The sequence below is a fragment of the Nonomuraea sp. NPDC050451 genome (assembly GCF_044458585.1).
The window spans coordinates 1-223723 of the sequence record NZ_JBITHZ010000007.1; the positions used below are offsets into that span (position 1 = coordinate 1).

At 71.2% G+C, this 223723-nt stretch carries 219 protein-coding genes and 1 pseudogene (1 of these 220 cut by a window edge); 126 read left to right on the top strand and 94 right to left on the bottom strand.

What is annotated here, in order from left to right:
• Together ACIBI9_RS22975 and ACIBI9_RS22980 are read left to right on the top strand one after the other, a co-directional pair.
• A partial coding sequence (locus tag ACIBI9_RS22975) for an N-acetylmuramoyl-L-alanine amidase (protein ID WP_397224196.1) occupies positions 1–1086 on the top strand: 1086 nt, incomplete at its 5' end.
• Between the two features lie 246 nt (positions 1087–1332).
• Positions 1333–1815, top strand: a complete 483-nt coding sequence (locus ACIBI9_RS22980) for a nuclear transport factor 2 family protein (RefSeq protein WP_397224197.1) — start codon at positions 1333–1335, stop codon at positions 1813–1815.
• 53 nt (positions 1816–1868) lie between these two features.
• Here ACIBI9_RS22980 and lgt read toward each other — a convergent pair whose 3' ends face one another.
• Complete coding sequence (gene lgt / locus ACIBI9_RS22985) at positions 1869–2678, bottom strand: prolipoprotein diacylglyceryl transferase (protein WP_397224198.1); 810 nt, start codon at positions 2676–2678, stop codon at positions 1869–1871.
• 112 nt (positions 2679–2790) lie between these two features.
• Here lgt and ACIBI9_RS22990 point away from each other — a divergent pair, with 112 nt between their 5' ends.
• The 5 genes from ACIBI9_RS22990 to ACIBI9_RS23010 all read left to right on the top strand — a co-directional run bounded on the left by ACIBI9_RS22990 (position 2791) and on the right by ACIBI9_RS23010 (position 7668).
• Positions 2791–3918 carry a sensor histidine kinase gene (locus tag ACIBI9_RS22990; RefSeq protein ID WP_397224199.1) on the top strand — a complete coding sequence of 376 codons (1128 nt, stop codon included), beginning with the start codon at positions 2791–2793 and terminating at the stop codon, positions 3916–3918.
• Positions 3915–4559 (top strand): response regulator, encoded by a 645-nt coding sequence (locus tag ACIBI9_RS22995; protein ID WP_397224200.1) that lies wholly within the window; start codon positions 3915–3917, stop codon positions 4557–4559. Before ACIBI9_RS22990 ends, ACIBI9_RS22995 begins: the two co-directional genes overlap by 4 nt.
• A 365-nt stretch (positions 4560–4924) precedes the next feature.
• Entirely contained in the window at positions 4925–5740 is an 816-nt protein-coding gene (locus ACIBI9_RS23000) for a peptidoglycan-binding protein (protein ID WP_397224201.1), read from the top strand.
• A gap of 47 nt (positions 5741–5787) precedes the next feature.
• Positions 5788–6678, top strand: a complete 891-nt coding sequence (locus ACIBI9_RS23005; protein ID WP_397224202.1) for a peptidase inhibitor family I36 protein — start codon at positions 5788–5790, stop codon at positions 6676–6678.
• A gap of 36 nt (positions 6679–6714) precedes the next feature.
• A complete protein-coding gene (locus ACIBI9_RS23010) occupies positions 6715–7668 on the top strand; it encodes a SpoIID/LytB domain-containing protein (RefSeq protein WP_397224203.1) in 954 nt (317 codons plus the stop codon).
• 54 nt (positions 7669–7722) lie between these two features.
• Here the strand turns inward: ACIBI9_RS23010 and ACIBI9_RS23015 are convergent, their stop codons facing one another.
• Both ACIBI9_RS23015 and ACIBI9_RS23020 read right to left on the bottom strand, forming a co-directional pair.
• A complete protein-coding gene (locus ACIBI9_RS23015; protein WP_397224204.1) occupies positions 7723–8772 on the bottom strand; it encodes an NBR1-Ig-like domain-containing protein in 1050 nt (349 codons plus the stop codon).
• A 59-nt stretch (positions 8773–8831) separates the two neighbouring features.
• Positions 8832–8960: a hypothetical protein gene (locus ACIBI9_RS23020; RefSeq protein WP_397224205.1), complete on the bottom strand. Its 129-nt coding sequence runs from the start codon at positions 8958–8960 to the stop codon at positions 8832–8834.
• 562 nt (positions 8961–9522) lie between these two features.
• Between ACIBI9_RS23020 and ACIBI9_RS23025 the strand changes: the two genes are divergently transcribed.
• Positions 9523–10392, top strand: a complete 870-nt coding sequence (locus tag ACIBI9_RS23025; RefSeq protein ID WP_397224206.1) for a hypothetical protein — start codon at positions 9523–9525, stop codon at positions 10390–10392.
• Between the two features lie 2 nt (positions 10393–10394).
• On the top strand, positions 10395–13067 hold the full coding sequence (locus ACIBI9_RS23030; protein ID WP_397224207.1) for a PQQ-binding-like beta-propeller repeat protein: 2673 nt from the start codon (positions 10395–10397) through the stop codon (positions 13065–13067).
• A gap of 56 nt (positions 13068–13123) precedes the next feature.
• Here ACIBI9_RS23030 and ACIBI9_RS23035 read toward each other — a convergent pair whose 3' ends face one another.
• Complete coding sequence (locus tag ACIBI9_RS23035; protein ID WP_397224208.1) at positions 13124–13618, bottom strand: hypothetical protein; 495 nt, start codon at positions 13616–13618, stop codon at positions 13124–13126.
• A gap of 425 nt (positions 13619–14043) precedes the next feature.
• Here ACIBI9_RS23035 and ACIBI9_RS23040 point away from each other — a divergent pair, with 425 nt between their 5' ends.
• A complete protein-coding gene (locus ACIBI9_RS23040) occupies positions 14044–15594 on the top strand; it encodes a hypothetical protein (protein ID WP_397224209.1) in 1551 nt (516 codons plus the stop codon).
• A gap of 151 nt (positions 15595–15745) precedes the next feature.
• A complete protein-coding gene (locus ACIBI9_RS23045) occupies positions 15746–16540 on the top strand; it encodes an inositol monophosphatase family protein (RefSeq protein ID WP_397224210.1) in 795 nt (264 codons plus the stop codon).
• 38 nt (positions 16541–16578) lie between these two features.
• Here the strand turns inward: ACIBI9_RS23045 and ACIBI9_RS23050 are convergent, their stop codons facing one another.
• Positions 16579–17469 carry a MerR family transcriptional regulator gene (locus ACIBI9_RS23050; protein ID WP_397224211.1) on the bottom strand — a complete coding sequence of 297 codons (891 nt, stop codon included), beginning with the start codon at positions 17467–17469 and terminating at the stop codon, positions 16579–16581.
• Between the two features lie 45 nt (positions 17470–17514).
• On the opposite strand from ACIBI9_RS23050, the gene rplK reads away from it, so the two are divergent.
• From rplK to ACIBI9_RS23090, 8 genes are all read left to right on the top strand, one after another.
• The gene (rplK, locus tag ACIBI9_RS23055; protein WP_192788588.1) at positions 17515–17940 is read left to right on the top strand and encodes a 50S ribosomal protein L11; all 426 of its coding nucleotides are present in this window, start codon (positions 17515–17517) and stop codon (positions 17938–17940) included.
• A gap of 42 nt (positions 17941–17982) precedes the next feature.
• On the top strand, positions 17983–18399 hold the full coding sequence (locus ACIBI9_RS23060) for an HIT family protein (protein WP_397224212.1): 417 nt from the start codon (positions 17983–17985) through the stop codon (positions 18397–18399).
• Positions 18400–18899: 500 nt separating this feature from the next.
• A complete protein-coding gene (locus ACIBI9_RS23065; protein WP_397224214.1) occupies positions 18900–19127 on the top strand; it encodes a hypothetical protein in 228 nt (75 codons plus the stop codon).
• Between the two features lie 268 nt (positions 19128–19395).
• The gene (locus tag ACIBI9_RS23070; RefSeq protein ID WP_397224215.1) at positions 19396–19503 is read left to right on the top strand and encodes a keywimysin-related RiPP; all 108 of its coding nucleotides are present in this window, start codon (positions 19396–19398) and stop codon (positions 19501–19503) included.
• A gap of 4 nt (positions 19504–19507) precedes the next feature.
• Complete coding sequence (locus ACIBI9_RS23075; RefSeq protein WP_397224216.1) at positions 19508–21358, top strand: lasso peptide isopeptide bond-forming cyclase; 1851 nt, start codon at positions 19508–19510, stop codon at positions 21356–21358.
• Positions 21355–21612: a lasso peptide biosynthesis PqqD family chaperone gene (locus ACIBI9_RS23080; protein ID WP_397224217.1), complete on the top strand. Its 258-nt coding sequence runs from the start codon at positions 21355–21357 to the stop codon at positions 21610–21612. The genes ACIBI9_RS23075 and ACIBI9_RS23080 overlap by 4 nt, the downstream gene beginning before the upstream one ends.
• Positions 21609–22034: a lasso peptide biosynthesis B2 protein gene (locus ACIBI9_RS23085; RefSeq protein ID WP_397224218.1), complete on the top strand. Its 426-nt coding sequence runs from the start codon at positions 21609–21611 to the stop codon at positions 22032–22034. Before ACIBI9_RS23080 ends, ACIBI9_RS23085 begins: the two co-directional genes overlap by 4 nt.
• A gap of 232 nt (positions 22035–22266) precedes the next feature.
• On the top strand, positions 22267–23268 hold the full coding sequence (locus ACIBI9_RS23090) for a LacI family DNA-binding transcriptional regulator (protein ID WP_397224219.1): 1002 nt from the start codon (positions 22267–22269) through the stop codon (positions 23266–23268).
• Here the strand turns inward: ACIBI9_RS23090 and ACIBI9_RS23095 are convergent.
• Both ACIBI9_RS23095 and ACIBI9_RS23100 read right to left on the bottom strand, forming a co-directional pair.
• Positions 23265–24587 (bottom strand): cellulose binding domain-containing protein, encoded by a 1323-nt coding sequence (locus ACIBI9_RS23095; RefSeq protein ID WP_397224220.1) that lies wholly within the window; start codon positions 24585–24587, stop codon positions 23265–23267. The two genes, ACIBI9_RS23090 and ACIBI9_RS23095, sit on opposite strands and share 4 nt — an antisense overlap.
• Positions 24588–24706: 119 nt before the next feature.
• Positions 24707–25915, bottom strand: a complete 1209-nt coding sequence (locus ACIBI9_RS23100) for an ROK family protein (RefSeq protein WP_397224221.1) — start codon at positions 25913–25915, stop codon at positions 24707–24709.
• A gap of 132 nt (positions 25916–26047) precedes the next feature.
• Between ACIBI9_RS23100 and ACIBI9_RS23105 the strand changes: the two genes are divergently transcribed.
• The 9 genes from ACIBI9_RS23105 to ACIBI9_RS23145 all read left to right on the top strand — a co-directional run bounded on the left by ACIBI9_RS23105 (position 26048) and on the right by ACIBI9_RS23145 (position 33332).
• The gene (locus ACIBI9_RS23105) at positions 26048–27100 is read left to right on the top strand and encodes a substrate-binding domain-containing protein (RefSeq protein ID WP_397224222.1); all 1053 of its coding nucleotides are present in this window, start codon (positions 26048–26050) and stop codon (positions 27098–27100) included.
• A gap of 53 nt (positions 27101–27153) precedes the next feature.
• Positions 27154–28128, top strand: a complete 975-nt coding sequence (locus tag ACIBI9_RS23110; protein ID WP_397224223.1) for an ABC transporter permease — start codon at positions 27154–27156, stop codon at positions 28126–28128.
• A complete protein-coding gene (locus ACIBI9_RS23115) occupies positions 28125–28880 on the top strand; it encodes an ATP-binding cassette domain-containing protein (RefSeq protein ID WP_387572898.1) in 756 nt (251 codons plus the stop codon). The genes ACIBI9_RS23110 and ACIBI9_RS23115 overlap by 4 nt, the downstream gene beginning before the upstream one ends.
• 25 nt (positions 28881–28905) lie before the next feature.
• Entirely contained in the window at positions 28906–29787 is an 882-nt protein-coding gene (locus ACIBI9_RS23120) for a sugar phosphate isomerase/epimerase family protein (RefSeq protein ID WP_397224224.1), read from the top strand.
• On the top strand, positions 29784–30449 hold the full coding sequence (locus ACIBI9_RS23125) for a nucleoside/nucleotide kinase family protein (RefSeq protein WP_397224225.1): 666 nt from the start codon (positions 29784–29786) through the stop codon (positions 30447–30449). The genes ACIBI9_RS23120 and ACIBI9_RS23125 overlap by 4 nt, the downstream gene beginning before the upstream one ends.
• Positions 30450–30560: 111 nt before the next feature.
• Positions 30561–30833 (top strand): hypothetical protein, encoded by a 273-nt coding sequence (locus tag ACIBI9_RS23130; RefSeq protein ID WP_397224721.1) that lies wholly within the window; start codon positions 30561–30563, stop codon positions 30831–30833.
• A 103-nt stretch (positions 30834–30936) separates the two neighbouring features.
• Entirely contained in the window at positions 30937–31602 is a 666-nt protein-coding gene (locus tag ACIBI9_RS23135; protein WP_397224226.1) for a DUF998 domain-containing protein, read from the top strand.
• Between the two features lie 38 nt (positions 31603–31640).
• A complete protein-coding gene (locus tag ACIBI9_RS23140) occupies positions 31641–32015 on the top strand; it encodes a YciI family protein (protein WP_397224227.1) in 375 nt (124 codons plus the stop codon).
• A 57-nt stretch (positions 32016–32072) separates the two neighbouring features.
• Positions 32073–33332: an RNA polymerase sigma factor gene (locus ACIBI9_RS23145; protein WP_397224228.1), complete on the top strand. Its 1260-nt coding sequence runs from the start codon at positions 32073–32075 to the stop codon at positions 33330–33332.
• Positions 33333–33392: 60 nt separating this feature from the next.
• On the opposite strand, the gene ACIBI9_RS23150 is transcribed toward ACIBI9_RS23145, so the two are convergent.
• Positions 33393–34175 (bottom strand): IclR family transcriptional regulator, encoded by a 783-nt coding sequence (locus ACIBI9_RS23150; RefSeq protein WP_397224229.1) that lies wholly within the window; start codon positions 34173–34175, stop codon positions 33393–33395.
• Between the two features lie 93 nt (positions 34176–34268).
• Between ACIBI9_RS23150 and ACIBI9_RS23155 the strand changes: the two genes are divergently transcribed.
• The 5 genes from ACIBI9_RS23155 to ACIBI9_RS23175 are packed head-to-tail and all read left to right on the top strand — an operon-like array spanning position 34269 to position 39647.
• Complete coding sequence (locus ACIBI9_RS23155) at positions 34269–35825, top strand: ABC transporter substrate-binding protein (protein WP_397224230.1); 1557 nt, start codon at positions 34269–34271, stop codon at positions 35823–35825.
• 10 nt (positions 35826–35835) lie between these two features.
• Positions 35836–36762 (top strand): ABC transporter permease, encoded by a 927-nt coding sequence (locus ACIBI9_RS23160; protein ID WP_397224231.1) that lies wholly within the window; start codon positions 35836–35838, stop codon positions 36760–36762.
• On the top strand, positions 36759–37676 hold the full coding sequence (locus ACIBI9_RS23165; RefSeq protein WP_397224232.1) for an ABC transporter permease: 918 nt from the start codon (positions 36759–36761) through the stop codon (positions 37674–37676). The genes ACIBI9_RS23160 and ACIBI9_RS23165 overlap by 4 nt, the downstream gene beginning before the upstream one ends.
• The gene (locus tag ACIBI9_RS23170) at positions 37673–38653 is read left to right on the top strand and encodes an ABC transporter ATP-binding protein (protein ID WP_397224233.1); all 981 of its coding nucleotides are present in this window, start codon (positions 37673–37675) and stop codon (positions 38651–38653) included. The genes ACIBI9_RS23165 and ACIBI9_RS23170 overlap by 4 nt, the downstream gene beginning before the upstream one ends.
• Positions 38646–39647 carry an ABC transporter ATP-binding protein gene (locus tag ACIBI9_RS23175; protein WP_397224234.1) on the top strand — a complete coding sequence of 334 codons (1002 nt, stop codon included), beginning with the start codon at positions 38646–38648 and terminating at the stop codon, positions 39645–39647. Before ACIBI9_RS23170 ends, ACIBI9_RS23175 begins: the two co-directional genes overlap by 8 nt.
• Here the strand turns inward: ACIBI9_RS23175 and ACIBI9_RS23180 are convergent, their stop codons facing one another.
• On the bottom strand, positions 39648–41024 hold the full coding sequence (locus ACIBI9_RS23180) for a serine hydrolase domain-containing protein (protein WP_397224235.1): 1377 nt from the start codon (positions 41022–41024) through the stop codon (positions 39648–39650). It lies immediately after the preceding gene.
• Positions 41025–41294: 270 nt separating this feature from the next.
• Here ACIBI9_RS23180 and ACIBI9_RS23185 point away from each other — a divergent pair, with 270 nt between their 5' ends.
• Positions 41295–41597 carry a hypothetical protein gene (locus tag ACIBI9_RS23185; RefSeq protein WP_397224236.1) on the top strand — a complete coding sequence of 101 codons (303 nt, stop codon included), beginning with the start codon at positions 41295–41297 and terminating at the stop codon, positions 41595–41597.
• Between the two features lie 120 nt (positions 41598–41717).
• Here ACIBI9_RS23185 and ACIBI9_RS23190 read toward each other — a convergent pair whose 3' ends face one another.
• The 6 genes from ACIBI9_RS23190 to ACIBI9_RS23215 all read right to left on the bottom strand — a co-directional run bounded on the left by ACIBI9_RS23190 (position 41718) and on the right by ACIBI9_RS23215 (position 48800).
• Entirely contained in the window at positions 41718–43223 is a 1506-nt protein-coding gene (locus tag ACIBI9_RS23190) for a nucleoside hydrolase-like domain-containing protein (RefSeq protein WP_397224237.1), read from the bottom strand.
• A gap of 168 nt (positions 43224–43391) precedes the next feature.
• Positions 43392–44408 (bottom strand): LacI family DNA-binding transcriptional regulator, encoded by a 1017-nt coding sequence (locus ACIBI9_RS23195; RefSeq protein WP_397224238.1) that lies wholly within the window; start codon positions 44406–44408, stop codon positions 43392–43394.
• A gap of 37 nt (positions 44409–44445) precedes the next feature.
• Complete coding sequence (locus tag ACIBI9_RS23200; protein WP_397224239.1) at positions 44446–45255, bottom strand: carbohydrate ABC transporter permease; 810 nt, start codon at positions 45253–45255, stop codon at positions 44446–44448.
• On the bottom strand, positions 45252–46184 hold the full coding sequence (locus tag ACIBI9_RS23205) for a carbohydrate ABC transporter permease (RefSeq protein WP_397224240.1): 933 nt from the start codon (positions 46182–46184) through the stop codon (positions 45252–45254). The genes ACIBI9_RS23200 and ACIBI9_RS23205 overlap by 4 nt, the downstream gene beginning before the upstream one ends.
• 1 nt (position 46185) lies before the next feature.
• On the bottom strand, positions 46186–47415 hold the full coding sequence (locus ACIBI9_RS23210) for an ABC transporter substrate-binding protein (protein WP_397224241.1): 1230 nt from the start codon (positions 47413–47415) through the stop codon (positions 46186–46188).
• Between the two features lie 239 nt (positions 47416–47654).
• Positions 47655–48800, bottom strand: coding sequence for an FAD-dependent oxidoreductase (locus ACIBI9_RS23215; RefSeq protein ID WP_397224242.1), 1146 nt, complete (start codon positions 48798–48800; stop codon positions 47655–47657).
• A gap of 20 nt (positions 48801–48820) precedes the next feature.
• Between ACIBI9_RS23215 and ACIBI9_RS23220 the strand changes: the two genes are divergently transcribed.
• Positions 48821–49321 (top strand): TetR/AcrR family transcriptional regulator, encoded by a 501-nt coding sequence (locus tag ACIBI9_RS23220; RefSeq protein ID WP_397224243.1) that lies wholly within the window; start codon positions 48821–48823, stop codon positions 49319–49321.
• Between the two features lie 172 nt (positions 49322–49493).
• Positions 49494–49700: a cold-shock protein gene (locus ACIBI9_RS23225; RefSeq protein ID WP_185069135.1), complete on the top strand. Its 207-nt coding sequence runs from the start codon at positions 49494–49496 to the stop codon at positions 49698–49700.
• 49 nt (positions 49701–49749) lie between these two features.
• Here ACIBI9_RS23225 and ACIBI9_RS23230 read toward each other — a convergent pair whose 3' ends face one another.
• From ACIBI9_RS23230 to ACIBI9_RS23245, 4 genes are all read right to left on the bottom strand, one after another.
• Entirely contained in the window at positions 49750–50889 is a 1140-nt protein-coding gene (locus ACIBI9_RS23230; protein WP_397224244.1) for an alpha/beta hydrolase family protein, read from the bottom strand.
• 74 nt (positions 50890–50963) lie between these two features.
• Positions 50964–52814, bottom strand: a complete 1851-nt coding sequence (locus tag ACIBI9_RS23235) for a hypothetical protein (RefSeq protein ID WP_397224245.1) — start codon at positions 52812–52814, stop codon at positions 50964–50966.
• A gap of 71 nt (positions 52815–52885) precedes the next feature.
• Complete coding sequence (locus tag ACIBI9_RS23240; RefSeq protein ID WP_397224246.1) at positions 52886–54661, bottom strand: ABC transporter ATP-binding protein; 1776 nt, start codon at positions 54659–54661, stop codon at positions 52886–52888.
• 161 nt (positions 54662–54822) lie between these two features.
• A complete protein-coding gene (locus tag ACIBI9_RS23245; RefSeq protein WP_397224247.1) occupies positions 54823–56244 on the bottom strand; it encodes a hypothetical protein in 1422 nt (473 codons plus the stop codon).
• Positions 56245–56377: 133 nt separating this feature from the next.
• Here ACIBI9_RS23245 and ACIBI9_RS23250 point away from each other — a divergent pair, with 133 nt between their 5' ends.
• Together ACIBI9_RS23250 and ACIBI9_RS23255 are read left to right on the top strand one after the other, a co-directional pair.
• Positions 56378–57043, top strand: coding sequence for a sensor domain-containing protein (locus ACIBI9_RS23250; RefSeq protein ID WP_397224248.1), 666 nt, complete (start codon positions 56378–56380; stop codon positions 57041–57043).
• Between the two features lie 86 nt (positions 57044–57129).
• Positions 57130–58113 (top strand): aldo/keto reductase, encoded by a 984-nt coding sequence (locus tag ACIBI9_RS23255; RefSeq protein ID WP_397224249.1) that lies wholly within the window; start codon positions 57130–57132, stop codon positions 58111–58113.
• A 30-nt stretch (positions 58114–58143) separates the two neighbouring features.
• On the opposite strand, the gene ACIBI9_RS23260 is transcribed toward ACIBI9_RS23255, so the two are convergent.
• Together ACIBI9_RS23260 and ACIBI9_RS23265 are read right to left on the bottom strand one after the other, a co-directional pair.
• Positions 58144–58569, bottom strand: coding sequence for a hypothetical protein (locus ACIBI9_RS23260; RefSeq protein ID WP_397224723.1), 426 nt, complete (start codon positions 58567–58569; stop codon positions 58144–58146).
• Positions 58570–58640: 71 nt separating this feature from the next.
• Positions 58641–58964 (bottom strand): annotated as a pseudogene (locus ACIBI9_RS23265) (Glu/Leu/Phe/Val dehydrogenase dimerization domain-containing protein); the annotation flags it as partial.
• Between the two features lie 304 nt (positions 58965–59268).
• Here ACIBI9_RS23265 and pqqA point away from each other — a divergent pair.
• From pqqA to ACIBI9_RS23300, 7 genes are all read left to right on the top strand, one after another.
• Positions 59269–59424, top strand: a complete 156-nt coding sequence (gene pqqA / locus ACIBI9_RS23270) for a pyrroloquinoline quinone precursor peptide PqqA (protein WP_225963807.1) — start codon at positions 59269–59271, stop codon at positions 59422–59424.
• 12 nt (positions 59425–59436) lie between these two features.
• Positions 59437–60246, top strand: a complete 810-nt coding sequence (gene pqqB, locus ACIBI9_RS23275) for a pyrroloquinoline quinone biosynthesis protein PqqB (RefSeq protein ID WP_397224250.1) — start codon at positions 59437–59439, stop codon at positions 60244–60246.
• Positions 60243–60914 carry a pyrroloquinoline-quinone synthase PqqC gene (gene pqqC, locus ACIBI9_RS23280; protein WP_397224251.1) on the top strand — a complete coding sequence of 224 codons (672 nt, stop codon included), beginning with the start codon at positions 60243–60245 and terminating at the stop codon, positions 60912–60914. Before pqqB ends, pqqC begins: the two co-directional genes overlap by 4 nt.
• Entirely contained in the window at positions 60911–61150 is a 240-nt protein-coding gene (gene pqqD / locus ACIBI9_RS23285; protein WP_397224252.1) for a pyrroloquinoline quinone biosynthesis peptide chaperone PqqD, read from the top strand. The genes pqqC and pqqD overlap by 4 nt, the downstream gene beginning before the upstream one ends.
• On the top strand, positions 61147–62199 hold the full coding sequence (gene pqqE / locus ACIBI9_RS23290; RefSeq protein WP_397224253.1) for a pyrroloquinoline quinone biosynthesis protein PqqE: 1053 nt from the start codon (positions 61147–61149) through the stop codon (positions 62197–62199). The genes pqqD and pqqE overlap by 4 nt, the downstream gene beginning before the upstream one ends.
• Before the next feature lie 92 nt (positions 62200–62291).
• Complete coding sequence (locus tag ACIBI9_RS23295; protein ID WP_397224254.1) at positions 62292–62564, top strand: hypothetical protein; 273 nt, start codon at positions 62292–62294, stop codon at positions 62562–62564.
• Positions 62565–62600: 36 nt separating this feature from the next.
• Positions 62601–65423, top strand: a complete 2823-nt coding sequence (locus ACIBI9_RS23300) for an AfsR/SARP family transcriptional regulator (protein WP_397224255.1) — start codon at positions 62601–62603, stop codon at positions 65421–65423.
• On the opposite strand, the gene ACIBI9_RS23305 is transcribed toward ACIBI9_RS23300, so the two are convergent.
• The 5 genes from ACIBI9_RS23305 to ACIBI9_RS23325 form a co-directional block, all read right to left on the bottom strand.
• Positions 65391–67256 carry a BTAD domain-containing putative transcriptional regulator gene (locus ACIBI9_RS23305; RefSeq protein ID WP_397224256.1) on the bottom strand — a complete coding sequence of 622 codons (1866 nt, stop codon included), beginning with the start codon at positions 67254–67256 and terminating at the stop codon, positions 65391–65393. The two genes, ACIBI9_RS23300 and ACIBI9_RS23305, sit on opposite strands and share 33 nt — an antisense overlap.
• A gap of 111 nt (positions 67257–67367) precedes the next feature.
• Entirely contained in the window at positions 67368–68588 is a 1221-nt protein-coding gene (locus ACIBI9_RS23310) for a glycosyltransferase (protein ID WP_397224257.1), read from the bottom strand.
• A gap of 139 nt (positions 68589–68727) precedes the next feature.
• Positions 68728–68988: a GlsB/YeaQ/YmgE family stress response membrane protein gene (locus tag ACIBI9_RS23315; protein WP_397224258.1), complete on the bottom strand. Its 261-nt coding sequence runs from the start codon at positions 68986–68988 to the stop codon at positions 68728–68730.
• Positions 68989–69026: 38 nt separating this feature from the next.
• On the bottom strand, positions 69027–69947 hold the full coding sequence (locus tag ACIBI9_RS23320; protein WP_397224259.1) for a hypothetical protein: 921 nt from the start codon (positions 69945–69947) through the stop codon (positions 69027–69029).
• 79 nt (positions 69948–70026) lie between these two features.
• Positions 70027–70491, bottom strand: a complete 465-nt coding sequence (locus ACIBI9_RS23325; protein WP_397224260.1) for a MarR family winged helix-turn-helix transcriptional regulator — start codon at positions 70489–70491, stop codon at positions 70027–70029.
• A gap of 120 nt (positions 70492–70611) precedes the next feature.
• On the opposite strand from ACIBI9_RS23325, the gene ACIBI9_RS23330 reads away from it, so the two are divergent.
• The gene (locus ACIBI9_RS23330; RefSeq protein WP_397224261.1) at positions 70612–71340 is read left to right on the top strand and encodes a FadR/GntR family transcriptional regulator; all 729 of its coding nucleotides are present in this window, start codon (positions 70612–70614) and stop codon (positions 71338–71340) included.
• Here the strand turns inward: ACIBI9_RS23330 and ACIBI9_RS23335 are convergent.
• Positions 71313–72620, bottom strand: coding sequence for an L-fuconate dehydratase (locus tag ACIBI9_RS23335; protein WP_397224262.1), 1308 nt, complete (start codon positions 72618–72620; stop codon positions 71313–71315). The genes ACIBI9_RS23330 and ACIBI9_RS23335 overlap by 28 nt on opposite strands.
• 146 nt (positions 72621–72766) lie before the next feature.
• Between ACIBI9_RS23335 and ACIBI9_RS23340 the strand changes: the two genes are divergently transcribed.
• Both ACIBI9_RS23340 and ACIBI9_RS23345 read left to right on the top strand, forming a co-directional pair.
• Positions 72767–73792, top strand: coding sequence for a zinc-binding dehydrogenase (locus ACIBI9_RS23340; RefSeq protein WP_397224263.1), 1026 nt, complete (start codon positions 72767–72769; stop codon positions 73790–73792).
• Positions 73789–74550, top strand: coding sequence for an SDR family oxidoreductase (locus ACIBI9_RS23345; protein ID WP_397224264.1), 762 nt, complete (start codon positions 73789–73791; stop codon positions 74548–74550). The genes ACIBI9_RS23340 and ACIBI9_RS23345 overlap by 4 nt, the downstream gene beginning before the upstream one ends.
• 90 nt (positions 74551–74640) lie before the next feature.
• On the opposite strand, the gene ACIBI9_RS23350 is transcribed toward ACIBI9_RS23345, so the two are convergent.
• The 3 genes from ACIBI9_RS23350 to ACIBI9_RS23360 form a co-directional block, all read right to left on the bottom strand.
• Positions 74641–75537: a sugar phosphate isomerase/epimerase family protein gene (locus ACIBI9_RS23350; protein WP_394497940.1), complete on the bottom strand. Its 897-nt coding sequence runs from the start codon at positions 75535–75537 to the stop codon at positions 74641–74643.
• 11 nt (positions 75538–75548) lie between these two features.
• Entirely contained in the window at positions 75549–77642 is a 2094-nt protein-coding gene (locus ACIBI9_RS23355; RefSeq protein WP_397224265.1) for a PQQ-dependent sugar dehydrogenase, read from the bottom strand.
• Positions 77643–77862: 220 nt separating this feature from the next.
• Complete coding sequence (locus ACIBI9_RS23360; RefSeq protein ID WP_397224266.1) at positions 77863–78489, bottom strand: TetR/AcrR family transcriptional regulator; 627 nt, start codon at positions 78487–78489, stop codon at positions 77863–77865.
• Between the two features lie 143 nt (positions 78490–78632).
• Here ACIBI9_RS23360 and ACIBI9_RS23365 point away from each other — a divergent pair, with 143 nt between their 5' ends.
• From ACIBI9_RS23365 to ACIBI9_RS23375, 3 genes are all read left to right on the top strand, one after another.
• Positions 78633–79901: a cryptochrome/photolyase family protein gene (locus ACIBI9_RS23365; RefSeq protein ID WP_397224267.1), complete on the top strand. Its 1269-nt coding sequence runs from the start codon at positions 78633–78635 to the stop codon at positions 79899–79901.
• Between the two features lie 185 nt (positions 79902–80086).
• On the top strand, positions 80087–80920 hold the full coding sequence (locus tag ACIBI9_RS23370) for an SAM-dependent methyltransferase (protein WP_397224268.1): 834 nt from the start codon (positions 80087–80089) through the stop codon (positions 80918–80920).
• A gap of 98 nt (positions 80921–81018) precedes the next feature.
• Positions 81019–81435, top strand: coding sequence for an ATP-binding protein (locus ACIBI9_RS23375; RefSeq protein ID WP_397224725.1), 417 nt, complete (start codon positions 81019–81021; stop codon positions 81433–81435).
• Positions 81436–81480: 45 nt separating this feature from the next.
• Here the strand turns inward: ACIBI9_RS23375 and egtE are convergent, their stop codons facing one another.
• The 5 genes from egtE to egtA are packed head-to-tail and all read right to left on the bottom strand — an operon-like array spanning position 81481 to position 86960.
• Positions 81481–82668 (bottom strand): ergothioneine biosynthesis PLP-dependent enzyme EgtE, encoded by a 1188-nt coding sequence (egtE, locus tag ACIBI9_RS23380; RefSeq protein WP_397224269.1) that lies wholly within the window; start codon positions 82666–82668, stop codon positions 81481–81483.
• On the bottom strand, positions 82665–83645 hold the full coding sequence (gene egtD, locus ACIBI9_RS23385) for an L-histidine N(alpha)-methyltransferase (protein WP_397224270.1): 981 nt from the start codon (positions 83643–83645) through the stop codon (positions 82665–82667). The genes egtE and egtD overlap by 4 nt, the downstream gene beginning before the upstream one ends.
• A gap of 19 nt (positions 83646–83664) precedes the next feature.
• The gene (egtC, locus tag ACIBI9_RS23390) at positions 83665–84384 is read right to left on the bottom strand and encodes an ergothioneine biosynthesis protein EgtC (RefSeq protein ID WP_397224271.1); all 720 of its coding nucleotides are present in this window, start codon (positions 84382–84384) and stop codon (positions 83665–83667) included.
• A complete protein-coding gene (egtB, locus tag ACIBI9_RS23395) occupies positions 84385–85677 on the bottom strand; it encodes an ergothioneine biosynthesis protein EgtB (RefSeq protein WP_397224272.1) in 1293 nt (430 codons plus the stop codon). It abuts the gene before it with no gap.
• On the bottom strand, positions 85674–86960 hold the full coding sequence (gene egtA / locus ACIBI9_RS23400) for an ergothioneine biosynthesis glutamate--cysteine ligase EgtA (protein WP_397224273.1): 1287 nt from the start codon (positions 86958–86960) through the stop codon (positions 85674–85676). Before egtA ends, egtB begins: the two co-directional genes overlap by 4 nt.
• 105 nt (positions 86961–87065) lie before the next feature.
• Here egtA and ACIBI9_RS23405 point away from each other — a divergent pair, with 105 nt between their 5' ends.
• Positions 87066–87317 (top strand): anti-sigma factor family protein, encoded by a 252-nt coding sequence (locus ACIBI9_RS23405; protein WP_397224275.1) that lies wholly within the window; start codon positions 87066–87068, stop codon positions 87315–87317.
• A gap of 18 nt (positions 87318–87335) precedes the next feature.
• Here ACIBI9_RS23405 and ACIBI9_RS23410 read toward each other — a convergent pair whose 3' ends face one another.
• Positions 87336–87575, bottom strand: a complete 240-nt coding sequence (locus tag ACIBI9_RS23410) for an anti-sigma factor family protein (protein WP_397224276.1) — start codon at positions 87573–87575, stop codon at positions 87336–87338.
• 79 nt (positions 87576–87654) lie between these two features.
• Positions 87655–88293, bottom strand: a complete 639-nt coding sequence (locus tag ACIBI9_RS23415; RefSeq protein WP_397224277.1) for an RNA polymerase sigma factor — start codon at positions 88291–88293, stop codon at positions 87655–87657.
• A gap of 556 nt (positions 88294–88849) precedes the next feature.
• On the opposite strand from ACIBI9_RS23415, the gene ACIBI9_RS23420 reads away from it, so the two are divergent.
• The 3 genes from ACIBI9_RS23420 to ACIBI9_RS23430 all read left to right on the top strand — a co-directional run bounded on the left by ACIBI9_RS23420 (position 88850) and on the right by ACIBI9_RS23430 (position 90945).
• Entirely contained in the window at positions 88850–89239 is a 390-nt protein-coding gene (locus tag ACIBI9_RS23420) for a hypothetical protein (protein ID WP_397224278.1), read from the top strand.
• A gap of 22 nt (positions 89240–89261) precedes the next feature.
• Positions 89262–89645 carry a hypothetical protein gene (locus ACIBI9_RS23425; protein ID WP_397224279.1) on the top strand — a complete coding sequence of 128 codons (384 nt, stop codon included), beginning with the start codon at positions 89262–89264 and terminating at the stop codon, positions 89643–89645.
• A gap of 118 nt (positions 89646–89763) precedes the next feature.
• The gene (locus ACIBI9_RS23430; protein WP_397224280.1) at positions 89764–90945 is read left to right on the top strand and encodes a hypothetical protein; all 1182 of its coding nucleotides are present in this window, start codon (positions 89764–89766) and stop codon (positions 90943–90945) included.
• A gap of 134 nt (positions 90946–91079) precedes the next feature.
• Here ACIBI9_RS23430 and ACIBI9_RS23435 read toward each other — a convergent pair whose 3' ends face one another.
• Positions 91080–92387 (bottom strand): RNA-guided endonuclease InsQ/TnpB family protein, encoded by a 1308-nt coding sequence (locus ACIBI9_RS23435; RefSeq protein ID WP_397224727.1) that lies wholly within the window; start codon positions 92385–92387, stop codon positions 91080–91082.
• 383 nt (positions 92388–92770) lie between these two features.
• Here ACIBI9_RS23435 and ACIBI9_RS23440 point away from each other — a divergent pair, with 383 nt between their 5' ends.
• The 3 genes from ACIBI9_RS23440 to ACIBI9_RS23450 all read left to right on the top strand — a co-directional run bounded on the left by ACIBI9_RS23440 (position 92771) and on the right by ACIBI9_RS23450 (position 95346).
• Complete coding sequence (locus ACIBI9_RS23440; protein ID WP_397224281.1) at positions 92771–93205, top strand: cation:dicarboxylate symporter family transporter; 435 nt, start codon at positions 92771–92773, stop codon at positions 93203–93205.
• A 142-nt stretch (positions 93206–93347) separates the two neighbouring features.
• Positions 93348–94481 carry a hypothetical protein gene (locus ACIBI9_RS23445; protein ID WP_397224282.1) on the top strand — a complete coding sequence of 378 codons (1134 nt, stop codon included), beginning with the start codon at positions 93348–93350 and terminating at the stop codon, positions 94479–94481.
• Between the two features lie 94 nt (positions 94482–94575).
• A complete protein-coding gene (locus tag ACIBI9_RS23450) occupies positions 94576–95346 on the top strand; it encodes a hypothetical protein (RefSeq protein WP_397224283.1) in 771 nt (256 codons plus the stop codon).
• Positions 95347–95692: 346 nt separating this feature from the next.
• On the opposite strand, the gene ACIBI9_RS23455 is transcribed toward ACIBI9_RS23450, so the two are convergent.
• From ACIBI9_RS23455 to ACIBI9_RS23465, 3 genes are all read right to left on the bottom strand, one after another.
• Entirely contained in the window at positions 95693–96745 is a 1053-nt protein-coding gene (locus ACIBI9_RS23455; RefSeq protein WP_397224284.1) for a serine hydrolase domain-containing protein, read from the bottom strand.
• A gap of 73 nt (positions 96746–96818) precedes the next feature.
• Positions 96819–98309, bottom strand: a complete 1491-nt coding sequence (locus ACIBI9_RS23460; protein WP_397224285.1) for a sensor histidine kinase — start codon at positions 98307–98309, stop codon at positions 96819–96821.
• Complete coding sequence (locus tag ACIBI9_RS23465; RefSeq protein ID WP_397224286.1) at positions 98306–98983, bottom strand: response regulator transcription factor; 678 nt, start codon at positions 98981–98983, stop codon at positions 98306–98308. Before ACIBI9_RS23465 ends, ACIBI9_RS23460 begins: the two co-directional genes overlap by 4 nt.
• A 154-nt stretch (positions 98984–99137) precedes the next feature.
• Between ACIBI9_RS23465 and ACIBI9_RS23470 the strand changes: the two genes are divergently transcribed.
• The 3 genes from ACIBI9_RS23470 to ACIBI9_RS23480 all read left to right on the top strand — a co-directional run bounded on the left by ACIBI9_RS23470 (position 99138) and on the right by ACIBI9_RS23480 (position 102344).
• On the top strand, positions 99138–100208 hold the full coding sequence (locus ACIBI9_RS23470; protein ID WP_397224287.1) for a trypsin-like serine peptidase: 1071 nt from the start codon (positions 99138–99140) through the stop codon (positions 100206–100208).
• A gap of 106 nt (positions 100209–100314) precedes the next feature.
• Positions 100315–101538 (top strand): cytochrome P450, encoded by a 1224-nt coding sequence (locus ACIBI9_RS23475; protein WP_397224288.1) that lies wholly within the window; start codon positions 100315–100317, stop codon positions 101536–101538.
• Positions 101539–101654: 116 nt separating this feature from the next.
• A complete protein-coding gene (locus ACIBI9_RS23480) occupies positions 101655–102344 on the top strand; it encodes a TetR/AcrR family transcriptional regulator (RefSeq protein ID WP_397224290.1) in 690 nt (229 codons plus the stop codon).
• 6 nt (positions 102345–102350) lie between these two features.
• On the opposite strand, the gene ACIBI9_RS23485 is transcribed toward ACIBI9_RS23480, so the two are convergent.
• Positions 102351–103148, bottom strand: a complete 798-nt coding sequence (locus tag ACIBI9_RS23485) for a lytic polysaccharide monooxygenase (protein ID WP_397224291.1) — start codon at positions 103146–103148, stop codon at positions 102351–102353.
• 138 nt (positions 103149–103286) lie between these two features.
• Between ACIBI9_RS23485 and ACIBI9_RS23490 the strand changes: the two genes are divergently transcribed.
• Positions 103287–104105, top strand: coding sequence for an SAM-dependent methyltransferase (locus ACIBI9_RS23490; protein WP_397224292.1), 819 nt, complete (start codon positions 103287–103289; stop codon positions 104103–104105).
• A 3-nt stretch (positions 104106–104108) separates the two neighbouring features.
• On the opposite strand, the gene ACIBI9_RS23495 is transcribed toward ACIBI9_RS23490, so the two are convergent.
• From ACIBI9_RS23495 to ACIBI9_RS23515, 5 genes are all read right to left on the bottom strand, one after another.
• Positions 104109–105014, bottom strand: coding sequence for a helix-turn-helix domain-containing protein (locus ACIBI9_RS23495; RefSeq protein WP_397224293.1), 906 nt, complete (start codon positions 105012–105014; stop codon positions 104109–104111).
• 158 nt (positions 105015–105172) lie between these two features.
• A complete protein-coding gene (locus ACIBI9_RS23500; protein ID WP_397224294.1) occupies positions 105173–106795 on the bottom strand; it encodes a hypothetical protein in 1623 nt (540 codons plus the stop codon).
• Positions 106796–106809: 14 nt separating this feature from the next.
• Positions 106810–107889: an exo-alpha-sialidase gene (locus ACIBI9_RS23505; protein WP_397224295.1), complete on the bottom strand. Its 1080-nt coding sequence runs from the start codon at positions 107887–107889 to the stop codon at positions 106810–106812.
• Positions 107890–107908: 19 nt separating this feature from the next.
• Positions 107909–108793, bottom strand: coding sequence for a dihydrodipicolinate synthase family protein (locus ACIBI9_RS23510; protein WP_397224296.1), 885 nt, complete (start codon positions 108791–108793; stop codon positions 107909–107911).
• Between the two features lie 126 nt (positions 108794–108919).
• Positions 108920–109597: a GntR family transcriptional regulator gene (locus ACIBI9_RS23515; RefSeq protein WP_397224297.1), complete on the bottom strand. Its 678-nt coding sequence runs from the start codon at positions 109595–109597 to the stop codon at positions 108920–108922.
• A gap of 178 nt (positions 109598–109775) precedes the next feature.
• Here ACIBI9_RS23515 and ACIBI9_RS23520 point away from each other — a divergent pair, with 178 nt between their 5' ends.
• A complete protein-coding gene (locus ACIBI9_RS23520) occupies positions 109776–110906 on the top strand; it encodes an MFS transporter (RefSeq protein WP_397224298.1) in 1131 nt (376 codons plus the stop codon).
• On the opposite strand, the gene ACIBI9_RS23525 is transcribed toward ACIBI9_RS23520, so the two are convergent.
• The 6 genes from ACIBI9_RS23525 to ACIBI9_RS23550 all read right to left on the bottom strand — a co-directional run bounded on the left by ACIBI9_RS23525 (position 110907) and on the right by ACIBI9_RS23550 (position 116482).
• On the bottom strand, positions 110907–112172 hold the full coding sequence (locus tag ACIBI9_RS23525) for a cytochrome P450 (protein ID WP_397224299.1): 1266 nt from the start codon (positions 112170–112172) through the stop codon (positions 110907–110909). It abuts the gene before it with no gap.
• Positions 112169–112777, bottom strand: coding sequence for a GTP-binding protein (locus tag ACIBI9_RS23530; protein ID WP_397224300.1), 609 nt, complete (start codon positions 112775–112777; stop codon positions 112169–112171). Before ACIBI9_RS23530 ends, ACIBI9_RS23525 begins: the two co-directional genes overlap by 4 nt.
• On the bottom strand, positions 112758–113114 hold the full coding sequence (locus ACIBI9_RS23535) for a DUF742 domain-containing protein (protein ID WP_397224301.1): 357 nt from the start codon (positions 113112–113114) through the stop codon (positions 112758–112760). Before ACIBI9_RS23535 ends, ACIBI9_RS23530 begins: the two co-directional genes overlap by 20 nt.
• Positions 113111–113545, bottom strand: a complete 435-nt coding sequence (locus ACIBI9_RS23540) for a roadblock/LC7 domain-containing protein (protein WP_192788661.1) — start codon at positions 113543–113545, stop codon at positions 113111–113113. Before ACIBI9_RS23540 ends, ACIBI9_RS23535 begins: the two co-directional genes overlap by 4 nt.
• Positions 113546–113641: 96 nt before the next feature.
• Positions 113642–115273, bottom strand: coding sequence for a sensor histidine kinase (locus ACIBI9_RS23545; RefSeq protein ID WP_397224302.1), 1632 nt, complete (start codon positions 115271–115273; stop codon positions 113642–113644).
• Positions 115274–115603: 330 nt separating this feature from the next.
• A complete protein-coding gene (locus ACIBI9_RS23550; protein WP_397224303.1) occupies positions 115604–116482 on the bottom strand; it encodes an NAD-dependent epimerase/dehydratase family protein in 879 nt (292 codons plus the stop codon).
• 124 nt (positions 116483–116606) lie between these two features.
• Between ACIBI9_RS23550 and ACIBI9_RS23555 the strand changes: the two genes are divergently transcribed.
• From ACIBI9_RS23555 to ACIBI9_RS23570, 4 genes are all read left to right on the top strand, one after another.
• A complete protein-coding gene (locus ACIBI9_RS23555; protein ID WP_397224304.1) occupies positions 116607–118046 on the top strand; it encodes a PLP-dependent aminotransferase family protein in 1440 nt (479 codons plus the stop codon).
• 75 nt (positions 118047–118121) lie between these two features.
• Complete coding sequence (locus tag ACIBI9_RS23560) at positions 118122–118553, top strand: hypothetical protein (protein ID WP_397224305.1); 432 nt, start codon at positions 118122–118124, stop codon at positions 118551–118553.
• 41 nt (positions 118554–118594) lie between these two features.
• Positions 118595–119812, top strand: a complete 1218-nt coding sequence (locus ACIBI9_RS23565; RefSeq protein ID WP_397224306.1) for a winged helix-turn-helix domain-containing protein — start codon at positions 118595–118597, stop codon at positions 119810–119812.
• Between the two features lie 347 nt (positions 119813–120159).
• The gene (locus ACIBI9_RS23570; protein ID WP_397224307.1) at positions 120160–120969 is read left to right on the top strand and encodes an N-acetylmuramoyl-L-alanine amidase; all 810 of its coding nucleotides are present in this window, start codon (positions 120160–120162) and stop codon (positions 120967–120969) included.
• A gap of 253 nt (positions 120970–121222) precedes the next feature.
• Here the strand turns inward: ACIBI9_RS23570 and ACIBI9_RS23575 are convergent, their stop codons facing one another.
• The 4 genes from ACIBI9_RS23575 to ACIBI9_RS23590 all read right to left on the bottom strand — a co-directional run bounded on the left by ACIBI9_RS23575 (position 121223) and on the right by ACIBI9_RS23590 (position 125552).
• Entirely contained in the window at positions 121223–121849 is a 627-nt protein-coding gene (locus tag ACIBI9_RS23575) for a dihydrofolate reductase family protein (protein ID WP_397224308.1), read from the bottom strand.
• A gap of 38 nt (positions 121850–121887) precedes the next feature.
• Positions 121888–123309, bottom strand: a complete 1422-nt coding sequence (locus tag ACIBI9_RS23580) for a serine hydrolase domain-containing protein (RefSeq protein WP_397224309.1) — start codon at positions 123307–123309, stop codon at positions 121888–121890.
• A 24-nt stretch (positions 123310–123333) separates the two neighbouring features.
• Positions 123334–124779 (bottom strand): MFS transporter, encoded by a 1446-nt coding sequence (locus ACIBI9_RS23585; protein ID WP_397224310.1) that lies wholly within the window; start codon positions 124777–124779, stop codon positions 123334–123336.
• 116 nt (positions 124780–124895) lie between these two features.
• A complete protein-coding gene (locus tag ACIBI9_RS23590; RefSeq protein WP_397224311.1) occupies positions 124896–125552 on the bottom strand; it encodes an L-2-amino-thiazoline-4-carboxylic acid hydrolase in 657 nt (218 codons plus the stop codon).
• 266 nt (positions 125553–125818) lie between these two features.
• On the opposite strand from ACIBI9_RS23590, the gene ACIBI9_RS23595 reads away from it, so the two are divergent.
• Entirely contained in the window at positions 125819–126940 is a 1122-nt protein-coding gene (locus ACIBI9_RS23595) for a 5-methyltetrahydropteroyltriglutamate--homocysteine S-methyltransferase (RefSeq protein ID WP_397224312.1), read from the top strand.
• Positions 126941–126944: 4 nt separating this feature from the next.
• Here the strand turns inward: ACIBI9_RS23595 and ACIBI9_RS23600 are convergent, their stop codons facing one another.
• Entirely contained in the window at positions 126945–127469 is a 525-nt protein-coding gene (locus tag ACIBI9_RS23600; RefSeq protein WP_397224313.1) for a hypothetical protein, read from the bottom strand.
• An 84-nt stretch (positions 127470–127553) separates the two neighbouring features.
• On the opposite strand from ACIBI9_RS23600, the gene ACIBI9_RS23605 reads away from it, so the two are divergent.
• Together ACIBI9_RS23605 and ACIBI9_RS23610 are read left to right on the top strand one after the other, a co-directional pair.
• Entirely contained in the window at positions 127554–128225 is a 672-nt protein-coding gene (locus ACIBI9_RS23605) for a TetR/AcrR family transcriptional regulator (protein WP_397224314.1), read from the top strand.
• A gap of 151 nt (positions 128226–128376) precedes the next feature.
• A complete protein-coding gene (locus ACIBI9_RS23610) occupies positions 128377–129609 on the top strand; it encodes a S1C family serine protease (protein WP_397224315.1) in 1233 nt (410 codons plus the stop codon).
• Positions 129610–129634: 25 nt separating this feature from the next.
• Here the strand turns inward: ACIBI9_RS23610 and ACIBI9_RS23615 are convergent, their stop codons facing one another.
• Positions 129635–130930, bottom strand: coding sequence for an FAD-binding oxidoreductase (locus ACIBI9_RS23615; RefSeq protein WP_397224316.1), 1296 nt, complete (start codon positions 130928–130930; stop codon positions 129635–129637).
• 130 nt (positions 130931–131060) lie between these two features.
• On the opposite strand from ACIBI9_RS23615, the gene sigJ reads away from it, so the two are divergent.
• Complete coding sequence (gene sigJ / locus ACIBI9_RS23620) at positions 131061–131951, top strand: RNA polymerase sigma factor SigJ (RefSeq protein WP_397224317.1); 891 nt, start codon at positions 131061–131063, stop codon at positions 131949–131951.
• Between the two features lie 3 nt (positions 131952–131954).
• Here the strand turns inward: sigJ and ACIBI9_RS23625 are convergent, their stop codons facing one another.
• The 5 genes from ACIBI9_RS23625 to ACIBI9_RS23645 all read right to left on the bottom strand — a co-directional run bounded on the left by ACIBI9_RS23625 (position 131955) and on the right by ACIBI9_RS23645 (position 135478).
• Positions 131955–132677: a GNAT family N-acetyltransferase gene (locus tag ACIBI9_RS23625; RefSeq protein WP_397224318.1), complete on the bottom strand. Its 723-nt coding sequence runs from the start codon at positions 132675–132677 to the stop codon at positions 131955–131957.
• Positions 132678–132747: 70 nt separating this feature from the next.
• Positions 132748–133413, bottom strand: coding sequence for a response regulator (locus ACIBI9_RS23630; RefSeq protein WP_397224319.1), 666 nt, complete (start codon positions 133411–133413; stop codon positions 132748–132750).
• On the bottom strand, positions 133410–134582 hold the full coding sequence (locus ACIBI9_RS23635) for a sensor histidine kinase (protein ID WP_397224320.1): 1173 nt from the start codon (positions 134580–134582) through the stop codon (positions 133410–133412). The genes ACIBI9_RS23630 and ACIBI9_RS23635 overlap by 4 nt, the downstream gene beginning before the upstream one ends.
• 23 nt (positions 134583–134605) lie before the next feature.
• Entirely contained in the window at positions 134606–135190 is a 585-nt protein-coding gene (locus ACIBI9_RS23640; protein ID WP_397224321.1) for a hypothetical protein, read from the bottom strand.
• Positions 135191–135298: 108 nt separating this feature from the next.
• Entirely contained in the window at positions 135299–135478 is a 180-nt protein-coding gene (locus ACIBI9_RS23645; protein ID WP_397224322.1) for a hypothetical protein, read from the bottom strand.
• 154 nt (positions 135479–135632) lie between these two features.
• Here ACIBI9_RS23645 and ACIBI9_RS23650 point away from each other — a divergent pair, with 154 nt between their 5' ends.
• Entirely contained in the window at positions 135633–136883 is a 1251-nt protein-coding gene (locus ACIBI9_RS23650) for a sensor histidine kinase (RefSeq protein ID WP_397224323.1), read from the top strand.
• The gene (locus ACIBI9_RS23655) at positions 136871–137521 is read left to right on the top strand and encodes a response regulator (protein ID WP_397224324.1); all 651 of its coding nucleotides are present in this window, start codon (positions 136871–136873) and stop codon (positions 137519–137521) included. Before ACIBI9_RS23650 ends, ACIBI9_RS23655 begins: the two co-directional genes overlap by 13 nt.
• A gap of 4 nt (positions 137522–137525) precedes the next feature.
• On the opposite strand, the gene ACIBI9_RS23660 is transcribed toward ACIBI9_RS23655, so the two are convergent.
• Genes ACIBI9_RS23660 through ACIBI9_RS23675 form a run of 4 tightly spaced genes read right to left on the bottom strand, consistent with a single transcriptional unit; the run spans position 137526 to position 139221 of the window.
• Positions 137526–137774, bottom strand: a complete 249-nt coding sequence (locus ACIBI9_RS23660; protein WP_397224325.1) for a hypothetical protein — start codon at positions 137772–137774, stop codon at positions 137526–137528.
• Positions 137775–137826: 52 nt separating this feature from the next.
• On the bottom strand, positions 137827–138189 hold the full coding sequence (locus tag ACIBI9_RS23665; protein ID WP_397224326.1) for a hypothetical protein: 363 nt from the start codon (positions 138187–138189) through the stop codon (positions 137827–137829).
• A gap of 6 nt (positions 138190–138195) precedes the next feature.
• Positions 138196–138780, bottom strand: coding sequence for a hypothetical protein (locus ACIBI9_RS23670; RefSeq protein WP_397224327.1), 585 nt, complete (start codon positions 138778–138780; stop codon positions 138196–138198).
• Positions 138781–138795: 15 nt separating this feature from the next.
• Positions 138796–139221 carry an Hsp20/alpha crystallin family protein gene (locus tag ACIBI9_RS23675; protein ID WP_397224328.1) on the bottom strand — a complete coding sequence of 142 codons (426 nt, stop codon included), beginning with the start codon at positions 139219–139221 and terminating at the stop codon, positions 138796–138798.
• A 175-nt stretch (positions 139222–139396) separates the two neighbouring features.
• On the opposite strand from ACIBI9_RS23675, the gene ACIBI9_RS23680 reads away from it, so the two are divergent.
• Both ACIBI9_RS23680 and ACIBI9_RS23685 read left to right on the top strand, forming a co-directional pair.
• Entirely contained in the window at positions 139397–140425 is a 1029-nt protein-coding gene (locus tag ACIBI9_RS23680; RefSeq protein ID WP_397224329.1) for a CapA family protein, read from the top strand.
• A gap of 103 nt (positions 140426–140528) precedes the next feature.
• Entirely contained in the window at positions 140529–141854 is a 1326-nt protein-coding gene (locus ACIBI9_RS23685) for a hypothetical protein (RefSeq protein ID WP_397224330.1), read from the top strand.
• 46 nt (positions 141855–141900) lie between these two features.
• Here ACIBI9_RS23685 and ACIBI9_RS23690 read toward each other — a convergent pair whose 3' ends face one another.
• A complete protein-coding gene (locus ACIBI9_RS23690; RefSeq protein WP_397224331.1) occupies positions 141901–143289 on the bottom strand; it encodes a hypothetical protein in 1389 nt (462 codons plus the stop codon).
• Positions 143290–143387: 98 nt separating this feature from the next.
• Positions 143388–144806, bottom strand: coding sequence for a glycoside hydrolase 43 family protein (locus tag ACIBI9_RS23695; RefSeq protein ID WP_397224332.1), 1419 nt, complete (start codon positions 144804–144806; stop codon positions 143388–143390).
• A gap of 180 nt (positions 144807–144986) precedes the next feature.
• Here ACIBI9_RS23695 and ACIBI9_RS23700 point away from each other — a divergent pair, with 180 nt between their 5' ends.
• Complete coding sequence (locus tag ACIBI9_RS23700) at positions 144987–146009, top strand: LacI family DNA-binding transcriptional regulator (RefSeq protein ID WP_397224333.1); 1023 nt, start codon at positions 144987–144989, stop codon at positions 146007–146009.
• A 116-nt stretch (positions 146010–146125) separates the two neighbouring features.
• Positions 146126–146431, top strand: coding sequence for a hypothetical protein (locus tag ACIBI9_RS23705; RefSeq protein ID WP_397224334.1), 306 nt, complete (start codon positions 146126–146128; stop codon positions 146429–146431).
• A 157-nt stretch (positions 146432–146588) separates the two neighbouring features.
• On the opposite strand, the gene ACIBI9_RS23710 is transcribed toward ACIBI9_RS23705, so the two are convergent.
• Positions 146589–146801 carry a hypothetical protein gene (locus ACIBI9_RS23710; RefSeq protein WP_397224335.1) on the bottom strand — a complete coding sequence of 71 codons (213 nt, stop codon included), beginning with the start codon at positions 146799–146801 and terminating at the stop codon, positions 146589–146591.
• Positions 146792–147133 carry a hypothetical protein gene (locus tag ACIBI9_RS23715; RefSeq protein ID WP_397224336.1) on the bottom strand — a complete coding sequence of 114 codons (342 nt, stop codon included), beginning with the start codon at positions 147131–147133 and terminating at the stop codon, positions 146792–146794. Before ACIBI9_RS23715 ends, ACIBI9_RS23710 begins: the two co-directional genes overlap by 10 nt.
• Before the next feature lie 161 nt (positions 147134–147294).
• Between ACIBI9_RS23715 and ACIBI9_RS23720 the strand changes: the two genes are divergently transcribed.
• The 4 genes from ACIBI9_RS23720 to ACIBI9_RS23735 all read left to right on the top strand — a co-directional run bounded on the left by ACIBI9_RS23720 (position 147295) and on the right by ACIBI9_RS23735 (position 149198).
• A complete protein-coding gene (locus ACIBI9_RS23720; RefSeq protein WP_397224337.1) occupies positions 147295–148050 on the top strand; it encodes an XRE family transcriptional regulator in 756 nt (251 codons plus the stop codon).
• Positions 148051–148060: 10 nt separating this feature from the next.
• The gene (locus tag ACIBI9_RS23725; RefSeq protein WP_397224338.1) at positions 148061–148528 is read left to right on the top strand and encodes an NUDIX hydrolase; all 468 of its coding nucleotides are present in this window, start codon (positions 148061–148063) and stop codon (positions 148526–148528) included.
• A gap of 215 nt (positions 148529–148743) precedes the next feature.
• Positions 148744–148899, top strand: coding sequence for a hypothetical protein (locus ACIBI9_RS23730; RefSeq protein WP_397224339.1), 156 nt, complete (start codon positions 148744–148746; stop codon positions 148897–148899).
• A complete protein-coding gene (locus ACIBI9_RS23735) occupies positions 148899–149198 on the top strand; it encodes a multiprotein-bridging factor 1 family protein (RefSeq protein WP_397224341.1) in 300 nt (99 codons plus the stop codon). Before ACIBI9_RS23730 ends, ACIBI9_RS23735 begins: the two co-directional genes overlap by 1 nt.
• 371 nt (positions 149199–149569) lie before the next feature.
• On the opposite strand, the gene ACIBI9_RS23740 is transcribed toward ACIBI9_RS23735, so the two are convergent.
• Complete coding sequence (locus ACIBI9_RS23740) at positions 149570–150046, bottom strand: hypothetical protein (RefSeq protein ID WP_397224342.1); 477 nt, start codon at positions 150044–150046, stop codon at positions 149570–149572.
• Between the two features lie 434 nt (positions 150047–150480).
• On the opposite strand from ACIBI9_RS23740, the gene ACIBI9_RS23745 reads away from it, so the two are divergent.
• The 5 genes from ACIBI9_RS23745 (at position 150481) to ACIBI9_RS23765 (ending at position 154762) form a co-directional block, all read left to right on the top strand.
• Positions 150481–151656, top strand: coding sequence for a trypsin-like serine peptidase (locus ACIBI9_RS23745; RefSeq protein ID WP_397224343.1), 1176 nt, complete (start codon positions 150481–150483; stop codon positions 151654–151656).
• Between the two features lie 165 nt (positions 151657–151821).
• The gene (locus ACIBI9_RS23750; protein ID WP_397224344.1) at positions 151822–152562 is read left to right on the top strand and encodes a response regulator transcription factor; all 741 of its coding nucleotides are present in this window, start codon (positions 151822–151824) and stop codon (positions 152560–152562) included.
• Positions 152559–153974: a sensor histidine kinase gene (locus ACIBI9_RS23755; protein WP_397224345.1), complete on the top strand. Its 1416-nt coding sequence runs from the start codon at positions 152559–152561 to the stop codon at positions 153972–153974. The genes ACIBI9_RS23750 and ACIBI9_RS23755 overlap by 4 nt, the downstream gene beginning before the upstream one ends.
• 92 nt (positions 153975–154066) lie before the next feature.
• Entirely contained in the window at positions 154067–154471 is a 405-nt protein-coding gene (locus ACIBI9_RS23760; protein ID WP_397224346.1) for a hypothetical protein, read from the top strand.
• Between the two features lie 6 nt (positions 154472–154477).
• Positions 154478–154762, top strand: a complete 285-nt coding sequence (locus tag ACIBI9_RS23765) for a hypothetical protein (protein WP_397224347.1) — start codon at positions 154478–154480, stop codon at positions 154760–154762.
• Here ACIBI9_RS23765 and ACIBI9_RS23770 read toward each other — a convergent pair.
• Positions 154746–156290 carry an FAD-dependent monooxygenase gene (locus ACIBI9_RS23770; RefSeq protein ID WP_397224348.1) on the bottom strand — a complete coding sequence of 515 codons (1545 nt, stop codon included), beginning with the start codon at positions 156288–156290 and terminating at the stop codon, positions 154746–154748. The two genes, ACIBI9_RS23765 and ACIBI9_RS23770, sit on opposite strands and share 17 nt — an antisense overlap.
• Before the next feature lie 214 nt (positions 156291–156504).
• Between ACIBI9_RS23770 and ACIBI9_RS23775 the strand changes: the two genes are divergently transcribed.
• Positions 156505–157698: a cytochrome P450 gene (locus ACIBI9_RS23775; protein WP_397224349.1), complete on the top strand. Its 1194-nt coding sequence runs from the start codon at positions 156505–156507 to the stop codon at positions 157696–157698.
• Between the two features lie 79 nt (positions 157699–157777).
• Positions 157778–160096 carry a M28 family peptidase gene (locus ACIBI9_RS23780; protein ID WP_397224350.1) on the top strand — a complete coding sequence of 773 codons (2319 nt, stop codon included), beginning with the start codon at positions 157778–157780 and terminating at the stop codon, positions 160094–160096.
• Here ACIBI9_RS23780 and ACIBI9_RS23785 read toward each other — a convergent pair.
• Both ACIBI9_RS23785 and ACIBI9_RS23790 read right to left on the bottom strand, forming a co-directional pair.
• Positions 160083–161552, bottom strand: coding sequence for a long-chain fatty acid--CoA ligase (locus ACIBI9_RS23785; RefSeq protein ID WP_397224351.1), 1470 nt, complete (start codon positions 161550–161552; stop codon positions 160083–160085). The two genes, ACIBI9_RS23780 and ACIBI9_RS23785, sit on opposite strands and share 14 nt — an antisense overlap.
• Positions 161539–162900 carry a PucR family transcriptional regulator gene (locus ACIBI9_RS23790; RefSeq protein ID WP_397224352.1) on the bottom strand — a complete coding sequence of 454 codons (1362 nt, stop codon included), beginning with the start codon at positions 162898–162900 and terminating at the stop codon, positions 161539–161541. The genes ACIBI9_RS23785 and ACIBI9_RS23790 overlap by 14 nt, the downstream gene beginning before the upstream one ends.
• Positions 162901–163079: 179 nt before the next feature.
• Between ACIBI9_RS23790 and ACIBI9_RS23795 the strand changes: the two genes are divergently transcribed.
• Genes ACIBI9_RS23795 through ACIBI9_RS23815 form a run of 5 tightly spaced genes read left to right on the top strand, consistent with a single transcriptional unit; the run spans position 163080 to position 167711 of the window.
• On the top strand, positions 163080–163838 hold the full coding sequence (locus ACIBI9_RS23795) for an ABC transporter ATP-binding protein (RefSeq protein ID WP_397224353.1): 759 nt from the start codon (positions 163080–163082) through the stop codon (positions 163836–163838).
• Complete coding sequence (locus ACIBI9_RS23800; protein ID WP_397224354.1) at positions 163835–164548, top strand: ABC transporter ATP-binding protein; 714 nt, start codon at positions 163835–163837, stop codon at positions 164546–164548. Before ACIBI9_RS23795 ends, ACIBI9_RS23800 begins: the two co-directional genes overlap by 4 nt.
• 3 nt (positions 164549–164551) lie before the next feature.
• Positions 164552–165433, top strand: coding sequence for a branched-chain amino acid ABC transporter permease (locus ACIBI9_RS23805; RefSeq protein WP_397224355.1), 882 nt, complete (start codon positions 164552–164554; stop codon positions 165431–165433).
• Positions 165430–166443 (top strand): branched-chain amino acid ABC transporter permease, encoded by a 1014-nt coding sequence (locus tag ACIBI9_RS23810; protein WP_397224356.1) that lies wholly within the window; start codon positions 165430–165432, stop codon positions 166441–166443. The genes ACIBI9_RS23805 and ACIBI9_RS23810 overlap by 4 nt, the downstream gene beginning before the upstream one ends.
• A gap of 5 nt (positions 166444–166448) precedes the next feature.
• Positions 166449–167711 (top strand): ABC transporter substrate-binding protein, encoded by a 1263-nt coding sequence (locus ACIBI9_RS23815; RefSeq protein WP_397224357.1) that lies wholly within the window; start codon positions 166449–166451, stop codon positions 167709–167711.
• A 6-nt stretch (positions 167712–167717) separates the two neighbouring features.
• On the opposite strand, the gene ACIBI9_RS23820 is transcribed toward ACIBI9_RS23815, so the two are convergent.
• Positions 167718–168671 carry an NAD-dependent epimerase/dehydratase family protein gene (locus tag ACIBI9_RS23820; RefSeq protein ID WP_397224358.1) on the bottom strand — a complete coding sequence of 318 codons (954 nt, stop codon included), beginning with the start codon at positions 168669–168671 and terminating at the stop codon, positions 167718–167720.
• 78 nt (positions 168672–168749) lie between these two features.
• Here ACIBI9_RS23820 and ACIBI9_RS23825 point away from each other — a divergent pair, with 78 nt between their 5' ends.
• The 6 genes from ACIBI9_RS23825 (at position 168750) to ACIBI9_RS23850 (ending at position 174964) form a co-directional block, all read left to right on the top strand.
• Positions 168750–169673, top strand: a complete 924-nt coding sequence (locus ACIBI9_RS23825) for an AEC family transporter (protein WP_397224359.1) — start codon at positions 168750–168752, stop codon at positions 169671–169673.
• 13 nt (positions 169674–169686) lie between these two features.
• The gene (locus tag ACIBI9_RS23830) at positions 169687–170811 is read left to right on the top strand and encodes a sensor histidine kinase (protein ID WP_397224360.1); all 1125 of its coding nucleotides are present in this window, start codon (positions 169687–169689) and stop codon (positions 170809–170811) included.
• Positions 170808–171479, top strand: coding sequence for a response regulator transcription factor (locus ACIBI9_RS23835; RefSeq protein ID WP_355193791.1), 672 nt, complete (start codon positions 170808–170810; stop codon positions 171477–171479). Before ACIBI9_RS23830 ends, ACIBI9_RS23835 begins: the two co-directional genes overlap by 4 nt.
• Before the next feature lie 99 nt (positions 171480–171578).
• Complete coding sequence (locus ACIBI9_RS23840) at positions 171579–172559, top strand: NAD(P)-dependent alcohol dehydrogenase (RefSeq protein ID WP_397224361.1); 981 nt, start codon at positions 171579–171581, stop codon at positions 172557–172559.
• A 105-nt stretch (positions 172560–172664) separates the two neighbouring features.
• Entirely contained in the window at positions 172665–173417 is a 753-nt protein-coding gene (locus ACIBI9_RS23845; protein WP_397224362.1) for a sulfite exporter TauE/SafE family protein, read from the top strand.
• Between the two features lie 38 nt (positions 173418–173455).
• The gene (locus ACIBI9_RS23850; RefSeq protein WP_397224363.1) at positions 173456–174964 is read left to right on the top strand and encodes an OmpA family protein; all 1509 of its coding nucleotides are present in this window, start codon (positions 173456–173458) and stop codon (positions 174962–174964) included.
• 4 nt (positions 174965–174968) lie between these two features.
• Here the strand turns inward: ACIBI9_RS23850 and ACIBI9_RS23855 are convergent, their stop codons facing one another.
• Positions 174969–175670, bottom strand: coding sequence for a hypothetical protein (locus ACIBI9_RS23855; RefSeq protein WP_397224364.1), 702 nt, complete (start codon positions 175668–175670; stop codon positions 174969–174971).
• A gap of 151 nt (positions 175671–175821) precedes the next feature.
• Here ACIBI9_RS23855 and ACIBI9_RS23860 point away from each other — a divergent pair, with 151 nt between their 5' ends.
• The 6 genes from ACIBI9_RS23860 (at position 175822) to ACIBI9_RS23885 (ending at position 181678) form a co-directional block, all read left to right on the top strand.
• Positions 175822–177165 (top strand): AAA family ATPase, encoded by a 1344-nt coding sequence (locus ACIBI9_RS23860; RefSeq protein WP_397224365.1) that lies wholly within the window; start codon positions 175822–175824, stop codon positions 177163–177165.
• Complete coding sequence (locus ACIBI9_RS23865) at positions 177162–178352, top strand: tetratricopeptide repeat protein (protein WP_397224366.1); 1191 nt, start codon at positions 177162–177164, stop codon at positions 178350–178352. The genes ACIBI9_RS23860 and ACIBI9_RS23865 overlap by 4 nt, the downstream gene beginning before the upstream one ends.
• 99 nt (positions 178353–178451) lie before the next feature.
• Positions 178452–178628 carry a hypothetical protein gene (locus ACIBI9_RS23870; RefSeq protein ID WP_364833224.1) on the top strand — a complete coding sequence of 59 codons (177 nt, stop codon included), beginning with the start codon at positions 178452–178454 and terminating at the stop codon, positions 178626–178628.
• An 11-nt stretch (positions 178629–178639) separates the two neighbouring features.
• A complete protein-coding gene (locus tag ACIBI9_RS23875; RefSeq protein WP_397224367.1) occupies positions 178640–179083 on the top strand; it encodes a S26 family signal peptidase in 444 nt (147 codons plus the stop codon).
• A 33-nt stretch (positions 179084–179116) separates the two neighbouring features.
• Positions 179117–179650 (top strand): TlpA family protein disulfide reductase, encoded by a 534-nt coding sequence (locus ACIBI9_RS23880; protein WP_397224368.1) that lies wholly within the window; start codon positions 179117–179119, stop codon positions 179648–179650.
• 174 nt (positions 179651–179824) lie between these two features.
• The gene (locus ACIBI9_RS23885; RefSeq protein WP_397224369.1) at positions 179825–181678 is read left to right on the top strand and encodes an ABC transporter ATP-binding protein; all 1854 of its coding nucleotides are present in this window, start codon (positions 179825–179827) and stop codon (positions 181676–181678) included.
• Positions 181679–181689: 11 nt separating this feature from the next.
• Here ACIBI9_RS23885 and ACIBI9_RS23890 read toward each other — a convergent pair whose 3' ends face one another.
• Positions 181690–182511, bottom strand: a complete 822-nt coding sequence (locus tag ACIBI9_RS23890) for a BTAD domain-containing putative transcriptional regulator (RefSeq protein WP_397224370.1) — start codon at positions 182509–182511, stop codon at positions 181690–181692.
• A 221-nt stretch (positions 182512–182732) separates the two neighbouring features.
• On the opposite strand from ACIBI9_RS23890, the gene ACIBI9_RS23895 reads away from it, so the two are divergent.
• Together ACIBI9_RS23895 and ACIBI9_RS23900 are read left to right on the top strand one after the other, a co-directional pair.
• Positions 182733–184295, top strand: a complete 1563-nt coding sequence (locus ACIBI9_RS23895) for a cellulase family glycosylhydrolase (RefSeq protein ID WP_397224371.1) — start codon at positions 182733–182735, stop codon at positions 184293–184295.
• Positions 184296–184719: 424 nt separating this feature from the next.
• Positions 184720–187590, top strand: coding sequence for an ATP-binding protein (locus tag ACIBI9_RS23900; RefSeq protein ID WP_397224372.1), 2871 nt, complete (start codon positions 184720–184722; stop codon positions 187588–187590).
• Here the strand turns inward: ACIBI9_RS23900 and ACIBI9_RS23905 are convergent.
• Positions 187587–190133, bottom strand: coding sequence for a M4 family metallopeptidase (locus ACIBI9_RS23905; protein WP_397224373.1), 2547 nt, complete (start codon positions 190131–190133; stop codon positions 187587–187589). The genes ACIBI9_RS23900 and ACIBI9_RS23905 overlap by 4 nt on opposite strands.
• Before the next feature lie 251 nt (positions 190134–190384).
• On the opposite strand from ACIBI9_RS23905, the gene ACIBI9_RS23910 reads away from it, so the two are divergent.
• The 3 genes from ACIBI9_RS23910 to ACIBI9_RS23920 all read left to right on the top strand — a co-directional run bounded on the left by ACIBI9_RS23910 (position 190385) and on the right by ACIBI9_RS23920 (position 195431).
• Positions 190385–193615: a BTAD domain-containing putative transcriptional regulator gene (locus tag ACIBI9_RS23910; protein ID WP_397224374.1), complete on the top strand. Its 3231-nt coding sequence runs from the start codon at positions 190385–190387 to the stop codon at positions 193613–193615.
• Positions 193616–193682: 67 nt separating this feature from the next.
• Positions 193683–194825 carry an FAD-dependent monooxygenase gene (locus ACIBI9_RS23915; RefSeq protein WP_397224375.1) on the top strand — a complete coding sequence of 381 codons (1143 nt, stop codon included), beginning with the start codon at positions 193683–193685 and terminating at the stop codon, positions 194823–194825.
• A 33-nt stretch (positions 194826–194858) separates the two neighbouring features.
• A complete protein-coding gene (locus ACIBI9_RS23920; protein ID WP_397224376.1) occupies positions 194859–195431 on the top strand; it encodes a hypothetical protein in 573 nt (190 codons plus the stop codon).
• On the opposite strand, the gene ACIBI9_RS23925 is transcribed toward ACIBI9_RS23920, so the two are convergent.
• Both ACIBI9_RS23925 and ACIBI9_RS23930 read right to left on the bottom strand, forming a co-directional pair.
• Positions 195421–196239 (bottom strand): SAM-dependent methyltransferase, encoded by an 819-nt coding sequence (locus ACIBI9_RS23925; protein WP_397224377.1) that lies wholly within the window; start codon positions 196237–196239, stop codon positions 195421–195423. The two genes, ACIBI9_RS23920 and ACIBI9_RS23925, sit on opposite strands and share 11 nt — an antisense overlap.
• Before the next feature lie 138 nt (positions 196240–196377).
• On the bottom strand, positions 196378–197319 hold the full coding sequence (locus ACIBI9_RS23930; RefSeq protein ID WP_397224378.1) for an NAD(P)H-dependent flavin oxidoreductase: 942 nt from the start codon (positions 197317–197319) through the stop codon (positions 196378–196380).
• Between the two features lie 164 nt (positions 197320–197483).
• Here ACIBI9_RS23930 and ACIBI9_RS23935 point away from each other — a divergent pair, with 164 nt between their 5' ends.
• Positions 197484–197669 carry a hypothetical protein gene (locus tag ACIBI9_RS23935; protein ID WP_345000866.1) on the top strand — a complete coding sequence of 62 codons (186 nt, stop codon included), beginning with the start codon at positions 197484–197486 and terminating at the stop codon, positions 197667–197669.
• A gap of 17 nt (positions 197670–197686) precedes the next feature.
• On the opposite strand, the gene ACIBI9_RS23940 is transcribed toward ACIBI9_RS23935, so the two are convergent.
• Complete coding sequence (locus tag ACIBI9_RS23940) at positions 197687–198787, bottom strand: serine hydrolase domain-containing protein (RefSeq protein ID WP_397224379.1); 1101 nt, start codon at positions 198785–198787, stop codon at positions 197687–197689.
• A 103-nt stretch (positions 198788–198890) separates the two neighbouring features.
• Between ACIBI9_RS23940 and ACIBI9_RS23945 the strand changes: the two genes are divergently transcribed.
• Positions 198891–199550 carry a TetR/AcrR family transcriptional regulator gene (locus tag ACIBI9_RS23945; RefSeq protein WP_397224380.1) on the top strand — a complete coding sequence of 220 codons (660 nt, stop codon included), beginning with the start codon at positions 198891–198893 and terminating at the stop codon, positions 199548–199550.
• On the opposite strand, the gene ACIBI9_RS23950 is transcribed toward ACIBI9_RS23945, so the two are convergent.
• Entirely contained in the window at positions 199531–200325 is a 795-nt protein-coding gene (locus ACIBI9_RS23950; protein ID WP_397224381.1) for an N-acetylmuramoyl-L-alanine amidase, read from the bottom strand. The two genes, ACIBI9_RS23945 and ACIBI9_RS23950, sit on opposite strands and share 20 nt — an antisense overlap.
• 263 nt (positions 200326–200588) lie before the next feature.
• Between ACIBI9_RS23950 and ACIBI9_RS23955 the strand changes: the two genes are divergently transcribed.
• The 11 genes from ACIBI9_RS23955 (at position 200589) to ACIBI9_RS24005 (ending at position 212671) form a co-directional block, all read left to right on the top strand.
• Entirely contained in the window at positions 200589–201221 is a 633-nt protein-coding gene (locus tag ACIBI9_RS23955) for a GPP34 family phosphoprotein (protein ID WP_397224382.1), read from the top strand.
• 26 nt (positions 201222–201247) lie between these two features.
• Positions 201248–202723 carry an APC family permease gene (locus ACIBI9_RS23960; RefSeq protein WP_397224383.1) on the top strand — a complete coding sequence of 492 codons (1476 nt, stop codon included), beginning with the start codon at positions 201248–201250 and terminating at the stop codon, positions 202721–202723.
• 22 nt (positions 202724–202745) lie between these two features.
• Positions 202746–203336, top strand: a complete 591-nt coding sequence (locus tag ACIBI9_RS23965) for a GNAT family N-acetyltransferase (protein WP_397224384.1) — start codon at positions 202746–202748, stop codon at positions 203334–203336.
• 97 nt (positions 203337–203433) lie between these two features.
• On the top strand, positions 203434–205944 hold the full coding sequence (locus tag ACIBI9_RS23970; protein WP_397224385.1) for a glycoside hydrolase family 9 protein: 2511 nt from the start codon (positions 203434–203436) through the stop codon (positions 205942–205944).
• A gap of 79 nt (positions 205945–206023) precedes the next feature.
• On the top strand, positions 206024–206344 hold the full coding sequence (locus ACIBI9_RS23975) for a PadR family transcriptional regulator (RefSeq protein ID WP_394497772.1): 321 nt from the start codon (positions 206024–206026) through the stop codon (positions 206342–206344).
• A complete protein-coding gene (locus ACIBI9_RS23980; protein ID WP_397224386.1) occupies positions 206341–207252 on the top strand; it encodes a hypothetical protein in 912 nt (303 codons plus the stop codon). The genes ACIBI9_RS23975 and ACIBI9_RS23980 overlap by 4 nt, the downstream gene beginning before the upstream one ends.
• Positions 207253–207286: 34 nt before the next feature.
• Positions 207287–208186 (top strand): hypothetical protein, encoded by a 900-nt coding sequence (locus ACIBI9_RS23985; RefSeq protein WP_397224387.1) that lies wholly within the window; start codon positions 207287–207289, stop codon positions 208184–208186.
• A 28-nt stretch (positions 208187–208214) separates the two neighbouring features.
• Positions 208215–209108, top strand: a complete 894-nt coding sequence (locus ACIBI9_RS23990; RefSeq protein ID WP_397224388.1) for a hypothetical protein — start codon at positions 208215–208217, stop codon at positions 209106–209108.
• An 8-nt stretch (positions 209109–209116) separates the two neighbouring features.
• Positions 209117–210826, top strand: a complete 1710-nt coding sequence (locus ACIBI9_RS23995) for a peptidoglycan-binding protein (RefSeq protein ID WP_397224389.1) — start codon at positions 209117–209119, stop codon at positions 210824–210826.
• The gene (locus ACIBI9_RS24000; RefSeq protein WP_397224390.1) at positions 210819–211496 is read left to right on the top strand and encodes an ABC transporter ATP-binding protein; all 678 of its coding nucleotides are present in this window, start codon (positions 210819–210821) and stop codon (positions 211494–211496) included. Before ACIBI9_RS23995 ends, ACIBI9_RS24000 begins: the two co-directional genes overlap by 8 nt.
• Positions 211493–212671 (top strand): ABC transporter permease, encoded by a 1179-nt coding sequence (locus ACIBI9_RS24005; RefSeq protein ID WP_397224391.1) that lies wholly within the window; start codon positions 211493–211495, stop codon positions 212669–212671. The genes ACIBI9_RS24000 and ACIBI9_RS24005 overlap by 4 nt, the downstream gene beginning before the upstream one ends.
• Here the strand turns inward: ACIBI9_RS24005 and ACIBI9_RS24010 are convergent.
• Genes ACIBI9_RS24010 through ACIBI9_RS24035 form a run of 6 tightly spaced genes read right to left on the bottom strand, consistent with a single transcriptional unit; the run spans position 212664 to position 218626 of the window.
• A complete protein-coding gene (locus ACIBI9_RS24010; RefSeq protein ID WP_397224392.1) occupies positions 212664–214079 on the bottom strand; it encodes a pyridoxal phosphate-dependent decarboxylase family protein in 1416 nt (471 codons plus the stop codon). The genes ACIBI9_RS24005 and ACIBI9_RS24010 overlap by 8 nt on opposite strands.
• Positions 214076–214726 carry a TetR/AcrR family transcriptional regulator gene (locus ACIBI9_RS24015; RefSeq protein WP_397224393.1) on the bottom strand — a complete coding sequence of 217 codons (651 nt, stop codon included), beginning with the start codon at positions 214724–214726 and terminating at the stop codon, positions 214076–214078. The genes ACIBI9_RS24010 and ACIBI9_RS24015 overlap by 4 nt, the downstream gene beginning before the upstream one ends.
• A gap of 57 nt (positions 214727–214783) precedes the next feature.
• Complete coding sequence (locus ACIBI9_RS24020) at positions 214784–215203, bottom strand: hypothetical protein (protein WP_397224394.1); 420 nt, start codon at positions 215201–215203, stop codon at positions 214784–214786.
• Between the two features lie 47 nt (positions 215204–215250).
• The gene (locus ACIBI9_RS24025; RefSeq protein WP_397224395.1) at positions 215251–216150 is read right to left on the bottom strand and encodes a D-ribose ABC transporter substrate-binding protein; all 900 of its coding nucleotides are present in this window, start codon (positions 216148–216150) and stop codon (positions 215251–215253) included.
• Between the two features lie 18 nt (positions 216151–216168).
• Positions 216169–217134 (bottom strand): ABC transporter permease, encoded by a 966-nt coding sequence (locus ACIBI9_RS24030; protein ID WP_397224396.1) that lies wholly within the window; start codon positions 217132–217134, stop codon positions 216169–216171.
• A complete protein-coding gene (locus tag ACIBI9_RS24035; protein WP_397224397.1) occupies positions 217124–218626 on the bottom strand; it encodes a sugar ABC transporter ATP-binding protein in 1503 nt (500 codons plus the stop codon). The genes ACIBI9_RS24030 and ACIBI9_RS24035 overlap by 11 nt, the downstream gene beginning before the upstream one ends.
• An 89-nt stretch (positions 218627–218715) precedes the next feature.
• On the opposite strand from ACIBI9_RS24035, the gene ACIBI9_RS24040 reads away from it, so the two are divergent.
• A complete protein-coding gene (locus tag ACIBI9_RS24040) occupies positions 218716–219690 on the top strand; it encodes a hypothetical protein (protein WP_397224398.1) in 975 nt (324 codons plus the stop codon).
• Positions 219691–219725: 35 nt separating this feature from the next.
• On the opposite strand, the gene ACIBI9_RS24045 is transcribed toward ACIBI9_RS24040, so the two are convergent.
• The 4 genes from ACIBI9_RS24045 to ACIBI9_RS24060 all read right to left on the bottom strand — a co-directional run bounded on the left by ACIBI9_RS24045 (position 219726) and on the right by ACIBI9_RS24060 (position 222900).
• Entirely contained in the window at positions 219726–220862 is a 1137-nt protein-coding gene (locus ACIBI9_RS24045; protein WP_397224399.1) for a monooxygenase, read from the bottom strand.
• Positions 220863–220978: 116 nt separating this feature from the next.
• A complete protein-coding gene (locus ACIBI9_RS24050) occupies positions 220979–221647 on the bottom strand; it encodes a hypothetical protein (RefSeq protein WP_397224400.1) in 669 nt (222 codons plus the stop codon).
• 6 nt (positions 221648–221653) lie between these two features.
• Positions 221654–222553 (bottom strand): hypothetical protein, encoded by a 900-nt coding sequence (locus ACIBI9_RS24055; protein ID WP_397224401.1) that lies wholly within the window; start codon positions 222551–222553, stop codon positions 221654–221656.
• Positions 222554–222579: 26 nt separating this feature from the next.
• The gene (locus ACIBI9_RS24060; RefSeq protein WP_397224402.1) at positions 222580–222900 is read right to left on the bottom strand and encodes a hypothetical protein; all 321 of its coding nucleotides are present in this window, start codon (positions 222898–222900) and stop codon (positions 222580–222582) included.
• A 139-nt stretch (positions 222901–223039) separates the two neighbouring features.
• On the opposite strand from ACIBI9_RS24060, the gene ACIBI9_RS24065 reads away from it, so the two are divergent.
• Complete coding sequence (locus ACIBI9_RS24065; RefSeq protein ID WP_397224403.1) at positions 223040–223426, top strand: YbaB/EbfC family nucleoid-associated protein; 387 nt, start codon at positions 223040–223042, stop codon at positions 223424–223426.
• A 14-nt stretch (positions 223427–223440) separates the two neighbouring features.
• Positions 223441–223723, top strand: the 5' portion of a protein-coding gene (locus tag ACIBI9_RS24070) for a YbaB/EbfC family nucleoid-associated protein (protein ID WP_397224404.1). The gene runs 95 nt beyond the window's last position; the window shows 283 of its 378 coding nt (coding positions 1–283); its start codon is at positions 223441–223443; the stop codon falls past the right edge of the window.

Genomic DNA, 223723 nt, shown 5'->3' on the forward strand with positions numbered 1-223723 from the left:
CTCAAGCTGGACGCCACCGCCCGCAAGGACGCGGGCAAGTGGTACCAGGCGATCGCCAAGTACAGCGGCGCCTCCTCGCCCGCGGTCGCCCGGCTGTACGCCGACACCGTGTACGAGGAACTCGCCAAAGGCATCCGCGCCACGACGCCCGGCGGCGAGACCGTCACCGTGCCTTCGAGCACTGTGACGCCGGACCGAGGCCCGTACGCCAACGCCGACGACCTGGACAAGCCCAGCACGCTGGCGGCGAGCACCGACTACCCGTCGGCCAGGTGGGCTCCGGCGCACAGCAGCAACTACGCCGTCTCCAACCGGCCGACCAGCGACGCCATCGACCGCATCGTCATCCACGTGACCCAGGGCAGCTACGCCGGCACCATCTCCTGGTTCCAGACCGGGCCCCGGCCGAACCCCACCTCGGCCCACTACGTCGTCCGCTCCTCCGACGGCGCCATCACCCAGACAGTCAGGGAGAAGAACCGGGCCTTCCACGCCGGCAACTACAACCGGCGCTCGGTCGGCATCGAGCACGAGGGCTTCGTCGACAACGCGACGTGGTTCACCGACTCCATGTACCGCGCGTCGGCGGCGCTGACCCGCAACATCGCCGACCGGTACGGCATCCCCAAGGACCGCACCCACATCGTGGGCCACAACGAGGTCCCGGGCGCCGACCACACCGACCCCGGCCGGTACTGGAACTGGACCAAGTACATGCAGTACGTCACCGGCAACAGTGGCGGGGGCGGCGGGGGCACCAACCCGCACACCGCCGAGTCCGTGTGCGGCACGGGCTACAAGGTGATCGACTCCAACGCGCTGGGCACGTCGGGCACTGTCTTCCTGCTGTACAACTCGGCCAACGGGAACAACTGCGTGGCCACGATCAAGAAGACCTCGCTGGGCAAGGCCACCGCCACCGCCGCCTTCCTGGAGGTCAAGGGCAAGCCCCGGGCCACCGACACCGGGAACTTCGACTACTACGCCGGACCCATCCGGGCCACCGCCGCCGACAAGTGCGTCAAGTGGGGCGGCAAGGCCGGGACGAGCACGTACGAGAGCCCCTTCGAACACTGCGGCGGCTGATCCCATGACCTGTGGCCGGATCGCGCGGGCTCGCGATCCGGCCACAGTATTACCGTGCTACCTGCTCGGGGCGTCGCATCGGCGGGCGGGCGCAGGAGTGCGGACCGCGATGCGGGCCCGGTCAGGGCGGGCAAGCAGGTCTGCGGCGGGCTCACCCAGTTCGGATGCCACGCTGCACCGCACCCGGGCTCCGATGTTCCCAGGATCCGGGATGACACCCCTTGCGGCGGGTCCTACAGTCGGATCATGCGGCCAGCCATCACCCCCGACGTCATTGATCACGACACCGCCGCCGCGTTCGTCGAGAAGTTCAAGGATGGCTGGCGGACGCCCGATCTGCGCAAGCACGAGGCGCTGTGGAGCGACCAGATCGTCCTCACGCAGCCGCTGATGGGCACGCTGCGGGGACGTGACGAGTGCCGGGCGGCATTCGCTCGGCTCTTCGAACTCGTCCCGGACATCCACGCGACTGTCCACCGCTGGAGTGCCACCCACGACGCGATCTTCATCGAGTTCACTCTCAGCGGCACGTTCGGCGGGCGCGAATTGGCCTGGACGGCGGTCGATCGCTTCGTGCTCGTGGACGGGCTGGTCGCCGAGCGGATCTCGTACTTCGACTCGGCTCCGCTCGCCCTGGCGATGGCCGGGCGGCCACGCGGCTGGCGACGGCTGCTGGGCACGCGCTTCATCCCCCGTTTTGAGCGCTACGTCCAGGACCCCGGCACCTGACTCCGCCTTCCCGCGCATTCGGACGGGCAGCGGCGCACCGGTAGAGCGTGACATCAGGCAGGCCGGGGGTCAGTGGTCGGCGTCTGGCGGGTGGCGGTCAGGTAGGCGACTGCCGCCCCGAAGACCAGCAGCGCGGTCCAGACGTTGAAGCGCAGCCCCAGGATGAGCGGGGCGGGGTCCATGCGCAGCCACTCGATCCAGGCGCGGCCGGTGGTGTAGGCCGCGGCGTACAGGGCGAACACCCGGCCACGGTCCAGCCGGAAGCGCCGCTCGGCCCAGAGGACGAGCCCGGCCACGCCCAGGTTCCACAGCGACTCGTAAAGGAAGGTCGGGTGGTAGGTGGCCGTGGATTCCATGCCCGGCGGTCGGTGGGCGGGGTCGATCTCGAGCGCCCAGGGCAGGGTGGTCGGTCTGCCGTACAACTCCTGGTTGAACCAATTGCCCCAGCGGGCGATCGCCTGCCCGAGTGCGATCCCGGGCGCGACGGCGTCGGCGAAGTCGCGCAGCGGAATGCCGCGCCGGCGGCAGGCCAGCCACGCGCCCAGCGCGCCGCCGGCGACGGCGCCCCAGATGCTGATCCCGCCCTCCCAGATCGCGAAGGCGCGCAGGGGGTTCTTGCCGGGGCCGAAGTACTGCTGCCAGTCGGTGGCCACGTGGTAGATCCGCGCACCGATCAGACCGAACGGCACGGCCCATGTGGCGATGTCCCCCACCACGCCACGCTCGCCGCCGCGGGCCGTCCAGCGGCGTTGGGTGACCCAGATGCCGACGGCGACGGCGAGCACCATGAGCAGGGAGTAGGCGCGGATGGGCAGCGGGCCGAGGTACCAGACGGCTTGGGACGGACTGGGGATGGCTGTCACGCCGTCGAGTCTTGCTCCGGTGCGGCTGCGCGCACATCGAGCGGGACACCGATCGCTGAGTCAGTCGACTGGTTGATGCAGGACCGGCGGGTGGCTGATTATCGTCGGTGCTGTGGAGTCCTGGGAACGATCCCGGCGCCGGTGGCAGCACGCCTTCTTCGCCTCGTGGCTGGTGCTGACCTCGGCCGGGCCGCTGATGGAGGTGGGTCAGGTCCTGCCGGTGGCGCTCGTGGCCGGGCTGGCCGCCTGGTATGCGGTGTGGTTCGTGATGCGCACGCCTCCGGCGGGTGAAGTGCCCCTGCCGTACGTGGTCGGCGGCGGGCTGCTCTGGCTGGGGCTGTTCGCGATCGACTCGTCCTTCCTGGTGGTCTGCCTGAGCGTGCTCGTGCCGTACTGCATGGACGCCGTGCGTATCGGGCTGGTCGCGGTGCTGTCGTGCGCCGGGGGCTGGTTGTGGCACAGCTACCACGAAGGCGGGTCGATCACCTGGACCGAGATCGCCATCACCGCGCTGATCGCGATCAGCGCGGCCGCCTCGGTCGGGTACTTCTATTCGGTGGCGCGGCAGAGCGCCGAGCGCAAGGAGCTGATCGACCAGTTGCAGGCCGCCCAGGAGGCGCGGGCGGCGGCCGAACGGCAGGCGGGCGTGGCCGCCGAGCGGCAGCGGCTGGCTCGCGACATCCACGACAGCCTGACCCAGGGGTTCGCCAGCGTGGTGATGCTGCTGGAGGCGACGCAGGAGCGGTTGCCGGACGACCGGCACCTGACCCAGGCGTTGCGGGCGGCCAGGGAGAACCTCGCGGAAAGCCGCCGCGTGGTGCAGGCGCTGCGGCCCGGCGAGCTCGACGGCGGCGGCCTGCCGGAGGCGCTGCGGCGGCTGTCGGGCCGGCTGGCCGACGAGACCGGCATCGACGCACACACCGTGATCACCGGGGCGCCGCGGCCCCTGGACGCGCACGTCCAGGTCGAACTGCTGCGGGTGGCGCAGGAGGCGGTCGCCAACGCCCGCCGCCATGCCCACGCCGAGCAGGTCACCCTGACCCTGTCGTACATGGAGGACCTGGTCGTGCTGGATGTCCACGACGACGGCGACGGCTTCGATCCCGAGCGGGCCGCCTCCGGCCACGGCCTACTGATCATGCTTGAGCGGATGGAGCAGCTCGGCGGCACGCTCCTCGTGGAAAGCGCGTCCGGGGAGGGCACCACGATCGTGGCCAGCCTCCCGGTGGCATCGAGATGACCGCGCGGGGCGCGATCCGGGTCCTGATCGCCGACGACCACCCGGTGGTCCGTGACGGCATCCGGGCGATGCTCGGCACCCAGGACGACCTTGAGGTGGTCGGCGAGGCGGTCTCAGGCTCGGACGCGGTACGGCTGACGCGTGACCTGCGGCCGGATGTCACGCTGATGGACCTGCAGATGCCCGAGCTCGACGGCGCGACAGCGATCAGCCGGATCCGCGAGCACGACCCCGACGCCAGGGTGATCGTCCTGACCACCTATGACACCGACAGCGACATCTCCCGTGCCATCGACGCCGGAGCGATCGGTTACCTGCTCAAGGACACCCGCCGTGAGCAGCTGTTCGACGCCATCAGGGCGGCGGCCCGAGGGGAGAGCGCCCTGTCTCCGGCGGTAGCGACCCGGGTGTTGTCGTGGGCGCGCGCCGACGCGCCCGGCGCCCTCAGCGGCCGGGAGATCGAGGTCCTGGGCGCGGTCGCCCAGGGGATGAGCAACAAGGCCATCGCCGCCCACCTGTGCATCAGCGAGGCCACGGTCAAGACCCACCTGCTGCACATCTTCGCCAAGCTCGACGTCGACGACCGCACCGCCGCCGTGACCGTGGCGGCCACGCGTGGGATCATCCGCCTTGGCGGCTAGGCCGTCGGCCTCAGTTACGCAAACCCCACATCGGGCGGCAACGGGACCCCGCCGGCCGCTCGCGGAGCGTTCGGGAACCGAGCCGTCCTCGTAAGTGGCCGCCTCGGGCATCTGTGGGGCCGTCGTGGCCGAACGCGAGCCTGTGTACCGCCTCGTAATCCGCTCTGAGCTGGCGTTTCTCGCCATCGGATCGCCTGTCAAACGGTGCGTACGCCCGTACGGAGAAGCCTGTCGAACAGGCTGACAACACCGATCTTCTAGCGGACACGTGAGCGAACCGAAACGTTGGTTTCCGCCACACAGGAATCGCCCCAGCCCCTGAACCAGGAGTAACGATGAAGTTGCCCTCACGCGCCGCTGCCCTCATGGCGGCCGTCCTGTTCGCTTCGCTGACCGGAGTGTCCGAGGCGTCGGCGGCACAGATGGCTGACGCTGAGGCCCTTCCGAGCCTGAACATGGAAGCCGCTGTCAAGGCGGCCCAGATCGACCCGCGGCGGCCCGACAGCGCGCTGACCCCGGGCGCCAAGGCCAGCGTGCTCCTCGTTGAGCAGGCGCTGCGTGACCGACACTTTCTCGACGCGAAGTGGGTGGACGGTTACTTCGGCACCACAACGGTCGCCGCCTACGCGAACTACCAGAAGTCGCTCGGCCTCAGTGGTCTTGACGCCAACGGCCTGCCAGGCAAGACGTCGCTCACCAAGCTCGGTACCGGCCGCTTCAAGGTCACCGACATCATCGATCCGGGCACCCGGGTGTCCACCGGCGGTTTCGTCATCAACACCCGCACGCGAAACATGCTGGCGGAGGCCAAGCGGCTGCTCGGCCGCGATCTCAAGCTGGATCAGGGTTCGTACAACCCCGGCGGCGACCCCACGTCCGCGGGCACCCACGACGGCGGCGGCGTCGTCGACATCTCGGTGAAGGGGATGAATTCCGCCACCCGCACCGCGGCCGTCCGCGCGTTGCGCCTTGTCGGCTTCGCCGCATGGCTGCGTAGCCCCCAGCAGGACGACTGGCCGTGGCACATCCACGCCGCCGCCATCAGCGACACAAGCCTCTCCAGCCAGGCCCAGCGCCAGATCGGTGACTACTACCTCGGCCTGAACGGACTCGCCGGCCGTGGCCCGGACGACGGCCCGAAGGTGACCATCCGCACCTGGGAGGAATACCAGCGCCGCTGACTCATCCATCCGAAAACCCAGGCTCCGCAAACAGAAAAGAGAACAGCATGAGAACGTTCACCAGGATCCTCACCGCGGCGACCGCCGCGATGGCGCTCGGCGGGACGGTCCTCGGCACCGCCGCGCCCGCCTCGGCTGCGAACCGCGACGGTGTCTGCGATACCGGCGAGTTCTGCTACTACTTCAACAGCAACAACCAAGGATCGGTCTCCGACTTCACCGGATCGATCGACGACTACGCCACCACCCAGCCCACCTGCTACGACTTCAAGGGACCCGGCGAAGGCAAGGGCAAATGCATCAAGAACGCCGCCGCCTCCGTCTGGAACCGCAGTAGCAAAACCGTCCGCGTCTACTTCAACAGCGGCCACACCGGCGACTACCAGGACTTCGCCGCAGGCGCCAAAGGCAACCTGAAGCCCGCCCTCAAGAACCAGAACGCCTCACACCAGTTCAGCCCGTCATCATCGGCGCGCAGCAACATGTCGTCCTCGCTCTACAAGGCCAGCGGCGGCATCACCTGCGGCTTCGACGGTTACGAATCCACCCCCGGTCGGCACGAAGGCATCGACTTCGCCCGCAGCGTGGGCTCGAATGTTTACAACCTGGTGGCGGGCCAGCTCATCAACGTTGCACGCGGATCCACCGGCAGGGCGGGACTTTCCACGATCGCCATCTACAACGCCGCATCGAACAAGACGGTGATCTACCTGCACACCGCTCCGCTGTCCTCCTTGCGCGTGGGCCAGCAGATCAGCCGCGGCCAGCTCATCGCCACCGAGTCGTGGCATGGAGTGTCGAGCCGTTCATCCGCACACACCCACGTCGAGGTGCGCTCCGGACGGCAGACGCGTGCGGCCAAGAGCGTCGGCGACTCGCACCTGGACAACCCGAACCCCACCTCGTTCTGGAACTCCCAGGGCTACAGCATCCGATAACGCTTCGCGGCCACCGACAAGAAGAGGAAGACAACTGTGCCTTTACGAACTGTCCGGCTGATCTCGCGGCTCGCCGCGGCGACCGCCGCGATGGCGCTCGGCGGGACGGTCCTCGCCACCGCCGCGCCCGCCTCGGCCGCGAACCGCGACGGCATCTGTGACACCGGCGAGTTCTGCTACTACTTCAACAGCAACAACCAAGGATCGGTCTCCGACTTCACCGGATCGATCGACGACTACGCCACCACCCAGCCCACCTGCTACGACTTCAAGGGACCCGGCGAAGGCAAGGGCAAATGCATCAAGAACGCCGCCGCCTCCGTCTGGAACCGCAGTAGCAAAACCGTCCGCGTCTACTTCAACAGCGGCCACACCGGCGACTACCAGGACTTCGCCGCAGGCGCCAAAGGCAACCTGAAGCCCGCCCTCAAGAACCAGAACGCCTCACACGAGTTCCTGAGTTCCACATCGCCGACGCCGACCGGGTGCAAGACCGACGGCACGGACACCAAGCTGCCCACGACGATCCTCGTGTACCGGAAGTCCCTCGATCGCGTGGAGCGGGTGGAGTTCAAGACCTACGTCAAGAACGTCCTGCCCAACGAGTGGGTGTCGAGCTGGCCGAGCGAGTCCCTCAAGGCCGGGGCGATGGCCGTGAAGAACTTCGGCTGGTACTGGGCGCTGCACTCCAACCGCAAGACGGCAGACGGCCGGTGCTTCGACGTCTACGACCACACGTCGAGTCAGGTGTACAAGCCCGGCTCCGCGAAGGCGGTGACGAGCGCCGCGGTGGACGCGACCTGGGGCGCCCGGCTGACCCGCAGCGGGAAGATCTTCCGGGCCCAGTACTGCTCCACGACGACGGCGTGCGGTAATTGGGTCGACGGCGACTGGATGTCGCAGTACGGCTCTCGCGACAAGGCCAGAGCGGGCTGGAGCTACTCCAGGATCCTCCAGCACTACTACACAGGGATCGTTCTCGGCTCCTGACTCCCCTGAGACCGTCCGACTCCGGTTCCCCGGCGTGCCACGCACGTCGGGGAACTAGGGTGCATCGACGATGATCTGGAAGTTGATCGGCCGGCTTCCGGGGAACACGACCGCTCCCGAAGCGTCCACCATCTTGAACCGCACGTAGCACAAGCCCGGCTTCCTGGGCGTGGTGATGTCGGTCCGGATGTCGACTGTCTCGCCAGGTTGCGTGTCCTTGATCGGCACGTCGGAGATGGTCTGGCATTGGTCGGCTTGCTGCGTGAGGTCGAGGCGACGCAGCGAATATCCCTTCCATGGCACAGTGCCGGCGTTCTTGAGCCGCCATACCTTCGTCATGGTCTTGTCGGGACCGACGCGGGTGCAGTCGGCAAGCGTGACATCCTCGATGAACGCGGCCGCATCACCCTTGTGCAACGGCGGGGCCCAAGGCGGGTTGGTCGAACGCACCGGGCAATCGGTTGGGGACGGCGCGGCAATCGAGGGGCTCCCGGTCGGGTTCAGGCTGTGTCCGTCGGGCCCGGAGCCGCGATTGACGACGGCCACGACGAGGACCGCTGCCCCCACGATGACAGCCGCTGTCGCGAGCGCGGCCGGGCCGGTCAGCCGTAATCGTCCTCTGCTCCGCGGCGCAGGAAGCAGAGGACGGACGTCGCCCGCGAACTCGCCGGACGGCGGCGTGGCCACGAATACCGCGGTCTCGCCGGCCGACCGGGGCGCTTGTGACCCGAAGGCGAGGTGCACGGTGCGAAGCTCCGCGGCGCCCGTGGCGGAGGCTGCGAGTTCACCAGACGGACGGTCCACCGAGGCGTCCGCGCGGATCGAGGGATCCCCGGCGCTCGTCGATCTGACCACGCGGTTGGCTCTCTCCCAGCGTTCGCGGTATGCGGCCGGGTCCGCGTTACACACCTTGACGAATTCGACGGTGGTCTCCCAACTCGGGAGCCGGTTACCCTTCGTGGCTTCGTGCAACGTCGTGTGAGAAATCGCCCCCGACCGGCCGGACATCTCCCGGAAAGGTGGGTTGCCGACCGCATTGCGTAGCTCACGCAGCGTCGCCGCAAAGTCCTCGATTATCTCCGCACGTGCACGCCTGTCGTCCACCGTGCGAAGGTAACAGCACCCACGGTCTTCACTCAACCCGAACCGTAATCATCGCGAAGTCAGGCGAGATGAGCGCGCATAAAGCCGTACGGCTCATCCCGCTGTGACCCGAACCGGCCGTCCACCAGGCCGAACAGGCCCGCATCCTGGTCGAACACGACGAAGGAGACCCGGACCTCTGCTCCCACCCAATAAGGTGGATATAGACGATTACGGATATGAGTCGAGTCGCTACAATATGTTCCGGGTCGATGATTCGCCCGGGTTCGTGATCGGGCCGGGACGGTACGTAACGGACCGGCTCGGAAAATACGGTGTGGCAGGCCCGGGATAATTTCTGTCGGCTTTTAATCCGTAAGTTCCGGGTTCGAGCCCCGGGCGCCCTACCGTTCTTCCCTTCTGGCCCGGAATCGCCGGCTCCGGTACATCGGTCGAGCTGTGGCGCAGCATCGAGGAATGCATCGAAGGTCGAGCGGTTCCTTCGCAGTCGTCCAAAGGGGCGGAGGCCGCCCTGCTCACCTCCGTCCATGACCCGCGTGTCGACGGCGTCGTGGCGATGTCGCCTACCTCAGTGGTGTGGGGCAATGTCGGCCCAGGGCTGGATCTGCGGGTGACGCTGCCGCCGACGCCGGTCTCGGAGCCGCGGCCTGGCCGCACATCCTCGGTCTGCTTCGCGGCTGACATGCGTCGGCGGTCCGGCTCGCGCAACGTTACGGCCGCCGTACCGATATACAGCGAGGGGGCGGTCCCATGGCCAAAGCGCGTCAGAACAAACGTGCCAGATCTGCTCGACCCGCTCCGCGGACCGGAGAGGCCGAGCAGCCGGCCGCGTCCGGGGGCTGGAAGGCGACGCGGACGTGGCTGGCCGGGATCATCAGCGCCGTGCTCATCGCGGCGATCGGGGTCGTGTTCAGCACGTGGTTCAACGCGCGCGGAACGGACACCCTGGACCGCCTCGGCGGCGGGCCCCCGATCACGGTCGGCCACGTGGCCATCGACTACGCCGGCCAGGTCACCGCCTTGAGGGAACCGGTGACCGACCCCGCCGGGCGGGTGGCCCTGAGGGCGAGCGCGGCCGACGCGGCACGTGAGGCGGCCCTGACCCGCCACCACAGAGCCCGGATCGACATCATGAACGTCACCGTGACTCTCGTCGGCAACCGCGGCAGCCTGCGCATCGTCGACATGAAGCCGCGCGTCCTCACCCGCGGGCCGGTGTCGGACGGCGCGCGGCTGACCGCCGCCGGCGCCGGGGAGACCGGCACCGTCGAACTCGCCGCCGACCTGGATCAGAAGGCTCCCCGTTTCACCATGTCCAAGGATCCGCGGATCCCCTACTTCACGAAGAAGCAGATCGACCTGAAACGGGACGAGCGGGTCACCCTCAACATGACGATCACTGGCAAGAAGGCGTACTACGAGTTCGATCTCGTTCTGACCGTGCTGGCGGAGGACCGGACCGAGGAGATAGTGATCAACGGGCCGGACAAGACCCCGTTCCGGCTCACCGGGGCCGCCAGGTCCTACCGCTCCTACTACGGCGACTCCCCGTTGGGCGGCTGGGAGCCGCTCTCCCGCGAACAGGTCTGCGAGACGTACCCGAAGGCCAAGGGGTGCTGAACATGCGGAGGCTCCGCACCGGCGCCGTCCTGCTGGCGATCCTGCTCCTGGTCGCGGACGCGCCGCGTCTCCCGCTGGTGCCGGTCGCGTGGCGCCCGGCCTGGTCAGCGTCCGCCGAAGCCGACGCTCTGATCGCCGCGGTGTCCGACCAGGCTCTGGCCGTGGCGAGGCGACAAGGCACGGTACGGGTGCACGATCCGCGTACGGGGAAGATCCTGCGGGACGTCCCCGTCGACCCCCGCTTCCCCGCCCCCATCACCGGCGTCTGGGTCGCGCCCGACACGCTCGTCGTGTCGAAGGGCGTCCCGGACGTGGCCGGGCAGGCCCTGTACGGCTACGACCTGACCACGGGCGCCGCACTGTGGCAGCGAACGGTCGTCGTCTCCACCCAGGACAGATCAGAGGATGTCGGTACGTACGGGGGGCCGCGGATCATGGTGACCCGGCGCGGCATCCTGGTCGTCGAGCGGTCGGCCGAGCCGTTCGACCTGCACTCCCTCGACCTCCGCACCGGGAGGACGCAGACGCGCGCGGTCCACCCCGGACACTGCGACCTGGTGGGCGCCGCGACCGACCAGCCGGTGATGCTCCTCAGCTACTGCGCGGGGAACGTCGTCCAGCTCGCCTCCACGGATCCGCGCACCCTGCGACCGGAATGGACGCGCCGCATGCCGTCCACCTTCTCGCTGCCGGTCGCCCCTGGGGTCGGAGACCCGCCCCAGATGGACGTCCAGGCCGGTCCTGAGGGATATGTCTACGCCATCTCGGGGAACGAAGGCTTCTTCTTCGCGCCGGACGGCCGGCGGCTGTCCAGCGCCCGCGATGCCGTCGCGACGACCGGGCTGACGCGGTGGACCCGGCCGCTGTTCGCCGGCGCGTACCCCACGATCGGCGAGCACGGGGAGCTGGCCCTGAACGGACAGTGGCCGTTGCCCGCCTATCTGCTCTCGCTGGACACCGACACCGGCCGCATGGGCGGGCTGCCGCTCACCCTGCCCCGAGACGCCGCGTCCCTCGTCGGGACGATCCGCGACATGGCCTTCGTCCATCACGAGGGCCGGATCATCGCCTACCGGCTCGGCTACGGGCTCGCCACCGGACCCGCCGTGTTCGGTGGCATCCCCGGGGCGGCGTGGCCGGACGCCTGTGCCCTGCTGACCGATCGTGACCTGCGCGTCCTGGCAGACGGCTATCGCGCCGTCCCTTCGGCGAAGAAGCTGGCCGGAATCGCGCTGCCGAACCCCGGAGCATGCGACTGGGTGCCGCCCACGGACGACGCCCCCGTCCTCACGCTCTCGATCGACTGGGTGTCCGCCTCGGCCGCGGACGCGCGAGAGCTCTTCGCCCGGGCAGCCGCCTATTCCAGGAAGAACGACACCTTCGACCCCTCCGACGAGAGCAGTCATCATTTCTCCCGTACCGTGGCCGTGCCGGCCGGGAACTTCGGCGAGACGGTCGTCAACGCGGGCCCGGTCATAGTCCGGCTCAGCTCCACCTCGCGGCGGGCGCTGCGGCTCGTCACCCCGCTGCTGCTGGACAACCTGCTGGCACGCTACCAGCCGGGCGTCCAGGCGCCCGCCCCAGCGCTCAGGCGCGGCTGGAGCCACCCCACCGACGGGAGCGTCTATCCCGAGCCGGTGGTGATCGACGGCGTCGTGTACGCCGGCAGCGGCGACGGGACGCTTCAGGCGCTCGACGCCCGCACCGGGGCGGCACGCTGGATCGTACGGGCGGGCGACAGCATCATGAGAAGCCCGGCGGTGGTGAAGGGATCCGTGTACGCCGTGAGCGACGGCAAGATCGTCGCCCTGGACGCCGCCTCCGGCCGCAGGCGGTGGAGCCGCGCGATCAGGGCGGACCGCGGCCCCGTGGTGGCGGGCGGCATGCTGTACGCGATCACCGAGGATTCCGAGGTCGTCGCGCTGGACACGGCCCGCGGCCAGGAGTTGTGGAGGTTCCGCCCCGAGGGCTTCGCGCGCAACACCGATCCCGTGGTGACCGGCGGCGTCGTTCTCCTCGGCAGCGACCACGGCGTCGTGTACGCCGTGGACGCCTCGTCGGGCGAACTGCGGTGGCGTTTCCGGGCCGGCGGCGAGCAGCGCGTCGACCTGGCGGTGACCGGCGGGGTCGTGTACGCCGCCGGCGCGAACGGCCAGGTGCACGCCCTGGACGCGGCCACCGGGAAGGTCCGCTGGACCTCCCGGGTCGACGGGGCCGTCGACTCTCCTCCGGTGACGGCCGGCGGGGCCGTCTACCTCCTGGTCAGGGGCGGCGCCACGTACGCGCTGGATGCCGCCACCGGCAGGCGGTCGTGGAGCTTCCGCGCCCAGGGCGACGACCTCACCTTCGACTGGGACGTCTCGGCCGCCAAGGGACTCGTCTACGTCGGTGCCCCCGACTCCCGCGTGCACGCGCTGGACGCGGCCTCCGGGGCGGAACGATGGAGCTCCCCGGTCGGCGACGGCGTCTGTTCCGGCCCCGTGGTCGCCGCGGGGACCGTCTACGTCGGCGGCGACGACGGGACGCTGTACGCGCTCGACCCCGCCACCGGAGCGCGGCGATGGAGCTTCCGGACCGGCGGCACCGTCGAGACCACCCCCGTCGTGGCCGGGGACCTCGTGTACGTCGGCAGCTCGAACGGCAACCTCTTCGCCCTGCCCACGGCGGGTGGCTAGCGGGGCCGCGACCTCCGGAAGTCGCGGCCCCTCTTCCTCTCAGATCATCGTGCCGGTCAGCCGAACGGCTGGTTGTCCAGCGTGTTCACCTTCACGGCGGTGATCTTCACCTGCCTCATCACCACCTGGGACGCGCCCACCGGCTTGGAGCAGCCGAAGCTGAGCGTCCCCGTGCTGGGGTAGTGGTGCACGACGTTGAGGAAGATGCTGTGCCTGCTGTGCGGCGCCAGCGTCACCTCGGTGATGTCGCCGTCCGAGTTGGGGCCCGTACCGATCGTGCAGAGGTAGTTGATCGCCGAGGCACCGGAGTTCTCGGCGTACAGCTTCGCGGTGATCGTGTACGAGCCCGTCCCCAGAAATCCGCTGAAGCCGGGGCTGAGCGCGTTGGAATGGACGATCTCGTTGTCCCACCGGCTGATCACCTCCGGTGGCACCGCCTCGGCCGAGTTGACGTTCCCCGCCAGCAGCGCGCCCGCGGCCACGACGGCGGCCAGCGCGGACAGGCGCAGGCCGCGGCGGCGGCGTGATGGGGCGGTTGAGGGCATGGTCATGTGAGTTTCTCCTGGTGTGAGCCCGTGCCCCTCCCGCGGACGCGCAAGGGGCCGCACGCTGTCGCCGGCCGAGGCGGCGTTTCACCGGCTCGCGTGCACCCCGGAAACGTAGCCCTCGCGGTTTCCGGAGACCGCGCAAAAATAACCACGTCGGCCGTGACGGCCGTCATCGCGCTTTCGTTCACCAGACACGCGCCGAAGTCACGAACATGCCGTTTACGCGAATCCGCGTGGCGTTGCGCCTCCCGGCACCGCGTTGACCAGCAGTAACGCGATTAAGGAGAGGTCCGGGCACGCTAACGAGACTTTCGTTCGAATTTCTGTTCCCCCAGTTATTAATTCGTCGCCGAAACGACCCCGCCGCGTTGTCTCCCCGAGCGACCGTGATCATTCAGGGGCCCGAACCGTCAACGGGGAGAATCACAGTGAAACGTGTCCTGGCGCTGTTATGCGCCTTCATCGTCACGCTCGTCATGATGCCGCCGTCGCAGGCACACGCGTCGGCGTCCACCGGCACGCTCAAGCTCGCCTGGACCTACGTCGCCCTGACCAAGCCATTGACCTCCCACTGGAACAGCGCGGACGACGCGCTCGTGGGGACGGGCGTCCAACCACCCGGCGTGTTCCGTTCCTTCTTCCGCATGGACATCAGCCCGATGCACGGCAAGAAGCTGCTCTACGCCACCTTCCAGAGCTATCTCAACAGCGGCGCCTGCGACCCCGGCATCGAGCTCTGGCTGACCGGGGAGATCGGCCCGAAGACCACCTGGCTCAACCAGCCCGCCTGGAGGCAGAACCTCGGCACCGGGAAGGTCGCCGACGGCTTCGACGCCTGCTTCTTCAGCTGGCGGATCAGCGACCTCGTACGGGAGGCCGTCGCACGCGGCGAGCGGCACCTGACCTTCGGACTGCGTGCGGCCGACGAGGTCGGGCCGAACAAGAGCCTGCGAGTCTTCGAGACCGACCAGGTCGACCACCCGTACTTCGGCCGCTTCAGCACGCCGTCGCTGATGTTCCGGTACAACACCGTGCCTGAGGTGCCCACCGATCCGGCCATCAACCTCAACGACTCCTGCTGGCCGGAACCACGACCGGCGACGAGGTACGTCAACACCACGACGCCCACTCTGGGCGCCGAAATCGTCAACGCCGACCGGGAGCACGGCGACCAGGTGTCAGCGCGCTTCGAGTGGGCTGACTCCTCCGGCACCGTCCTGGGCTCGGCGGCCTCCTCTCCCAGCTCGGACGGCAGACACTGCACCGAGATCCCCGAAGGTCTGCTCGCCGACGGCCAGACCTACCGGTGGCGGGTGCGCGCCGAGGATCACTACCAGGACCCGGAGACCCTGGAGATGCTCAGCGACACCAGCGACTGGACGGCCTGGCAGGAGTTCACCGTCGACGTCACCCGGCCCACGCTGCCGGTGATCGCCTCCAAGGACTATCCGGAGAGCGGGACGGGCGGGCTGGTCGGCACGCCCGGTGTGTTCACCTTCTCCCCCGGCGAGTCCACCGACATCGCCTCCTACAGGTACCGGTTCGGTCCCTCATCACGGGTGGTGACGGCCGACGCCGACGGGAGGGCCGACGTGACCCTCACTCCGACGAGTACCTTCCGCCAAACCCTGTACGTCAGTGCGGTCGACCGGGCCGGTAGCGCCGGGCCGGAGCGTGCCTACTCCTTCACCCCCAGGAGGAACCCGGCGCCGCTGGTCACCTCGACCGTCTACCCCGAGAACGCGCCCGGCGGCGGTGCCGGCGTGCCCGGCGAGTTCACCTTCTCGCCCAACGGTGCGCAGGATGTCGTCGCGTACGGCTACCGCCTGGACTCCGGCGAGACGCTCCGGACCTCCGCCGACACGCCCATCGTGACCATCACGCCCGGCACGGCCGGTCCTCACACGCTGTCGGTGTGGACCATCGATGCGCGCGGCTACCTGAGCTTCACACGTACCTACGCCTTCACGGTGAACTAGCACGACCACCCGCATCCCGCCGCCCCCGGCGTGCACCGCTCGGCCTTGTCAGGGTGCGGCGGGTTGTCGGTGCGGTCCCATGTTCGCGGACGGAGCCGTCGCCCCGCCGATGCCCGCACGGCCGAGAGACGTCAGGGCTATGGTCGTGATCATGTGGATTGACAAGGTGACCGAGATACTCATCGACGCCGCCGAGATCGCGATCCTCCCCCGGTTCCGGGCGCTGGCCGACGGAGAGGTGGCCGAGAAGTCGCCTGGCGAGGTGGTCACCGTGGCCGACCGTGAGGCTGAGGAGCTGATCAGCCGTCGGCTCCGCGGCGTGGTGGATGCCCCGGTCGTCGGGGAGGAGGCGGCCGCCGGCGATCCTCGGCTGTTGACGGCCCTCCGTGAGGCACCGGCGGCCTGGCTTGTCGATCCGCTGGACGGGACCTCCAACTTCGTCGCCGGGCGCTCCGAGTACGCGGTGATGGCGGCGCTCGTGCGCGACGGGGAGACGGTGGCGGCCTGGATCGTGCGGCCGGACGAAGGGCGGGTCTATGTGGCCGAGCGAGGGTCAGGGGCCTGGCGTGACGGGGTACGGGTGCGCAGGGAGCCCGCTCCCGCCGATCCGGCGGCGTTACGCGGGGCCGCGCTCACCAGGTTTCTCGATCCGCCGGCGAAGGCACGGGTCGAGGCCGCGACGCCTCGATTCGCCGCCCTGGGGCCGGGCACCGGCTGCGCGGGCGTGGATTACCCCCGGCTGCTGGACGGCGAGCAGGACTTCGTCCTGTTCCAACGGACCCTGCCCTGGGACCATGCTCCCGGTGCCCTCCTGCTGACCGAGGCGGGCGGTGTCGCGCGCCGCCCGGACGGGAGCCCTTACCGGCCGGCTGACCCGCGCCCAGGATTGCTCAACGCCGCGGACATGAACTGCTGGAACACGGTGCGCCCGCTCCTGCTGGGCTGATCTCAGGCGATCCTCCGTGCGCGCGATGTGGCGGGGTCTCACGTGCTCGGGAAGTGACGCAGCGTGGCCTCGATCCAGCCGTACGCGATCGTGGGCTCCGACGGCCAGGGCCTGTCCTGGATGATCGACACCAGCTCCCACAGCCTGGCTGCCCGGGGGTCGTGTTCGTCGAACGTGCGCCGCAGCTCCTCGCGGCTCTGCCCCATCAGCGCCAGGATCCGATCGAGAATCGGCTCGGATTCGGGTGAGCCGGGCTCGATGCCCGCCCGCGAAGCGGTCAGCGCCTCCCGCATGATCTGGACGTTGATCTCGTGCCAGGCGTCGAAATCCCTGTCCTCCTCCCAGTAGTCCGCGCTCTGCCGGCGCAGGCTCTCGCGGTAGTCCTCGTCGGCGAGCAGCTCGGCGAGCTCCAGCCATGCGTCGAGCTGGGTGACGGTCGGCTCCTCGGGCAGTTCGGGGAGCATGGCATCGCGCATGTTGGTCAGCCACTCGTGCCGGGCCTCGACGGTGCCGCCGACCTCGTCGACGAACTCGTCCAGCAGGATCTCCATCTCGGCCGCGCCGAGCCGGCCGAGCGCGTGGAGTCTGCTCAGATCCTCCTCGGCGGGATCGCCGTCCCGGGCGAGGGTCGCCCTGAGCACCGCCCTGGTCCGCTGGAGCGACTTGAGCTGCGTCTCGACCGCCTTGAGGTGAAGATCGAGCACGTCCCTCAGCCGGCGGTCGCCTAGCGAGCGGATCGTGGCCAGGTCGACCCCGATCTCCCTGAGCGTGCGGATCAGCTCCAGCCGGGCGCGGTCCTCATCGCCGTAGAGCCGGTAACCGGAGGGAGTGCGCTCGCGCTCGGGCAGCACGCCCGCGTCCGAGTAGAAGCGGATCGTCTTCACCGGCAGGCCGGTCAGCTTCGCCAGGCGGCCGATCGTGTAGCTCATAATTCCCTTGAGCCTCCAGTAACTGGAGACTTTAGCGTAGCCGACATGGCGAAGCAGAAGATAGCCAGGGTCGTCACCCTGCACATTCAGGCCGGTGAGGCGGGCCCGGCGAACGTCGGCAAGGACCTCGGGCCGCTCGGCATCAACCTCATGGAGTTCTGCCGGCAGTACAACGCGCAGACCCAGGACCGGCGCGGGTTCGTGATCCCCGCGGTCATCACCGTGTACGAGGACAGGTCGTTCGAGGTCGTCACCAAGCAGCCGACCACGGCCTCGCTGATCCGCCGCGTCGCCGGGCTCGACGGCGGCAGCCCGCGCCCGGGCCACCAGAACGGCGGCTGGATCACCCGTGCCCAGCTCCGCGAGGTCGCCCAGGCCAAGCTCCCCGACCTCAACACCGCCGACCTGGATCAGGCCGAGAAGATCGTCGCGGGAACGGCCCGCTCCATGGGCCTCACCGTCCGCGACTAAAACCCGGTGCGGCGGAGCCTGCCCGCCCAGATCATGATTGGCATGAGGGTCTGCGTTTTCTGCGAGATCATCGCCGGGCGCGCCGCGGCCGGCGTCGTTCACGAGGACGACAGCGTGGTGGCCATCCTGGACCACAAGCCGGCCACGGTCGGCCACGTGCTGGTGATCCCGCGCGTACACGTGGTCGGACTGGCGGACGCCGATGACGCGGTCGGCGCGGCGATCTGGCGTGCCGCACGGCGCGTGTCGGGCGCCTTGCGGGCGTCGGGGCTGCGGTGCGACGGGGTGCGGCTGTCCCTGGCCGACGGGGAAGCCGCCGGTCAGGACGTCTTCCATCTGCACCTGCACGTGGTGCCGCGCTTCCCCGGAGACGGCGTCGTGGCCACCGCCGGCCGGAAGAAGCGGTCGCGTGAGCTGCTCGACCAGGATGCGGCGCTGATCCGGGAAGCCCTTACGTGAGCCCTTGAGCGAGCTCGCCGCGGATGTCCCCGGCGACACTCCCACCCAAGAAATATATTTCGATAATCGCCTGTTTTGATCATTTCCATCTTTTTCTCCAAGTCGATCCCCATGTGAGTTATCCCGCCATTGAGCGGGTACCTCCAGCTCGCACCATCAGGGGGATGTGGCATTAAGTCCGATTCTTCCGAATCCGACCTATAGGGGGAAAACAGGTGATTAATCACCGAAGCATCAGGAGCGCGCTGGGCCTTGCTCTGGCAGCGGCGGCGGCCAGCGGATTCGCGACTCTTACATTTACGGCGTCGGCAGATGCCTCTGCGGTCAAGGCGGAAACCGCGATCAATCTCGCCACCGATCCGAGGTCGGACAAGGAGGACAAGCCAACCCGCGCGATCGACTCGGCCTTCCAGGGCGACCCAGAGGACCAGAAGAGGCAGCCGGTCAAGTTCGTAGGGGTCATCCGCGACGACAGAGTCGCGATCAGGGACCCGAGGACGATGCCACAGTGGCATGACCTGACCTCGCTGCTGCCGCGCGACTTCGGCCGCCTGGTCGACATCACCCTGGCCGCGCCCGACGAAGGCGACACCGTGCACATCACCGTGCTGAACGAGCGCGGCAAGGTGGCCCAGAGCAGGTGCACGGTCTTCCCGACCCCGGGCACGAAGGGGACGCCGGAGTGGCCTGAAAACTGCACCGACTTCATCGACCTCACGCGTAGGTGAGTCGCCCGATCCACCGATGATGAATGCCGTGCCCGGGAAGCTTTCCGGGCACGGCATTCACCGCACACTTTTTGCTACATTTTTGTGACTGTACAGCACACATGATTAGCCAATTGTACGATTTGCCACCCCACTCACCGCGCCATTTTGGGCGATTTATGCGCAGAAAGCACGCTATAGCGTTACTCGATGCTTGGCCTGGACGAAAGCGCCGCAGGCAATGCAAAGTCGTCCGTGTAATGCAGGGAGCGAGCCGAAGGGAAATCGCATGAAGCGCTACGAGAAGCCCCGTCTTCTGGCAGCCGGATCCTTCCGCAAGACCACCGGCCTCCTGGCACGGCACGGCAACGACCGCTTGATCTTCAGCAAGAACTGAGATCATGCCCGACTGCGGCATGCTGAGCCTGCCGCACCACGGCGAGGCGTACTTCGTGGTCCTCCCCGACCACGAGGCTGCGCCCGCCGTGGCGGCGGCCCTGCGTACGGCGACTGCCCGCACCATCACACACGCCTCCGGACGGCCCTGGCTGGTCGGGCACTGGTCCGACGAGGAGCTGACGGTGGCCGAGGCGGGCGCCACCAGGCTGGCCGTGATCGGCCGCTGCGCGATCGACGCCGAACGGCTGGCCACGGAGGCGGGCCGGCTGCGTGACCTGGCGCACCTCGACCGGCTGGCCCGGACCCTGCCCGGCAGCTTCCACCTCGTCGCCGCGCTGGACGGCCGGTTACGCGTCCAGGGCACCGCGTCCGGACTCCGGCTGATCTTCCACACGCGGGTGAACGGGCTCACCGTCGCCTCCGACCGCGCCGACGTCCTGGCCACCGCCACGGGCGCCGAACTCGACGTGCGGCGCCTGGCCGTACGGCTGCTCTGGCCCGTACCCCATCCCTTGCTGCACCTCCCCCTCTGGCCCTCGGTGACCGCCGTCGAACCCGGCCATCACCTGACCGTCGCGGCGGACGGGGTGACCGCGCGGCACCGCCGCTGGTGGACGCATCCCGAGCCCGTCCGTACGCTGTCCGACGCCGCCGAGGACGTCCGGCGGACGCTCGACGACGCGGTCGGTGCGCGCACCAAGGCAGGCGGCACGGTGAGTTTCGACCTGTCCGGAGGGTTGGACTCCACGTCGCTGTGCTTCCTGGGCGCCGCCCGGCAGGAGGCGCACCTCATCGCCTCCACCTGGCCGGGCCGCGACCCGGCCGACGACGACCTGCCGTGGGCCCGGCGCGCCGCGGGCCATCTGCGCGGCGTCGAGCATGTGGTCTGGCCGGCAGAGGAGTCCCCGCTGGTCTACGAGAACCTGCTGAGGGTCGACGACACGCTGGACGAGCCCACCATCGGCGTCATGGACCGCGCCAGGGTGCTGGCGCACCTGCCCCGGCTGGCCGCCAGGGGCAGCAGGCTGCACGTGACCGGCATCGGCGGCGATCACGTGGCCTGGTGCTCGGAGGCGAGCTACCACCGGCTGCTGCTCAGGCGGCCGATGCTGGCGATCGAGCGGCTGCGCGGTTTTCGCGCGCTGTTCCACTGGCCGTACGGGCCGATGCTCCGGACGCTGGCCGACCGCCGTTCCTACCGCCGCTGGCTGACCGGCTCGCTCGCCGACCTGCGTGCCCCGCTGGCGCCGCCGGTGGCCGACGCGCTGGGCTGGGGATCGCCACCCCGGCTGTTCCCGTGGATCACCCAGGACGCGGGCCGCATGGCCGCCGAGGTGCTCGCCGAGGCCGCCCCGTACGCCGAGCCGCTGGGAGCCGACCGGGGACAGCACGCCGACCTGCGCGCCATCCACGACAGCTGCCGGATCATCCGCCAGTGGGATCAGATGAGCGTCCGCGCGGGTCTGCCGATGACCTCTCCCTTCCTCGACGACCGGGTGATCGAGGCGTGCCTGTCGGTGCGCCCGCAGGACCGGGTGACGCCGTGGCGCTACAAACCCCTTCTGACGGCCGCGATGCGCGGCGTCGTGCCCGATGAGTGCCTGCGGCGGACCAGCAAGGCGGAGGCCTCGCTCGACGCCGCCGACGGGCTGCGCCGCCACGGCCCCGACGTGCAGGCGCTCTGGGCGGACTCCCGGCTGGCCCGGCTCGGGCTGGTGGACACCGCCCTGCTCAAGGACCTCACCGCGCACCCCGACACGCCGGGCCTGCGGGAGGCGATCCTGTACTCGACCATCGGCTGCGAGGTCTGGCTGCGGACCCTGGAGCCGTTCGACAAGGAGGACGACCGATGAGCCTGCGGCTGAGCGCCGACGTGTCCACCGCCGACACCGACTACGGCATCGTGCTGCTCGACCAGCGCAACGGCGACTTCTGGCAGCTCAACCCGAGCGGCGCGCTGGCCGTGCGCCGGCTGCTGGACGGCGACACCCCGGAGCAGGCGGCCGCGGCCTTGGCGGCGGAGTTCGAGGTCGGGCACGAGGAGGCCCTGGAGGACGTGATGGCGCTGCTGGAACAGCTGCGGACGGCCGGGTTGGTGGCGCCGTGACCGTTCCGAGCGCGCTGGAGCGGCCTCAAGGGATTCCGTGGCGGGCCAGGCTGGCGGCGCGGATCGCGGTGGGAGCGGCGTTCTCGCTGGCCGCGCTGCCGCCCCGGCGGCTGCGTACCGTGCTCGCCCTGCTGAGCCGGCGCGCCAGGCCCGCCACGTACGCCCAGGCCAAGGCCGCCAAGGACGCGGTGCTCGCGGTGAGCCTCACCTGCCTGGGCGTGCACGGCTGCCTTCCCCGGTCGCTGGCCACCGCCCTGCTGTGCCGGATGCGGGGCTCGTGGCCGACGTGGTGCACGGGTGTCCGGGTGAGGCCCCCGTTCGGGGCGCACGCCTGGGTCGAGGCGGAGGGCAGGACGGTGGACGAGCCCACACCGGAGGGGTATCTCGCTCCCTTGATCACTGTCGCCCCGCGCCCGGGATGAGGAGTTGCGTGGGACCATCGGGCCGTGGCGGCGCCCTCGGCGGCCGGCGTCAGCCCGGAGCCGGCCGCGACGGTGATCTGCTCCAGCGACGGTCCCTTGACCGTCGGTGCCGGACTGCCGGCGCGTGAAACGTAGACCGGTCTACATGGGCATAAAATCGGCCAGGACCCGCTTCGAGAAGGGGATGCCCATGGTCGCGCCCGAGCGACGACGAAGAGTGACCATATCTGACGTGGCGAAACTCGCCGGGGTCTCCAAGGCGGCGGTCTCCAAGGTCATCCGGAACGACTACGGCGTCAGCGAGGCCATGCGCGACCGCGTCAAGCGGGCCATCGACGAGCTGGGCTATCGCCCCCAGGCCGCCGCCCGCGCGCTGCGCGGACGGTCGTTCACCATCGGCGTCCTCATGCAGCACATCGGGATCCCGTTCTACGCCGAGATCATGAGCGGCCTGGTGGAGCAGCTGGCGGAGTCCGACTATCAAGCGATCATGATCCAGGGCGGCACCCGCGCCAAGACCGAGGAACGAGCCATCGACGCCCTGATGGACCGGCAGGTGGACGGCATCCTCATGATCGCCCCGCTCGCCGGCCGCACTCAGCTGGAGCGGGTGGCGCGCGAGATCCCCACCCTGGTGCTCGGCCGGCACGATCGCTCACCGGCGTACGACTCGATCGTCGACGACGACCGGACCGGCTCCGAGCTCGTCATGGAGCACCTGATCTCGCTCGGTCACCGTCGCATCGGGCATATCACCTTCCACCGGGAGCGCGAACGGGCGGCCGACCAGATGCCGCGCATCAGGGCCGAGACCTACGAGCGCGTGATGCGTGACCACGGGTTCACCGACGAGATCGCCGTCGTCGCGACCTCGTACTCCGAGGAAGGCGGTTATCTCGGTGCCCACGAGCTGCTGAGCCGGTCCCCGCGCCCCACCGCGATCTTCGCGGGCTCCGACGAGTCGGCGCTCGGCGTCCTGACCGCGCTCCACGAAGCCGGTCTTTCCGTCCCGGACGACGTCTCCGTCGCCGGCTACGACAACACCCGGCTGGCCGCCCATCCCAACATCGCGCTGACCACCGTCAACCAGGACGGAGCCGTGATGGGCCGCACGGCGGGACGGCTGCTGCTCGAACGCATCGGAGGCCGCACCACAGCGGTGCACTTCTCCGTCACGCCGAGTCTGGTCGTGCGCCGCTCCACCGCACCTCTCCGCGGCCCTATGACTGCCTAGGAACAGGTGATGCCGGTCGGGCCGGCCGTGGACGGGCCGTTGGCCTGGAAGCCGAAGGTGGCCGTCGCGCCCGCCGCGAGGCTCGTGGCCCAGCTCGGCGCCTTGATCGTCCAGGTGGCGCCCGACGTCGTGACGGTGGAGCCCCAGGCGTTGACCAGGCTCACGCCGGACGGCGCGGTCCACGTGATCGTCCAGTTGTTCCAGGTCGTGGTGCCCGTGTTCTTCACCGTGACGTTGGCCGTGAAGCCGCCCTGCCAGGCGCTGGCGACCTGATGGTTCACGCTGCAGGAGACACCGGTGCCGCCCGTGGGCGTGACGGTGGGGGTCACCGTCGGGGTCACCGTCGGGGTCACCGTGGGCGTGGAGGTCGGGCCTTGTGAGGTGGTGTAGCTGATCTTGGTGTACGGCGTGCCGCACTGCGGGTTGCAGGCCGACGGCAGCGAGAAGCTGTACACGCGACCGCCGTTGATCAGCGTGTCCGTGGCGTCCCGCACCCGGACCTGGAACTGGCTCGCGCCCGACGTGATCCCGCCGATGACGTAGGACTGGCCCATGTCGCCGTTCATCTGGGCCGTCTGCCAGGTGCCGTTGGCGTAGTACTCGACGCCGTGGATGCCGTTGGCCAGGTGCGAGACGGAGATGGCCGGCCACCAGACCTGGGCGCCCTGGAGGAATCCGATGTTGATGTCGCCGCTGTAGTCGGGCGCGGGGACGAACGACCAGGTGACGTGCCGGTTGTTCCAGTGGTTGGGGTACATGTCCCCGATCGCGGAGCCGTTCTTCACGAACCGGTTGAGCGAGTCCTTGGACAGGTCCAGATGGTAGGGATCGTCGCGGCACCAGCCGTTGGCGTCGCCGCAGCTGTCGGCGACGAGCATGGTCAGCTTCGCGCCGTTGTAGGCGTCGGAGACCCAGGAGCCGTTGCGGCAGAACGCCTGGTTCGGCGCGCCGTCGTTGGTGCCGGTGCAGTAGTCACTGATCTCGACCTGGACGTAGCGGCCGCAGTTCAGGCCGTTGTTCCATAACCCGGCCTTGCTGAGATCGGCTCCCGTCAGCGGCCGGGGGTAGAAGGTGTAGTCGCCGGGGGTGTTGTAGACGTTGAGCGCGACGAAGTCCTGCGAGTCGAGGTTCGCCTGGGGCATCCCGCAGCCGCCGTACGGCGAGCCGAGTCCGTCGAAGTAGGTGGCGTTGCCGGTCACCGGGCCGGGCGGGTCGCTCACCGCGCCGGCGGACTGTTCCGTCAAGGACACGAAGGCGCAGAGCACGACCAGGAAACCGGGAAGCAGGATGGCAAGCAACCGGCGACGAACGTAACTCATCGGACTCCCAACCCAGAAAGGTTCGGATCGACTGTTTCCGCGGAGCTACGGCCCGGTCAAGGGCAGGCGATCGCGACCTGGGCGAACACGCCGGAGAGCCTGTAACTTTCATCGGCGCGCTATGCCACCGCGCCGTCCACGAGCTGCTGGACCCGCGCGGGGGTGTAGATGCCGTCGACCAGCAGCTGCGCCAGGCCGAGCACGCCCGCGTGCGGGTCGAGGTCGCTGCGCACGATCTGCAGGTTGCGGGTGGCCAGCGGGAGCGAGCGCCGGTAGACGATCTCGCGGATGCCGGCGAAGAGCTGCTCGTCGGTGTGGGCGAGCTGCCCGCCGATGGCGATGACGCGCGGGTTGAACAGGTTGACCGTGTCGGCGATCGCGCCGCCGAGGATGCGGGCCGCGCGCCGGGCGAGCCGCACCGCGACGAGGTCGCCGCTGCGGATCAGGCGTACGGCGTCGTCCACGGTGGTCACGTCGCGGCCCGCCTCGCGCAGGTCGCGCACGATGGCCCAGCCCCCGGCGTACGCCTCGACGCAGCCCGCGTTACCGCACCGGCAGATGGGCGGCTCGGCCACGTCGTCCACCGTGACCTGGATGTGGCCGACGTCGCCGGCCGCGCCGTCGGCGCCGCGGTGCACCTTGCCGCTGGCGATGAGGCCGGTGCCGACGCCGGTGCCGATCTTGAGCATGAGCAGGTGGGGCACGTCCGGGTAGCGCAGCCGCTGCTCGCCGTACGCCATGGCGTTGACGTCCTTGTCCACCAGGACGGGGCAGTCGAAGCGGGAGCGGAACCAGCCGGGGATGTCGTAGCGGTCCCAGCCGGTCATGATCGGCGGGCTGACGACCCGTCCGGTCTCGAAGTCCACCGGGCCCGGCACGTCGAGCCCGATGCCGAGCACCTCGCCGGGCTTGCGCCTGGCCGCGGCGAGGACCTCGGTGAACAGCTCGTCCACGATGGTGAGGATGGCCTGTGGGCCCGCCGTCACCTCGGCGCGGACCTCGCGCTCGGCCCGCACCTCACCGGCCAGGTCGCACACGGCGGCCCGCAGGCCGGTCGCGCCGATGTCGGCCACCAGCAGCACCCCGCGGTCGCGGTTGACCACGAACTGCCCCGCCGGGCGGCCGCGCGTGCGCGCCTCCTCCTCGGCTGGAATCAGCAGGCCGGCCGCCAGCAGGCCGTCGAGCCGCTGGTTGACCGTGGTGCGCGACAGACCGGTGTGGCGCATCACGTCGGCCTTCGTCAGGCCGTCGGGGGCGTCGCGGAACAGGCTGAGGATCTCGCCTGAGCTGGCTCCCAGCCGCGCGCCGGGCTGACTCGGTGCATCCATACGGGTCACTTTAGCTATGTCTCCGACTAGACGGAAGTTAGCCATGTTTCGACTAAAAAAGTCGAAAGAAGTGTTGCAATCTAACGGAAACACTGGTTACGGTCATGCCATCGACGCTGAAAGGGGCATCCGATGATGGCCAACACCCGAGGTCGCCGCACCGCGGCCCTCAGCGCGGTTCTCGCTGCGGGCGCGCTCGCACTGGCCGCCTGCGGTTCCAGCGAGACCACCGGGACCACCCCCGCGGCCGGGGAGGCGGGCACCACGGCACCCAAGATCGCCGCCGTGATCAAGGGACTGGACAACCCGTTCTTCCAGACGATGAAGCAGGGCATGGACGACCGGGCCGCCACGGCCAAGGTGCCGGTCACCGTCCAGGCGGCCAACGCCATCACGGACACGACCGGCCAGGCGGACAAGCTCAACGGCCTGGCCGGGCAGGACTTCTCCTGTTACGTGGTCAACCCGATCTCCGGCACCAACCTGGTCCAGGGCCTGGCCCAGCTCTCCGCCCAGAACAAGACCGTGGTCAACATCGACAGCCCGATCGACGCGGCGGCGGCCAAGAGCGCCAACGTCAAGCTCGCGACGTACATCGGGACCGACAACGTCGAGGCCGGCAAGACGGCCGGGCAGCGCATGACCGAGCTGCTGGCCGACGGCGGCAACGTGGCGGCCATCGGCGGCATCGCGGGCGATGTGACCAGCGGCGCCCGGGTCGAGGGCTTCCAGCAGGGCCTCGGGCCCAAGGTCAAGATGGTGCAGACCGTCGCGGCCAACTGGGAGCGGCAGACCGCGCTCACCGCCGCCACCGACGTGCTGCAGGCGCACCCCGACCTGGCCGGATTCTTCGTCGCCAACGACGACATGGGGCTGGGCGTGGCGCGCGCCGTCGCCAACGCGGGCAAGGCCGGCAAGGTCAAGGTCATCAGCGTCGACGGCATCAAGGACGCGCTCAACGCGGTCAAGGCCGGCACCCTGGACGGCACCGTCGCCCAGTACCCGTACGCGATCGGGCTGATGGGCGTGGAGGCGTGCCAGGCGGCGGCGACCGGCAAGACGCTGCCCGCCAACGTCAAGGCCCCGGTCGAGCTGGTCACCAAGGAGAACGCGGACAAGGCGCTGGCGGCCACACCCAAGCCGTTCGGCAGCTACGACGACCCGTTCGCGTCCCTCATCAAGTAGCGCCTACGCCGTCCTGCCCGGCCGTCCGGCCGGTGGGACGAGGAGTGACAGACATGGCAAACGCAACGCTCGCGGCCCGCGACGGAGAGCACTGGGCCGCGAAGCTGAAAGACGTCGGGTTCTGGGCGGAGTGGGCGGCCCTTGTCGGACTGGTCGTCCTGGTGATCGTGTTCCAGGCGCTCAACCCGACCTTCCTCAGCCCCGGCAACATCACCTCCATGCTGCTGGCCGCCGCGATCCTGATCGTGCTGGCCGTGGGCCAGACGTTCGTGATCGCCACCGCCGGCATCGACCTGTCGATCGCCTCGGCGATGACCCTGGGCGCGGTGGTCTTCGGCCAGGCATACACGGCGCAGTGGGGGCTGGCGCTCTCCTGCGTGGTGGGCGTGCTCGCTGCGGCGGCGGCGGGCCTGGTCAACGGCATGATCACCGCTTGGGGGAAGATCGCCGACTTCATCGTGACGCTGGGCATGCTCTCGGCGGCCTCCGGTCTGGCGCTGATCCTCTCCGACGGCAAGCCGGTCACGATCATCGACCCCGCGCTGCTCGCCCTGTCCACCGGGCGGGTGGGGATCTTCGGCTACTCGTTCCTGATCGCGATCGCGGTCGCGGTCGTGGCGCACGTCGTGCTGTTCCACACCAGGTTCGGCACCCACGTGCTGGCCACCGGCGGCTCGCCGGAGTCGGCCAACGCGATGGGCATCAGCACCCGGCGGATCAAGATCGCCGTCTACGCCATCAGCGGCGCGCTGGCCGGGCTGGGAGCGCTGCTCCTGGTCGCCCGCGTCGGCGCGGCCGAGCCCGCCTCCAACACCTCCTTCCTGCTCAACTCCGTGGCCGCGGTCGTGCTCGGCGGGGTGAGCCTGTTCGGCGGGCGGGGCACCATCATCGGCCCGGTCATCGGCGCACTGCTGCTGGTCGCGCTGGTCAACGGGCTGACCCTGCTCGGGGTCTCCCAGTTCTACCAACCGCTGGCCGTCGGCGTCGTCGTGGTGCTGGCCGCCCTGCTCACAAGGTTCCAGCGATGACCGAGAACGGCACTCCCCTGCTCGAGGCCCACGAGGTCTCCCTGGCCTTCGGCAGCGTACGCGCGCTGGCCGACGTCTCCCTCACCCTGCGCCGCGGCGAGATCACCGCGCTGGTCGGCGACAACGGCGCGGGCAAGTCCACCCTCGTCCGCTGCGTCTCCGGCATCCACCGGCCGCAGAGCGGGCGCATCGTCTTCGACGGCGCCGAGACCGACTTCCGCTCCCCCGAGGACGCCCGCGAGGCCGGGATCGAGACCGTGCACCAGAACCTCGCCCTGGTGGAAGACCTCACGGTGTGGCAGAACCTGTTCCTCAACCGCGAGATCGTCCGCAGGTTCGGCCCGGTCGCCCTGCTCGACCGGCGCGCCATGCAGGCCCGCGCCCGCGAGATGGTCTCGACGCTCGCCGTCAACGTGCCCGCGGTGAAGTCCCGGGTGCGCCGGCTCTCGGGCGGCCAGCGCCAGGCCGTGGCCATCTGCCGCGCCGCCGGGTTCAGCTCCAAGCTCGTGATCATGGACGAGCCCACGGCCGCGCTCGGCGTGCAGGAGACCGCCCGGGTCGAGGAGCTGATCCTCAGGCTCCGCGACGAGGGTCACGCGGTCCTGCTCATCAGCCACAACTTCGCCCAGGTCATGCGGCTCAGCCAGCAGGTGTGGGTGATGCGGGCCGGGCGGTGCGTGGGCGGGCGGCGTACGGCCGAGACCACCGGCGAGGAGATCGTCGCCCTGATCACCGGCGCGCTCAGCAACTGACGCCCCAGAAAGGCAACCCATTCAGATGACCAGCAAACCCATCGGCAACCCCATCGGCGTCCACGCTCTCGTCTGGGTCGGGGACACCGGCCCGGCCTCGCTGGCGTACGCGATCGACAAGACCAAGGCGACCGGCTTCGACCTGCTGGAGATCTCGCTGCACGACTCTGCGAACCTCGACGTCGCCGCGGCGCGCGAGGCCCTGCGTACGGCGGGGCTGGGCGTGGCCTGCTCCCGCGGCCTCGCCTTCGACGCCGACGTCTCCAGCGACGACCCGGCCGTGGTCGAGCGCGGCGAGAAGCTGCTGCACGACTCCCTGGCCATGACCCGCGAGCTGGGCGGCACCCACTTCACCGGCGCGCTCTACAGCGCGCTCGGCAAGTACGGCCGCCCGCTCACCGAGGCGGGCCGGCGCAACGTGGTCGCGGTGCTGCGCCGGCTGGCCCAGGAGGCGAGCGGCCACGGCATGACGCTCGGCCTGGAGATCTGCAACCGGTACGAGACCAACGTCATCAACACCGCCCGGGACGCGCTGCGGCTCGCCGACGACATCGGCGAGGACAACGTCCTGATCCACCTCGACACGTACCACATGAACATCGAGGAGGACGACCTCGTACGTCCCGTGCGCGAGGTCGGCGACCGGCTGGGCTACGTCCACATCGGCGAGAACCACCGTGGCTACCTCGGCTCCGGCCACCTGGACTTCACCGCGTTCTTCCACGCCCTGGGCGACATCGGATACCAGGGGCCGATCACCTTCGAGTCGTTCTCCTCGGCGGTCGTGATGGAAGGGCTCTCCAACGACCTGGCCATCTGGCGCAACCTGTGGGACGACGGCGAGGACCTCGCCCGGCACGCCCGCGCCTTCATCGCCGGTCAGCTCCACACCAGCCGAGCCCGATGAACCTGGACGACCTCCTTGCCCGCGCCCGAGCCTGGAGCGGCCGGCGGGCTCTGCTGGGCATCACCGGCAGCCCCGGCGCGGGCAAGACCACGCTCGCGGTGACCCTCACCCGCCTGCTCCGGCAGGAGCCGCCCCCCGGCCTCACCGCCGACTGGGTGGCCCACGTCCCGATGGACGGGTTCCACCTGGCCGACGTCGAACTCGACCGGCTCGGCCGCCGCGACCGCAAGGGTGCCCCCGACACCTTCGACGCCGCCGGCTACGCCGCCCTCCTCCGCCGCCTGCGCGAGGACGAGGAGGACGTGGTCTACGCCCCCGCCTTCGAGCGTGACCTGGAGCAGCCCGTCGCCGGCAGCATCCCGGTCCCCCGCGCCGCCCGCCTGATCATCACCGAGGGCAACTACCTCCTGCTCGACGAGGGCGACTGGGGCCGCGTACGGCCCTGGCTGGACGAGGTCTGGTACTGCGATCTGGACCACGCCGAGCGCGTGGACAGGCTGGTCACCCGGCACATCCGCTTCGGCAAGCCGCCGGAGCACGCGGTGAGCTGGGTGGAGGAGGTCGACCAGCGCAACGCCGACCTGATCGCCACCACCAAGACGAAGGCCGACCTGATCGTGCCCGACGCCGTCATCCGCTCGATCGGGCATCCCACCTGCTGACCGGCACCGATCCCGGCACGTCGGCTTCTCGTAACCCTGAGTGAGCACACCGAGTTCGGGGGCCGGGATGAGCGAGGCCGCCCCGGCCGTGCGCGCACGCCGCTGGTACGCCTGCCGGAAGGGGAGTTCGCGTTCCTCTGCAGCCTCGTGTGCTTCCCCGCCGACGACCCCTTGCTGGTGGACAGGCTGGTCGAGACCAACCATGCGGTGTACGACCGCATCCGCGCCGTCGGCGGCCACCTCTATCCCGTCAGCGCCGTCGCGCTCACGCAGGCCGGCTGGAAGGACCACTACGGCCCGTTGTGGCCTGCCGTCGAGGACGCGAAGGCCCGCTTCGACCCCCGCCACCTGCTGACTCCCGGGCAAGGGATGTTCTCCGAATAAATCTTGAAAAATCTTCCGGGCGCGTGTCGAAAACGCCTCGCCTCGTTCGCAGCGTCTCCAGAGGGCCGGATGGGCCGGCCCCGCCGACGCGAGGTTGACGACCATGACCCAGCCGCTTGACCACTCCCCCGCCCGCCCGATCTCCATCCAGCGCCTGCTCCTCGGCTGCGGCGTCGTCGCCGGTCCGTTCTACGTGATCGTCGCCCTCGCCCAGGCGTTCACCCGGCAGGGCTTCGACCTGACCCGCCACCCGTGGAGCTTCCTGGCCAACGGTGAGCTCGGCTGGATCCAGACCGCCAACTTCGTCCTCACCGCTCTGGCCACCATCGCCGCCGCCGTCGGCCTGCGCCGCGCTCTGGCGCCCGGCCGGGGAGCCCGGTGGGCGCCGATCCTGGTCGGCGTGTTCGGCGCCAGCATGATCGGCGCCGCGATCTTCCCCGCCGATCCCGCGATGGGTTTCCCCGCCGGAACCCCCGAAGGCCCGGGCGTCATCACCCTGTCGGGGACCCTGCACATGGCCGTCGGCGGCGTCGGGTTCCTGTGCATGGCCGCGGCCTGCTACGTCATCGCCTCCCGGCAGTCCCGCGAGGGCCGCACGGGCTGGGCCCTGTACTCCCGCCTCACCGGCACGCTGTTCCTCGGCTCGTTCGTCGGCATCGCGAGCGGCGGCGGCGTCGCCTGGGCCAACCTGCTGTTCGTCGCCGGCATCGTGGCGATCTGGAGCTGGCTGTCGCTACTGTCGCTGAACCTGTCCCGCCACACCGCCTGACCTTCCATTCCCCACCCGTAGAGAAAGGAAATTTCACGATGCGTTACCTGGTCACCCTCAGAATCACCGCCCAGCCCGACGGGCCGCCGCCGGCCGAGCTCATGGAGGCCATCTTCAAGCTCGGCCAGGAGGCCACCGAGGCCGGGGCCCTGCTCGACAACAGCGGCCTGGCCCCCAGCTCCGAGGGGGCGCGGGTCGAGGTGAGCGGGGGCCGGCTGACCGTCAGCGACGGCCCGTTCGCCGAGGCCAAGGAGCTGATCAGCTACGCCCTGTACGAGGTCAGGAGCAAGGAGGAGGCCGTGGAATGGACCAGCCGCTTCCTCAAGCTGCACCGTGACCTGTGGCCGGGATGGGAGGGCGAATCGGACGTGCTGCGGCTGTTCACGCCCGAGGACTTCGCCCCGCCGGCCTGATCCCGCGCTTCACCGGCCGCGGACGTGGTCCGCGGCCGGATGTTGTATGCAGGACGCATGACGGTAGCCGATTCGCACCGGGCGGTGGAGGCGGTGTGGCGGATCGAGTCCGCCCGGGTCATCGCCGCCCTGGCCCGCATGGTCAACGACATCGGGCTGGCCGAGGAGCTGGCGCAGGACGCGCTGGTGGCCGCGCTCGAAGAGTGGCCACGCAAGGGCGTACCCGACAATCCGGGCGCCTGGTTGACGCTCGCCGCCAAGCATCGGGCCATCGACCAGTTCCGCCGCCGCGACACCTACCAGCGCAAGCTGCAGGAGGTCGGCCGGGACATGGAGCTGCGCCAGGAGTCGGCGGAGGCCGAGCTCGACGAGGCCCTCGACGACCACATCGGCGACGACCTGCTGCGCCTGATCTTCACCGCCTGCCATCCCGAGCTACCCGCCGAAAGCCGGCTCGCGCTCACCCTTCGCCTGCTCGGCGGCCTGTCCACCGCCGAGATCGCCCGCGCCTTCCTCGTTCCCGAGCCCACCGTCGGGCAGCGCATCTCGCGGGCCAAGCGCACCCTCGCCGACAGGAAGATCCCGATCGAGCTGCCGCCGCCCGCCGAGCTGCCGGCGCGGCTGGCCTCCCTCCTGGAGGTCATCTACCTGATCTTCAACGAGGGATACGCGGCGACCGCCGGCGACGACTGGATCCGCCCCTCGCTGTGCCAGGAGGCCATGCGCCTCGGCCGCGTCCTGGTCGGGCTCCTGCCCGCGGAACCCGAGGTGCACGGCCTGCTCGCGCTCATGGAGATCCAGGCCTCGCGCATCCCGGCGAGGACCGCCCGCGACGGCTCGCCCATCCTGCTGCTCGACCAGGACCGCAGCCGCTGGGACCGGCTCCTGGTCCGCCGCGGCCTGGACGCGCTGCGCCGCGCCGAGGAGCTGGGCACGCTCGGGCCGTACGGGCTGCAGGCGGCCATCGCCGCGTGCCACGCCCGCGCGCTCACCCCGGAGGCCACCGACTGGGAACGCATCGCCGCCCTCTACCGGCTGCTGGCCCACCTCACGCCCTCGCCGATCGTCGAGCTGAACCGGGCGGTGGCGGTCGGCATGGCGTACGGGGCCGAGCGCGGGCTGGAGATCGCCGACAGCCTCCGGGACGAGCGCGCTCTGCGGGAGTACGCGCATCTGCCCGCCGTCCGCGGTGACCTGCTGGCCAAGCTCGGCCGGGCCGAGGAGGCGGCCGCCGAGTTCCGGCGCGCGGCTGAGCTGACCCGGAACGTACGCGAACGCGACCTGTTCCTGGAGCGCGCCGCCGCGCTGTCTCCCTGAGGTAGCTTGCGGGGACGTCCTCATAGGGCTCGCGAGGTCGTCCGTTGCAGATTGATAACGTCAGCGGACGATCCGCTCCCTGGCCCGGAGCAGGGCGGCCACGATCTTCTCCTCGCGGTCGGGGTAGAGGCGGACGACCGGGATGGAGCAGCTCAGAGCCTCGTTCGGGGGCGAGGCGAAGTCGAGGGCGACGGCGAAGCAGCGCAGGCCGATGGTCGACTCCTGCTCGTCGATGGCGTGGCCGCGCTGCCGGATCGCCTCCAGCTCGGCGCGCAGCGCCGCCCGGTCGGTGAAGGTGTTGACGGTGCGGGGCTCCAGCTTCTCGGGCAGGAGCTCGTCGACCTCGTCCCACGGGCGGCCGGCGAGAATCGCCTTGCCGAGGCCGGTCGCCCAGGAGGGCAGGCGCCGGCCGGGCCGGGAGACGACGGCGAGGGAGTGCCGGGAGATGTTCGTGGCCAGGTAGACGATCTCCGCGCCGTCGAGGCGGGCCAGGTGCACGGTCTCGCCGAGCTCGTTGTTCAGCTCGTTCATCACCGGCTGCGCCCGCTGGACGACGTCGTCGTGCTCGACGTACGAGGCTCCGGCGCGCAGCGCGCGCAGGCCGATCCGGTAGCGGCCGGCGCCGTCGGCGTCGATCCAGCCCGTGTTCACCAGCGTGGTGAGCAGCGCGTACGCGCTCGCGCGGGGCAGGCTCAAGCCGGTGGCCACCTCGCGCAGCGAGCACGCGTGATCCGCGGAGCTGAGGTATTCGAGCACGGCGATCGTCCGCTCGGCCGATTTGACGCTGCGGACACCCCCGGACTCGGCGGGTCTCAGTGACGGGTCCGAACCTTCTTGCGTCATCGATTGGCCTCTTGACGTTCGTTGAAACCCCGACTTAATGTCTCGGCTACAAATATAGACACTGTCTTCATATGTAGACAAGAGGTTGTCCGAGTGATCAATACCCCCAGCCGCCGTCAGGCGGCCTCTGCCCTTTTGGCGCTCGGCGCCACCTTGTCGGCTACCGCCTGCTCGGTCGCCAACAGCGGCCCGGAGCCCTCTTCCGGCGCGGCGGCGAGCACCGTCCGCATCGTGTTGCCGGAGGAACCTCCGACGCTGGAGCCGTGCGACGCCTCCCTCACCGCGACCGGACGCGTCACCAGGGCCAACATCACCGAGGCGCTCACCGAGCGCGACCCCGGCACCGGCCAACTCCAGCCCGCGCTGTCCACGGAGTGGAAGCAGGACTCGCCCACCGAGTGGACCTTCACCCTGCGCAAGGGCGTGAAGTTCCACGACGGCACCGCGTTCGACGCCAAGGCGGCCGCCTTCTCCATCGACCGCACCGTCAACTCCAAGATCGACTGCAACGTGAAGGGCTACGTCTTCGGCGGCATCGAGCTGACGGCGACGGCCGCGGACGACGCCACCCTCAAGGTGAAGACGGCCAAGCCGGACCCGATCCTGCCGCTGCGGCTGTCGTTCGTGGAGATCGTGCCGGCCACCACAAATGCCACCGCCAAGGTCCGCGAACCCGTCGGCACCGGGCCGTACAAGATCGCCAAGTGGGACACCGGTCGTAGCCTGCGCCTGGAGAGGTACGCCGGGTACTGGGGCAAGGCGCCGGAGTTCGCCGCGGCCCAGTACGTCTGGCGCGGCGAGGGCAGCATCCGCGCGGCGATGGTCAAGAGCGACGAGGCGGACGTGGCCATCGGGCTCGCCCCCGAGGACGGCGCCGGCGACGCGGCCGTGCAGTTCCCCAACAACGAGACCTCCTTCCTGCGCATCGACGCCGACAAGGCGCCGCTCAACGACCTGCGTGTGCGCCAGGCGATCAACTACGCCATCGACAGGAACGGCCTGGTCGCCTCGGTGTTCGCCGGGCTCGGCAAGCCGGCGGGCCAGCTCGTCCCTGAAGGTGTGACCGGTCACAGCACGTCCGTCCAGCCCTGGCCGTACGACTTGGCGCAGGCCAAGAAGCTGATCGCGGAGGCCAAGGCCGACGGCGTCCCCACGGACACCCAGATCACGATCATCGGCAGGAACGGCATCTACCCCAAGGCCGCCGAGGCGATGGAGGTCGTGCAGAACGCGCTGACCGAGGCCGGGCTCAAGGTCAAGATCCACATGCTCGACGTGAACGCCTGGCTGGAGTACCTGCTGTCGCCGTTCGTCAAGGACGCCGGTCCCATCCTGCTGCAGGCCCAGCACGGCAACCAGGCCGGTGACGCGGCCTTCACGATGGGCCAGATCTACGGCACCAAGGGCGCGCAGAGCCCCTACGGCACCAAGGAGCTCGACGAACTGATCACCGCCGGCGAGCAGGCCTCGGGCGAGGAACGCCAGACGGCGTTCGCCAAGGCACTGGAGTACCAGAGCAAGGACGTCGTACGGGACGCGGTCCTCGCGCACATGACCGGAATCCTCGCACTGTCGAAGAAGGTCACCTACAAGCCCAACGCCGCCACGAACGACGAGATGCGGCTCGCCGAGATGCACCCGGCCGGCTGAGGGGGCAGGCGTGCTGACCTTCCTGCGGCGTCGCGTCGTCTCGAGTGCGATCCCGCTGGTCGTCGTGATCCTCGGGGTGTTCTATCTGGCGCGCCTCACCGGCGACCCGGCGAATCTCTACCTTCCGCTCAGCGCCACTCCGGAGATGCGGGCGGAGTTCTCCGCCCAGCATGGGTTCGACCGGCCGGTGCTCGTCCAGTTCGGCGACTATCTGGCCCAGGTCATCCACCTGGACTTCGGTGAGTCGCTGCGAACCGCCGAACCCGCCGCCGCGGCAGTGCTGCGGGCGTTCCCCGCGACACTGCAGCTGGCGGGGACCACGATGATCCTGGCCATCCTCGGCGCGGTCGTCGTCGGGAGCTGGGCGGCCTACCGCCCCAACTCCCTGGCCGACCGGGTCGCCAGCTTCACCTCGACGACCGCGGCGAGCATGCCGGACTTCTGGTTCGCCATCATGGGCGTGCTCGTCTTCGCCGTGGCCCTCGGCTGGCTGCCCACCTCGGGCACGGAAGGCGCGGCGGCGTGGGTGCTTCCGGTGGTCACGCTGCTGATCCGGCCGTTCGGCGTGCTCGTACAGGTGGTGCGCGGGGCGATGGTCACCGCGCTGTCCGCGCCGTACATCAAGGTCGCCCGGAGCAAGGGCGCGGGCGAGCTGCGGGTGGTCTTCGGCCACGCGCTGCGCAACGCCGCGCCCCCGGCGCTCACCGTGGCCGGCGACCTCACGGTCGGGCTGGTCAACGGCGCCGTGGTCGTGGAGACCATCTTCGGCTGGCCGGGGATCGGCAAGCTGATGATCACCTCGATCCTGCAGCGGGACTTCGCGGTGCTTCAGGCCGCGGTCCTGGTGACCGCGGTCACGATCTTCGCGCTCAACATCGTCATCGACGCCTGTTACGCGCTCCTGGACTCCCGCGTCCGTCAGGGGGTGACGGCATGACCGCCATCGACGCCCCTGCGGCAAGGCCCGTCGTCCGGCGGACCTCCATGTGGCGGCTGCTGCTGCGGGACAAGTTCGCCTGCCTGGCGGTGGTGATCCTGGTGGTCGTGGCCGTCTCCGCGATCGTGGGGCCGATGCTGTTCGGCGACCTGGCCGTGAAGCAGAACCTGCGGGCGGTCAACCGGCCGCCGTTCAGCCTCGACGACGGCTGGGCGTTCGTGCTCGGCAGCGACTCGCTCGGGCGCAGCGTGCTCGCCAGGCTCGTCGTGGCGAGCCGCACGACGCTCTCCGTCGCGATCCCGGCCGTCGTGATCTCCCTCGCGGTCGGCTCCGTCTGGGGGATGTGGGCGGGCTACCACCGGGGGTGGCGGGAGAACGTCTCCATGCGGGTCGCCGACGTCATCCTCAGCTTCCCGTCGCTGCTGCTGGCCGTGGTCGTCCTGTACGTCTTCTCGCCCAGCGCCGGCAACATCATCCTGGTCCTGGCGATCGCGAGAATCCCGATCTACCTGCGGGCCGCCCGGGCGGAGTCGGCGGAGTTGCAGAGCCGGCTGTTCGTCGACGCGGCGCGCACGTTCGGAGCCAAGAGCTGGGCCATCATCGTCAGGCACGTGGCGCCGACGGTCATGCCCACCTTGTTCACCGTCGCGACGCTGGATTTCTGTTTCGTGATGCTGACCGAGTCGTCGCTGAGTTTCCTGGGCATCGGCATCCAGCCGCCGGACATGAGCTGGGGCCTGATGGTCGCCCAGGGCCGGCAGGTGCTGCAGAGCGCCTGGTGGATCGCCGTCTTCCCGGGCCTGGCCATCGTGGTGACCACCGTGTCCGCGACCGTGCTCGCGTCCTGGGCGCGCCTGGCCATGGACCCCGGCCAGCGCTGGCGCCTCACTCTCACCAAGGAGGTGAAGCCGTGACGACTCCGGCGCTGGAGGTGGATCGGCTGGCGGTCGACATCCGCACCCCCGCGGGGACGGTCCGCGCCGTGCGCGAGGTCAGTTTCTCCGTACGTTCCGGGGAGACGCTGGCGCTGCTGGGCGAGTCGGGCTGCGGCAAGAGCATGACCGCGCAGGCCATCGTCGGCCTGCTCGACCCCGTCGCGCACGTGGCGGGCGGCGCCGTCCGCCTGGACGGGACCGACGTGCTCACCCTGCCGCCCGCCCAGCGCCGGAAGCTGGCCGGCCCCGGCCTGTCCATCGTGTTCCAGGACGCGCTCACCGCGCTGAACCCCGTCCAGACGGTCGGCGCCCAGCTCGCCGAGCCGTTCCGGATCCACGAGCGCCTGTCGCGCCGCGCCGCGCGGGAGCGGGCGGTCGAGCTGATGGAACGGGTCGGCATCCCCGAGCCGCGGGCCCGGCTGCGCGCCTACCCGCACCAGTTCTCCGGCGGCATGCGCCAGCGGCTGCTCATCGCGCTGGCCGTGGCCCTCCAGCCGAAGGTGCTGCTCGCCGACGAGCCCACCACCGCTCTCGACGTGACCGTACAGGCCCAGATCATGGAGCTGCTGCGCGAGCTGCGCGCCGAGCAGCAGACGGCGCTGATCCTGATCACGCACGACCTCGCGGTCGTGGCCGAGCAGGCCGATCACGTGGCCGTCATGTACGCGGGCAGCATCGTCGAGACCGGCCGGGTGGCGGACGTGTTCTCCCGGCCCCGCCACCCGTACACCCGCGGGCTGCTCGACTCGGTGCCGGCCGAGGTGGCGCGCGGCACCAACCTGAAGTCCATCCCGGGCAGCCCGCCCGACCTGCACTCGGTGCCCTCGGGCTGCGCCTTCCGCGCGCGTTGCCCGATGGCCACCGAGGTGTGCGCGGAGGAGCTCCCGGTCCTCACCGAGTCCGGACCCGGACGTCTGGCCGCGTGCCACCACTGGAAGGAGCCGGCCGATGGCTGAGCCCGCCGCGGAAGCTCCCCTGCTGGACGTGGCAGGAGTGAGCAAGACCTTCCACGTGGCCGGCCGCGGCCGGCTGCGCGCGCTGGACGGCGTGGACCTGCGGCTGGCCCGGGGCGAGACGCTCGGCCTGGTCGGGGAGTCCGGCTGCGGGAAGTCGACCCTCGCCAGGGTGCTGCTCATGCTGGAACGTCCGGACCAGGGCCACGTCAGGTTCGAGGGGATGGACCCGTTCGCGCTGCGTGGCAAGGAACTGCTCAGGTGGCGCCGCCGGGTCCAGATGGTGTTCCAGGACCCGTTCGCGTCGCTGAACGCCCGGCTGTGCGCCGAGGACATCGTCGCCGAGCCGTGGCGGACGCACCGCGACCTGGTGCCGGTGAAGGAGCGCGGCAAGCGGGTCGCCGAGCTCCTCGAGATGGTGGGGCTGCGGGCGGGCGACGCCCGGCGCTATCCGCAGGAGTTCTCCGGCGGCCAGCGCCAGCGGCTGGGGATCGCCCGCGCCCTCGCGCTCGAACCCGACGTCATCGTGTGCGACGAGCCCGTGTCGGCGCTCGACCTGTCCGTCCAGGCGCAGGTGCTCAACCTTCTCACCGACCTGCAGGCCAGGCTCGGAGTGTCGTACGTGTTCATCTCCCACGACCTGTCCGTCGTCCGCCACGTCGCCGACCGCGTCTCGGTCATGTACCTGGGCAGGATCGTCGAGACGGGCCCGACGAAGCAGGTGTTCGACCGGCCGCGCCATCCCTACACGGCCGCGCTGATGTCCGCGGCGCCGGTGCTCGACGTCACCTCGGGAGAGCGGCGCGAACGGATCCTGCTCAAGGGCGAGGTGCCCTCCCCGCTCGACCCGCCGTCGGGGTGCCGGTTCCGGACCCGCTGCTGGAAGGCGGAGGACGTCTGCGCCCAGGAGGCGCCGCCCCTGGAGCCGGCCGAGGACGAGCCGCTGCACGGGGCCGCCTGCCACTTCCCGCTCCAGGAGGTGGCAGCCGCTGATTGATCAGGAGGTGGCCGTGGTCCGGCCGAACAGCCGGCCGGCGAGGTCGACGCCCACGACCGTGCCGCGGTCGTCGCGGGTGAAGAAGCCGCGCTGCCCCTTCAGGCCGCCCTCGGTGATGACGTACTCGTCGCCGTCGCCGGGCAGGAAGCCGACGGCGGCCGGCGGGTAGTCCGGGGGCATCTCGGTCTGCGACGCCTGGCGGATCTCCGGCTTGATCCCGACCTCGAGGGTGAGCCGGGTGCCGTCGGTGGCGAGGTCGAGGTTCATGGCGTCGATCTCGTAGCGGCCGGCGACCTCCAGCGCCCGCGCCCGGTCGTACGGGATCGGCTCGGGGTCCCGCTCGACCACGCCGAGGTAGTGCTCCAGCGCCCAGCGCGCGACGGCCTCGTTGAAGCGGTAGCCGTCCGGACCGGCGTTGGCCAGCGAGACGACGGCGAAGTCGCGTTCGGGCACGATGAGCAGCTCGGCGAACTGGCCGTTGCCGGATCCGCCGTGCCCGATGGTGCACACCCCGTCCACCTCGCGCAGGAACCAGCAGATGCCGAAGGCGTCGCCGAGCGTGCTGGCCCGCAGTTCGACCGTCGGCTCCCGCATGCTCCGCAGCGCTTCGGCGGGCAGCACCCCCTCCGCGGCGCCCAGGTGGAAGCGGGCCCAGGCCAGCAGGTCGCTGACGGAGGAGACGATGCCGCCGCCGGGGTTGTTGCCGCGCATGCCGGCCCGCCACGCCTTCCACGGCTGCGCGAACCGCAGCGTGCCGTCCTCGCCACGGTTGTATCCGACGGCGAAGCGCCGGACCATGACGTCGTCCAGCTCGAAGAAGGTGTTCGACAGCCCGGCCGGCTCCAGGACCAGCGAGGACACGGCCTTCTCGTAGCTCAGGCCGGTGACGTTCTCGATGATCCGGCCGGCCAGGTTGTAGCCCGCCTGGCTGTAGGAGGCGCGGGCGCCGGGCGGCGCGATCAGTGCCAGGCCGGCCAGCTGCGCCACGAACGCGGCCAGGGAGCCGTCCTCCCCCTCGATGTCGATCAGGTTCCAGTCGAGGCCGGCGGTGTGGTTGAGCAGGTTCAGCACGGTGATCTGCGCGGCGGCGGCCTCGTCGGCGAGCGTGAGCTCGGGCACGTAGCGGCGCACCGGCGCGTCCAGGTCCACCTTGCCCTCCGCGACCAGGCGCATCAGCGCGGTCGCGGTGAAGGTCTTGGTCACCGAGCCCAGATGGAACAGCGTCTTGTCATCGACCGGCAGCGGGTTGTCGAGGCTCGTCACGCCATGAGCGGCGACGAGCTCCCGGCCCCCGGTCAGCACCCCGACGGCGACGCCGGGAATCCCGAACTCCTTGGCCGCTACTTCGACGAACTCGGCCAGCTTCTCCTGCGACATGTGATTCCCTCTCGGCTTCTCGTACGTTCTGGCGTGCACGTACGACGATGGGCGCCGCCGCTGTTACGGGTCTGACACCGCGCTGGCACGCCCTCTCAGCGGTTTCGGCGCCGGCCGACCGTGAGGACGGCCGGCCAGTGGCGGGTGAGCCGCTTCTGGGGCGTCTGCTCGCGGTAGCGTGGGATCAAGTTCTCTGTCGGAGGTGATCACGGTGCACCCGGTCTTATGACGGCCCCAGCCAGGGGCGTCACGGAGCCGAAAGGTGACCGTATGAGCAGGACCGACAAGACCCGGCCCTGGTGGGTGGGGATGGCCGACGTGCCGATGGTGACGTGCCGACCTATACATGATCATCGATTCGGGCGCTGCACGCTGCAGGACGACATCACTGCCGACAGCGCGTCCCTGAATCGCCGTATGAGCGGCTGTTACTGGGGTGCCACCGACTACTACCTGTTCGAATGCGGCCCCCTCAGCGGGGGCCGGGAGTGGTACGACTTCCGGCGCGAGGAGCGCCGCCGCAGCCGTCACCAGGCGCGCCACGAACTGCGCGCTTATCGCGGCGAAGACTGAAAGAAGACGGAGGTTCGGAAAGCACCACCGCCGAACGTCCCACTCCCGGTACGCGCCCCGCGTTGACGGTTCCTCACGGCCAGACGTGCGCTCCCGAAGCCGCTCCGCGCCCGAGCCGGGTCATTTCACGGTCACGATGATTCGCTGGTAGGCGGTCAGCGCCGGGCTGCCGTCGTCCTTCACCTCGACGATGATGTGGATGGTGCTCCCCGGCCGTGCGTCCGCCGGCACGGTGAAGCTCGCCCTCGAGGAATGGCGCCCGGGCGCGGCGTCCCCGTCGGTGGTGATCTCGACGGCGCCCTGGTAGCTGCCCGCCTCCTGGTACTGCCACCAGCGAGAGCTGAGTTCGTCTCCGTCGGGATCCGTCGCCCTGGCGGAAAGGTGCACTTTCTGCCCGGGCCGGGCGGTGATGTCGCGGCGTCCCGCCGGCAGGGTGACCTGGGGCCGGTGGTTCGCGGCGCGGAAGTCGGGCGTCACGCTCCACTGCAGGCGCGCGGCGAAATCGAGCTGCGCGGCCTCGAACCAGCGTGCCGCCGAATAGTCGGCCGGCGCGTTGCCCTGCGGATCGTGGTCCACTGCTTTCGAGGCGAGCCATTCGGACGGATCGTCGGGGTTCTGCTCCTGGCGGCCGCCCCATCCGCCGTAGTTGCCTTTCTCGTAACCGCGCAGACCGTTGTCCACGAGGTTCATGAAGTTGGACGTGTCGCCTTCGGAGATCCAGGAACCCTTTTCCTGGATGGGCATCCAGATTTTGTAGCCGCGTGCGCGTAGCTCGTCCTCGCCGAGGTAGGAGAGGCCGAAGTGATCCCAGACATCCCCCTCCACCATCTGCTTCCCGTCGCCCCAGATCCGGTACAGCGCGCCGAAAGGTCCCTTGGCGGACACGTTCTCCGCCGTCCACCGGGCCGACAAATACCGCGCGTGCTCGGGAAGGACCGTGCGGCGGGCGAAGTAGCCCCAGATCGTGGTCGCCACGTCCCGTGCCTCGATGTCCGGCCAGTTGGGGGCGATGTAGTCCTGATAGGTAACGTCTTGTGAGCCGAACTTGGTGATGATCGCCTTTCGGGACACCTCGCGGCGGATGCGGTCCCATCGGGGCGTTCCCTCGTACTGCTCCTGGATCGATTTCAGCGCGCGGGCGATCGTGCTCGTCCCTCCCCACGCCTGCAGGTAGACGGGTCCGCCCTTGTCGTCGAGGAGAACGTTCTTGATGAGGTTCGATCCCGGGGTCTCTTTGGAGATGTCCCCTTCGAACTCGACGTTGCCCACGCGGATCTTGGAGTACAGGCTGCGGGGGTCGGGGTAGTCGCGGTCATGGCGTACGAGGTTGGGGTAGACCTCGGCGTACGCCTTCACCGCGGTGTGGATGAACTGCTCGTCCTGCGCCCACCGCCACGACGTCTGCGGAGTGGTGTATTCCCTGCCCGGCAGGAAGAACTCCGTCCCCCTGCCGTCGCCTTTCCAGTGGAACCGGCTGCTGGCGTAGATGAGCCCCTCGGTCGTCACCTCATTGCTGTAGAGCAGGTATCGGATCAGCGAGTTGGCGTCGTCCAGCTCCGGGTCTGCGGTGACGATGGTCCGCGGCCGGGGGCTGTGGGTGGTGGCTTCGGCTGGGGGCGCCGTCATGCCCGCCCCGAGCGAGAGCAGTAAGAAAGTCCCGAGAGATCTCCGTACCCAATGACTTGCCATGCTCGCTCCTGCCGCGCAATGTCCTGTTATGAATATCTATTCAGTAACGACTGGACATTAATCACGCTACGGAGGAGCGCGCAATCATGTCAATGGCAGCCGGCTTCACGCCCCGCCGGTGGACTCGCGGGCCACGACCGTGAAGCGGCTGACGAACTCGCGCGCCACCTCCCGCTTCTTGCCCTTCTCCGTGATCCGCTTGACGAGGAACCGGACGGCCGTGCCGGCCATCAGCGAGTGGTCGGGGTCGATCGACGACAGGGAGGGCACGGTGTAGGCGCCTTCGGCGATGTTGTCGAAGCCGATGACCTTCACCTGGTCGGGCACGCGTACCCCCCGGTCGGCCAGGCCGCGCAGCACGCCGATCGCCACCGTGTCGGTCACGCAGAACACGCCGTCGAAGTCCACTCCGCCGTCCACCAGGCGCCGGGCCGCGGCGGCCCCGCCTTCCATCGTGAACTGCGTGGTCGGGGCCACGAGCCGCGGGTCCAAGGGGACGCCGGCCTCATCGTGCGCCTCGCGGTAGCCGGTGTAGCGCAGGCTGGAGACGTTGACCTCCTCGCCCTGGGCGCCGCCGTCGACGAGCGCGATGCGGCGGCAGCCCCGCTCGATCAGGTGGGCGGTGGCGGCGCGGGCGCCCTCGACGTTGGGCATGGCGACGTGGTCCACGGGCCCGTCGAAGATGCGCTCCCCCAGGATGACGATGGGGTAGTCGACCTTGAGCAGGTCGGTGTCGGTCGGCCCGAGCCCGACGGTGCTGAGGATGAGCCCGTCGTAGAGGCGGTTGCGGGACAGGGCGAGCGCGTCCAGCTCGCCCTCGCGCGAGGCGCCGGTCTGCTCGATGGCCACCTTGAGGTTGTGCCGGGCCGCCGCCGTGATGATCTCGGCCGCGAGCTGCCCGAAGTAGGGCCGGTCCACCTCGGGTACGGCGAGCCCGATCGTGCCGGTCCGCCCGGTACGGAGGTTGCGCGCCGCCACGTTGACCCGGTAGTCGAGCTCGTTGATGGCCTGCAGCACGCGCGCCCGCGTCTCGGCCTTGACATGAGGGTGGTCGTTGAGCACGTGGGACACCGTCATTGCGGACACGCCCGCGGCCCTGGCCACGTCCTGGATCGTCACCATTCCTGGATCACCCGCACGGCCCGCATCCTCTCACGCGTCAACCCTTGACGCTCCCCCGCAGCAGCCCGTTGACGATGTGCCGCTGCATCGCGACGAAGAAGATCACAACGGGGGTCAGCACGATCACGCTGAGCGTCATGAACGCCGGCCAGTCCACCGAGTACTGCCCGACCGCCTTGTAGACCTGCAGGACCAGGGTCTGCTTGTCGGGCGAGCTGATGAACACGTTCGGGGTGATGAAGTCGTTCCAGATCCACATGGTCTGGAACACGCCGACCGTGATCAGGATCGGCCGGATCAGCGGCAGCACGATCCGCCAGTAGATCTGCCACGGGCCCGCGCCGTCGATGCGCGCCGCCTCGAAGATCGAGATCGGCAGTGACCGCAGGTAGCCCTGGATGAGGAAGTAGCAGAAGACCGAGCCGGCGGCGTACAGGAAGATGAGCCCCTCCAGGCTGTCGACCAGCCGCAGCTGCACGAGGATCCGGTAGACCGGGATCAGCGTGGCCTGCCCCGGCACCAGGAACGCGATCACGAGCAGCACGCCGGCCACCCGGTTGACCAGGGTTTTGCGCAGCAGCATCGCGTACGCCGCCATCGACCCGATGATCAGCATGACCACGATGGAGACGGCGGTGACGTACAGCGTGTTGAGGAAGGACTGCAGGATCGGCGTGTTCTCCAAGACCCGCACGTAGTTGTCGAGATACAGGCTCGACGGCAGGCCCAGCGGTGAGGCCGACGTCTGCGCCTGGGTCTTGAACGTGTTGACGACGATGTAGTAGAACGGCACGCCGACCACCGCGGCGGCCAGGATCATCGCGAAGCTGAGCAGCGGCCTTCTCATGACAGGCGCCCTTCGAGCCGGCTCGACAGGACCAGCTGGACGGCCACGATCGCGCCGACGACCAGCATGAAGACCACCGCCAGCGCCGAGGCCTGGCCGAACTTGGCCTGCGCGATGCCGCTCTGGATGATCGACTGGGTGATGGTGAACGTGGCGTAGCCGGGGCCGCCCTTGGTGAGGGTGTAGGGCAGGTCGTAGACCTTCAGGCCGCCGGTCATCAGCAGCAGCGAGCTGATGGTGACGGCCGGTGCGAGCAGCGGCAGCGTGATGGAGAAGAACGACTGGCGCGGCGAGGCGCCGTCCACCCGGGCGGCTTCGTAGTAGTCGTCGGGGATCGACTGCAGGTAGGCCAGATAGAGGATGGCGTGCCAGCCGGTGGAGGACCAGACGGCGACCATGATGACCGACAGCTGGGCGAGCGTGCTGTCGGACAGCCACGGCACCGGGCCCAGGTCTCCGAGCAGGCTGTTGATGGCGCCCGAGCCGAGCGGCGACAGGATGAACCCCCACACCAGGCCGAGGATCGCGATGCTGGGGATGGCGGGGAAGAAGAAGACGGCCCGCACCACGTTCCGGCCGAAGAAGCGCCGGTTGAGCAGCACGGCCAGCGGGATCGCCAGCACCGTGATGATGACGGTGGTGCCGATCGCGTACAGCAGCGTGAACCCCAGCCCGGCCAGCATGGACGGGTCGGCGAAGATCTTCCGGTAGTTCTCCAGCCCGACGAAGTTGACGTCCGTGGAGTAGCCGTTGAAGTCGGTGACGCTGAAGTAGAACGACTGGGCCAGCGGGATCGCGAACAGCACCGCGAACACGATCCCGATCGGCACCAGGAACGCCTGCAGCCGCAGCCCTTCCAGCTTCTTCGGCGAGGTGAGCCAGGACAGGGCGCCCGTCGCGGCGGGCGCCCTCGTGCCGAATGCCGTCATGTCAGCTCTGGCCCTTGAGCCGGTTGTCGAGCGCGGCGGCCACGTCGGCCGGCTGCTTCTGCCCCTGCACCATCAGCTGGAGCTGCGCGACCGCCTCGGTGTTGAGCGCGTCCTGCACCCTCGGCCAGGCGATCTGCGGCAGGTAGAAGGTGCCGTCCTTGAGCGCCTGCAGGTTGGGCTCGAGCACCTTGTCGATCTCGGGCGTGACGTCCGACGTGGTGGTCATGGCCGCCGTCTGCTTGTTGAACAGCGTCACGCCTTCCTTGCTGCCGAGGTAGGTCAGGAACGCCTCGGCCTCCTTCTCGTGCTCGGTCTTGGCGTTGATGGCGAAGCCGGGCGAGGCCGCGCCGGACCAGAACGGCTTGCCGTCGGGCGTCGGCACGCCGACGAAGGCCATGTTCATCTTCGGCGCCTTCTCCCGCAGCGTGGTCACGTCCCACGGGCCGGCGGAGATCATCGCGACGCGGCCGTTGGCGAACTCGTCCACGATCTGCGCGCCGGTCAGGCCCACGACGTCCTTGCTCATCACCCCGCTGGTGAACAGCTGGTTGAAGTTCGTCAGCGGCCCGAGCCACAGGTCCCCGAACTTCTTCTGGCCCGCGAAGATCTGCGCGTCCACGTCGCCGCCCTGGCGGGCGTTCTCGTGGCCGACCAGGGCCGCGACGGTGAGCGGCATGCCCGTCACCGAGTCGTAGTACGGCGTCGTGCCCGCCGCCTTGAGCTTCTGGCACAGCGCGATGAAGTCGGCCCACTTGGTGGGGAACTCGGTGACGCCCGCCTTGGCGAGGATGTCCTTGTTGTAGAGGATGCCGGCGGACCACGACGAGATCGACATGCCGTACGCCTTGCCGTCCTGGGAGTAGGTCGCGGTGTTGAACTTCGACATGTTCGCCATGTACGGCTTGCCGGTCAGGTCTTTGACGAAGCCGCCCTGGATGAGGTTGGTCTTGTTCTCGGCCGCGATCGCGAACACGTCGGCGGCGGTGCCCGAGACGAGCCGGGTCTGCAGCGTCGAGATGTACTCGGCCACGGGCGGGGCGTTGGAGAACTCGATCTCGATGGTGGGGTTCTGCTTCTCGAAGGCCTCGATGAGCGGTTTCATCGACTGCTCGTTGTCCCAGGAGAAGAACGTCAGCTTGGTCTTCCCGCCGCTTTCACCTCCCGAGCCGCATCCGGTCAGGGCCAGGACGGCAGCCGCCAGAATGGCAGTTGATCTTCTGAGCAGGGACATCGCGCACCTCTTTGGCACTCTTACCGTGGGGGGTCGGGCACGTCGGATCGTCGTCCGCGGGCGCCTGGATGGCAGCGCCCGCTGGGGGTTGTATCGATAAAAGATGTATCGACACAAATCGCAGCGTGTCAAGAGTGCGTTACCGATCGAGCAACAGGCCACGCCCACCTGAGTGAGCATCTGGCCACGCCCGGCGCCGACATGTAACGTTACGAACCCCAAGCCGGAGCCGGGCACTTCTAGGCGTGCCAGAGGGCGGCGAGCTGGCGGGTGGCCAGGCGGGAGGGGATGGCACGGAGGAGCGTGTCGCGTAGCCAGGCGGCGAGACCGGTCTGCGAGGTCAGCCGCGACTGCCGGGACGCCGCCCGCATCATGCGGTTGGCGCTGGGTCTGCGCTCGGCGTCGTAGCGCAGGACCCGCTCGGCGGCGTCGGCCGGCTCGGCGCCGGTCAGGTGGCGGCACAGTGCGGCCGCGTCCTCGAAGGCCTGGCTGGCGCCCTGGCCGAGGTCGGGGGGCATGGCGTGCGCGGCGTCGCCGAGGAGCGCGATCCGGCCGGCCGCGAACGAGGGCAGGGGTTCGGCCAGGCGGGTGATCGGGTCGACGTAGATGTCGCCGGGCGGGGTGGCCTCGATCAGCGCTGTGACGAGGGGGTGCCAGTCCGCCATCAGGGACAGCATCTGCCGGCGTGCCTCGCTCGCGTCCGGCGGCGTGCCGTGCGGGACGGAGTCGGTGAACCAGTACAGGCGGTCCTCGCCGACGGGGAACAGGCCGAACATCGCCCCGCTGCGGCGGTCGACCAGCTGGCTGGCGAGCAGGTCAGCGGCCAGGCCGGCAGGACGGGGCAGCATGCCGCGCAGGTCCATCCGGCCGGTGCGCCGCAGCCCGGGGTGGCCGGGGAAGAGCTGTGCGCGCAGCCTGCTGCCGATGCCGTCGGCCGCGATCACGGCGTCCGCTCTCGCGACGGGGCTGCCGTCGCTGATCACGGTCACCCCGGTGGGGTCGGGCTCCAGGCGCTCGACGGGGGTCGCGGTACGCACCAGGTCGCCGGGCAGCGGGTCGCGTAACGCCCGGTGCAGTTCGGCCCGGTCGATGATGACGGGCGCCTCGACCTCCTGCTGCGCCCGGGCCAGATCGGTGATCAGCAGCGGCCGCCCGCGCCAGTCGCGCAATCCCCCGAAGGTCGCGTGCATGACGTGCCCGCGAACGTCGTCAGCCAGCCCCACCGCGTCCAGCGCGCGAAGCCCGTTGAGCATGACCACGATCCCGGTGCCGGCCTCCCGGAGCTCGGCGCCCCGTTCAAAAAGGGTCACCTCATGGCCCAGGCGATGCAGCCCCACCGCGGCCGCCACTCCTCCGAGCCCGGCGCCGACCACGACGATCTTCATGAGACCTCCTCGCGGAGAAGGTGGCGGACCTCCCGCCAGGGACGGCCTCCAACTACTTCCGCAGCCGGGAAGCGCTGCTGGTGGCCGCCGCGGAGCGCATCGCCGAGCTGCATCACGCCGACACCGACCGGGCCATGGAGCGGCCCGCGACGCTGGCCGACCTGCTGACGGAGTCGCTGCTCACAGCGGCGACCACCCTGCGCGACCGCTATCGGGCGATCTTCGAGCTGCAGCTGGAGGCCGCACGCCGGCCGGCGCTCGCCTCGACGCTCGCGAGCCTGCAGGACACGGCGCTGCTGGTCACCGCCGGGCACCACGACCAGCTCGGCCTCACCATCCCGCGCGAGAGGATCCCCGCCATGATCGCGCTCTACGGGGGTGCGCTGTTCACCCTGGTCAGCGCGCCCCCGGGTACAATTGACAGAGAGGCCGTCCGGAACGTGGCGCAGGTCATCGTGTACGGCTGCACCGAGAAAAAGGGTCAATCCGGGGCAAAAATTATCGAGGGCGCCGACAAATAAGAAAACTTCGTCAGGCTGCACCGGAAACATGTGCTAGGGTGAGCCAAGTTGCAGTTGTGGTACCCATGAGACTTTGCGCGCCCGACGGAATACGATCTTCGGGCGCGTTTTTGGTTTGCCGGTCATTTCCGGATGGGTCATGTTTTCTGCACTTATCTATAAGGAGATCGGCATGGCAACCGGAACCGTGAAGTGGTTCAACTCTGAAAAGGGCTTCGGCTTCATCGCGCAGGACGGCGGCGGCGCCGACGTCTTCGCGCACTACTCCAACATCGTCTCCAACGGCGGCTACCGCGAGCTGAACGAGGGTCAGAAGGTTTCCTTCGACATCGTCCAGGGCCAGAAGGGCCCGCAGGCGGAGAACATCGTCCCCGCCTGACGCACCGAAAAACGGGCCCGCACCCAGGGGGGTGCGGGCCCGTTTTTTCTCAGGGATTCTGGAAGGCCACCTCCGGGTTGGCTGCGGACGGGCCGTCCAGCAGCGGCTGATGCTTGCCGCGTAGGTGCTGGTCGAAGAAGGCGCCCACGTAGGCCGTGGTGATCTCGCCCGACCGTTTGCCCGAGAGCGGGGCGGAGGGGTCGGTGACCCCCGCCTGCCCGCCGATGATCGGCAGGTCGATGAAGGTGAAGTGCCCGGAGTCGGCGACCGTCAGCCAGCGCTTCCAGCCGTCCAGCCGCTGCCAGGCCGGCGGCCAGCTCGTGTCGACGCCGTCGGGCGAGTGCTGGGCCTTGGTGCCGAGCATGAGGAAGGGCCGCTTGCCGAGGCCCGACTGCGGCACCGGCGCGAAGAACGAACCGTCCATGTCCACCCCGGCGCGGATGCGGCGGTCGGCGGCCATGGCGACGGCGGCGGCGTTGCCGCCCAGGGAGTGTCCGGCGGCGCCGATCCGCCTCGGGTCGATCATCTTCCAGCGCTTCCAGCGGGTCAGCTCGCCGGCCACGAAGGAGAGGTCGGTTCCTCGCCCTTCGGCGGCCTTGGCCATCAGTTTCTTCTCCGCCTCGTCGGAGGGGGCCCGCTCGATCGCCTCGCAGGCGACGCACGTCAGGGTACGGCCGCCGGGGAAGGTGGTCCCGTACGACTCGTAGGCGTGGTCCACGAGTGCGACGACGTACCCCTTGGACGCCAGTTCCTCGGCGAGCGTCGTCAGGGTGGCGCGGTTGAGCGTGAAGCCCGGCGAGAGCAGCACCAAGGGATGCCTGCCGCCGACCGGGCGGGCGCCGGCGCGGGCGTTCACGCGGACGCCGGCGAGCTGCTCGGCCTTGAACCTGGTGTCGAGCTTCAGCCCCTTGAGCAGGAGTCGGGCCTCGTCGACGGTCATGTACGGGACGGGGCCGCCGCCGGTGGAGGCGGGGTAGTACATCGACACCATCAGCTCCCGCCCGTCGGCGGCGGGCACCCACGGGTCGGGACGCTTCTTGTCGACGAGGTGCAGGGTGTCGCGCCCGACCGCGTACTGCCCGGTGGGGCGGGGTATGGAGAGAGCTTCCGCGGTGGCGGCGGCCGCGGAAGCCGGAAACATGGCGCCGAGCAGAGCGACGATTGCGGCCGCAAGACGGGATCTGGTCATGGGAGGAGCGTAAAAACAGCCCCTCTGTGGCTGACACTCCCGAAAGGCCCGTTCGCCCCCTTACTTTCGTCAACCTATCCGCTCGCGGCGCTCCGGTATTGGGCGGCGAGGGCGGTCGTCTGCTGCGCGGTGTACGGGTCGAAGGTGCGCAGCGCCCGGCTGTCCAGGCCGGCCAGCAGCTGGGCGGCCTGCGCGGGGTCGCCGTCGCGGCGGACGTACTCGTTGTCCTGGAAGCGGATCGACGGGCGGGCGGCGTCGAGCGCGGCGGTCCGGACGATCGCCGCCACGACGGGGTCATGACTCCCGGTCTCGGCCTGGCGGCGCTCGCGTACCCCTTCCAGCGCCTCGCCCGCCGAGGCGAGGGCGTCGCTGCCGCCGAGGGCGAACCACGCGCCCACCTCCGACGCGTGCAGCACCTCGGCGTCGCGCTCCTCCGCCACGCCCAGCGGGGGCGCGATGCGGACGCGCAGCGGCTCGCCGGTGACCACCCACTGCACGGGTTCGCCCGCCGGGTCACGGGCGGGGATGCCGAGGACCGGCGTGATGTCGTATTCGCCGGGTTCGGCGAAGGTGAAACCGGCCGAGCCGAAGGTGAGATTGACGTTGTTGCTGAGCGCCCCGCCGGGCGGGAGGGTGAGCTTGGCCGTGGAGTCCATGGCGGCCATGCACCGCTGGGCGATCGGGGTGAACGCGGTCACGTCCGCCGGCGGATCGCTGCGGCGGCGCACCAGGATCTCCAGCGGCCCGGCCTTCGGGTCGAGCACCCAGCGCTCCACCTCCAGGTCCGCCGCCGTGCGGTTCTCCAGGGTGACCTTGAGGAACACCGGCTGGCCGAAGGCGAAGACCGGCCCGGACTCGGGCGCGGCGAGCGCCAGCCGGTAGCCGTCGAACGGGATCTCGGGCGCGTACGGCGAGTGCCCGCCGCCCCCGTCGGCCCAGTAGCGAACGGAGTGGAAGGGCTCGCCCCCGGGGATCAGCGCCGTCAACGGCCCGTGGCGGAGGAACGTCAGCTCGTCGGCGTCGAAGGTGAACGCGAACTCCCGCCAGTAGTCCTGCTCGTGCCCGCCGCCCAGGTAGCGCCAGTCGTAGTTCATGAAGGAGGTCGAGTCGGCCCGGCCGACCACGCGCTCGAAGCGGTGCGCGAGGTTGAGCGCGTGCCCGAGCTCGTGGACGATGGTCCTGATGATCTTCTGATCCCTGGTCGCCCCCTGGAACCCGGCGGTGAAGACCGCCGCACCCTGCCGCTGGAGCAGCCCTTCGGCGTCGAACATCACCCCGGCCAGTCCGGGGATGGCCGCCCGCGACAGCAGGAGCAGATGCAGCTCCCACGCCCTGGCGCGCAGCGACGCGTCTCCCGTGATGAGCATGAGATCGCTCAGCATGGTGTAGAGCAGCGAGTCGTCCCACGCTCCGGCGATCCCGGCGGGGATGGGGCTCTGCCGCCCGACGTCCTTGACCGCGAACCCGGCACCCCGCAGGCAGCCGTTGATCGTGCGCTCCACGCCCTGGAAGATCACCGGGTTCGGCGCGGGGACGTTCTGCTCCAGCTCGATCTCCAGGCCGAGCTCGCGCAGCGCGTCGTCCTTGTGCTCGACGGGCACGACCACCTCGGTCCGGGTGGGCAGCCCGTTCAGCGGGGCGTCGAGGGTGAACGTGACCGACACGCCGTCGGTCTGTGCCTGGGCCAGGGCCAGCGACCCCGTCGTCTTGTTCGCGGGACCGGCCTGCCAGATCGCCGGCCACGTCCCGTCGTCGAGCGCGACCTTGGTGCCGGGCGCGGTGCGCGCCGACGCCAGGTACGCCTTCCGGCCGTCAGCCGCGACCTGGAACACGTCCGCGCTGATCACCCCCGAGCCGTCCGCGTCCACCCGCAGCGTGACCGAGATGCCGCCGCTCTGCCCCTCGTAGCGTCCGTCCCTGATCATGGGATCTCCTCGATGTCGAATGCACCGTTCCAACAATGAGGCACGGCACGCCGCGATGGCATGAGTAACCCCTACTCAACCGCCGCCTGGGCGATGGAGCGGTCGTCGTCCACCAGGAAGCCGCCGGACTGGTGGCGCCAGAGCCGGGCGTACGGACCTTCGGCCTGGAGCAGCTCGCCGTGGGAGCCCTGCTCCACGATGCAGCCCCGGTTGAGCACGACCAGCCGGTCCATGCGGACGACGGTGCTCAGGCGGTGTGCCACCACGAGCGCGGTGCGGTCGCGCATCAGGTGCCACAGGGCCTCCTGGACGAGGATCTCGCTCTCGGAGTCGAGGGCGCTGGTGGCCTCGTCCAGCAGCAGGATCGGGGCGTCGCGCAGGATGGCGCGCGCGAGGGCGAGGCGCTGCCGCTGGCCGCCGGAGAGCTTGACGCCGCGCTCGCCGACCAGGGTGTCGAAGCCGTCCGGCAGGGACTCGGCGAACTCCGTGACGTGCGCCGCCCGCGCCGCCGCGAGGATCTCGGCGTCGGTGGCGCCCGGCCGGGCGAACGCGATGTTGTCACGCACCGACCGGTGGAACATGGCGGGTTCCTGGGGGACGTACGCGATGAGGCTGCGCAGGTCGGCCTGGCGCAGCCGGGAGATGTCCTGGCCGCCGATCAGGATCCGGCCGGCGTCGACGTCCATGAGACGCAGCAGCAGCCGGGTGAGTGTGGTCTTGCCGCCGCCGGACTGGCCGACCAGTCCGATCTTGGTGCCGCTGGGGATGTCCAGGTCGAGACCCTCGAACAAGGGCGAGGCGCCGTCGTGCGCGAACCTCACGCGCTCGAAGCGGACGCCCGAGTCGGCCGGGCGCAGCGGCTGCGGGTCGGCGGGGTCCAGCACGGTCGGCGGCACGAGCAGGAGTTCGGTGAACTGGGCGGCCTCGGTGAGCACGCTCTCGATCCGCCGGTAGATCTGGTTGAACTCGAACATGATGCTGATCGTGTTGGAGTAGTAGGAGAACACCACCACGATGGCCTCCACGCCCAGACCGCCCCGCAGCGCCACGGCGAGCAGCAGGCCGATCGCGCTGGTGAGGACCGAGATCGGGGCGACCACCGTGTCCACCCGCAGGTTGCCGTAGTCCCAGGACCGCAGCGTCAGCCGCTGCTGCTCGGCGATCCTGGCCCGGTGTTCGGTGGCCTCGCGGTCCTCGGCGGCGAACGCGCGGACCGTCTCCATGTTGGCCAGCACGTCGGCGACGTGGCCGGACACCAGCACCTTGGCGGCCTCGCGCTCGTCGACCATTGCCTGGCGACGGCGGATCAGCGGGGCGACGAGCACGCCGGTGACGATGATGAGACCGACGAGAACGAGGACCAGCAGCGGGTGATACTGCCACAGCACCACCGAGGCGAAGACCAGCGGCACCAGCTTGGCCATGATCGAGAAGGTGAGCAGGTCGGCGAACTCCTCGAACCGGGAGGAGAACCCCAGCACCCGTTTGGTCAGCGAACCGGCGAAGTTGTTGTGGAAGAACGCGGCGTCCTTGGTCAGCAGCTCGTCCATGCCCACCACGCCGAGCCGTTCGATGCCGCGGGCGTCCGTGCGGTTGAGGAAGTGCAGCCCGATCCGCCACAGCACCTCCCCCGCCAGCAGCAGCGCGCCGAAGCCGAGCACGTACGGCAGGAGCGTGGCGACGGTGCCTTCCCCGCCCCCGGCCAGATGCCCCACCAGCCCGGCCACCGCCAGCGGCGCCAGGTAGAACAGGCAGATGTTGCCCAGCGCCGGCATCGTCAGGGCGGGCACCGCCACCCTCCGCTGGCGGAGCAGCTCCCCGCAGTAGTAGCGCAGTGCGAGCAGCACCGCCGACCTCCGCGCAGATGGAGCGCTTTGGGATTCCTGAAGTGATCCGAGCACAGCCATCCGCCCTCCCGAATGCAGACACCGCCTCGCTCATGCTGCCGTCCGGGGGTACGAGGGAGCGAACGATTTTCCGGCCGCCGCCCCCTCGTACGACGCGGGTTTTACTGGATTGCGCCGAATTGGGAGAGAAGGTTCTGGTACCAGGTTTCGTACGGGTGGTTGGTCGCCGGATAGTTGGCCGGCGGGCTGGTCGCGTCGCCGGTCGAGTCGAAGTCCCAGCCTCGTACGATCCGTCCCGCCTGCCGGGCCGCGGTGATGAACGAGGACTGCGTGGCGGGCGCGGCGTAGAACAGCGCGCCCTGCTGGAGCTCCGCGCTGTCGCCCTGCTGGAACTCGTCGAAGGCGACCTGCTGGTAGCGGATGCGGTCGCCGGTGTACCTGTCGGTGTCGATGCGCAGGGTCTGCGACGGGGTCGGGCCGTCGGCGCCGGTCCACACGCGCACGCGTGACGTGCCGCTGGCCGAGGTGGTCTTGTCGTAGCGGGCGTCGGAGGTCTTGGCGTTGCCGCTCCACGAGACCGTCATCGCGCCGGCGTCGAGCACGCCGTCCCAGTCCCAGTTCTGGCTGTTGCTCTGGCTTCGGTGGATCTCGCGCAGCCGGGTGCCCGCCGGATCGGTGAACCTGATCGTCGGCAGGACGCCGTCGTCGTACTTGCGGCTGGCCGACCAGGTGATCTCGCCGTCGGCGCCGAGGCGGCCCACGCGGTACCACAGCGTGGTCGCGGTCTGGGACTGGTGGACCTCGACCAGGTCGCCGTTGTCGTTCAGGGCGACGGCCGGCGTCACGCCGTTGTCGTACTTGCCGTGGCGCAGCCAGGTCACGCGGCCGTCGGCGCCGTACGTGCCGGACCAGTACCAGAGCGCGCCCGAACCCGAGTCGTGCACCTCCACGACCTGGCCGCGGCCGTTGATCGCGACGGCCGGGTTGGAGCCGACGTCGCGCTTGTACAGGGTGCGGGTCGTCCCGTTGCCGGAGATCAGGGGGAGCACCCGGCCGCGCAGCGCGTCCACCGTGGGCGAGGTCGCCGGGTAGTCCTTGGCCCAGAGCAGCCGCGGGCCGAAGGCGGAGACGAGCTCCTGGTTGAGCGCCGCGAGGTTGCCGGCGGCGTACGAGGTGTTGTCGGTCAGGTCGTCCTTGATGTCGAGGGCGACGACGATCGGGGCGGCGGTGGGATGCTGCGCGGACCAGGTGTTGATCACGTTGAGCCAGTCGCGCAGGAGGTTGGAGGAGGGGTTGCCGGTGTGGTCGACCTGGTTGCCCGGGGAGTCGTGGCCGATGGAGTAGTCGTTCGAGGTGGCGTAGCCGTTGTCGTGTATGTCGAGTTCGATGAAGCGGATGCCGTGGTCGAGCTGGTAGGCGATCGAGTTCCTGGCGCCGGCGACGTTGCCCGAGTAGCTGTTGTGCGTGGCGCGGAAGATCGCCGAGGGTAACGGCGGGTCCGCCTGCGCCTCGGCGGGTCCGCTGATCAGCAGCGCGGACGCGGCGAGGGAGAGCGCGGACAGGACGGTTCTTGATCGGAGCATGCTCTGATCATTACGTCGGGGATCTTTCCCGACAATACGGCTGCCGAGGCCGTTCAGGTAGGGCTGGCCCTACCACGTACACGCCCGTGCGCAGGGTCGATGCGTCATGGGCGCGGCTCGTAGCGTCTTCCCCATGAGAACCCTCCAGCGCCGTCTCGCCACCGACACCCGCTACACCCTGCTCGGCCTCCCGCTCTCCGTCGCCTCCTTCGCCACCACCGTGATCGGCGTCTCGGCGGGCCTGGGCAGCGCGGTCGCCTTCGTCGGCCTGCCGGTGCTGGCCGCGACCGCCGCCGCGGCCAGGCATCTCGCCGACCTCGAACGCGTCGCGCTCCCCGGCGTGCTCGGCCACCCCGTCGGTCGCCCGGCGTACGCGCCCGTCCCCGAGGGCACGGGCTGGTTCCGCCGCGTGATGAACCCGCTGACCAGCGGGCAGGCGATGATGGACCTGCTGCACGGGATCATCGCGCTGCCGTTCGCGCTGGCCGCCTTCATCCTCAGCGCCGTGTGGTGGGCCGGGGCCATCGCCGGCCTCACCTTCCCCATCTACGGCTGGGCCATCGCCCGGATCCCCGGCGCCCTCGAGAACGGGCTGCCCGAGTGGCTGGGGCTCACCGCCACCCCCACGACGTTCGTGCTCGTCACCACGGCGGTGGGCGCCCTGTTCGCGGTGACCCTGGTGCCGGTGGTCCGGACGGCCGCCCTGCTCAAGGCGAGCGTGGCGCAGACCCTGCTCACCCGCGCCGTCCACCCGGAGCCCGCCGTGACCCGCGAGCCGGCCTGGGTGATCGCGCGATAGCTCGTCGCACTGACGCGTCACGGGCATCGGCTCAAGGTCCCGTCCCACGTGGGTCATCCGATCCCGGCATGTGGTCAACTGGCGGCATGACCGCTGAGAGCTGGGACGGGACGGGGATGCGTGAGCTGGGCCGCACGGGGCTGCGGGTGACCCCCGTGGGGATCGGGCTGGCCGCGCTGGGCCGGCCGGCGTACATCACGCTCGGCCGGGAGGAGGACCTCGGCGGTGATCGCAGCGTCGACGCGATGCGGGCCCGGAGCTGGGCGGTCCTGGACGCGGCGCTGGCGGCCGGGGTGCGGTACTTCGACGTGGCCCGTTCCTACGGCCGGGCGGAGGAGTTCCTCGGCGGCTGGCTGCGCGAGCGCGGCATCACGCCAGGGACGGTGACCGTGGGATCGAAATGGGGGTACGCCTACGTCGGCGAGTGGCGGATGGACGCCGACCGGCACGAGGTGAAAGAGCTGTCCGCCGGCCAGTTGCGACGGCAGCTCGACGAGACCCGGGCGCTGCTGGGCGAGCACCTGTCGCTGTACCAGATCCACTCGGCCACCGTCGAGAGCGGTGTTTTCGACGACCAGGACGTCCTCGGCGGGTTGCGCGAGCTGCGCGCTTCCGGCGTGTCGGTCGGCCTGTCCACGACCGGCCCGCGCCAGGCGGACACCATCGACCGGGCGGTCGAGCTCGGCCTGTTCGACACGGTCCAGGCGACCTGGAACCTGCTCGAACCGTCCGCCGGCCCTGCCCTGGACCGGGCCCATCGCGCCGGGCTGGGAGTGATCGTCAAGGAGGGCGTGGCGAACGGCCGCCTGACCGCCCACGCCGCACCGGACGCGCTCGCCCGCGCCGCCCGGGAACGCGGCCTCACCCCGGATACTCTGGCCCTGGCCGCCGTCCTGGCCAGGCCGTGGGCCGGCGTGGTGCTGAGCGGGGCCGCGTCGGTGGAGCAGTTCCACAGCAATCTCGCCGCGGTCCACGTCGCCTGGGACCCGGAACTGGACGAACGGCTCGCCGTCCTGGCCGAGGACCCCGAGACCTACTGGGCGACCCGGGGCTCGCTGACCTGGCAGTGACCGCAGGCAGCCGGTCGGCCCTGCACGGGCTCACGTGACGGGTCGCGCGGCCTCGAGGCGGCGCCGGGCAAGCTCCTTCGCGGCCCGGGCGGGGGTCACGTTCCGGCGTCCGGCCTCGTGGAGCAGCTCGGTGACGGTGCGCTCGATGGCCTCGACGTGTACGCGGGCCTCCTCGGGGGTCTCGTGACGCAGCTCCACGGCGAGCGCGTTGATGACGCCGCCCGCGCTGACGACGTAGTCGGGCACCCAGACGATGCCGCGCTCGTGCAACAGGTCGGCGACGGGCTCGGCGGCGAGCTGGTTGTTCGCGGGCCCGGCGATGGCGGCGCAGCGCAGCTCCGGCACGACGTCCGCGGTGAGGATGCCGCCGAGCGCGGCCGGGACCAGGATGTCGGCCTCGGCGGTGAGGGCTTCGCGGGGCGAGGTCCAGGTGGCGCCGAGTTCGCCGGCCGGCAGAAGACATGGGCGGTACGTTCGCCGATGACCGCCATGTCCTCGGGACTCGTCCCGACGTCCGGACCGGTCGCGTACGTGCCGTCCAGGGACGCGACGGCGTCCGCCACGTCCTCCAGCACCCGGCGGCGCAACGCCGGATCCAGCTCGGTGCCCTCGGGCACAGCGACGACGGTCTTGCCGCCGCCGTTGGCCACCCCGGCCACGGCGCACTTGGCGGTCATGCCGGCCGACAGGCGCAGCGCGTCGGCGAGCCCGTCGCGCCAGTCGGCGTAGCGCCAGACGCGGCATCCGCCGACCGCTTGGCCGAGCGCCGTCGAGTGGACGGCGACGATCAACGGCAGCCCGGAGCGCGGGCCGGTGCGGATGGCGACGTGTTCGTGGTCGAGTTCGGGCACGGCTCCGGTCCTTCCGGTCGAGCGGCGTCAGAGGTCAAGCGTCCGCCATACGTAGGTGTGCCTGCCCTCCGCCCGAACGAACGGCCGGAAATCGGCGCGACTCCGCGAATGAGGCGAACTTCGTTTGGCGATCGGGCAGCTCCGCCGACCGATTGGCAAGACATCGGATGAACGATCCCGCCATACACACCCAGGCCCGGAAAGATTCCGGAAATCGGTGATATAGCTCCGATCTAAGGCATTGACGTCCGCCATCTCGCAGGGTCATATCGGTTGTAACACCCTACGGAAGGCAGGTACGCATATGTCCCAGCCGAAAGAGCAGGGCAAGAAGCAACCTCGCAGGATCCACGAGAAGAAGGTCAGGACCCGCGGCGAGGAGACGACCTGGCACAAGCCCGACTATCAGGTCGTCGAGGCATCGATGGAGATGACCGCGTACTTCCTGGCCACCCGGTAACCGGGCGACGCCATGCGACTGCAGGTGCTCGGCACCGCGGCCGGTGGCGGCGTGCCCCAGTGGAACTGCGCGTGCCCCGGCTGCTCCGGGGCGCGCGCCCATCCGGGCCGCCGCCGACGTCACGCCAGCCTGGCCGTCCAGCTCGACGACGGCGCCTACGTCGTCAACGCCACGCCCGACATCGCCGAGCAGGTCGAGTCGTGCGCGTGGCTGCGCCCGGGGCCTGGCCCCCGCGAGTCGCCGCTCAAGGGCGTGATCCTCACCGACGCCGAGCTCGACCACACGATCGGCCTGCTCAGGCTCAGGGAGGCCGACGCGCTGGAGGTGCGCTCCACCCCGGTCATACGGCACGCGCTGCGCCCCTTCGCCGAGCTCCTGCGTCCCTACCTCCAGCTGACCTGGGCCGACGCCGCCACCATTCCGGTGTCGGGCAAGCGGCCCCGGTACGCCGCCGGCTCCCCCGAGGCCACGGGCTGGGTGTCGGCGCTGCGCCTCGGACCGCTGGTGTACGCGCCCGCCATGGGCGTGTGGCCGGACGAGCTGGACGAGGCGTTCCTGCAGGCCGCGTGCGTGATCGTCGACGGCACGTTCTGGGACGACGAGGAGCCCCGCCGTACCGGGATCTCCGCCAGGACCGCCACCCAGATGGGGCACCTGCCGATCGAGGCGACCATGGAGCGGCTCTCCAAGCTGCCCGGCCGCCGCCTGTACACCCACCTCAACAACACCAACCCCCTCGTGGACCCGGCGGCCGAGCAGCACGAGGTGCTCGCCGAGCTGGGCATCGAGGTGGCCGCCGACGGGATGGTGATCGAGCTTTGAACGGCTTCGAGGCCGAGCTGCGCGCCGTAGCGGAGAAGCGTTACCACCACCTGCACCCGTTCAACCAGCGCATGCACGCGGGCGAGCTGACCCGGGACGAACTGCGGGGCTGGATACTCAACCGCTTCCACTACCAGCGGCACATCCCGGTCAAGGACGCGTTCATCCTGGCCAAGCTGACCACGCCCGAGCTGCGCAGGATGTGGTTGCGCAGGATCCAGGACCACGACGGCGCCGCGCCCGGCGAGGGCGGCATCGAGCGGTGGCTGCGCCTGGGCGAGGCGGCCGGGCTGGAGCGGTCGCTGCTGCTGTCGGGCGAGGGCGTGCTGCCCGGCGTGCGGCTGGCCGTCGACGGCTACGTGAACCTGTGCCGCAACGGCTCCGCGCTGGAGGCCGTCGCGGCGTCGCTGACCGAGCTGTTCGCCCCGGACCTCATGCGTACGAGGATCGCGGCCTTCGAACGGCACTACCAGTGCATAGATCCGGACGGACTGCGATATTTCCAGGTACGCATCTCCCAGGGCCGCCAGGACAGCGGCGAGGCCCTGGCCCTGGTGCTCGACTGGGCACGGACGCGCGCCGACCAGGAGAAGGCCGTCGCGGCGCTCGCCTACAAGTGCGATCTCCTGTGGTCCTTGCTCGACGCCGTGGACGGGGCGTACCGATGACCTGGCGCCCGGTGCTGTCCCGCTCGGCCATGCTCCGCCACGACCCCGTACGCGGGGCGGACCTGCTGATCGTGCCCGAGCGGATCGTCGTGCTCAACGCGGAGGCCGCGGCCATCGTCGCCCTGTGCGACGGCGCGCGGACCGTGGCGGACATCGTCGCCGAGCTGCCCGAGGGCGCGGAGTCCGACATCGTGGAGTTCCTCGAACGGGTCCGGGCCGAGGGCTGGCTCCGGTGAACGCCCCCTGGGCCATGCTGGCCGAGCTCACGCACGCGTGCCCGCTGCGCTGCCCGTACTGCTCGAACCCGACCGAGCTGGCGGCCCGGTCGAGCGAGCTGGGCACCGGCGAGTGGCGGCGGATATTCGGCGAGGCGGCGGCGCTGGGCGTCGTGCACGCGCACCTGTCCGGCGGCGAGCCGCTGCTGAGACGCGACCTGGCGGAGATCGTGGCGGCGGCCGACCGCGCGGGCGTCTACACGCAGCTGGTCACCAGCGGCGTCGGGCTGACCGAGCGCAGGACGGGCGAGCTCGCGGCGGCGGGGTTGCGCAGCGTGCAGCTGTCGGTCCAGTCGGCCACTGCGCAGGAGTCGGACCGGATCGCCGGGGTCGCGTCGTTCGGGAGAAAGGAGCGGGCCGCGGCGGCGGTGGTCGCGAGCGGGCTGCCGCTCGGGCTCAACGTGGTCCTGCACCGGGCCAACCTCGACGCCGTCGGCGAGATCATCGAGCTCGGGCTGGCGTGGGGCGTGGAGCGCATCGAGCTGGCCAACACCCAGTTCTACGGGTGGGGGCTGCTCAACCGGTCGGCGCTGCTGCCTACGAGGGAGCAGCTCGCCCGCGCCGAGGCCGTAGTCCAGAAATATCGGGAAAAGACGGATATTGAGCTGATCTGGGTGATCCCGGACTACTTCGACGGCGTGCCCAAACCCTGCATGGGCGGCTGGGGCGCGATCTCGATCACCGTCGCGCCCGACGGCCGCGTGCTGCCCTGCCCGGCGGCGTACGACCTGCCGCTGGACATTCCCAACGCCCGCGATCACTCGCTCGGCTGGATCTGGGAGCATTCGCCCGCCTTCAACGCCTACCGGGGCACCGGCTGGATGCGCGAGCCGTGCGCGAGCTGCCCGCGCAAGACGCTCGACTTCGGCGGCTGCCGCTGCCAGGCGTACGCGCTGACCGGCGACGCGGGCCGTACCGATCCGGCCTGCGGGCTCTCCCCCGACCACCACCTCGTCACGGAGCTGACGGCGGGCGGCACGTTCACCTACCGGCGGCCGGCGCGCCGGTAACGGCCGGCGTATGCGCGGCGTCAATCCCTCATGGACGACCGCGCCCTACGGTCGGCGTCATTCACCATTGCCGCCGACCCAGGAAGGCAGCCATGTTCCGCACCCCTTTCCGCCGAGGTCTCGCCGCCGCCGCGGCGGGCGACGCCGCGAGCATGAACAAGCTGAACGCCGACATCGGTGCCAAGGTGAAAGACCTCGTGGGAAAGGCCGAAGGCGACCTCGCGACGGCTTTGAACGGGATGGCCGACACCTTCACGGGCGCCCAGATCGACCCCTCCGGCAAGGACGCGGCCCTGGCCGAACTGCAGGAGGTGCGGACCAACATGAAGACCGCCCTGGACAAGGTCAACGCGATCTGCACCTGATAGCGGAGAAAGGGGTGACTTCTCCTGACCGAGCGGATGTGGTTCACGCTGCTGGGCCCGGTGCGCGTGCTGCGGGCGGAGCGCGAGGTCCGGCTGGGCGCGCCGCAGCAGCTTGCCTTCCTGGCCCTGCTGCTGGCCGCCGGCGGACAGCCGGTCGGCGTCGATGACCTGGTCGACGGGCTGTGGGGGCAGGACCCGCCGCCCACCGCGCTCAACGTGCTGCATCGGAACGTGGGGAAGCTGCGCCGGGCGCTGGAGCCGGGGCTGCCGGCGCGGGAGGCGGGCCGGTGGCTGCTGCCCGCGGCGGGGGGTTACCGGCTCGCGGTCGACGCGGCCAGCGCGGACCTCCTCCGGTTCCGGGAGCAGGTGGCCCGGGCCGGCGCGGCCGCCGCCGAGGACCGGCCCGCCGAAGCGGTGGACCACTACGTGCGGGCGCTGGGGTTGTGGCAGGGGGCCGTGGGCGCCGGGATCCCACCCGCCGTTCGGGCCCGGCCGGTCTTCGTCGCCCTGGACCGGGAGTACGCGGCGACGGTGGGCGTGGCCGCCAACTACGCGCTGGGCGTTGGCAGGCCCGCGCCGCTGCTGCCGGCCGTACGGGCGGCGGCCGAGCGGGAGCCGCTGGACGAGTTGCTGCAGGCCCGGCTGGTCCAGCTGCTGGCCGCGACCGGCCGCCACGGCGAGGCCCGCGACCTCTATCGCCAGGTCCGCGCCCGGCTGGCGGAGGATCTGGGCATCGGCCCCGGGCCCGAACTGACGGCCGCGGGCGAGGGCGTGCTGCGGAGTCCGGCCGCCGAGCCCGGAGCGCGGGCGAGCATGACCAGGCCCGCCCAGACCGGAGCCCGGGCGAGCATGACCAGGCCCGCCCAGTTGCCCGCCGATCCGCCGGTCTTCGAGGGGCGCCACGCGGAGCTGGCGCAGTTGCCGACGCCGGGAGAGGGCGCCGCGGAGGTCAGGGTCATCTGCGGCATGGGCGGCGTCGGCAAGACGACCCTGGCCGTGCGCTGGGCGCATCGGATCGCCCACCACTACGCCGATGGACAGCTGTTCCTGAACCTGCGCGGCTTCCACCCCAACGACCAGGCCATGAGCGCCGGTGAGGCGCTGAACGCGCTGCTGGCCGGCCTGGGCGTGGCCGCGGAGGAGGTCCCGGTCGCCGTGGAGGCGCGGGCCGCCCTGTTCCGTGACCGCGTCGCCGGACGGCGGATGCTCCTGCTCCTCGACAACGCCCGCGACGCCCGGCAGGTACGCCCGCTGCTGCCCGCGTCCCCCGGTTGCCTGGCCATCGTGACCAGCCGTAACCGGCTCGACGGGCTCGCCGATGCGCTAGTCCTGGAACCGCTGCCGGCCCGCGAAGCCGCCGACCTGCTGCGTACCCGGCTGGGCGCGGCGCGGGTGGAGGCGGAGCCGGACGCGACCGCCCGGATCCTGTCCCTGTGCGGCGGGCTGCCGCTCGCGCTGGTCGCGGTCGCCGCCCATGCTTTGACCCATCCGTCCTTCACGCTGACGTCCATCGCGGCCGAGCTGCACCAGGCACGCAGCAGCCTGGACGGCTTCGCCGGCTTCGACGCCACGGCTGCCCCGCAGGCGGTGTTCTCCTGGTCCTACCGCGCGCTCACCCCTGCGGCGGCCCGGCTGTTCCGCCTGCTGGGCACCGCGCGGGGACCCGACATCAGCGCGTCGGCCGCTGCCGGGCTGGCGGGCTTGCGCCTCTCCGGCGTGCGCCCGCTGCTGCTGGAGCTCACCGCCGCCCACCTGCTCACCGAGCACGTACCGGGCCGCTTCGCGTTCCACGACCTGATCCGCGCGTACGCCGCCGAGACGGCCGCCGAGGAGGAACCGGATCACGAGGTCACGGCCGCCCTGCACCGGCTTGTGGACCACTACCTCCGTACGGCCCACCGCTGCTCGGAGCTGATCAAACCGGGTCAGAACGCGATTGCCTTCCCCGAGCCGCAGGACGGCGTGACCCCGGATCGGATCGACGACACGATCCAGGCCCTGGCCTGGTTCGGCGCCGAGGAGGAGGCCGTCCTCGCCACCGTCGAGCACGCCACCCGGCTCGGGCTCGACCACCAGGTCGCGCATCTGGCCTGGTCGGCGCACACGTACCTGATCCTGATGCGCCCCGCGGAGCGCGTGCTGGGGCTGGCGCGGACCGCGGTGCGGGCCACGGAGCGGCTCGGCGACCCGCGCTTGCACGCCCACGCCCTGCACGCCCTGGCCTCGGCGTGCACGCGTGCCGGGCTGCCCGGCGAGGCGCACGACGCCTACCGGCGCGCTTTGAGCCTGTTCACCGAGCTGGGAGACGTGAAGGGACAGTCCGTCGCGCATCTCGAACTGACCCGCCTGCACGACCGGCAGGGCCGTTACCGTGAGGCGCTGCGCCACGCGCGGCGCTCCCTCGCGTTGTCCCGTCAGAAGGGGGCGACCCCGTTCGAGGAGGCCGGCGCCCTGAACGCGGTGGGCTGGGTGCTGATCCGGCTGGGCGAGCCGCGCGCGGGCCTGGCGTACAGCCGGCGGTCGCTGAGCCTGCAGACCAACGTGGTCGGCCAGAGCTTCGTCCTCTACACCATCGGCTGGGCGCATCACCTCCTGGGAGAGCACCGTGCGGCCATCGACAACTACCGCAGGTCCCTGGCGCTGGGCGACGGCCAGAGCTGGCACGGTCGTGATCACGACGCTCTGGTGCTGGAGCGGCTCGGCGACGCCTGGCACGCCGTCGGGGAGGTCGAGGCGGCCAGGTCGAGCTGGCGGGCCGCCCTGGAATGCCTCTACGACTCCCGGACCGAGGCCAGGGCGGCCCTCGCCGCCAAACTCGGCGGTGGATCAGCCCATGCGCAGGGCCGCCGGTCGCCGTGAGTGGAACCGCAGCAGCCGGCTCAACGCGGCGTCGCACTGTTCGACGCCTTCGCACGCCCAGGCCTGCCGCCTCGCGAACGCCTTGACCAGACCGTGGTACCGGTAGGTCCCGCCCGGCCCGGCCAGCAGCAGGTGGGCGTCGACCAGCGACTCCAGCAGCCGGTGGGCCCGCGGTCGCGGCAGGCCGAGCAGCGCCGCGACCGACTCCGCCGTCAGCTCGCCGTAGTCGGGCAGCGCGGCGAGCCGGAAGGCCGTGGCCTGCTGCGCGTCGAGCCGGCTCTGGGCCAGCAGCAAGGGCGCCTCGATCAGCGCGCAGCCGTCGTTCGCGCCCGCGGGCCGGTACAGGTCGTCCTCCAGGCGCATGCGGACCTGCCGTACCGTCCAGTGCGGCCTGGCCTGCAGCAGGTCCGCGGCCACGCGTACGGCCAGCGGCTGGTGCGAGCACAGATCGGCCAGCTCGACCGCGTCCTGCCGCTGCCCGAGGACCCGCCCGTGGCCGGCCAGCCGGGCCAGCAGCTCCAGCGCGTCCGCCGAGGACAGGGCGTCGAGCCCGATCCAGCGGGCCCCGGGCAGGTCGATCAGGTGCCGCCAGGTGGTGACGATCGCGGCGCAGCCGGGCGCCGCAGGCAGCAGGTGGCGTACCTGGTTCGCGTCGACGGCGTCGTCCAGCAGGATCAGCGCCCGCCGGTCGGCCAGCACGGTTCGCCACAGCGCCGCCCGCTCCTCCAGCCGGTCGGGCAGCCGATCCGCCGGCACGCCGAAGGAGCGCAGGAAGAAGCCCAGGACCGCGGCGGGGTCCGCCGGGCGACCGGCGGACGCTCCGAGATCCGCGTGGACCTGGCCGTCCGGGAAGCGGTCCCGCATCGCGTGCGCCGCCTGGACGGCCAGCGCGGTCTTCCCCACCCCGCCGAGCCCCGTGATCGCCACCACCGGCGTCCACCCGGCGGGACCGAACGTGTCGTGGACGGCGGCCAGCTCCGCCTCCCTGCCCACGAAGCCGGGTGGCGCGGCGGGCAGCTGGGCGGGCGGCCGCTCGGCCGCGACGGCCGGAGCCGGGCTCGGCGCCGACGGGGCGAGCCCGGGGTCCGCGCGCAGGATGCGCTGATGCAGCTCGCGCAGGCCGGCGCCGGGGTCGATGCCGAGCTCCGCGGCGAGCAACCGCCGCACCTCGCCATACGCGGCCAGCGCCTCCGCCTGCCGGCCCGACCGGTAGAGGGCGAGCATCTGCAGCTCGCGCAGCCGCTCGCGCATGGGCTCGGCGGCGACGGCCTCGGCCAGCTCCTCGCTGGCCTCGGCGTGCCGGCCGAGCTCCAGGTCGAGCGACAGCCGCTCCTCCAGCGCGGCGACCCTGCGCTGGACCAGGCGGGTCCGCTCCTGGTCGACGTAGTCGCCGCGGGCCCCGCCCAGCGGCGGGCCCTGCCACAGCCGCAGGGCGCCGCGCAGCAGGGCGGCCGCTTCGGCCACGCTCCCCCGAGCGCGTACGGCCTGCGCCTCACGCACCTGCCCGAGGAAGGTGTGCCAGTCCACGGACACCGTGCCGGCGGAAATGACGTAGCCGCAACCGGACGACCTGATCACCCGGTCGTCGTCCGCGGCGGACGACACGACGCGGCGCAGCCGGCACACGTAGGTACGCACGACGGCCCGCGCGCTCTCCGGCGACCGTTCCCCCCACAGCGCGTCCACAATCTCGTCCATCGACGCCGCCTCGCCCTCGCGCAACAGCAGGAAGGCGAGCAACGCCCGCTGCTGGGGCGCGCCGAGGTCGAGCTCCGCGTCACCGCGCCACCCCCGGACCGGCCCCATAAGGGCGAACCGCAACCCCGTCTTCATGATCGATCGTTCCTCCCCCCGCACTTCACACGTCGGTAAGACTCCTGGTCAGACCGCGGGAAATCGTAGGCCGCCCTTGTGACCAAGGACTGACCGAAATGTGATCGCGGCTCACCCTCGACGAGCTGCCACCAGTTCGGCGATCGACTCCAGGGCGTCGAAGCCCCTGATCTCCTCGCGCAGCTCCCGTGCGCGGGCGCGGTACGACGGCGTCGACAGGACGGTGTTCACGGCCGAACGGAGTGCGGCGTCGTCGGGTCGCGCCGTGCGCAGGTTGACGCCCGTACCGCTCCACTCGACCAGGGCGGCGATCAACGGCTTGTCCTCCGTGACGCCCCCGACGACGAGCGGGACACCGTGCCGCAGGGCGGTGTGCACCCCGCCGTAGCCACCGTTGGTGACCAGGACGTCGGCATGGGGCAGCAGCAGGTCGAAGGGGATGAAGTCGGCCACCCGGGCATTGTCGGGAACGGACCCCATGATGTTCCGTACGTCCTCGGCGCCGCCCGGCCGCGCGGTGGCGGCGACGACGAGGGCGTCGGAGTCGGCGAGGACGCGCAGCGTGGGGACGACCAGTTCCTCCAGGTCCACGTTGGCGAACGTCCCCTGCGTCGTCACCACCACCGGGCGGCCGTCCGACAGTTCCTTCCACCACGACGGCCGCTCGAAGGCCCCGGCAGGCGCCGACGGCACGGGGCCGACGAAACGGAAGGAGCTCGGGAGGTCGTCACGGGGGAACTCGAACCCGGGGACGGTCAGCTGCAGGTAGTGGTCGGGGACGGTGATCAGGCCGGTGAGCGCGAACTCGGGAAGGGTCACCCCCACCGACTCGAACAGCTTCTCCAGATGCTGCTGCGCGTCCACGTGGATCTCCGGGCCCCAGCCGGTCGCCGGGGGCGGCGGCGAGACGCCCACGCTGACGGTGATCGGGCGGGTGTCCGGCCCGGAGGCCAGGGAGAGCGGCAGGGCCCCGAGGAACAGGTTGTCGTGGATCACCGCGGTGGCCGGGATGTCGGCCAGCAGCCGCCGCAGCGCCTCGTACTGGGCCGGAATCGGGTCGCCGAAGATGTGCTTGACGTCGAAGCCGAGCTGGACCGGGCCGGGAGGGAGCTGGCTCCGCTCGGGGAACTCCAGGTCCATCCGCCGGTCGTCGTAGTCGGCCCCCTCGGGGAGCGCCGTGAAGTACGCGCCGACGGCCTCCGTACGCTCCTTGAACCTCGTGCCGGTGAGGAAGGTCACCTCGTGACCGCGCCTCACCAGGTCGGCGGCGATGGCGAGGAGGGGAGCCACGTGCCCGTGGGCGGGCGTGGCGGCAATAATGATCTTGGACATTGACGTCTCCGTTGTCAGAGCGTGTGAAACAAGCGGTGATCGTACGGTCACCTTGTGCATAACTAGTGATCAGACCCCAGCACATGCGAAACGGCCGTCACCGGAGTCCGATGCTCCGGCGACGGCCGCGTCCGTTGCCTCAGGACCTGCTTTTCTTGCCCAGCATGCTCGTGGCGGCCGCCACGCAGACGACGGCCAGGACGAGCTGCACGACGATCACCAGCCAGGTCTTTTCGCTGAAGCCCAAGACGTAGGCGATCCCGGTGCCGACACCGGCGGCCACGATGCCCGCGGCGATGGTGGCGAACCAGCCGATGTCCTGGCGTCCGGGCAGGAGCAGCCGACCGAGGCCGCCGACGACGGCCCCGCCGATCACGGCGCCGAGCAGGATAGTGAGCATTCCATTCTCCTTGTGTGAGTTCTTCCGACGGGCCGGGGCTAGCTGCCGCCGTCCTGCTGGGCGAGGTCGCCGCAGGTGAAGCCCGCTCTGCGCTCGGGATCGAGCTGGATCTGGCTGAGGTTGGTGGTCTCCATGGGCCTGCGGAAGGTCTCGAGCTTGTCGCAGTCGTAAAGGACGTACGTGCCGTCGCTCTCGCCGAGCAGCATCATCCAGCGGCCGTCGTAGAGCGGCTTGTCGTCCTCGGCGCTCTTCACCACCGTCCACTGGTCCTGGAAGCCGACCGCGTTCAGCAGCTCGCTGGCCTGGCCGGTCTCCTGGACGTCGATCGCGCCCTCGATCAGGCTCAGGATGAGCAGGAACCCCAGGCCGACGCCGGTCAGGCCGCCGACGATCACCTTCGTCCCGGCGCGCCCGACGGGCTTGCGGCGCAGCAGCCGGAACGGGACCAGGAAGGCCAGCGCGCCCAGCCCCACCGCGACGACGACCATGACGAACAGGTCCAGCGTGCCGAAGAGGCGGAAGACGCCCCAGTACGTCGCCCCGCACCACAGCGCCGCGACCGTGGCGGCGATCCAGGGCCGCTTCCTGACCCCCTGGTAGAGCCTGTGCGCCGCGCCGCCGGTCAGCTTGTCGATCAGCCATGCCAGGCCGGCGATGACGCCGAGCAGCGGGATGGCGATCAGCAGGAGCAGGACCAGGGTGCTCGTCAGCCGGCCGAGCAGGACCGACTGGTCGACGCCCACCTGCTGCGGGTTGACGCCGAAGACGGCGTACATCTGCTCGACGCCGATGTAGAGGACCGCGTAGAGCGCCACCGTGATCGGCACGACGACGGATCCGATGCGTTCGAGCAGCGCCATGACGCCGCCCCCGTCCTCCTGCTCCTGCTCCGTGGTGACGGCGCTCTCCGGAGCTTCTGGAGGGTACGGGTGCTCCGGCGATATCCGATGACTCGACATGGCCCACGACCGTAGGACCCGCCCGCATGCGGAACGTTGACGGCGCGTATATGCGTCATCGGGACGAGCCCCGGCTGGCCTAGTGCGCGCCGCCCGGCTCGGTGAGGTGATCGAGGAGGACCTGGCTGATGTCCTCCAGCTGCCGGAGCTGCTCCGGGGTGAGCAGGTCGATCAGGTGCTCGCGCACGCTGGCCACGTGGCGGGGAGCCGTGGCCCGCAGGGCCGCCAGGCCGTCGTCGGTCAGGACCGCGAGCCAGCCGCGCCGGTCGTCCACGCAGTGCTCCCTGCGCACCCATCCCTTCTCTTCGAGCTTGTTGACCGCGTGGGAGATGCGGCTGGGCTTGGAGCTGGTCCAGTGCGCCAGCTCGCTCATGCGCATGGTCCGCTCAGGCGCCTCGGAGAGCAGGACCAGCAGCTCGTAGTAGGTCGGCGGCATGCCGGCCCCGGCCAGCAGGTCGCGCTCCAGGCGGTCGGTCAGCAGGCGGCTGGCCAGCCCGAAGGCCCGCCAGGCGCGCTGTTCGTCGTCGTTGAGCCATCGCGTCACGAAGCCATCGTACTCAATATTTGCGTACTGAAATAAGCTCAGGACGTCTTCGCGGGAGGCGCCGAGCATCGGACCCGCGTGACTCCGGTGCGCGGCGTGACCGGGTCCTAAACTGGTCGGATGACTACCCGCGAGCCGCGCGCATCGCAGTCCGACATCGTGGTCGAGGGCGTCAAGCGCATGATCATCAGTGGCGCCCTCACGGCGGGATCCCGCCTGCCCGTGGAGAAGGACCTGGCCGCGCAGCTCGGCGTGTCCCGCAGCTCGCTCCGCGAAGGGGTGCGCGCCCTGGTCATCACCGGCGTGCTGGAGACCCGGCAGGGCGACGGCACCTACGTGACCGCGCTCGACCCCGAAATCCTGCTGAGCCCGATCGGGTTCCTGGTGGACCTCCACCGCCCCGAGAACGTCGCCGACCTGCAGGCCGTGCGGCGCGTGCTGGAGACGGAGGCCGTGGGGCGCGCCGCGATGCGCGTCACCGAGGAGGAGCTCGACCAGGCCGAGCAGATCCTGGCGTCCATGGAGGTGCTGCTCCAGGCCGAGCAGGTCGACCACGAGGCGGTCATGAACGCCGACATCATGTTCCACCGCCTCATCGCCGCGGCCTCGCACAACACGACGCTGGAGGCGCTGATCGAGGCGCTGGCCAGCCGTACCGTGCGGGCCCGCCTGTGGCGGGCCATCAACGCGGAGGGGGCCGAGTTCGACACGCACAAGGAGCATCGGGCGATCCTCGACGCGCTCAAGAAGCGCGACCCTGACGCGGCCCGGCTACGGATGGGGGTGCACCTGCTCGGGGTGGAGCAGTTCCTGTCGGCGCATCAGGACTCCGTGGCCCTGGCCCAGTAGCCGCCGTCCGGGAAGGTGTACGTCTTGAGCGTGGCGTCGTACATCTGGGCGCTGTAACCGGGCTGGGTCGGCAGCACGTACGCGCCGTTCTTGACGACGCACGGGTCGACGAAGTGCTCGTGCAGGTGGTCGACGTACTCCGTCACCCGGCCTTCGAGCGAGCCCGACACGGCGACGTAGTCGAAGATCGACAGGTGCTGGACCAGCTCGCAGAGGCCGACGCCGCCCGCGTGCGGGCACACCGGCACGCCGAACTTCCTGGCCATCAGATAGACCGCGAGGATCTCGTTCACGCCGGCGAGCCTGGCGGAGTCGAGCTGGCAGTAGTCGATGGCCTGGGCCTGGAACATCTGCTTGAACAGCACCCGGTTCATCCCGTGCTCGCCGGTGGCCACGCCGATGGGCGCGACGGCCGAGCGGATGGCGGCGTGGCCGAGGATGTCGTCGGGGCTGGTGGGCTCCTCGATCCACAGCGGCCTGAACTCCGCGAGCGCGCGTACCCACTCGATCGCCTGCGGCACGTCCCACACCTGGTTGGCGTCGATCATCAGGTTGGCGTCCTCGCCGATCACCTCGCGGGCGATGCGCAGCCGGCGGACGTCGTCGTCGAGGTCGGCGCCGACCTTCAGCTTCACGTGCTTGTACCCGGCGTCGACGGCCTCCTGGCACAGGCGCCGCAGCTTCTCGTCGGAGTAGCCGAGCCAGCCCGCGCTGGTCGTGTAGCAGGGGTAGCCGGTCTCGGCCAGCTCGGCGACGCGGTCGGCGCGGGTCGGCTCCAGCTCCTTCAGCAGCGCCACCGCCTCGTCGCGGGTGAGCACGTCCGACAGGTACGACAGGTCGGCGACGTCTGCCAGCTCCTCGGGGGTCATGTCGACCAGGAGCCGCCAGAGCGGCTTGCCGGCGACGCGGGCGGCCAGGTCCCACACGGCGTTCATGACCGCGGCCAGGGCGAGGTGCTCGACGCCCTTCTCCGGCCCCAGCCAGCGTAGTTGCGAGTCGGACTTGAGGTGGCGGTAGACGCCGCCCAGGTCCCGTACCACGTCCTCCACCGCCATGCCGACCAGGGGGAGGCCGCGCTGCTCGGCGGCGAGCACGCAGATGTCGTTGCCCCTGCCGATCGTGAACGTGAAGCCGAACCCGGACAGGTCCGGGTCGTCGGTCCTGATCACGACGTAGGCGGCCGAGTAGTCGCCGTCCTTGTTCATCGCGTCGGAGCCGTCCTGGCTCAGCGACGTCGGGAAGCGGACGTCGTAGACGTCGACGCCGGTGATTGCGGTCATTCACCTCTCCTGCGGAGCTCGAGTCGATCGCCAGCCCACGATACATCTGATGACTGGCTACCATAAACCGCCATTTCTGGGATAATTCCGTAAGCTCGGCCAGCTTTCATCTGATGTTTTGAGCCAGAACGATCGGAGTCCGAACGGTGCTAACCGCCAACTACCTGGGGGAACGGAAGATCGGCGTCCGTGAGGCGGATCCGTCTCCCCCGAAGTCCGGCCAGGTGCAGATCCAGGTCGCCTACACCGGCATCTGTGGCACGGACCTGCACATCCTCCACGGACACATGGACGCCAGGGTGCGACCGCCCGCCGTCGTCGGCCACGAGATGAGCGGGGTCATCGCCGGCGTGGGCGACGGGGTGACCGGGTGGGCCCCCGGCGACCACGTCACCGTCATGCCCCTGGACTGGGACGGCACCTGCCCCGCCTGCCGCGCGGGCAACCAGCACATCTGCCAGAACCTCACCTTCGTCGGCATCGACTCCCCCGGCGCTCTCCAGGGCCTGTGGAACGTCGACGCCGATCTCCTCGTCCGCCTGCCCGAGTCCCTCCGCCTGGACCACGCGGCGCTGGTGGAGCCCGTGGCGGTGGCCGTTCACGACGTACGGCGCTCCGAGCTCGGCCCGGGCGACCGCGTGGTGGTCGTCGGCGGCGGCCCCATCGGCGTGCTCATCGCCGCGGTCGCCCGGCACGAGGGCGCCGAGGTGGTGCTCGTGGAGATCGACCCGCTGCGCAGGCAGGCCGCCGCGGCCATGGGGTTCGGCGTGCTCGACCCCTCGGCCACCGACCAGGTCGCCTGGGTCGAGGAGTGGACCCAGGGAGCCGGCGCGGACGTGGCGTTCGAGGTGTCCGGCGCGGCGGCGGCGGTCCTGGGCATGACGGACCTGGTGAAGGTGCGCGGCACCGTCGTCGTGGTGGCCATCCATCCGCAGCCGCGGCCGGTCGACCTGCAGCGCGTCTTCTGGCGCGAGCTGCGGCTGCTGGGCGCGCGCGTCTACCAGCGCGCCGACTTCGAGCGCGCCGTCGAGCTCCTCGCCACGGGGGTGATCCCGGCCGGCGAGCTGATCACCGCGATCGTGCCGATCACCGAGACGGCGAACGCGTTCGCGGCCCTGGAGTCGGGCCGCGCCATGAAGATCCTCGTCGACGTCTCAGGGGGTGCGGCGTGAGCCTGGAGTTGTTCGACCTGACGGGCAGCACGGCGGTCGTGACGGGTGCGCGCCGCGGCATCGGCCTGGCCATCGCCGAGTCGCTGGCCCGGGCGGGCGCCGACATCATCGGCGTCAGCGCGGCCATGGAGCCGTCAGGCAGCGAGGCGGCGCGCCGCGTGGAAGCGGCGGGCCGGACCTTCACGCCGCTCCAGGCCGACTTCTCCGACCGGTCGGCCGTCACCGAGCTGGCCGCGCACCTCGAAGGGCTCGGCGTCGACATCCTGGTGAACAACGCGGGCACCATCGAACGCGAGCCGGCCGCCCAGCACTCCGGCGAGATCTGGGACCGGGTCATCGAGACCAACCTCAACAGCCAGTTCGTGCTCAGCCAGGCCGTCGGCCGGTCGATGATCGAGCGGGGCCGCGGAAAGATCATCTTCATCGCGTCGCTGCTGAGCTTCCAGGGCGGCATCAACGTGCCCGGTTACACCGCCTCCAAGTCGGCGATCGCGGGGCTGACGAAGGCGCTGGCCAACGAGTGGATGGCGAAGGGCGTGAACGTCAACGCCATCGCGCCCGGCTACATCGCCACGGACAACACGCGGGCGCTCCAGGACGACCCTGACCGCAGCCGGTCCATCCTGGAACGCATCCCGGCCGGCCGCTGGGGCACGGCCGGCGACCTCGGCGGCGCCGCGGTCTTCCTGGCGAGCCGCGCCTCCGACTACGTCTCCGGCGTGGTGCTCCCCGTGGACGGCGGCTGGCTCGCCCGCTGACCGTCACCCCGACCGGCCGGTGGACGGCGGCCGGCTCGCCCGCTGACCGCCGGTCGCCGAGCCCGGCCCTGAGCCGGGCTCGGCGGGTGGTCAGAACCTGAGCTTGCGCAGGTAGCGGTAGCCGACCTCCGCGGTCTGCCGGGGAGTCACGTCGGGGGTGTCGTTCTCCACGATGTACTCCTTCACCTGGTGCTTGTCGAAGATCCGCCGGAAGTCGATGGTCCCGGTGCCGAGGTCGGCCATGTCGCCGTCCAGGTGCCGGTCCTTGACGTGGAACTGCAGCACGCGCTGCGGCGCCCTGCGGATGACGTCGAGGGCGAAGCGCACCGGGTCGGCGGCGCCGCGCCCGACGCCGCCGGTGACCGCCCAGTAGATGTCGATCTCCAGGTGGACCAGGCGGGGATCGAGCTCGGAGGTGAGCACGTCCCAGGGGGTCTTCCCGCCACCGAGGTCGGTCGTGAACTCGTGGGCGTGGTTGTGGTAGCCGTAGCGCAGACCCGCCGAGCGGGCGGCCTGCGCCTCGACGTTCATGCGCTCGGCCCACGCCTTCCACTCGTCCAGACTGGTGGAGTTCAGGTAGGGGACGACCATGAAGGACTGGCCGAGGGTCAGCGCGTTGTCGATCTTCGTGTCCAGGGCGGCCTGGTCGGCGGTGAGGCCGTCGTGGCTGGAGCTGGCGCGGATGCCGAGCCCGTCGAGGAACGCGCGGAGCTGCTTGGCCGTGCGGCCGAAATAGCCGAGCGCGACCTCGATCTTCGGGTAGCCGGTCTCGGCCAGGTAGGCGAGGGTGGCGTCGTAGTTCTTGGCGAGGTCGTCGCGTACCGTCCAGAGCTGGATGCTGATCTGGTCCCGGGGGATGCGGTTCCTGCCGGGGTGGTGCGAGGTGGCCGCGGCGGCGGCCGGGGAGGCGGCGGCGACGGCGGCCGCCCCGAGTCCGAGGCCCGCGGCGAGCAGCGAGCGCCTGCTGGGGCCGTATCCGTAGCACATGGGGGGTTCTCCTAACGGGTGGGCTGGAGGATGACCTCGTCGCTGCCGGTCAGCGGGGGCAGGTCCGCGCCGCCGGGGTCGGTGTAGGTCGCGACGAAGACGCCGGTGAGGTGGTCGGTTTCCGGGTCGTGCCCGCTCGGCACGGTGGTCTGGATGGTGCCCGTGCAGCCGCGGGCCGTGGTCTGCGGGTGGCCGTGCTCGTCGTGGCCGAGGATGTAGTCCACGGTCACGTTGGCGCAGTCCACCGGCTGGTCGTCAGTCACCCGCACCTCGAACTCGACGGTGTCGCCGAACGTGAACGTCTGCCCCTCGGCGGGCCGGACCAGCTCGACGACCGGCGTGGCGTTGCCCACCACGATCCGTACCGACGTCGCCGCCGACCTGCCGGCGTCGTCGCTGACGCGCAGCGTGGCGTTGTAGAGGCCGTTCTGCCGGTACGTGTACGACGCCTGCGGGCTGCGGGAGTCGACCCGGCCGTCGGCGTCGAAGTCCCAGGCGTAGCGGATCCGGTCCCCGTCGGGATCGGTCGTGCCGGCGCTGGTGAAGTCGACGGTGAGCGGCGCGTGGCCGGCGGTCACCGACGCGGCGGCGGCCGGGACGGGAGTGTGGTTGCCGGTGCCGCCGATGTAGTCGAAGCGCGAGAGCTGGGCGTCCGGGTTCTCCTGGAAGTAGCCGTCGCCGTACTCCAGCACGTAGAGCGCGCCGTCGGGGCCGAACTCCATGTCCATCGGGTTGTCGAACACGAGCGACGGCAGCACGTCCTCGATCCGCCCGTCACGGTGGAAGGCCTTGACGTAGTCGCGGGTCCACTCGTAGAAGAGCGGGACGCCGTCGTAGTACCTGGGCCAGGCCACGGCGGTGCGGCCGTGCGCGGCGCGCGGGTCGTAGTCGTACGCCGGCCCGGCCATCGGGCCGATGCCGCCGGTGCCCAGCTGGGGGAACTCCTGCGAGGGCCCGTACGAGTACCACACGTCCGGCTGGACCACGGGCGGCAGCCTGCGCAGGCCGGTGTTGTGCGGCGACTCGTTGACGGGTGCGGCGCAGGCGAACCCGTTGCCGGACGCGCCGGTCGCGAAGTCGTAGTCGACGTACGGGAGCCGCGCCGTCGCGCAGTACGGCCAGCCGTAGTTGCCCGCCTTGCGGATCTTCGTCCACTTGCCGTTCCCCGCCGGACCCCGCTGGGGATCGGCCTCCCTCGCGTCGGGCGAGTAGTCGGCGACGTAGAGGTCACCGTTGGACCGGTTGACCTCGATGCGGAACGGGTTGCGCAGGCCCATCGCGTAGATCTCCGGCCGGGCGCTCGGGGTCCCCGGCGGGAAGAGGTTGCCGCGCGGGACCGTGTAGGACCCGTCCGGGCGGACCTTGATGCGCAGGATCTTGCCGCGCAGGTCGTTGGTGTTGCCGGCGCTGCGCTGGGCGTCGAACGCCGGGTTCCGGTCGGACCGCTCGTCGAGCGGGGCGTAGCCGTCGGAGAAGAACGGGTTCGTGTCGTCGCCGGTCGACAGGTAGAGGTTGCCGGCGGCGTCGAAGACGATGTCCCCGCCGACGTGGCAGCAGATGCCTCGGTCCACGGGCACGTCGAGGATGCGCTGCTCGGTGCGCAGGTCGATGGTGGCGCCGGTGAAGCGGAACCGGGACAGCCGGATCAGCCCCTTGAACGGCGCGAAGTCCGCCGGCGTGCCGGTGAACGGGGCGTCGCCCTCGTTGACGTCCGGCGTGGCCGGGTCGTCGATCGGGGTGTCGAGAGGCGGCGAGTAGTAGAGGTAGACCCAGTCGTCCTTCTTGGAGCCCGTGCCGAAACCGGGCCCGAGGGCGATGCTCTGCAGCCCCTCCTCGTCGTGCCGGTAGACGTCGAGCCGGGCGGCCAGCGTGTTGAGGCCGGTCTTCGGGTCGTGTAACCAGACCTCGCCCGGCCGGGTGGTGTGCAGGACCCTCGAATCCGGTAACACCGCCAGGTCCATCGGCTCGCCCGGATTGTCGTTGAGCGTCACCTTCTGGAAGTCGCTGTCGGGCGGCGGCGCCGCGGCGCTCCCGGAGGCGTGGGCGGCGGCGGGCAGGAGGATCGCCGCAGCAGACATGGCCGCGATCGCGGTTCTCACTCTCATTGCCTCTCCCTTCGGTCTACTCGGGGGGATAAGAGAGGGCAAATCACCGTGAATGTAACCCGAGTTACGCCGATAGAGGAGGGGGTAATCGCGGATGATCGAGCGACTTTCGCCTTCTGCTCGGACTAAGTGGCCTCCATCGGCGACGGGCGGGCCGTCGCGCTGGGCGGGGCACGCCCGGCTACCCGCTCGCCTGGCAGGCCGATCGCGGCGCCCGGGGTCAGCTCAGCAGCTCGCGGACCAGCGCCTCGCTCCACCAGCGCTCGACCCGGTCGGGTGACCAGCCGCGCTCGGCCGTGAGCGTGGTGTAGACGTCGATGCTGCACATACCCGCATAGACGTCCACGGCCGCCGGCACGTCCAGGCCCTGGCGGAGCGCGCCGGCGGGCCAGGAGGAGAACACCGCCGTGCGGGTCTCGTCGGCTCGCCTGCGGCCGTCGCGGTAGACCGTCGCCAGCTCGGGCTCGACGCGGCCGGCTTCGCGCAGCAGGGCGATGACGTCACCGGCGCGCTCGTACAGGCGGCGGTCGAAGCCGGCCATCGCGGCCAGCTGCCGCGCGGGATCCGTCCCGGGGGCCTCCAGCTCCGCGAGCTGCTGGGACGGGTCGGCCGACAGGTCGGCGGCGTCGGCCAGGGCCCGGGTCAGGCCGGTCTTGTTGCCGTACACGGAATAGACCGTCGGCACGGAGACCCCCGCCTCGCGGGCCACGTCGCGTACGGTCGTCGCCGCCCAGCCACGCTCGACGAAGAGCCGCCGCGCGGCTCGGGCGATCTCCGCCCGCGTCTCCAGCGCCTGCGTCGTACGGCGCAACGAGTCGTAACGGCGCGGCCCCACCTCTGCCTCCATGACTTGCACCCTAAGGCTGCCGCCCGCAGGAGCCGTCTCCGCCCTGTGGACGTCCGAACGTAGCAGTCCACCTGGAGCTCCTGGCCGGTCTCCCCCGGCGCTCCAGCGAGCCCGGCGAACGGCGTCCGGCTCAGACTGTCCCCATGCCCACGGCGATCGTGCTGTTCAACAGGGACCTGCGCGTCCACGACCACCCCGCCCTCGTCGCCGCCTGCGAGCGGGCCGAGCGGGTGGTGCCGCTGTTCGTGCTGGATCCGGCCGTACCGGAGGGCAATCGGCACGGTTTCCTCCTGGAGTGCCTGGCCGATCTGCGGGCCGCGCTCCGCGCCCGCGAGGGCGACCTGGTCGTACGGCAGGGCGACGTCGTCCGCGAGACGATGAAGCTGGCCGCCGAGGTGGGCGCGACGACGATCTGCGCCGGTGCGGACGTCAGCTCGCTCGCCAGGCGGCGCGAGGAGCGCTTCGCCCGGGAGCGGATCGAGTACCTGTGCTTCCCCGGCGTCACCGTCGTGCCCCCGGACGCGCTGCGGCCCTCGGGCGGCGGTGACCACTACCGGGTCTTCACCCCCTACTGGCGCGCCTGGACCCGCCACCCCCGGCGCCCGGTGCTGCCGCCGCCGCGCGCGGTGCGGACGCCCTCCGGCCTGGCCGCCGGGCGGCTGCCCCGGCCCCAGCCGCCCGGGGCGATGACCGGCGGCGAGTCGGCGGCCCGCGAGCGCGCCGACCGCTGGCTGCGGCAGGGGCTGGACGGCTATGCCGGCGGGCACGACGACCTGGCGGGCGACCGTACCTCGCGGCTCAGCCCGTACCTCCGCTTCGGCTGCCTGTCGCCGCTGGAGCTGGCCTGCCGGGCCGAGCGCAGCGAGGCCTTCGTCCGCCAGCTCTGCTGGCGGGACTTCCACCACCAGGTGACGTACGCGTTCCCGCGCATCAACCGCGAGAACTACCGCCACCCCGAACGGCGCTGGCGGCACGACCAGGACGCGCTGCAGGCGTGGCAGGCGGGGATGACCGGGCTGCCCATCGTGGACGCCGGAATGCGGCAGTTGCTCGCCGAGGGCTGGATGCACAACCGGGCCCGTCTGATCACGGCCGCCTATCTCGTCAAGCATCTCGGCCTCGACTGGCGGGACGGCGTACGGCACTTCTTCGAGCACTTGCTCGACGGCGATGTGGCCGACAATTCGGGCAACTGGCAATGGGTCGCGGGCACCGGGAACGACACCCGCCCCAATCGCACCTTCAATCCCCTGCGTCAGGCCAAGCGCTATGACCCCTCGGGCGACTACGTCCGGCGCTATGTGCCCGAACTCGCCGGCGTGCCGACCCCGTACGTCCACGAGCCCTGGCGGCTGTCCTCGCCGCCCGCCGGCTACCCGCCGCGGCTTGACAGTGCCGATGACCAGGCATGACTCGCGAATGATCTATTGCGCCGGCCGTGACACGAAGATTCCGGTAACAAACATTTCCCGAAATAACCGGTCTATCGTATTGTCATTGACTGGAATTGTTGGAACATATGGTCAGAGTCATCGAGTGAAGTCCAAAGATCGCTTACCGCAAAAAGGTCAGCGGCGAGGGGAAAGGGGCAACGCTCATGCACCAACGTGCTGTCCGAAACCTGGCCAGGCTCGACACGACGCAAGCCAGAATCACTCGGATATTCGACGCTGCCGCAGGTGGGAAGGACAACTTCCTGGCGGACAAAGACGTGGTGCGCCATTTTGATCAAGTTACACCTGCCCTCACGACCGCGGCCCGCGCCGTTCTGCAATTCCTGTCCCGGGTGGTGGCTCACCTGGCGGCCGAAGGCGTGGACCAATTCATGATCGTGGGCAGCGGCGTCCCCAGCGGCCTCTCGGCCGGGAACCGGTTACACGACATAGCCCGCCGCGCCTCGCCCGGCTCCGCCGTACGCGTCGTGTACGTCGAGAACAACCCGATGGTGGTGGCCACCGCCCAGGCGACCATCGAGCCCTTCACCGACCTGGTCCGCGTGGTGGACGGCGACGTACGGGAGATCGACGAGATGCTCCAGGACCACGTGGTCCAGACGTTCATCGACTGGGAACGGCCCCTGGCCGTGCTCCTGCTGTCGTCGCACAGCCTCGACGACGACGAGTACGCCCACTACGTCGTCAAGCGGCTCCAGCACACGGCGCCCAAGGGCAGCTTCCTCGGTCTGCTGCACACCACGTTCGACGCCGTCCCGCCGGAGCTGCTGCCCGCCATCCGCGACATGGTCGCCATGACGCTGCCCCGCCTCGCGATCCGCTCCCGGGAAGAGGTCGCGGCCCTGCTCGACGGCCTCGACCTGGTGGAGCCCGGGCTGGTGTGGGTGCCGGAATGGCATCCCGGCGGGCGTGACCTGGCCTGCGCCGACGAGCCGAGCGCGTCGGGCAACTACGGCGCCGTCGCCCGCATCCCCTGACGGTCTCTCCGGCCCGGAATCGTAACAAAATCGCATTCACATAAGTGAAGGCGAGAGCTTATCGTGGAGTTGGGAGCGCTCCCAATCTGAGAGACGTGATGCGTATGTCCCCCCGCCCCAGCTCCTTGTCCGCCGCTCCGGTTCGCGCGGTCGCGTTCCTGCTGCCGTCGGTGCCGGCCGGTGTCGGTGAGGCGCGCTCCCTGGTCAGGACGGAACTGACCGGCTGGGGCCTCGAAAGGCTGATCGACGACTGCGTGCTCATCGTCAGCGAACTGGTGACCAACGCCGTCCGGTACGGCGGCTCGGCGTACGCGTTACGCCTGGAGGACCGTGCGGACCGGTTGTACGGGGAGGTCTTCGATCCGGGCGAGGGCGAGCCCCACCCATGCTCTCCCGACGCCGACGCGCTCTCGGGACGCGGGCTGCAGATCGTCTCGGCGATCGCCGACGACTGGGGAGTGACCGCGGCGGACGGCGGCAAGGTCGTCTGGTTCTCGGTCCTGAGCGCCGTCTGACCCCCGTCTGACCGCGGTGGCGGGCTGTGCGGGCGGGCCGCGGTGTCAGCGGGCGAGGACACGGGCCAGGGCCTGCAGGGTCTCCAGGGGCGTGCCGGGCGGCGGGGAGACGCGGAGCACGGGCTCGCGCAGGTCCAGCGGCGCGCGGGCGGTCGGTACGACGTTGACCAGCAGCGACGCCTCGGCGGCCCGGACGGCGGCGCTCTGCGCGCTGTCTCCCTGGGGTGGCCGCAGCGTGACCAGGGCGGACGGCTCGTCGAGCGGCTCGACCGCCCGCCACCCGCCGGCCCCGTCGAGCACGCCGCGCGCCGTACGACCGAGGTCGGCCAGGTGCGCGTGGACCGCGAACGGCCCGAGCTCCTGATGCTCCAGCACGGCCGCCCCGAGCCCGGCCCGCGCCGCGACCGCCGCCTCCGAGCTCTCGAACCGCACCGCCCCGGGCAACGGCACCGGGCCGTCACCTTCAGCGCTCCACTGGTGGCCGCCGAGGGTGGGGACCGCGGCGTCCATGGCCGGCGTCAGCCCGGGGACGATCAGGAAGCCGACCCCGCGCGGCCCGGCCAGCCACTTGCGCGAGGTCCCCACGTACGCGCTCGCCCCCGCCCCCCGTACCTCGACCTGCCCGAGTGACTGGCAGACGTCGAGCACGAGCGGCACCCCCGCCGCGCGGCACAGCGCGCCGATCTCCTCGGCGGGCTGCACGACGCCGCGATGGGAGGCCACGTGGGAGACGATCACCAGGTCGAGCCCGGCCGCCAGAAGGCCCCGCAGCCCTTCGAGGTCGAGGCGGGCGTCGCCGTCCACCGGGAGCTCGACCGGCTGCCAGCCCCGCTGGGCGGCCAGGCGGTGCAGCAGCATCAGCGTGCTGCCGTACTCGGTGCGCGCGTGGCCGACGCGGCTGCCCGGCGGGAGCCGCCACCCGCCCAGGAGGGCCGCCATCGCCGCCGTCCCGCTCTCCAGGAACGCCACGTCCTGCGGACCGGCCCCGACCAACCCGGCCAGGGCCGATCTGGCCGGGGTCAGGTCAGGGACGGCCGCGTAGCCGCCGCGCTCCCGTTCGAGCCGCAGCTGCGCAGCGACCGCGTCGAGCACCCGGTCGCTGGGCACGTTGCAACCGGCCGCGTCGAGATGGCCAGGCGGCACGACGCTGCGCGCCGCCCGCCACAGCTCACCGGCCCGCACCGCCCACCCGGCCCCGGCGGGCGGCGCCACCTGCCCCGTTCCGGGGATCATGCCTCCGCCAGGATCAGGGTGAAGTCACCGTCCGGGTCGGTGTAACCGCGGCGGACGAGGAAGCTCGCCGCGGCCAGCTCAGCCCGCAGCCCCTCCGGCCGGAACTTCGCGCTGATCTCGGTACGCATCTCCTCCCCCGCGGCGAAGTCCACCTCCAGCCCGAGCTGCGCGACCCGCACCCGCAGGTCCCTGGCGGCCCGCAGCCGCATCTCGATCCATTCGTGCCGCTCGTCGTAGAACGCCACATGCTCGAACGCCTCCGGCTCGAAGTCGGCCCGCAGCTCCCGGTTGATCACGTGGAGGACGTTGCGGTTGAAGGCGGCCGTCACTCCGGCCGCGTCGTCGTAGGCGGCCACCAGCCGCTCGGTGTCCTTCACCAGATCGGCCCCGAGCAGGAACGTGTCCCCCCGCCGGAGCGTGGCCCGCACCTCCTTCAGGAACACCCCGCGGGCGACGGGTTCGAGGTTGCCTATCGTGCCACCGAGGAAGGCCACCATCCGCCGCCCGGTACGCGGCAGCAGCCCCAGGTGGCGCTCGAAGTCCGCGCACACCGCCCGCACGTCGAGCCCGGGGAAGCGCCCGGCGACCCGGCGCGCCGCCGCCTCGAGGGTGACGGCGTCCACGTCCACCGGCGTGTACGCGCGCAAGGTGCCCGCCGCGGAGAGCGCCTCCAGCAGCAACTCGGTCTTCTCGCTGGTGCCCGACCCCAGCTCGACCAGCGTGTCCGCGCGGGAGGCGGCGGCCAGATCCGCGGCACGGCCCCGCAGGATCGCCAGCTCGCGCCGGGTCGGGTAGTACTCGGGCAGCCGGGTGATGCGGGAGAACAGCTCGCTGCCCGCCGTGTCATAGAACCACTTGGGCGGCAGCCACTTGGGCGAGGACGTCAGACCCATCCTGACGTCACGTTCGAGCGCCTGCCGCAGGTAGTCACGGTCGAGATGGTTGATCACATGCACGGACGACTGGCTGACGGCCATGAGGCCTCCTATGGTGAGATCACAACGGCTGCACGGCAACGCGGTCAGGGGTGACGGTCAGCAGGCTGCGCTCGGGAACGGCCTGCCAGCCCGGCAGGTCGTCGAGCGGCTCGCTGGCCACGCGCACGCCGTCGTGGCTTCGGTGGTGGAAGAGCGTGTCGCCCCAGACGGTCGCGGCGATCGACGTGCCGTCGCAGGCGAGCAGGTTGAGGCGGGCGCCGGGGTCCTTCTTCCCGGCGTGGACGACGACTTCGGCCAGCGCATCGCCCAGCCCCAGCCCGGCGCGCCCGCGCAGGAACACGGCGGTCGCCAGCCAGGCGGCGTCGCACGCGCTCTCCGCGCGACCGGCCAGGTCGTCGGCGAGGTCGCGCAGCGCGTCCTTGCTGACGCGCCCGTTGTGGCTGAGCAACCACCCCTTGTCGGTGAACGGCGCGGTGGCGCTCTCCTCGATCGGCATGCCCGCGGTGGCCGAGCGCACGGCCGCGAGCAGGCAGGTGGAGCGGGCGATCTGGGCGAGCGCGGGCAGGTTGGCGTCGGACCAGATGGGCACGGTACGGCGGTAGCGCACGGGCTCGGGACGCGTGGAGTCGTACCAGCCCATGCCGTAGCCGTCGGCGTTGATCATGCCGTTGCGCTGGTGCCGGGGCGCGTACGACTGCTTGAACAGGCCGTGCTCGGGTTCGTGGATGAGCCAGGTGAGCGGGCGGGGATCGCCCAGCCAGGCCGCGTGCCTGCACACCTAGACCAGCTCCGAACGCGCGCAGCGGAACCCGGTGAAGATCTGCCGCCGGATCGGGTAGTCCCAGTTCCTGAACGTGGTGCGCACCGCCGCCGGGTCGGCCGCCCAGGAGCCGCCGCGCAGCACCCGGTACTCCTGGCCGAAGAACACCTCGCTGTACTCCTTGTAGGGGAACGCGCGGAAGCCCGGGTACGGCTGGAACCAGGAGCCGGTCCACTCCCACACGTCCCCGACCATCTGCTCGGCCCCGTACGCGCTGGCCCCGGCCGGGTAGGCGCCCAGCGGCGCGGGGCGGGCGGCGCGGTGGCCGAGGTTCGCCCTGGTCGGATCGGGGCTCTCCTCGCCCCACGGGTAGCGGCGGGCGCGGCGGGCCTCCGGGTCCCAGCCGCAGGCCTTCTCCCACTCGGCCTCGGTGGGCAGCCGCTTGCCGGCCCAGCGGGCGTAGGCGTCGGCTTCGTACCAGCTCACGTGCTGGACGGGCTCGTCCATCGGGAGCGGCTCGGTCCGGCCGAAGCGCCTGCGCCACCAGGCGTCGCCGTCCCTGACCCAGAACAGGGGGGCGACCACCCCGCTGCGCTGCCGCCACTGCCAGCCCTCGGCGGACCACCAGCGCGGGTCGTCGTAGCCGCCCGCCTCGATGAACGCCGCGTACGCGCGGTTGCCGACGGGGAGCCGGTCGATCCAATACCCGGGCAGGTCCACCTGGTGGGCGGGGCGTTCGTTGTCGTAGGCCCAGGGCAGCGTGGCGGTGCCCATCATGAAGGGGCCCGCGGGGACGTACACCTCTTGCGGGCCGCCGCTGCGGCCCTGCGGCAGGTCGCCCTCGCGCACCAGGCCGGGCTGCCCGGACAGCTGCAGGGTGGCGAGCATGGTCTCGTCGTGCTGGTGCTCGTGCTGGATCACCAGGCCGAACACGAAGCCGTCGCGATGCAGCGGGTCGGGGCCCTCCAGGTCGATCGCGTCGAGGACGTCGAGCACGCGCCCGCGTACGCCCTCGATGTAGCGGCGGGCCTCGGCCGGGCCCAGGAGGGGCAGGGTGGGGCGGTCCTTGCGCGGATGTTTGAACGCGTCGTAGATGTCGTCGATCTCGGGGCGGACGGGCTCGATGCCGGCGGCCGCGCGCAGCACCCAGAGCTCCTCGTAGTTGCCGACGTGCGCGAGGTCCCACACCAGCGGCGACATCAGCGGGGAGTGCTGACGCACCAGCAGGTCGTCGTCCGCCTCGGTGTAGGCGAGCGACCGGTCGCGCACGGCGAGGAGCTCGGCCGCGATGCGTTCCTTGGAGTCGTTCATTGCCGTCCTTCCCCGTTCAGCCAGGCCGGGACGCGCCGCCCCGGCACCGGATCCATCAGGTCGGCCGCCGGTGAGCGGCCCGGTGTCACGTGCCGGTCGGCGAACGCGGCCACCGCGCCGACCAGGCCGGGGTCCGCGCCGAGGCGGGGCAGCGCCTCCAGCGCGGCGCGGAAGCACGCCTCGGCGGCCCGGCCCAGGCGCGGCTCGCTCAGCCCGCACCGCGCCGCGTCCCTCCACAACTCCCGGTACGGCGTCCGGCCGGGCCCCAGGTACGGCTCCACGGCGGCCAGCGCGGCGTCGGCGGCCCGGTCGTCGGTGACGAGGGCGTGGGTCACGGCCACGCACACCGGCCAGGCCGCCGGGTGCTGGGCGTCGAGGTAGCGGATCTCCAGCCAGCCCCTGGGCCGCACCGGGGGGAAGACCGTCGTGGCGTGATAGGCCAGGTCGTCGGCCGTGGGGCGGCGCTCGCCGGCGCCGTTCAGCCAGTCGCGGAACGTCGAGCCGTCGCGCACCGGTCGACATCGCTCCCCGTCCTCGCGCACCAGCATGAGCCGGGCGTCCAGCAGGTAGTCGGCCCAGTCGGCGGCGGGGTCGGCGGCGGGGTCGGCGGCGGGGTCGCCCGAGGCGGGCACGGGCGCGGTCCGGGTGCGGTCGAGACGGTCCCAGACGGCCTGGCGGCCCGACATCCAGCCGCACGGCCGGCCGCCGCTGAGCGGCGAGTTGGCGAAGGCCGCCATCAGCACGGGGCCGAGCGCGTGCGCCCGCTCCCAGCGGGCCTGCGGCCGTTCGCCCAGGTCCAGGTTGACCTGGACGGAGGCGGTCGAGCACATCATCAGCGCCCCGTACGGCTCGCCCAAGAACTCGGCCATGGCGTCGTAGCGGGGCAGGCGGAGCTGGCGGCGGGCCGGGCGCACCGGGTCGAGGCCCACCCCGGCCAGCACCAGCCCCGCCGGGCGCAGGGCGGTGCGCACGGCGGAGACGTCGGCGGCCAGGCGGTCCAGCGCGTCCCGCAGCGAGGCCGCGGGACCGGACAGCTCCAGCTGCCCGCCCGGCTCGAACGTCACCTTGCTGCCGCCCGGCAGCGCCGGGACGGCCCGCTCGACCTCGGCCATCGGGACCTGCGCGGCCGCCGCCGCACGGTCGAATACCAGGAACTCCAGCTCGACGCCCACCCGCTCCTCGGCGTCCGGACCCCGCGCGGCCGGCTGGAAGCAGCGGCGCGCGAAATCCGCCACCTCGGAGGCGTCCCGCAGCGGCGTGCTCTCGGACGTCAGCCCGATCATCGTCGTCCCCTTCGCGTGGCGCACAGGTCTACAGACCCGCGAGCCGCGCGAACGTTACAGGCGAATTTTCGTGTAACGGATGGGGCGTGACCGGCACTAGGTCACATGGAGAGGGCAGCAGACGACCTCGGGTGCGACGACGTGCTGGAGCTGCTCACCGACTATCTGGAGGAGGCGCTCCCGGCGGGCCGACGGCGGCTGGTCGCGGACCATCTGGGCGCCTGCCCGGCGTGTTCGGGGTGGCTGGCGCAGATTTTGGCGACGATCGCGGCGCTCGGCTACCTGCGTGACGACGTCATGCCGGCGCCGGTGCTCGCCGCGCTGCGGGCGAGCTTCCGCACCGGCCCCGGCTCATGACGCCGATCATGACGCGGCTCATAACCGGCGGCGCTCGCGGAAGGCGGACATGAGCCGGTCGCGCACGTCGGCGGGCAGCTTCTCCGGATATGGGTCGCCGAGGGCGTCGATGGTCGCCTGGAACTGCTCGAAGTAGCGCTCGCACCCCTCGCAGCAGGCCAGGTGCGCCTGCACGCCGTCGCGGGCGGGCCGGTCGAGGGCGCCCTCAAGGTAGGCGGTGATGAGTCCCGCCAGCTCGTCGCAGGTGAACCGCTTCACGACGTCGACCGCCCTTGCCTCTGGATATGAACCGTTTCACTTATTGTCGCCGCTTCGCCGCCCAGGAGAAGCCCGCCGGCTACTCCGGCTGCTTCACGGACTCGAAATAGTCCGCCAGCCAGCCGCGCACGGCCGTGCGGGCGCGATGCAGCAGCACCCGCTGGTTGGCCTCGGAGATCTCCAGGATCTCGCACACCTCCTCGGACGTGCACCCTTCCACGTCCCGCAGAGTGATCACGATCCGCTGCCGGGGAGGCAGCCTCGCCAGCCCCTCGGCGATCATGCCGCGCACCTCCGAGGCGAGCGCCTCGCTCTCCGGCGTCGGCCAGACCGCGGGGAGCTCCTTCCAGCCGCCCGGCAGCACCGCGTCGAAGCCCTGGTCCGCCACCGAGACGCCGTCATGCTCGAAGGAGCTCCACGGCAGTGTGCGGCTCTCGCGGGCGCCGCGCTTCTTCGCGGTGTTGATCAGGATGCGGTAGACCCACGTCTTGACCGACGAGCGGCTCTCGAACGCGTCGATCCCGCCGATCACCGCCAGCCACGTGTCCTGGACGACCTCCTCCGCGGAGTGGTCGGTGGACACGTAGGACCTGGCCACCCGCAACATGCCGCCGGACCAGGTGTCGAGCAGCGCCGCGAACATCGCCTCGTCCCCGGCGCGCAGGGCCGTGACGACGACGTCATCCGGGGGCAGCTCACCGCCCGCGAAAGACCCCACGATCGCTTCCCTCCGCTCGAACGCTGAGACACATCCATGGCGTCGGGACCGATCGCCGGCCCTAGCCCGGGACATACCGCCCCACGCTAATCCTTCCCACTGACGTTCTTCCGTCTCGGCGAACGGCCACAAGATGCGTATTTTTCGGATAAACAGGTCAGAAGCTTCCCAAAGGTGCAGTTCATGACGTTGCGGCGCCCACGATCCGTTCTCTCAGGACCAGACCCCCAAGGTTCCGGACATCCTCGGCGCCACGTCCTGGTGGGGGTCCGTTATCGGGGCGATAGTCGCGTCATGTCTGATATTTCCGCCAACCCCGGTGCCCGCCTCGTCGTCCAGGGGGCGTGGACATCCTGATGCCGGCCTGAGCGTACGGCTCCGGCGGCCGCACCCGCGGCTGCCGGAGGAGGCATGACGCCCACGATGGGCCACGGGTTCACTTGCGGTTGATCAAAAAAGCTTGAGCGTCGCCTTCCGGGGTGGCTCGCATCGCAATCCCCCTCACGGAATTACTTTCCGTCATGGCATACATCTGTCTGTAACCGAGGGGGACTTCATGCTCCGTCGTATCCTGGCGGGCGGGCTCGCTCTGACCGCCACCGGTCTCGTCCTGGCCACCGGCCCTGCCGTGTACGCCGACGACCTCAAGGCCCCGTACGCGCGGGCCGGGGCGGTCGTCGACGCGGACGGCAGGCTCAACCTGGGCAAGAACATCGTCGCGACCTGGCGGGCGGCCACCGGCAAGTACTGCGTGCAGGTCACCCACGACGTCGACGTGACCGAGGCGGTCATCCAGATCACTGCGCGCCACGCGCTGCGACTGCCGCACATCGCCTACAGGAACCCCTCGGCGACCTGCCACCGGGACAACACCATCACGGTCAACGTCTTCAACCCCCACACAGCGCGGCTCGCCGACTCCGGTTTCGACCTCTCCATCTCCTGATCTGGCCCGAAGGGACAACCCAATGAAGAACATCAGGCGCATAGCCGCAGGGGTGCTCGCCGCAGCCGCCGTCCTCACACCGGTCGCCGCCCACGCGGACACGCCGTACGCCCAGGCGTCGGCCGAGGTGGACATGGACGGCTCCCTGATCGAGGGCAGCCACGTGACCGACGTCTGGCACCCGTACAGAGGCGTCTACTGCGTGGCCGTCGACGAGAGCGTCGACCTCACCGGCCCGGTGGCGATCCACGCCACGCCCATCGGCGAGTACTCCACTCCGCGCTCGCTGTCCGTCGAGCTCAACCCGTCGGCGTGCGGCAAGCAGCGACTGGACACCATCGCCGTCTACAGCCAGGTCGGCTTCAGGGTGCGGGCCGACTCGGCGTTCTACCTGACCGTCTCCTGACGCCGCCAGGGCCGCGCGCGGTGAACGCGATGCGCGCGGCCTTGCCGCCACCGGTCGCCCGGTTTTGAGTAAGGGCTACTCATGCGCCCAGAACGCCCCCGTTCCTACCGTCGGCCCTATGAGATCACTGACCTCCGTTCTGGCCGGCCTTGTCACCGCGGCCACGGCGCTGGCAGCGCCACAGGCGGCGCACGCGGCGAGCCTTCCCCCTGTCCACGACGAATGCGTGACGAGCGTCAAGACGCTCCCCTCGGTCATCGGCAACATCTGGCGCAAATGGGGCGCCGAGCGCAGCCCCCTGGGCTGTCCGCTCAAGCGTGAGCTGGTCCAGCGCAAGCGGGAGGAGAGCGGCGGCGTCGACGGGGTGACGGAGCAGGTCACCTTCCAGTTCGGCGTGGTCGTCCAGGCCCCGCGCCTCGGGCCCGGCGGCTGGGTCGCCCTCTACCAAGGCACCTCGGTGAAGCTGAACGACAGCATGTACCTGGCGTGGGGCGGCGCGGACCGGGTCCCTGACTCCAAGGTCACGGTGGGGTGGTGGACCGACGACCTCGCGCGTGAGCCGTACCGCGAGCTCGCCGGAAGCAAGTTCGCGAAGAACGAGAACGCCTGGAGCTGGATCAACCTGCACAACAACCTCCAGAAGGGCAGGAAGTACAGCGTCCAGCTGAAGACGTCCGGCACGTGCGTGACGACCGGCACGCCCGGTTACTGCTACCTCGCGCCCGCGATCTCGATCTCGGCCCAGCAACCTCGGGAGTGCAAGAGCGTTCCCATCGGCAAGGTCGGCGAGTACTGGCGCAACGAGATGGAGCGCAGCACGTCCGTGCTGGGCTGCCCGGTCGGCGTGACCGGGATCGGCCTCCCCGGCTATCCGGCGGGCACGTCCAGGCAGCACTTCGAGTACGGCGCGCTGACCTACCGGCCCGACGCGGACGGCGCGGGGTCGATGGTGGTCGGGGCCTGGTGGGAGAGACGGACGAACGCCAAGAACCCGGGGCTGCTGGTGAAGTGGGAGTCGAGCCTGCGCCTGTACGACGTCTGGCAGATCGAGTGCACCGCCAACCACAACGCGGCCGAGCGGTGCAGCCGCGAGGACGACGAGTCCGGTCTCGACCCGACCGCGTCGATCGTCAGCATCGTCGGCGACCGGAAGGCCCAGAAGGGGCACTCCTATCTCAGCTACACCTTCCAGGCGCAAGGGTGCCGTCGGGGTTCCCTGGCCTCCTCGAAGTGCAGCGGCTGGGGCCCGCCCATCACGCTGCGCTGGCCAAAGGCGGCCAACCCGGCGCCCGGGGACTGAGCCTCCCCCCGGGAGCGCCGTCAGCCGTCGATCCGCAGCACCCGCATGTGGACGGCCAGCAGCCGGTAGTAGCCGACCAGCGTGATCAGCCCTTGAAGTGCTCTCCTCCGTAAGTGAACGGAGGAGATTCCCTCCTACCTTGCGGTGGCGGGCTTGACGCGGCGAGCGCGCCTGACGACTGCCCTCCCGGCAGCCGGGACGAGCGCAAGGCCCATCCGATACAGATGCAAGATGTTGCGGGCGGCGTTGTGGTCGGCATTGCCGAACCAGCCGCAGCCCGGGTTCTTGCACACGAACACGGCCTGGCTCTCCCGGCTGCCCGGGGTGGTGAACCCACAGGCCGAGCAGCGCAGGGAGGTGCCCGCAGCGGCAACCTTGTGCAGCGCACCGCCATAGCGTGCGGCCTTGTACGTCAGCATCGTCACGGTGCGGCCCCAGGCCTCCTGGCTGATGGAGCGGTTCAGGCCGGTCTTTTGCGCGACGTTCGTCCCCGGGTTCTCGACGGTGCCCTTGGCGCTCTTGGTCATGTTCGTGATGGGCAGGTCTTCCACCACGATGACGCCGTAGGTGCGGGCGATCTCGGTGGTGGTCTGGTGCTGCCAGTCGATCGCCCGGCGCTTGGCTCTTGCACGCAGGCTTGCGATCTGGTCGTAGGTGGCCCGCAGCCGGCGCGAGGTGCGCTCGCCCGGCTTGCGCAAGCTCTTGCGGTGGGCCGCCCGCCGCTCCCAAGCGAGCAGCGTGGCCTGCTCCCGTTCGGTCAGCCAGGCGTTCGGCTTGTCCTTGGTGGCCTTCCATCTCTCGTGGGTGTGATGGTTGCCATCCGATAGGGCCAGCGGCACGGCCACTCCGGCGTCGATGCCGATGTCCGGCCCCTGGTGGGGCTCGGGCTTGGGGGCGATGGTCTGGATGCGGAAGGCGATGTGCCAGCCGAGCGCGTCCTTGACCAGCCGGGCACCGGTGATCCGGTTGCCGGCATCGGCTTTCTTGCCGACGGGCAGGTCCTTGGTCCAGCGGAACCGGACCCGGCCGACCTTGGCAATATTGACCATGCCCCAGCGCCGGTGCGTCCGCGTGACGTGCAGGTCCCGGCCCTGCGGAATGTCCACCGCCATCACCGATCGCAAGCGGCCCTTGAAGGCCGGCGCCTCGGCCCGGCCCTGCCAGCAGTTCTTCCACGCCTGCAAGTACGTCTTGAGGACGGCCTGCGCGGCCTGGGCGGGCAGCACGGCGAGCCAACCGATGTCCTGGCGGGCCTGGCGAATCGCCGCATCCGCCGCGGCCAGGGACCTGCGGCACGTCGGCAGCATCGTCCACCACGCATGCAACAGATTCCACAGCGCCCGGCCCGCATGCGCCTGATCGTCGATAAGGCGAACCTGGGCGGGTGTCAGCGCCAGCCGGGCGCGGTGCCCGAACCGCCGCTTGTCCAGGCCCGGGTCCAGGCCAGGATTATCGGCCGGGTCCTGGACCGGGGTCGCGGCGGGCTGCGGTTGTGCCGCCGGCGGCAGGTCCTGCTGGTTGGTGGAGCGGCGGATCGCGATGACGCACCTCCTGTCACACGGTCATCACCCACCGCAAATATTACCTAGCGTCACCAAAGTTTTCCATAGTGTTTTCGAAAAGTAGGCGGTGGCCCGCTTTGCCCGTCCGGAACGACCAGTTCTCCACGCCGCGCTTCAGACGACGTCCTTGACCTTCCGGTTTGCACGTCGCCGAGGGTTGCGGCGGGACACCGCTGACCGTCGTCCTGCCAGTCCATCCATGCAGAACCGACCGGCCTGAGCCGCGTGGACGCCGTTTCGCCTCAGGGGCGAATCGGCTGCTCTTGCCCCGCTACGCGGGATGGGGCGCGCTCACCAGCATGGGGCGCGTCGGCGTCAAGGCCCTGGTCTACTTCGAGATCGTCACCACCGTCGCCCTGATCATCGGCCTGGTCGTGATGAACGTCCTGCGGCCCGGCGACGGCGTGCACGCGGTGCCGGGCGACATCCAGATCACCGGCCTAGCCGAGCAGTACGTCACGAAGGGCGAGGGGCAGCACTGGTACGACTTCCTCGTCAACATCATCCCCGGCAGCGTCGTCGGCGCGTTCGTCGAGGGCAACGTGGTCCTCTGGGGCACCGACTTCCCACATCCCAACATCTCCGGCGAGATGCCGGACGACGGCGTGCTGGTCGACCTCCTCGGCCGCTTCGCCCCCGACCCGACGCTCCGCCACCGCATCCTGGTCGACAACCCGACGGCGGCCTTCGGCTTCTAGCGGAGGAGTTACGCCACATTTCCCGGCAAAAGCGCTGATCAGCGACCTGCAGTCGGAGCAAACCCCCTCCGGAGCACCGGTGAATACAGCATCCTGGGCATGCCATCACGCTCACCCCGCCCCCTTCAGCCCAGGAGGTCGCGTGACCCGGTACGCCATAGATCACAGCCGCAACGTGCTCATCGCCCTGTGGGGCACCGGCATGGGCGACATCGCCACCATCGTGACCGAGTTGCCCCGGGCCCACGACCGCTGGGACGCCCAGCGGCTGGCCGCCTCGCTGACCGACCTGTCGCGGGCCTGCTGGCGCTGCTACACCCATCCGGCCAGCACCGCGGAGCGGCAAGGGCCGAACAGCGTGGGCTGGTACCGGCAGTGCGAACGCGACGCCTTCGCCGCCATCGTCCCGGCGCTGACCAACCCGGGCCCTGCCATCGGCAGTCCGTTCGCCATGTCGACCACCAGGGTCGAGGACAGCGCCCATCGCATCGGCCGTTCCCTGCGCGCCTTCGACATCTCGCAGCTCACGGTCCGCATCATCACCGAGGTCACCGACGAGGTGGCCGCCGTCGAGCAGGCCGAGCTCGGCGACCTGTCCGACCGCGCCCAACAGGCCGTCGTCCTCAGCCGCGAGGACGCCTCCCCTCTCCAGGTCGCCCAGGCCGACGGCCTGTTGCAGCGGCACCCCTTCGGCCCCGAGGAGCTGTTCACCGAGGTCGATCCGGCCGCGGCCGCCATCGCCGCCGCGCACTGGCTCTACGCGGCGGCCTCCACCACCGCCCGCCGCGCCCGCCTGCACCCGGCGCAGGTCGTGGCCCGGGTCGACGGCATCAGGTCCCTCGTCCAGGAGAGCCTCACCGAGATCGTGACCTCGATAGGCACGGGCACGTCGCCGCGGCAGGCCGTCATGCCGATGATCCGCCACGCGCTGCGCGTCGCCGAGGGCAACCTCAGCGGCGTCACGGAGGCCAGATACCGCATCACCGCGGCCGAGGAGCTCGCCGAGCGGGCGCACTCCGACCTCCCCGAGCTCGGGCTCGACTTCGACACCGTCTGCCTGCCGATCAGCCCCCTCGACCCCCTCCGTCCGGCCCCCGACCTGCTCGAGAACCTGCTGGAGGCCATCCACGGCTGCTGGCTGCTGGACGTGCACCGCGTGCACCCGCTGGGCACCCTCGTCGACGAGAGCGCCGAGCCGCTGCGGCGGGGCCCGGTCGAGGCGTACCTGGCGGAGGTCAGGCAGGAGGCGGCCGTCCGCCGCGAGGACCTGCTGTAGCGGGCCGACAGTTTCAGGCCTTTCGAAATGAGCCGGCCCCATGGCGGCCGTTGGTTAGTGTCGCTCTCCTTGATCACCTCACTGGGGGAGCAACATGCGAAAGATATCGGCATACGTCGGGGCGTTGGCGCTGGCGAGCGCGGTGGTCGTGGGCTCGGTCGCGCCCTCCGCGTCGGCGGCGACGGCTCACAGCGCCACGGCTGGCGTCGGGCGTACGACGTGGTTGAACCCGGGCCAGCTGCTCAAGGCGGGTGACTCCGTACGGTCGTCCGGCGGCGACTACGTCCTGCAGCAGCAGGCCGACGGCAACCTGGTCCTGTATCGGGGCAGCACGGCGCTGTGGAGCAGCCAGACCGGCGACAGCCCCGGCGCGTTCACCGCCATGCAGGAGGACGGCAACCTGGTCGTCTACCGGGGCAAGACCCCGCTGTGGGCCTCGAACACCGACGCCCCCGGCGCCCGCCTGGCCGTCCAGGACGACGGGAACCTGGTCATCTACGCCGGCAAGACCCCGCTGTGGACCCGCCACGCCACGATCAGCGTGCTCAAGCCCGGCTACGGGCTCAAGCCCAACCAGTACGTACGCTCGCGCAACGGCGACTACCAGTTCGCCATGCAGGAGGACGGCAACCTCGTGCTCTACAAGGCCGGCAAGGCCCTGTGGGACTCGAAGACGGGCGGGAACCCGGGCGCGCGGCTCGAGATGCAGAAGGACGGCAACCTGGTCGTCTACAAGGGCACGACGCCGCTGTGGGACTCCAAGACCGGCAAGAACCCGGGCGCGCGGCTGGAGATGCAGGACGACGGCAACGTCGTCATCTACGACGGCAAGCGCCCGCTCTGGTCCACCGAGACGGGCCGCTAGTTTCCTGGACGACCTCCTCGGCGATGGCGGCCAGGTCGCCGAGGAGGTCTGTCAACCCAGTGAGCTCGTGCCGGCGCGACGGCTCGAGACGTGGGTGCGGCCATCGCTTGGTCCTCCAAGCGTCTATGACCTGGACCGCCGAAGGGCGATGGCCGCAGGTAACAGTGTGACGCCTCTGCGTGAACAGCGCAGCTCATCACCCCAAATGGGTGGATGCCCGCCGGCCCCGTCGGCAGGTCTCTGACATTCGAGGGGAGATGGGCGGGGACGAGCGCGCCCTCGACCAGTGACCGCTGGCAGCGGGGCCTGGCCACCTCGGCCGGTGACCGCGGCCGGCGGGGGGGCGTCAGCGGGTCCTGGCCACCTCGGCCGCCACGGCGCGGAACGCGGTCAGGGCCTCCTCCTGGTCGGGCCGGCCCCCGGCGATGGCCGACTTGACAACGACCACGCTGTGCCGGGGCGAGACGTAGATGTACTGGCCCCCGAACCCGGCCGCCATGAAGTCGCCGCTCCCCCCGAGCCACCAGTGCAGGCCGTACCGCGGGTTGACCGGGGACGGCGTGGTGGAGGCCCGGACCCAGGAGGCGGGGACGACCTGGCGCCCGCCGGCCTTGCCGCCACGCAGGTAGAGCAGGCCGAAGCGGGCGAAGTCGCGGTCGGTGGCGTGGTAGCAGCAGTAGCCGAGGCTGTCGCCGTGCGAGTCGTTGCCCACGGTCGCCGTGGACTCCATGCCGGCGGGCCGCCAGATCTTCCGCTCCACGTACTCGTGGTACGGCACGCCGGTGGCCTTGGTGACGAGCCGGGCCAGCACGAACGAGTTCATGCTGGTGTACTCGAACCTGGTCCCCCAGTCCCAGCCCTTCTTCTGGCGGGCGGCCAGCTTCCTGATCGGGTAACCCTTGTTCGCGGCGGCCTGCAGACGGGGTGCGTCCGTGGCCTCGTCCCAGTCGATGCCGGACGACATGCGCAGCAGCGCGCTGATGGGCACCCCGGCGTAGCCCGAGCGCACCAGCTCCGGCAGGTACCGGTCCACCGGGTCGTCGATCGAGCGGATGCGCCCTTCGCCGAGCGCGATGCCGATGGCGGCGGAGGTGAACGACTTGGCCATCGACCAGGACTGGAAGCGGGTGTTCCGGTTCGCGCCGGTGTAGCGCTCGGTGACGACGTCCTGGCCGTCCAGGACGAGGAAGCCGTTGGTCTTCGTACGGGTGAGGAAGTCGTCCAAGGTGTGCTCCTGCCCCTGATAGGTGTAGGTCACGGAAAGCTCTCTGGGCGTGGTCCGCAGCTTGACCGGGTGCGCCGACGGCCTCAGCACGTCGGCGGTCTCGGCCGTGGCCGTTCCCACCGCCGGCACGGCCAGCACGAGCGCCAGGGCGACCGCGTAACGGGTGATGCGCATGTCATCTCCTCCGAAGGGTTTCTCCGGGGCGGATGGTGACGCGCTTTCTTGGCATCTCTCTGGCAACGGGCGGCTATTCCAGCCAGGACGTCACGGAGAGCGGTGGCCGCCGGTCGGTCGTGGGCAGACGTACCTCGGCGCGCGTTCCCGGACCGTCGGGGCAGGCGCCCAGCGTGGCGGTGCCACCGTGGAGCGTCGCCTGCTGGCGGACCAGCGTGAGCCCGAGGCCCGAGCCCGGACTGCCGGGGCGGCGGCGGAAGCGGGCGAACATCGCGTCCCGGTCACCGGGCCGGACTCCTGGGCCTGCGTCCTGGACGGCGAAGACGATGTCCTTCCCGGCGTCCAGGGTCACGGTGATCGCGGCGTGGCCGGAGGCGTCCGCGCCGTGGACGGCGGCGTTGTCGAGGAGGTTGTCGGCGACCAGGCGCAGCCCCTCCGCCCAGCCGCAGACCCGCACGCCGTCCGCCACCCGGGCGGTGATCGTGGCGTGCGGGTGGCGGCGCCGCGCGTCCTCGACCGCGTCGCTGACGATCCCGGTCAGGTCGGTCTCGGCGAAGGAATCGGCGTCGAGCAGTTCCCCGCGCGCGAGCCGGCGCAGCATCGTGACGAGCCGCTGGAGGCGTCCGTGCTCGGCCAGCAGGTCGGCGACGATCTCGGCGTGCTCCTCGGGGTCGAGCCGGGGGTGGTCGAGGAGGGTGAGGTTGGTGCCCATGCTGGTGAGCGGGGTGCGCAGCTCGTGCGCGGCGGTGGCCGCGAAGGCGCGGGCGGTCTCCAGGGCCTCGCCGGTACGGGTCACGGCCGCGTCGCGCCGGTCGAGGAGGGCGTTGAGGAGGCGGGCCAGCTCGTCGATCTCGGCGACCCCGGCCGTGGTCGCGAGGCGCGTCTCCGTACGGGACGGCGTGGCCAGGCGCGTCTCCGTACGGGACGGCGTGGCCAGGCGCGTCTCCGTACGGGACGGCGTGGCCAGGCGCGTCTCCGTACGGGAGGGCGTGTCGATCGTCCGGGCCTGCCTGCCCAGCCGCGCCAGCGGCCGCACCGCGAACCCGCCGAGCGCCAGCCCCGCGAGCACGCCGACGCCGGCGGCGGCCAGCGTGACGGACAGCAGCCGGTCGGCCAGCAGCCCGATCTGGCCGGTCAGGCGCTCGTCCGGCTCGAACAGGATCAACCGGGCATCCCTCTGCAGCCCCAGCTCCGTGGCCACGAACCGCCAGCGCCGCTCCCCCTCGGCGTGGTCGCCGGGACCGGCGCCGGACGGCATCGTGCCCGGCACGTCGCCGATAACCAGCAGGTTCCGGCCGCCCTCCACGACGCACGCCCCGCCCGTGCCTGCGGCCGCGGCCAGCCGCCGCTGGAGGAGGTCGGGCGGCCAGGCGGGCGTCGTACGGGTCCGCCAGGCGAACGTCGCCGCCATCGGGCTCAGCGCCTTCAGCCGCGAGGTGAGCTGGTCGTCGCGCTGGGCGCGCAGATCCCGCGAGACCAGCCCCAGCACGACCAGCCCGGCCAGCGCCACCAGCAGCGGGAGGGCGACGGCGAGGCAGAGCGCGAAGCGGGTGGACAGCTTCATGGCTCTCGCAGCGCGAACCCCACGCCGCGCACCGTGTGCAGCATGCGCGGCTCGCCGCCGGCCTCGAGCTTGCGCCGCAGGTAGCCGACGAACGTGTCCACCGCGTTGTCGCTCACCTCGAAGTCGTAGCCCCAGACGCGTTCCAGCAGCACGTGCCGCGTCAGCACGATGCCGGCGTTGCGTGCCAGCACCTCCAGCAGGTCGAACTCGCGCCGCGTCACCTCCACCCCGCGGCCGTGCAACGTGACCCGGCGCGCGTCCGGCTCGACGACCAGCGGCCCCACGCGTACCGCCGTCCCGGGGGCGCGTCCGGCGCGGCGCAGCAGGGCACGCAGCCGCAGCACCAGCTCGCCCAGGTCGAACGGCTTGACGACGTAGTCGTCGGCGCCCGCCGCCAGGCCCGCCCGGCGGTCGGCCACCTCGTCCATGGCCGACAACATCAGCACGGGGACCTGCGAGCCGGACTCCCGTAATCGGCTGCACACCTCGATGCCCGACATTTCCGGCATGGACACGTCGAGAACGATCGCGTCCGGCCGTTCGGCCGCCCGTTCCAGCGCCTGCCGACCGGACTCCGCGGTGTCCACGGCGAAGCCCTCCAGCCGCAGGCCGCGCCGCAGCGAGCGCAGGATGGCCCGGTCGTCGTCCACGGCCAGGATCCGGTACGCGGTCATCGCCGCAGTCTATTTCGCCCGGATCCGACGATCTCCCGGTATCGACAGCAGTTCGTCCGGCAATAGCGCCATATCAATATGTGCATGCCTTGAGGAAGATAGTTAGCTCCATACGTACCTCCATGCGGCAGATTCCGCGTTTCGGGAGGTACGTATGCATCGCAGAGTCGTCCTGCTCTCCGCCGTCGCGCTCGCCCTGGCGGGCGCGCTGGTACCGGCGGGCGCCGCCCAGGCGAGCGCACCGAGCGGCCTCGGCCCCAGGCCCGTCGGCTGGTCCGGCGCGGACTCCTGGTCGGAACGCAGGAGCGTCCTGCAGTACTGGACACCACAGCGCATGCTGGCGGCGCAGCCGCTGGGGGACCCGCCGCCACGCCGCAGCCAGTCGAGCGGACCGACCGAGGGCAGCCCGTGGGCCAGCCGGAACGGCTCGGTCCAGCGTTCTTCCTGGTCGACCGGCGGCGCCACCACCCAGGGCGCGGCCTGGTCGGTCCCCGGCACCCAGGCCGTCAACGCGCGACTGCAGGCCGCAGTGCCCAACAGCCCCGGCCTCCGGTGGACCGACGGCGGCGCCATCGTCCGCACCACCGGGCGCGTCTTCTTCACCACCGCCGAGGGCGGCAACGCCTCCTGCTCGGGCTCGGCAGTGACCAGCGCCAATGAGAGCGTCGTGATGACCGCCGGGCACTGTGTGAAGATGAACGGGGCCGCGCACCGCAACTGGGTGTTCGTGCCCGGCTTCGACAACGGGCGGCGCCCGTTCGGCACCTGGGTCGCCACCAGCCTGCTCACCACGCAGCAGTGGAACGCCAACGAGGACATCAACTTCGACGTCGCCGCCGCCGTGGTCGCGCCGCTGCAGGGGCGGACGCTGACCGACGTGGTCGGCGGGCAGGGGATCGCGTTCAACCAGCCCAGAGGGCGGCAGATGTTCTCCTTCGGCTATCCGGCGGCCGAGCCCTTCGACGGCTCCCGGTTGATCTACTGCAGCGGACGCACGTTCAACGACACCGTCCAGACCAGGGACCAGGGCCTGCGCTGCAACATGACCGGCGGGTCGAGCGGCGGACCGTGGTTCCAGGGGTTCAACGAGTCCACCGGGCTCGGCTGGCTGAACTCGGTCAACAGCTTCAAGTACGACTTCGCCCCCCAGTTCATGTTCGGCCCCTTCTTCGGTAACGAGGCCATGGCCGTCTACCAGTCCGCCCAGCGCGCCAACACGCTCTGAGGCCGTTCGGTGCGGGCATCAGCGGGTCACCGTGTTTCAAGGCGATTGCCTTAATAAGGCGGCCGACTTATATTCGGAAGGGTCAGGCTTCCGAGCTGGAGGACACATGACCGCTGACGCGATCCCCGATTTCCCGTTCGACCGCCCCACCGCCCTGGAGCCGCCGCCACAGCTGGCGGAGCTGCGGGACAAGTGCCCGGTGTCGCACGTACGGCTGCCGAGCGGGGACGTGGCCACCCTGGTGACCAGGTACGACGATGCCCGAGCCGTCATGGCGGACCCGCGCTTCAGCCGCAACCTCGCCAGGGAGGGCGCCGCCCGGCTGTCCACCACCAAGGACGGCGGCCTGTTCAACCGGCGCAACGAAGGCACCATGGACATCAGGGAGGGGCAGGGCCACATGCGGTGGCGACGCCTGCTCAGCCGCTGGTTCACGGCGCGGAAGATGGAGGTGTGGCGGCCCAGGGTCCAGGCGATGACCGACGACCTGCTGGACGCGATGCTGGCCAAGGGCTCCCCCGGCAACCTGTCGGCGGGGCTGGGCCTGCCGCTCCCGGTGCGGGTCATCTGCGCGCTGGTCGGCGCGCCGAGCGAGGACCAGGACAAGTTCGCGCACTGGTCCAGGACCATGCTCACGCTGACGCGCAACACGCAGGAGGAGGTCGACCAGGCGTACCAGGAGTTCACCTCGTACGTGTCCGACCTGGTCGACCACAACCGGGAGCACCCGGGCGACGACCTGCTCAGCGAGCTGACCCAGATCACCGACGCCGAGGACGGCCGGCTCAGCCAGGACGAGCTCATCTCCACCGTGCGCGGCCTGCTGCTGGCCGGCCACGAGACGACCTCGAACATGATCGCGATCATGGTGGCGATGCTGCTCGCCGACCGGGAGCGCTACGAGGCCGTGATCGACGATCCCGACCTGATCCCGGGCACCGTCGAGGAGGTGCTGCGCCTGGACAGCACGCTGTCGGTCATCGGCGGGGTGCCGCGGTTCATCACCGAGGACGTCGAGCTCGGCGACGTCACGGTGCCCGCGGGCAGCACGCTGATCCCCAACATCCCCGCCGCCAACCGCGACCCGGCCAAGTTCGCGGACCCCGAGCGGTTCGACGCGCGGCGGCAGAACAGCAACCAGCACCTCACCTTCGGCGCGGGGCCGCACTACTGCCTCGGCCAGCCGCTGGCCCGGCTAGAGCTCCAGGTCGTGCTGAGCACCCTGACGCGCAGGTTGCCCGGCCTGCGGTTGCGGGACAACCCGGACGACCTGCGCCTTCGTACCGGAGGGCTGTCGGGAGGGCTCCAGGACGTATGGGTCACCTGGTGACCTCCTGAGCACGACGCCGGCGGACCGCACGGCGGGCCGCCGGCGTCATCCGTGCTCGTGGCGAGGGCGATAATCGATCGGGGGACGGCACAGCAAGACGAGCTCAAGGATCGATCATGAAAGTCAGCACGGCGGTCGCCACGCCGTCACCCCGCTCGCTGCGCGCCCGGGACAAGCTCATGCACACCGCTGAGCGGCTCTACGCGGAGCACGGGTTCGCGAACGTCTCGATCAGGATGATCCGCGAGGCGGCCGGCCAGCGCAACAAGTCCGCCGTCCAATACCACTTCAGCACCCGCGACGAGCTGATCCAGGCGATCCTCGCGCGCCACGCGGCCGAGATCGACCGGCACCGGGCCCCGATGGTGGCCGAGCTGGAGTCCTCGGGCGAGGTGTCGCGCCATGATTGGATCGCCTGCGTCATCGCCCCGAGCATCGAGCACCACATCGAGCTGGGCACCCCGTCCTGGTACGGGCGTTTCCTCGCCCAGGCCGTGGTGGAGCCCACCTTGCGCGACTTCACGACCCAGGCGAACGTGAGCACGCCCTCGTTCCAGCGCCTGGAGCAGCTGCGGCCGCCGCGCGGGCAGGAGCGCGACCCCGAGCTGGTCGAGCGGTACGCGTCCATGACCCGGCTGCTCATCGTGCACATGTGCGCCGAACTCGAGGGCGACCTGGCCACCGGACGGGTCGATCCGGCCACCGCCGAACGGTCGTGGCGCGAGCTGGGCGACACCCTGGTCACCGCCGTCTGCGGCCTCAGCTCCGCCCTCCTCGACCAGGAGACCGACCCCACACCGGGGTAGGGGCGGTCAGCGGTGGCGGCGTGGGCGGGCCAGGAGGATGACCATCGCACCGGCGCCGATCGCGAACAGCGCCGCGGCGGTGACCAGCCAGGGCATGCCGGTGTACCCGGTGAGCCGGTACGCGGCCGCCGGTCTGGGCTGGGCGCCCGCGCCGGCGGCGGCAGCGGGACCGGGGGCGGTGTTGCGGAACACGACGTCCGAGCAGGAGTAATAGGTGTCCGGCGTGTCGGAGTTCTGCCAGATCGTGTAGATCAGGTGCCGACCGGTCCGGCCCGAGGGCAGGCGGCCCTTGATCGCGTAAGAGCCGTCCGTCAGCTTCGGGTCGGTGGCCTGGAGGAAGGGCTTGCGCTCCAGATCGGACCACTTCAGCGGCTTGGCCGGGTTGTAGCCCTTCTTCGTGACGTACAGCCGGAACGTGCCCTGGTGCGGGATCGTGCCGCGGTAGCGGAAGGTGAAGCGCGCCCCCGGCTTGAGCGTGGTCGCGGGCCAGTCGGCGCGCGCCAGGTCGAGCCCCTTGAACGCCGGGATGCCGCCGCTGCACAGCTTGCCGTCCGGGATCGTCTCGCGGTCCCTGCCGGCGACGTACGCCACCCGCAGGTTGTCCCATTCCGCGGTCGCGGTCTTGCCCCCGGCCGCCACGGCGGCGCGGCAGGCGGCCGGCCGGGTCTTCAGCGGGCTGTCGGCGCCGCAGGCCGCCGCCCGGCTGAGCGGGCTCTCCAGAGCTCCGTGCGCGCCCGCCGGGGCGGTGATCAGGCCCAGCGACAGCAGCGCTCCGACGCCTACGCTCGTGATCCGGTGCCGCACGTGGCCGACCTCCTCGCTTAGTCCTGCAACGAGGTACGGCCACCCGGCTCCACAGGTTCATTCCGCCAATGACATACGTGATGAAGACCTGGTAGAAAAGGCAAAAACCGCAGATGCGACATATGAGGTGAAGCTCTCGTGACAGATCATTCACCCCTGGATCCCGCACTCCTCTCCAGGATCGACACCAGCAAGCCGCATCAGGCCAGGGTCTGGAACTTTTGGCTGGGCGGAAAGGACAACTATCCGGCCGACCGGCAGCTGGCCGAGAAACTGCGGGACATCTATCCCGGCATGGAGGACATTGCCCGCCATTCCCGGGTCTTCTTGGGACGCGCCGTTCGATATCTCGCCGGAACGGTAGGTATCAGGCAGTTTTTGGATATCGGTACGGGCCTGCCGACCGTTGATCACACCCACGAGGTGGCGCAACGGGTGGACCCCACCAGCCGAGTGGTCTACGTGGATAACGACCCTCTTGTCCTGGTGCACGCCCAAGCCCTGCTCACCAGCGACCCCCGCGGCGCCTGCGACTACATCGAGGCCGACGTCCGCGACCCCGACACCATTCTGGAGTTCGCCTCCCGGACGCTGGACTTGAGCCGCCCGACCGCGCTCATGCTCCTCGGCGTGATGGGCACGGTCTTCGACGACGACGAGGCGTACCGGCTGGTCGGGCACCTGCTCGGCGCGCTGCCCCCGGGCAGCTACCTGGTGTTCGAGGACGGCACGAACATCGTCAAACCCGACGCCGCCGCGGAGGCCGAGCGGCTGCGCGACAAGGGCGAGGTCTACGAGTACCGGCTGCGGACCCCCGAGGAGATCGCGCGGTTCTTCGACGGGCTGGAGCTGGTGGAGCCGGGCATCGTGTCCGTCTCCCGCTGGCAGGTGGAGTCCGACGTGTTCGGGCTGCCCCCGGAGGTCGACGCGTTCTGTGGGGTCGCGCGCAAGCCGTGACGGTCAGAGCGCGTCGATGATCTCGCGCAGGAGCGCCGGGGTGGCGGTCGCGGGCGAGGCGTGCACGCCGAGCTCGTCCATCAGCCTCTGGTACGGCAGGACGTCCGTGTCCTTGGTGAGGTATTGGGCGTTGGTCAGCTGTTCGAGGTAGACGACGTCGTGCAGCTCGGACTGCGGGAAGCGCAGGATGGTGACGGGGCCGACGCCGCCCATGGCCCAGCCGGAGCCGAACGGGACCACCTGCACGGTGATGTGCGGCCGGGCGGCCATCCGGCCGAGGTGTTCGAGCTGGCCGCGCATGATCTCGCGGCTGCCGACCTGGTGCCGGAGCACCGCCTCGTCCAGCACCACCCAGAGCTTGCGCGGCGCGGGCGGCTCGAGAACGCGCTGGCGCCGCATCCGCACCTCGACCCGGCGCTCGATCTGCTCCTCGGAGTCGCCCTTGTGGCCCATGGTGAAGATCGCGCGGGCGTAGTCCGCGGTCTGCAACAGGCCTGGCACGAACTGCACCTCGTGGGCGCGGATCAACGAGGCGTCCTGTTCCAGCCCCAGGTACGCCTCGAACCAGTCGGGGATCACGTCGCGGTAGTCGTGCCACCAGCTGGGCTCGTTGGCCTGCTTGGCCAGGGCGAGCAGGGCCTCGCGCTCGGCCTCGTCGGCGACGCCGTACATGATGAGCAGGTCGGAGACGTCACGCAGCTTGAAACTCGTGCGCCCGCCCTCCATGCGGCTGATCTTGGAGTGTGAGCTGCGGATGGCGTAGCCGGCGTCCTCCCGGGAGATCCCCGCGGACTCGCGCAGCCGTCGCAATTGCGCACCCAGCAGAATACGCAGCGCGGTCGGCCCGGACTGGACGGCATCACCGCCGAGCGTTTCCGCCAGGTCACCCATACCGTGAGCAGTCGACATCCATATCCTCAATCGGCAACTCGCCACAGTCCGGTCCCGCCGTCAATATTGCCACGGGAGTCGCGACAGAGCGGATATTTCCTTGTGGCGCCGGAGGCGTGGTGCGGCGGCCCCGCTCTTCCGCATACCGAACGGAGCCGCCCTTGACCGGGTGCGCCCTAGATGGCGACGTCCCCGCACACGTGCACCTCCACACCGAGGCGCTGGAAGAACGCCACCTTCGCCACCAGCGCCTTGTCGGCCGTGGCGGCGTCGGGAGCGTAGGCGACCTGGACGTGGTTGGCCTTGTGGCGGGCCATGAACTGGTCGCGGTCGACCCCGTGGTGCACGACGTGCGCGATCGGCCACTCGGGGTTGGTGGCCGCCCACCGCCGCTCGGTCTCCTCCTCCGGCAGCTCCACGACGGAGGCGCGGCCGAGATCGAGCTGGAGCCGGGCGTCGGCGATGTAGAGGCGGGACCAGACGATCTCGCCCGGCTTGCTCACGCCCTTGATCGTGCCGCCGCCGGCGGGGAAGTACATCGGGTTCTGCCGCCAGCTCACCGCGCCCGCGTACCCGCCGGTCAGGTGGGACGGCGGCACGGAGCCGGAGATCTCGTAGACCCAGACGAAGTCGTCGCCGTACTGCTCGCCCCAGCGCACGTCGTGCAGCGTGGTCGCGGGGTCGAGGCCCATGGCGGTCCACACCCGGTTGGTCACCAGCGCGTCCACGGCCACGCCCTCGTCCGCCTCGTTGAAGTGCGGCAGCGGGGCGCCGTCGTAGAGCACGCGGGCGCCGTCGCGGCTGGTCACCGGCGGGCGTACGACGTTGTTGAGCAGGCCCTCCGCCAGGTCGGAGGCGGGGGTCAGGTCCTTCAGGCCCTGCTGGTACTGGATCCCGACGGCGTCGAGACCGAAGTCGTCGGCGATCCGCAGCGCGGCGACGTACATCTTGAACTGCTCGTGCAACTGCCGGTCGGTGAGCTCCGTGCCCTCGTCGGCGCCGGTGGCGAAGCGCATCCCGGCGGCGTCGAGCCACTCGCGCACGGCCGTCGCCTCGGCGTCCGGCACCTTGAGCATCTCGGCGTACAGCGCGCTCTGCGACAGCCGCTCCTTGTAGATCCCGAGGGGGTTGAGCAGCTCGTCGTCGATGATCGCGTTGTACATGCCCATGCAGCCCTCGTCGAACACGCCGATGATGGCCTTGTCACGCAGCAGCTCCTCGGCCAGCGCGAGGCCGAGCTCCGCCTCCGGGCCGGACGGCAGCGGGGGCAGCGGGCGGACGTGCGAGGAGTCGTGCTCGATGTGGCCGGTCCGCACCCAGCTCGCGAGGCCGTCCAGGAAGTAGCGGTCGGTGAAGTCGACCGACCAGATCGTCGAGTACGCGCGGCCCATCTTGGTCAGCCCGGCGTTGAGCCCGAGCAGGCCGACCAGGCCCGGCCAGGTGCCGTCGAAGTTGGCGACGGTGAGGATCGGGCCCTGGTGGGTGCGGAGCCCGGCCAGCACGTGGTGGCTGTACTGCCACACGGCCTCGGCGACGATCAGCGGCGCGTTGGCGGGGATGGCCTTGAAGACCTCCAGGCCCATCCGCTGGCTGTCGATGAAGCCGTGCCCCTTGGCGGGATCCACCTCGTGCGCGCGGACCACCGTCCAGCCGAGGTCGGCGAACGCCGCCGAGACGGCCTTCTCCAGGCTCTCCTGGGCGGGCCAGCCGGCGACGTTGGCCGACAGGCGCAGGTCTCCGCTGGCGATCAGGTACGCGGTGCGCGGCGCGACGGGCTGCTCGGCGCGCGGAACGGGCATACGGTACGGGCTGGTCATGGCGTCTTCGGCTCCAGATCTGCGAGGGGCAGCCGGGCGAGGACGATCCCCCTGCGCTGCCAGGTGTAGGTGACGAGGAGGTCGTCGGGGGTGACGACGGCGAAGGGATAGCTGTACTCGGCGACTCCGCTGGTCACGACGCCGTCGTCACCGGGCGCGAGCCCCCGGGCGGCGGCGCCGGACGGCAGCAGCCGGGGCACGGCCGGGTCGACGGAGAGCACGCCGTCGTCCAGGGTCGGCCCGGCGTGCCAGGTCAGCCCGTCGTCGTCCGACAGCGAGACGACGAGCGGGCAACGGCTGCCCCACGACTCGGCGGCCGGGTTGTGCACGCAGGCCACCCGCCCGGACGGCAGCGCGACCACCGTGAGGCCGCTGTTGTTGTTCGGCAGGCTCGTGGGCTCGGCGGGCGTCCAGGTGCGCCCGCCGTCGAGGGAAACCGAGCGGTACGCCCGCCCCTCGGTGCTGCGCATCAACGCGACCGGGCCGCTCGCCCCCCACCACAGCGCGGGCTGGATGTGCCCGGCGCCGGTGAGCGCGTCGTGGTCCACGGGGATCGGGGCAGGCGTCCAGCTCAGCCCGCCGTCGTCGGAGACGTCCACGAACGGGTCCCACCGGGGCGGCTCTCCCCACCGCTCCGTCGAGCCGGGTGCCAGCCAGGGGCCGCCCCCGGGAGCGAGCAGCGGCGGGTTCCTGACAGGGCCGCGGCCGCCGGACCGGTCTCCCCGGACGAGCTCGCGTACCGGCTCCCACGTGAGGCCGCCGTCGTGCGAACGGGTGACCAGCGTGATCCACTCGGAGATGCGCGCGCCGGCCTTGCAGAACAGCCACAGGGCGCCGTCGGGGCCGGTCGCCAGCACCGGGTTCCAGTGGGCGACGTCCCGGCCCGTCTCCAGGGTGTGCACCTCGCCGCTCCGGGCGACGCGGATGCGGTTGTCGGGCGTGCCCTCCCTGGTGCCCGCGAACCATGCCACGACGGGGGTGCCGTCCACCACCGCGAGCGTGGACGCGTGGCACTGCGTCCAGCGGGGGTCGTCGACGGTCACGAACTCCCGGCGGATCCGCTCGGCCTCTTTCATCTGGTCACCCGCGCCGCGATCATCGTGCCTGAGCGGTCTCGACCAGCCGCGCGATGCGCTGCCGCTGGTCCGGGCCGATCTCCGGGGCCGGCATGCGAAGGGCGCCCGTACCGCGGCCCAGCCGGCTCAGCGCCAGCTTGATCCCCTCCACGGTGCCGCCGAGCGCGGCCAGCACCTCGTCCACCTGAGCCTGGCTGGAACGTTCCCCATCGGCGTCCCCGGCGGCCACGGCGTCGGCGAGCCGCGCGAACGGGTCCGGGAACGCCGACGAGAGACCCGAGACGACCCCGTTGCCGCCGCCGCGGACGACCTCGGCGAGCCTGGTGTCCGAGCCCGACCACAACCCGGCCGACGCGGGCAGCGCCGCGCGGTACTCGGCGAACCGGTCGGCGGCCAGACCGCTCAGCTTGGCGCCGGCCAGCCCGGTCTCGGCGGCCATCGCGGCGAAGTCCGCGGGCTCGACGACCACGCCGGAGCGCTCGCTGAACAGGTAGCCGTAGACGGCGGCCGGACCGGCCGCCCGCGTCACCGCGGCGAAGTGCCGCAGCACGGCGCCGTTGTCGACGGGCAGGTAGTACGGGGTCAGCGCGGCCAGCCTGCGTGCCCCCATCGCGACGGCGTCGCGGGTCAGCGCCACCGCCGCCCGGGTGGCCGCGGCGCCGACGTGGACCACGACCCGGTCGGGGCCGAACACGGCCAGCGCGGCCTCGGTCACCGCCCGGCGCTCGGCCCGGTCCAGCGCCGGGAACTCGCCGGTGGTGCCGCACACGAAGACACCGTCGACGCGACTCGCGAGATCCGTGAAGTGCGCCTTGGTGGTGGCGTGGTCGAGCTCGCCCGCCTCGTCGAAGAAGGTCGGGACGGCGGAGAGGATCTCGGCGCGGCGCCGGGTGTTTTCTGGCATGGCAAGGCCTCGGTTCGTCAGTGGTTTTCCGTTGATGAGGCGCGGCGGGCCTCGGCTGGTGGAGGGTGGCAGGCGAAAGACGGCCCCGGACCGGGGCGGTCCGGTGCGGGCGGTGGGACGAGAAGGCTAGAGGGCGGTCTGGGCGCGCTCCCGCTCGATCAGCGTCGCGCGGATCCGGCTGCAGGAGCCGTCGAGGTGCGAGGCGAGTGCGGTGAGCGCGGCGTCGACGTCGCCCGAGCGGACGATGTCCCGCAGATCGGCGTGGTCCTGCGCGACGGGGACCAGGTCACGGGCGGTGTTGGTGATCTCCAGCACCGCCGCGAACAGCGGCCGGTGCAGCGCCCACGTGGCGGTGAGCCACCGGTTGTCGCCGATCACGTAGAAGCCGCTGTGGAAGTCGAGGTCCGCGGCGGCGAACTTGGCGGCGTCGCGGTCGTCCGCGGCGGCCTGCATCTGCTCGACGGCCTCGTCGATCGGGGCCCAGTCGGCGGCGTCGAGGCGGGCGATGGTCTCCTTGATGGCCAGGCTCTCCAGAGCGCCGCGCAGCGAGTAAAGCTCCTGGAGATCCTTGTCGGACAACCCGCGGACGAAGACGCCCCGCTTGCGCGTCTCGACCAGCCCTTCGATCTCCAGCTGGCGAAGCGCGTCGCGGACCGGCCCGCGACTCACCCCGAACTGCTCCGCGATCCGGCCTTCGACCAGGTGCGTCCCCACGATCAGCTCGCCACGCACGATGAGCGAGCGGAGCTGGATGAGCAGCTGGTCTCCGAGCGGTGGATTGCGCAGCGGATTGGTGATCGTCACCAGCTCTCCTCTCGTCTTCCCGCCCGAAGGTTCTTCGCCGAACGGAGACTATCCCGCACAGCTCCATACGGTCAACGTTAACCGATGACCGTTGACGGTTAACCGTCTTCCAAGTAATAGTGTGCGACAACTGAACCACTGCGGAAACATCGAAGCCGCCAGCAGAAAGGGAGGCGCCATGGTCGCGACCCTTCCGAAACCCGATCTTCGCTACACATGGAAGGTCACGGCATCCAGCTTCCTCGGCAACACGCTGGAGTACTACGACTTCCTCGTCTACGGGACAGCGGCCGCCGTCGTCTTCCCCAAAGTCTTCTTCCCCGACGCCAGCGGCTTCGTGGCCACGCTGTCCGCCTTCGGCACGTTCGCCGTCGGCATGATCATCGTGTTGGAGTCAGCGCCACCCAACCGCCGCGGCTTCTTCAGTGCCTGGCCCAACACCGGCGGTTTCTCCGCGCAGATCCTCATCACCGGGGTCTTCGCCTACATCTACACGCTCCCCGACGATCAGCTGCTGAGCTGGGGATGGCGGATCCCGTTCCTGCTGTCGGCCGTCGTCCTCATCGTGACGTTCTGGATGCGGCGCAGCCTGCACGAGACCCCCGTCTTCACCGAGGCCGTGGCCGGTGACAAGGAGGGCGAGGCGGGCGCGGTGGAGGCCGAGCGTCCCAAGCACGGCCCGATCCGTACGATCTTCGTGGACGACTGGCGCAACCTGCTGCTGATCATCGGCCTGCGCTTCGCCGAGGCGCTGCCGTACTTCCTGCTCACGGTGTTCGCGCTGTCCTACGGCAGCAGCGCGCTCGGCCTGGAGAAGACCCAGCTGAACAACGCGATCCTCATCGCCGCCGTGCTCTCCTTCATCAGCCACGGCGTCTTCTCCGCCATCTCCGACAGGATCGGGCGGCGTCCGGTCTACTTCTTCGGCGCGGTCGTGGTGTTCGTGATGGCCTTCCCGTTCTTCGCGATGCTGCACAGCGGGTCGATGGTGCTGATCGTGCTCGGCTACGTGCTGGTCCTGAACCTCGGGCACAACGCCATCAACGCCATCCAGCCCGCGTTCTTCGCCGAGCTCTTCCCCGCCGAGCGCCGCTACACCGGCGCCGCGGCCGGCCGCGAGATCGCCTCCATCTTCGCGGGCGGCCTGACCCCGTTCATCGCCACCGCCCTGGCCGGCGCGGACGGCACCCGCTGGCCGCTGGTCGCCGGGTACGTCATGCTCGGCGCCCTGATCACCATGTTCGCGGTGTGGAAGGCGCCGGAGTCCTTCCGCCGCGACCTCAGCGCCACGGGCAAGACCGTCCGCTGATCAGATCCTCCAGTCCTCGACCGGCCCCTGACCGACGGGGCCGGTCGGGCTGAACCCGACGGGCAGGGCCTCGAGGCCGCGCATCCACACCGACGCCCGCCAGCGCAGCCCCTCCGGCGCCCCGAGGAGATGGACGTCGGGCAGCCGGTCCAGCAGCACCTCGATGGCCGTCTTGACGATGATCTCCCCCAGCTCCGGCGCGGGGAACGGGCAGCCGTATTCGCCGTGGCTGAACGACATGTGCGCCCGGTTGGCTCCCGAATGGGCGTGCGCGGCCGGCTGCACCTGCGGATCGGCGTTGGCCGCCGCGAACCCGAGCAGCAGCAGGTCGCCCCTGCGCACGCGCTTCCCGCCCAGGTCACAGTCCCGTACGGCGAAGCGCGAGGGCATGTTCTGCACGGGCGGGTCCTTCCACAGCACCCTGATCAACGCCTCGCCGACGCTGCTGCGGCCGCCCTGGAGCGTCATCGAGAAGTCGTCGTCGATCAGCATGAGCCGCAGCGTGTTACCGATCCAGTTGGCGGTGGCCGTGTGGGAGGCCGCTACCAGCACCAGCAGGTCCTGGATGATCTCCAGTTCGGCCAGCCCGGCCGGGTGCGCCAGCAGGTAAGAAGTGAGGTCGTGCCCCGGCCGGTCGCGCTTGGCCGCCATCAGCCCGCCCATGCGGTCCTGGACGCGGAGGAACCCGGCGAAGGACTCCTCGCCCCCGTCCAGCATGAAGCCCAGGTCCTCGACCAGCTCCGGCAGCTCGGACTCCGCCAGGCCATAGAGCCGGGCGATGACCTGGGCCGGGATCCGGTAGGCGTACTGGGCGATCAGGTCGGCCCGGCCGTTCCCGGCGAACTCGTCGATCAGGAGGTCGGCGACCTGCTCGCAGATCGCGGTCAGCTCGGTGCGGTCGATGGTGTCCAGCGCGTCGCCGATGGCGCCGCCGCGCCGCTTGCGCTCGGCGCCCTCGGTGAACATCAGGGACGGCGTCCACTCCAGGTACGCCCGCGACGGCCAGTCGTCGTGGATCCGGTCCTTCAGGTTCCAGCGCCTGGGATCGCGGCCGAAGAGCTGCGGCTGGCTGGTCACGTGGTGCAGCTCGCGGTAGCCGGCCACGAGCCAGGCCGGTACGTCGTCGTCGAGCAGGATCGGCACGATCGGGCCGTGCTTGCGGCGCATCTCCTCGTACACCGCGGCCGGGTCGGCGAAGACCTCGGGCCCGTACATCCGCACGGCGTCGGCGTGGCCGTGGTAGCCCTCCAGGAGTGGGTTGGTCACGACTTGCTCTCCGGGGCCGAAAGGGCGTTCATACGGGTGATGTGCTCCACGAGCGTGATGAGCACGTGCTTGGAGGAGGACCGTTTCCGGGCGTCGCACTCGATGAGCGGCACGTCGGGCGACAGCGCGAGCGCGTCGCGCACGGCGTCCAGCGAGGGCCCGTCGGCGAAGCGGTTGACGGCCACGACGAACGGCATCCGGTGGTGCTCCAGCCGGTCGATGGAGTACCACGAGTCCTCCACGCGCCTGGTGTCCACCAGGACGACCGCGCCCAGGCTGCCCGCGAAGAGCTGATCCCACACGAACCAGAAGCGCTCCTGCCCGGGCGCCCCGAACAGGTAGAGGACCTTGTCCGGCGTCACCGTGATCCGGCCGAAGTCGAAGGCCACCGTGGTGGTGGTCTTCTCCCGCACCCGGCTGGCGTCGTCGATGCCCACGCTGGCCTGGGTCATGACCTCCTCGGTGCTCAGCGGGCGGATCTCGCTCACCGAGCCGACCATGGTCGTCTTGCCCACGCCGAAGCCGCCGACGACCACGATCTTCAGTGCGTCCAGGGCGGTCTCGTGGAGCGGTGTACGTACGTCGTCAGAGGTCGTGGAGGGCACTGAGCACCTGCCTCAGAGTTTCGGGATCCGGCCGCCCGGACTGGAGAGCGGCCGACGGATGGCGGACGGTGATGCGGCCGGTGTCCAGCAGGTCGCGCAGCAGGATCTTCACCACGCTCACCGGCAGCCGCAGCTCGGCGGAGATCTCCACCACCGCCGTCGGCTGCCGGGTCAGCTGGAGGATCCTGACGTGCTCCGACTGCATGCCGGGGGCCGGCTCGCACTCGCTGACGATCAGGGAGACCGAGTCGAACGCGTTCTCGTGGGCGCGGGTGCGGCCGCCGGTGACCGTGTAGAGCCGGTCCGGGTTCTCCCGGTCGATCGGGCGCGGCGTCATGGGCGATCGCCGCTTGGCTGCGCTCGCCGCGGCGCCGCGGAGAGGAAGACCCCGATCTGCTCGACCATCTCGTTCATGTTGTGCGCGATCAGGCCCACGTCGCCGTCCTCGTCGGCCACCACGGCGAGGTGGGCGCCCTCGCCGGCCGGCACGATGAGCAGCAGCCCGCCGGCGAACTCCACCATCGCCTGCCCCGCGCCGATGCCGTCGCCGAACTCGGCGGAGGCGCTCAGCGACAGGCTCTGGATGCCCGCGGCCAGGGCCGCGAGCTGGTCCGCGCGGTCCCGCTCCAGGCCGGCGGTGACGCACATCTTGAGACCGTCCCTGGTCAGGACGAGGACGTACCTGACCCCGGGGGTCTTCTCCTTGAGGTTCTCAAGCAGCCAGTCGAGCTCGCGATCGGTGGTGCCTGCAGCGTCGATAGTGCTCATCGAAACGACGGGGCGGGCGTCCGGCGCGGGCGCCGGAGGGGCCGCCCCTGCCTCCTTACTGTGATCCGATAAGTTCCGGTGACCGGCGGCGCGTGCTCACGCATCGTCCGCGGCTGGAGAAATGGCCGGAGGAGACGTCCGATTTCGGCCGCCCGCCTGGCGGAACGCGGCGAACCTGGCCGCCGAGTCACGCCCCTCGCGCGCCGCCGGCCGGGCCGCCGGCGCCTGCCGCGCCTTCATCGCCTCGGCCAGCGTCTGCCCGCGTTGCCGCCTGGGCAGCAGCTCCTCACCGGTCGGATGCTCCTGCGCGGGCTCGGACTCCGTCGGCGGCGCGGCCTGCGCGGGCACGGCCGGCGGCTCGGCGGCCGCCGTCCTGGGCTGCGTGATCAGTACGCGCGGGATCAGCACCACGACCCCGGTGCCGCCGCGGGCCGACGGCCGGAAGCTCACCGTGAGGCCGTACTTGTCGACCAGGCGCCCCACGACCGCGAGGCCCAGCCTGGTGCCGGAGAGCGTGCGCAGGTCGAGCGGCTCGGACACGAGCTTGGTCGCGTGGTGCCGCTCGCGCGGCCGCATGCCGAGGCCGCTGTCGTCGATCGTGATCACCACGCCGGCGTCCTCCTCGTCCGCGTACACGTGCACCTCCGTGCCGTGCGCCGAGAACGTGGCGGCGTTGTCCATCAGCTCGGCCAGCGCGTGCATCACGCCCTCGGCGGCGTATCCCGCCACGGCGACGGTGCTGGTGGAGTGGAGCCGGATGCGGCGGTAGGCGCCGATGCGGCCCATGGCGCCGCGCAGGATGCTCTCCATGACGATCGGCCGCGTCCACCGCCGCCCGGACCGGCCGCCGCTCAGCAGGGCGATGTTGTCGGCCAGGCGGCTCAGCTGGGAGACCCGGTGGTCGAGGTCGAGCAGGTCGCTGAGGATCTCCTCGTGCTCGCCGTACTGCTCCTCCAGGCCGCGCAGCTGGGCGAGCAGGCTGGTCGCCTGGGCCTGCACCCGGGCCGCGGCGCCGGCGCAGGCGGCCATCACCGCGGCGCCCCCGCGCTCGCTCTCGCCGAGCTGCTCCGCCGTCTCGCCGAGCAGGTCACGCAGCGGGCCGTACGCGGGCTGGCCCACTTCGGCCAGCGCCGCGCGGACCGACATCCGGTCCGTCCGGATCCGCCGTACGAGCTCCGGCAGCTTCTCGGCGGACAGCCGCGAGATCTCGTCCTCGATCGCCTGGCGGGCCGCGCGGGCGTTGGTCTCCGCCACCGCGCGTGCCTTCTGGGCGGCGGCGCGGTCGCGCTGGAGCAGGTCCAGCTCGTTGCCGATCGCCTGGACGAGCGGCTGCACCGAGGTCTCCACCATCCGCGACACGCTGGCGAGCGCGTCGGCGAGTGGCACGCCCTCGCGTACCTGGCGTCCGAGCGCGGGCAGCGCCTCCTCGGCCACCCGCGCGTTCTCGCGGCGCAGCCACAGGTAGCGCGCCTCCGCCCACCTGGCCTGCTCGCGCAGCTGGCGGGCGGTGGCGGCGTGGTGCACGGCCGCGCCGACGGCGCCGGCCAGCAGCAGGACCGAGCCTCCGCCCACGGCCGCCATCAGCCCCATGGCTCCGGCGGGGGCGGCCAGGAGCGCCCACAGCCACAGGCCGGCCGTGACGATCAACGTGCCCAGGGAGGCCGTGACCGCCAGCTCCTTCGGGGACAGCCTTCGCTGTGTCGTCCGTTGAGGTACGTCTGCTTGCATGTTCTGGAAGTCCTCAGAGCGGGGGGTGGTGTGCCCTTTTCACGCATGCGATCGGGAACGGCACACACCGTAGCACCAGGGGTATCTTCAAGAACAGACAAGCACTCCTTAACCAATCGCTTCAGCAGCAACCGGGACAAGGCGGCGCGGTGCCCCGCCCGGTCGTAGGGGTTGTGGTTGACGGTGACCCGGTTCCGCCGGGCGCTCCCCTCCGGCCCGGCCGAGCTGCCCGACCCGGAGCTGTTCACGCTGCTCGCGGCCGGGCTCAAGGACGAGGCGGTCGCGCGCGAGCCCGGGGGCGAGTCCGGCCACATCCGGACAACGAGGCAGCTAGCTTCCGAACCCGGTGCGCCAGGTGGCGTGCCGCGGCCTCCAGCCGAGCGAGCGGGCGAGGCCGTTGTCGGCGCCGCGCTGCCAGCCGGCCCGCCCGCCGGTGGGAGCGGGGGCGGGAGCCCCGACGGCGGCGGCCAGCGCGGGCAGCCACTGGCGGGCGGGGGCAGGCTCGTCGTCCACGATGTTGACGGTCCGGCTCGGCCAGATCATCGCGGCGACGGTGGCCTCGGCCGCGTCCTCGACGTGCACGAACGAGCTGACCGCGTCATCGGCGGCCAGGCCGCTGAGGAAGACCGAGGCCGGGTCGTCGGTGGGGCCGCCGTTGCGCAGCACGTCCGCCACGAGGCCGCCGGGCCGGTACCACGTGCCGGGCCCGTAGAAGAGGCCGTAGCGCAGCACGACGTGCTCGTCCAGCTCCGCGACGGCCTCTTCGAGCGCCTGGACGCCGCCGACCACGCCTGAGCGCGGCGCGGGCGCGGTCACGTCCAGCGGCGTGTCCTCAGTGGCCGGGGCGTCGCCCGCCTCGTACGCCCAGGCGATGGACTGGGCCACGATGCGCCGCACGCCGGCCCGCTTGGCGGCGTCGACCAGGTTGCGGGTGCCGACCCTGCGGATGCGGCCGTTGTCCGCGGAGGTGCCGCCGTTCAGCGCGGTCAGCTGGTGGACGATCGCGTCGGGCGCGGCCTCGGCCACCGCGCGGGCGGCCGCCTCGGCGTCGAAGACGTCCAGCCGTATGGCGGCGGCGCCCTGGGCACGCAGCCGGTCGAGGCCGGAGTCGGTACGGGAGGTGCCCGTGACGCGGTGACCGGCCTCGATCAGCCGGGGGACGAGGTAACGGCCGATGGCGCCCGTGGCACCGGCGACGAAGACGTGCATGCGGAGGTTTCCTTGCGATAGGCGGCGTGGGCGGTCGGGCGGATCGACGCTCACACGGCCAGGCTAGGAGACAACTGTCTCAGTATTATGGTCCAGTCATCGGCCGGAAAATTGGACCATTCGCATGACCGACGCGCTCGGGCCCGAGCTCCTGCTGGAGCTGCCCGGCCGGGGTTCTCGTGGCAGGGCGCTGGAGGAGGCGCTGCGGTCCGCGATCCGCGGCGGGCGGCTCGTGGCCGGTACGCGCCTGCCGTCGAGCCGCGATCTCGCCTCCCAGCTGGGGTTGTCGCGGGGGACGGTGACGCAGGCGTACGAGCAGCTGGTGGCCGAGGGCTGGCTGACGGCGCGGCAGGGCTCGGGCACCCGCGTGGCGGCGGGCACCGCGGAGGCCCCGGCTCGTTCCGGCGCCCGGGGGCCGGACGGAACGGCGGAGGCCCACTCCGGCGCCCAGTCGCCGAACGTACCGACGCAGGCCCGCTCACCGCGTCACGACCTGCGGCCCGGGCGGCCCGACGCGTACGCGTTCCCCCGCGAGGCGTGGGCCCGTGCGATGCGGCACGTCCTGCGGGAGGCGCCGACGGAGGTGTTCGGGTTCGGCGACCCGCGGGGGCGCGTCGAGCTGCGTACGGCGCTGGCGTCGTATCTGGGCCGGACCCGCGGCGTCCGGGTCGACCCCGCCAACCTGGTCGTCTGCTCCGGGTACACGCAGGCCCTCGGCCTGCTGGCGGAGGTCTTCACCGAGCTGGGCGTGCGTACGGCGGGCATGGAGGACCCGGCCATCGGCGACCACGTCCGCCTCCTGGCCGGCCGGCTCCACGTCGCCCCCATCCCTGTGGACGCGTCGGGCATGCGCGTGGACGCGTTGCGCGACTCGGGCGCCGAGGTGGCCGTCTGCACGCCGGCGCACCAGTTCCCGCTGGGCGTGAGCATGGCGCCGGAGCGCCGCTCCGAGCTGCTGGAATGGGCGGACGACAGCCTCGGCTGGATCATCGAGGACGACTACGACGGCGAGTTCCGCTACGACCGGCATCCGATCGCCGCGCTCCAGTCCCGCCGGCCGTCCAGGATCGTGTACGCGGGCTCGACCAGCAAGACCATCGGCCCGGCCGTCCGGCTGGGCTGGATCGCCTGCCCGCCCCTGCTGCTGGAGCCGCTCACGGAGGCCAAGCGCCGGGCGCGCGAGACCCGTCCCCTGGAGCAACTGGCCCTCGCGCGCATGATCGAGCTGGGCGACTACGACCGGCACCTGCGCACGATGCGCCGCGGCTACCAGCGGCGCCGGGACACGCTGGTCGCGGCCGTGCGATCCGGCCTGCCGGACGTCCGGGTACGCGGCATCGACGCCGGTCTGCACGCCCTGCTCGAACTGCCCTCCGCGCCGTCGGAGCGGGCCATCGTGGAGGCGGCGCGGGCGGCCTCGGTCGACGTGCATCCACTGGGCGAGTACATGCGCGGCGACCGCGACCGGCACCCGCCGTCGCTGGTCGTCGGGTACGCCACGCCACCGGCCCACACCTACCCTGCCGCGCTCGACGCGCTGATCCGCGGCCTGCGCCGGCTCTGACCCGGCCGGGCGACGGAACCCCGCGTTCGCCTGATTCGTTTTCTCGTCAGCACGGGCCCCGGGGGAAAGGCGGACATGGGCACGAGTGAGCGGCGACTGAGAAGGCGCGCCCGCCGGCAGGCGGGCAGGTTCGTGTCGGTGCCCCCTGAGAAGCGCCGGCACCTGGCCCAACGGCAGCGGCGGCGGATGGCGCACCAGGCCAGGGCGGACGTCGCGCAGCGCCGCTCGGTGTGGCGGGAGTGGGGACCGGTCACGGCGATCACGCTGGTCGTCTTCGAGCTGATCTACTTCTTCCTGGTCGCCGACATGGTCGGGGGGACGAGCATCACCGGTGTGATCGTGACGGGCGCCCTCGGATGCGTCGCGGTCTGCTCCAGATTCGTGCAGGAATATGCGATGTGGAAAAGCGCCGATTCCAGAGCCGTCCCGTTCCTCGTCGTGGGCGCGGTCTCGGTGGCCGTGACGCTGGTCGCCTTGGGCACCGAGACACTGTCGAAGATGATCTGATCGCGTCTCGTGCGAACGTGTTTTCGAGTAAGCTGCCTGCCATGCCGAACCCGCTGGCCCTCAGCCTGGAGAGCGCGCGACGCCTGGCAGTGACGTGCCAGCACCTGGCCGGCCCGCGCCCCGGCGGCGGTCTCGAAGGGCTGCGGCAGGTGCTGCGCACGCTGCGGTGCCTGCAGCTCGACCCGATCGACGCGGTGGCCCGCAGCCACTTCCTGGTGCTCTGGAGCAGGCTCGGCGGCTACGACCGCGCCGACCTCGACACGCTGCTGTGGCAGGAGCGGTGGCTCTTCGAATACTGGGCGCACGCCGCGTCGATCGTGCTGGCGGAGGACTATCCGATCCACCACGTCATGATGCGCGGCTACGCGAAGGGCGAGTCCCCCTACGCGCAGCGGGTCCGCGGCTGGATGGAGGCCAACGACGGGCTGCGGCAGCACGTCCTCGACCGCTTACGCACCGCCGGGCCGCTCCCGCCGGGGGCGTTCGACGACCTCACGAGCGTGCCCTGGCAGTCGAGCGGGTGGACCAACGGCCGCAGCGTCGAGCGCATGCTCGACTTCCTGTGGTGCCAGGGCCACGTCATGGTCGCGGCCCGGGCGGGCCGCACGCGCCACTGGGACCTGGCCGAGCGCTGGCTGCCCGCATGGGCCGACACGCCGCCGCTGTCCCGGCGGGAGGCGGTGTCGCTGGCGGCCGAGCACGCGTTGCGCGCGCTCGGCGTGGCCCGCGTGGCCGACATCGAGCGCCACTTCATCCGCGACCGCTATCCCGAGCTGCCCGAGATCCTGGACGAGCTCCAGGGTTCCGGCCGCGTGGTGCCCGCCGAGGTCGAGGGCGGCACGGAGCGCTGGCACGTGCACCGCGACGTCCTTGAGCTGCTGGAGCGCGAGTGGCAGCCGCGCACCACGCTGCTGTCGCCGTTCGACAACCTCATCTGCGATCGGGCGCGCACCGAGCGGCTGTGGGGCTTCGAGTTCCGTACGGAGATGTACGTGCCCAAGCACAAGCGGCGCTACGGCTACTACATCATGCCGATCCTGCACGGCGAGCGGCTCATCGGCCGCCTCGTGCCCCGCCTCGACCGGCGCAAGCAGGTGCTGGAGATCGAGGGCCTGTTCCCGGAGCCCGACTTCCCCGGCGACGAGGTCTCCGTCCGGGCCGTCGGGGAGGCGGTGACCGAGCTGGCCGCGTTCGCGGGGGGCCGGGAGGTCGCCTACGCGGGCACCGTACCGGCGCCCTGGCGGGCCGCCTCGGGCTGAGCGGCCGCCCCGCATCTCCCCGTTCGATTCCCCCGATCGTGGGCAAGTAGGGCATGCTAATGATCCGTCAGCATCCGCCCATGCATCACCAGGAAAGTCGTAGTCATCCACCCCGTCACCGCCCGCAGCACCCGGCGATGGATCGTCACAGGACGTCTGACCAGCGACGACGTCTCCCAGCCCATCGCCCGCGCGACGGTGCCGTGTCGCCTCCCCCCATCCGGCCGTGAGCGCCGATCAGCGAGGCAGTTACCGCTTACCCTGCAGTGATCACATGTCGCAATCACATGGCTACTTTTCGTTAATCGGCGGTTGCGAGACTCATCGAAAAGCTTGAGGGAGGTCCCATGCCGTACCTGACACAGCTGGCCGACGTCGCCCGCCGCACAGGATTCCCAGTGACCGAAGTGGCCGGGTGGCAGACCCGCGGCCACGGCCCGCAGCCCCAGGTGCAGGGCATCGTTTGTCACCACACCGCGGGCCCTGCCGGTGGCGGCGACTACCCGTCGCTCGCGGTGGTCCGCGACGGCCGCCCCGGCCTCGACGGGCCGCTGTCCCAGTTCGGGCTCGGCAGATCCGGCCACATCTACGTCATCGCCGCCGGACGCTGCTGGCACAACGCCCCCTCGACATCGACGATGCACACCAACTCCGCCTCCCTCGGCATCGAGGCCGAGAACGACGGCACCCAGCCCTGGCCAGACGTCCAGAAGGACGCCTACATCCGGTTGTGCGCGGAGTTGTGCCGCGAGTTCGGGCTGTCCGCCTCGCGGGTGAAGGCGCATCGGGAGGTCAACACCTCCAAGCCGGACCCCCACTCCATCGACATGAACGACTTCCGGGCGGCCGTCGCCGCCCTCATCCAAGGCGCCCCCGCGCCTCAGCCATCATCCTGGACGGAGGAGATCGTGAAGCAACTGCCTATGATCCGGCCGGGCGACGACAACTTTGACGTCAAGACTGTCAGAGGCTGCCTGTTCGCCCGGGGCCGGGTTCCCGTGTCGGCCTACGCGCAGGTCGGGCTGGAGGACTGGCTCAAGTCCACCCGCTGCGACGCGGGGCTCGTCGAGCTCGTCCGCGGCTTCCAGCAGGCGGAGGGCATCGGCGCGGACGGCGTCGTCGGCCCCAAGACCTGGCCGTCACTCCTCCGCGTCTGACCCGCCACCCTCCACGACGTCCCCGACCCCGCCCGACCATCCACACCTCGACGCCCAGGGCCCCAGCGGCAAGGGGCCCAAGGGCAGGCGGCCCGACGGCAGCGGTGTAACCGGGGTGCGGCTGCCTTGGCCGGGCCCACCTGCAGTCGGTCGGTCAGGCGCGGCTACCGCCGGGCGGGCGCGGCTGGCGTCGGGGTAGGCGCGACCGGCGTCGGTGCGGGCGGGTGTGGCGGGTGTTGGCCATCCCCCGCGGTTACCAGTTGCCGGTTTCCGGGCCCATTGCGCCGTACCCCACGGCGCCCGCCCGTTCGTACGTCGCCACGATGACGCCGCTGCTCGACGTCGTGCTGTCCGCGAGCCGGAGACCGGCGGGGACGGTGCCCTGGGCGAAGAGGCGTTTGCCGGAGCCGAGGAGCACCGGGAAGACCAGCAGGTGGAACTCGTCCACCAGACCGTGCTCGATCAGCGTCTGCACGAGGTCCCCGCTCCCGTGCACCTGGATCTCCCCACTCTCCCCCTGCTTGAGCTCGGCGACCGCCTTGGCGACGTCACCAGCGAGCAGGGTCGAGTTCTGCCAGGTCACGCCGTCCAGCGTGCGCGACGCGACGTACTTGGGCATGCTGTTGAGCTTCGCCCCGATCGGGTCGTCGGCCGGGGCGAGGGGCCAGGAGGCGGCGAAGATCTCGTACGTCCTGCGCCCGAGCAGCAGCGCGTCCCCCCGGGCGACGAGCTCGGTCATCACCCGCATGAGCTGCTCGTCGAAGTGGGGCACCGTCCAGCCGCCGTGCGAGAAGCCCCCGTCGCGGTCCTCGTCGGGCCCGCCCGGCCCCTGCATGACGCCGTCCAGCGTGACGAACGTGGTCACCATGAGCTTCCGCATCGCCGTTCCCCTCTCTCGTCGGCGAGGCCGGGCAGGCCTCAGCCGGACACCTTCGGTGTGGCACGCATCCCGACATAGCACACCAGAGTCCCGTCGGGCAGGGTCGAGAAGACGACGGGCATGTAGTCCTCGCTGAACGACGCGCCGATGCCCGAGGCCGCGAACACCGTCTCAGAGACCGGGGTCAGATCGGCCTCCAGCGGCGGGGACAGGTCCTTCATGCCGTCGACGAACTCGTACCTGATCCGGTTCGGGCTGATCGTGATGACGACGCCCTCCCGCTTGTACGTGCCCACGAACGGCGTCATGTCCACCACCGGCGGCTGCGCCGGCGGGCCGAACGCGTCCGGCATGCGGACCCCGGCCAGCTCGGCCAGCAGCTCGCGGAACAGGGCGGCGTACACCGACCGGGCCCCACCCCCGTTGGTCATGAGCGCGACGGCCATGCCGGCCTGCGGGACGACGCGCAGGTAGGCGTACTGGCCGATGGCGGCGCCGTCGTGGCCGTAGCCGAAGACCCCATCCCAGTCGTAAAGGGTCCAGCCCAGGCCCCAGCCGTCGGCGCTGACGGTCCACTTGTCCGGGACGTCCACCTCGCGCCGCTGCATGGCCGCCACCGCGTCGGCGGGCATCACGCGCGTGCCGTCGGGGGCCAGGCCGCCGGCCAGGTGCATCTGAGCGAAGCGGACGAGGTCGCCGGACGAGGTGATGATCCGGCCGGCCGGCCCTGCCGAGCGCGGCATCATGTCCCAGACGGGCGCCGGGTCGGGGTCCTGGCCCGGCTCCCCCAGGTGGCTCATCGCCGCGCGGAACCGCAGCGCCTCCTCCGGCAGCGTCATGGAGCGTTCGAGCCCGAGCGGCGTGAACACCAGGTCCCGCAGCGCCTGGTCCCAGGTCGTGCCGGTCAGCACCTCGACGAGGCGGCCGAGCACGACGTAGCCGAGGCCGCCGTAGGAGACGGCCATGCCGGGCCGGCAGTCCAGGGCCACTTCTCGGGCCGCCTCGACGTACCTGGCCAGGCAGTCGTCGCCCCGGCCCGAGTCGTAGTTGAAGTCGTTGGTGACCCCGCCGGTGTGGCTGAGCAGCTGCCGCACGGTGATCACCTTGGTGGCCTCCTCGTCGGGAGTGGCGAACTCCGGCAGCACGTCCACCACCCGGGCGTCCAGGTCCAGCCGGCCCTCGCCGACGAGCCGCATGACCAGCGTCGCGGTGTAGACCTTGGCGATCGAGCCGGACAGGAACACCGAGTCGGGGGTCATCGGCACGCCGGTGGCACGGTTCAGCACGCCGGTGGCCAGCTCGTGGACGTTCCCGCCGGTCAGCACGGCCAGGGTCGCGCCGGGCACGTGGTGGGCGGCGCACAGCTCGTCGAGCCGCCGCTGCCAGTGCTCGACGTAGAAGCCGCGGCCGGTCGAGTCCAGCGTGCCCCAGTCGCCCGTGGCGTTCCAGTTCAGGTTCATGATCTCTCTCCTTCGAGTGGCAGGTCAGTTGCTCAGGACGGTCTTCTTGGGCATCACCAGCAGGGCCAGTACGGCGGCCGCCACCACGCCGGCGGCGCTGATGAGGAAGGCGGACGACATGGCCGTGGTGAAGGCGTCGCGGGCGGCCTGCGCGATCCCGGCGTCGCCGAGGCCGAGCGCGCTCCCGATCGAGAGGCGGGCCGCCGCCGGCGCCGTCGCGGGCATGGCCGCGGTGTAGGAACTGGCGAGCACGCTGCCGAGGACGGCGATGCCGAGGGCGGCGCCGGCCTGCTGGATGGTGTCGTTCAGCGCCGAGCCGACGCCGGCGTGCTCGGCCGGGATCGTGCCCATGAGGGCGGAGACCGCGGCGGGCATGGCCAGGCCGCCGCCGGCGCCCATGAGGAGCAGGGCCACGGCCGCGGTGGCCAGGCCGCTCGTCGCGTCGAGGGTGCTCAGCAGGGCGAATCCGGCGGCGCTCACGGCGAACCCGGTGACGATCAGCCGGCGGTTGCCGATCCGCGTGCCGAGGGTCGCGCCCAGGGTGTTGCAGGCCAGCGAGGCGACGGCCATCGGGATGAAGGCCAGGCCCGACTCGGTGGGCGTGTAGCCGAGGACGTACTGGAGGTACTGGGTGAGCACCAGCAGCAGGCCGCCGTTGCCGATCTGGACCAGGGTGAGGGAGAAGCTGCCGCCGCTGAAGGTGCGGTTGCGGAACAGACGGAGCGGGACCATGGGGTGCGGCGTACGCAGCTCCCAGACCACGAACCCGGCCAGCGAGATGACCGCCACGGCCAGCGCCGGCACCGACAGGCCGTGCGGCAGCTCGATGATCGTCCAGACCAGGGCCGACATGCCGGCCACGGAAAGCACGGCGCCGATCGGGTCGGGCCTGGTCTGCGGCCCCCTGGACTCGGGCATGAGCACCAGCGAGGCGACGATGGCCAGCGCCGCGATCGGCACGTTGATCAGGAAGACGGCGCCCCACCAGAACCAGGCGATCAGCGCGCCGCCCAGCACCGGCCCGCCGACCAGGCCGACCATGGCGACCGCGCTCCAGGCGGCCATCGCCTTGCGCCTCTCCTGCTCGTCGAACACGGTGATCAGGATCGACAGGGTGCTTGGCATGATGAGAGCGCCGCCGATGCCCATCACCGTGCGGGCGGCGATCAGCGTCACCGGATCGGCGGCGTAGGCGGCCGCCAGCGAGGCCACCCCGAACAGGGCCAGCCCGATGACCATGACCCTGCGCCTGCCGAACCGGTCGGACAGGCTGCCCGCCGTCAGCAGCAACCCGGCGAAGACCAAGATGTACGAGTCCAGGATCCACTGGATGTCCTGCGCGCTCGCGCCCAGGTCGGCGGTCAGCGGCGGGATCGCCACCGAGAGCACCATGTTGTCGATCACCAACACGAGCGTGCTGAGACACAGCACCACCAGGATCAGCCAGCGGCGCGAATCACGTGCTTGCATCAGACCCTCCCAGGCCGCGAGTACGTCGTCCTCGTTGTGCGAACACTGTACGCACAAGGGAGAGGCGTGCGCAACCTGGGGCGGACCCGCGATCGAACGCGGGCCCGCCTACCGGGTCAGTCCTGGTTGCGGGTGAAGTGGAACGGGCAGTGGCTGCCGCCCAGGCCGATGGTGGTGCGGCGCTCGAATCCGAAGCCGTGCCTGTCAGGCTCGATGGCCTCGATCCAGTTGGCGTCGAACGCGCACATGACCGGGGTCAGCTCGGGAGCCCCGTTGGCGGTCAGCACGTCGTGGTAGAAGCACCGGCGGACGTCGACGTGGTAGCGCCGGTCGTCGTCGGCCGGCCGGTCGAAGACGAACCCCTTGCCGAACGCGTGCTCCTCGCGCGACTTGGACACCGCCACCATGGCCAGGAAGGGATCGGGAGCGGCGTCCAGCATGGCCAGGGTGCCCTGCCTGGTGGCCTCGCCGAGCGGCTCGACGAACGCCACGCGCACCGCGTCGATCGTCGCCGGCCGTCCCAGCCTGGGCAGGAGCAGCTCGTACGCGGCCACGAGGGCCAGGGTCATGCGCAGGTTGTGGCGGGCGGGCTCGTCAACGATCAGGTGCCGGTTCGCCGCCTCGAGCTCCTCGTGACGCGCCCGCATGGCGGCCACGAGATCGCCGTGCTCGCGGGCGAGATGGTCGTAGAAGCCGTCGAGGAGGAGGGCGGTGTCGCGATCGGGATCGGGAACATAGTCGCCGTCGGTGAGCCCGAACTGGTCGGTGGACATTGCGGTCCTTTCGGTACGGTGCTCGGTCCGTACACGGCCGCGATCTCGCCCGGAGGCGTGACTGGCCGTGCTCGCGACCGAGCGAGCACGCCAGCGCGCTCCACCGACCTACCAGGCGCTGACAAGCTTGAGTTGATGTTGTCCCGGCCAGTCTAGACCCTGGACGGCCCCCCTCAGGGGGCGGAGAGTGGCTGTTGCACACCGAACCCACGGCCGGCGCGGACCCCCATCGGACGTCCCGCGCCCCTGAACACCGAGGAGGAAGTATGCCTGCGAACCACCACGCCGAACACGTCGGCAGCCTCCTGCGCCCGCCCGAGCTGCTGCGGGCCCGGGAGGCGCGCGAGCGCGGCGAGCTGAGCGCCGAGGAGCTGGCGCGGCTGGAGGACGAAGCGGCGCTGGCCGCCCTCGACGTCCAGCGCGAGGCCGGGATCGAGGTCTTCACCGACGGCGAGGTACGGCGGGCCACCTGGATGGCCGGCCTGCTGGAGTCGCTCGGCGGGGTCGAGCCCGTGGAGGTGCCCACCTCCGCCTGGTTCCGCGACGACGGCACGACGCCACCGCCCGAGGAGACCTCCTTCCGGATGGTGGCCGTGAGCGGCAGGCTCACCCAGCGGACCGACCTGAGCGCCGTCGAGGCGGACTTCCTCGCCCGGCACGCTCCCGGCCAGTTCAAGATCACCATGATGAGCTCGTCGATGGGCAACCTGCTGTGGCGGCCGGGCCTCAGCGACGCCGCCTACCCCACGCCCGGCGACATGATGCGCGACCTCGTCGCCCTGCGGATCAACGAGATCAAGGGCCTGCTGGACCGGGGTGTGAACTGGATCCAGCTCGACTCGCTGGGCTACAACCACATCATCGACCCGGAGTTCCGCCACCGCCTCCTCGGGCCCCACGCGCCCGCCCCGGAGGCCATCCTCGACTCGACGATCTCGGTGGACGCCGAGCTGGTACGCGCGACCAAGGGCATGAACCCGCAGGTCACGGTCGGCATGCACATCTGCAGAGGCAACAACCGCAGCGCGTGGATGTCCAAGGGCGGCTACGAGCCGGTCGCCGAGCGGCTGTTCGGGGAGGTGCCGGTGGACCGGTTCCTCCTCGAGTACGACACGGACCGGGCCGGCGGGTTCGAGCCGCTGCGCTTCATCCCCCAGGGCACGACGGTCGTGCTCGGGCTCGTCTCCTCCAAGACGCCGCAGCTGGAGTCCCAGGACGAGCTGCGCCGCCGCATCGACGAGGCCGCCAAGTACGTGCCGCTGGAGAACCTCGCGATCAGCCCGCAGTGCGGCTTCGCCTCCACCGCCAGGGGCAACCTGCTCACGGTGGACGACGAGCGCCGCAAACTGGAGCTCGTCGCGGACACCGCCAGGAAGGTCTGGGGCTGATCGCTCAGGCGAGCGCCTCGGCCAGGGCGACCACGCCTCCGACGGCCAGCCCCACCACCACGATCAACGGGCTGCCCTTGAGTGCCGCGACCGCATGGAAGCCCAGGTCGCGGTACTCGGGCATGCCCTCGGTACCCGGCAGCACCAGGAGCCCGGGCCGCAGCCCCACGAGCACGATCCAGTCGATCACCACCAGGTCGAACAGCGACAGCGTGGCGAACATGACCGCCCCGGCCACCGCCGCCGCCGCGAACCCCAGATCCGAACCCAGCGACGACCGCAGGTGCAGGATCGCCACCGCCATGATCGGCAGGCAGCACCCTCCCCAGAAGACCACCCCGAACCACAACGCCACCCGCCGGCCCCGCTCGCTCTTGGGCCTGCCATAACGCTCCTGGATGGCCTCCGGGTAGTCGTTGAGCAGGAAATCCCTGCTCAACGCCGCTCCGGCGAACACCCCGACGGTGAAGAGCACGCTCATCGCCAGCCCGTAGGCGAGCGCGTAACCGACGACCAGGGACCATTCCACGCCGCTCCTCCTTGATCAGCTTCACCCAAGTCTGGCTTAAAGTCAACGATGTGTGAAGTTCAAGCAGCTGGCTAGCATGTTCCCGTGCGAGAACGGCGCAGGCGTCCCGAATCACGGAAGGGCAGGCCCACCCTGACCAGGGAGCGCATCGCCCGGGCCGCCCTGCGGATCCTCGGTGCGTCCGGTCCGGCGGAGCTGACCATGCGCAACGTCGCCGCCGAGCTCGAGGTCTCGCCTCGGGCCCTGTACAACTACGTCGCCGACCGGGACGACCTGCTGCGCGAGGTCATGGCCGTCTGCCAGGCCGACCGGCCGCAGCCGCGCCTGGACCCGGAGCGCTGGCGGGAGAGCCTGGGCGACTACTGCAGGGAGCTGCGGGGCTGGTACCGCTCGCACCGCGGCATGCTGGCCCTCGCCCACACGGAGGACCTCACCTACCTGGTGGCGCCCGGCCATCTGCGTGCCGACGACGCGCTCGTGGGCTTCTTCCTGGACATCGGGCTGGGGCCGCAGGACGCGTACCGGGCCTGGACGATCACCGTGCTCCAGGTCGCCGGGTTCGCGGAGGTGTGGGACTCCTGGCACGACCATCCGCCCGCCGGCGCCGACCCGGCGAGCTGGACGGGGTCGCCGGACTCTGCGGAGCTGCCGCACCTGCGGCGCCTGGCCGGGGAGGCCGCGGCGGAGCCGCCCGACGAGCTGTTCGAGTCCGTGATCGCCATGCTGACGTCGGGCATCGCGGCGATGGCCGGCTAGATTTTTCCGGCCTGTTCCGCCCGCGGCGGGGCCGTCGCGGCCTGCGGCGATAAGGCGCGCGTCAGGGTGCGCCGGGTGCGGGGATCTTGGGCTTAAGCAGGACTTACCCGCCGTTCGTCACGCTTGTGTCATCGGGACTCTAGGAGATGACATGGACGCGAACACGCCTCGTGAGGACAGTGCCGGCGGCTGGAGCCAGTTCGGTGACACACCGCCCACCACCGGGACCTTCACCCGGCCCGGGCCTGTGCTGCCGCCTCCGCCGCCGCCGCAGCGGCGACGGGCCGGGTTCGTGCTCACGCGCAAGGCTGTCGCCGGGCTGGCGCTGGCGGCGTTCGCGGCGCTGACGGCGACCGCGCTCGGGGGCGGCGCCGTCGGCGCCTATGTCGCCGGTGCCGGGCAGCCGGTCCCGACCGTCACCAAGACCGTGGCGAGCCCGGTCTTCCGCACGGCCTCCGGCCAGCTCACGATCGCGCAGGTGGCGGAGAAGGTACAGCCGTCGGTCGTGATGATCCAGGGGCAGTCCGCCGAGGGCTCCGGCGTGGTGCTGTCGGAGGACGGGCTGATCCTCACCAACAACCACGTGGTGAGCGGGCAGGGCAAGCAGCTTACGGTGAAGTTCAGCGACGGCAAGACGGCCAAGGCCACCGTGGTCGGCACCGACCCGGCCACCGACCTCGCCGTCATCCGGGCCGAGGGCGTGTCGGGGCTGGCCAAGGTCACGCTGGGCGACAGCGACCAGCTCAAGGTGGGGGACGACGTGCTGGCCATCGGCAGCCCGCTCGGCCTGGACGGAACGGTGACGTCGGGCATCATCAGCGCGCTCGACCGTACCGTGACCGCCGGGGGCGGCGGCCAGGGGAACCAGCAGCTCCCGCCGGGCTGGGGTGGGCAGCAGCAGAGTCAGGCGGAGGAGCCGACCACGCTCGGCGGCATGATCCAGACGGACGCGGCGATCAACCCGGGCAACTCCGGCGGCGCTCTGGTGAACGCGGCCGGCGAGCTGGTCGGCATCAACAGCGCGGTCGCCGCCGACGGCGTCAACCTCGGCTTCGCGATCCCCGTGAACACCGCCAAGCAGGTCTCCGAGCAGCTCATCAGCCAGGGCAAGGTGACCCACGCCTTCCTCGGGGTGAGCGTCACCGACGCCACCGGTGACGTGCCCGGCGCGCTGGTCCGCCAGGTGAGCGCCGGCAGCCCGGCCGAGAAGGCCGGGCTGAAGCAGGGGGACCTGATCACCAAGATCGGTAACACCGCGGTCTCCGGCGGCGACACGGTGGTGGGCCAGGTCCGCGGGTTCAAGGTGGGCCAGCAGGTGCCGGTCACGTACCAGCGGGACGGCAAGACCGACACCGTGACCGTGACCATGGAGGAGAAGAAGTAGTACCCGTCTCCCGCGAGCTTCCCGGTCAGGCACCGACCGGGAAGTTCGCGCGGAACACGCCCTGCGGGTCGCGGGCGCGCTTGAGCTCGCGCAGCCGGGCCAGAGTCCCCTCGTCGAAGGCGTCCGCCGCCCGCTCCCCCGCCGTCAGGAACGTGTACGGCTTGCGCCCGCCGACCCGCAGCTCCCCGACCAGCTGGGCCCGCTTGGCGACCACCGCGTCCTTGAGGTGCGGCAGCCCGAGCCCGATCAGATAGAGCAGGTACGGCTCCGCGACCGCACCCCGGGCACCGGCCCCGGGCCGCTCCTCGGCCAGCGCGCCGCCCAGGTGCCGCACCTGGAGGCCGAGCAGCGGCGCCAGCGGCGCGTCGAGCAGGACCCGCTCGTCCAGCTCCGTCAGCAGCTCGGCACGGGCCATGGCGGGGGCGGGATCGGTCGGCTCGGCGGTGATGTCGGCCAGGTTCGCGACCGGCAGCGCGGCCCGCCTGTCCACGACAGCCCCGTCGATCTTGTCCAGGCCGGCCAGCAGCGCGCCGCCCTCGGCGGCGTCACCCAGGTAGGCGGCGTCCACGGCCACCATGGGCGGCCCGTCGGGGAGCTGGACCCGGTTGAACCAGACCGACAGCTCGTCCGGCGCGTTCTCGGTGATCCGCCGGTAGGCGTCGAACACCTCCGCGGTCCGCGCGCCCGGCCACATCACGCGCCCGCCGTACAGCTGCGGCGCCGGGTGCAGGTCGAACTCCACAGCGGTCACCAGCGCGAAGTCGCCCCCGCCGCCCCGCAGGGCCCAGAACAGGTCCGGGTCGGAGTCGGCGGTCACCCGGGACCGGTCGCCGTCGGCGTCCACGACCTCGAAGGCGCGCACGGAGTCCGAGGCCCAGCCGTACTTCCTGCCGAACCAGGACAGCCCGCCGCCCAGCGTGTAGCCGACCACGCTGATGGCCGGCATGCTGCCGGCCAGCCCGGTCAGGCCGTGCGGCCCGGCCTCCTGGAGCACCTGGCCCCACCGGGCGCCCGCGCCCGCCCTGGCCACGCGCTGCCCGGCGTCCACGTCGACGCCGTTCAGGCGCCCCGTACGCAGCAGGATCACGCCGTCGGTGTCGCCGGAGGCACCGTGGCCGTTGGGCTGGGCGGCCACCGTCAGGCCGGACTTGCGGGCGTGACGCACCAGGGCGGCCACGTCGTCGGCATCGTCGGCCGTGACCACGGCGGCCACCGGCTGGGCGACCGTCAGGTTCCACGCCTTGGCGGCCGCGTCGAACCCGCCGTCCTCCGGCAGCAGCACCTCGCCCTGCACGGCGTTCCGCAACTCGTTGAGTGTCATGATCTCTCCCGTTTCTGAGGTCGTCCGGGGCTATGACGGAGCGGGGGACGACAAGGTGACCGCGCTCGCCGGTCACCTTTGGCGGGGCTGCGCCGTCAGGTAGGTAAGAGCCCTGATCGAGGATGTGACCGTGGACGCCGACGACTTTCTTGCCGACCAGTTCGAGGAGCACCGCAGCCATCTCAAGGCGGTGGCCTACCGGATGCTCGGCTCACTCACCGAGGCCGAGGACGCCGTCCAGGAGTCGTGGCTGCGGCTCAGCCGTACGGACTCGGGTGAGATCGACAATCTGGGTGGTTGGCTCACCACGGTCGTCGGCCGGGTCTGCCTGGACATGCTGCGCACGCGTACGTCACGGCGCGAGGCCCCGCTGGAGCAGCGGCTGCCCGACCCGATCGTCAGCCCTGAGGACGGGGGCGACCCCGAGCAGCAGGCGCTGATCGCCGACTCGGTCGGGCTGGCGCTGCTCGTGGTGCTGGAGTCGCTCAGCCCCGCGGAGCGGCTGGCGTTCGTGCTGCACGACATGTTCGGGGTGCCGTTCGAGCAGATCGCCCCGATCGTGGACCGCACCCCCGCGACGGCCAAGAAGCTCGCGAGCCGGGCCCGGCAGCGCGTACGGGGGACGGTCCCGCCGCCCGACCCCGACCCGAGCCGGCAGCGCAAGGTCGTGGACGCCTTCCTGGCCGCCGCGCGCGACGGCGACTTCGAGGCGCTGCTCGGCATCCTCGACCCGGACGTGGTGATGCGCGTGGACGCGGGAGCCGCGGCCGCGGGCGGGATGCGGACGATCATCGGCGCGGCGGCCGTGGCCGGCGAGGCGACGAGCTTCCGGCGGTTCAGCCGCGCCTACTCGGTGGAGCCGGTGCTGGTCAACGGCGTCGTCGGGCTCGTCGGCAGGGAGAACGGCCGGCCGCGGTCGGTGCTCGGCTTCACGGTCACCGACGGCAGGATCGTCGCGGTGGAGATCTTCACCGACCCGGAGCGCCTCGCCCTGCTCGACCTGACCACGCCGGCCGAGTGAGCCTCAGCGGAGGGAGATGTAGAGGGCCTCGCCGACCTTGCGGTAGCCGACGCGGGCGTAGACCCGCGCGGCGCCGTCGTCGGCCGGGGTGAGGAACGGGGCCGAGACCCCGGCGCCCGCGCCCTCACGGGTGAGCAGCGCCGTGACCGCGCCCGCGATGCCGCGCCGCCGGTGCGAGGGCAGCACCGCGATGCCCGCGACCTCGGCGACCCCCTGGTGCGGGCGGCCGAGCTGCCCGGCCCCGACGGCCTCCCCGGCGTCGAAGGCGGCGGCGATCAGGCCGCCGCCGTCGAGGACCCGCCGGAAGCGCGCGATGTCGTGCTCGGTGGGCTCCGGCGCGTCGAACGCCTCGTTCATCACCCGCGCGACCTGCCAGAGATCGGCGTCCTCGGTCACGAGCGCGACCCGCACGTCCACGGGCCGCTCCACCACCTCGTCCGGCGGGCACACCAGCAGCGGGTAGCGCCCCTCCTGGGTGAACCCGGCCGCGAGCAGCGCGTCCTCGACCTTCGGGGACACCTGTGGCACGTATTCCAGGCGGGGCGTCCTGGCCCGCGCGCGGAACGCCTCGATCAGCGCGGCGACCTCGTCCGCCGTGGGCGCGGCGTCGTCGTCGGGGACGGCGTAGTTGAACGGGAGCGCGTCGTCGTGCTCGTCGAACTTGACCGTGAACGGCCCGGAGCGGACCGCCCGGTCCCCGGCCATCGACCTGAGATAGGCATGCACGTGAGCACCCAGCAAATGCGTTCCCCTTCCCTGAGGATCCGACGCATACGCTATCGCCGGCACTGCCTGATCACCCCGCCCCGGGGACGATCAGGCCGTTCTCGTACGCGGCGATCACCGCCTGCACCCGGTCACGCAGCCCCAGCTTGGTCAGCACGTTGCTGACGTGGGTCTTCACGGTGTGCTCGCTGACCACCATGGCCTGCGCGATCTCCGCGTTGGACAGGCCGCGGGCGATCATGCGCAGCGTCTCCTGCTCGCGTGCCGTGAGCACGGCCAGCCGCTCCGACGGCGGCACGGCCGGGCGGGCGGCCGCTCTGGAGGTGAACTCGGCGATCAGCTTCGTGGTGACCGACGGCGCGAGCAGCGACTCGCCGGCCGCCACCACCCGTACGGCGTGGATGAGGTCGTCGCGGCGGACGTCCTTCAGCAGGAACCCGCTCGCCCCCGCGCGCAGCGCGTCGTAGACGTAGTCGTCCAGGTCGAACGTGGTCAGCATGAGGACGCGGCAGCCGCTCTCCGCGCACACGATCCTGGCCGCCTCGATGCCGTCCATGACCGGCATGCGGATGTCGAGCAGGAGCAGGTCGGGACGGTGCTCGCGGACGGCCGCGACGGCCTGTTCGCCGTCTCCCGCCTCGGCGACGACCTCGATGTCCGGCTGGGCGTCGAGGATCATGCTGAACCCGGCACGTACGAGCTCCTGGTCGTCCGCGACCACCACGCGCACGCTCACGCCGCCACCGCCCGGCCGGCCAGCGGGAGCCGTACGAGGACCCGGAAACCCGGCCCGTCGGCGCGCCGGCCGAAGTCGGCGGTGCCGCCGCAGGCCGCGGCCCGCTCGCGGATGCCGATCAGGCCGTTGCCGCCCGAGGGGAGCGAGGTTCCGGAGCCGCGGCCGTCGTCGGCGATGTCGATCATGAGGGTGTCGTCCTGCCAGGTGAGTCTGATGTCAGCACGGGCCGCGCCCGCGTGCTTGACGATGTTGGTGAGGGCTTCCTGGGTGATCCGGTAGACGGCGATCTCCGTGTCGGGAGTCAGCGGCCCCGGCTCGCCGGAGGTGGAGTATTTCACGTCGAGCCCGGTGGCCCTGACCTGCTCGGCCAGGGTGGTGAGCGCGGCGATCGTCGGCTGCGGCGCCCGCGGGCCCTCTTCCTCCTTGAGCACGCTCAGCATGCGGCGGAGCTGGACCATGGCGTCGCGTCCGGCGGCGGCGATCGCGTCGAAGACGGCCTCGGCCCTGGCCGGGTCGCTCCTGACCACCACCGGTCCGGCCTCGGCCTGGACGACCATGAGGCTGACCGCGTGGGCCAGGATGTCGTGCATGTCGCGGGCGATCCTGGCCCGCTCGCGTTCGGCTGCCCGCTCGGCTTCGGCCTGGCGCTCGCGGGCCAGCTGGACGGCGCGTTCCTCGAGCGCGGCGGCGTGGGCGCGGGAGGCGGCGGCGGCCCGGCCGATGGCGTAGGCGGCGGCGAAGAGCACGACGCCGCGCATCGCGGTCTCGGACGAGCCGACGATGAGCAGGCCGCCGGCGATCGTGAAGACCAGCATGATCAGGCGGGGCCACCTGGCGGAGTAGGCGGCCACCGTGTAGAGCGCCATGAGCGAGCCGTACCAGATGGGCTGGGCGGCCACCTCGTCGACGAGGTCGTAGAGGGCGGTCGCGACGAGGCTGGCCACCAGGACGGTCACAGGCGCGCGGCGCCGCCAGATCAGCGGCACCGCGGCGGTGACCACCACCGCGTAGCCCCACCAGTGCCAGGGCCCGCCGTACGGGTTCTCGCGGGAGAACAGCGGCCACAGCTGCACGATCAGCACCAGCAGCGCGAGCGCGGCGTCCAGCCAGATCGGCGGCAGCGAGCTCGACCACCGGCGAACCTGCGCGAAGAACCGTAGATCGGACACGGCATCCCATCTTGCCTCGTACGTCATGCGAGCGCAGCGGCGGGCCTGGGCGCGGCGGTGACCTGGCGGGCAAGGGGGACGAACGAGACCAGCAGGCAGAGGGCGCCGAGCGGGATGAGGTCCTTCTCGACGAACGGCAGGACGAGGTCGGCCACAACCAGGACGGGCGTCCACACCCTGACCCGGCGCAGCACCGCGAGCTGCACGACGAGGGCGAGCTGACCGGCGAAGAACAGGAGGGGGACGACGTCGTAGACGACGGCCGAGACGCCGGGCACACTCTGGACCTGGTCGAACAGCACGCTCATCGCCTCGTTGTCGGCGGACATGAACCCGACCACGATGTCGATGCCGAACTGCCCGAGCAGCGCCACGACGCCGACGGTCCCGGCCGTCGCGCTCGCGGTGGCCAGGGCGTTCGCGCCGGCCATCCGCCGCATCTGCCAGAAGACGGGGACGAACAGGACGAGTGCCGCCATGAAGGCGAGGTGGCCGGTGGTCCACGCGAGGCCGGGACCCCGGCTGCCGTCGAGGCCGTCGAGGATCCGGATCACGCCGTAGGCGAGGACGAGCAGGGGTGCGGCGATGAAGGCGATACGGGAGTTCATGGGGACGATCCTCGGCGTCGCGGGGGTCCTCGGGCATCGCCGGTAAGGGCGATTCCGCGGCTCCCTCTCGGGAGCGAGGACGGATCCGTCGCACCGGCGATCCGCCGCTCAGCCGCGCCGCTGCGCGTAGTGCTGCTGGATCAGCGCGGCCGCGCAGGCCAGCGTGGCCAGGCCGAACCCGAGGCCGACGAACACGTTGAGATCGGAGGTGGAGGTGACCATGTTGGCCACCGCGAAGATCGCCAGCAGGAGCCACAGCACGGGGCGGGGGACAGGAATGGGGGTCATGGTGTGCTCCTCACAAGATCGGGTGACGCCCCAAGACGCTACGGATGGCCGTCGCCACGGGCGATCCCGCCAGTGAGACAGCCCGAGGTACAGCAGGCTGTACTGTTCGTCCGGTATCAGCCCTTCGCCCTGGGAGATGGCCTAGGGTCTGAGGATGCCGACTCCCGACGCGGGGCTCTTACGCCGGTGGGACGTGGTGGCCCGGACCCGCGCCACCCTCGACGCCCTCGAACACCTCGTCGGCGGTGTCGGCACCGCGATCCTGGCGGTCCTGGCCGTGTTCGTCCTGGCCCTCACCGCGCTGGCCTGCCTCGTCGGCGTGGGCTTCCTTCTGGTGCCCACCGCTCTGCGCGTGCTGCGCATCGTCGCCGACCGGGAGCGAGGGCGGCTCTCCCGCTGGGGCCCGGACGTCGTCATCAGTCCCGACCCGGTTCCGTCCGAGTTGCGGGCGGCGATCATGAACCCGGCGAGCCGGCGCGAGCAGTGCTGGGTGCTGGTCCACGCGTCCTTCGGGCTGATGCTCGGGGCGCTCGGCATGACGCTGCCGCTCAGCGCGGTGCGCGACCTCACGTTCCCGCTGTGGTGGCGGCTGCTGCCGGACGGGGCGGGCGTTGACCTCTGGGTGGTGCACGACCTCCCGAGCGCCCTCGCGGTCGCCGCGCTGAGCGTGGTCTGGATCGCGCTGACCCTGGCACTCGTCCCCGGCATGGCGCGCCTGCAGGCGTGGCCGGGACGGCGGCTGCTGGCCGCCGATCCCAGCACCGACCTGGCGCTGCGGGTGGCCCAGCTCACCGCGACCCGCGCGGAGGCGCTCGACGCGCACGCCGCCGAGCTGCGGCGGATCGAGAGATCCCTGCACGACGGCACGCAGAACCGGCTCGTCGCCGTCAACGTCATGCTCGGCGCGGCCCGCCGCGCGCTGGCCCGCGACCCGGCCACCGCCGACGCCATGCTCGAACGCGCGCAGGACGCCGCCGAGCAGGCGCTGGCCGAGCTCCGCGCGGTCTCGCGCAGCATCCTGCCCCCGGTGCTGACGGACCGGAGCCTCGCCGACGCGCTGACCGGGCTGGCCGCCGGCTGCCCGGTCCCCTGCCGGATCGACGTCGACATGCCCGGCAGGTGCGCCGCGTCCGTCGAGGCCACGGCCTACTTCGTGGTGGCCGAGGGGCTCACCAACATCGCCAAGTACAGCCAGGCGCGGCACGCCACCGTCACGATCCGGAGGCACGACGACCGGCTGGACCTCCAGATCACCGACGACGGCCGCGGCGGAGCGGACGAGCGGCGCGGGTCGGGGCTGGCCGGGATCCGCCGCCGTGCCGAGGCCCTCGACGGGACCTTCGCGCTGACCAGCCCAGAAGGCGGACCAACCACCATGAATGTGAGCCTCCCATGCGGATTGTGATCGCCGAGGACGACCCGCTCCTGCGCGAGGGCCTCGCGCTGCTGCTGCGGGCGGAGTCGCTGGACGTCGTGGCCACCGCGCCCGACCCGGACGGCTTCCTGACCGCGATCGACGCCCACAAGCCGGACGTCGCCATCGTGGACGTCCGGATGCCCCCGACCCACACCGACGAGGGCATCGTCGCGGCCGTCGAGGCCAGGCGGCGACAGCCGGAGCTGGCCGTGCTCGTGCTGTCGGCGTACGTGGAGCAGGCGTTCGCCACCGACCTGCTCGCCCACGGCAGCGCCCGGCTGGGCTACCTGCTCAAGGAGCGGGTCGGACGGGTCGAGGAGTTCATGGGCGCGCTACGCCGCGTGGCGGAAGGGGGCACGGCCATCGATCCGGAGGTCGTCGCGCAGCTGCTCGCCCGCAGCAGGCCTGACAACCGGCTCGACCGGCTCAGCCCGCGCGAGCGCGACGTGCTGGCCCTGATGGCCGAGGGCCTGGGCAACGCCGCCATCGCCGAGCGGCTCTTCGTCACCGACGGCGCCGTGCACAAGCACATCCGCAGCATCTTCTCCAAGCTCGACCTGGCGCCGACCGACCGGACCGACCGGCGCGTGGCGGCCGTCCTGCACTACCTGGAGAACGGGAAATAGGAGGCTAGGCGCCCAGGTCGCGGGCGATGTTGTCCAGCCGGGTCGCCAGGTCCTCCAGGGCCTCCTCGCTCAGGCCGCCCTCCGGCAGCCGGGCCACGAGCTCGTCGCGGTGCGCGATGACCAGCCCCTTGTGCGCGTCGTCCACCTCGTCGGCCGGCAGCACCACGCAGTCACCCCGGACGAACACCAACGTGGCGTCGGGTTCCTCCGACTCCAGCAACTGGCGGACACATTCAAGATCGATGAGAGACATCTCGGCTCCTCTGCCCCGACGGACCTCAGCTGGGCGCTTACCCAGACGGCACTCATCCGAACGTCGGAGGGCCGCCGTCGGCGTGTGAGCGTCGCACGCCGAACGTCACCAGATACACCGCGGCCCCCAGCGCCACGAGCGCGGGCGGCACGGCGAGCAGCGGCCGCGCGGCCAGCAGGGCCAGCACGGTCAAAACCACCCCCACCAGCAGCCCGAGCGCGGCCGCCAGCAGGCGCACGCCGAGCCAGTTCGACGGCGGCGGCGCCTGCGGCCACTCGCCATGGCCGCCTCCGTGCACGTCGGGCACGCCGGTGTCGCTCACCACGCCAGAGGAGGTGATCTCCTCGGGAGGCGGCGGCTCGCGCAGCACGGGAGCGAAGAACTCGTCCTCCGGATCCTCGTCGCGCCTCTTCATCTTGGATCACCTCGCCGGATCGGCTTCCTCCAGCTCGTGCAGGAACGGGTTGACCATGGCGTTCAGCTCGGCCAGGAGCGCTTCGAGCGAGGCCTGGGCGTCGTCGAGGTTCGGCAGGCCCTCGGCCCGCGCGTGGGTGGGCGTGGGCAGGCGCTCGACCGGCAGGGGCACGCGGAGCTCCAGCGTGCTCAGCGCGGTCGGCCGCTCGTACGGCGGCGGCACGTACGTGGGCTCCTGGCGCTGCCAGCTCGACCAGCCCTGCGGCAGCGGGACCGGGGGCGGGGCGGCCAGCTCCACCACCGCCAGCAGGCCCGATGCCTCCTCCGGGCGGTGGCAGGTCGCGTCCAGCACCCGCGGGTGGCGGCGCACGTAGGCGTGCTCCGCCACCGGGCGCGTGGCCACTTCCCACGCGCCCAGCGCGAAGTGCAGCGGGTCCAGCGTGACGCCGCCCGCGGCCGGCTCGCCGTCCACGGCTTCGAAGGCATGCCGCCATCTGCGCAGCTCCTCGCCGTAGCGCTCCTGCGCGCTGCCCGGCCCCGCGCCGTCGCGCCCTCGCGCGGCGCCGATCCAGAACGCCTGCGTGCCGGCCATGCGCCTCCCCCGGTGTCAGCCCTTGATCTCGATGCGGCGGGCGCGGCCCTTCTCGGTCTTGGGAACGCGCACGATCAGGATGCCGTCCGCCAGTTCGCCGCCGATGTGCTCGGTGTCGGCGTCGCTCGGCAGGATCGTCCGGTAGACGAACCGCCCGGTGCGCCGGCGCAGCATCTGCCCCTTGTCCTCCTCGTTGATCTCGCCGGACACGCACAGCTCGCTGTCGTTGACCTCGACGTTGATGTCCTCCCGCTTCAGGCCGGGAAGCTCCGCCCGTACGATGTAGGCGTCCGGGGTCTCCTCGGTCTCCGCCACCGGCCGCCAGGCGGCCGTGTCGCTCTCCACTCCCTGCTCGAAGAGCCGCCCCATCTGATCCCACAGTTGCTGGAACTCGGTGAAGGGATCCCAGGACCGCCTCTGCCAGGGAACACCCGCCTGCATCGCTCCGCGATTGCGCCTAATCGGCAAAGCCACTGCTTTCTCACCTCCGTGACGTGAGGGACACCGTCGTCCCCCTCCCCCAAATTCATCCCTTACCCGCAATCTCCCGTCGTGAACGGTTCCGTCGCAGGTCAGAGGGCGTGTCGAAGCCATCGGACGGGGAAGCAGGGTGGACATGACCGACGGAACGGGGAGCGCGCCGGGCCCGGGCGCCAGGGAATCCGCCGGCCCCACGGTCACCCTGGCGCTCGCGGGCGACACCATGCTCGGCCGCGGCGTGGCCGAGCGGCTGAGGCTGACCGCCGACCCGGCCGACTTCTTCGACAGCGGCGTGCGCGCGGTGCTCTCCCGGGCCGACCTGGTCCTGTTCAACCTCGAATGCTGCGTCTCGGACCGCGGCCGGCGCTGGGACCCGCTGCGCAAGGCGTTCCACTTCCGCGCCCCGCGCCAGGCCGCGACGATGCTGGCGGAGCTGGGCGTGCACGCGGTCACGCTGGCCAACAACCACGCCCTGGACTACGGCCACGAGGCCCTCCTCGACACCCTCGACCACCTGGCGGCGGCCGGGATCCGCACCGTGGGCGCGGGCGCCGACCTGGCGCGGGCCTGGGAGCCCGCCGAGCTGAAGGTGGGCGACCTCCGCCTCGCGGCGCTGGGCGTCACCGACCATCCCGCCGACTTCGCGGCCACCGAGCGCAGGCCCGGCGTCGCGTACGCCGACCTCGGCCGCGGGGTGCCGGACCGGCTCACGAGCACGATCGGGAGCCTGGACGCCGACGTCGTCCTCGTCTGCGTCCACTGGGGCCCGAACATGACCTCCAAGCCCGTCACGCACGTCCGCCGCGCCGCCCGGGCGCTGGTCGATGCCGGCGCGTCCCTGGTGGCCGGGCATTCCGCGCACGTCTTCCATGGCGTGGCCGGACCGGTCCTGTACGACCTGGGCGACCTCATCGACGACTACATCGTGGACCCCGAGCTCCGCAACGACCTCGGGCTGATCTTCCTGGTCACCCTGGACGAGCGGGGCCCGGTACGGCTGCGCGCCGTCCCCATCGCGCTGGACTACTGCCGTACCAGGATCGCGAACGACATGGAGGCCCGCTGGATCCGGGCCCGGTTCACCGCCGCCTGCGCCGACCTCGGCACCGAGGTCCGGTCGGAGGCCGGCACGCTCACCGTCGATCTCCGGCCACCAGCGGATTGACCGGACGCGCCACCCACTTTGGGTATACGGCCAATTACCCATAGTGACCATATGGTGAGGTCAGTGGCCCCATTGGGGTCCGGCACCCAGCGAGAGGATCGACATGGCGCACGAACCCAGAATCGACGTCGAGAGCAGAGCCCAGTCGGTCAGGAACAGCCTGACAGAAGAGCAGTCCGAGCGGGTCGCGGACGCGCTCGGCGAGCAGGGGGTCTGGTTCTCGACCCCGCATCCCCGCGTGAGCGAGGCGCCCAGGCCCGACCGCGTCTGGGAGCTGGTGGGCGACAAGCCGCACCTGGGGCGCACGGCCACCGGGCGGGCCGCGGTCCATCTGGCCGACGGGCACACCGCGCTGACCCGGCCGCTGATCTTCGCCGACGGCTTCGGTTACGGGCCCAGCGACCTGGACGCGTTGTGGGCGCACTTCAACAGCGAGCGCAGCCCCGGGTTCCTGGACCAGCTCCGGACCATGGGCATCGACGTCATCCTCCTGGGCTTCGACCAGCGTCAGACGTACATCCAGGCCAACGCCGCCGTGGCGGTCACCTGCGTCCAGCGCGCCATCCAGGAGCGGCAGGGCGACCTCCCGCTGGTCGTCGGCGGCGTCAGCATGGGCGGCATGGTCACCAGGTACGCGCTGGCGCGCATGGAGACCGAGGGTGCCGACCACCAGACCGACAAGTACTTCTCCTACGACACGCCGCACCTCGGCGCCTGGATCCCGCTGGTGCTCCAGCAGCTCGCCTACCTGCACGAAGCGCTGGAGCCGCGCTCGAACGGCCCCGGCCAGGCCGAGCTGATCCGCAGCCCGGCCGCGCAGCAGCTCCTGTGGGCCTGGGTCGAGAACGAGGACTACTCGGGCCCCGTGACCACCGCCAGCCCGCTGCGCACGGAGTTCCTGGACGACCTGCGCAGGGTCGGCTGGTTCCCGATCCGCCCGTACAAGCTGGGCCTGGCCAACGGGGTCGGCGACGGCACGGGGCGCGACCTGCCGCCGGGCACGCCGGTGTTCGACCTGCACTACGACCCGCTGCAGCTCACGGCCAAGATCCAGCCGGACATGGGCCAGCTGCAGAACGTCGGCACGGTCAAGTTCGGGGCTCCGACGTGGACGAGCGCCACCTCGCACGTGGCCGCGTTCGACGGGGCGCCGGGCGGCACGCTCGACTCGTGGGGCAGGGTGGCCGACGCGATCGGGCTGCCCGTCCAGGAGCGGTTCCGCCACAGCTGCTTCGTGCCCGCGGTCAGCGCCATCGCCCTGGCCAGGGACCCGTACCAGTGGCAGACCGACCTGTACAGGGACCTCACCGAGCTGCCGAAGGACGAGACATTCCTGGACGCGTTCTGCTGCGACACGGCCAACACCGAGCACGGCAACGTCTCCGAGGAGCTGACCGACTGGTTCCTGGAGCAGCTCGCCGGCTGGTAGCGGCGGCGAGGCGCCGGCTCGCACGCGGGCCGGCGCCTCTTCGTGTCTAGCGGGTGCCGCGGTGCACGACCAGGAGCTGGTCGCGGGTGGCGTTCCGGTCGCGGTAGGCGATCGCGGCCGGGGCCTCGGCGCTGTGGTGGCCGGGCAGCCGCTCGTCGGCGCTCCACGAGGAGCCGTCGAAGACCGTCCACCACAGGCGCTGGTCGGTGGCGCCGCGGTGGACGCAGTAGAGGCGGTCCTTGTAGACGGTCAGCGCGGGGCCCTCGGCGGCCGCGTGCATGGTCAGCTTCTGGTCGGGCGTCCAGGCGGAGCCGTCCCAGCGCGTCCACCACAGGCTGGAGTCCTTGCCGGTGTGCACGCAGTAGAGGTGGCCCCGCCAGACGGCCAGCGCCGGGTTGGACCGGCAGGCGTGCTCGGGCAGCTGCGTGCAGGGGCTCCACGAGGCGCCGTCCCACCGCGTCCACCACAGGGTGGAGTCGGTGCCGGCGTGCACGCAGTAGAGCTGCCCGTCGAACGTGGCCAGCGCGGGGGCGGAGGCGCTGGGGTGCTCGGGCAGCTTGGCGTCGGGGCTCCAGGTGGAGCCGTCCCACCGCGTCCACCACAGGTTGTCGTCGCCGTCGCCGCGGTGCACGCAGTAGAGCCGCCCGTCGTACGCCGCCAGCGCCGGGGCCGAGTCGCTGACGTGTCCGGGCAGTCTCCGGTCCTCGCTCCAGCCCTCCTGCGCGTCGTAGACCGTCCACCACAGGCTGGGATCGTCGGCCTTGCCGCGGTGGACGAGGACCAGCCGGTCCTGGAACTCCGCGAGGGCCGGGGCCGACACGCCGAAGTGCTCGACGAACGTCTGGTCAGGAGTCCACCCCTCGCCGGGCTCGTGCACCGTCCAGTACAGCCGCTCGCCGTCGCGCCGGTCCTCGCGGGCCGGCACCAGCATGGCGGGCGCGACCCACGGCGAGACCAGCTTCACGCCGTACGGCCGGGCGACCGAGGTGATCCAGTCGGCCTTGGCCCGCACCTGACGCTCGATGAGCGGGGCGAGCCAGGAGCCCAGCACGGTGGCCGCGGTCTCGCCGACGAGCTGCGGGATCTCGGCGGCCAGCAACGCGGCGCTCTCGTTGAGGTGGATCTCGAAACCCCACCACCTGGAGACCGGCCAGACCTCCGCGCCCATGGTGCCGAGCTCGCTCTGCAGCCGGCGTACGCGGTCCTGGGCCCGGGGCGACAGCCCGGCGACCTGGCGTCCGCTCTCCCGCTTGGCCGCCGACCACTCGACCTCGACCGCCTCCCGTACGGACGACTCGTCCAGCAGCTCGCTCTCGACGGCCGCGTCCACGGCGGCAGCGGCCACCGGGTCGTCCGCGCTGTGCAGCAGCACCTCCTCGCCGTCCACCGCCGCCGTGTCCAGCCCCGCTCTGTCGGCCCGGGTGTCATCAGTCATGTCCAGCCCCCCTGGAGTGATCCGCACCATTCGATGCGCATATGTCCCATCTATGGTAACCAGACGTAGTCATCCGATTACTCTCCAGGGGGCGGCGACTACCTCTCGATGTCCACGGTGAAGGCCTCGAAAACCGCCTGGCCCGCGCCGTCCCCCGCCGCGAACAGGCCCAGCACCGCCCCCACCCACCGGCTCTGCGTGGCCTGGAAGGGAGCGCCGACCTCGCGCAGCCCGTCGCCGGTGTCGGCCAGGAACGTGACGAGCGCGCCCTCCCCGATCCGCGCGCCGACGGTGACGGGCGCACCGTCCTTGACGGGCACGGGCTCCATGTCCCCGCACACCAGGACGGTCCCGCCCGCCGTACGCTCCAACCCGACGTAGGCGTAGGTGAACCCGAGCACGACCAGTCCCGCCCGGCCCTCGCCGTCCAGGGTGAGGCCGGTGGTGACCGTGCACGGGTCGCCGGGCAGCCGCTGCCCGAGCACGGACGGGCGCTCCCTGAGGTCCTCCGGCCCCGGCGCGCAGGCCAGGTGGAGGGTGCCGTCCCGCAGCTCCCACCAGGAGGGGTCGGGGTTGGCCTGCCAGCTCCACTGCAGGCCGAGCTCGGCCCCGGCGAAGTCGTCGGAGGTGGCGGGCTCGGCCGGCGTGCCGCCGAGGACGGGCACGGGGCCGCCGGGCACCGGCTCGCCGTCCGCGCCCATGACCGGCCAGCCGTCCTCCCAGGTCATCGGCTGCAGGTGGACGACCCTGCCGTAGGCGCCGCGGTCCTGGAAGTGCATGAACCAGTGCTCGCCCGACGGGGTGTCCACCCAGCCGCCCTGGTGCGGCCCGTTCACGTCGGTGCCGCCCTGCTCCAGCACGATCCGGTCCTCGTACGGGCCGAAGATCGAGCTCGCCCGGAACACCGACTGCCAGCCCTGCTCCACGCCGCCCGCCGGGGCGAAGACCCAGTACGTGCCGTCGCGCTTGTAGAGCTTGGGCCCCTCCAGCGTCCGGTAGCCGGGCAGCAGGTCGGCGTCGATGATCAGCGTGCCCTCGTCCAGCACCTCGCGGGCGTCCGGCGACATGCGGTGCAGGGTGAGCCGGTTGTTGACGCCGGCCCGGCTCTTGGCCCAGCCGTGCACCAGGTACGCCTGGCCGTCGTCGTCCCACAGCGGGCACGGGTCGATGAGCCCGGCGCCCGGCTTGACCACGTGCGGCTCGGTCCACGGACCCCGCGGGTCCTCCGCGCTCACCACGTGGATCCCCACGTCGGGGTCGCCGTAGAAGATCCAGAACCGGCCGTCGTGGTGGCGCAGCGAGGGCGCCCACACGCCGCAACCCGGCCGCACGTCGTCATAGCCGCTCGTCACGGCGTGCCCGATGATCGTCCAGTTGACCAGGTCGCGGGAGTGCAGGATCGGCAGGCCCGGGACCTTGGTGAAGGTGGAGGCGGTCAGGTAGAAGTCCGCACCGACGCGGATCACGTCGGGGTCGGACCAGTCGGCGTTCAGCACGGGGTTGCGGTAGGTCGTCATCCCTCACTCCTTGGCGGCACCTGCTGCAATCGGTTGCAGGAAACGTCGCACCCGCACGTACGTGCCGTCAAATAGCCCGAGTACCCGCCGACCGTCGGGAGCAGGCCGTTATGGCTAAATTTCGAAATTTTCGAGGCGCTGGCCTGGCGATTCCCCGGCGCGGCGGGGAGAGTGGGGGTCATGACGGTCGAGGACCAGCCCCAGCAGTTACCCAAACTGGCCGTGATCGCCCGCGAGGCCGGCGTGTCCGTTGCAACCGTTTCCAAAGCACTCAACGGCCGTTCCGACGTCTCCGCCCACACCCGCCGGCTGGTCGCCGAGGTGCTGGAGCGGCGCGGCTACCCCAGGCAGCGGGTCCGGCCCGCGCGGGGGAGCATGGTCGACGTCATGCTGCAGGCCCTCGACTCGCCCTACGCGCTGGCGATCCTGGGCGGGGTGGAGGACGCGGCCTGGCGGGCGGGCGTGGACCTGGTGGTCTCGGCCGTGTGCGACCGCACCAAGCACGGCCAGCCCCCGCCCGCGTGGCTGGACCGGATCGGCGCCCGCGACAGCGCCGGCGTCCTGCTCGTGCGCACGTCGCCGACCGCCGCGCAGCGGGCCTGGCTGGCCGACCGGGGGATCCCCGCCGTGATCGTCGACCCGCGCCGCAAGCCGCCGTCCGGCCTGCCCGCCGTCGTCTCAGCCAACCTGGACGGCGCGCGGACGGCCACCGAACACCTGATCGCCCTCGGCCACTCGCGTATCGCCGTCGTCACCGGCCGCCCCGGCGTCCCGTGCGCGGCCGAACGGCTGGCCGGCTACCGCCAGGCCATGGCCGCCGCCGGGCTCCGGGTGGATCCCCGATGGGAGGTGTGCGGCTACTTCCAGCAGGTCGACGCCCTGCGAGCCACCCGCCGCCTGCTCGCCGCCCTCCTCCATCCGCCGACCGCCGTCTTCGCCTGCTCCGACTCCATGGCCGTCGGGGTGTACCAGGCGCTGGGCGAGCACGGGCTCCGCGTGCCGGACGACGTGAGCGTGATCGGCTTCGACGACTCCTGGGCCGCCGCCCACGTCGCACCGGCCCTCACCACGGTCCGCCAACCCTGGCCCGAGCTGGGGACGGCGGCTCTGACGGCACTGCTCACCGACGGCGCCCCGGCCCGGATCGAGCTGCCGACCGAGCTGGTCACGCGATCGAGCACCGCTCTACCCCGGCCGTCCTGACCACTTTGTTCAAGTTCACCTACTCGCACATGAACCTTGGTGGTCGAGCACTTGCCTTCGCTTCGTGGGTGGATCGGATGGCGGCGGCCAGGGACCGGCGCGGTTACAGTTGATGCGTGACTGCCCTGCACGACGCTACTGAGTTGAGCGTCACCGAGGCGGCCCAGCGAGGGGTTGCCCGCCTGGTGGCCGAGGCGGAGCGGGGGATCGATCTGGTGGTCACCCGCCGGCACCAGCCGGTGGCGGCGGTGGTGAGCATCCGCCGGCTCAACGAGTTGGCGGCGGCGGCCGATCTGCGGGATCTGGCGCTGGTGCTCGCTCGGTCGGCCACTGACACGGAGGAGCGGGTCTCGCTCGATGAGGTGCTGGCCGCTTTCGGGCACACTCGCGAATCGCTGGCCGCCATCCCGGACGACGAGTAAACGTATCCGACGTCGTATTCACGGCGCCGGCGGTCGACGACCCTCGACGCATCGGCCCAGACGGGGCGCCCAAGATACTCAAGAAGAACCTGCTGCCGCGCCGCTACCAGAGCTTCGGGACTGGAGGCCCTGCGTTGTGGGCCGGGTCGTCATCGAATCACTGGTCTACCGCAGGTGAATGCGAATTCTGGAGCCTGCACTCGGCTTGAAGGTTCTTGGCCAGTTCCTCCAAAATCGCTCCGCAGCGGACGTTGGCGAGCCCGCTATCACTACGTACCAAGTGGATGCGGATCGCGACCCAGCCGCCGGCCATGTCTGTGATCTGCCACCCGGGGAACCTGCTGAGCAGGTGCTGCAGGGTCACGTCCATGGTTGCACTCCTGCGACCAACGGCGAGTGCGGATGCGCCCTGCGCAGCTCCGCGTAACGCATAGCGATACGCCGTGCGGCTCTGCCTGGATCCGGGAGCGGGTGCCAGGCATAGACAGCACGCTTTCGGCCCGGCTCCCAGCCCGTACGCCACCAGAAGGCGTCATGGCGGCACCAGACGAGGAGGCCGACCCAGACGGAGACGAGGGCGATGCCGTAACCGTCGTGCACGTCGCTGGAGATGTTCAGGTGGATTAACTCCCGCTGCAACTGCTGGGCCGCGTCCAGCGACGTGACGACCTGTGGGCCGGGCAGCGCTTGCTGCGGGTACATCCACCTACCTCCGGTGACTTCGGTGCCAGTACGGCCAAGTGAATCCGGGCGGACGGGACCTTTGAACTTCGCCTCAGCCCGGTGTCGGGACGTGTTGAGTCACCGAGAAACGTCCCGAGACGGCCTTGCAACGTCCCGGACGTTAACGTCCACTGGAATGCGTGAACGAGCGCCTACGCACAGCGATGCTCCGCCATGGTGTGGCCCTGGAAGACCTGGCCGAGACGTGTGGCGTCGAGCCCAAGACAGTCGAGCGCTGGATCAACACAGGTCGGGTCCCGCACCGGCGGCACAGGTGGGCAGCGGCGAAGCCGCTGACCGCTGACGAGACGTACCTGTGGCCTGACGTGCTGGAGAGCAGTCAGGCGCGCCGAGGCCGGGCGAACAGGTCGGAACTCGTGGAGGTCTTCCCCGACCGAGCCAGCGTGCCTCGTGAGCTGTGGCTACGGTTCCTGACCGACGCTCAGGAGCGGGTGGACGTCCTGGTCTTCTCAGGGACGTTCTACGCCCAGACGCAGCCGAAGATCGCTCGATCACTGGCCGAGGCTGCGCAACGCGGTGTCGCGATCAGGCTGTGCTTCGGAGATCCCACCGCCCAGTCTGTCCAGACCCGCGACCGCGAAGAAGGGTTGGGCGGGACGTTGGCCGCCAAGATCCGCTCTTCCCTGACCTACTACCGGGCGCTGCCCGAGTTGGATGGCTGCGAGGTCCGTCTGCACTCCACCACGCTGTACGCCTCGCTGTTCCGCTATGACGATGACGTCCTGGTCAATCCACACGTATACGGAGAACCGGCCTCGGCCAACCCGACCTTCCACTTCCGCCGTCTCGATGGCGGGACGATGGCCGAGCACTACATGTCGTCGTTCGAGCGCGTCTGGGCCGGAGCCGTTCCGTGGTCCGGCGCGGAGATCTGAGAGGCACCTCATGGGACGAGTTGAGTACTGGAACGACCCGAACGCACCCAAGGCGAACAGTCTCGTACCGGCTTGTGGGACGGTCACCGTGGACGACGCGGGGCGCATCCTCATGCAGTGCCGTCGCGACACGGGCCAGTGGGCGTTGCCGATGGGCAAGATGGAGATCGGTGAGACGCCCTCGCAGTGCGCCGTGCGGGAAACCGAGGAGGAGACCGGCGTCTTGGTCGAGCCGGTAGGCATCCTTGGGATCTACTCCGACCCCGGTCACATCGTTGCCTACACGGACGGCGAGATCCGCCAGGAGTACGAGGTCATGCTGATCGCCCGCCCGGTCGGCGGTCAGCCGGAGGCCAACGACGAGGCAAGCGATGTGCGGTGGGTTGAGCCGGGTGAACTGCACTTGCTGGACATTCACCCCACGCAGTGGAGACAGCTCAACGACTACCTTGAGCAGAGGCATCCCCACGTTGATTGAACCCAGGCCATCCGTAGCCGCCATGTGCCGTAGAAACGCTCTAGCTTCTGCCTCTTCTGTTCGCAGGAGTAGCCGTGGATAGTTGCGAAATCACTTTGAGTGGTCAAAGTCTGCGATCGCATGATCAGCGAGTCCTGCCGGCCATAGCATCGTTGCTATGGTCTGGGGTGGCGTAGAGCCTGCGCGAGCTGCCGTTCTACCTTGATGATCTGACAATGCGGATCAGCTACTGGATCGCTTCGGATCGGCGGATCATCCTTCTGACCGTTTTCCACAAAACGCGAATGAGGGAAGATCGAGAAGTGGACCGGGCGCGGCGGGCGCTGTCCCGTTGCAAGGACGAGGCGCACTCGGTGAACGAGGAGTGGTGATGACCGAGCGGACCGATTGGGCCCATCTCCGTGACCGACGACTGTCCGAGCCTGGGGCGGCCGAGGCATACGATGCGGCTCGTCTCGCCTTCGAACTCGGTCGGGCAGTGCGACAGATGCGGGAATCTCGCGGGTGGAGCCAGAGTGAGCTGGCTCGTGCGGCTGACATGACGCAGTCAGCAGTAGCCCGTTTCGAAGGAGGACACACCGTGCCGACGCTGCCGGTCCTCGAGCGACTGGCCAGGGCTCTGGACGCCGAACTGGAGGTGCGCATCAGTCCACGCGCTCCCGCAGCCTGAGCCTGATTCATCCCGCGAGATGAAGTGCGACCACCAGCAGCCTCAGACGGGTCCACCACCCGGCAGGCCCGATCGCTATCTCGTGAATTCTTAGGTCGCCCCATGCTCCCCGGCCCACGAATTCTCCGAAGGTGAGCCGGTCCGGGATGTGCAGCAGACGGCCCACTGTCCAACCGGTCAACGGGCGGGGACCGATGGCGCCGGAGGCGCGGGGGGTGCGCCGGAGGCGCGGGGGGGTGCGCCGGAGGCGCCTGAATGGGGGCGTCTGAGCCCCTGCGCGAAGCGCCCCCGGCGAAGCCCCTTGTCCGGGGCGGGTGTCAGCAGGCCCACCACCCAGACGGGCAACGGGCGGGTGGCCCTGGCCCCACCTACTACTTGCCGTCGTGGCCGCGGTGGCGCTCGTCGCGCTGCGGGCGGGGGCCCACCACGTCGAAGGAGGCCGTGGCGGTCCTGTTGCCGACCTTGACGGTCACGGTCTTGCTGCCGGCCTTGGCCTTGGACGGCACGGTCAGGGTCTTGGTGGCCTTGCCGTCGGAGAGCGCCACGCGGTAGTTCTTGCCCTCGGGGCTGGTCACGACGGCCGTGCCGGAGCGCAGGCCCTTGGCGACGATCGTCACGTCGTACGAGTCGCCGGCGCGCACGCGGTCAGGGTCGACGGAGACCTTCAGCGCGAACCTGCGAGCGTCGTCGCGGCCCTTGGCCAGCTGGTCCTGGGGCACGGTGGGCGTGGCGGGGTTCGAGTGCGTCGGCTGCGGGGCCTTGACGGTGGCCGCCGGCTGCGGCTTGGCGTCGGCGAAAGCGGCGCCCGACAGGGGCAGCGTCAGCAGGGCAGCGCTGGCGAGGGTCACGGCGAAAGGCTTGGAGAAGCGCACTTGATACGAATCCGATCCGGGACGGACCTGGCCGAACATCTGAATTCAGCCCCGAAGGTCTTCCCTCGCCAATCACCCTGCCGAGCCAACCTGAGAAACGCCTGTGCCCACCTTATGTATTGGATAAGCGCAGGTAGTGGCCTCGACCTGGGGTCAGTGATCTGCAACACATAATTTCTCTTATGCGATTCTCAGATTCTCCCCGGGTCCGTTCTCAGGATCGGCGGCCGCCTTGGATAATCGGCGCGGCGACGCGATCTTCGTGAGATCACGGCACGATCACGGCGAGCTGTGCACCAGCTAAATCCGGACATAAGAGGACATAAAGGCTGACCCAAGAGGGATACCTTCCTGCCTCACAGACGCACCGAACGCTCATGGCGTTCCCGCGACGAGCAAGGAGTACTCCCTTGAAGATCAAGCACACCCTCATCCCCGTCGGCGGCGGGCTGGCCGTCACGGCGCTGCTCGGCACCTCGCTGGCGGGCGCCGCGCAGGCCGCACCGCACGTGAAGCCGACCGAGAGCGTCAGCACCACCACCGCCAAGGGCATCGCCGCCTTCTGGCTGGAGAACAACGGCGCCGCGCTGAAGGCCGCCACCTACGTCGAGGAGGACACCACCGACGTCGACAAGCTCACCTCCACGGGCACCCCGTCCACCGACACCAAGGCGGGCTCGGTCGCCCCGACCGGCACCACCACGACCACCACCAAGACGAAGAACGTCAACCTGCCGAAGACCATAGGCAAGGTCTTCTTCGTCGACTCGGCGGGCAAGAAGCGCTGGTGCTCGGCCTCCTCCATCCAGGGCAAGTACGCCAACGTGGTCGCCACGGCCGGCCACTGCGTGTACGACACCGCCGACGACGAGCAGCTCATGGACAACTGGGTCTTCGTGCCCGGCTACTACCAGGGCAAGGCCCCGTGGGGCATCTACGTCGGCAAGCAGGCCTTCGTGCACTACGACTACAGCGTGTACGAGGACTACGACCGCGACTACGCGTTCGTCTCGGTCTACAACGGCGTGACCGTCAAGGACTCGACCGTCACCAGGTCCGAGTACGAGACCGACCGGGCCAAGCCGGGCACCGACACCACGAAGGCCGACCACGGCTACTACGACCGGTCGTCGAACACGTACCACGTGATCGACGCCACGGACGCGGGCCGGCTGGGCGACAACGTCGGCGGCCAGGGCATCTCCTGGAACCAGCCGCTGAAGAAGGCGCACTACGTGTTCGGCTACCCGCAGGCCGCCCAGCCCGACGGCAACAAGCCGTTCACGGGCGTCACGCCCAAGTGGTGCTACGGCACGACCACGGCCAAGACCGTGGGCTCGGCCGCCAAGAAGATCGAGGAGCACGTGGGGCTGAAGTGCTCCATGACCGCCGGCGCCGACGGCGGGCCGTGGCTGCTGAAGTACAGCAGCGCCAAGCGACTCGGCTACCTCAACGGCGTGACCAGCGCGTTCTACGACCAGGACGAGAACGACCGGGTCGACTACATCAGCTCGCCGTACTTCGACGCCGAGACCTACAGCGTCTACGCCTCCGCGGCCAACGTCTGGTCCGGGAAGCTCTTCTGACCGAATAGGGGGTGACGGTTTCGCGTAGCTGTGATCGCGTCTTAAAGGGATAGGAAGGGCCCGGCACGCCGCCGGGCCCTTCCGCGCTTCGCCCCTGAGCAGCTCACAGGCGATTCACAAGCAGGAATCATCAAACCTTCATAGAGGGAGGTCATCGTCACGGATATGCACACGACCAGCCCGAACTTCCGGTCCGAGCCCGTGCGCCGATCGGACGGCAGCTCGATCAACATCCTCGTCGTGGATGACGAGCCTCCGCTGACCGAGCTCCTTTCCATGGTCATGCGCCAGGAGTCCTGGGACGTCCGCAGCGCGCACAACGGCAGCGAGGCCATCCGCGCGGCGCGCGGGTTCCGCCCTGACGCGATCGTCCTGGACGTCATGCTGCCCGACATGGACGGGATCCAGCTCCTTCCCCGGCTGCGCGCGGTGCTGCCGGGCGTGCCGATCCTGTTCCTGACCGCCCTGGACTCGCTCCAGGACCGGCTCGTGGGCCTGCGGGCCGGCGCCGACGACTACGTCACGAAGCCGTTCAGCCTGGAGGAGGTCGTCATCAGGCTGCGGGGCCTGCTGCGGCGCTCGGGCGCGGCGCAGGCGCGGGCCGACGCCGGGCTCGTGGTCGGGGACCTCACGCTGGACCAGGAGACCCACCAGGTACGGCGGGCCGGCAAGGAGATCAGGCTCACGCCCACGGAGTTCGAGCTGCTGCGCTTCCTCATGCACAATCCGGGCCGGGTGCTCAGCAAGTCGCAGATCCTCGACCGGGTGTGGGCCTACGACTTCGGCGGCCAGAGCAACGTCGTCGAGCTGTACATCTCCTACCTCCGGCGCAAGATCGACGCGCAGCGGGAGCCGATGATCCACACCGTGCGCGGGGTGGGCTACACGCTCCGACCCGCCGGATGACGATGTCTCTGGAGACCAAGCTGGTGGTCTCCTCGATCACGCTGCTGGCCACCGTCTGCGCCGTCATCGCCACCGCGACGACGCTGCTGTTCCACGACTTCCTCACCGACCGGCTCGACAGCCAGGTCACCTCGGCCGCCCGGCGCTCGACCAGCGCGGCGACCCAGCGGGACGACCCGCCGCCGCAGGCCCGGGAGGTGTCGTTCCTGCTGTCGCCCGGTCAGGCCGAGGGAACGTTCGGCGCGCGGATCCGCCAGGGCGTGGTGCGGCGGGCCGCCGTGCTGACCGGCATCGCCACCGTGCGGGAGCTGCCCGCGCCGCCGTCGCTCGCCACCGTCACCCGCACGCCCGTGACGGTCAACCTGGGTCCGCTGGGTGACTACCGGATGGCCTCCGCCCGCACGCCCGACGGCGACGTGCTGGTCACCGGGCTGCCCATGACCGCCGTGGACTCCTTGCTGACCAGGCTCGTCGTGGTGGAGGCCGCCGTCACGCTGGCGGGCGTCGCGCTGACGGCCGCCGCCGGCACCCTGCACGTACGCCGGGCCGTACGCCCGCTCGGGCGGCTCGCGGCCACCGCAGCCAGGGTGTCGGAGCTGCCGCTGGCCACCGGGGACGTCGTGCGCCTGGCCCGCGTGCCCGAGGTGGACACCGACCCGCACACCGAGGTCGGCCAGGTGGGCGGCGCGCTCAACCGCATGCTCGGGCACGTCGAGACCGCCCTCGAGGTGCGGCACGAGAGCGAGACGAGACTGCGGCGGTTCATCGCCGACGCCAGCCACGAGCTGCGCACACCGCTGGCCTCCATCGTCGGCTACGCCGAGCTGACCCGGCGCAGCGGCGAGTGGCACGGCCCCCAGACGGAGCACGCGCTCGGCCGCATCCGCTCGGAGGCGGGCCGGATGACCACGCTGGTGGAGGACCTGCTGCTGCTGGCCAGGCTGGACGCGGGCCGCCCGCTGGAACGGGTGGAGCTGGACCTGTCGCCGATCGTGGTCAACGCGGTCGGCGACGCCTACGCGGCCGCGCCCCGCCACCGCTGGCTGATCAGCCTGCCCGACCAGCCCGCCCTGGTCCTGGGGGACGCCGACCGCCTGCACCAGGTGGTGAGCAATCTCCTCGCGAACGCCCGTACCCACACCCCGCCCGGCACCACGGTCACCGCGACGGTGCGGCTCGGGGAGCGGGTGTGCGTCGAGGTCGCGGACGACGGACCGGGCATTCCCGGGCACGTGCTGCCCCACGTGTTCGGCAGGTTCGCGCGGGGCGACGGCTCGCGCTCCCGGCTGGCCGGCGGCAGCGGGCTGGGCCTGGCCATCGTGTCGGCGGTCACGGCGGCCCACGACGGCCGGGTCGAGGTACGCAGCGTGCCGGGGAACACGGTCTTCACGCTAAGCCTGCCGCCGAGCTAAGTTTTTTGCGCCGAGTTATCGCGACCCTTTCGAGGGCTTTCCGTGGCGGGGCGTCCCCCGATGCTACGTTTCAGTGGATCATGTCGCGAGAAATGGCGGGCAGCGCATTGAGGGCATTCGTACGAATTGTTGCGGGCGTCGCGTTCGGGTGCGCCGTGCTGCCGGCCCCGACCGCCGCGTCGGCCGCGCCGCCGCCCAGCGGGAGCTCCCTGCTCACCGAGCTGGTCGGCGCGGATCTCGGTACGGTGCTCAGGGCGCTTCCCGGCGTTTTCTGCGGAAATCGACTGATCGCCTACAACTCGCCGTCGCCCAATTCCCCGACCAAGTGCGTGAATGGCGCCGAGAACAGCGGAAACTCCACCAACAGCGGGAACTACCACAATGAAGGAAATCCCATCAACAGCGGCAACTTCGAGAATGCGAACGGCGCCGTGAACACCAACAACGTCACCAACGGCGGCAACAACGCCAACGGCTCCCAGTCCGTTTCCCGGTGACCGGCGATGCGGACCTTCAGGCGGCGAACCGGGGTGGTCGCGGCACAGCTCGCCCTGATGTTGTCGCTGCCGCCCGCCTTTCCCGCTCTCGGGCACGGTATTCCCAAGGACAGCGGCAACTCCTGGAAGAGCGGCAACTACCGGAGCAAAGGCGGCCGGCAGGTGAACAACGGCAACTTCCAGAACGCGAACGGGGCCGTGAACAGCAACAACACCATCAGCGGCGGCAACAACGCCAACGGGCCCCAATGCATCGTCGAACGCAGGGCACTCCTCAAGGGCGGCTGCTGACGGGCCGGTGACCGAGCGCCCGCCTCAGCGCGCCGTCGGGGTGCTCGCCACGCCAGGCCACGTGCTGGTCGGGGCGGACCAGCATCAGGGGCACGCCCGGCAGATCCACCACCCGCAGCGGCACCCCCAGCTCGCGCGCCTGCTCGGCCAGCGCCGCGGCCCCCGGCATGCGCTGGTCCCCGACCACGCTGAAGCCCCGGCCCAGCCGGTCGTACAGGGACTCGCCGGGAGCCAGCCACCGGTGCGGCAGGCGCTCCCCGGTGCCCTCGGCGACGATGGGCGAGCCCTCGTAGGTGTAGCCGAGCACCAGGTCCAGGCTGTGGAACTCGCTGTCCTTCGTCCTGCGCACCGCCTCCGCCACGGCGGGCCGTACCTTCTCGAACTCGGCCTCCTCCCCCATCAGCGCCGGATCGGCCAGCTCGGGGGCGAGGGTGGCCATGTTCGCGGCGGCGGCCTCGATGGTGTCGGCGGCCACCGGGCGGCGCTCGGTCTCGTAGGTGGCCAGCAGCGTGGCGGGCGCCCATCCGTGCAGTACGGCGGCCAGCTTCCAGCCGATGTTGACCGCGTCCCCGATCCCGGTGTTGAACCCGTGACCGCCGTACGGCGGGTTCTGGTGCGCCGCGTCGCCCGCCAGGAACACGCGCTCGCTCGCGTACCTGTCGGCCAGCAGCATCCGGGCGTTCCACGGGTCGGTGGCCAGGATCTCCGCCTCGATGTCGGCGCCCGCCAGGTTGCGGACCAGCCGCATCGGATCCGCGCCCGCGGCGGGGACGCCCTGGGCGATGCACCACCAGGTGTCCTCCAGGTCGAGGCGGCCGACGATGCCGGGCTGGGCCGGGTTCAGCACCCAGTAGTGCACGGCGGGGCCGTGCGGCATGCGCTCGGCCAGGCCGGGAGCGCGGAAGACGATGTTGAAGTTGGGCCTGGCGTCCTGGCGGCCCTCGTAGCGGGCGCCGATGGCCGCCCTGGTCACGCTGCGCGGGCCGTCGCAGCCGACCACGTACTGGGCGCGTACCTCATGCTCCTCGCCCGTGGCGGAGGCGACGCGCACCGACACCCCGTCGGCGTCCTCCCGCAGCCCTGCCACCTGCCGGCCGGTGAGCAGCGCGTCGCCGACGGCCTCCCGCAGCACCTCCTCCACCAGCGGCTGCGGCACCTGCTGGCCCGGCTCGGCCGCCAGCTCGGAGCCCACCAGGTCCAGCCCGAAGCACCCGCCGATCCTGGTGATCTCCCGTCCGAGCAGGCTGCTGACGAACACGGCCTGGTCCGACCACCCGACGGCCAGCGGGGCGCGCTCCCGCACCCGCTCCGCCAGGCCCCACCTCCGCAGCAGCTCCATCGAACGCGCCGACGTCGTCTTCGCGCGGGGCCGCAGCCACGACACCTCCTCGCGCGGCTCGACCACCAGGCACCTCACGCCCTGGTACGCCAGCTCCACGGCGACCGCCAGCCCCACGGGGCCGCCCCCGGCGACCAACACGGGCACATCCATCGGAACCGCCCTCTTCGTCGTAAGGACCAAGGGCATGCTGTCCCGTCCCCCACCCCACCGCAACCCCGCTCGCCCCCCGCCTCGCCGTCCTCACCGCACGCCGGGCGTGGAGGCCGATCGCGGTGGTCCACCCGCCGGACGCCGCGAGCCGGTCCCAGAGGGACCGCAACCCCCGGGCGGTGGGCACTGGAGACCGGCTCGGGGGGTTGTTACGGTTTACGCCTCAACCGACGATCATCAAGGGGTTTGCATGACCGAGTCCTCGACGATGCCGCTGCACATGCGGCGGGTGGGGTTCGACCCGGCTCCCGAGCTGGCGGCGCTCAGGGACGAGGAGGGGGTCAGGCGCGTCACGACCCCGTTCGGCCTGGACGCCTGGCTCGTCACCAGGTACGCGGAGGTCCGCGAGGTCCTGGGCGACGCCGAGCGGTTCAAGATCGCCCAGCAGACGGTGGCGCGCCTGCCCGGAGCCCCCGAGATGACCCCCGAGCAGTTAGCCAAGATCCAGGCGGGCAACCTCCTGGGCGTGGACCCGCCCGAGCACACGCGGCTGCGCAGGATGCTGACCCCCGAGTTCACGAACCGGCGGATGCAGCGCCTGGAGCCGCGAATCAGGCGCATCGTGGACGACCACCTGGACGCCATGGAGGCCGCCGGTTCGCCGGCCGACCTGGTGCCGTCGTTCTCGCTGCCGATCCCGTCGCTGGTCATCTGCGAGCTGCTCGGCGTCCCGTACGAGGAACGGGACGGCTTCCAGCGCCGCACCAGCAGGATGCTCGACATGTCGGTGCCCGGCGAGGAGCGGCTGGGGCTGCAGTTCGAGGCGCGCGCGTACATGGAGGCCCTGGTCCACCGCATCCAGCAGGACCCGGGCGAGGAACTGCTCGGCATGCTCGTACGCGAGCACGGCGACGACCTGAGCACGGACGAGCTCGTCGGCATCGGCAGCCTGCTGCTGTTCGCGGGCCACGAGACCACCTCCAACATGCTGGCCCTGGGCACCCTGGCCCTCCTGCGCCACCCCGAGCAGCTCGAACTCCTCAGGAAGGAGCCCGAGCGCATCGACGCCACGGTGGAGGAGCTGCTGCGCTGGCTGAGCATCGTCAACTCGGGCACGACCAAGGTCGCGACGACGGAGGTCCAGCTGAGCGGCCGAACCATCCAGCCGGGCGAGCTGGTCCTCTGCGCCCTGCCCGCCGCGAACCGCGACCCCGCCCTCATGCCCGACGCGAGCACGTTCGACATCTCCCGCGGCGCTCCCGGCCACGTCGCCTTCGGCCACGGCATCCACCACTGCCTGGGCGCCCCGCTGGCGCGCATGGAGCTGCGGATCGCCCTCCCGGCGCTGCTCCAGCGCTTCCCGGGCCTGCGCGAGGCGGGCGCCGCCGACTTCCGCTCCTCCCACATCGTGTACGGCATGAGCTCCCTGGAGGTGGCCTGGTAGGACCTGCGGAAAACCGCAGGTAGATCCGGGCACGCGCATCATTCCGCCGCCATGGCCCGCGTACCTAGCGTTCCTGGCCATGACGGGAAAGTTGTTCGACGTCCCCCGCCAGGCCCTGGCGGGGCTGTGTGCCCTGCTCGCGCTGGCCGGTGTGATCATGCTGACCGCCATGGCGGACAGCACCATGCAGCCGCTGCCCGCCTCCGCGCCGGACGGGGAGTTCAGCGCGGAGCGGGCGCTGCGCCACCTTGAGAGGTTCGCCACCGAGCCGCGCCCGATCGGCAGCCGGGCCGGTGAGCGGGCCAGGGACTACCTCGCCGGGCAGTTGCGCGCGGCGGGGCTCGACGTGCGGGTGCAGCGGGCCGTCGGCGCCAACACGTCGGCCGGGCTGGCGTCGTTCGGGCAGGTGGACAACATCGTGGCCACGGCGAAGGGCAGCGATCCGACCGGCACGGTGGTGATCGCCGCGCACTACGACTCCGCGGCCATGGGCCCGGGCGCCTCCGACGACGCCGCCGCGGTCGCGGCCATGCTGGAGACCGTACGCGCGCTCAAGGGCACCGCGCTCCGCAACGACCTCGTGCTGCTGATGTCGGACGGCGAGGAGGACGGCGTGCTGGGCGCCGAGGCGTTCGTCAGGGAGCACCCGCTGGGCCGCAAGGGCGGGGTGCTGCTCAACTGGGAGGCCCGGGGCGTGAGCGGCCCGTCGCTGATGTTCCAGACGTCCAGAAACAACGCCGGGCTGGTCGAGACGTTCGCGGACGCCGTGCCGCACCCGCGCGGCGACTCCACGTTGGGCGAGCTGTACCGGCTGCTCCCGAACAACACCGACTTCACGCCGATGGCCAAGAACGGCTTCACCGGCATGAACTTCGCCTACATCGAGGGCTCGTCCCGCTACCACACCGCCGACGACTCGCTCGCCCACCTCGACCGGGGCAGCCTGCAGCACCACGGCTCGAACATGCTGGCGCTGACCCGCGCGCTCGGCGGCGCCGACCTCGAAGCGCTGGCCGCGGACCACGACGTCACCTATTTCCGGATCTTCGGGACCATGGTCACGTACCCGAACGCGCTCGTCTGGCCCCTGGCCGGGCTCGCGGCGGCCGCGGTCGCGGGGCTGGCGGTGCTGGCGCGCAGGCGGCGGCTGGTCAGCCTGCCCCGGCTCGCCGTCGCCGCCGCGTCGGGGGTCGTGCCGCTGCTGCTCGCGGCGGCCCTGGCGCAGGGGCTGTGGGAGGTGCTGGTGGCCTGGCGGCCCGCGTACGACGGGATGGGCGGGCTGCTGCACCGGCCGCAGGCGTTCCAGGCGGCCGTCGTGGTCCTGGCCGCGCTGGCGCTGCTCTGCTGGTACCTGCCGCTGCGCCGCCGCCTCGGCCCCGGGGCGCTGGCCATCGGCGCGCTGGTCTGGCCGGCCGCGCTCGGCCTGTTGTGCGCCCAGGTCGCGCCGGGCATGTCGTACGTGCTCACGCTGCCCGCGCTGTTCTGCGCGCTCGGCGGGACGGCCGCGATCCTGCTGCGCGACGCGGCCCGCAATGTGGCGGCCTTCCAGGTGACGGCGGTGACGCTGGGCGCGGTCATGGCGGCGGCACTGCTGCCCGCCCTGGCCAGGACCGCGTTCGACGGGATGGGCCTCGCGCTCGGCGGGGTGCCCGCGCTGGTGCTGGCGATCTTCGGGCTGACGGTGGTGCCGATCATCGAGCTGTGCCTGCCGGAGCGCAGGCAGTCCCTGGTCCCGCTCGCCACCGCCGGGCTCGCGGTGCTGCTGGTGCCGATCGGCCTGGCCCGGGACGGCTTCGACCCGGCCAACCCCTTGCGTACGCACCTCGCGTACGTGATGGACGCCGACACCAGGACCGCGAGCTGGGTCAGCGCCGACGCTGAGCCGCCCGCCTGGACCAGGAGGTACGTGTCCGGCCACGACACCAGGCCGCTGCCTCCCGGCTACGCCCGCGGCACCTCGCTCTGGACGGGACGGGCACCGGCGACGACGGGCGCCGCCGAGCCCCGCGTGACCGTGCTCGGCCGCGACGGAGACACGGTCAGGCTCCGCGTGACCACCGGCAGGGCGGCGCGCTCGGTCACGCTGCGGGTCGAGCGCCCGATCACCGCGGCGACGGCCGCCGCCGACGGCCTGACCCCGGTGAGCGTCGACGTCACCGGCGTCCGTTCCAACACGTGGCCGGGTGAGATCCGCTTCCGCGGCCTGCCCGGCACGGGAGCGGAGATCTCGCTGCGGGTCCCGGGGGCGGACCGCTTCCGGCTGACCGCCATCGCGGAGACGGACGGGCTGCAGCGGGTGCCCGGTTTCGTCCCGAGACCGAAGGGCGTGGTGGCGGCCACCCGGGAGGACGGCGATCTCGTGGCGGTCACCCGTACGTACGAGATCAGCGCGAGGTGAGGGCCCGTTTGAGGATCTTGCCCGTGGGGCTCATCGGCAGCTCGTCCACGAACGAGATGCGCCGCGGATATTTGTAGGCCGCCACCCGCTCCCTCACGAAATCGCGCAGGTCCTCGCAGGTCACCGGCGCCCTCAGGGCCACCACGGCCTGGATCTCCTCCCCGAGCCCCGGGTGCGGCACGCCGAAGACGGCCGCCTGCCGCACCGCCGGGTGCTCGTACAGGACCTCCTCGACCTCGCGCGGGTAGACGGTGTAGCCGCCGCGGATGATCACGTCGCGGCGGCGGTCCACCAGGTAGAAGTAGCCGTCCTCGTCCACCCGCCCGAGGTCGCCGGTGTGGAACCAGCCGTCGCGGACGGCCTCGGCGGTGGCGGCGGGGTCGTTCCAGTAGCCCTTCATCACGTTGGGGCCGCGCACGACGATCTCGCCGATCTCGCCGCGCGGCGTCTCCCGGCCGTCCTCGGTGACGATCTTCATCTCGACGTCCCTGATCGGCCAGCCGATGGAGCCGGGCCTGCGGTGCCCGCCGCCGCGGTTCGTGGCGGCCACGGGGGAGGTCTCGCTGAGCCCGTACCCCTCGATGATCTCGCAGCCGAACCTGGCCTCGTACGCCCGCAGCACGTCCAGCGGCAGCGCCGCCCCGCCGGACGTGCAGACCCGCAGCATCGACATGTCGGAGGCGCCGGGGTGGTCGAGCAGCGCGATGTACATGGCCGGCACGCCCTGGAAGACCGTCACCCCATCGCGCCTGATCACCTCCAGCGCCCGCCCCGCCTCGAACCGGCGCAGCAGCGTCAGCCGCGCCCCCGCGTGCACGGTCGCGTTGAGCGAGCACGTCTGCCCGAACGTGTGGTAGAGCGGCAGCGCCCCCAGCACCACGTCGTCCACGCCGAGCGCGTGCATGCGGGCCACGGTGGCGGCGTTGCCGCCCAGGTTGGCGTGGGTCAGCTCGATGCCCTTGGGGCGGCCGGTCGTGCCCGACGTGTAGTGGATGACGGCCGTGTCGTCGCCTTCCGTGGCGGCGGTCTCGCGCTCGGCCGCCACGCGCCGCAGCAGCCTGCGGAACTCCTCGGGCACCACGAAGAAGCAGTCCGTCCTCGTGCCCGCCGAGCCCGCCTCGGCGACCTCCGCGAACGCGTGCCAGGCGATCAGCAGCCGCGCCCCGCAGTCGCCCAGGTACGCGGCGATCTCCCGCTTCTTCAGCAACGGGTCGAGCGGGACCACGACGGCCCCGATCCGCAGCACCCCGTAGTAGACGACGCCGAACTCGGGCACGTTCGGCAGCATGATCGCGACCCGGTCGCCGGCGCCGATCCCGCGGCAGCGCAGCAGCCCCGCGAGCCGGGCGCTCAGCTCGTCGAGCCCGCCGTAGGTGAGCTCCGCCTCGTCCAGCGTGAGAACCGCCCGGCCGCCGAGTCGCTCGGCGGCGATGTGGAGCCGGTCAGCGAGGTTCATGGCAAGACCGTACGTCGGCTCTCCCACGCCCCTCATTGGTCACGGCGGCCAGTCTTTCCCGCCCGGCATTGGTCGGCCCGAGAGTCGGCTGCGCGTCCTGCAACGCGATGGCCACCAGCAGCTCGACGAGATCGTTGATCGAGCGCAGGCTGCGCCCGGTGCGCTCCTGGATCCTGCGCAGCCGGTACTGGGCGGTGTTCGGGTGGATCTGCAGCCGCTCGGCGGCGGCCCGCAGGTTGAGGTCGGCGGCGGCGAACGCCCTGATCGTGGCCGTCAGCACGCCACCGCGGGCCCGGTCCTCCGCCAGCAGCGCCGTGATACGCGGGTCCACCAGGTGGCGGGCGGTGTCGTCGGCCTTCAGCGCCAGATACTGGAACGGCGTGATCCGGGGCAGCGCGGCCACCCCGCCCTCCTCGGGCACGAAGTCCAGCACGGCCCTGGCCTCCTGGTACGCCTGCGGGATCTGCGCGACCCCGGCCGAGACCGTGCTGATGCCCATGGCCAGCCTGATCCCCTCGGTGGCCAGGCCCTCCAGCACCGACTGCAGCCGGTCGCACAGCTCCTCCGGCCCGGCGCCGGGGCCGAGCACGGGGATCGCCACGATCTCCGACTGGCGCACGACCGACAGCGTACGGGTGCCGTTCCCGACGGTCCTGGCGATGGCGGCGCAGGCCGCGTGCCGGGCGTCGGCGCCCCCGTCGAAGGCCGCGGGCGGCCCGGCCAGCACCGCGATCACCACGAGCAGCGGCGTTCGCGCGTCGGAGCCCAGCCCGTGGGCCTGCGCCGCGGCCAGCTCCCTGCCGCGGGTCGGCACGCAGCCCGCCAGCAGCGTCTCCAGCAGGTCGCGACTCTCGCGCACGGCCTCGGCGGCCGCGTACTGCTGGAACTCCATGTACGCGTTCGCCGTGTGCGTGCTGGCGAAGTCGGCGTACCGCATGAGCTCCGACGCCAGCGACAGGGCCGCATCGCGGCCGGCGGACGAGCGGCCCGCCCGCTCGACCACCGCCTCCCAGAAGATCCGCTGCCCGACCCGGAACGCGTTGATGTAGTCGGCCAGCGGCACCCCCGCCCTGGCCCGGCGCATGGCCGGCCGGCGGGTGAACGAGATGTCCTCGTGCGTGACCGTGCGCTCCTCCAGCAGCACGCCGAGCTTGGCCCGGTAGTGCCTGACCACGTGCTCCAGGACGTCGGCGCGGAAGTCCGGCCCCTGCGCGGCGTAGACGGGGATCTCCCGCGTGATCGCCGCGAGCGCGGCGGCGGCCAGCTCGTCGACGTCGGCGAGCAACTCGGCGAGGATGCGCGTGCGTTCCGCGCGGACGGCTTCCACGGTGCTCGAACCAGTGGACATGCCCGGGATGATCCATGCCCGGTGCCGGGAGGTCAACGGGTCGTAACCGGTCCGAGACCCACGCTGTGCTCAGCGGACAACTCGCCCGGGACATCTTGGGTCACCGTGCCCAATGCGGCCCCTGACCGGCGGCTCCTACGCTGAGCCCACATTCAGAACATTGTTCTCCAGGAGGCCGGATGCTGGAGGTGCACGATCTTACCGTTCGCTTCGGCGGCATCACGGCGCTGGACGGCGTGGGCTTCGAGGTGGCGCGCGGCGAGATGGTGGGGCTCATCGGGCCGAACGGCGCCGGCAAGACCACCCTGTTCAACTGCCTGACCCGGCGGTACGACGCCGGCTCCGGGACGATCGTGTACGAGGGCAAGGATCTGACGGCCGTGGCGCCGTACGCGATCGCAGAGATGGGCATCGCGCGCACCTTCCAGAACCTGGGCCTGTTCACCCGGCTGTCGGTACGCGACAACGTTCTGGTCGGCGCGCACCACAGGGGCCGCGCCGGCTTCCTCACCGCGGGGCTGCGGCTGCCCGGCGTGCGCCGCGAGGAGCGCGCGCTGCGCGCGGACGCCGACGCCGTGATCGAGCGCCTCGGCCTGACCGGTGTGGCCGACCACCCGGCGACCGGGCTGCCGTTCGGGACGCTCAAGCGGGTCGAGCTGGCCCGCGCGCTCATGTGCCGGCCCCGGCTGCTGCTGCTCGACGAGCCGGTGAACGGGCTGAACGCGGCCGAGGTCGAGGAGTTCGCGGGCACGCTGGACGCGATCCGCTCCGAGTACGACCTGACCGTGATCGTGGTCGAGCACCACATGGGGTTCGTGATGGGGATCTGCGAGCGGATCGTGTGCCTGGACTTCGGCCGCAAGATCGCCGAGGGGCCACCGGGCGAGGTGCAGCGCGACCCCGGCGTCATCGAGGCCTACCTGGGGACTGCCGTATGACTCTCGTCGTCGAGGAACTGGTGGCTGGATATGGGGACGCCCGCGTGCTGCACGGCGTGCGCCTGACCGTCCGCGAGGGCGAGGTCTGCGCGATCCTCGGCCCGAACGGCGCGGGCAAGACGACCCTGCTGCGGGCCCTGTCCGGCATGATCAGAACCCGCGGCCGGGTCTCGCTCGACGGCGTGGACCTGGTGGGCCGCTCGCCCGACGCGCTCGCCCGGCAGGGCGTGGCCCACGTGCCCGAGGGGCGGGGCACGTTCATGCCGCTGACCGTCGAGGAGAACCTCCGGCTCGGCGCCTTCGTCCGCCGCGACCGCGCCGCCGTGGAGGCGGACCTCGAACGCGTCCACACGTACTTCCCGGTGCTGAAGACCCGGCTCAAGCAGGCCGCGGGCAGCCTCAGCGGCGGCGAGCAGCAGATGCTGGCCATCGGCCGGGCTCTCATGCTGCGCCCCAAGCTGCTCCTGCTCGACGAGCCGTCGCTCGGCCTGGCCCCGATGGTCACCCGGGAGCTGTTCCGCATCGTCCAGGCCGTCAACGCAGAGGAGCGGACCACCGTGGTCGTCGTCGAGCAGAACGCCCATCTCGCCCTCGGCATCGCCCAGCAGGCGCACGTGCTGGAGACCGGGCGGATCGTCCTGTCGGGCACGGCCGAGCAGATCAGGGCCGATGAGCAGGTCGCGCAGTCCTACCTCGGATACCGGGTGTAGCCGATGGCCGGATTCGTGCAGCAGGTCGTCGAGGGGCTCGGCGCGGGCGCCATCTACGCGAGCATGGCGCTGGCGCTGGTGCTGATCTACCAGTTCACCGGGATCGTGAACTTCGCCCAGGGCGAGCTGGCCATGTTCTCCACGTACATCGCCTGGCAGTGCATGGCCGCCGGGCTGCCGTTCTGGCTCGCGCTGGCGCTCACGCTGGCGGTGTCGTTCGCGGGCGGGATGCTCATCGAACGCGTGATCATCCGGCCGGTCGAGGGCGCTCCCGAGCTGACACTGGTCATCGTCACGGTGGGCCTGTTCATCTTCGTCAACGCCGCCGCCGGGTGGATCTGGTCGTTCCTGATCAAGGACTTCCCGAACCCGTTCCCGGGCGGCGCGCTGGAGGCGGGCGGGATCAGCGTGAGCTTCTCGACGCTAGGAGTGCTCGGCGTGGTGGCGCTGGTCATGGGGCTCCTGTACGTGCTCTTCCAGCACACCAGGATCGGACTGGGGATGCGGGCGGTGGCGGCCGACCCGTCGTCGGCGCGGCTGGTCGGGATCCGGGTGGGCTGGACGCTCGCGCTCGGCTGGGGACTCGCCGCCACCGTGGGCGCGGTGTCGGGGGTGCTGGTGGCGCCGCTGCTGTTCCTGGAGCCGAACATGATGGGCGGCGTCCTCATCTACGCGTTCGCGGCGGCGACCCTCGGCGGGTTCGACAGCCCGGTGGGCGCGGTCGTGGGCGGGCTGGTCGTCGGCGTGGCGGAGACGCTGGCCGGGGCCTACGTCGGGTTCATCGGGTCCGACCTCAAGGTGGGGGTGCCATTGGTGATCATCCTCGGCGTGCTGCTGCTACGGCCCCGCGGCCTGTTCGGGCGAGCGGTGGTGGAGCGGTCATGACCGCCACGCCGCCGGCCACGACGCCCACCCCCACTTCCGAAGGGACGTCCGCCACGATGCCGCCCGCAGTCCGCCGGCGGTGGGTGATGAGTGCGGCTCTGCTGGCGGCCGCGTGTTACGCCCCCTTCCAGCTCGCCCCGTTCCACGTCTTCCAGCTCACGATGGTGCTGGTCTACGCCGTGGCACTGCTCGGCCTCAACCTCCTCGTCGGCCACGCCGGCCAGATCTCGCTCGGGCACGGCGCGTTCTTCGCCGTCGGCGCGTACGCGACCGCGATCCTCCTCGACCGCTGGGCGCTCCCGTACCCGCTGACCCTGCCCGTCGCGGCGGGGGCGGCGTTCGTGCTGGGCCTGGCGTTCGGCCTGCCGGCCATGCGCCTGCGCGGCCTGTACCTGGCGCTGGTCACGCTCGCCGTCGCGATCTTCCTGGTCCCCCTGCTCAAGCGCTTCGAGCCGGTCACCGGCGGGTCCATGGGGCTGACCCTGGCCAAGCCCGCGCCGCCCGCCTGGAGCGGCCTGGCCGAGGACCAGTGGCTGTACTTCCTCACGCTGATCGTCGCCGTCGCCGCGTTCCTGGTGGCGGGCAGCCTGCTGCGCTCGCGCGTGGGCCGGGCGCTGCACGCCATGCGGGACGACGAGACGGCGGCCGAGGTGATGGGCGTGCGGCTGTCGTTCTACAAGACGTTCGCGTTCGCGTGGAGCGCGATGTTCGCCGGAGCGGCGGGCTGCCTCTACACGTGGGTGATCGGGTTCGTGTCGCCGGACTCGTTCACGGTCAACCTGTCGATCACCCTGCTGGCCGGACTGGTCGTGGGCGGGCTCGGCTCGCTGTCCGGACCGGTGCTCGGCGGGCTGTTCGTGATGTTCGTACCGAGCATCGCGCAGGACATCAACGACGCCGCTCCCGGCGTCATCTTCGGCCTGCTGATCATCGCGGTGATGTACGTGGCCCCGACGGGGCTCGCCGGGCTGGCCGGGCGCTTGATCAAGAAGGTTCCCCGGAAGGAGTAAGAGGGATGCGTGTATCTGCGATCGGGGCGGCTGCGCTGCTTCTCCTGGTCGCCGCCTGCGGGGGGCGGGACAACGGCGGCTCGGGCACGACGGCGTCGGGCCAGTGCCAGGGACAGCAGACGACCGGCATCACCGACAAGACCATCAAACTGGGCGGGATCTACCCGCTTTCGGGCCCCGCCTCCGCCTACGGGGACATCCCGAAGGGCATCAAGGCGTACTTCGACTACGTCAACGCCGAGAAGGGCGGCATCGGCGGGCGCAAGGTCGAGTTCGTCGTGCGCGACGACGGTTACCAGCCGCCCAAGGCGGTCGAGGAGGCGCGCAGGCTGGTGGAGCAGGAGCAGGTGTTCGCGCTGTTCCAGACGCTCGGCACACCCTCGACCACCGCCACCTGGGACTACACGAACCAGCGCAAGGTGCCGCAGATCTTCGTCGCCACCGGCGCCTCCAAGTGGGGCACCGACACCGCGCACCCGTGGACGATCGGCTGGCAGCCCAACTACGTCTCCGAGGCCCGCGTCTACGCCCAGTACCTCAAGCAGGAGAAGCCCCAGGCCAAGGTCGCCGTCCTCTACCAGAACGACGACTTCGGCAAGGACCTGTTCGGCGGGTTCAAGCGGGCCGTCGAGGGCAGCGGGATCACGATCGCGGCCGAGCAGAGCTACGAGGTGACCGACCCCAGCATCGACCCCCAGATGCGCAACCTCGCCGAGTCGAAGGCCGACGTCCTCCTCGACATCACCACGCCCAAGTTCGGCTCGCAGGCACTGGCCGCCGACGCCAGGAACACCTCCTGGAACCCGCTGCACATCATCAACAACGTCTCCGCCTCGATCACCGTGCTCAAGCCCGTCGGCTTCGAGAATGTGCAGGGCGTCGTGTCGGCCTCGTACTACAAGGACCCCAACGACCCGACGTGGCAGAGCGACCCCGAGATGGTGCTCTACAAGCAGAAGATGCAGCAGTACGCCCCCGGAGCCGACCCGAACGTCCCCTTCTTCACCTTCGGCTGGGCCGTGGCGAACAGCTTCCACAAGGCCATGGAGGCGGCCAAGTGCCCGACCCGCGAGGGGCTGCGCGACTCCGTACGCAGCCTCCAGGGCGTGAAGATCGACATGCTGCTGCCGGGCGTGACGCTCGATACCGGTCAGGGAGACGGCTTCCCGATCGAGTCGATGCAGCTCATGACCTTCAAGGGCGAGCGCTGGCAGCTGTTCGGCGACGTCATCGACACGAGGAAGGCGTTCGGCCCGCTCACCGGGTGAGGCCCGTCACCGGGTGATAGTGCCCGCCCGGACCAGCCAGTCGACCGCCTCGGAGATGGCCTCGAGCGGCGCGTAACGGGGCCGGTGCCCCAGCAGCCGCTCGGCCTTCTCCATGCTGCAGTGGGGGCTGTAGGAGATGTGGTCGAGCGTGATCTGCGCGTCCCGCTCCGACACCGTCTCCCGCCACCGCTCCCACGGCAGGAACGTCAGCCGCGCCTCCTGCCCGAACCAGCCCGCCACCGCCTCGGCGTAACCGCGCAGCGTCAGGGCGGTGGTGGCCACGGAGTGGAAGCTCTCGCCCACGGAGGCCGACGGGTTGACCATGGCGTCCACGAACAGCCGTGCCACGTCGTCGGCGTGCACGTGCTGGACGGTCTCCAGGCCGAAGTTCGGCAGCGCCAGCTCGTAGCCGTCGGCCAGCGTCTGGAAGACGGCCGGATCGACGTTGCCCGCCGGGTTGACCGGCACCCAGCCGGGGCCGGTGATGTGCCCGGGGTGGATGATCGTGGCGGGGAAGCCGTCGCGGTGGGCGCGGTCGAGGAGGTGGGCCTCGATGGCGGCCTTCTGCTTGCCGTACTCGCCGAGCGGCCGCTTGGGCATGTCCTCGGTCGTTGGCACCCGGCTGCTCGGCCCGTGCGTCCAGATCGTCCCGCAGTGCAGGAACTGCCGGACCTTCCCGGTCAGCGCCGCCGCCAGGTCGCGGGCGCTGGTCTCGGTGAAGCAGATGAGGTCGATGACGACGTCGGCCTCCAGCTCCACGATCCGCCGCCCGAACGTGCCGTCGGCGTCCTCCTCGTCGCGGTCGGCGGTGATCTGGGTGACCCGCTGCCAGGCCCCGTGGGGGCTGTAGGGCTCCCGCTTGCCCCGGCTCACGGCCACGACGTCGTGTCCGCCTTCGACCAGCCGGGGGATGAGGTACGTGCCGATATGACCGCTGGCGCCAATCACCGCTACTCGCATGGGCCCAGCGTAGACCCGCTGCTTCGTCGGTCAACCATCCCGATACGCTGCTGAACGTCCCATTTCGGAGGTTGGTCAGTGTCGGGGGTTGTCGCGGCGTTCGCCGCCCTGGTGTCCGTTGCCGTGATCGGCTACCTGATCGGGATGGGGGGCCTGCTGCGGGCCAGCGACGAGCTGGTGCTGTCGCGCCTGGCCTTCTTCGTGGCCACCCCGGCGCTGATGTTCGCCACCGTGTCCCGGGCGGACCTCCACATCCTCTTCTCGCCGGTGCTGCTGACCGAGGTGGTGGCGGTGGCGTGCGTCCAGCTCGTCTACGTGCTGGTGGCGCGGCTGGCCTGGGGCCGCGACCGCCGCGAGGCCACGATCGGCGCGCTGGCCTCGTCGTACGTGAACGCCGGCAACCTCGGCGTGCCCATCTCGATCTACGTGCTGGGCGACGGCGCGCTGGTCGCCCCGATCCTGCTCTTCCAGCTGATCGTCCTCACCCCGGTCTCCTTCCTCATCCTCGACAAGGGGGCCCGCTCGGTGCGCGCGGCCCTGCTCCTGCCGTTCCGCAACCCCCTCACGGTCGCCTCCCTCCTCGGGCTCGGGTTAGCGGTCAGCGGGATCTCCCTGCCCGTCCTGATCATGCGCCCGGTCGAGCTGCTGGGCGGCGCGGCCGTGCCCGTCGCCCTCGTCGCGTACGGCCTCAGCCTGTACGGCTCCCAGCGCACCCCCGCGGCCCCCGAGGCGAACGGCGTCGGCAAGGACATCTTCCTCGCGGTCACGCTCAAGGCCTTCGTCCAACCAGCCGTCGCCTACCTGACCGCGCGCCTGGCCCTCGGCCTCGACGACAGCGCGCTCCTGGCCGCCACCCTCTTCGCCGCCCTGCCGACGGCGCAGAACATCTACGTTTACGCGGTGAACTACGACACCGCCCGGCGCCTGGCCCGCAGCGCGGTGCTGCTGACCACGGGCCTGTCCATCCCGATCATGACCGCGATCGGCGCGGTCCTTGGGTGATTACCATGAAGGCGTGCTTCGCTCCTTGTGGAACGAGCCCCGTCCCTCCGACCCTCCGTTACGCGTGTGGCGGGACTGGGCGCTCGTAGGGGTGCTCGTGCCGCTCGCGGTGCTCGAAGGGGTCGTCCGCCCCGACCTCCCGTGGCGGGCCGTCTCCGTGACCGTCACGGTCGGGCTGGTGTTCACGCTGCTCTGGCGGCGCACCAGGCCGCTGCTGATGCTCGCGATCCCCTTCGTCACCACGATGCTGGTCCCGCTGGTGACAGGTGGTCACCGTGCCGAGACGTACACGATGGCGTTCCTGCTGATCATCGTGTACGCGCTCTACAGGTGGGGGTCGGGGCGCGAGATCGTGCTCGGCTTCGCGATCATGCTCCTGTCCGTCGGCGTCTCGGCGTCCTTCTACGACCTCGCCCCGGCCGACGCGGTCGGCGCGTTCGCCGTCATCTTCTCGGCCGTCGCGCTGGGGGCGGCGTTCCGGTTCCGGGCCAGGGCCCGGATGCGCGAGCTCGACCAGGTCAAGCTGCTCGAACGCGAGCAGCTGGCCCGCGAGCTGCACGACATCGTCGCCCACCACGTCTCCGCCATGGCGATCCGGGCGCAGGCGGGCCTGGCGACGGCGCCCTCGAAGCCGGAGGCGGCCATCGACGCGCTCCGCGTGATCGAGGCGGAGGCGTCGCGTACCCTTGCCGAGATGCGCGCCATGGTCCGCGTCCTGCGCCGCAACGAACCGGCGGAGCTGGCGCCCGGACGGCGGATCACCGATCTCGAAGAGCTCGCCGGGCGCGCCCGCGTCGGCCCGTCCGTGGAGGTGGAGATGCTGGGCGACCTCGACGACCTGCCTCCGGCGGTCGGAGCCGCGATCTACCGCATCGCGCAGGAGTCGGTCACCAACGCCCGGCGGCACGCCCGGCACGCCACCCGCATCCGGATCCGCGTCGCCGCCGACGACACGTCGGTGCGCCTGCGCGTCAGCGACGACGGCGAGACGAGCTCCACGCACCCGATGCCCGGCTACGGGCTCCTGGGGATGATCGAGCGTGCCGGACTGCTCGGCGGCACCTGCGAGGCCGGCCCCGACCCCGACCGCGGCTGGACCGTGACCGCCGTGCTCCCCCGCACCGGGGCGGCGACGTGACCGCCCAGGACCGCGACATCCAGGTGATCGTCGCGGACGACCAGGAGATCGCCCGCACCGGGCTCCGGATGATCCTCGACGCGCAGCCCGGCATCGAGGTCGTCGGCGAGGCCGGCGACGGGCGGCGGGCCGTCGAGCTCGCGCAGCGGCTGCGCCCCGACGTGTGCCTGTTCGACATCCGCATGCCCCGCCTCGACGGCATCGAGGCCACCCGCCGCCTGGCCGGGCCGGGCGTCGCGGATCCGCTCGCCGTCGTCGTCATCACCACCTTCGACCTCGACGAGTACGTCTACGCCGCCCTCAGGGCGGGCGCCCGCGGCTTCCTGCTCAAGGACGCCGGCCCGGACCTGCTCGCCCAGGCCGTCCGCGCCGCGGCCGACGGCGACGCGCTCATCGCCCCCAACATCACGGCCCGGCTGCTGCAGACCTTCGCCTACTCGGGGCGCGCCACGCCGCCGGCGCAGCCCCGCGAGGCGCTGACCGGCCGGGAGGAGGAGATCCTGGCCACCGTGGCGCGCGGGCGGACCAACAACGAGATCGCCGACGAGCTGCACATCTCCCTCAGCACGGTCAAAAGCCACATCGCGAGCCTCATGCTCAAGCTCGGCGTCCGCAACCGCGTCGAGATCGCCATGTGGGCGTACGAGACCAAGCGCGTCAGGCTCTGATCGGGCCGATCGGCCAGGGAAGACGTCGTACTTTCGGCCGTAGAGCGGGCGTGGCGGGCCTGGCGACACTGGTCGCGAGTCCCCCACAAGGAGAAAGCCATGAAAGCGTTCGTCCTCCCCTCGTACGGCTCGCCCCTCGTCCTGACCGACCTCGACCAGCCCGTGCCCGGCGACGGCGAGGTGCTGGTCCGGGTGCGCGCCACCTCCGTCCAGCCCTACGACTGGCACTTCCTGCGCGGCGAGCCGTACGTCGCCCGCCTGATGGGCGGCGGTCCGGGGCTGCGCGGCCCGCGGTTCAGCGTCCTCGGCGCCGACGTGGCCGGGGAGGTGGAGGCGGTCGGCAAGGACGTGACCGGCTTCCGCCCCGGCGACGAGGTGTACGCGATGCCCAAGCAGGGCGGCTTCGCCGAGTACGTGTGCGTGCCGGAGAGCGAGCTCGCGCTCAAGCCGAGGAACGTGTCGTTCGAGGAGGCGGCGGCGGTGCCGATGGCGGCCGGCACCGCCCTGCTGGCCCTGCGCGACGACGGCCGCGTCCAGCCGGGCGACCGCGTCCTCGTCAACGGTGCCTCCGGCGGCGTGGGCACGTTCGCAGTCCAGCTCGCCAAGGCGTTCGGCGCTCACGTCACCGGCGTGTGCAGCTCCAGGAACGTGGGCCTGGTCAGGTCGCTCGGCGCCGACGAGGTCGTCGACTACACCAAGGAGGACTTCACCCGGAGCGGGCGGCGCTACGACCTGCTGCTGGACATCGCGGGCAGCCGCTCCGGCTCGGCCTGCCGGCGGGTGATGACCCGTAAGGCGACCCACGTCCTCATCGGCGGCCCGGCCGGCCGCTGGTTCCAGCCCGCGAGCCACGTGTTCGCGACGCTCGCGGCGGGGCTGTTCGTGTCCCAGCGGGTGGTCGTCACGGAGGTGGTGCCCTGCACGGAGACCAAGCAGAACCTCATGACGCTGGCCGAGCTGATCGAGGCCGGCGAGATCCACCCGGTGATCGACCGGACCTACCCGTTCGCGGAGATCCCGGCGGCCGTCAGCTACCAGGAGCAGGGCCACGCAGCGGGCAAGGTCGTGATCTCCATTTGAAACCGTGCCCGAATGGCCGCGTCACGCCTTACGACCATCGAAGATATTCTCACATCGTGGAATGATTCGTCTTAGAAAGAGAGATATGGCCTAGAGTCTCCGAGCATGACACCACTGGAGATGGTCGCGGTGCTCGCGGCCGGGGTGGCGGGCGGGGCCATCAACACCGTCGTCGGCTCGGGGTCCCTGATCACGTTCCCCACACTGCTGGCCGTCGGCCTGCCGCCGATCACGGCGAACGTCTCCAACAACATCGGCCTGGTCCCCGGCGGCCTCACCGGCGTCATGGGCTACCGGCCCGAGCTGAAGGGCCAGCGGGAGCGGCTGCTCAGGCTGGCCCCGGCCTCCGTCATCGGCTCGCTGGCCGGCGGGCTGCTGCTCCTCACCCTGCCCGAGAGCAGCTTCAACGCGATTGTGAGCGTGCTGATCGCGCTGTCCTGCGCGCTGGTCCTCATCCAGCCCAAGCTGAGCCGCCTGCTGTCCGCCCGGCCCGGGCGCGCGCACGGCGGGCCGTGGCTGTGGCTGGGCACGCTCGCCGCCGGCGCCTACGGCGGCTACTTCGGCGCGGGCCAGGGCATCCTGCTCATCGGCCTGATGGGCATCATGCTGGACGAGAAGCTGCAGCGCATCAACGCGGCCAAGAACGTGCTCGCCCTGCTGGTCAACTTCACCGCCGCCGTCCTCTACAGCCTGGTCGCGGACGTCGACTGGTCGGCCGTGCTGCTGGTGGCTGTGGGTTCGATGATCGGCGGCTTCCTCGGCGCGCGTCTGGGCCGCAGGCTGCCCGCGCCGATCCTGCGCGGCTTGATCGTCTGCATCGGCGTCGTCGCGATCGTCAAGCTTCTTGCTCAGCCGTAATACCGATATTCGGACGGAAAGTACGGCAGGATCGTCCGGTGATCTATCGGATTATCGCCCCATTCGTCGCGTTGCTCATGGTGTCAGCCTGCGCGCGGCAGACGCCGCCCCCTGCCCCCAGCACACCGCCGTCGGCCACCGCCCCCGCCGCCGCGAGCCCGAGCGGGACTCCCGAGGACACCCGCCCCGCGCTGGCCGAGACACGCAGCACCCTGACCCCTGATCTCAAGATCGAGGTCGTCGGGCTGAACCGGATCAAGGCCAAGCACCTGGTGGCCCAGCTCAGGCTCACCAACACGGGCGCGAAAGAGAAGCTGTCGTGGACCGGCCAGATGGGTGACAACACGCGCCCGCTGGGCGCGATCAAGTGGGCGTCCGGCATCGGCGTGCTCGACGCCCAGGCCCGCGCCTGGATCCTGCCGTACCAGCCGACCGGCTCCCCCTGCCTCTGCAGCGACCAGGAACGCGACGGCCTCGGTTACTTCATCGAACCCGGCCGGTCGATCAGCGTGTACGCGGTCATGCCCGCCCCCTCCGGCGACCCCGCCAGCGCCACGGTCGTCACTCCGGCAGGACTCCCGATGCCGGAGGTGCCGATCAGCGACGGGCCCCCGGCCACACCGCCGGGCGTCACCATCCCCGATCCCGACGCCGAGCAGGTCACCGCTGTCACCCGCCCGCTCGTCACCCCGTCGGAGTCGCTGGACCGATCGGAGGAGACGGCGGACGACGGCAAGGATCTCCACGTCAACCTCTCGTCGGACGTGCTGTTCGCGGTGAACCAGGCCCGGCTCACCGCCAGGGCCAAGGCCGTGCTGGCGCGTACGGCCAAGCTGATCGACTCCTCCCCCGGCTCCACCGTGCAGGTCGAGGGGCACGCCGACTCCACCGGCACCGACGCCGTCAACGACCCGCTCTCCCAGCGCCGCGCCCAGGCCGTACGCGGGGCGCTGTCCGCTCTCGTCACCCGGCAGGGCGTGGAGTTCCAGGCCAAGGGGTACGGCTCCCGCCGCCCGCTCTACAGCAACGACACCGATGAGGGCAGGCGGCGCAACAGGCGGGTCACGGTGACCTTCGCCAAGCCGCAGGCCGCCGCCGGGCAACCGGCGCCCACGTCCTCGCCGACTGCCGAGGAGCCGACGGTGAAGGCGGCGGGTCAGCCGATCTCCATGCAGGTGACGGGGCTGCGGCGGCTCCCCGGCGGCCTCGGGCTGCTGACCTACCGGATCACGAACGAGGGGAACGCCGAGACCTGGTTCAACGAGTTGCACCACTCGCGGGACTGGATGTCGTTCAAGTACCAGGCGGCCTTCAACGTGACGCTGACCGACGTGGCCGCGCGGCGGGCGTACCTGCCGGGGCGGCTGCAGGTGTCGGAAGACTCGTACTGCGCCTGCACGGACCTGTCCGGCGTGCGGCTCGCCACCGAGAAGTTCGGGCCTGGCGAGGAGAAGGAGTTCTGGGGCCTGTTCGCGCTGCCGGAAGGCGCCACGTCGATCCAGGTCAAGATCGGAAGCTTCCGCGACCTGCGGGTGCCCGTACGGTAGCCGCTCAACCGGACAATCCGAGGAAGAAGGCGACCGGGATCAGCGCCACGACCAGGGCGGCGGCCCACCACCGGGGAGCGGGGCCGTCGCGCAGCACGGAGACGCCCAGCGGCACGAGCGCGACCGCCAGCCCGGCCAGCGCGACCAGCGAGATCGGGTCGCTGCTGCCCTTGAGCACGCCCAGCGGCAGCCCGGCCGCCAGCGCCAGGCAGACGCACCGGACGACGCCGAGCGCCCTGGCGCGGTAGGCGCCGACGGCGAGCACGATCCAGCCCGCCATGATGCAGAGGTTGACCGCCTTGAACACGTGGAAGGCGCCATAGGTGGCCTCGACCGCCCGCTGCGCCGCGTCCAGCCCGAGGACGTCCACCAGATGGAAGGCCAGGTGGCTCACCCCTGCGTGGAAGACCCGTCCGAAAAGGCCGAGGATCACCAGCGTGGCGCCCCATTGCGCCCAGCCGGGGTGCGACCTGCTGATCAGGCGGGCCAGCGAGGTCACGGCGGGCCACAGGAGCACGACCCCGGCCGCGTACAGGCTGTAGGACAGGACCATCCGCTCCGGCTGGGCGGCGTAGGCGGCGAGCTGGTCGGGGAAGAAATCGCCCTCGCCCGCCCGGATGAGCACCCCGGCGAGCAGCAGCGACGGGCCGAGCACCAGCCCGGCGCCTTCGACCCAGCGCCCGGGAAGCGTGTGCGTGATCGTCATGCCACCGATCCAAGCGGCGGGCGCGCCCGCGCACACGGGCGCTGTCGCGAGAACCCGAGGTAGAGCCAGGACTACCGCTCGCCCGGCTCCCGAGGGGGTAATCTGCGTAGTTTTAGTACGACCGAATCCTGCGACAGAAGGGACCAGGCACGTGCTCGACGATGCCGGCCTCCAGGCACTACGCGAGGCGGCGCGCCTGTCTCCGGACAACCTCCCGCTCCGTCGGCATCTCGCCGAGCAGCTGCTGACCAAGGGATACCTGGCCGACGCCGAGGCCGAGTTCCGCGCCGCGCTCCTGCTCGCGCCCAAGGATCCCGACATCTCGGCGGGGCTGGCGGAGGCGTTCGTCCGGCAGAGCGCCCACGGCGCGGCGCTCTCGGCGCTGGAGCCGTTCCTGGCCTCCCCCGGCTACCCGCCGCGGATGGGCGTGCTCGCGGCCAGGGCGCTGCTCGGCGAGGGCGACTTCGGCCGGGCGGCCTACCGCTACCACGAGGCGATCTCCCGCGACGCGTCCGTCGCCGACGCCGAACTCGCCGCCCGCCTGACCACCCCGGTCGCCCCCTCCGTGCCCGCGGCGCCTCCCCCATACGCGACGACCCCGGCGGACGCGCCCTCCGGCGCGGAGGTGGAGAAGTCGAAGGTCACCTTCGCCGACGTGGCCGGGATGGACGCGGTCAAGGAGGCGCTGCGGGTGAAGCTGCTGCTGCCGCTCCAGCAGCCCGAGCTGTTCGCCGCGTACGGCAAGCGCGCCGGCGGCGGCGTCCTGATGTACGGCCCGCCCGGAGCGGGCAAGACCCACCTGGCCAGGGCCGCGGCCGGCGAGCTCGGCGCGACGTTCGTCAACGTCGGCCTGTCCGACATCCTCGACATGTACGTCGGGTCGAGCGAGCGCAACCTGCGCGCCACGTTCGACCTGGCCCGCCGCAACCGCCCGTGCGTGCTGTTCTTCGACGAGGTGGACGCGCTGGCCGCGCGCCGCTCCGACATGCGCCAGGCACACACCCGGCAGCTGGTCAACCAGTTCCTGGCCGAGCTCGACGGCGTGGACCAGCACGCCAACGAGGGCGTCCTGGTGCTGGCCGCCACGAACGCGCCCTGGTACATCGACGTGGCGTTCCGCCGCCCGGGTCGCTTCGACCAGCTCGTGTTCGTGCCGCCGCCCGACCCGTCGGCGCGCGCGGCCATCCTGCGCCTCCTCTGCCGCGACAAGCCGCTGGCCGAGATGGACTTCGACGCGGTGGCGCGGGTGACCGACCACTTCGTCGGCGCGGACTTGAAGGGCGTGGTGGACCGCGCGGTGGAGGTCAAGCTCCAGCAGTCGCTCAGCGCCGGCCGGCCCATCCCGATGACCACCAACGACCTGCTGGCCGTCGCCCAGAACACCAGGCCCACGGCCGTGCACGAGTGGCTGGCCACCGCGCGCAACTACGTGCTGCACGCCAACGAGTCCGGCGCGTGGGACGAGCTGATGCCCTGGATCAAGGGCAAGCGGTGAACCCACGCGAGTCGATCCTGCGGGCGGGCACGCTGCTGCAGATGCGCCGCCCGGCCGACGCGGAGCGGGAGCTGCGCGGCGTGCTCGCGGTCCAGCCCGAGCACTTCACCGCGTTCTCGCTGCTCGGCCTGGCCCTCGTCCAGCAGGGCAGGACCGCCGAGGCCGTGTCCGCGGCCCAGGAGGCGGTACGGCTGGCGCCCGACCAGTCGTACCCGCACTACATGGCCGGCCAGGTCTACCTCCGCATCCAGCGGCCGGACCTGGCCGTCACCGCCGCCGAGACGTCGCTCGCGCACAACCCCGAGTCGGCGTCCACCTGGGAGCTGCTGGCCCGCGCCCACCTGCGGCTGGGCCAGTACCGCCAGGTGGTCGAGGCGGCCCGCCGGGGGCTGGCCATCGATCCGCAGGAGTCGGACCTGGTGAGCCTCCTGGCCATGGCGCACGTCAAGCTCGGGGAGGTGGAGCCGGCCAGGGCCGCCGCCGCGAACGCCGTACGGCTCGATCCGGAGAGCGAAACCGCGCACCTGGCGTACGGGCACGCGGCGCTGGCCGCCGGCGACGCGAAGACGGCCGCCGCGGCCTTCCGCGAGGTGCTCCGCCTCGACCCCGGCTTCGACCCCGCCAGGGACCTCCTCGTCATGGCGCTCAAGGAGCGCAACCCGCTCTACCGGATCCTGTCGAACCTGCGCGGCCGGTTCCTGGGCGGCTGGCGGATGGTCCTCCTGCTGCCCGCGGTGCCGCCGCTCATCGCCGTGTTCGTCCTCATCGCGTTGCTGCACTGGGCGGCGTGGGTGGCCGAGGCGGTGACCGTGCTGCGGCTGGCCCGCGCGAAGGCGACCAAGCTGCTGTTCGAGGGGGTCGAGGCGCGCGTGGCCATCGCCTGCTGCGCGCTGCCGGCCGCCGGGGTGGGCGTGCTCGCACTGGGCATCGCGCTCGGCCAGGACGCGCTCGGCACGGCGGGGGCGGCGGTCATGGCGCTGGTCACCCCGGTGCAGGAGGCCACGCACACGGGCTCGGCCCGCGGGCGCCGCGTGCTGTACGGCTGGGCGGGGCTGCTCGCGGTCGCGATCGTCACGTCCGTGATCGTCGGCTCGCCGAGCGTCGCGCTGCTGGCCGTGTACGCCGGGATCGGCACGATCTGGGTGGCCGCGGGCGTACGCCGGTTGTTCCCCGCTCCCGAGCGGTAGTCGAATGTATCTGTGACGTACCTGCCTGGTATGTGAATTGTCACGGCCGTTTCTAACGTCTTCGGTGATCCCAAAAACGCCCGACGAGAGGCGGTTCACATGAAGATCGGAAAACTGACGGACTGGGTGCTGGCCAAGGTCGTCCCGGAGCACTCGGCGCAGGCCGCGTGTCCGTGCTGGTACGAGGGCACCACCTGCCTGTACCGCAAGTGCTGCACCTGGGGTGCCTCCTGCGGCACCGGCGAGTCGTGCGGTCCCTGGATCTACAACTGCTGACGGCCGCGTAGATGACCATGCTCGCGTGGACGGCCGGTCTCCTCGCGGTCGCCGGGCTCCTGCCTTCCCTCCTGGTCCTGCGCCGCCGGCTCGCCGTCGTCGTGGTGTCCGGCCTCAGCATGGAGCCGACCTTCCACGCGGGCGACCGGCTCCTCGTCAGGCGGACCGGGCTGGCCCGGATCTCGCCCGGGGACGTCGTCGTGTTCGAGACGCCCGACTGGCTGGGCACCGGCGAACCCCTGCCGCCCGAGCGGCGCTGGATGGTCAAGCGGGCGGTGGCGCTCCCCGGCGACCCCGTCCCGGACTCGGTCCGCGCGGCCGTGCCGGACCGCCGGGTGGCGCCGGACCGGCTGGTGGTGCTCGGCGACAACCCGTCGGCCAGCTTCGACTCCCGCCAGTGCGGCCTCATCGACGGGGACACCCTGCTGGGAGTGGTGCTCCGCCGCCTGGCCTGACCCTCAACCCATTTCCCGACCTGGAGGCCGGCCATGCCCTACCTCGTCACCCTCGTCATCCTCGTGGGCGTCCTGTGCCTGGTGAACCTGGCGCTCACCCTCGGCGTGATCCGGCGGCTGCGCCGGTATGCAGATCAGCTCGCCACCCAGTCCGGCCAAGGGCAGGGGGCGATCCTCGCCGAGGGCGCGGTCGCGCCGCCGTACGTCACTTCGGCCACCGACGGATCCGCCGTCTCCCGCGACCTCATCACCGAGCCGGTCGTGGTGGGCTTCTTCTCCACCGGCTGCGACGCCTGCCACGAGGCGCTGCCGGACTTCCTCACCCTGGCCGCGGCCTTCCCCCGCGAGCAGGTGCTCGCCGTGATCGTCGACCGGACGGGCGAGGCCGGTCCGCTGCGGGAGGAACTGGAGCCGGTCGCCCGCGTGGTGGTCGAGGACCTCGGCGGGCCGGTCGCGTCGGCGCTGCAGGTGCGGGCGTTCCCGGCGTTCGCGCTCGTGGGCGGCGGCGGCCGGATCCTGGCCAGCGGGCTCCGGCTCGACCAGGTCATCACGCTCTCCCGGGCCTAGCGACCCGTGACCCCCAAACCCGCCCTCCCCCCGGCCACCCCACCGAACCCCACCCCACCGAACCCCTCGCCACCGGATCCCGCGTCACTGCACCCCACCCCACCGAACCCCGCGCCACCTGACTCGGCGCCACCGGATCCCGCGTCGCCGCACCCCACGCCACCGAAGCCCTCCGTGCCGAAGGACGCCGCGCCGACGGCGGCGGGCGCCTGCGACATGAAGGCCAGCCCCGCGTCCCTGGTCCGCGCGCTCGGCCTGGCCTGGCGGGCAGGCCGCCGGCACGTCCTCGCGTACGCGCTCCTGGCCCTGCTCGAAGCGGCCGTCCCCGTGGCCGCCGCCTGGCTGACCAAGTCGGCGCTCGACGCGATCGCCCACCCGGGTGGCGCGTCCGCACTGGTGGCGGTGGGCGTGGCGCTGGCGGCGGCCGGCCTGGCGGCCACCGCGCTCCCGCACCTGTCCCGGTACGTACGCGGGGAGCTGGAGCGCCGCACCGCCCGCCTGGCCCAGGACCGGCTCTTCGTAAGCGTCGAACGCTTCACCGGCCTGGCCAGGTTCGAGGACCCGGCGTTCCTGGACCGGATGAGCCTGGCCCACAGCTCGGGCGGCGCCACTCCCAGCGCGGTGGTCGCCGGGACGCTGGCCATCTGCCGGGGGCTCGTCACGGTGACCGGGTTCCTCGGGGCGCTGCTGGTCGTCAACCCGCTGCTGGCGGGCGCGGTCCTGGTGGCGGCCCTGCCCGCGCTGGCCGCCGAGCTGCGCCTGTCGCGCCAGCGGGCGTCCATGATGTGGCGGATCGGTCCGATGGAACGTCGCGAGCTGTTCTACCGGCAACTCCTGACCAGCGTCCGCGCCGCCAAGGAGCTGCGCCTGTTCGGGGCGGGCCGGTACTTCCGGTCCAGGATGAACGCCGAGCGGGCCGCGGCCGACTCCGAACGGCGCCGCCTCGACCGCCACGAACTGGGCGTCGAGGGCGGGCTGGGCCTGCTGTCCGGCGTGATCGCCGGGGCCGGCCTGATCTGGGCACTGCTCGCCGCCCGGGACGGCCGACTCACCGCGGGCGACATCGCCCTGCTCGCCACCTCGATCGTGGGCGTGCAGTCGGCGCTCGCCGCGCTGGTCAGCGAGGTCACGATGGCCCACCAGCAACTCCTGAACTTCGACCACTACCTGACCGTGACCGGCGCCGAGCCCGACCTGCGGCAGCCGCCCCGACCGGCTCCCCTGCCCGCGCTGCGCCGCGGCATCGAGTTCCGCGACGTGTGGTTCCGCTACTCGCCCGGACATCCCTGGTCGCTGCGCGGCGTCAGCTTCACGATCCCGTACGGCTCGGCGGTCGCGCTCGTGGGCAGGAACGGCGCGGGCAAGAGCACGATCGTCAAGCTGCTGTGCCGCTTCTACGACCCGGACCGGGGCACGATCCTGTGGGACGGCGTGGACCTGCGCGATCTCGACCCGGCGGAGCTGCGCGGCCGCATCGGCGCGGTGTTCCAGGACTACATGGAGTACGACGTGACCGCCGCCGAGAACATCGCGATCGGCGACGTGGCGGGCCGCGACAGCCTGACCGCCTCCCCCGGCCGGATCGAGGCCGCGGCCAGGAAGGCCGGGGTCCACGACGCGGTCAGCGCGCTGCCGCGCGGCTACGACACGCTGCTGACGAGGATGTTCTTCGGGCCGGGCCCCGAGGCCGCCGAGGCCGGGATGGTGCTGTCGGGCGGGCAGTGGCAGCGGCTCGCGCTGGCCCGGGCGGTGCTGGGCGACGCACGCGATCTGCTCATCCTGGACGAGCCGAGCTCGGGGCTGGACGCCGAGGCCGAGGCCGAGATCCACAACCGGCTGCGCGAGCATCGGGCGGGGCGTACGAGCCTGCTGATCTCGCACCGGCTGGGGGCCGTGCGGGAGGCGGACGTGCTCGTGGTGCTCGACGACGGCCAGGTCGCCGAACAGGGGTCGCACGAAGAGCTGATCACGCTGGACGGGCTCTACCGGCGGCTGTTCACCCTGCAGGCCCAGGGCTACCAGGGGTGACGCGGAGGAGGTTATGCACAGCCTGTGGAGCAAAGGCGGACAGGTCGGCGCTGACAGCGCAGGCGGCGGTGCTGCCAGCCCGGCGCAGGACCGCTGAGGCGCGGGTCCCGGTTGAGCATGAGGTGATGCAGCTCGGCCAGCTCGGGTCCGGGCGCGATGCCGAGCTCCCGGTCGAGCGCCTGCCTGGCCTCGGCGTACACCCGCAGCGCGCCCGCCACGTCCCCGGTGCGGTACAGCGCCACCATCAGGTACTCCCACAGCCGCTCCCTCGTGGGCCGCAGTGCCAGCGTCTCCCGCAGGCCGCCGATGATCTCGCTGTGCCGGCCGAGCGCCAGCCGGGCCCGCGCGCACTCCTCGATCGCCAGGTAGCGCTGCTCCTCCAGCGCGTCGAGATGGGCGGCCACGCCGACGGTCCTGGGCAGGTCCTCGGCCGCGGCTCCCCGCCACAGCGCGAGCGCCGCGGTCAGATGTCCGAGGGCTTCCTCGTGACGGTCGCCCGACATCGCGGCCCGGCCCTGCCGTACGCGCTCGTTGAACTCGGCGACGTCCAGCTCGCCGGGCTCGACGGTGAGGAGGTAGCCGGGCTGCCGGGCCCGCAGGCGGTCGCAGAGATCCTTGCGCAGCAGGTTCGCGTAGCTGCGGACGTTCGCGAGAGCGGACTTGGGTGGATTGTCCTCCCACAGCGCGCTGAACAGGCGGTCGTGGGAGACCGCGCGGTTCGGCTCCAGGAGGAGGCGGGCGAGGAGGAGCCGCTGTTTCGTCGTCCCCAGCTGCACGATCGCGCCGTCTCGCCACAGCCGTACCGGTCCGAGGATGCCGAATCGAAGGTCCATCGTTCCTCCCGCAACGCAATCTTTGGGAGCGCTCCCACGCAACGCTACGGATGTGTCGATCATGTGTCAATGGCGTCAAGTCCATCCGGCGGGAATGGCGGCTCTCGTGAAACTTTCAAGCATTTCGCCTGGTCACAGCCATAGAACACCCGGCGCGTTGACGGGCGCGAAGACGGCACCCGAGCATGACGCCGCGTTCTTCCTCTCCGAAAGGCACCCCCATGCACTTGTCCAAGGCGATGACGGCCGCCCTGGCCACGCTGGTGGCCGGAGCGGCGGTCGCTGTCGCGGTGACCACCGCCGCCCCGGCAGGCGCAGCCGCCGGCACGGGCACCGGTTACCTGCACACCAGCGGCAACAAGATCGTTGACAGCACGGGCGCGACCGTGCGCCTGACCGGCATCAACTGGTTCGGCATGGAGACCGACAACCGGACCTTCCACGGCCTGTGGTCGAGCACTCCCTGGAAGGGCCACATCGACAAGATGGCCTCGCTGGGCTACAACACCATCCGCGTGCCGTACTCCAACGACGCGCTCAAGTCCGGCGCCACGGCCACCGGCATCAACGACTACGTCAACCCCGACCTGATCGGCCTGTCGCCGCTGCAGATCCTGGACAAGATCATCGCCTACGCGGGCGGCAAGGGCATGCGGATCATCCTAGACCGCCACCGCCCGACCGCCGCGGGCCAGTCCGCGCTCTGGTACGTCTCCGCCACCCCGGAGAGCACCTGGATCAACGACTGGAAGGCGCTGGCCCAGCACTACGCGAACAATCCCACCGTCATCGGCGCCGACCTGCACAACGAGCCGCACGCCGAGGGCACCAACCCCAACGCGACCGGCTCCTGCTGGGGCTGCGGCGACCAGGCACGCGACTGGCGCCTGGCCGCCGAGCGGGCCGGCAACGCGGTCCTGTCGGTCAACCCCAACTGGCTGATCTTCGTGGAGGGCGTGAGCTGCCCGAGCGGCGGCCTGTCCAACGTCTGGGACGGCGATCCCAGCAACGACGAGGACTGCGGCTGGTGGGGCGGCAACCTGTCGAAGGCGGGCCAGTATCCGGTACGGCTCAACGTGGCCAACCGCCTGGTCTACTCGCCCCACGACTACGCGACCTCGGTCTACCACCAGACCTGGTTCGACGCCCCCGACTACCCGGCCAACCTGCCGGCCATCTGGGACAAGTACTGGGGATACCTGTACAAGCAGAACATCGCGCCGATCATGATCGGCGAGTTCGGCACCACCCTGGCCGCGAACGTGGACAAGATCTGGCTGCAGGAGCTCCTGAAGTACACGGGGACCGGGGTGAACGGGATGTCGTTCACCTACTGGTCGTGGAACCCGAACTCCGGTGACACCGGGGGCATCCTCAACGACGACTGGACCACCGTCAACCAGGCCAAGCAGGCCATCCTCCAGCCGTACCTGATCCCGCCGACCGGCGGCACCGGGCAGCCCTCCGAGACGCCCACGCCCAACCCTCCCGGGCAGTGCACGGTGACGTACAAGCAGACGAACTCCTGGCAGGGCGGCTTCCAGGGCGAGCTGACGGTGAAGAACACCGGCACCGGCACGATCAGCGACTGGAGGGCCACCTGGACGTTCCCGTCGGAGGTGACGCTGGTCAACGGCTGGAACGCGGTCGTGACCCAGTCGGGCACCACGTGGACCGCCAAGGGCCCCGACCACGCCAAGAACCTCGCCCCGGGCGCGTCCGTGGCCGTCGGCTTCACCGCCAACGGCCCGGCCGGCCAGCCCACCAACGCCACCTGCTCCTGACCCTCCCCATCGTCACGAGCTCCTGACCTTCTCGCCGTCGCGGGCGGACGCGCTCCCGCCCGCGGCCCCCGAACGAGCGCCCGCCCCGCGATCCACGACCAAGCACCGCGGGGCGGGCGCTCGCCTTCCTCCCCCAAGGACAGCGACCTCCGCCTCCCCCCCTTCTCCAAGGGACAGCACCCCCACGGCGCGAAGAAGGGCTGCGGGACCCCACGAGGACCGCTCGCCCCTCCCTCTCCCCCGAAGGGACAGCACCCAACGGCGCGAAGAGGGGCTGCGGACCCCATGAGGACGCCTCGCCCCTCCCTCTCCTCCGAAGGGACGGCAACCCCCTACGGCGGGAAGGAGGGTTGACCACGGGTCGTACGTAGTGGATAACGGATTCCGACAAAGGGAGTAAACCTGCACTGTTACGGAGACCCCGATGGCAAGCGCGGCTTCTCCCGCATTGGTCGGGCGCGACACCCAGTTGCGGCTGCTCACCGGCGCCATCACGGAGCCGCCCTCCGTCATCCAGGTGCAGGGCGAGGCGGGCATCGGCAAGACCAGGCTCGTCAGGGCGGCCATCGACCCCCTGCGCGAAAGCGAAGGCGGCCGGACCGTGCTGCTCGGCCACTGCCACCAGATCCGCGAGCCGCTCCCGTACGGCCCGGTGCTGGACGCGCTCCGGGACGTCGCCCCCGCGCTCCCTCCCCACGACCGGCTGAGCCCGCTCACCGGCGTCCTGCGCGGCCACCTGCCCGAGCTGGCCGGCCACCTCCCGCCCGCCCCCTCGCCGCCCGCGTTCGACGATCCGCGGGCCGAGCGGCACCGGCTGTTCCGGGCCGTCCACGCGCTGCTGGCCGCGGCCGGTCCCGTCGTCCTCGTCGTGGAGGACCTGCACTGGGCCGACGACGGCACCCGTGACCTGCTGCGCTTCCTCACCGACCAGCCGCCCGACGGGCTGGCGCTGGTGGTGACGTTCCGGCGGGAGGAACTGCCGGTGCCCGGGCTGCCGTTCGGGCACGCGTACCGGCGGACTCCCGGGGTGCGCGGCGAGGTGATCTCGCTGACCCCGCTCGACGTCGAGGGGGTGCGCAGCCTCACCGGCGCGCTGCTCGGCCGGTCGGCGCCGACCGCCGAGTTCGCCGCCCGGCTGCACGAACGCACCGCGGGAGTGCCGTTCGTGATCGAGGAGGTGGTGCGCTCGCTGCTCGACGACGAGGGCCGCTTACCCGAGCCGGACGCGCTCGACCGCATGGCCGTGCCGCTGCTGCTGCGCGAGGCGATGGCCGAACGGCTCGCGGGCCTGTCGCCGGCCGCGCTGCGCGTCGTACGCGCCGCCGCCGTCCTGGGGCTGCCCGCCGACGAGTCCTTGATCGCCGCCGTCTCCGCGCCCACCCCGTCCGAGCCGGGGCTGGGCCAGGCGCTGGAGGCCGGCGTGCTGCTCGAGCACAAGGACGGCCAGTACGGCTTCCGCCACACCCTCGCCCAGCAGGCCGTCTACGACACGATCCCCGGCCCCGAGCGCCGCCAGATCCACCACCGGGCCATGACCGCGCTGTCCGGACTCGACCTGCCGCCCCTCGTACAGCTCGCCCACCACGCCCGCCGCGCCGGCGACTACGCGGCCTGGCAGCGCCACGGCGCCGCCGCCGCCGACCACGCCGCCGCGCTCGGCGACATCCCGCTCGCCGTCGAGGTGCTCGAAGGGCTGCTCGCCGACCCCAAGCTCCCCCACGACGCCCGCGGCCCGCTCGCGCTCAGGCTCAGCAGGGTCGCCGCCATCGGCCTGTCCCACCGCCGCGTCGTACGCATCCTGCGCCACCTGCTGTCGGACGACTTCCTGTCCCCGCAGGTACGCGGCCAGGCCCGGCTCAACCTGGGCGTGCTCCTGTCCAACCAGGCGGGCGCGGTCGCCGCCGGACGCCAGGAGATCCTGGCCGCGCTCCCCGACCTGCACGACAGCCCCAACCTGGCCGCCCGCGGGCTGGCCCTGCTGGCGATGCCCGCGTGGGGCGGCGAGCCGCTCTCCATGCACCAGGAGTGGATGGTCCAGGCGGAGAAGCTCCTCGACGACCGCGACCCCGAGCTGACCGCCGCCGTGCTGGTCAACAAGGTCACCCTCGCCATGCTGGTCGGCGCGCCCGACGCCTTCGAACTGGTCGGGGAGCTGCCGGTCCACGACCCGGCCCCGGCCGTGCGCCGCCAGGTGGCGCGCGGCTACTCCAACCTGTACGACGCCGCGGTGGCGCTCGGGCACTACGCGGCGGCCGAGCGGTTCGCGGACCGGAGCAGGCGCATCGCCGAGGAGACCGGCGCGCTCTACCCGGAGTTCCTGGTGGAGATGTCGTCGATCCGGCTCGACCTGCTGACCGGCCGCTGGACGGGGCTGCGCGAGCGGGCCGTCGCCGCCGTCGAGATGACCTTCGAGGCGCCGCTGCTGGCGGTGGACGCCCGGCTGACCCTCGGCATGCTGGCCCTGGCCAGGGGCGAGTGGGACGAGGCCGGCGAGCACCTGGAGGCGGCCGGCGTACGCGACCTGGACTCGGGCTTCCTGCCCGTCGCCGCGGCGGCCTCCAGCGGGCTGGTGGAGCTGCACCTGACCCGCGACTCGCCGGAGTCGGCGCTGCGCGAGGCCGATCTGGCGGTGGGCAGGCTCCGGCGCAAGGGCGTGTGGGTGTGGGGCGACCAGCTCGTGCCGGCCGCCGTCCTCGCGCTGCTCAAGGCGGGCAGGCGCGGCGCGGCGGCGGATCTGGTGGCCGAGTTCGCGGCGGGGATCGAGGGCAGGAACGCGCCGTCCGCGCAGGCCGGGCTCGACGCCGCCAGAGGGGCGCTGGCCCAGGACGCGGAGGAGGCGGCCCGCTACCACGCCCTGGCCCGCGGCGCCTATGAGGCGATGCCGCGGCCGTACGGCGCGGCGCGGGCGGCCGAGTCCGAGGCGGTCGCGCGCTTCGCGCTCGGCGACCGGGCGCGGGCCGCCGACCTCGTCGCCGACGCGGGCGAGCGGTACGCGGCACTCGGCGCCACCCACGACGCGGCCCGCTGCCGCCACCTGCTGCGCGAGATCGATCCGACCGGGGCGCGGCGCAGGGGCCGGCGGGGCCGCAGCGGGGTGCTGTCGCCGCGGGAGAGCGAGGTGGCCAGGCTGGTCGCGCTCGGCCGGACGAACCGGGAGATAGCGGAGGTGCTGTTCCTGTCGCGCCGCACGGTGGACACCCACGTGGCCAGGGTGCTGCAGAAGCTCGGCGTGCGGACGAGGGCGGACGTGCGGGAGCCCCGGCCGGACGACCGGCCGGGGCTCGTGGAGAGCTAGACGGTGATGCTCCAGGAGTCGATGAAGCCGGTGTCACCGGCGTAGACGTCCTCGATGTCGAGCACCCAGGTGCCCGCCGCCTGCTGGCTCACCGGGACGGAGAACGTCCTGGTGCCGTACTGCGTGCAGGTCGTGCCGCCGTACCTGTCGACCGCGTACCAGGTGCCGCTCGGCCCGCGTACCCAGATGTCGAGGTCCTCCGCGCACGTGTGGCTGATCGTGATCGAGATCCGGACCGGTGAGGTCGCGGTGCCCGTCGCGGTGGAGGTGATCGAGCTCTGGGTGTTGTTGAAGTCGGTGATCGGATAGTTGGTGTCGTTGGTGAACGTCCGGCCGCCCGTGGTGCTCTGGACGGTCAGCGCGTACGTCGCCGTGTGCGTGGCCGTCACGCCGGTGCCCGTCACCGTGATGGTGTAGCTGCCGGCCGGGGTGGTGGGCGCGGTCGAGATCGTCAGCGTGGACGAGCCGCCCGAGGTCACCGAGGCCGGGTTGAACGTGGCCGTGGCGCCGGTCGGCAGGCCGCTGGCCGACGACAGGTTCACCGTCTGCGCGGTGCCCGCCGTGGTGGTCGTGCTGACCGTGGACGTGGCCGCCGAGCCCGCCTGCACCGTGCCGGACGTCGGGTTGAGCGCCATCGAGAAGTCACGCGTCGGCGGGTTCGAGCTGACGGTGAGCGCGTACGTCGCCGTGTGCGTCGTCGAGCCGGTCCCCGTGACGGTGATGTTGTACGTGCCCGCAGCCGTCGAGGAGCCGACCGAGAGCGTCAGCGTGGAGGAGTTGCCCGAGGTCACCGACGAGGGGTTGAAGCTCGCCGTGGTGCCGCTGGGCAGCCCCGACGCGCTCAGGCTCACGGTCTGGGCGCTGCCGGAGGTGGTCTGCGTGCCGACCGTGGCCGTCGCCTGGCCGCCGGGCGCCGCGCTGCCGGAGGTCGGGCTGAGCGAGATCGAGAAGTCGCTGGTCGAGGTGCCGCACGCGGGCTCGCCCGAGGCCGCCGCCACGCTGATCGCGCTCCACGCCGCCTTGGTGGTGTTGCACTGGGCGCTGTTGGCGCCGAACAGCTCGATCGCGGCCGCGACAGAAGCGGCGCGGACGTTGGTGTACCGCCAGGACGAGGTCTTGCGGGCCAGCGCGCCCATGAAGATCTTGCCGGCGTTCTGGATGCCGACGCCGGTGACCGACGAGGGGCCGCCGGAGCAGATCGGGCTGGACGGCTTGCCGCCGCCGGGGTTGTTGCCCTCGGCCAGCAGGTAGAACCAGTGGTTCAGCGGGCCTGCCGCCGCGTGCACCTCGGTGCCCGGGATCGAGGAGGAGTAGCAGTTCGGGTCGCCGAGCGCGCTCGGGTTGTACATGTTCCGGATCGGCCCGTCGCCGACCAGGTCGACCTCCTCGCCCACCAGGTAGTCGGCCGGGTCGTTGGCGTTGGCGGCGTACGCCTCGGTCAGGGCGCCGAAGATGTCGCCGGTGGCCTCGTTGATCCCGCCGTTCTCGTTGCCGGAGCCGGCGCCGCCCGGGGTGGTCTGGAAGATCGCGTGCCCGAACTCGTGCGCCACGACGTCGATCGGGGTCGCCTGCCGGGTGTTGGCCTGGTTGTGGCCGAAGTTGGTGTAGCTGCCGTTCCAGTAGGCGTTCACGTCGTTGAGCCCGACCCGTACAGGGAACCCGCGGCCGCTGCCGTTGATGCCGTTGCGGCCGAGCCAGTCGCGCAGCATGTCCCACTCGCGCTGCACCCCGTAGAGCGCGTCCACGCAGGCGGTCTCCAGGTTGGTGCCCGAGCCGTTGCCCCACGCGTCGTCGGTTCCGGTGTAGGCGCTGCCGTTCTGGCCGCCGCACTGGATGCCGGGCCTGGACGTGTCGGTCATCGAGTACGAGCTGCCGGAGCCGCTCGTCCCGATGGTGACCTGGCCGTAGTAGTAGCCGTTGCCGGTGCCGGCGCGTACGAGGTCGTACGAGTCGGCGATCTCGCCGGTACGCGCGTCCACGAACACGTGCTGGATGCTCGGCTTGCCGTCGGCGATGCCGCTGACCATGGCGTCCCAGGCCAGCCTCGGCTTCTCGCCCCAGGCCAGCACGACCAGGCGGGGCGCCGCGGTGTCGTCCACGCGCGAGAGCTTCGTCCTGGCGACCTCGGTGGCCTTGCCGGCGCTGATCGTGGCCCGGGTCGGCACGTCGCCCGGGGTGGGGCCCGTCGCCGCGACCGTGTCCCTGACGTTCCCCGCCGCGTCGGTGACCACGACGGCGTCGCCGCCGACCATCGGCAGGCCCTTGTACGTGCGCTCGTACGACACGTAGTACATGTCGGCCGCGCCCGGGGTGACCGCCACGCGGCTGTAGGCCTCGTCGGCGCCCCGGGTGAGCTCGTCGAGCTGGCTGGAGACGGCCTTGTCGGCCACCTGTGCGGCGAGCGAGGCGGGGTCACTCACGCGCGCCGTCTGCTGCTGCGGTGCGGCTCCCGGAGGGGCGGCGTTCGCGGGCGGCGTCTGTAACGCCAGTGTGGTGGCCGTGGCCACGCCGACGACCGCCGCGAGTAAGGCTTTGCGTTTCACGGCTGTGCTGCTCCTTTCGAAGATCTCCCTCGGGATCGGCGCGCTTCGTGAGCGCACGACGGCCCGCGCGCCGCACGGGGATCGCCTCGGCGGCGGGATTGCAGGGAGATTGGGGGGTGGGAAGCTAGCAGTGCTGTTGCGCCTTGATGCCGCGACGCTAAACGGTCACTCCCGACTGGGAAATACGTATACGCATCGGTAGGTATACCGATAATTCCGTTTCGACTGCTCAGTTAGGGGACAATCGGGGCGTGCAATTCGGCATCCTGGGCCCGCTCCTGGTGCACTCTCCCAGTGGCGACACCCTGGCGATCGGGGGTCCGCGCCCGCGTGCCCTGCTCGCGCTGCTGCTGCTCGACGCCGGCCGGATGGTGAGCGTCGAGAGGCTCATCGACGGCCAGTACGGCGACCGCCCGCCCGCGGAGGCCGCCAACGCCATCCAGGCGCAGATCTCCCGGCTCAGGCGGAGCCTGCCGGCCGGCCTGATCGAGTTCCACGGGGCGGGATACCGGCTGGCGGTCTCGCCGGACGACGTGGACGCGCACCGGTTCGAGCGGCTGTCCCGCGAGGGACGCCGGCTGCTGGCGGGCGGTCGTTTCCCGGGAGCCGCCTCCTCGCTCAGGGAGGCCCTGGAGCTGTGGCGGGGACCGGCGCTCGCGGACGTGGCCGACGCGCCGTTCGCCGGGCCGCAGGCACTCCGGCTGGAGGAGCTCCGCCTGTCAGCCATGGAGGACCTGATGGAGGCCGAGCTGGGCCTGCCCGAGGGCAGCCCGGTGGCCGCGCTGCAGGACCTGGTGTCCGCGCATCCGCTGCGCGAGCGACCGCGCGGGCTGCTGATGCGCGCGCTGGAGGCGGCGGGGCGGCCGGCCGAGGCGCTGACGGTCTTCGACGAGACGCGCCGCCTGCTCGCCGACGAGCTCGGCACCGACCCCTCACCCGAGCTGGCGGCCCTGCACCTGGCGATCCTGCGGGCCGAACGGCACCAGGTCCGGCGGGTCACGCCCCCGGCCCAGCTGAACCGGCTCGTCGGGCGGGAGGAGGAGCTCGCGCGGCTGGCCGCCCTGCGCGGCGTCCGCCTGGTGACGCTCGTCGGCCCGGGCGGCATCGGCAAGACCCGCCTGGCCATCGAAGCCGCCACCCGCCTCCTCCACCCGGAGACCGCCACCCAACTCCTCCACCCGAAGACCGGCACCACCGACGAACCCCTGGGGGCGGCCACCGGCGACGAGGTGGCGGCGCAGCGCGCCCGGGAGGCGTGCTTCGTGGACCTGTCGCTGGTGGAGGGGGGCGGGCAGGTGGCGGGGACGGTGCTGGCGGCGCTCGGGTTGCGCGAGTCGGCGCTGCGCGGGCTTCCCGACCCCACCGAACGCCTGGTGGCGGCGCTGGCCGAGCAGGACCTCCTTCTCGTCCTGGACAACTGCGAGCACGTGCTCTCCGAGGTCGCCACGCTGGCCCGCCGCCTCCTCGCCACCGCCCCCGGCCTGACGATCATGGCCACGAGCCGGGAGCCGCTGGGCCTCACCGGCGAGCACCTGGTCCCGCTGGCACCCCTGCCCACCGACCCGGCCGTCAAGCTGTTCGCCGAACGGGCCGCGGCCGTGCGGCAGGGGTTCGCGGTCGGGCCGGGCAACCTGGACGCCGTCGTGCGGATCTGCGCGGCGCTGGACTGCCTGCCGCTGGCCATCGAGCTGGCGGCGGCCCGGATGCGTACGTTCGGCGTGGAAGAGATCGCGACCCGGCTGGCCGAGCACGACAGGTTCCGGCTGCTGTCCCGGGGCGACCGTACCGCCCCCACGCGCCACCGGACGCTGCACGCGGTCGTGGAGTGGAGCTGGAGCCTGCTCGGCGCCGAGGAGCAGGCGCTGGCCAGGCAGTTCTCCGTGTTCGCCGGGGGCGCGAGCCTGGAGGCGGTGGAACGGGTGTGCGGCGCGGACAGCGCCGACCTGCTGGCCGACCTGGTGGACAAGTCGCTGGTCGAGACCGACGGCGAGCGCTACCACATGCTCGACACCATCCGCCTGTTCTGCGCGGAGCGGCTGGCGGAGACGGGCGAGGAGGACCGGCTGAGGGCGGCCCACGCCGCCTGGTTCCTGGAGTTCGCGCGCCGCGCCGACGGCCACCTCTACAGCGCCGAACAGCTCCAGTGGCTGGCCCTGCTCTCGGCCGACAACGCGAACCTGCAGGCGGCGCTGCGGTGGAGCGTCGAGCACGACCCGCCGACGGCGGCGCGGCTGGTGGCGGCGCTGGCCATGTACTGGTGGCTCAGCGGGCGACGGGGCGAGGCGACCCGGCATGCCGTGCGGCTCCTCGACGCCATCGGCCCCGACCTGGGGGAGGAGTACGTGCTGGTGGTGCTGCACGCCGTACCCGACGCCGAGTCCCCGCACTGGAAGCAGGCCCGGACGGTCATCGGCTCGTTCGACCGGCCGATGCGGTCCCGGTTCGGCCCGGCCCTGTGGGGGATGCTCGCGGGACCGCCCGCGCCCGGGGAGACGATGGCCGTACACGTGATCGGGTCCGATCCGTGGAGCAAGGCACTCGAACAGCTCAGCAGCGCGCTGCTGGCGCTGCTGCGCGGCCGCGTCGCCGACGCGGAGCGGGAACTGGAGTGGATGCTCGCGGAGTTCGGCGCCTTGGGCGAGCGCTGGGGGAAGGTGCAGGGGCTCGACTGGCTCGGGCTGATCGCGAGCTGGCGCGGCGAGTGGGGACGCGCCATGGAGCTGTGGCAGGAGGCGGTCGCCCTGCTCGAAGAGCTCGGGGCGATGGAGGAACTGGCGGACGTCCTGCACCGGCGCGCCGAGGCACACTGGCGGGCCGGGGACGCCCGGGCCGCCCGCGCCGACTGCGAGCGGGCCGGGGATCTGGCGCGCCGGCTCGGGCGGCCGGAGCTGACGGCGTGGGTGAATCTGCGGCTGGGCGAGATGGCCCGCCTGGAGGGTGACCTGGCTGAGGCGTCCCGCCGGCTGGAGGCCGCGTTCGCCGCCTCCGAGGCCGGCCTGTTCCAGGCCCACGCGGCCAGGTCGCACGTGCTGACGGCGCTCGGCCGCCTGGCCGAGGCGACCGGCGACGCCGCCGAGGCCGCGCGCCGGCACGCGGAGGCGCTGGCGATGACGCTGAAGTCGCCGCTGACCATCGACCTCGCCGACGCCGCCGAAGGCCTGGCGGGCCAGTGCCTGCTGGACGGCACGGAAAGCCCGGCGGACCGACGTCTGGACGCCGCGGAGGACCCGGCGGGCCGGCACCCGGACGGGGCGACGGCGGTGGACCGAGAGCCGGCGGAGCGGGCGGCGGCGCTGCTGGGCGTGGGGGTGGCGCTGCGCGGCATGGCCGTCGCCGGGGACCGGGACGTCGCCAGGATCGCCGCCGCCGCCACGGAGGTACTCGGGCCCGCGGGATTCGCGGTGGCGTACTCCAAGGGGGCGGCGATGAGCAGGGACGACGCGCTCGCCACCCTGATCGCGACCACGGGCGCAGGCCGCTGACGGAGCCCGCCCCGGCTGTCAGCCGACAGTCGCCCCGCTGTCAGCGGCGCTCGCGAAGCTGACGGACATGAAGAACACCAACGTCCTCATCTCCGGCGCCAGCATCGGCGGCCCCGCCCTCGCCCTCCTGCTGTCCCGCTACGGCTTCAACCTCACCGTCGTCGAGAAGGCCCCGTCGCTGCGCCCCGGCGGCCAGGCCGTCGACTTCAAGAGTCATACCCACCGCACCGTCCTGACCCGCATGGGGGTGCTCAAGGACATCGAGGCGCTCCAGACCGGCGGCGCCGACCAGGTGATCGTCGACGCGGACGGCCGCAAGCTGGCGGTCATCCCCGGCGAGTTCACCGGCGGCGAGATCGAGATCAAGCGCGGCGACCTGTCCAGGGTCTTCTACGAGCGGACCGCCGCGAGCTGCGAGTACGTCTTCGGCGACTCGATCACCTCGCTCACCGAGACCCCCGGTGGCGTGCACGTCACCTTCGAACGCTCCGCCCCCCGCACGTTCGACCTGGTGGTGGGGGCGGACGGCATCCACTCCAACGTCCGCCGCCTCACCTTCGGCCCCGAGTCCGACTACGTGAAGCACCTCGGCTACTACTACGCCCTGGTCGACGTCGAGGGTGACTTCGGCACGGTCTCGAAGATGTACAACGAGCCCGGCAGGATGGCCGCCGTCGGCGGGCCGAAGGCGCCCGCGTTCTTCGTCTTCGCCTCCGAGCGCCTCGACTACGACCGGTACGACATGCGGCAGCAGAAGGACCTGCTGACCCGCGCCTACGCGGGCATGGGCTGGCAGGGCCCGGCGCTCATGGAGGCGGTGCGCCGCTCCCATGACGTCTATCTCGACGCCATCAGCCAGACCTCCATCGACCGCTACAGCAAGGGCCGCGTGGTGCTGCTCGGCGACGCCGCGTACGGCAACACCCTGGCCGGCTTCGGCTCGGGCCTGGCCGTGGTCGGCGCGTACGTGCTCGCGGGCGAGCTCAAGCGGGCCGGCGGCGATCACCGCGTGGCCTTCGCGCAGTACGAGGAGCAGATGCGCGGATACGCCAAGGTCTCCAAGAAGGGCAGCGCGGGCCCCTTCCTCGCTCCTCGCACCCCGAGGGGGATCCGGATGCGGAACTGGATGTTCAAGAACAGCTTCCTGTTCGGTTGGATGATGAAGATGACCGACAAGTTCGCGAACGACATCGCGCTGAAGGAGTACTGAACCTTTCTCACATCTGTCGCATCCAACCCACACATGAACAAGATTCACAAGCTTGCCGCCCTGTCCGTGCTGCCCGTCGCCGCGGCCCTGATCGCCCTCCCCGCTCAGGCCGCGGAGCGCCCCGCCTGCCCCGTCCCGACCAAGGCGGAGGAGAAGCGGTCGTCCGACACCAAGGTCGACAAGCCGGCCAGGGGCGCCACCGCCATCAAGGGAGTTCGCGTCAACCACATCCCGAAGGGCTTCACGTACGGCGGGGTCGTCGTCAACAAGCACGACGGCATCACCGAGTACGGCTACCAGTGGGGCGACGACCGCCCCGACGTGGACCCCAAGCAGCGCTCGCTCTGGGTCAGGGTCGTGTGCTGGCCGAAGGCGAGCAAGCTGGCGCAGCTCAAGAACGGGCCGTTCGACATGGGGACGTTCTCCGGCGACACCGAGACCGTGAAGATCGGCGGCCGTCAGGTGCTCACCCAGGAGGGCGACGGCGCGCTCGGCCACGGCCGGTACGCGGGCTGGGTCGAGCGCAAGGGAGTCGTCGTCACCGTGATGGCCAGCACGCCCCTCGTCCCCGAGCTGTCGAAGATCATCAAGGGGATCAAGCTCTGAGCAGGCCGACCCCGCCCTCGATGCGCAGCTGCGGGGTGCCGTCGAGAAGGGGGATGTGAAGCTCGTCCTCGCCGATGTGCCAGTCCTGGACGGGCACCAGGCCCGGCCCGATCAGCTCGAACCCGTCGAACAGCCCCAGCACCTCCTCCCGCGTCCGGAACCGCGCCTGCGCGGGGGTGCCGGCCGTCGCCATCGTGAGCTGGGCGATCGCCTCGGGGGCGCTCTCCGCCATCGCGTGGGTGACCACCAGGTAGCTGCCCGACACCATGCGCTTCCTGAAAGCGGCCACGATGCCGCCGGGGTCCTCCTCGTCCATCACGTAGTGCAGCACCCCGACCATCAGCACGCACACCGGCTGCTCGAAGTCGATCAGGCCGGTGACGCTGGGGTCGGAGAGCACGTCGTCGGGGCGGCGCAGGTCGGCCTGGATGCTGGCGATGCCCGGCGAGTCGGCGAGCAGCACCTGCGCGTGCAGGCGCACCACGGGGTCGTAGTCCACATAGACCACCCGGCAGGCAGGGTTCACCGAGCGGACGGTCTCGTGGATGCTGGGCGAGGTCGGGATGCCGGTGCCCAGGTCGATGAACTGCCGCAGGCCCTGCTTCGCCAGATGGCGGACGGCCTCGACCTGAAACTTACGGTTGGCCCTGGCCACCAGACGGGTGTCCGGGGCGACCGCGAGGAGCTTTTCCGCCACCGCCCGATCGACCGCGACGTGGTCCTTGCCGCCGAGCAGATAGTCGTACACCCGGGCGGAGCTGGGAACCGTCGGGTCCACTCCGGGCGGAACGCGTTCTAGCTCGGTCACTGGGGGCCGTCTCCTTCCACGCGTGCGACTCCGAACGCCATACTACTCGGCAGTACCGCACGTCATAGGGAAGATTGAGCAGGCCCCCTTCGGCCGTACCGGCAGACCGAACAGAACAGGTTCTCGTCTGCCCGCCGATCAGGAGAAACGGGCCAGGAGCTCCTCGGCGGCGGCGAAGCCGGCGACCACGTCGGCCGCCGTGCGCCGCTCGCGCACCATCCCCACGGCCTGCCCCGCGTAGATGCAGGCGGTGTCGAAGTCCCCTTCGGCCCGCGCCGCCGCCTGCCGGGCCGGGGCGTCGTCGTCCACGGCCAGTTCGTCCTCCCGCCCGGCCCACCGGTCGAAGAACGCGTTGCGCAGCGCCCGCCCGCCGTACTCGGGCGGCCAGTCCAGGCGCTGGGCGATGTCGAAGACCCGCCCGTACGCGGTGCCCGTCTCCTCGGCCGCCAGCAAGCGCTCCGTGGCCGTCTCCGAGAGGGCCGTCTCCGCGCACCCCATGAAGGCCGTGCCCACCCAGGCCCCGGCGGCGCCGGCGGCCAGCACGGCGGCGAGCCCGCGCCCGGTCGAGATGCCGCCCGCCGCGAGCACCGGGACGCTCACCGCGTCGAGCACGCTCTGCAGCAGCGGCAGCGTGGCCACCGCGTCGCGCCCGTGGCCGCCCGCCTCGGCCCCGCGCGCCACGACCGCGTCCACCCCGGCCTGCTCGGCGGCGCGGGCCTCGTCGGTCGTGCCCGCCTGGGTGACGACCGTGATGCCCGCCTGCCGCAGCTCCTCCACATAACGCGCATACGGCCCGAAGCTCACGGAGACGATCGTGGGCCGGAGCTCGAGCACGGCGTCGAACTGGGCGGGGTTGCCGGTCAGCGCCCAGGCCATGAGCCCGATCCCGTACGGACCGCCGCCCGCGACGGCGGCCTCCTTGGTGATCCACTCCCCCGTGGCCGCGGCGGCGACCCCGATCATGCCGAGCGCGCCCGCCTCGGAGACGGCGGCGGCCAGCCGGCCCGCACCGACCCCCGCCATCGGCGCCCCCACCACCGGCACCGCCAGGCCGAACCGTTCGGTAAGCCATGTGCGCAAGGTCATTCCCCCCCTAGAAAACCCCTGTTGGGGCCAGTCTTCCATGGCCTTCCCGACCACTGGACCGGAAATACAGCCGGATGACCGATGCGCTCACGGCACACACCTGTGCATCCTGGTGGGGAACGGCTTTCGTTCCGCAGCGGAGAGGAGTCACGAGGGCCATGGACAACGCGGCAGGCCGCCCGACCGTGATCTTGGATAATGGCGTGGTCGGCAGGGTCATGCTGGCTCATCCGTCCAGGCGCGACCTCGTGCTCGTGCTGGGCATGGACGGCACCCTGCTCAGCTGCCAGCTCGACGACATCGCCTGCGTGGTCGGGGGCAAGCCCCTCTGCCGCGACGGCTGACCGGCGGGCCGGACACTCTAGGCACCGGTCACGATGCCGCCGATCAGGCTCGCGGCCGCGAAGTCGTTGGTGAGGCGGTTCTTGGTGAGCGCGAACGCGGTGCCGGTCGCCGTGTCGGCCCAGGCCGCGCTGCCGCCCGCGCCCGGCACCCCGAACACGGTCGGGCTCGCCTCGGCGGTCGAGCCGGGGCCGCCGATGCCGTACCCGAGCCCCCAGGACGACGGCATGCCGAACACCTCGTCGATCCCGCTGGAGGCCACCGCCGTCGCCTCGCGCAGCCGGTCGGGCGAGATCAGCCGCGTCCCGTCCACCTCGCCGAGCAGCGCGGCGTACATCCGCGCGATGGCCCGGGCCGAGGTCTTGCCGCCCGCGGGGATGTCGGAGGACAGGTAGTCGGCGCGGTTGCCCAGCTCGGCGTTCGGCATCAGCGACATCGGCCCCGCCTTGAACATCGGGAGGTCCGCCGGCATCTCGCCCCACGCCGCCGGGTCCACCGGCGCGTCCTCCAGCCTGGCCAGCCGGTGGTGCTCCGTCTCCGGCATCCCGAAGTAGAGCTCGTCGGCCACGCCCAGCGGGCCCGCCACGTCCTCCAGCAGCACCTGCGAGATGGGCTTGCCGGTGACCCGCCGGACGATCTCGCCGACCAGGAACCCGAACGTGTACGCGTGGTAGCCCACCTTCGTGCCCGGCTCCCACCACAGCTCGGCGTCCTCCAGCGCGGCGACCATCTTGTCCCAGTCGCAGACGTCCTCCGGGGTGGTGTCGAGCGGCACGCCCGGCACGCCGGCCGTGTGCGACAGAACGTGGCGCACGGTCACACCCTGCTTGCCGTGCCGCCCGAACTCCGGCCACAGCTCCACGACCGGAGTGTCGTAACCGAACAGGCCCCGCTCGGCCAGCACGTGGGCGACGGTCGCGGTGGCGCCCTTGCCGATCGAGAAGTTGTAGAAGGGCGTGTCAGCCGTGACGGGCCGCCCGGTCGCGGGGTCGGCCACGCCTGCCACCACATCCACGACCTGGACGCCGTACCGATAGACGGCCACCTGGAGCCCGCGCTCCTCGCCTGACTCGACGAGCCTGTCGGCGGTTTCCTGCACCTGCTGCTGAAGATCACTCATGACGTGCTTTGTCCTTTTCATCGCTGGAACTAGACGGTACGGTACTCACATCAGTACGGAACTGTCCAGTACTGTGTTTTCGTCGAAGGGCGAAGGGATGGGCATGGCACCGGAAGAGGACGGCCGCACGGCACGCAAGCGCAGGCAGATCATGGAGGCGGCCCGGCCGGTGTTCCTGCGCAACGGCTACGTGGGCGCGAGCATGGACGAGGTGGCGGCGCTGGCGGCGGTCTCGAAGCAGACCGTCTACAAGCACTTCACCGACAAGGAACAGCTGTTCACGAGCATCATCCTCGACACGACGACCCAGGTCGAGGGGCTGGCCAAGCTCATCACCGCGGCGCTCGACGACAGCGAGGACCTGGCCAAGGACCTGGGCGAGCTGGCCCGGCAGTTCCTCGGCGCGCTCATGCGGCCCGACGTGCTCCGCCTGCGCCGGCTGGTGATCGCCGAGGCCGACCGCTTCCCCGACCTCGGCCGCACCTGGTACCAGCAGGGCTTCGAGCGCTCGCTGGAGACCCTGGCCGCCGCCTTCGAACGCCTCGCCGGCCGCGGCCTGCTCCGCGTGGACGACCCCGAGCTGACCGCCCAGCACTTCGTGGGCCTGCTGCTGTGGATCCCGGTGAACAAGGTGATGTTCTGGGGCGGCGGCGACCACTACACCGAGGCCGACCTCGAACGGCTCTCCGAGGCCGCCGTCGCCGCGTTCCTGCGCGCGTACGGGGCCTCCCCGACCGACAGGGCTAGGTCAGATATTTCCTGAGCCCGGCGGCCAGGGCGACGGCCATGCGCTCGCGGAAGCCGGGGTCGGACATCTTGGCCGCGTCGCCGCGGTTGCGCATGTTGCCGCACTCGATGAACACCGCGGGACGCACGGAGAGGTTGAGCCCGCCCAGGTCGGTGCGGGTCTGCAGCCCGTCCACGCCGGTGTAGTCGGCGTACGGCAGGCCCGTGCCGTCCCGGTAGGCGTTCCTGATGTCCACCCCAAGCCGCCGGGACGGCTTGATGATCTGGTCGTTGTGCCCGGAGACCAGCCCCGGCATGATCACGTGGAAGCCGTGCCCGCTCGGCGTGGCGCCGTCGCCGTGGATCGACAGGACCGCGTCCGCCCTGGCCTCGTTGCCGATGGCGGCCCGCTCGGTGACGCACGGGCCGACGCCCTTGTCGTCGGGCCTGGTGAGCACGACCTTGGCGCCCATCTTCTCCAGGATCGGCTTGAGCCGGTCGGCGACGTCCCAGGTGAAGGCGTGCTCCGGGAATCCGGCGTTGGTCTGCGTGCCGGTCGTGTTGCAGGGCTTCCTGCCGGTGATGATGTCGACCTGCCGGTTGATCTCCTCGGGGTGCGCGGCGTTGCCGCCGTTGTGGCCGGGGTCGATCACCACGATCTTGCCCGCGAGCGCGCCTCCGCCCGGCTTCTGGCTGGCGGACGGCGCCGCGGGCAGCGCCGCCTCCTGCGAAACGGGCACGGCGGCGCCGCACGCCGTGGTCAGCGCGGCCAGCGTGACGACCGCCACGAATCCGGTCCGGTACGCGCACATGATCCCGACCGTACCGGCTGCCGCGCGGCAAACCCAAGACCCGCCTGACCTGCGTCTTCGTGTCGCGGCGCGGCTTCCCGCCATCCGAGAATTCCTCATTTTTTATTCGGCACTTTAACCATAAATCATCATTTTCCGGACTTGGGGATAAATGGGTCTACCCGGGCGATGACGTTCTTGGTAGACATTTCCGCTGGCGGCCATACGCTGCCGGCCGAAAGCGGGTCGTCCTTTTAAGGCGATAGTGAGCGGACCGATTCAAGGTGCTTGCCGATGATTTCTTCCTCGTCTCATGGGACACGACCGGCTCGGGCAGACCCCGCCTCCACGTGCAGGGTGTCGCTCTCGGCCTGGCGGGGGCCCTGATCGGGGAACTCGTGCTGCACCAGAGGGTCGCCGTGCGCGGCGTGCGGCTCGACGTGATCGACTCCGAGGACGTCACGGAGAAGGTGGCCAATCAGGTGCTGGCCGATATCGGGGATTCGCCGCACCACACCGACGTGCGCACGTGGCTGGCGTATTTTGCGCAGCGCTCGGTCGAGGACGTGGGCGGGCGGTTGGTCGCCGCCGGGCTGCTGGAGCGCGAGGCCCCCAAACTGCTCAGGCGCAGGCCGCCCCGGTTCTTCTCCGCCGACTTCAGCAAGGCCATGTGGCCCGCGACCCGGCTGCGGCTGGCGCTGGTCCGGCACTGGCCGCTGTCGCCGCAGGACATGGCGCTGGCCACGCTGGTGGATGCGTGCGACATGACGGAGACCGTGCTTGACGATCCGGCCGACCGGCGGGTGGCCCGCCGGTACCTGACCACACTGCTCGCCACGATGCCCGAGCCGCTGCGCGACCTGAGCCGCCACGTGAGTGCCGCCGTCGGCGACGCCGTACTGACCTACCGCACCTGAACACCCCCACCCCCCGGAGGAACCCGATGCGTCCCGTGAAGTCCGGGCCCGACCCCGTCGCCGGCGCGCTCGCCGCCGACCGGCTCGGCGCGCCCTCGGTCGTCTACTTCGTGCTCTCCGCCGCGGCGCCGCTCACCGTCGTCGCGGGCGTGGTCACCACCGCATACGCGGTCACCGGGATCACCGGGCTGCCCATCGCGTTCCTGGTGGTCGGGGTGGTGCTGGCGGTCTTCGCGGTCGGGTACGTGGCGATGGCCCGCCACATGGCCAACGCGGGCGCGTTCTACACCTACATCAGCCGCGGCCTGGGCCGGCCCGCGGGCATCGCGGCGGCCTGGGTGGCGCTCATCGCGTACAACGCGCTACAGGTGGGCCTGTACGGCGCGTTCGGGACGGCGGCCACGCCGCTGCTGGAGCGCTGGCTGGGCCTCACGCCGCCCTGGTGGCTCGTCTCCCTGGTCGCGTGGGCGCTGGTCGCGGCCCTGGGCCTGATGCGGGTGGACGTCAACGGCCGCCTGCTGGCCGTGCTGCTGACCGCCGAGGTGGCGGTCATCCTGCTGTTCGACTTCGCGGATCTGGCCCATCCGGCGGCCGCCGGGTTCTCGATGGAGACGCTGTCGCCGGGCGCGCTGTTCGCGCCCGGAGTGGGGGCGCTGCTGGTGATCGCGACGTTGGGGTTCGTCGGGTTCGAGTCGTCCGTGGTGTTCTCGGAGGAGAGCCGGGAGCCGCGCCGTACGGTCCCGCTGGCCACCTACTCGGCCGTGGCGATCATCGCGGCCGTGTACGCGCTGTCATCGTGGGCGATGACGGTCGCCACCGGGCCCGCGAACATCGTGGCCGTCGCGAACCGCGACCAGGCCGACACCATCTTCAAGCTGGCCGGGGCGCACCTGGGCGACGCCGTGGTGGACATCGCCAGGGTGCTCTTCGTGACCAGCCTGTTCGCGGCGATGATCTCGTTCCACAACACCACCGCCCGCTACTTCTTCGCGCTCGGGCGGGAGCGGGTGCTGCCGGCCGTCTTCGGCCGGACGAGGGCGCGCAGCGGAGCGCCCAAGGCGGGCTCGATCGCCCAGAGCGTGTTCGGGCTGGCGGTCATCCTGGTCTACGCGGCGCTCGGGCTCGACCCGCTGGTGCAGCTGTTCTTCTACGGCGGCTCGTTCGGCGGGTTCGGAGTGCTGCTGCTGATCTTCGTGACGTCCGTCGCGGTGATCGTCTTCTTCGCCAGGGAGCCGGGCGGGGAGACGTTCTCGCGGCGGGTGGCCGCTCCGGTGCCGGCCGCGATCGCGCTGGCCGTGATGGTGTGGCTGGCGGTGACGAACTTCGGCGCGCTGCTCAACGTACCCGATGGTGATCCGCTGACCTGGATTCTGCCCGGTGTTTACGGGGTATCTGCGGTAATCGGGGTGATATGGGCGTTCATCCTGCGTGCCGGACAGCCCGCCGTTTACTCCCTGGTGGGGTTGGGCGCCAAGGCCGCGACCGCCCAGGACGGCGTTTGACGAGACGAGAGGAGCCTGGGCGATGAAACAGCAGACGTGGGCGATGCGGCCGGTCATCCGTCACGCGACGGCGGACGACGCGGGGCGGGTGGCGGAGCTCATCGCGACCGCCTTCTCCGGGCTGAAGGTGGTGCACTACCTCGTGCCGGAGCGCAGGGAACGGCACCGGGTCATGACCGCCAACTTCCGGATCCTCGTCGACCACGCCGTCGAGCACGGAGAGATCCACCTCATCGACGACGGGCCCGCGGTCGCGGTCTGGTTCCCGCGCACCGCGCCGCTGCCCCAGCCGGCCGACTACGACCGCCGCCTGACCGAGACCACGGGCGAGTGGGCCGAGCGCTTCCGCGTGCTCGACGAGCTGTTCGAGGCGAACCATCCGGCGGAGCCGTACCACTATCTGGCCTTCCTGGCGGTGCACCCGGACCGCCAGAACGAGGGGCTCGGCTCGGCGCTGCTGCGCTACCACCACGCCCGGCTGGGCGGCGTGCCCGCGTACCTGGAGGCCAGCGACCCGCGCAACCGCGACCTGTACGCGCGCCACGGCTACCTGCAAGGGGAGCCGTTCGCGCTGCCGGACGGGACCCTGTTCTGGCCGATGCGGCGTCCCTGAAAGTTTCACAGTTTCCGCAGGCCGTTGACGGGACGGCGACGGGAAAGGAGGATCGGAGGGCTCCGATTGGGAGCGCTCCCACCCCCTAAGGACCTCCATGACCCGAAGCCGGGCCGCCTTACTGGCCCTCCTCACCATGGTCGCCCTGTCCCCCGCCGCGACGGCACTGGCGGACGAGGGACCCGAGCAGATCGTCAACGGCACCTTCGACGCCGGCACCGCCCCCTGGTGGAGCACCGGCAACACCACCCTCGCCATAGACGCGGGCCGGCTCTGCGCCGACATCCCCGGCGGCACCGCCAACCCGTGGGACGTGATCATCGGCCAGAACGACATCCCGCTGGTGGCGGGCGACACGTACGCGTACCGGTTCAGCGCCTCGGCGACCCCCGCCAAAGTCGGCAAGGCGCTGATCCAGCTCCCGGTGGACCCGTGGACGCAGTACCTGTCGGCGAACCCGGAGCTGAGCGTCTCGGGCAACGACTACTCCTACACGTTCACCGCCCCCGTGTCGCTGCCCAACTCCCAGGTCGTCTTCCAACTGGGCGGCAGCGCCGAGCCATGGAGGTTCTGCATGGACAACGTGTCGCTCAAAGGCGGCGCCGAGCCCGAGGTGTACGAGCCGGACACGGGCCCGCGCGTCCGCGTGAACATGGTCGGCTATCTTCCCCAGGGCCCCAAGAACGCCACCGTGGTCACCGCCGCGACCACGGCCCTGGACTGGGAGCTCAAGAACGCCGACAAGCAGACGGTCGCCAAGGGCCGGACCACCCCCAGAGGCGTGGACGCCAGCTCCGGCCAGAACGTGCACACGCTCGATTTCGGCTCCTACCGCAAGCCCGGCAAGGACTACACGCTGACGGCCGACGGCGAGACGAGCCGGCCGTTCGACATCGCCGCGGACATCTACGACCAGCTCCCCACGGACGCGCTGAAGTTCTACTACACCCAGCGCAGCGGCATCGAGATCCTCGACAGCCTCAGGCCCGGCTACGGCCGGCCCGCCGGGCACGTCGGCGTCGCGCCGAACCAGGGCGACGTGAGCGTCCCCTGCCAGCCCGGCGTCTGCGACTACTCGCTCGACGTCAAGGGCGGCTGGTACGACGCCGGCGACCACGGCAAGTACGTCGTCAACGGCGGCATCTCGGTCTACCAGCTCATGGCCGCGTACGAGCGGGACAGGGCGGCCTTCAAGGATGGCCAGCTCGCCATCCCGGAGAGCGGCAACGGCAGACCGGACATCCTGGACGAGGCCCGCTGGGAGCAGGAGTTCCTGCTGAGCATGCAGGTGCCGGAGGGCAAGCCGTTCGCGGGCATGGCCCACCACAAGATCCACGACCGGAACTGGACGGGACTGCCGCTGCTGCCGCACCTGGACCCGCAGCCGCGCGAGCTGCACGCCACCTCCACGGCCGCCACGCTCAACCTCGCGGCGACCGCGGCCCAGGCGGCCAGGCTGTTCGCCCCGTACGACCCGGCGTTCGCGGCCAGGAACCTCAAGGCCGCCCGCAGGGCGTGGGCCGCGGCCAAGGCCGACCCGGCCAGGTACGCCGACCCGAACGACGGCACCGGCGGCGGCGCCTACAACGACGCCGACGTGAGCGACGAGTTCTACTGGGCGGCGGCCGAGCTGTTCATCACGACGGGCGAGAAGGAGTTCAAGGACTTCGTGCTGGCCTCGCCGCACCACACGGGCGACATCTGGCGTGAGCGCGGCTTCGACTGGGGCAACACCGCCCAGCTCGGCCGCCTCGACCTGGCGACGGTGCCCAACGCCCTCCCCGACCGGGCGCGGGTGCGGCAGTCCGTGGTCGAGGGGGCCGAGAAGTATCTGGCGATCCAGCGGGCGCACCCGTACGGGCTGCCGTACAACCCGCCGGACTTCGACTGGGGCTCGAACAACCTGGTGCTGAACAACCTGGTCGTCCTGGCCACGGCGTACGACCTGACCGGCCACGAGAAGTACCGGGCGGCCGTGCGCGAGGGCATGGACTACATCCTCGGCCGCAACGCGCTCAACCAGTCGTACGTGACCGGCTACGGCGAGGTCGCCTCGCACAACCAGCACAGCCGCTGGTACGCCCACCAGCTCGACCCGGCGCTGCCCAACCCGCCGCGCGGCACGCTGTCCGGCGGCCCGAACTCCGGCATCCAGGACCCGCTCGCGCAGCGGCTGCTGAAGGGCTGCAAGCCGCAGTTCTGCTACATCGACGACATCGAGTCGTGGGCGACGAACGAGCTGACCATCAACTGGAACTCCCCGCTGGCCTGGGTCTCCGCGTTCCTGACCGACAAGAGCGGGCGGTCCGACTGCCGGGTGCGCTACACGGCGCGCGGCTCGGGCACGTTCACCGGCCAGATCGTGATCGAGAACACCGGCAGGCAGACCGTGGACGGCTGGGCCCTGCGCTGGTCCTTCCTGGGCGGCCAGCGCGTCCGGCAGGACTGGGGCGCGGCGCTGTCGCAGTCCGGCTCGGTGGTGACGGCCAGGAGCTCCGGCAAGATCAAGCCGGGCAGGTCCGTGACCTTCGGCTTCGTGGCCACGAACCCCTCGGGCCCCAACCCGCCCCCTGAGGTCTTCCACCTGAACGGCGAGCGCTGCGGGTGACCCCGCCCGCGCCCGGCGGCCTCTCAGCGAGGGGCCGCCGGGCGTTGCGGACGCTCCGTTCAACGTAATAATCTGGGCCATGCCCAGGGGAACCTCAGAAGTCAGCGAGCCGATGTTCTTCGTGCTCGCCGCCCTACGCGCCGGCCCGCTGCACGGCCACGCGATCAGCAAGTCGATCAAAGAGCTGTCGGGCGGCCGCGTCCAGCCGTCGGTCGGCACCCTCTACGGCATCCTGGAGCGCCTGAACGAGCGGGGCGTGATCACCGTGGACCGGGAGGAGACGGTCAACGGCCGGAACAGACGCTACTTCCGGATCACCGACGAGGGACAGTCGCTGGTCGAGGCCGAGGCCAGGCGCATGCAGGAGGCCGCCTCCCTCGTGCTGCGCCCCATCACATGACCGCTACCGCGCCCCAGCCCATGACGTCCCTCGAACGGCGCTACCGCCGGCTGCTACTGGCGTACCCGAGGCAGTATCGCGCGGCGCACGGCGACGAGCTGGTCGACGTCCTGCTGGAGTCGGCCGACCCCGGCAGGAACGTCCCGGCGCTCAGGGAGGCGTGGGGCCTGCTGGTGGGCGGCGTGCGCAGCCGCATCGTCCACCTGGCGACGGGCAGCGCGTGGGAGGACGGCCTGCACCTGGGCATCACGGCCGTGGCGGCGGCGAACCTGGCGGCGCTGCTCCCCTACGCGGGCGCGGTGCCGCTGTGGACGCTGCTGTCGGCGCTCGCGCTGCTGGCCGTCCTGCGCGGGCGGCTGCCGGTGGCCTTCCTGCTCACGCTCGTCGCGGGCGTGAAGGCGGTCGCGGTCGCGGGCGGCCGGCAGGCGTTCGAGCTGACGCTGATGCCGGTGTACCCGTCGGTCCTCACCGACCGTGCCCTGTTCGCGGACAGCAGCCCCTTCGCCGTGGCCTTCGCGTACGCGGTGGTGCTGCTCGGGCTGCTGGTGCTCATGTCGAGAAGGCGGGAGGCGCCGCGGATCCGGTCATGGTGGTGGCCGGCGGCCGTGCTGGCCGTCGCGTGGGCGGGCCCGCAGTGGATGGAGCAGGACACGATGTTCCAGATCAGCCTGAGCCGGATCGCGGCGGAGGCGGCGGCGTTCGGGCTGGCCATAGCGGGCTGCTACCTGGCGCGCGACCTCCGGTGGGCGCTCGCGTCGGGCATCTACCTGCTGGTGAGGTCGGTCGAGCTGACCGTGAACGCCGATCAACTGACCAGGCAACATCTGGCCTACTGGGGCGTGCTGGCCGTGCTGGCCCTCGGGGCCGCCTCCGTGCCGTTCCGGAAGCGGCGGCACTGTCTGGATTGACCATGCTTCGTTAAACGGAGTATGGTCTCCCGCCATGACGAGGAAGACGCTGCCTACTGCGCTGCTCGCCCTGGCCGTCCTCTGCGGCTGCGGGGGCGTCGCAGAGACCGCCGCCCCGCACTCCCCCAGCGCGGCGGCGGCGGCCAAGGACAAGAAGCACCAGCTCGAAGCGGCCAAGGCCGACTGCATGAAGCAGAAGGGCTTCAAGTACGTCGCGTGGGTGAAGCCGGAGATGCCGCAGAGCGACGAGGACCGCCGCCGGGACGCGGGCGACTACCAGGCCATGCAGAAATATCGCGAAAAATACGGCTTCGGGGTCTTCGCCGAGTTCGTCTATCCCAAGGAGATGGACGCCCCGCAGGCCCAGATCGAACGCGGCGCCGCGGACCCGAACATGAAGATCCAGGGGTCGCTCTCCGAGGCTCAGCTGGGCGCCTACCACAAGGCCAAGGACGCCTGCATGGTCACGGTGGCCAAGCAGGTTCTCGGCGTGACTCTGAAGTCGAACCTCGACTACTACAACCAGATAGCCCTGACCAGGAAGCGCGCGACCGCCGGCACGCTCGACAGCGACCCCAAGCTGGTGGAGCTGGCAACCGCCATGGCCACCTGCCTGAAGGGCAAGGGCTACGCCGTCACTGACACCACCCCGACGGCTCTGGCGAAGCGCGGCGAGAACGTGTTCTTCAAGGAGCAGGACAAGGTGGGCCGGGAGCAGGACGACAGCGTGCCCGATGTCGCGCCTCCGGCGAAGAAGGACCAGGGCCAGCAGATCCACATGCCGTCGCTCACCGCCGAGCAGGCCAAGCCGTACCTGGCCAGGGAGATCAAGGCCGCGCTCGACGACCTGGAGTGCGGCAAGGACTTCTACCCGGTCTACACGCCGCGCAAGTCGGCGATCGACGCGCAGGTCAGGGCCCAGTTCGCCTACTGACACCCATGACTGGAGGACGGACTTCGCCATGCTCACCAGACTCACCGTGACCGCCACCGCCCTGCTGGCGCTGGCCGCGCTCTCCGGCTGCGGAAGCGCCACCGAGAGCGCCGCGCCCTCGCCCAGTTCGACCGCCGAGGGCAAGGAGGTTCAGATCGAGGCGGCCAAGGCCGACTGCATGAAGCAGAAGGGCTTCAAGTACGTCGCGTACGTGACGCCGCACAAGCCGGGGACCGAGGACGACAAGAGACGCGCTTCTGGCAACTACCAGGCGATGCGGAAATTTCGCGAGAAATACGGTTTCGGGGTCTTCGCTCAGCACGTCTATCCCAAAGAGATGGGAAGCGCGCCAACCAGCCCCGACAGCGAACCCAACCCCAACATGAAGATCCAGAACGCGCTCTCCAAGACGCAGATGCAGGCGTACCGGAAGGCGTTGGACGCCTGCCAGGTCTCGGCGGCCAACCAGGTCCTCGGCCTGAAGCTGAAGTCGACCGAAGACTTCTACGACGCGCAGTTCAAGGCGTCCGTCCGGGCCCGCAAGGGCAAGCTGAACACCGACCCCGAGCTGGTCGAGCTGGCCGCCGCCATGGCCACCTGCCTGAAGGGCAAGGGCTACACCGTCGGCGACACCACGCCGGTCACCATGTCCGAGCTGGGGCAGAAGACGTGGCTCGGCAAGGAGGACAAGCTGGGCCGCGAGCAGATGGACGACGTGCCCGACGCCGCTCCCCCCGCCAAGGACGACAAGGTGCCGATGTACTACGCGCCGACGCTCACCCCCGAGCAGGCCCGGCCCTACCTGGCCAAGGAGATCAGGGCGGCGCTCGACGACCTGGAGTGCGGCAAGGACTTCTACCCCGCCTTCCTGCCGAAGGAGCAGGCGGTCCAGGGGCAGGTCAGCGCCGAGTTCGGCATGTGAACGCCCTCATGAGGTCACCGCGCAAGCTCCTCGCCGGCGTCGTCGCCGGAGTAGTGATCATCGCGGGCGCCGGCTGGGCCGTGGGCTCCCGGCTCCGCTCCCCCGCCGACGAGGCGGCCCGCCGCGCCGCCCCGCGAGCCTCGCTCGTCACCGCCGCCGTCGAGCGCCGCAAGCTCGTCAGCACCGTCGTGGTCAGCGGCACGCTGGAGTACGGCTCGCCCCTGCCGGTCAGCCTGGCCGGGGCCGTCGGCGGCACGTCCGAGCAGCAGCGGGCCACCCGGTCGCCGCGCCAGGGCCGGCTCAAGGAGGGCGCGGTCTTCATGGAGGTCAACGGCCGCCCGGTGTTCGCGCTGCGCGGGTCCGTGCCGATGCACCGCACGATCGCCCCCGGCAGCAAGGGGGACGACGTCAAGCAGCTCCAGCGGGCGCTGCGCAGGCTGGGGTACGGCGGTCCCGTCTCCGGCGTGTTCGACCGGGCCACGATCGCCGCCGTCACCCGCATGTACACGAAGAAGGGATATGAGGCGCAGCAGCCGACGCTGACCGACCGGCAGACGTACGACACGCTGCGCAAGGCCGCGCAGACCGCCCAGGAGACCCTCGCCACCGAGAAGAAGGCGATGGACCAGGGGCGCGACGTGCTGCCGCTCAAGATGAGGCTGGCCAACGCCAAGTCGGACCTGAAGGCGGCGGAGCGCGCCCTCCAGGAGGCCGAGGCCCGGCTGGTGACGCCGGAGGACGAGACCAAGATGGCGGCGGCGGAGGCGGCCGTGCGCGCGGCGCAGGAGAAGCTCGCGGAGGCCGAGCAGGCGCTGGCCGCGGCCAGGAGCCAGCCCACGGCGGCCGCCACCGCCACCCCCCAGCCCACGGCCTCCACCGACACGAGCCTGCTGGAGCTGCGGGTCCAGAACGCCCAGGCCGACCTGGCGGCGGCCCTGGAGGCGCGCGAGCGGGTCGCGGAGGAGGCGCGGCAGGCCAGGGAGAAGAGCCTGGTGGAGCTGCGCAAGGCCGTGCGGACCGCGAAGGAGGCCAAGGCCACCGCCGAGCAGGCGCTGCGCCAGGCCAGGCAGCTCTCCCCGACCAAGCTCAAGGTGGCCAACGCCGGGAAGGACGTGGCGGCGGCCAAGGGGATGCTGGCCGAGTTCGCGCGTACGTACGGGACCTCCATCCCGCCCGGCGAGCTGGTGTTCCTGCCGAAGCTGCCCGCCCGGGTGCGCAAGGTCTCGGTGAAGCAGGGACAGCAGGTCGAGAAGGAGGTCGCCACGGTGACCAGCTCGGCGTTCATGGTGACGGGGTCGGTGGAGGCGACGGAGGCCGAACTTCTGCGCACGGGCATGGAGGCGGCCATCGAGCTCGACACGGGCAAGACGTACAAGGCGAGCCTCACCGCGGTCGGCGACCAGGCCAAGGTGCCCGGCGTCGAGGAGGCCAAGGACGGGTCGGAGCCCGTCCTGCTCACGCCCGCCTCGATGAAGGGGCTCAAGCCGGGGACCGCCGTGACGGCGCGGGTGACGGTGGGGGCCACCAAGGAGCCGGTGCTGGTCGTGCCGGTGGCGGCCGTGATCACGGGGGCCGACGGGAGGGCCCGGGTGCGGGTCGAGTACGCCACGGACAGGACCAGGGACGTCGAGGTGCGCACGGGGCTGACCGCCGACGGGAACGTCCAGGTCGCCGGCGCGCTCAAGGAGGGCGACCGGGTGGTGGTCAGCGGTGCCTGAGCCGGTGATCGCGCTGGCGGAGGTCAGCAGGGAGTTCCCCGCCGAACCGCCGGTCCGGGCGCTCGACCGCGTCACGCTCCAGGTGGACAGGGGCGACTACCTGGCCATCGTCGGCCCGTCGGGCTCGGGCAAGTCGACCCTCCTCAACGTGCTCGGCCTGCTCGACCGCCCCAGCTCGGGCAGCTACCGGCTCGACGGCACGGAGACCACGACCCTGCGCGACGGGGCCAGGACCAGGTTGCGCGGCGACCGGATCGGCTTCGTCTTCCAGTCCTTCCACCTGCTCTCCCACCGCAGCGTGGTCGAGAACGTCATGCTCGCCGAGATCTACGGGAAGCAAGGACGTAAGGGCAGGCGGGAGCGGGCCCTGGCGGCGTTGGAACGGGTCGGCCTCGGCCACCGGACCGGGTTCGCGCCCGACCGGCTGTCCGGGGGCGAACGCCAGCGCACGGCCATCGCCAGGGCCCTCATGGGCGAGCCGTCCCTGCTGCTTTGCGACGAGCCCACGGGCAACCTCGACAGCCGCAACACCGAATCGGTGCTCGGCCTGTTCGACGAGCTGCGGGAGCAGGGGATGACGCTCATGGTCATCACCCACGAGCAGGAGGTCAGCGAGCGGGCCGGGCGCCGCGTGCGGATCACCGACGGCATCCTGGTGGAGGAACGATGAGCATCCGAGACCTGCTCGGGGAGGCCGTGGCCGGCATGCTCGCCCGGCCGGTGCGTTCGGCGCTCACCACGCTCGGGACCGTGCTCGGCATCACCACGCTGGTCATCACGCTCGGCGTGGCCGCCACCGCGGGCAACCAGATCGTCGGCCGCTTCGACGCGCTGGTGGCCACGGCCATCACGGTGGAGGTGCCGGAGTCGCCGGACACGCCCCTCGTGGAGTGGGACGCGATCGACCGGCTGACCAGGTTGCGCGGCGTCGAGTCCGTCGCCGCCGTGGCCGAGTCGGACGACAGCGCGAACCTGTCCGTGCGCTCCAACGACATCGTGGACCCCACCAGGGTCACCGCGCAGTCGTTGACCGTGCTGGCCGCGACGACCGGGCTGCCCGAGGCGGCGCGCGGCAGGATGGTGCAGGGCAGGTTCTACGACCTCGGGCACATCGAGCGGCGCGACCGGGTGGCGGTGATCGGCGACCAGGCGGCCAAGCTGCTCGGCGTCGGCCGCCTCGACCGGGCGCCGGCCATCTTCATCGGCAAGCACGCGTACACGGTCATCGGCATCCTGGGCGACCTGCGCCGGGAGCGGAACCTGAGCACCGCCGTGTTCGTGCCGCCCACGGTGGGCAGGCAGTTCGGGCTGCGGGACGTCACCAGGGTACTGGTCAACACGAGCCTCGGCGCGGCGGACCTGGTGGCCCGGCAGGCGCCCACCGCGCTCAGCCCGGGGAACGGCGACATGCTGCAGGTGATCGCCCCGCCCAGCCCCACCAGGGCGCGTGACCAGGCGCAGGACGACGTGAACGCGCTCTTCCTGATCCTCGGCCTGGTCTCGCTCGTGGTCGGCGCGGTCGGCATCGCGAACGTCACGCTCGTCACCGTGATGGAACGCGTGCCGGAGATCGGCCTGCGCCGCTCGCTCGGGGCGGCCAGGCGGCACATCGCCGCCCAGTTCCTGCTGGAGTCGACGCTGATCGGCCTCGCGGGCGGCGTGATCGGCGCCAGCCTGGGTGTCGTCACGGTCGTCGCGGTGTCGGCCGCCAAGCAGTGGACGCCGCTGCTGGACGTGCGCCTCGCGGTCGCGGCGCCGGTGGCGGGGGCCGTGGTGGGCCTGCTGGCCGGGCTGTACCCGGCGCTGCGGGCGGCCAGGATGGAGCCGGTGGACGCGCTCAGATAGCGTAGACGGCCGACAGGAACCGTATGAGCACCGCCTCCCTGGCGGCCGCGGGCAGCGCGTCCAGGATCGCGTTGACCACCGCCATCTCCGGCTGCCCCGCCTCCGGCCGCAGGTCCACCCCCACGGAGGAGGCCAGTTCGGTGAAGGCCGCCTCGTCGAGCGCCTCCAGGTCCGTGACCGCCACCAGCTCGACCAGCCCCTCGGGCAGCACGACGGGCCCCCGCTCCCGGGCGGCCTCGGCCGACTCGGCGATCACCTTCAGCATGGCCTCGACCCCCGCCAGCGTCACTCCGGTGACCGTGATGTGCAGGTTGGCCGGGATCCCGGCATACGAGAGCTGCGGCTGAAGGAACCAGCCCCGCTCCCGCGCCTCGTCCGCCAGTACGAACACGTCGATCCCGTCTCCGGCGAACGCCACCAGCGACGACTCCGGCTCGCCGAGCACCCGCAGCCCGGGGATCCGCGCGAGCCCCTCGCGCAGCTTGACCGTCGCCTCCAGGGTGTCCCGGCCCAGCTCCAGGTAACCCTCCCTGCCCAGCGCCCGCAGCGTGGCCCAGGCGCCGCCGAGCGGCCCGGCCGACCTGGAGCTCTGCACGGTCGCGTTGACGATCGTGTAGCCGGGCCACGCGGCGGAGGCGAAGTACGCCTTGCGCCGCATCGCGGGATCGGCGAAGAGCACGACCGAGGCGCCCTTGGGGGCGTACCCGAACTTGTGCAGGTCGCACGAGAGCGACGTGACGCCCGGCACGGACAGGTCGAACGGCGGGACCGCCGCGCCCGCCTCGCGCAGCCACGGCAGCAGCCACCCGCCGACGCAGGCGTCCACGTGGCACGGCACTCCCGCCGCCGTGGCCACGGCGGCGACCTCCTCGATGGGGTCGATCACCCCTTGGGGGTAGGAGGGCGCGGAGGCGACGACCATGATCGTGTTCTCGTCGATCGCGTCGGCCACGTCCCGCGCCCGCACCTTGTACGTCTCCAGGTCCACCGGCACGGCGACGACCTCGACGCCGAGATAGTGGGCCGCCTTGTGGAAGGCGGGGTGGGCGCTCACCCCGAGCACCAGGTTCGGACGCTGCTTGCGGGCGGCGTCGCGGGCGGCCTTGACCGCCAGCATGATCGACTCGGTGCCGCCGCTGGTGAAGATGCCGTGGCCGCCGCCGAGCAGGTCCGCGACCGCGCCGACGACCTGCCGCTCCATCTCGACCACGCTGGGGAACGCGGTCGGGTCGAGGCAGTTGACTTCCAGCATCTCGAAGTAGGCCCGCGCCGCCGCCTCGTGGACCTCGGCCCGGCCGGTGTCGTAGACGTACGCCGTCACCTGGCCGCCGCGCACGGGTAAGTCGTGCGACCTCAGCCTGGCCACCTCGGCCAGCAGCTCCTCGGTCGTCCTTCCTGCGGGGTTCACGTGGACTCCTTCGTGGGGCGGGCCCTCGTCCGGGGCTCGCCCGGGAGGCCGAGCGTGCGATGGACGCTCAGGTGCAAATGGGAGCGGAAGCGGCGCAGGGCGGCCCGGTCGCCGGCGGCCCTGCGGCGGCCCTCCGCGTCCAGCACGCCCCCCTTGGCGAACCCGTGCACGGACCAGATGACCATCCACATCGAGTATTCGAGATCGACCTTCTCGTCGATCAGCCCGCTCTCGACCGCGGGCCGGACGGCGGCGGTCACCGAGGCCACCAGGGGCTGCACGTACTCGCGCTCCAGTTCGGTGATGTCACTGGCGTCGGAGAGCCAGCGGTGCATCCACAGGGCGGGCACCTCGGGGTTGTCCACGCAGAAGTCGAGGTAGTCGTCCAGCAGCCGGTGGATGGCCGCGACGGGGTCGTCGCCGGGCAGCCGGGCGAGGGCCAGGTCCAGGGCCGCCTTCTCCGCCCGGTGCGCCCGCTCCATGACGGCGAGATACAGCTCGCGCTTGCCGCCGACGTGGTAGTTGACGGTGGCGATGTTCATCCCCGCGGCCTCGGCGATCTGGCGCGTGGAGGTGCCGTCGAAGCCGAGGGCGGCGAACAGCTGCGTCGCGACCTTGAGGATCAGGTTGACCTGTCCGCTGTCCATGCGGCCGAAGGTAGTGCCACCCTCGCCTTTCGGTCAATCACTTGATGGAGAGCCGGCTCAGTCCGGCGCCCAGTACTTCACCATGATCTTGTCGAGGTGCTGCACCACCGGCTGCCAGCTCGGCGGCAGCGTGTAGCGGCTCACGCGGTGCTTCTTATAAACAAGCGTGTACTTAAGGAAGTCCGCCCCCGGCGGGCTGCCCTCGGACCGCCCGAGCTTCAGCCCTTTGAGGTACGTGCGCAGCCTGCGCTCCTCCTTGCCGGTGAGGCACTTGTCGACGGTCGGCCCCGTACGGCGACTGAGCCGCACACAGCCGTTCGTGTAGACGATCACATGGTCGCTCAGCCCCGCGAACCCGCCTTGCTTCCGGTAGTCGATCAGCACCTTCTTCGGCGCGACGACCGCCTGCGCGGGGGCCGGGGCCGCGGACAGGGTCAGGGCCGGCAGGAGCACCGGCACGAGCACGATTCGCCACATCTTCTTCACACCTACTTGGACGGATGGGAGCGCCGAACGGCTCACCCTCAGCCGAACTGGTCGACGTTCTCCTTCGTGGCCGGTTTCACGGGCACGGCCACCGCCTTCGGGATGCTCTCCCCCTTGGCGGCCCTCACCGCGGCGTCCACCGCCTGCTGCCCCAGCATCCTGGGCTGCTGGGCGACGGTGGCGGAGAGCGTGCCGGCCCGGACCGCCTTGATCGCGTCGGGTGTGCCGTCGAACCCGACCACCTTGACCTGCTGCCCGGCCCGGGAGTCCAGGGCCTTGATCGCGCCCAGCGCCATCTCGTCGTTCTCTGCGAACACGCCGGCGAGGCCGGGGTGCGACTGGATCAGGTTCGCCATGACGTCCAGGCCCTTGGTCCGGTCGAAGTCCGCCGGCTGCCGGGCCACGACCTTGATGTTCGGGTACGCGGCGATGCCCTCGGCGAACCCCCTGCCGCGGTCGCGGGAGGCGGAGGTGCCCGGCACGCCCTGGAGCACGGCCACGTTCCCCTTCTCGCCGAGCAGCCTGGCCAGCTCCTGGGCGGCGGCCCGCCCGCCGGCCACGTTGTCGGAGGCCACGGTCTGGACCACGTCGGCGCCGTTGACGCCGCGGTCGGCGGCGATCACCGGGATGGCGGCACGGTCGGCCGCCTTGACCGCGGGGGCGGCCGCGTCGGAGTCGACCGGGTTGATGATGATCGCCTTCATGTTCTGGCTGGTGAAGTTCTGGACCTGGTTCACCTGCTGCGACGGGTCGTTCTGGGCGTCGGTGACGGTCAGCGTGGCGCCCAGCTTCTTCGCCTCGGCCTGCGCGCCGTCCCGGAACTGCACGAAGTACGGGTTGTTCAGCGTCGACACCGACAGGCCGATCTTGATCTCGCCCGCGGCTCCCCCGCCGCCGCACGCGGTCAGGGCGGCCAGCGCGGCACCCGCTATGAGCATCCGCATTGATCATTCCCCCTAAGTGGTTCCCCTGCGCCGCAGGGTGTCGACGAGCACCGCCAGGGCGATGACCACACCGATGACGAGCTGCTGCCAGAACGCCGAGACCGACAGCAGGTTCAGGCCGTTGCGCAGGACGGCCAGGATGAGCGCGCCGACGAACGTGCCGAGCGCCCTGCCCTTCCCCCCGGACAGGCTGGCGCCGCCGATCACGACGGCCGCGATGGCGTCGAGCTCGTACCCGGCCGCGGCCTGCGGCTGCGCCGAGGCCAGGCGGCTGGCCAGCACGATCCCGGCCACCGCCGCGAATCCGCCGGCCAGCGCGTACGTGATGAGCTTCTGGCGGTCGACCTTGATGCCCGACAGGCGGGCGGCCTCCTCGTTGCCGCCGATGGCGTACATGGCGCGGCCCGCGTACGTGCGGTTGAGTATCACGGCGGCGATCACCCCCATGACCACCATCACGATCACGGGGACCGGCAGAAATCCGCCGACCGTGTCGCCCAGGTGCGAGACGGCGTCCGGCATCGGGATCGGGCTGCCCTGCGAGATGACCAGGGCCAGGCCGCGGGCGATGCCGAGCATGGCCAGCGTGGCGATGAACGGCGGCAGCTTGCCGTACGCGATCAGGACCGCGTTGACCAGCCCGCACGCCACCGCGACCACCAGGGACACCAGGGTGGCCAGCGGCCACGGGAGGCCGGCGACGGTGGCGGTCCAGGCCAGGACGATCGCGGAGAGCGCCGCGACCGAGCCCACGGACAGGTCGATGCCGCTCGTCACGATCACGAACGTCTGCCCGAACGCCAGGATCGCGGTGACGGCGGCCTGGACGCCGACATTGAGCAGGTTCGTCACGCTCAGGAAGTCGGACGACAGCAGCGACAGCGCCACGACCAGCACCACGAGCGCCGCCAGCGCGCCGTTCTCGGCGAACCAGGCGGCCGCCGGCGACCGGCGGCCCAGGAGCGCGTCACTCGGCACGGGAACCCTCCACCTCCGCGACGGCCAGGGCCATCACGTCGTCCTGCGTGGCCCCGGCCGCGCGCAGCTCGCCGACGAGCCGCCCCCGCGCCATGACCAGGATCCGATCGCTCATCCCGAGGACCTCTGGCAGGTCGCTGGAGACCATCAGAACGGCGTCCCCTTCGGCCGTGAGCTCGTTGACCAGCTCGTAGATCTCGACCTTGGCGCCGACGTCGATGCCGCGCGTCGGCTCGTCGAGGATGAGCACGCGGGCGTCCGCCACCAGCCACTTGCCGATGACGACCTTCTGCTGGTTGCCGCCGGAGAGCGTGCGCACCTCCTGGTCCAGCCCGGCCATCCGGATGCCGAGCCGCTCGGCCGCCTTCGCGGCGGCCGAGCGCAACCTGGAACGGTCCACGAATCCGCCCCGGGTGGCGTCGCGCATGGTGACCAGGCCGAGGTTCTCGGCGACGCCCGCCTGCGGCACCAGGCCCTGGCCCTTGCGGTCCTCGGGCACGAGGCCGAGCCCAGCCTCCATGGCGGCGTGCACGTCGCCGGGCGGCAGCCGCGTCCCCCGCACGGTGACCTCGCCCGCGTCGTAGTGGTCCGCCCCGAACACCGCCCGCACCACCTCCGTGCGGCCCGCGCCCACGAGCCCGGCCATCCCGACCACCTCACCCGCCCGCACCTCGAACGACACGTCGCCGAACGCGCCCCTGCGGGTCAGCCCGGACACCTTGAGCAGCGAATCGCCTCGCCTGGCCGGCCGCCGCGGGTACTGCTGGTCGACGGGCCGCCCGACCATGAGGGCGACCAGCTCGTCCCTGCCGGTGTCCGCCGGGACCCGGGCCACGGACCTGCCGTCGCGCAGCACGGTCACGCGGTCGCCGATCTCGGCGATCTCCTCCAGGTGATGGGTGATGAACACGACCGCCACGCCCTCGTCGCGCAGTTGCCGCACGATCGCGAACAGCCGGGCGACCTCGCCAGTGGTGAGCACGGCGGTGGGCTCGTCCATGATCAGCACCCGGGTGTCCAGGGCCAGCGCCTTGGCGATCTCGATCATCTGCATGCGCGCGATGCCCAGCCTGGCGACCGGCGTACGCGGGTGCACGTCCACGCCGACCCGGTCCAGCAGGCTCTTGGCCTGCTCCTCCATGCGCCCGGTGGCCACGAACCCGAACCTGCGCGGCGGGCGGCCGAGCGCGAGGTTCTCCGCGACCGTGAGCTCGGGGACGAGGTTGAACTCCTGGTAGATGGTGGAGATCCCCAGCCGCTGCGCGTCGCCCGCGGTGCGGAGGTGCACCGGGCGGCCGTCCATCAGGATGCGGCCCTCGTCGGGGTGGTAGGCGCCGGAGAGGATCTTGATCAGCGTGCTCTTGCCCGCGCCGTTCTCGCCCAGCAGGGCGTGCACCTCGCCGGTGCGCAGGCCCAGGTCCACACCGTCGAGGGCGACCACGCCGGGGAAGGTCTTGCGCAGCCCCTCGGCCTTGAGAATCTCCTCGCTCACGTGGTGGTCCCTATCCGCTCACGGGGTAGGCGAACCACTGAAAGCCCAGGTCAGGGTTATTGCCTTGCTGAGTGGGGAGTGAAAATGGGATGACGTCCTCGCGGCTCCGCATCGGGGTGCCCGTCTCCCTGTCCGGCAAGCACGCCCGTTTCGGCGGGCAGGTCCGGCTCGGCCTTGAAGTCTGGCAGTCCTTCGACCCGTCCGTGGAGCTGGTCGTCGAGGACGACCACAGCGAGCCCGGCTCCCTCGACGTCGTGCTCCCCCGGCTGGCGGGGCAGTGCGACCTCCTGCTGGGGCCGTACTCCACGCAGCTCATGCGGCGCGCGGGGCGCATCGGCGCGGCGCTCGACCGGCTGATCTGGAACCACGGCGGTTCGGGCGACGACGTGCAGGCGGCCAACCCCGGGCATGTCGTCTCCGTCCAGACGCCGGCCGGCCGGTACGCCGAGCCGTTCATCCGCCGGCTCGCGGGGAGCGGCGACCGCAGCCCGCTGCGGATCGTGAGCGGCAAGGGCCGCTTCGCCCTGCAGGTAGCGGAGGGCGCCGCGCGGGTCGCGCACGCCGTGGGCATCCCGGTGGTCTTCGGCGGCCCGGTGGACGACTCCTGGAACCTCTTCTGCGCCGGGTCCTTCGACGAGGACGTCGAGGTCGTCAGGCGTGCCGGCCGCGCACGCACCATCTGCGCCGTGGCCGCCGGGGTGCGGGAGTTCGGCGCGGCCGTCGACGATCCGCGCGGGATCTACGGCGTCGGCCAGTGGTTCCCCGGCAGCGCGGGCGAGGTGGCCTTCGGGGTCTCCGAGCAGGAGTTCGTCGCCGCCTACGAGAAGAGGACCGGGGTGCCGCCGAACTACATCGCGGTCCAGGGGGTCGCCGCCGCGGTCATCGCGACGTACTGCGCCGCCCGGGCGGGGGGCACCGGGCGGGCGGAGCTGTGGTCGGCCGCCACCGGTCTGGAGGCGGCCACCCTGTTCGGCGACTTCGCGATCGACCCGGTCACCGGGCTGCAGACGGGGCACCGGACGGTGCTCACGCGGTGGGAGAGCCAGGGCCCCGTGGCCGCCTGAGGTCAGGCGGCCACGGGGTCAGGCGGCTCCGGCGGTCAGGCGGCTCCGGGGGTCACGATGGCGATGCCCAGGCACATCTCGTCGCTGGTCCCGTCGCCCCACACCACGTACCGGGGCGGCAGCTTCTGCAGCTGGGGCAGCTGGGCGCGCAGGCCCGCGTCGTGCGTGCACGTCACCCGTACGACGTCGCCCTGCCTGACCGTGACGGGCTTGGGCAGGACCCGCAGCGACTGGTCGTCGAAGTTGTACTCGGGCACGTCCAGGAGCGTCCGGGCCTTCGGCGTGCCGGGGTTGAGCTCGACCTTGATGGAGCGGCCGAGCAGGTGCATGTGGCCCGCCATGGCGTGGACCGTGGCGGTGCCCTCGACGGGCATGTCACAGTGCTGGGTCGGCCCGGGCTCGTTCGGGCCGCAGTACTTGGTGAGTATCGCCACCTGGTCCCTCAGCTCCTCGCCGAACCTGGCGCCGACGTCCTTGACCGCGGCGTCCCGGTCGCAGAGCGGTCCCGACTCCTTCGGCGTGCAGGGGAGCTCGACCGGGGCCTGGAACAGGGCGGTCTCCAAGGGCTGCAGGGTCTGGTCGGTCACCCGCAGGCGGATGCCCGAGCGGTCGGTGCCCGGCTTGCCCTCCACGCCCAGCAGGTTGTAATGGACCTGCATGACGAGCCGGCTGCCCGGCGGCAGCTCGTAGCCGTACTTGGGGTCGAGCAGCGTCTCGCTGGTGCCGGGGGCCCAGTGCGCCACCCACGAGGAGTCGCCGACGCCGTCGTCGCCGAAGCACGTCCAGCCCTGGCCGGGGGTGCGCCCGTCGATCTCGCGCGCCTTGGCGGCATGCTCGGGGTCGATCCTGAAGAAGATCGCGTGGTGGACGAGGTCGAGGTTTTGAGGCTGGAACTGGGCGCCGGTCAGGAACACCTTGCCCGCCAGCTTGGGGTCGATGAGGAAGCAGCGGTAGTCGTCCGTGCCGCCGTTGGGCGGATTCGGCGTGTACGGCTCCGCCATCGTCAGGTTGACGAACCGTTCACCGGCCCGCAGCGGGGCCGCCGCCGTGGCCTTGGCGGCATGTCCGGTGTGAGCGGTGTGACCGGCCGGCGTGGTGGTGCTCCGGGCCCCGCACGAGGCGAGCAGGACGACCGCGAGAAGGAGCACGGCCGTCCGGGCGAGTCGATTCATATGTCAACACTCGCCCGCGAAGCGGCTCCGGGCATCCTTCCACAGGACGCTTCCGATCGTTCCCTGGTAGGACTCCGGCATCCGACCAGGGTCGCCCCCTGGGACGGGAGACAGGCTCAGTCCGACCCGCTCAGCCACCTCTCGGCGAATATCCGGATCTCCTCGTCCTCCGCGTTGACCGCGTGCTCCATGAGGCCCGTGTCCTCGTCGGACAGGCGCGCGGCGGCCGCCGCGGCGAACAGCCGGGCCGTCGGGTCGGGCCCTTCGAGCCGGGCGAGGACGTCACGCGGGTCGGGTGCCTCGGCGTCCAGGCCGACCAGCCATTCGGCCAGTTCCTTGACCCGACCGGCCTCCAGGTGCGCCGCCCCGGCCGCCAACTGGTCCGTCGCGGCCGCGGCCAGGAAGCCGAGAACCTGCCAGCGGACGCCGGTGTCGTAGTCCGTGCTCAGGCTCATGACGCGGGCGATGGCAGAGCCGTGCCGGGCGTCGCCGTTGACCAGGACGACTTCGACCGCGTAGAACCGCACCTGGGCGAGCGGGTGGGCGAGCAGGGCCGGGATCTCGTCCATCATCGGGGCGGCGAGCTCTCCCAGCTCCGACAGCAGCCAGGTCGCCGTCCGCACGGTCGCGTCGTCGCCGCTGTGGAGGAGCTCGGCGAGGTTCCCGACGGGGTATCCGTCGTACAGCTCGCTCAGCAGGTCGTTGGCCGCCGGGCCGACGACGTCGCCGTCGTGCGAGTGCGCGCGGATGCGCTGGATCAGGTCGTCGCCAGTTTGCGTCTGCATCGGCGGTTAGTTTCCCCCCAGGAAGCGCTTGAGCATGCCAATTGCCCCCTTCTCCTCTTCAACCCTGTGCACGTGCCCACGATCGTTGTCGTTGTACCACTTCAGCTGCAGCTCCCGCTCTTGGACGCTCTTTTCCAGCTGCGCCTTGAGCGCCTCCGCCTCCTCTTTCGTCATATTGTCTGTATTTTTGGGGACTTTTCCATGGAATTTGATACCGTCGCTGTCGCTCCAGCCGCCGCGGCCGCCGCCACCGCCGCCGCGGCCCCTGCCGCCCCTCTTCCCGGCCATCTGGGCGATGCCGTCCTTGAGGGAACGGGGGCCCGACGGCCCCGGCCGTAGCGGGACGGTCCGGCCGCCCGCGCCCGCCAGGGCCGGGCTTCCGCCGCGGCCGCCCGGGCGGCGCAGGTCGTCGAGGATGCGGCGCATGGGACCGGTGATACGGCGGCGCACGATGGGGGCGATGACCTTGCCGGTGCCCTCGCTGCCCTCGCGCAGGACCTTCCCGACGATCTTGCGGCGCATGAGCACGCGCGCGGTGGCGGCCGTCGCTCCCACCGCCCCGCCGAACGCCAGCAGCCTGGCCAGCTCGACCGAGGTGTAGACCGCCTGGGTGCCCGCCGCCACCTTCACCGCCGACACCACCGCCGCGGCGCCTTCGAGCGCCACGGGAGCCAGCTTCAGCGCGGCGTTGGCCTGGGCGACGTGGCCGTTCTGTGCCCCCGTACGCTCCCAGCTGCCCTGCATGGCGGCGGCGGACTCGCCCCGGTAGACCTGCTGCGTGGCGCGGATCGACGAGTCGGCCCCCGCCGCCGCGGGAACCGTGTTCGCGTGCGACAGGCGCACGGCATCGCGCTCCGCCCTCGCGTCGTCCTCGTTGAGGGTCGGGTAGGGCCCGAGCATCTGCATGACCCCGGCTGCCTCCGGGGGAAGTGTCACGCCCACGCGCGGTCCAGGTCCTGGACTGCCTTGACGTTGGCGGCCTCGGTGTCGCCCGTGTTCTTCACCACGGCCTGCAGGCCCTCGCCGGTCGCGTCCATCTCCTGGGAGAGCCCGGAGAGCGCGGCCATGGACACGGCGCGGCATTCGGCGTACGTGCTGGCGAACACGGCGAAGAGGCCGTCGTCCCCCCAGGAGGACACACCATCCCCGCGTCCCTGCATCGGCGCGAGAGAGGCGCCGTAGTTCTCCCCATGGGTCCTGATCCGGGAGGCCTCCTGCCCCGCCGCCCCTAGAGCGATCTCAAGTCCCGTCATGCCAAATGACCATATAGGGACATATCTCAGTCCGCGTAACACTTCTGGTTAATGAGACCTACATCGCCCATTAATGATCTTGTCGGTGTATGTCTAGACTTGGCCGCCTGGTCCGCTCTCCTGACGATCGGAGGTCACCATGTCCTTCCCCACGCCCGAGCACGACGCCGAATACCTGGAAGAGTACGTCGCCCAGGGCCGGCGGATCATCCGTGACCTGCGCGCGGCGCAGGCCGCGATCCGGCAGCTGGAGGGCGTGGCCAAGAGCAAGGACGGGCTGATCGAGGCGGCCGCCGACGGCCAGGGCGGGCTGACCCGCCTGCGCATCGACCCGCGCGCTCTGCGGCTCGGCGAGGCGGCGCTCGGACGCGAGGTGACCGCCGTGCTCCAGGCGGCGCAGGAGGACGCGGCCCGCAAGGCGGAGGAGATCGCGGACGAGGCCATGGGCGCCGCGAACCTGCCCGAGCCGCTCGACGAGACGTTCGTACGCCAGCGGGTCGAGCAGGCGGCCCGCGATCTTCTCTAGGCTCGGAGGCAAGTGTGTTCGGCCATCCCTACGACCCGGCCAACATCAGGGAACAGGACCTGGACGAGGCCGGCCGCCAGAGTGAGCAGATGCTGGCCTGGCTCGAGACGGCCCAGGAGGACCTCGAAAAGATCGTCGGCACCGGCGAGGCGGCCTCCGGCCAGGTCAAGGCGACCGTCGACGTCAACGGGCGCGTCCTGGACGTCCGGTACGGCCCTCGCGCGACCCGTCTGAGCAGCCACGAGCTGGCCGAGCAGACGCTCGCCGCGGTGGGCGAGGCGTGCGCGGACGCCCAGC

Bases quoted from the DNA above. Each gene is read 5' to 3' on its own strand.
- ACIBI9_RS22980 (WP_397224197.1), top strand. From the start codon at position 1,333: ATGCGGCCAGCCATCACCCCCGACGTCATTGATCACGACACCGCCGCC.
- ACIBI9_RS22995 (WP_397224200.1), top strand. From the start codon at position 3,915: ATGACCGCGCGGGGCGCGATCCGGGTCCTGATCGCCGACGACCACCCG.
- ACIBI9_RS23000 (WP_397224201.1), top strand. From the start codon at position 4,925: ATGGCGGCCGTCCTGTTCGCTTCGCTGACCGGAGTGTCCGAGGCGTCG.
- ACIBI9_RS23005 (WP_397224202.1), top strand. From the start codon at position 5,788: ATGAGAACGTTCACCAGGATCCTCACCGCGGCGACCGCCGCGATGGCG.
- ACIBI9_RS23025 (WP_397224206.1), top strand. From the start codon at position 9,523: ATGGCCAAAGCGCGTCAGAACAAACGTGCCAGATCTGCTCGACCCGCT.
- ACIBI9_RS23030 (WP_397224207.1), top strand. From the start codon at position 10,395: ATGCGGAGGCTCCGCACCGGCGCCGTCCTGCTGGCGATCCTGCTCCTG.
- ACIBI9_RS23035 (WP_397224208.1), bottom strand. From the start codon at position 13,618: ATGACCATGCCCTCAACCGCCCCATCACGCCGCCGCCGCGGCCTGCGC.
- ACIBI9_RS23045 (WP_397224210.1), top strand. From the start codon at position 15,746: ATGTGGATTGACAAGGTGACCGAGATACTCATCGACGCCGCCGAGATC.
- ACIBI9_RS23050 (WP_397224211.1), bottom strand. From the start codon at position 17,469: ATGAGCTACACGATCGGCCGCCTGGCGAAGCTGACCGGCCTGCCGGTG.
- rplK (WP_192788588.1), top strand. From the start codon at position 17,515: ATGGCGAAGCAGAAGATAGCCAGGGTCGTCACCCTGCACATTCAGGCC.
- ACIBI9_RS23060 (WP_397224212.1), top strand. From the start codon at position 17,983: ATGAGGGTCTGCGTTTTCTGCGAGATCATCGCCGGGCGCGCCGCGGCC.
- ACIBI9_RS23065 (WP_397224214.1), top strand. From the start codon at position 18,900: ATGCCACAGTGGCATGACCTGACCTCGCTGCTGCCGCGCGACTTCGGC.
- ACIBI9_RS23070 (WP_397224215.1), top strand. From the start codon at position 19,396: ATGAAGCGCTACGAGAAGCCCCGTCTTCTGGCAGCCGGATCCTTCCGC.
- ACIBI9_RS23075 (WP_397224216.1), top strand. From the start codon at position 19,508: ATGCCCGACTGCGGCATGCTGAGCCTGCCGCACCACGGCGAGGCGTAC.
- ACIBI9_RS23080 (WP_397224217.1), top strand. From the start codon at position 21,355: ATGAGCCTGCGGCTGAGCGCCGACGTGTCCACCGCCGACACCGACTAC.
- ACIBI9_RS23095 (WP_397224220.1), bottom strand. From the start codon at position 24,587: ATGAGTTACGTTCGTCGCCGGTTGCTTGCCATCCTGCTTCCCGGTTTC.
- ACIBI9_RS23100 (WP_397224221.1), bottom strand. From the start codon at position 25,915: ATGGATGCACCGAGTCAGCCCGGCGCGCGGCTGGGAGCCAGCTCAGGC.
- ACIBI9_RS23105 (WP_397224222.1), top strand. From the start codon at position 26,048: ATGATGGCCAACACCCGAGGTCGCCGCACCGCGGCCCTCAGCGCGGTT.
- ACIBI9_RS23110 (WP_397224223.1), top strand. From the start codon at position 27,154: ATGGCAAACGCAACGCTCGCGGCCCGCGACGGAGAGCACTGGGCCGCG.
- ACIBI9_RS23115 (WP_387572898.1), top strand. From the start codon at position 28,125: ATGACCGAGAACGGCACTCCCCTGCTCGAGGCCCACGAGGTCTCCCTG.
- ACIBI9_RS23120 (WP_397224224.1), top strand. From the start codon at position 28,906: ATGACCAGCAAACCCATCGGCAACCCCATCGGCGTCCACGCTCTCGTC.
- ACIBI9_RS23125 (WP_397224225.1), top strand. From the start codon at position 29,784: ATGAACCTGGACGACCTCCTTGCCCGCGCCCGAGCCTGGAGCGGCCGG.
- ACIBI9_RS23135 (WP_397224226.1), top strand. From the start codon at position 30,937: ATGACCCAGCCGCTTGACCACTCCCCCGCCCGCCCGATCTCCATCCAG.
- ACIBI9_RS23140 (WP_397224227.1), top strand. From the start codon at position 31,641: ATGCGTTACCTGGTCACCCTCAGAATCACCGCCCAGCCCGACGGGCCG.
- ACIBI9_RS23145 (WP_397224228.1), top strand. From the start codon at position 32,073: ATGACGGTAGCCGATTCGCACCGGGCGGTGGAGGCGGTGTGGCGGATC.
- ACIBI9_RS23150 (WP_397224229.1), bottom strand. From the start codon at position 34,175: ATGACGCAAGAAGGTTCGGACCCGTCACTGAGACCCGCCGAGTCCGGG.
- ACIBI9_RS23165 (WP_397224232.1), top strand. From the start codon at position 36,759: ATGACCGCCATCGACGCCCCTGCGGCAAGGCCCGTCGTCCGGCGGACC.
- ACIBI9_RS23175 (WP_397224234.1), top strand. From the start codon at position 38,646: ATGGCTGAGCCCGCCGCGGAAGCTCCCCTGCTGGACGTGGCAGGAGTG.
- ACIBI9_RS23180 (WP_397224235.1), bottom strand. From the start codon at position 41,024: ATGTCGCAGGAGAAGCTGGCCGAGTTCGTCGAAGTAGCGGCCAAGGAG.
- ACIBI9_RS23185 (WP_397224236.1), top strand. From the start codon at position 41,295: ATGAGCAGGACCGACAAGACCCGGCCCTGGTGGGTGGGGATGGCCGAC.
- ACIBI9_RS23190 (WP_397224237.1), bottom strand. From the start codon at position 43,223: ATGACGGCGCCCCCAGCCGAAGCCACCACCCACAGCCCCCGGCCGCGG.
- ACIBI9_RS23195 (WP_397224238.1), bottom strand. From the start codon at position 44,408: ATGGTGACGATCCAGGACGTGGCCAGGGCCGCGGGCGTGTCCGCAATG.
- ACIBI9_RS23200 (WP_397224239.1), bottom strand. From the start codon at position 45,255: ATGAGAAGGCCGCTGCTCAGCTTCGCGATGATCCTGGCCGCCGCGGTG.
- ACIBI9_RS23205 (WP_397224240.1), bottom strand. From the start codon at position 46,184: ATGACGGCATTCGGCACGAGGGCGCCCGCCGCGACGGGCGCCCTGTCC.
- ACIBI9_RS23210 (WP_397224241.1), bottom strand. From the start codon at position 47,415: ATGTCCCTGCTCAGAAGATCAACTGCCATTCTGGCGGCTGCCGTCCTG.
- ACIBI9_RS23215 (WP_397224242.1), bottom strand. From the start codon at position 48,800: ATGAAGATCGTCGTGGTCGGCGCCGGGCTCGGAGGAGTGGCGGCCGCG.
- ACIBI9_RS23225 (WP_185069135.1), top strand. From the start codon at position 49,494: ATGGCAACCGGAACCGTGAAGTGGTTCAACTCTGAAAAGGGCTTCGGC.
- ACIBI9_RS23230 (WP_397224244.1), bottom strand. From the start codon at position 50,889: ATGACCAGATCCCGTCTTGCGGCCGCAATCGTCGCTCTGCTCGGCGCC.
- ACIBI9_RS23235 (WP_397224245.1), bottom strand. From the start codon at position 52,814: ATGATCAGGGACGGACGCTACGAGGGGCAGAGCGGCGGCATCTCGGTC.
- ACIBI9_RS23245 (WP_397224247.1), bottom strand. From the start codon at position 56,244: ATGCTCCGATCAAGAACCGTCCTGTCCGCGCTCTCCCTCGCCGCGTCC.
- ACIBI9_RS23250 (WP_397224248.1), top strand. From the start codon at position 56,378: ATGAGAACCCTCCAGCGCCGTCTCGCCACCGACACCCGCTACACCCTG.
- ACIBI9_RS23255 (WP_397224249.1), top strand. From the start codon at position 57,130: ATGACCGCTGAGAGCTGGGACGGGACGGGGATGCGTGAGCTGGGCCGC.
- pqqA (WP_225963807.1), top strand. From the start codon at position 59,269: ATGTCCCAGCCGAAAGAGCAGGGCAAGAAGCAACCTCGCAGGATCCAC.
- pqqB (WP_397224250.1), top strand. From the start codon at position 59,437: ATGCGACTGCAGGTGCTCGGCACCGCGGCCGGTGGCGGCGTGCCCCAG.
- pqqD (WP_397224252.1), top strand. From the start codon at position 60,911: ATGACCTGGCGCCCGGTGCTGTCCCGCTCGGCCATGCTCCGCCACGAC.
- ACIBI9_RS23295 (WP_397224254.1), top strand. From the start codon at position 62,292: ATGTTCCGCACCCCTTTCCGCCGAGGTCTCGCCGCCGCCGCGGCGGGC.
- ACIBI9_RS23300 (WP_397224255.1), top strand. From the start codon at position 62,601: ATGTGGTTCACGCTGCTGGGCCCGGTGCGCGTGCTGCGGGCGGAGCGC.
- ACIBI9_RS23305 (WP_397224256.1), bottom strand. From the start codon at position 67,256: ATGAAGACGGGGTTGCGGTTCGCCCTTATGGGGCCGGTCCGGGGGTGG.
- ACIBI9_RS23310 (WP_397224257.1), bottom strand. From the start codon at position 68,588: ATGTCCAAGATCATTATTGCCGCCACGCCCGCCCACGGGCACGTGGCT.
- ACIBI9_RS23315 (WP_397224258.1), bottom strand. From the start codon at position 68,988: ATGCTCACTATCCTGCTCGGCGCCGTGATCGGCGGGGCCGTCGTCGGC.
- ACIBI9_RS23320 (WP_397224259.1), bottom strand. From the start codon at position 69,947: ATGTCGAGTCATCGGATATCGCCGGAGCACCCGTACCCTCCAGAAGCT.
- ACIBI9_RS23330 (WP_397224261.1), top strand. From the start codon at position 70,612: ATGACTACCCGCGAGCCGCGCGCATCGCAGTCCGACATCGTGGTCGAG.
- ACIBI9_RS23335 (WP_397224262.1), bottom strand. From the start codon at position 72,620: ATGACCGCAATCACCGGCGTCGACGTCTACGACGTCCGCTTCCCGACG.
- ACIBI9_RS23350 (WP_394497940.1), bottom strand. From the start codon at position 75,537: ATGTGCTACGGATACGGCCCCAGCAGGCGCTCGCTGCTCGCCGCGGGC.
- ACIBI9_RS23355 (WP_397224265.1), bottom strand. From the start codon at position 77,642: ATGAGAGTGAGAACCGCGATCGCGGCCATGTCTGCTGCGGCGATCCTC.
- ACIBI9_RS23360 (WP_397224266.1), bottom strand. From the start codon at position 78,489: ATGGAGGCAGAGGTGGGGCCGCGCCGTTACGACTCGTTGCGCCGTACG.
- ACIBI9_RS23365 (WP_397224267.1), top strand. From the start codon at position 78,633: ATGCCCACGGCGATCGTGCTGTTCAACAGGGACCTGCGCGTCCACGAC.
- ACIBI9_RS23370 (WP_397224268.1), top strand. From the start codon at position 80,087: ATGCACCAACGTGCTGTCCGAAACCTGGCCAGGCTCGACACGACGCAA.
- ACIBI9_RS23375 (WP_397224725.1), top strand. From the start codon at position 81,019: ATGCGTATGTCCCCCCGCCCCAGCTCCTTGTCCGCCGCTCCGGTTCGC.
- egtE (WP_397224269.1), bottom strand. From the start codon at position 82,668: ATGATCCCCGGAACGGGGCAGGTGGCGCCGCCCGCCGGGGCCGGGTGG.
- egtD (WP_397224270.1), bottom strand. From the start codon at position 83,645: ATGGCCGTCAGCCAGTCGTCCGTGCATGTGATCAACCATCTCGACCGT.
- egtB (WP_397224272.1), bottom strand. From the start codon at position 85,677: ATGAACGACTCCAAGGAACGCATCGCGGCCGAGCTCCTCGCCGTGCGC.
- egtA (WP_397224273.1), bottom strand. From the start codon at position 86,960: ATGATCGGGCTGACGTCCGAGAGCACGCCGCTGCGGGACGCCTCCGAG.
- ACIBI9_RS23405 (WP_397224275.1), top strand. From the start codon at position 87,066: ATGGAGAGGGCAGCAGACGACCTCGGGTGCGACGACGTGCTGGAGCTG.
- ACIBI9_RS23420 (WP_397224278.1), top strand. From the start codon at position 88,850: ATGCTCCGTCGTATCCTGGCGGGCGGGCTCGCTCTGACCGCCACCGGT.
- ACIBI9_RS23425 (WP_397224279.1), top strand. From the start codon at position 89,262: ATGAAGAACATCAGGCGCATAGCCGCAGGGGTGCTCGCCGCAGCCGCC.
- ACIBI9_RS23430 (WP_397224280.1), top strand. From the start codon at position 89,764: ATGAGATCACTGACCTCCGTTCTGGCCGGCCTTGTCACCGCGGCCACG.
- ACIBI9_RS23450 (WP_397224283.1), top strand. From the start codon at position 94,576: ATGCGAAAGATATCGGCATACGTCGGGGCGTTGGCGCTGGCGAGCGCG.
- ACIBI9_RS23455 (WP_397224284.1), bottom strand. From the start codon at position 96,745: ATGCGCATCACCCGTTACGCGGTCGCCCTGGCGCTCGTGCTGGCCGTG.
- ACIBI9_RS23460 (WP_397224285.1), bottom strand. From the start codon at position 98,309: ATGAAGCTGTCCACCCGCTTCGCGCTCTGCCTCGCCGTCGCCCTCCCG.
- ACIBI9_RS23465 (WP_397224286.1), bottom strand. From the start codon at position 98,983: ATGACCGCGTACCGGATCCTGGCCGTGGACGACGACCGGGCCATCCTG.
- ACIBI9_RS23470 (WP_397224287.1), top strand. From the start codon at position 99,138: ATGCATCGCAGAGTCGTCCTGCTCTCCGCCGTCGCGCTCGCCCTGGCG.
- ACIBI9_RS23475 (WP_397224288.1), top strand. From the start codon at position 100,315: ATGACCGCTGACGCGATCCCCGATTTCCCGTTCGACCGCCCCACCGCC.
- ACIBI9_RS23480 (WP_397224290.1), top strand. From the start codon at position 101,655: ATGAAAGTCAGCACGGCGGTCGCCACGCCGTCACCCCGCTCGCTGCGC.
- ACIBI9_RS23495 (WP_397224293.1), bottom strand. From the start codon at position 105,014: ATGTCGACTGCTCACGGTATGGGTGACCTGGCGGAAACGCTCGGCGGT.
- ACIBI9_RS23500 (WP_397224294.1), bottom strand. From the start codon at position 106,795: ATGCCCGTTCCGCGCGCCGAGCAGCCCGTCGCGCCGCGCACCGCGTAC.
- ACIBI9_RS23505 (WP_397224295.1), bottom strand. From the start codon at position 107,889: ATGAAAGAGGCCGAGCGGATCCGCCGGGAGTTCGTGACCGTCGACGAC.
- ACIBI9_RS23510 (WP_397224296.1), bottom strand. From the start codon at position 108,793: ATGCCAGAAAACACCCGGCGCCGCGCCGAGATCCTCTCCGCCGTCCCG.
- ACIBI9_RS23520 (WP_397224298.1), top strand. From the start codon at position 109,776: ATGGTCGCGACCCTTCCGAAACCCGATCTTCGCTACACATGGAAGGTC.
- ACIBI9_RS23535 (WP_397224301.1), bottom strand. From the start codon at position 113,114: ATGACGCCGCGCCCGATCGACCGGGAGAACCCGGACCGGCTCTACACG.
- ACIBI9_RS23540 (WP_192788661.1), bottom strand. From the start codon at position 113,545: ATGAGCACTATCGACGCTGCAGGCACCACCGATCGCGAGCTCGACTGG.
- ACIBI9_RS23545 (WP_397224302.1), bottom strand. From the start codon at position 115,273: ATGCAAGCAGACGTACCTCAACGGACGACACAGCGAAGGCTGTCCCCG.
- ACIBI9_RS23550 (WP_397224303.1), bottom strand. From the start codon at position 116,482: ATGCACGTCTTCGTCGCCGGTGCCACGGGCGCCATCGGCCGTTACCTC.
- ACIBI9_RS23555 (WP_397224304.1), top strand. From the start codon at position 116,607: ATGACCGACGCGCTCGGGCCCGAGCTCCTGCTGGAGCTGCCCGGCCGG.
- ACIBI9_RS23560 (WP_397224305.1), top strand. From the start codon at position 118,122: ATGGGCACGAGTGAGCGGCGACTGAGAAGGCGCGCCCGCCGGCAGGCG.
- ACIBI9_RS23565 (WP_397224306.1), top strand. From the start codon at position 118,595: ATGCCGAACCCGCTGGCCCTCAGCCTGGAGAGCGCGCGACGCCTGGCA.
- ACIBI9_RS23570 (WP_397224307.1), top strand. From the start codon at position 120,160: ATGCCGTACCTGACACAGCTGGCCGACGTCGCCCGCCGCACAGGATTC.
- ACIBI9_RS23575 (WP_397224308.1), bottom strand. From the start codon at position 121,849: ATGCGGAAGCTCATGGTGACCACGTTCGTCACGCTGGACGGCGTCATG.
- ACIBI9_RS23580 (WP_397224309.1), bottom strand. From the start codon at position 123,309: ATGAACCTGAACTGGAACGCCACGGGCGACTGGGGCACGCTGGACTCG.
- ACIBI9_RS23585 (WP_397224310.1), bottom strand. From the start codon at position 124,779: ATGCAAGCACGTGATTCGCGCCGCTGGCTGATCCTGGTGGTGCTGTGT.
- ACIBI9_RS23590 (WP_397224311.1), bottom strand. From the start codon at position 125,552: ATGTCCACCGACCAGTTCGGGCTCACCGACGGCGACTATGTTCCCGAT.
- ACIBI9_RS23595 (WP_397224312.1), top strand. From the start codon at position 125,819: ATGCCTGCGAACCACCACGCCGAACACGTCGGCAGCCTCCTGCGCCCG.
- ACIBI9_RS23610 (WP_397224315.1), top strand. From the start codon at position 128,377: ATGGACGCGAACACGCCTCGTGAGGACAGTGCCGGCGGCTGGAGCCAG.
- ACIBI9_RS23615 (WP_397224316.1), bottom strand. From the start codon at position 130,930: ATGACACTCAACGAGTTGCGGAACGCCGTGCAGGGCGAGGTGCTGCTG.
- ACIBI9_RS23640 (WP_397224321.1), bottom strand. From the start codon at position 135,190: ATGAACTCCCGTATCGCCTTCATCGCCGCACCCCTGCTCGTCCTCGCC.
- ACIBI9_RS23645 (WP_397224322.1), bottom strand. From the start codon at position 135,478: ATGACCCCCATTCCTGTCCCCCGCCCCGTGCTGTGGCTCCTGCTGGCG.
- ACIBI9_RS23650 (WP_397224323.1), top strand. From the start codon at position 135,633: ATGCCGACTCCCGACGCGGGGCTCTTACGCCGGTGGGACGTGGTGGCC.
- ACIBI9_RS23655 (WP_397224324.1), top strand. From the start codon at position 136,871: ATGCGGATTGTGATCGCCGAGGACGACCCGCTCCTGCGCGAGGGCCTC.
- ACIBI9_RS23660 (WP_397224325.1), bottom strand. From the start codon at position 137,774: ATGTCTCTCATCGATCTTGAATGTGTCCGCCAGTTGCTGGAGTCGGAG.
- ACIBI9_RS23665 (WP_397224326.1), bottom strand. From the start codon at position 138,189: ATGAAGAGGCGCGACGAGGATCCGGAGGACGAGTTCTTCGCTCCCGTG.
- ACIBI9_RS23670 (WP_397224327.1), bottom strand. From the start codon at position 138,780: ATGGCCGGCACGCAGGCGTTCTGGATCGGCGCCGCGCGAGGGCGCGAC.
- ACIBI9_RS23675 (WP_397224328.1), bottom strand. From the start codon at position 139,221: ATGCAGGCGGGTGTTCCCTGGCAGAGGCGGTCCTGGGATCCCTTCACC.
- ACIBI9_RS23680 (WP_397224329.1), top strand. From the start codon at position 139,397: ATGACCGACGGAACGGGGAGCGCGCCGGGCCCGGGCGCCAGGGAATCC.
- ACIBI9_RS23685 (WP_397224330.1), top strand. From the start codon at position 140,529: ATGGCGCACGAACCCAGAATCGACGTCGAGAGCAGAGCCCAGTCGGTC.
- ACIBI9_RS23690 (WP_397224331.1), bottom strand. From the start codon at position 143,289: ATGACTGATGACACCCGGGCCGACAGAGCGGGGCTGGACACGGCGGCG.
- ACIBI9_RS23695 (WP_397224332.1), bottom strand. From the start codon at position 144,806: ATGACGACCTACCGCAACCCCGTGCTGAACGCCGACTGGTCCGACCCC.
- ACIBI9_RS23700 (WP_397224333.1), top strand. From the start codon at position 144,987: ATGACGGTCGAGGACCAGCCCCAGCAGTTACCCAAACTGGCCGTGATC.
- ACIBI9_RS23710 (WP_397224335.1), bottom strand. From the start codon at position 146,801: ATGGACGTGACCCTGCAGCACCTGCTCAGCAGGTTCCCCGGGTGGCAG.
- ACIBI9_RS23715 (WP_397224336.1), bottom strand. From the start codon at position 147,133: ATGTACCCGCAGCAAGCGCTGCCCGGCCCACAGGTCGTCACGTCGCTG.
- ACIBI9_RS23725 (WP_397224338.1), top strand. From the start codon at position 148,061: ATGGGACGAGTTGAGTACTGGAACGACCCGAACGCACCCAAGGCGAAC.
- ACIBI9_RS23730 (WP_397224339.1), top strand. From the start codon at position 148,744: ATGCGGATCAGCTACTGGATCGCTTCGGATCGGCGGATCATCCTTCTG.
- ACIBI9_RS23735 (WP_397224341.1), top strand. From the start codon at position 148,899: ATGACCGAGCGGACCGATTGGGCCCATCTCCGTGACCGACGACTGTCC.
- ACIBI9_RS23750 (WP_397224344.1), top strand. From the start codon at position 151,822: ATGCACACGACCAGCCCGAACTTCCGGTCCGAGCCCGTGCGCCGATCG.
- ACIBI9_RS23755 (WP_397224345.1), top strand. From the start codon at position 152,559: ATGACGATGTCTCTGGAGACCAAGCTGGTGGTCTCCTCGATCACGCTG.
- ACIBI9_RS23760 (WP_397224346.1), top strand. From the start codon at position 154,067: ATGGCGGGCAGCGCATTGAGGGCATTCGTACGAATTGTTGCGGGCGTC.
- ACIBI9_RS23765 (WP_397224347.1), top strand. From the start codon at position 154,478: ATGCGGACCTTCAGGCGGCGAACCGGGGTGGTCGCGGCACAGCTCGCC.
- ACIBI9_RS23770 (WP_397224348.1), bottom strand. From the start codon at position 156,290: ATGCCCTTGGTCCTTACGACGAAGAGGGCGGTTCCGATGGATGTGCCC.
- ACIBI9_RS23775 (WP_397224349.1), top strand. From the start codon at position 156,505: ATGACCGAGTCCTCGACGATGCCGCTGCACATGCGGCGGGTGGGGTTC.
- ACIBI9_RS23780 (WP_397224350.1), top strand. From the start codon at position 157,778: ATGACGGGAAAGTTGTTCGACGTCCCCCGCCAGGCCCTGGCGGGGCTG.
- ACIBI9_RS23785 (WP_397224351.1), bottom strand. From the start codon at position 161,552: ATGAACCTCGCTGACCGGCTCCACATCGCCGCCGAGCGACTCGGCGGC.
- ACIBI9_RS23790 (WP_397224352.1), bottom strand. From the start codon at position 162,900: ATGTCCACTGGTTCGAGCACCGTGGAAGCCGTCCGCGCGGAACGCACG.
- ACIBI9_RS23795 (WP_397224353.1), top strand. From the start codon at position 163,080: ATGCTGGAGGTGCACGATCTTACCGTTCGCTTCGGCGGCATCACGGCG.
- ACIBI9_RS23800 (WP_397224354.1), top strand. From the start codon at position 163,835: ATGACTCTCGTCGTCGAGGAACTGGTGGCTGGATATGGGGACGCCCGC.
- ACIBI9_RS23805 (WP_397224355.1), top strand. From the start codon at position 164,552: ATGGCCGGATTCGTGCAGCAGGTCGTCGAGGGGCTCGGCGCGGGCGCC.
- ACIBI9_RS23810 (WP_397224356.1), top strand. From the start codon at position 165,430: ATGACCGCCACGCCGCCGGCCACGACGCCCACCCCCACTTCCGAAGGG.
- ACIBI9_RS23815 (WP_397224357.1), top strand. From the start codon at position 166,449: ATGCGTGTATCTGCGATCGGGGCGGCTGCGCTGCTTCTCCTGGTCGCC.
- ACIBI9_RS23820 (WP_397224358.1), bottom strand. From the start codon at position 168,671: ATGCGAGTAGCGGTGATTGGCGCCAGCGGTCATATCGGCACGTACCTC.
- ACIBI9_RS23840 (WP_397224361.1), top strand. From the start codon at position 171,579: ATGAAAGCGTTCGTCCTCCCCTCGTACGGCTCGCCCCTCGTCCTGACC.
- ACIBI9_RS23845 (WP_397224362.1), top strand. From the start codon at position 172,665: ATGACACCACTGGAGATGGTCGCGGTGCTCGCGGCCGGGGTGGCGGGC.
- ACIBI9_RS23855 (WP_397224364.1), bottom strand. From the start codon at position 175,670: ATGACGATCACGCACACGCTTCCCGGGCGCTGGGTCGAAGGCGCCGGG.
- ACIBI9_RS23870 (WP_364833224.1), top strand. From the start codon at position 178,452: ATGAAGATCGGAAAACTGACGGACTGGGTGCTGGCCAAGGTCGTCCCG.
- ACIBI9_RS23875 (WP_397224367.1), top strand. From the start codon at position 178,640: ATGACCATGCTCGCGTGGACGGCCGGTCTCCTCGCGGTCGCCGGGCTC.
- ACIBI9_RS23880 (WP_397224368.1), top strand. From the start codon at position 179,117: ATGCCCTACCTCGTCACCCTCGTCATCCTCGTGGGCGTCCTGTGCCTG.
- ACIBI9_RS23890 (WP_397224370.1), bottom strand. From the start codon at position 182,511: ATGGACCTTCGATTCGGCATCCTCGGACCGGTACGGCTGTGGCGAGAC.
- ACIBI9_RS23895 (WP_397224371.1), top strand. From the start codon at position 182,733: ATGCACTTGTCCAAGGCGATGACGGCCGCCCTGGCCACGCTGGTGGCC.
- ACIBI9_RS23900 (WP_397224372.1), top strand. From the start codon at position 184,720: ATGGCAAGCGCGGCTTCTCCCGCATTGGTCGGGCGCGACACCCAGTTG.
- ACIBI9_RS23915 (WP_397224375.1), top strand. From the start codon at position 193,683: ATGAAGAACACCAACGTCCTCATCTCCGGCGCCAGCATCGGCGGCCCC.
- ACIBI9_RS23920 (WP_397224376.1), top strand. From the start codon at position 194,859: ATGAACAAGATTCACAAGCTTGCCGCCCTGTCCGTGCTGCCCGTCGCC.
- ACIBI9_RS23935 (WP_345000866.1), top strand. From the start codon at position 197,484: ATGGACAACGCGGCAGGCCGCCCGACCGTGATCTTGGATAATGGCGTG.
- ACIBI9_RS23940 (WP_397224379.1), bottom strand. From the start codon at position 198,787: ATGAGTGATCTTCAGCAGCAGGTGCAGGAAACCGCCGACAGGCTCGTC.
- ACIBI9_RS23945 (WP_397224380.1), top strand. From the start codon at position 198,891: ATGGCACCGGAAGAGGACGGCCGCACGGCACGCAAGCGCAGGCAGATC.
- ACIBI9_RS23950 (WP_397224381.1), bottom strand. From the start codon at position 200,325: ATGTGCGCGTACCGGACCGGATTCGTGGCGGTCGTCACGCTGGCCGCG.
- ACIBI9_RS23960 (WP_397224383.1), top strand. From the start codon at position 201,248: ATGCGTCCCGTGAAGTCCGGGCCCGACCCCGTCGCCGGCGCGCTCGCC.
- ACIBI9_RS23965 (WP_397224384.1), top strand. From the start codon at position 202,746: ATGAAACAGCAGACGTGGGCGATGCGGCCGGTCATCCGTCACGCGACG.
- ACIBI9_RS23970 (WP_397224385.1), top strand. From the start codon at position 203,434: ATGACCCGAAGCCGGGCCGCCTTACTGGCCCTCCTCACCATGGTCGCC.
- ACIBI9_RS23975 (WP_394497772.1), top strand. From the start codon at position 206,024: ATGCCCAGGGGAACCTCAGAAGTCAGCGAGCCGATGTTCTTCGTGCTC.
- ACIBI9_RS23980 (WP_397224386.1), top strand. From the start codon at position 206,341: ATGACCGCTACCGCGCCCCAGCCCATGACGTCCCTCGAACGGCGCTAC.
- ACIBI9_RS23985 (WP_397224387.1), top strand. From the start codon at position 207,287: ATGACGAGGAAGACGCTGCCTACTGCGCTGCTCGCCCTGGCCGTCCTC.
- ACIBI9_RS23990 (WP_397224388.1), top strand. From the start codon at position 208,215: ATGCTCACCAGACTCACCGTGACCGCCACCGCCCTGCTGGCGCTGGCC.
- ACIBI9_RS23995 (WP_397224389.1), top strand. From the start codon at position 209,117: ATGAGGTCACCGCGCAAGCTCCTCGCCGGCGTCGTCGCCGGAGTAGTG.
- ACIBI9_RS24005 (WP_397224391.1), top strand. From the start codon at position 211,493: ATGAGCATCCGAGACCTGCTCGGGGAGGCCGTGGCCGGCATGCTCGCC.
- ACIBI9_RS24015 (WP_397224393.1), bottom strand. From the start codon at position 214,726: ATGGACAGCGGACAGGTCAACCTGATCCTCAAGGTCGCGACGCAGCTG.
- ACIBI9_RS24020 (WP_397224394.1), bottom strand. From the start codon at position 215,203: ATGTGGCGAATCGTGCTCGTGCCGGTGCTCCTGCCGGCCCTGACCCTG.
- ACIBI9_RS24025 (WP_397224395.1), bottom strand. From the start codon at position 216,150: ATGCTCATAGCGGGTGCCGCGCTGGCCGCCCTGACCGCGTGCGGCGGC.
- ACIBI9_RS24040 (WP_397224398.1), top strand. From the start codon at position 218,716: ATGACGTCCTCGCGGCTCCGCATCGGGGTGCCCGTCTCCCTGTCCGGC.
- ACIBI9_RS24045 (WP_397224399.1), bottom strand. From the start codon at position 220,862: ATGAATCGACTCGCCCGGACGGCCGTGCTCCTTCTCGCGGTCGTCCTG.
- ACIBI9_RS24050 (WP_397224400.1), bottom strand. From the start codon at position 221,647: ATGCAGACGCAAACTGGCGACGACCTGATCCAGCGCATCCGCGCGCAC.
- ACIBI9_RS24055 (WP_397224401.1), bottom strand. From the start codon at position 222,553: ATGCAGATGCTCGGGCCCTACCCGACCCTCAACGAGGACGACGCGAGG.
- ACIBI9_RS24060 (WP_397224402.1), bottom strand. From the start codon at position 222,900: ATGACGGGACTTGAGATCGCTCTAGGGGCGGCGGGGCAGGAGGCCTCC.
- ACIBI9_RS24065 (WP_397224403.1), top strand. From the start codon at position 223,040: ATGTCCTTCCCCACGCCCGAGCACGACGCCGAATACCTGGAAGAGTAC.